Consider the following 204,436-nt stretch of genomic DNA (forward strand, 5'->3'; position numbering starts at 1 on the left):
CGCGGGCAACAGGCCGATCAGGCCTGTTCAGGGCGGGGATTCAAGGTTTGTGCAACGGTCGTCGCCGATCCTGGGCGGGTGCAGAATCATCGGGGGATGACGGCGGTTCGTCGTCGATATGGCACGGAGCTGGTGCGGGCGTTGCAGGACGCGGTGCTGGCCGAGGTGGCGGAGCGGGGTTACGCCGCCACGACGTACGACACGGTGGCGCTGAGGGCGGGGACGAGCAAACCCGTGCTGTACCGGCGCTGGAGCAGCAAAGCGGAGATGGTCGCGGACGCGCTGGTGACCGTGCATGCCGCGGACGTGCTCCCGCCGGACACCGGCAGTCTCGCCGGCGATCTGAAGGTGCTGCTGGCGGCCGTCCGCAGGGCGGTCACCCGGTCGGGCCGGCGGACGCTGATCGGCCTGCTCGCGGAGCCCGGCCCGGCGATCGGGGCGGCGGTCCGGCGGCTGCTCTTCGCCGACGGCGCCGCCACCGTGCTGCCGCTCGTCGAGCGGGCCCGGCGGCGGGGCGAGCTCGGAAGCGCGCCACTGCCGGCCGAGGTCGTCGTCCTGCCGCTCGACCTGGCCCGGCACGCGATCGTCGTGGACGGCGGCCTGACCGACGAGGCCCTCGCGGCGATCGTCGACCAGGTCGTCGTGCCACTGCTCAAGATGCACAGCGAACGCTGAGGCGGCACCGCCAGGTGCCCGGCCGCCGGTCTGCGCGGCCACGACGACGGCACCGTGTCCATGCCGCCGAGCTGATCAGTCGAGGAGCTCGATGTATCCGTCGGTGCCGTGCACCCGGATCCGCCGGCCGTCGCCGATGAGCCGGGTCGCGTCCGCCACGCCGACGACGGCCGGCAGGCCGTACTCGCGGGCGACCACGGCGCCGTGCGTCATCAGGCCGCCGACCTCCGTCACCAGGCCCGCGACCGCGACGAACAGCGGCGTCCAGCTGGGGTCGGTGTGGGTGGTGACGAGGATGTCGCCGGGTTCGAGGTCGGCGCGGGCCATGTCGAGGATGACGCGGGCCCGTCCTTCGACCGTCCCGGCGGAGACCGGCAGGCCGATCAGCGCGCCCTCCGGCATGTCATCGCGCCGGTACGACCCTGCGACGACCTCGCCGTCGGAGGTGAGTACCCGCGGCGTCGTCAGCGCCTCGTAGGACCGGAACGCTTCCTTGCGCCGCTCGATGAGCTCGTCGTCGACGCGGTTCGTGCGCACGACGTCGTGGAGCTCCTGGAACGTGAGGGAGTAGATGTCCTCCCGCTCCCGCAGGACCCCGGCCCGCACGAGGCGGTCGGCCTCGTCCAGCAGGGCCCGCTTGTAGACGAAGTAGCGGCTGATCATGCCGTACTTCGGGTACTCGCGGTACCCGATGAAGGTCCGGACCCGGTCGATCCTCTGCTTCGTCCGGGCGGCCATGGACTCGCCGTCCGGCAGGGCGCGCAGGCGCTCCAGCAGCTCCTGCTCCTTCGCCCACGCCTCCTGCCGCCCCTGCTCGAAGCGCCGCGCGGCGGCGCCCGGCTCGAAGTTCCTGACGTTGCCGAGGATCAGCGGCACGAGCGTCGAGGGACGTTCGGCCCACCGTGGTCGGGTGATGTCGATCTCGCCGACGCAGCGCATCCCGTACCTGCGCAGCCAGCCCTCGATGGCGTCGCGGGCGTCCTGCCCGCCGCGGACCTCGGGCAGCTCGTCCAGGAAGGCGTCGCCTCCGGCGTGCTCCAGCAGCGCCACGACCTCCGGATGCGGCCGGATCACGTCGGCGACGTCGAGCAGCGCCAGGCCCATCTCGGAGGTGATGTTGTCGGGCACGGACAGCGTGAGCGTGTCCGCCGCGTTCTTCTCCCCGAGCCAGGCCGCCAGCAGCTCGTTGAGCCACCAGGTGGCCTCCATCGCCGACATGAACACCTGGTGGCTGCGGGGGTCGAACAGGATCCGCCGCAGCTGCTGGATGTCGGCCAGGATGAAGTCGAGCAGCGCCTCGCCGGACAGCGTGGCGATCTCGCGGGCCGACGCGGCGACGGACGCCTCGCTGTGCGCGATCAGCTCGGCCACGATCGCCGGGTCGGTCTCGATCGTCGACGGCGTGCCGCCGATCAGCGGCCGAGGGGCGCCCTCGTCGGCGATCGGCCGGATGAACCCGTCCCGCTGGAGGATGGTCCGCAGCGCGTCCAGGGTCAGCGGGTCGCCCTTGCCGATGAGCGCCAGGAAGCCGTCGCGGCTCGCCGGCGACGCCAGCCGCTGGGTCACGTCGACGAACAGCCGGCCGCCGGCCTCGGCCATCGGCATGGGGGTCGTCATCTGCCAGAACGACAGCCCCAGCGGCCGCATCGGGTCGGTCATCATCTGCTGGTGGCCCACGGAGAGATAGACGCGGTGCTCCTCGTCGCCGGCCTCGGGGACGGGGAACAGCGTGGTGATCGGCCGGCTCTGCACGATCTGGAAGCCGCCGCCGGTCAGGCACCATTCGATGTCCTGTGGGCGGCCGAAGTGCGCCTCGATCCGCCGGCCGAGCTCGACGAGCGCCACGACCTGCGCGTCGGTCAGGGCCGCCTGCTGCCGCAGCTCCGGATCGACCGGCTGTTCCCGTGTACCGCCACCGGGCGAGGCGTGGACGGCGAGCTGCTTGGCACCGATGGTCCTGGCGACGACCTCGCCGTCGCGGACCTTGTAGACGTCCGGGTTCACCAGCCCGGAGACCAGGGCCTCGCCGAGTCCGAAGCTCGCGTCGACGGAGGCGACCTTCCGGTCGGACGTGACGGGGTCGGCGGTGAACAGGATCCCGGCCACGTCCGGGAACACCATCCGCTGCACGACCACCGCCATGTGGACCGTGCGGTGGTCGATGCCGTTGCGCTGCCGGTACGCCACGGCCCGCTCGGTGAACAGCGACGCCCAGCACCGGCTGACGTGCTCGAGGACGGCCGCCGCCCCGATGACGTTGAGGTAGGTGTCCTGCTGCCCGGCGAACGACGCCGTCGGCAGGTCCTCGGCCGTCGCGCTGGACCGCACGGCATAGGCGACGTGCTCGTCGAGTCCGCCGGTGATCGCCGCCGCGATGTCGCCGGGGACGGCGGTCGTCTCGATGCTGTGGCGGATGTCCGCGCTGAGCGTGCGGACCGCGTCCCGGTCGCCGGCGCGGGCCAGCTGGTCGAGCCGCTCACCGATGGCGGGCACGTCCGCCATGACCCGCTGGAAGGCGTCCGTGGTGACGCAGAAGCCGGCCGGCACGGTGACGCCGTCGATGTCCGACAGCGCCCCGAGGTGCGCGCCCTTGCCGCCCACGACCGCCGGCAGCGTCTCGTCGACCTCGTCCAGACCCAACACGTACCGCTCGCTCATCGTGCCCCCGGTGCCTTCGTCCGTTTCGGCCTTTTGGTCCGGTCGACGATTCTGCAGCACGGACCGGGTCTTGCGGCAAGACCCCCAGTCTGCTATATGTTAGAAGTGGCAGGGAGCTTCTTCCTGCCTTCTTTTATGCCCGGATGCCAGCACCGATCCAGCTCGCCGCTAGGGTGGGCCCATGGCGTCGGTCAGGCAGGTTCAGGTCACCTTCGACTGCGCGGACCCGGTGCGCGTCGCCCGGTTCTGGTGCGAGGTGCTGGGGTATGTCGCGGCGGCGCAGGACGAGCCGGGGGCGGCGTCCGCGGCGTGCGGCGATCCCTCAGGGGCCGGCCCGCGGCTGTATTTCCAGCGGGTCCCCGAGGGCAAGGTCGTCAAGAACCGCGTGCATCTCGACGTGCGGGTCGGCACCGGGCTCGTCGGCGAGGAGCGCCTGGCCGCGCTGGAGGCCGAATGCGCACGGCTGGTCGCGCTCGGGGCGGTCCGCGGGAAGCTCCTGGTCGCCGATGAGGAGAACGAGTCGTGCCAGCTGATGCAGGACGTCGAGGGCAACGAGTTCTGCCTCGACTGAGCGGACGCGGTCACAGTGCCTGGCGCAGGGCGGCGAACGCCACGATGTTGTCGCGGTAGTGGCCGGTCGAGGCGTCGAACTCGCCGCCACAGGTGATCAGGCGCAGGGCGGCGTGGTCGACCGGGCCGTACACGGCCTCGGTCGGGAAGGCGTCCTTCGGGTGCCGCTCGACCTTGCCGACGGCGAACACCGCGCGGCTGCCGTCGAGGCGGGTCACCGTCACCTCGTCGCCGGGGGTCAGGGTCGCCAGGTGGTAGAAGGCGCCCCTGGTGCCCTTCCAGTCGACGTGTCCGGCGAGGACGGCCGGTCCCAGCGCGCCCGGGGTGGGCGCGCCGGTGAACCAGCCGACGGTGCTCGCGTCGTCGGGCACCTCCATGGTGCCGTCGGACTTGGTGGACAGGTCGATCAGGCTGCTGGTCACGCCGAGCTTCGGGATGCTGACGCTGACCGGCGGGGACGACACCATCAGCGGCCCTGAGGTCAGCTCACCGGGCTTGCTCGCCGCGGGGGGCTGGGTCGCCGCCTGCGCCGGTGCCGCCTCCGTGTGCGGCGCCGCCTCAGGTGACGAGCACGCCGCCAGGGACAGGAACGCGGCGCACAGGGCCAGACGGTGCTTCAGGCCGCTCATGGTGTTCATCGCTCAGACCTGCGTGCTCTTGCGGCGGCGGTAGAAGGCGACCGCGAGCGTGCCGGCCACCGCGGCGCCACCGACCGAGTAGATCAGCGCCGGGTCCATGCCGTTCTGCCGCAACGACGAGCCGTCGCCGGTCTCGACGCCACCGGCCGGGACCGAGCCGGCGGCCGCACCGGCGACCATGCCGCAGGTCGCGACGTCGGTCGCTTCCTCCGGGATGTTCGGCACGCCGAGCGACTTCGCGAACGTCGACTCGCCGAGGGCCTCCAGGTCGTACTTGCCGTTGCCGTTCGCGTCGATGCCGTGCTGCACGATGTGCAGGTCCTTGATGTGCTCGATCGTGCCGGCCGGCAGCTGCGCGGCGGGGATCGTGCGCTCGTAGGACAGGTCGCCCTTGGCGTCGGCGGTCGGGAAGCGGTCGACGGCGAGGCCGCTGGCCTTGGTGGTGTCGCCGGAGGTGGTCAGTGAGACGAAGATGTCGCCGTACATCGGCAGCCCCTCCTCGACGCTGAGGTAGCCGTTGCCGTTCTTGTCGTCGGCCAGGGTCGGGCAGTGGAAGTCCATGCCGCCGGCCGAGCCGTGCAGGTGCTGCGCGTGCGGCGAGTTCGGCGTCATCCCGGTCGACTTCAGGACGATCTTCAGGTCGCCGTTGGCCATCGGGGTGAGCGTCGCGCTGCCCTTGGCGCCGGTCTTGCCCATCTCCTGCAGTTCGACGGAGACCGACTCGGCGGCGAACACGGGCGCCGGGGCCAGGAACGGCACGGTCAGCGCGACCGCCGCGACCGGAAGGGCCGCGATGGCGGCTCGTCTGAGGTTCATGAGGGGGTCTCCGATCGGTTGACGATGTGACAGGAGTGGTTCGGAGCCGTGATCCGTCCGGATTGGTGCGGCGATCAGCGAAGTTCGAAGCCGCCGGTCACGGTGCGGAAGCCGTCGAGCGCGGCGTCCCAGCCGGCGTCCGGCGCGGTCCACGACACGATGAACCCGCGGCCCTCGCCGATCGCGAAGTTCCGGCGCAGCGTGTGCCAGCGGGTGCCGTCCTCGTCGAACGTGTACTCCCAGTCGGCGCCGCCCCGCTGGAACAGCGCCACGCTGATGGTGACCCGGCGGTACCCGGCGGGCCTGTCCGGCCCGGCGAGCAGCACGCGTTCCTGCTCCGTCCAGTACGCCACCCGGTCCTCGTCCAGCGGCGGGGTCGGGTCGACGGTGAAGCCCTGCCGCCCGGCCGGGTCGAGGAAACACACGACGGGACCGTCGGTGGCGCGCGCCCAGCCGTCGGGCGCCAGGGTGCTGAAGCCGTCCTCGTCCCGCCGGACCCACCCCTGCGCGGCCGCGTCCGCGGTGGTCGCCCCGGAACACCGCAACGGCGACGGATAGCGGACCTGCACGGTCGACGGCACGACCGCGGGAGGGCCGCCGCCGGTGGTCGGCCGGGTGGCGGCCCAGGCGCCGGCCCCTCCCGCGGCGAGGAGCACGACGGCGAGCCCGGCCACGACGAGCTTGCGCCGCGCGGTCTCACTGATCGCGGTCGCCGCCGCGGTACCGACGCCGCCGGCCCGATCGGACGGGGGCGACGGCCGTCGCTGGACCGGGACGCGCCAGCGCGGGGCGCGTGCCCGCTGCCCGGTCAGCGCCGCCTCCAGCAGCGGACGGGCCCCGGCGACGGTCAGGCGGTCGCCCGGATCGCGGCGCAGCAGGCCCTCGATGACCGGCTCCAGCAGTCCGGCGCGCCGCATCGCGTCCGGCGGCTCCTGCATCAGCGCGGTCAGCTGATCGATCGGCGTGGCCCGCTCGTACGGCGGACGACCCTCCACCGCGAGATAGAGCGTCGCGCCGAGCGACCACAGGTCGGTGCTCGTGCTCGACTCGCCGGCCATCACCCGCTCGGGCGCGACGTATGCGGGCGAGGCGAGCAGCACGTCCTCGCGGGTCGCGTCGGCCCGGAAGCTCTCCTCCTCGAACACCGCCACCCCGAAGTCGCCCAGCAGCGTCTGCCCGTCCTGCGTGAGCAGCACGTTGCGCGGTGTGACGTCCCGGTGCAGCACCCCGGCGGCGTGCGCAGCGGCGAGCCCGTCGAGCAGCGCCAGCCCGACCTTCGCGGCGCGCTCGACGTCGAGCGGCCCGTCGTCCCGGACGACCGCGTGCAGCGACCGGCCTTCGACGTACTCCATGACGATCCACGGCCGCCCGTCGGCGAAGTGCACGTCGTACACGCGGACCACATTCGGATGCTTGAGCCGTCCCGCGGTGCGCGCCTCGCGGATCGTGCGCTCCCAGATGTCGGTGCGTCCGGGTGCCACGCCGGCGACCGGCATGACCTCCTTGACGGCGACCTCACGGTCGAGGATCTCGTCGTGCGCCTGCCAGACCCGGCCCATCCCGCCGCGCCCGACGACCCGGACGAGCCGGTACCGCCCGGCGACGACCCCCGCCACCACTCCGCCATCCACTGCCATACCCCGGAGTTCGGAGCCGATCCTCGACCGGATGGGTGTCGTGTTCCGGTGGCTGGGGCGTTGCGGCCGCCGGGCAGGTCACGCTCCCGTGTAGGCGAACGCCGCCCAGTAGCGCGGGTCCCGGAACGGTTGGTCGTCGAAGCCGCCCGGGTCCGTGCCGGGCAGGGCCGCGGTCAGCTCGGCGCGGGTCGCGTGGCGCAGCCAGCGCTGGGCCAGGTTCAGCGCGACGGCGGGCGGGTGCCGTTCCCCGCACCACAGGTGGTAGAAGGCCGTCATCAGGTACGCGGTCGCCAGGTCGTCGACCTTCCAGGCGCTGGCGACGACGCCGGCGAAACCGACCTGCAGCAGGGCGGACGGCAGGCCGACGACCTCGTTCGGCGCGGTGACCTCGGTCAGGTTGGTCTCGCACGCCGACAGCACCGCGAGGCGCCGGCGGCCGGTCGGCAGGATCCGGCGCAGCTCGCCGAGGGTGACGTCCCGGTCGGTGAAGCAGAGGCGGGTGTCGAGGATCGCGTGCGGCTCGGCGACGCCGTGGCAGGCGAGGTGCCAGACGGTGTACCCGTCGGCGCTGTCGCGGAACTCGGCCCAGGTGCAGTCGTGGGTGACCCTGGTCCCGGGCGACGACCAGCGGCGGGCGACGGCGTCGGTCTCGTGCGCGACGTACCGCAACGGCGTGCCGCCGGGGCTCGCGGGCGCGTCGACGGCGAGGAGGCGCAGCGGCCGCCGGTCGAGCTCCCGGGCGAGGTCCTGGCAGCGGCGCAGCCCGCGGGCGTTCGGCGCGTACCGGATCGCCGAGAACCGACCCGCGTGGCCGGGAGTGTCCGGATCCCCGGCGGCGTGCAGCGGGCCCCCGGCGGCGTGCAGCGGCAGGAGGCTGAGCAGGCCGACCGGGACGAGCGTCACCACCGAGCCGCGCGCCTTGTCGAGCAGCAGGTCCCGCATCCCGCCGTCCCACAGCGCCCGCAGCACCTCCGCCAGCGGGTCGGCGGCGGCCGTCACCGGGTCCGCGTCCCGTGTCGCCGCCGTGCCCCGCACGGCCTGGCCGGACCGCGTGGTGCCGACGAGCGCGGCGACGGTGGCCCGGTCGAGCTTCGGCAGCTCGACGAACTGCGGGTCGTGCCGGGCGGCGACGACGAGGGCGTAACCGCCGGCCTTCGCCGCCGCGACGTACAGCAGCGCGCCGTCGCCGGTCGCCGCGGTCACGGCCGGGTAGTCGACGGCGGCGAACTGTTCGCCGCCGAACGTCCCGGTGAGCGCGATCGCCCGGCCGGTCTCCAGCGCGACGACGGCCTCCCGGTACCTGCGGCTGCGCGCCAGCCAGTATCCGGCGTCCTCGATGTGCTCCTGCGCGGCGGCGAGGACCCGCTCCCGGGCGCGGCTGCCGGTGCGCGCCGCGGCGTCCAGCGGGATGAGCGCGACCAGGTGCTGGTACGCCTCGGCGGCCAGCTCCGGGTCGCCGGTGCCGACGGCCCAGCCGACCCATGCCGTGGCGAACCGGGCCCGCTCGACGACGCTCCCCGCGGATGCGACGGCGTCCCGCCAGGCCCGCCGCCGGCGCTCCGTGTTGCCGTGTCCGGTCAGCGTGTCGTACGCCGACAGCGCCTCCTGCAGCACGATCCGGTCCTCGACGCCGGGGTAGCGCCACGGCCGGCACCGTCGCCGGGCCAGCCGCACCGCCTCACCGACGTCGGAGCGGTCCGATCCGCGCCACAGCAGCAGCCGGGCCAGCTCCGTGTCCGCCGCCGTGGTGCCCCGCCACCGGCGCAGACCGAGGTGCCGTCCGGTGCGGCAGTCGGCGATCCCGGCGTCCAGCGCGGCCGGATCGTGCAGCGTCCGCACCCGGCCGTGGGTGGCGTAGACGACCGGTCGCAGGTCCATGCAGAGCTCGTCGGTCGCCTCGGCGGCCAGGGCCAGCTCGTCCATCGCCTGCCGCAGCGCGCCGCCCAGGACGAGCCGCCGGGCGCGCAACAGGTGCAGCAGGCTCGGTGTGCCGCCGTCCGCCGCGAGCCGCCGGATCAGCGCGTCGAGGGCGTCGTGATCGTCGTGGAGCTCGGCCGCGTCGAGGGCGCTGTCGGCGCCGGCGACGACGGAGATCGGGGGGAGGCGGTCACCGACCGGGCCCGGTGCGCGACGCGTGCCCTCGATGGCGGCGGTGGTGGCGGGCAGGGTCCGCACCAGCCGGATCCGGCGGAACCCTTCCTGATGCGCCGGCGTCAGCACGTCTTCCGCGCGCGCCGCGATGTCACGCATGAGATGGTCGATCTCGGCCTCGTGCGGATGCCCGATCGACGCCTCGCGCTCGAGCAGGCCGCTGCAGGCCGACACGAAGACGCGCGCGTCGGTCCGCCGGGTGTTGTCGTCCTCCAGGTCCCGGGTGTCGACCCGTGGGTGCCAGGCCCGCAGCTCCGGCACCGCGCCGTCGATGTCGTCGGCGAGCGCCGCGAGGAGCACCATCTGCCCGGTTGCCGTGGTGACCCACCAGTCCTCGCCGCGTTGCTGCTGCCGCTGCCTGGTCCGCCGGAACCCGTGCCACGCCGCCCGCGCCGCCGCACCGTCACCGCGGAACCAGGCGTCCTTGTAGGACCAGATGTGCACCTTCAGCTCCGCGGCGGTGCGCTGGTGCCAGTCCGCGTTGGTGAGGTCGTGCCGGATGAGGTGTTCCTCGGCCTCGTGCGCCCACGGCTCCTCGAACACGGGGTCGGCCGGGCGGTGACACTCGGTGCACAGGAACGGCCACCACCTGGGCGCCGGCTCGCCCCCGGCGTGGCAGTCCTCGTTGAAGCAGCGCCACCCGCCCACCCGGGCCTCGGGTGGCGCCAGGTACCCGTAGGACGTCCGCGGCGGACGCCGGCTCCTCGCCATGCACCGCTTCTGACGGACAACTGTCCGTCAGAGGCGGCCATGAGTGACTTACGGATCGAGTTCGAGACGAAGATGTCCGTCGCCCGCTGCGCGCAGACCTTCCGCGAGGCGGTCCAATCGAGCTACGGCCCGGGCCGGCGGATCCTGCGCGGCCTGAGCGTCCTGCGGGGCAACGACGAGGGCGGCGTCGAGTTCTTCGAGCCGTCCGGCGGCCTGCCCAGCGTCGGGCGGCAGCCGACGTGGAAGGGTGGCGCGTTCGTCCCCGGCCAGAGCAAGATGTACGGCGCGACCAGGATGGCCGTGCACGCCTACGTCGTCGACAACGGCGACTCCCGCACCGTCCAGCTGGTCGGGCCCTACGGAATGGGCGACAAGGGCTCCACGTCCCGGCTGCTGCGCTCGGTCGCCGAGGGCTTCGGCGTCACCGCCGACGCCTCCTAGGCGCGACCGATGGGATGGCTGCGCAGGACGCCCGGGATCCGGTTCCCCGCCGACATGCCGCGCCGGCTCGAGCTGCTCGGCCGGTTCGAGATGGACCACGTCGGGTCGGGCGTCGACCCGACCGAGATCTACCCCACCTGCATCGCGCCCTTCTACGAGCAGGCGAAGGCCGACCCGCAGGCCTTCGTCTCGGCGCTGCTCGCCACGGTCCGCGACGACACCGGCGGCTTCGTCACCTACGGCGCGAGCTGCCTCGTCGTCGAACTGCTCGGCACGGACCAGAAGTTCGGCGACGCCCTGGACCTGCTCGACCGCGCCGTCGCCGTCAAACGCGACCGTGGCCTGCCCAGCGCCGCCCTGAAGGGCTACGAGTGGACGCGCTGGCTCGCCGTCCACGGCCCCGGCACCTGGTGAAGGGCAACGGTGCCACGGCCCGGCTCCGACACCTTGGTGACGCGGCCTGGCTCCGGCGTCAGGCGGCTCATCCGGTCAGCAGGTCGCGGAGGCGGCTGCGCTGGATCTGGCCGGTGGCCGGGGTGCGGGGGATCGACGCCGTCGTCGCGATCCGGCGGGGGACCTTGAAGCCGGCGAGCCGGCCGTCCACGTGGGACCGCACCTGCGCCACCGTCGGCGCCGGGCAGTCGGCGGGGAGCACGAAGACGGCGCAGACCACCTCGCCCCACTGGGGGTCCGGGAGGCCGACGACGGCGACGTCCAGCACGCCCGGCAGATCGCGCAGGGCGTGTTCGACCTCGGCGGGGCCGACCGACTCGCCGCCGGTGCGGATCACCTCGCGGGTGCGGCCGGTCAGGTACAGGTAGCCGTCGGCGTCGAGGTGGCCGAGGTCGCCGGAGCGGTACTCGCCGGTCAGCGCGGCGGCGCCCAGGTAGCCGTTCATCACCGCGGGTCCCGTGACGCAGACCTCGCCGTCGGGGGCGAGCCACAGCGCGTTCGGGGTCGCGGCCCGGCCGACGCTGCCGGGTCTGGCGGTCAGCTCCCAGTCGTGCAGGGCCGCCATCCGGCCCGCCTCGGTGGAGCCGTACAGGATGGTCGTCGTCGTCCCGGGCAGGCGGGCCTTGATGCGTTCGACCAGGTCGAGCGCGACGCTGGACGTGCCGGTGTCGGCGTGCAGCAGGGAGCGCAGGTCGGCGGTGCGGTGCTCGCGGTCCAGCAGGCGCTCCCAGACGGCCGGGATGCAGTACAGCGCCGACGGGCGGCGGTGCTGGACGACGTCGATGACCGAGGCGGCGTCGGCGCGGCGGACCAGGTGCACGGCGGTGCGGTGCTGCCAGGCCTCCATCACATAATGCCAGCCACCGTAGTGGTACAGCGGGAACGTGCACACGACCCCGCCGGGCCCGCGCAGCCCGCTGGTGAACGTGCCGCCACCCGGGGCGGCCCGCAGCCAGCTCGCGCGGTGGCTGACGAGGGCGCCCTTCGGCGTGCCGGTCGAGCCGCTGGTGAGGTAGACGATGTGCGGCGCACTGTCGTCGACGGCCCGCCGCTCGAACACGCCGCTCCCGTTCCGCAGCGTCGCATGGTGTACCACCGGCGCCCCGAACTCCCGGTCCGACAGCACGAGCCGGGGGTCGAGGTATTCCCGGACCGCGTCGCGCTCATGCACCGGCAGCGCGGGGTTCAGCGGGGCGAACACGGCGCCGAGCCGCGCGCAGGCGACGAACACGTCGAGCACCCGCAGCGTCGGCGCCGCGCACCACAGCACGACGTCCCCGGCCCCGACCCCGAGGCCGGCGAGGGCGTTCGCCGTCCGGTCCGCGGCGACGTCGAGCTCGGCGAACGTGAGCGCGTCATCGCCGAGGGTGGCCGCCGCCTGCCGCGGCACGGTCAGCGCGGCAAGGGCGACGATGTCCCCGATCAGCAGGCTCACGCCGCCACCTCCGCTACGCTCCGGCGTCGGCCTGAGCTGACACTGAGCTCATGATGATCGGCCTTCCGCTGCGCTCCATGGCCGCTCATGCCGCCACCTCCGCTACGCTCCGGCGTCGGCCTGACCTGTGACTGCGCCCACGATGAGCAGCCACTCCGCTACGCTCCGGTCCGTTCATGCTGCCACCTCCGCTACGCTCCGGCGTCGGCCTGAGCGGGCCTTCCGCTGCGCTCCCGGGGTCGCTCATGCTCGGCCCCACGAACCGATCATGACCTGGGCGGGGCCGAGCGCGCCGTGCGACGCCTTGTCGCGGGTGATGTCCAGGGCCTTCGGCAGCGCGTCCACGCCCTCGAGGCGGTGGGTGATCAGGCAGTCGACGTCGACGTCGCCGCGGGCGATGAGCCGCAGCGCCTGCTCGAACGCGCCGCTGCCGGGGGAGTAGCCGCCCGCCCCGGACCGTGGATGGAGCAGTGCCACCGCCCGCTCCCGCAGCAGCCCCAGCGGCGCGGGAGCTTCCCGGGGCAGGACCGCGACCATGACGATCCGCCCGCTGCGCCGTACGCACCGCGCCGCCAGATCCAAGGTGGACGTCCCGGCGAGCCCGGCGCTCGGCATGCCGCCGGCGGTCTCGAAGACGACGTCGGCGCCGATCCCGCCGGTCGCCTCCAGGACGGCGGCGTGCACGTCGTCGGCGGCGTCGATGACGACGTCGGCGCCGGCGGCGAGCGCCAGAGAACGTTTCGCGGGACTGCGGCCGGTCACCATGATGAGCCCGGCGCCGCCGTGCCGGGCCACCTGCGCGTGCAGGACACCCATGACACCGGCGCCGAGGATGAGGACGCTGTCGCCGGGGCGCACCTCGGCGATCGCGTGCCCGTGCAGCGCTCCGGCGAGGGGCTGCACCGCGGCGGCCTGCGATGCGGTCACGCCGTCGGGCACGGGCACGACCGACCGCAGCGGGACGGCGACGCGCGAGGCGAACGCCCCCGGTCTGGTGAAGCCGAGCACACCTGGAGAGGGGCACGCGTCCGGCCGGTCCCGGCGGCACGCGGCGCACACCCCGCAGGCGGCGGTCTCGACCGCCGTGACGAGGGAGCCGTCAGGGAGGGTGCCGGCGAACTCGTGACCGCCGAAACGGGTCGGGCCGGCCGCGAGCCGGGCGGCGAGGACGTCGTGCATGGCGACCGGGTCACCGGCGATCAGCATGCACTCCGTGACGCTCGGCTGGACGCAGGCGACGTCGATGACGACCTCGTCCGCTCCGGGGTCTGGGTCCGGGACCTCCTCGACGGTGGCGTCGCCGAAGCCGTGCATGACCAAAGCCCGCATCTCATGATCTCCTCGCGGCCGCGCTTGACGGTTCGATCAGATTTTGTATTCAATATTCAAATCTCGTCAAGGGAGGACACGGATGGAGCGGGAGCTCATGGTCACCGGGGTCGGCGGGCAGGGCATCCAGCTGCTCGCCAAGACCCTCGCGCTCGCCGCCACCCGTGAGGGGCGCTACGCGATGCTCGCGGCCGACTACGGCGGCGAGATGCGCGGCGGGCCGTCCAAAGCCGGCGTCGTCATCGGCGACGCCCCGCTGAAGGCCCTGCCGATCCTGCCGTCGGCGTGGTCGGCGATCTTCGCCCACCACCGCTTCACCGAAGGCGTCGAGGACCGGATCCGGCCGGGCGGCATCGTCGTGGCCAACACCCCGCTCGTCGACCCTTCCACGTTCCGCCCCGACCTGCGGGTGTTCGCCGTCGACGCGATGGGCGCCGCCAGGTCGGTGGAGGCGCCGCAGGCGTCCGGGTTCGTCCTCCTCGGCGCGTACAACGCACTCACGCAGCTGGTGCGGCCGGCGTCGCTGGCGGCCGCGATGGAGGAGCTGCTGCCGCCGTACCGGCGCCAGCACGCACCGGCGAACGCCCGGGCGCTGGAAGCTGGCGCCGCGACTGTGGAGGTCAGCGCGTGAGCCTGGAACTGCTTGATGGCGGCGCCGCCATGGCCGAGGCCGCGATCGTCGCCGGCTGCCGGTTCTTCACCGGCTACCCCATGTCACCGTTCACCGGCCTGCTGGAGGAGATGTCGCGCCGGCTGCCCGCGGCCGGCGGCGTGTGCCTCAACGCGGAGAGCGAGATCGAGGGCGTCAACATGACCCTCGGCGCCGCCGCCGCGGGCGCCCGCGCCGCCACCGGCTCCTGCGGTCAGGGCATCGCGCTCATGCAGGAGGCGATCGCCGAGGCCGCGCTCAACGAGACACCGTTCGTCGTGTTCAACCTCGCCCGCAACCAGCAGGACTACTTCCAGGCCACCCGCGGCGGCGGCTGGGGCGACTACCGCACCATCACGCTCGCGCCGAAGGACATCCCCGAGGCGGTCGAGCACACGCAGCTGCTGTTCCACCTCGCCGACAAGCACCGCGCGCCCGTCATGCTCTACGGCGACCCGCTGCTCGCGCAGACCCGCGTCGGGGTCGACATCCAGGCCCTCGACTTCGGGCCGCTGCCCGACAAGGACTGGGTCCTCGACGGCACCGGCGGCGGCACCGGCCGCAGCCGGCAGATCTGGACCTGGGCGATGGGCAAGGCCAACGACCCGGGCCCCGGCCCCGACGGGCACTGGCGCGCGATCGCCGACAAGTTCGACCGCATCGCCGCGCAGGAGCAGCGCCACGAGGAGTTCATGGTGGACGACGCCGAGACCGTCGTCGTCGCGTTCGGCACCGCCGCGAAGTTCGTCGAGCACGTCGTGGACGGGCTGCGCGCCGAAGGGCACCGCATCGGCTGGTTCCGGCCCGTCACCCTGTGGCCGTTCCCCGGCGCCGCGCTGCGCCGCGCGACCACCGGCGCCCGCAACGTCCTCGTCTTCGAGCTCAACGCCGGGCAGATGCTCGACGACGTGCGCATCCACGCCGCCGACCGCGACGCCGTCCGGTTCGTCGGCGGGGTCAGCATCGCCGAGTCCGGGCTCTCCTACGGGCCGCTGCTCGACGCCCCCGTGATCCGCTCACGAATCCTAGGTGCCCTATGATCATCGACACGTCAGGCCCGCCTGTGCTGCCCGCCAAGCAGGTCGTCGACTTCAAGCCCAGCCTGCTGCTCGGGGAGCACTCGCTGTGCCCCGGCTGCGGCGAGCCCGTCGCCCTGCGCATCCTGCTGGAAGTGTTGCAGGAGCTGGACATCGTGCAGCGCACCATCGGCGTCGTCGGGCACGGCTGCTACGGCAGCTTCGTGCGCATCATGGACGTCGACGTCCTGCAGTGCCTGCACGGCCGCGCACCCGCCTGCGCCACCGGCATCAAACGGGTCAGGCCCGGCGTCGCCGTCTTCACCCTGCAGGGCGACGGCGACATGGCCAACGAGGGCCTGCAGGAGGTGCTGCACGCCGCTGCCCGCGGTGAGAACATCACCTGCGTGATGCTCAACAACGGGGTCTTCGGCGACACCGGCGGCCAGCAGACCGCCACCACCGTCCTCGGCCAGCGGACCAAGACCAGCATCGACGGGCGCGACCCCGAGACGCACGGCTACCCGATCCCCGTCGCCGACCTCGTCGCGTCGCTGCAGGGCGTCGGCTACGTGGCCCGCGGCGCCGTCTCCACCGCCGGTGGGGTGCTCCAGGCGAAACGCATGCTGCGCAGGGCGTTCGAGACCCAGCTCGCCGGCGGCGGGTTCAGCCTGGTGGAGATCCTCACTATGTGCCCCACCGGCTGGTTCGTGCCGACCGCCGAGGGCCCCGCCTACCAGCAGGGCACGATGGAGCAGACGTACGGCATCGGCGAACTGGTCACGCGATGAAGCTGGAGCGCGCGAACACCAGCGAGGCCGTCGCCGCGCACGTGCTCGACCTGCTGTTCGCCGGCGAACTGCGCAGCGGGCAGCGCCTCGACCTCGACGAGATCGCCGCCACCCTGGGCGTCAGCCGGGTCCCGGTCCGGGAGGGCCTCATCCAGCTGGAGCGCGACGGCCTCGTCGAACGCGCCCACTACAAGCGGGCGTTCGTCGCCGGGTTCGACGACGCGACCGTCCGCGAGGCGTTCGAGCTCTACGGCATGCTCAGCGCCCTGACCAACCGCAGGGTCGCCGCCGCCTGCGATCCGGCCGTGCTCAAGGAACTGGCCGTGCTCGACGAGCGGCTCGCCGACTGTGAGGACCCGAACGAGTTCGAGTCCCTGGCGCGGGAGTTCCGGCGGGTCGTCAACGTCGCCGGCGCCCGCAACCACCTGCGGGCGCTGCTGCGCACGTTCAGCGGCCTCGTCCCCGCCGCGGCCCGCTTCTCCATCGACGACGCGCTGCCCGCCGAGCGCGCCGCCCTGCACCTGGAGTTCGCCGCCATCCGCGACGGCGACCCCGACGCCGCCGGCGCCGCGGCCCTCACGCACCTGCGCCTCACCGCCGACAACGCCGTCGCCGCCCTGCGCCGCCGCGGCGTCTTCCCACCATCCGGTGTGGACGGTCCGCAGTGGACGGACGCGGCGGCCGTACTGAAGGGAACCCATCCATGAGCCGTGGCACCCTCGTCATCGACGCCGACAAGTGCAAGGGCTGCGAACTGTGCCTCGCCGCCTGCCCGCCCAACGTGCTGACCATGTCGGCGACCGTCAACGAGCAGGGCTACCGGTATCCGGAGCTGCACGACGGCTGCACCGGCTGCACCGCCTGCCAGATCGTCTGCCCCGACTACGTCATCGCCGTCTACCGCTACAAGTAGCCGCTCTACCGGACGCGGTGCCGGTAGTGGTGCACGACCAGCGTCGCCGCGCAGGCGAGGGTGACCAGGCCGAAACCTACGCCGATCAGCGGGTTGGCGTCGGCGGTGGACGCGGTCGCGTTGGCGCCGGCGCTGACGATCAGCACCAGCCAGAGCACAGGGCGGAGCATGCCGCCTCCTCACGTTGTGGTTGACGTTGCCCGCCACGCTAGGCACTGCGCCGGCCGCCGGCGATCCAGCAGGCTGTACTTTCAGTGCTGTGCGGCAGTATCTGCGGGACCGGGTGCGCGCGTCCGTCGAGGCCCTCGAGCACCTCGTCGGCGGGCTCGGCACCGCGGTCCTGGCCCTGGCCGCCTGCATGCTGCTGGTTGTGGTGGCGGTCGCCTCCGTTGTCGGTGCGGGCCTGCCCGTCGTCCCGTCGGCGCTGAAGGCGGTGCGGTCCGTCGCGGGCCGGGAGCGGGCCCGGCTGGCGCGGTGGGGGACCGACCTGCCGGCGCCGCCGCCGGTCCCCGACGGGCTGCGCGCCGCCCTGCGCGACCCGTGGGTGCGCCGCGAGGTGAGGTTCGTCGCCGTGCACGGCACCGCCGGGTTCGCGCTCGGCGCGATCGGGATCTCGCTGCCGCTCAGCGCCGTGCAGTACCTGCTGTTCCCGCTGTACTTCTGGGCGCTGCCGCCCGGCCTCGGCGGCCCGGGCCTCGTGTTCTGGCGCATCGACGGCGTCCTCGACGCGCTCGCCGTCGCGCTGATCGGCGTCGGCTGGCTCGCCGTGTCCGTGCCGCTGGTCCCGTGGCTCGCCCGGCTGCAGGCACTGCCCGGCAGGCGGTGGCTGGCGCCGCCCCACGACGTCGACGTGACGCTGCGGATCGCCGAACTGACCGCGACCCGCGCCGCCGCCCTCGACGCGCACGCCGTCGAGCTGCGCCGCATCGAACGGTCCCTGCACGACGGGGCGCAGAACCGCCTCGTCGCCGTCACCGTCCTGCTCGGCGCTGCCCGGCGGGCCCTCGCCCGCGACCCGGCGATGGCCGCGGAGGTCCTGGAACGCGCCCACGCCGCCGCCGAGCTCGCCCTCGCCGAGCTGCGCACCGTCGTGCGCGGGATCCTGCCGCCGGTCCTCGGCGACCGCGGGCTCGCAGGCGCCCTCGACGGCCTCGCCGCCGGTTGCGGGGTGCCGTGCACCGTCGAGGTCGACGTGCCCGGCCGGTGCGCCGCGTCGGTCGAGGCCACGGCGTACTTCGTGGTGGCGGAGGCGCTCACCAACGTCGCCCGGCACAGCGGCGCGACCAGGGCCGCCGTCGCCGTGCACCGCAGCGGCGACCGGCTGCACCTGCGGATAGGCGACGACGGCCGCGGCGGCGCCGACGGCACGGCCGGCGAAGGCCACGGCTCCGGGATCGCCGGCATCCGCCGGCGGGTCGAGGCCCACGACGGCCGCTTCACCCTGACCAGCCCACCCGGTGGGCCGACGACGCTACTCGTGGAGCTGCCGTGCGGATCGTGATCGCCGAGGACGACGCCCTGCTGCGGGAAGGCCTGGCGCTGCTGCTGCGCGCCGAGTCCCTGGACGTGGTCGCCACCGCCGACTCGCCGGCCGCGTTCCTGTCCGCCGTGGACACCCACCGGCCCGACGTCGCGATCGTCGACGTCCGGATGCCGCCCACCCACACCGACGAGGGCATCGTCGCCGCCGTCGAGGCCCGCCGCCGCCAGCCGGACCTCGCGGTGCTCGTGCTGTCGGCGTACGTCGAGCAGACCTTCGCCACCGACCTGCTCGCCGGCGGTGCGGTCCGGCTCGGGTACCTGCTGAAGGAACGCGTCGGCAGGGTCGAGGAGTTCCTCGGCGCGCTGCACCGCGTCGCCGGCGGCGGCACCGCCATCGACCCCGAGGTCGTCGGCCAGCTGCTCGCCCGCAGCCGCCCCGGCAGCACGCTGAGCCGGCTCAGCCCCCGCGAACGCGACGTGCTCGCCCTCATGGCGGAGGGCCTCGGCAACACGGCCATCTCGGAGCGCCTGTTCGTCACCGAAGGCGCCGTGCACAAACACATCCGCAGCATCTTCGCCAAGCTCGACCTCGCCCCCGACGACCGCGCCGACCGCCGCGTGACCGCTGTCCTGCGCTACCTCGAGGACCCCCGGAGCCGCGGGTAGTACAGCCTGCTGTACCACGCTCCGCCAGCACGCTGGATCGATCCGCCGGCCGGTGCCGCCATAGCGTCGTCCGCATGGACAGAACCGATACGGCGGTCCGCGTCGAACAGCTCTCCCGCGTCTACGCCAACGGGTCACAGAAGGTCACCGCGCTCGCCGGCGTCGATGTGACGTTCCACCGCGGCACGTTCACGGCGGTGATGGGGCCGTCCGGATCCGGCAAGAGCACGCTGCTGCAGACCGCGGCCGGCCTGGACCGGCCCACCGCCGGACGGGTCTGGATCGGCGGCACCGAGCTGTCCGGGATGTCGGAGACGAAGCTGACGAAGCTGCGCCGCGACCGGATCGGCTTCGTCTTCCAGGCGTTCAACCTCGTCGCCGCCCTCACGGTCGCCGAGAACATCGGCCTGCCGTCGAGGTTGGCAGGTGTACGACCGGAGCGCGCCTGGCTCGAACACGTCATCGACCGCGTCGGGCTGCGCGAACGACTGCACCACCGGCCGTCGGCGCTGTCGGGCGGCCAGCAGCAGCGCGTCGCCATCGCCCGGGCCCTGGCGACGCGGCCCGAGGTGATCTTCTGCGACGAGCCGACCGGCGCCCTGGACACCGAGACCGCCGCGGACGTGCTGACCCTGCTGCGCGCGGTCGTCGACGAGCACCGGCAGACCGTCGTCATGGTGACGCACGACCCGGTGGCCGCGTCCTACGCCGACCGGGTCCTGGTCCTCGCCGACGGCCGGATCGTGCGGGACATGCCGCAGCCCGGCGTGGACCGCATCGCCGAGCAACTGGCGTCGCTCGGCCGCCGCCGGGTGGTGACGTCATGACCGGTCTGAAGCGCAGCGGAAGAGCCGGGCATCAGGTGTTCAGTCTTGGGTCGGGGCGGCGCCGGAGCGCAGCGGAGGTGACGGCATGACCCGGCTCGCGCTGCGGATGCTGCGGCACCGGCCCGGTCCGGCGGTCGCGACGCTGCTCGCCCTCGCCGCGGGCGTCATGATCCTCATGGCGATGGGCACGCTCGTCGAGTCGGGGCTGCGCCACCGGCCGGAGCCGGTCCGGTATGCCGCCGCCGACGTCGTGGTCGCGCACCGCGACATCACCATCAGTGCCAAGGACCTGGACGGTTCGACGGTCCGGTCGACGGTGCGGCTGCCGGAGGGCGGAACCGTCCCGGCCGGTCTCGTCCAACGGATCCGCGGACTCGCCGGTGTCGCGACGGTCGCGGCGGACGACGCGGTCCAGGTCGCGCTGCCCGCCACGGCCACGGTCGGCACCGGGCACGGCTGGGGGAGCGCCGCCCTGACGCCGTACCGGATCGTCGACGGATCGGCCCCCACCGGCGACGACCAGATCGCGGCAGACCGGCGGCTCGGGCTCGCACCCGGCCAGCAGACGCAGGTGCTCGCCGGCGGGGTGGCCCGCACGTACCGGGTCAGCGGCGTCGTCGACGGTCCCGCACCCGCGGTCTTCTTCACCGACGCGCACGCCGCGTCGCTGTCGCCGCACCCCGGCCGGGTCGCCGTCATCGGGATCGTCGCGGCACCCGGCACCGACAGTGCGGCCCTCGCAGCGGCGGTGCGCGGGCTCGCGTCCGAGTCGGGCGCCGAGGTGTACACCGGCGCCGACCGCGGCCTGGCCGAGGAGTCCGACGCGCTCGGCGCGCGGGACCTGCTGATCGAGGCGGGCGCCGCGTTCGGCGGGTACGTCGTGCTGCTGATCGTGTTCGTGGTCGCGGCCACCGTCGGGCTGTCGGTGCGGCACCGGCGCCGGGATCTCGCGCTGCTGCGCGCCGTCGCCGCGACCCCCGGCCAGGTCCGCCGCATGATCATGGCGGAGGCGGCGATCGTCGGTCTCACCTCGGTCGCGCTCGGCGTGCCTGCGGGGTTCCTCGCCACCCGGTGGGTGCGCGACCAGCTCGTCGGCCGCGGCTTCGTGCCCGCGGGGTTCCCCATGTCGGACGGCGTGCTCGCCACCGTCGCGGCCGCCGTGGCCACCACGCTCGTCGCGGTGCTGTCGGCGCTCATCGCCGCCCGGCGGGTCACCGGCATCCGGCCCGTCGAGGCGCTCGGCGAGGTGGCGGTCGAGCCGGCGCGCGGCGGCAAGGTGCGCCTCGTCTGCGGTCTCGTCGCGCTCGCGGGCGCCGGATCGTCGGGCGTGGTCACGCTCGGCGCGGGCGGTCAGACGGCGCTCGCCGGCGCGATCGGCATGCTGTACCTGTTCGTCACCGCCGTCGGGCTCCTCGCGCCGTGGATCAACCGGGCCGCGGCGAGGATGCTCGCCCCGGTCCTGCGCACCGTGTGGGGTTCCAGCGGATACCTCGCGACCGCCAACCTCAAGGCGAACGCCCGCGGCGCGGCAGCCGTCCTCACCGCGCTGGTGCTGTCGGTCGGCCTCGGCGGATCCGTGTGGTTCCTGCAGGACAACCTCGAACGGCAGACCCTGGCGCAGCGCCGCGACGGCCTCCTCGCCCAGCACGCCCTGGTCTCCCCGGCGGGGCTGCCGCCCGGCGCGGCCGACGAGGCGCGGAAGCTCCCCGGTGTCTCGGCCGCCACGTCGGTACGACGAACGTCCGTCGTCGTCAGGTTCCTCGACGCAGCAGAGACCGTCGCGGCGCAGGCGGTCGACGGCACGTCCACAATGGACCTGCGGGTGCGTGACGGCGACCTCGCGGAGCTGCGGGGCGACACCGTCGCGGTGTCGTCGATCCGGGCGTCCACCCACGGCTGGGACGTCGGTGACCAGGTCGAGTTCTGGCTCGGCGACGGCACACCGGTGCGGCTGAGACTCGTCGCCGTCTACGAGCGTGGCCTCGGCTTCGGCGACATCACCCTGACCCGGGAGACGGTCACCGGGCACACCGCCCGCGACGCCGACGACGAGGTGCTGATCCGTTCCTCCGGCGCGGCGGACCTGTCGGTGCTCGCCGGCCGGTACACCGGCAGCGAAATCGTCGCGACGAGCGGCCTGAACCGCCGGCTCGCCGACGACCTCGCGGTCAGCGCCTGGCTCAACAGACTCCTCGTCGGGGTGATGGTCGGCTACGCCGCGCTCGCCGCCGCCAACACGATGGTCATCGCCGCCCTGGCCCGCGGCCGCGAACTGGCCGTGCTGCGGCTCGTCGGGGTCACCCGCCGCCAGGCCGGGCGGATGGTCCACGCCGAACAGGCCGGGCTGCTCGGCGTCGCGGTCGTGATGGGCGCGGCGATCGCCCTCGCCACCCTGACGATGGTCGTCAGGTCGGTGACCGGCGAACCGGTGCCCTACGTCCCGCCGCTCGGCTGGGCGGCCGTCATCGGCGGGACCGCGCTGCTCGCCCTGCTCACCACGGTCCTGCCGATCGGCCGGCTGCTGCGGGTGTCACCGATCGAGCACATCGGCGTGAAGGAGTAGCGCCGCGCCGGGGTGGGCAGGCGTGCCCACCCCGGTTCACCATCACAGGGCCGGGTTCGCGCCGACCGTGAAGCGTCCGTCTGGCCGATGGTCCGCCCGGCTCGTCCTGGGAAGGCTCGGACGCGACGCGCTGAGGAGCGCGGGTCATGACGACCTCGACGTCCTCGACAAGGCGATCAACGCTCAGGCCCGCTGGTGCGCGAGAACATCGCCCCGGGCCTGACCCCGCCGTCCTCCGGCGGCGCCGCGTTCACCGGCGACGTCCTGGACGGCGAGGTCCTCGTGGACAAGGAGTCAGGCTGGTCTGACCCACGCCTCGGCGACGCCGTCGCGGATGGTCACCACGCCGTGCTCGAAGAACACCACACGCTCCTCGTCCGCGATCGGAAACCCGAGCCGCTGCGCCAGCTGGGTGTCGCCCGTCAACAGGTCCACCACGCCACGCGGGACCGCGACGGCGCCGCGCGGAGCCGTCCAGTAGATCGCGCCACCTTCGAACGTGGCGTAGCACCGCCAGTCCTCGTCGGGCCCGGTCCGGCCGTCGATCTCGCCGGACGTCGGAAAGCCGAGCCAGCTCCCGGTGCCGTCCATCCGCTCGTACAGCGCACCGATCGCCGCACCGACGGCGTGCACGCCGTGCGGTTCGCTGACGTAAACGGTGCAGCCACCGATCCCTTCGACCGCGGTCCATTGCGAGACGATGTCGGCCGGATAGTCCGACCCGCCCTCGAACCGCTGGAACTCGCCCGCTGTCCCGAACGGCGAGATCGCGGCGACCTTCCTGCCGCCGACCGGAAACCCGAGCACACCCTGGGCGCCGCCGAGCCGGTCGTGATAGTCGGCGATGTCGCGGCGGACCTCCACGAGTCCAGCCTTCGTCAATGAGTAGACGGTGCCGCCCTCGAACCGCTGGCACGTGCCGTAGGTACCGGCGCCCGGACGGTCGGCGGCTGCCCGTGACGGGCCTGCCGGGGCTTCGTCGCTGACCGGAAACCCGAGCCAGCTGCCGGCGCCGCCCTGGTGCTCGTAGTGCTCACCGATTTCGTCCCAGGTGACGAACTCACCGTGCACGGACCTGTAGACCGTTGCGCCGCAGACATAGCCCAGACGCTTACAGACCGTGGGATTGTATGTATTTATCGCCTCATAGTGCTGAAATGCGCCCACTGTGCCGAACCCTGGCGAGGGCGGTGAGGGCGTTACCGGCGACAGCGGAAATCCGACCAGCTCATCGATGCCGTCCGTGCCCGCGAGGTACTCCACGAAGGCCTGCGGCACGATCTGCGGGCCGCCGGGGGGACTCCAAAGAATTTGGCCGTGCGCATACCGCCGGAAGAACCCGGTTGTGCCCTGTGCCGATGTGCCGGCGCGGGCCAGGCCGCCGACTTTGGCGCCGAGACCGGAACCTTGCTCGATTTCAACGCGTTCGATCTCGGCGGCAGCGGTCGGTAGTCCCGAGAGCCAGTCGAACTTGGCGGCGAGTGCATCGACGACAGGCTGCGAGCGGCTCCGGTTCATCCTGCCGAGCAGTGACACGGCGAGCGCCTCGTGCCTGCGCAGCAGCGCCCAGGTGACCTCGGCCGCGGCGGCGACCTGCATTGCCGCCAGTGCCTGCACCGCCTCGTTGTGCGGCAACTCGGCCACCAGCTCGGCGGCGTGCGAGGCGGACAGCGCCTCCAGCGCCGGGGCGTCAAGGCGCCGGCCGTGCCACACGAAGTTCCACTGGGTGTTGTTGTTGCCGATCTGGGTGCCCTGACCACCGGAGATGTTCGCCTCGACGCCCGTCACCGGGACATTGTGGCAGGCACGGATCGTTGTCATCGACGGACGTTCGGTTCAACTGGCGGCCAGATCGGCAGCCGGCCGACGGCGCTCGCGGCGGTGGGTGTTGCCGAGGCGACGGTGATGGTGGTCGAGGCCCGGCTGCCTGTCACGGACCGGTGGTAGCCGGCGACCACGGGGTCATCGTCGCGCCCCCCGTGCGACACGACCCAAAAAACAACCAAGCGATTGCTTGATTCTCGGTACACCTGCCGCTTAATCTTCTAAAAGATTTGGAGGTGAGCCGTGACACTCACGACAACACCGGCCTTGCGCGAGGGCGGGTCAGCGGTCTGGTCGCCGCGCATCACGCCGCCGATCGGGGTCGACCTCACGGAGCGGCAGGCCCTCGCCTGTGCGTTCCGCATCCTCGGGCACAGCGGCTTCAGCGAGAACATCGCCGGGCACATCACGATGGTCAAGGACGGCGGCCCGGACGGCGCCATGTGGGTCAACCCGTGGGGCCTGTGGTGGGAGGAGATCTCCGCCTCCGACCTGTGCGTCGTCGACCGCGACGGCACCGTCCTGGAAGGCCGCTGGGACGTCACCCCGGCCATCCACATCCACACCGAACTGCACCGCGTGCGGCCCGACGCCCGGGTCGTCGTGCACAACCACCCCTACTACGTCACCGTCCTCGCCGCGATCGGGGTGCTGCCCGCGATCGTGCACCAGACCGGTTGCATGTACGACGGCGACCTCGCCCTCGTGCACGAATACACCGGCGAGGTCGACGACGCCGCGCTCGGCGCCGACCTGGCCAAGCAGATCGGCGACAGCTCCGTGGTGATCCTCGCCAGCCACGGCATCATCGTCACCGCGCCGACGATCCAGGAGGCGACGTACCGGTCGGCGAGCATCGACCGCGCCTGCAAGCTCGCCTACGACGTCATGCTGCTCGGCCGCGACCCCCTGGAGATCGCTCCCGGCCTGCGGCACGGCATGAAGAAGTCACTCATCGAGCGCGGCACCGACGTGTTCTGGGCCGGCGCCGTCCGGTCGCTGGTGCGCCGCGAACCCGAAGTACTGGACTGAGAGGACCTCCTATGGCATCGATCGATGAACTGCTGCGCAACGGCTCGTTCACCACCGCAGACCGGTCGAAGGTGACCTTCCTGCCGGACCCGCCGCGGCAGCCCCGCAAGTACACCTTCATCTCCGTCGACGACCACATCGTCGAGCCGCCCGACGCGTTCGAGGGCCGGATGCCGGCGAAGTTCGCCGACCAGGCCCCGCACGTCGTGGAGAAGGACGGCAGCCACGTCTGGATCTACGACGGCAAGGAGTTCCCCAACGTCGGGTTCAACGCCGTCGTCGGCCGGCCCGTCGACGAGTACAGCATGGAACCCAGCCGCTTCGACGACATGCGCCGCGGCTCGTGGGACATCCACGAACGCATCAAGGACATGGACCTCAGCGGCGTGTACGCCTCGCTGTGCTTCCCGTCGTTCCTGCCCGGCTTCGCCGGCCAGCGCCTGCAACTGTCCACGAAGGACACCGAGCTGGCGCTCGCGGCGACGCGCGCCTGGAACGACTGGAACATCGAGGCGTGGTCCGGTGCCTACCCGGACCGGATGATCCCCTGCCAGCTGCCGTACTTCCTCGATCCGGAGGTCGGCGCCGAGGAGATCCGCCGCAACGCCGAGCGCGGCTTCAAGGCCGTCACGTTCACCGAGGCGCCGCACCTGCTCGGCATGCCGTCGCTGCACACCGGGCACTGGGACCCGATCATGCGCGCCTGCGAGGAGACCGGCACCGTCATCAACCTGCACATCGGCTCGTCGGGCACGTCGCCGTCGACCGCGCCGGACGCCCCGCCGGACGTCGTCGGGGTGCTGTTCTTCGGCTACTCGATGTTCTCCGCCGTCGACTGGCTGTACTCCCGCATCCCGGTCCGCTTCCCGAACATCAAGATCGTGCTGTCGGAAGGCGGCATCGGCTGGGTGCCCGGCCTCGTCGACCGGCTCAACCACATGCTCAGCTACCACGAGATGTACGGCACCTGGAAGGGCATCGACCTGACCCCGGCCGAGGTCCTGCTGCGCAACTTCTACTTCTGCGCCGTCGAGGACCCGTCGTCGTTCGCCCTGCGCGACGTCATCGGCGTCGACCACATCTTCCTCGAGCAGGACTACCCGCACTGCGACAGCACCTGGCCGCACACGCAACGCACCATCGAGGAGGAGATCGGCGGTCTGCCCGACGCCGACGTGCGCAAGATGACCTGGGAGAACGCCTCCCGCGTCTACCGGCACCCGGTGCCACCCGCGGTCCAGAACGACCCCGACGCGTACTAGGCTGCCGCTCCATGGTCTCCGCCGACCGTCTTGCCGAGCAGGTCGCCGATCATATCCGCGGTCAGATCCTGCGCGGTGAGCTCGCCGACGGTGAACCACTGCCCAAGTCCGAGGAGCTCATCCAGCGGTATCCGGTGAGCATGCCGACGTTCCGCGAGGCGATGCGGATCCTGGAAGCCGAAGGTCTCATCACGGTGCGCCGGGGACGGCTCGGCGGTGCGCTCGTGCACCGGCCGTCCCCGGCGAACCTCGGCTACAACCTGGGACTCGTCCTCGCCGCGCAACGCGCCGGCATCGACGACGTCGCCATCGCACTGCGCCACGTCGAGCCGGCCTGCGCCGCCCTGTGCGCCGGCCGGCCCGACCGCGCTGACGCGGTGGTCCCCGTCCTGCGGGCGCTGCACGAGGAGTACGTCGCCCGCATCGACGACCTGGTCGAGGTCGTCGGCGTGTCCCGGCGCTTCCACGAGGCCCTTGTCGGGCTGTGCGGCAACCCGCCGCTCATCGTCCTCGCCGGGGCACTGGAAGCACTGTGGTCCAGCCACGAGCAGGACTGGGCCACCCGGATCCGGGAGACGACGGGTGTACCCCTGCGCGAGCGGCGCGCCGCCGGCGAGGTGCACGGGCAGATCCTGGCGCTGATCGAGGCCGGCGACACCGACGGGGTGCACCGGCTCGTCACCGAACACCTGACCTCCGCGCAACGCAACCCCAGCCCCACCGCCGCCGTGATCGACGCCGCCCTCATCCGCCGCCAGCCGTGAATTGACGGCCCGCGGCCGCGGCGTGCTTTGCTATGGGGCGATGGTGAGTGTGGAGAGGGTTGTCGCGGAGCCGATCGACCAGGTCGCGGTCCGGCGCGCCAACCTGAGCCGCACGCTGCGCCACATCCGCGCCAACGGGCCCGGCTCCCGCGCCGCGATCGCCGCCGCCACCGGCCTGCACAAGACCACCGTGTCGAGCCTCGTCGAGGAGCTGCTCAGCCGCCGCCTGGTCCGCGAGACCGGCCTGGAGCGCTCCGGCACCGCGGGCCGCCCCGGCCGCCACGTCGCGCTGTCCCCGGAGCTCGGCGCCGTCGGCATCGAGATCAACGTCGACTACCTGGCGGTCCACGGCTGCGACCTGACCGGCCGCACCGTCGTCGAGCGGCGGGTCGGCTTCGACGCCCGTCGCCGTGACGTCGATGGTTGCCTCGCCGATCTGGCCGCGGCCGCCGACCGTACCCTCGCCGAACTCGCCGACCATGCGGTGATCCCGGTCGGGTTGACCGTCGCGGTGCCGGGCCTCGTGGACGTCGCCCGCGGCGTGGTGGTCGTCGCTCCCAACCTCGGCTGGACCGACGTGCCGGTCGTGTCCCGCCTCGCCGCGGGACTGGATCCCGCCCTGCGGGTCGGCGTCGACAACGACGCGAACCTCGCCGCGCTCGCCGAACACACGTGGGGTGTCGCCGCCGGCACCGCCGACCTCGTGTACCTCACGGGTTCGGTCGGCGTCGGCGGCGGTGCCATCACCGGCGGCCGGCTGCTCCGCGGCGCCGACGGCTTCTCCGGCGAGATCGGCCACCTCCCCGTCGAACCCGACGGCGACCCGTGCGGGTGCGGCCGGACCGGCTGCTGGGAGACGAAGGTCGGGCTCGCCGAGCTGGTCCGCCGGATCACGCCCGAGTTCGCGTACGGCCTCGGCGACGGCCCGGTCCCCGACCCCCGAGAGCGCATCGCCGAGGTGCGTCGCAGGCTGGACGCCCGCGACCCGGCGGCCCTGGCCGCGGTCGCGGGGATCGGCCGGTGGCTCGGCCACGGCGGCGCCATCCTGGTCAACCTGTTCAACCCGCGGGTCGTGGTGCTCGGCGGCTACTTCGCCGACCTCGCCGATCACCTCATCCCCGCCGCCCAGTCCCAGCTCACCCGCCTCGCCATGGCCTCGCCGGCGGCCCGCTGCCACTTCGTCGCCTCCGACCTGGGCTTCACGGCCGCGGCCCGCGGCGGCGCCGGCGCCGTCATCGAACGCCTCATCGACGACCCGTCCGCAATCCCTGCGAGAACCCCCGCGAGTTGAACCGAACGTCTGTCGATGCCGGACCTCGCCCGACGAGGAGCGGTGCTGCTCCGCGACGTTCGAGGGGCTGATCCCGGCATCGCGGCGCGCGGCGGGCAGGGCCGGCCGATCGACGGGGCCCAGGGACCGCACCAGGCCGAGCAGTATCGGATCGAGTGGGGCTGAGGGCGCGGCGGTGGTGGAAGACCACGGCGTCTCAGGCGGTGCCGCGATCCACCCAGAAGTCGTCCGGGAGGGCCTCGACGGCGGTCGCGGACCGTTCGAGGAGGTCCGCGATGGGTAGCAGCGCGACCGACGCCGCGTCCCCGGCGTCGGCCATCTGGCGGATCACGCCGGCCTGCCGCCGGGCCCGCTGCGGCGCCACGGTCCCGAAGGCGCGTCGGTCGCCGTCGTAGCCATACGCGTCGAGCAGCAGCTGGAGGCGGCGGGACCGCTCCCGCAGGTCGTGGTCGCTCAACGGCGCGCCGTCGCGCGGCGATGCGAGCGGCACCCAGGTCAGCGCGGAGAACGCCAGATCCCAGTCCCGTGAGGACGGACCGGCGATGTCCCAGTCGCAGAAGCCGATCAGCCGGTCGCCGTCCACCACCGCGTTGTAGGGGGCCGCGTCCTGGTGCCCGACGACCAGCCCGGGACCCATCGCGCCGCCGATGAACCAGTGCTCGTCCTGCGGTGGCGCGAAGTCGGCCGTCAGGTCATGGACCCGCCGCAGCCACCGGCCGACCTGTGCCAGCATCGAGTCGGCCGATGCCCAGCCGGGCCAGGGGACCCGGTCGCCGATCGTCTCCCCGGTCAGGTAGGTGAGCATCTCGCGACCCTGGTCGTCGAAGCCGAGCGCCCGGGGAGCGGCGTCGAAGCCGGCGTCCTCGAGATGCCGCAGCACCGCGTGCACCGTCGTCGTCCACGGCGAGGCCCGCTTGTGGACGACACCATCGATCAGCACGGCGCCGGTGGTGTTCCCGCCGGGCAGGACCTCTTCGCGCATCTGCGCTGTCTACCAGGCGTCGGCGGGGTGGCGACACCGAATTTCGCGGTGCGGCGCCGGCCGCGCTCGACGTGCGGGCCTGATCGAAGGGGTCAGAGGCCGTTGTTGGCGATGACGGTCTTGTACCACTCGGCGCTGGCCTTCAGGGTGCGGCGCTGGGTGGCGAAGTCGACGTGGATGATGCCCCAGCGTTGGGTGTAGCCCTCAGCCCATTCGAAGTTGTCCATGAGGGACCAGAGGTGGTAGCTCTCCAGCGGGACGCCCGCCTGGATGGCGCGGTGGGCGGCGGTGAGATGGTCGCGCAGGAAGGTGACGCGGTCCTGGTCGTGCAGCGGGTTCTGGGTGGGCATGCCGTTCTCGGTGATGCTGACCGGGATGTCGCCGTAGTCGCGCTTGACGCGGGTCAGCAGGTCGAACAGGCCGTCGGGGTAGATCTCCTGCCACGTCGCCTGGGAGGTGGGGTGCCGCATGACGCGGCTGCCGGTGGCGGTCACGTGGGTGGGGCCGTAGTAGTTCACGCCGAGCAGGTCGTTGCGTGACCCGATGATCGCGAGGTCGCCGTCCTTGATCGCGGCGCGGACCGGGGCGTCCGCCGCCTGCGTGGCCAGCCAGTCCTCCGGGTACCGGCCGAGCAGCAGCGGATCGAGCCAGCGCCGGTTCTCCTCGGCGTCCGCGGCGACAGCCTGCCGGCGGGCACCGTCGGAGTCGGCGGCCGGGTAGGTGGGGGAGAGGCTGAGCGCGGCGCCGATGCGGCTGCGGCCGCCGGTGGCGCGCAGGGCCTGCACCGCCAGGCCGTGGCCGAGCAGGAGATGGTGGCCGACGACGTTGGCCAGGCGCCGGTCCTGCTTGCCGGGGGCGTGGGTGCCGGCGGTGTACCCGACGTCGACGACGGTCTTCGGCTCGTTGATGGTCAGCCAGGTCGGGACCGTGTCGCCGAAGGCGCTGAACATCGTGTGCGCGTAGTCGGCGAACCAGGAGGCGCAGTCGCGGTTCTCCCACCCGCCGAGCTCCTGCAGCGCCTGCGGGGTGTCCCAGTGGAACAGGGTAACGACCGGCGCGATCCCGCGGCTGAGGAGGCCGTCGATGAGCCGGTGGTAGAAGTCGACGCCGCGCGGGTTGACGGTGCCGCGGCCGGTCGGCAGGACCCGCGACCACGAGATCGAGAACCGGTAGGAGGTGAGCCCGAGGTCCCGCATGATGTCGAGGTCCTCGGTGTAGCGGTGGTAGTGGTCGGCGGCCACGTCGCCGGTGTCGCCGTTGCGGATCCGGCCCGGCTGATGGCTGAAGACGTCCCACACCGACGGCCCGCGACCGTCCTCCTTCGCCGCGCCTTCCAGCTGGTACGCCGACGTCGCCGCACCCCAGCCGAACCCCGGCGGGAACGGCAGCGCCGCCGACGCGAGCGCATCAGAGGGGCGCACGGCGGCGGCCACCGCGCCTACCGCGCCAAGGGTGAGGACAGATCGCCTACGCATGCGGCGAACGTAGCTCGCGTCACGCTATACCCACAAATATCACTCACAATCACGACAAAGTAGTGTCGACCCCGATGTTGTCGGCCCAGCGGCCGCCGCTGAAAACCCCGTCGAACGCCACGGCGTTGCCCGCCAGGTCGTTGTCGTGCACCCGGCCGGACGAGCAGTCGCCGGACGCCGTGATCCGCAGCCCGTGCGTCTGCGACCAGATCCGGTTGTCGCGGATGGTCGGCGCGTCGGCGGCAGCGGCCAGCGTGAGGCCGGCCCTGGCCGCGGGCGCGTCCGGCAGCCGGTACTCGGCACCTCGCGGCGGAGTGCCGTCCCGCCAGGCGGTGGCGCTGCCCGGCCGGGCCGGCGCGAGCATCAGCGACGTGGCGGTGTTGCCGACGACCAGCGCCTGCTGCGACCCCGCCGCCACGATCTTCCCGGCGTGCCCGCCCGGGGGCCAGGCCGCCGCGGTGTCGTGCACGGCGTGCGGTGAGTAGGAGACCGTCGTCCCGCCGCCCGAGGCGCCCGGCGCGGACTGCCGCCCGTTGCCGTGCACCCGGTTCGCGGTCAGGAACGCGTCGGTGACGGGGGAGTCGACCCGGATCCCGTCCAGGGCGTTGTCCCAGATGTCGTTGCCGGACACGGTGATGCCCGCGGCGGGTTCGTCGTCGCCGCCGAGGAACCCCTCGCCGAGTGCCTCCGCGCGGCCGGACGGTCCGAGGTTGTGCTGCCAGTACCCGTACCGCCCGTTGCGGCTGATCCGGTTGCCGTCCACGGTGTACGGGCCGGGCGTGTTGCCGACGGCGACCCCGTCCCACGCGTTGCCGTCGATGACGCAGCCGGTCACGATGCCGCCCCGGCCCGCGACGGACGACGTGCCGAGCGCCGACACGTCGTAGCCCGCCTGGTGGTTGCCGAGCATCGTGCACGCCGACACGATGAGCCCGTCGGCGCCCCAGTCGGAGATGCCGAAGCGGTTGCCCTCGGCGTGGCAGCCGATGATGCGGATGCCCCGCGTCGGCGCCCACCGGCGCTTCTGCAGCTCGACGAAGATGCCGTTGGTCCCGTTGCCCACCGTCGTGCACGCGGTGACGGTGAGCCGCTCGGTGCTGCCCCAGCCGCCGATGCCGATGCCGATCCCCGCGCCGCCCATCTCCTCGCCGTTGTTCAACCGGCCGCAGTGCCTGGCGTGCACCGAGTCGAGCACGGTGTCCTGCAGGAAGTCGCAGCCGAACCCGGTCGCGCCGGTGTCGTGGATGTACAGGTCGTGGAAGCGCCCCCGCAGCACGTACTGCAGGAACAGCCCTTTGGCGTTGACGTCGTAGGCGGGCAGGGTCACCCCGGAGCCGTCGATCTCGAAGTGCGCGAAGGCGCAGTCGGCGAGATGGTTGTCGCGTCCCGCGTCGTGGTCCCGGGCGGTGAAGACCGCCAGCGGCGTCGGCGCGGCGGGCCGGGACGGGTTCGACAGCACGAAGCGGGTGGCGCCCGCCCCCGCGCCGATCAGCGACACGCCGCTGCGCCACCTGGTGCCCTCGTCGTGGATGGCGTACGTCCCGGCGGAGCAGAGGATGGAGCGGGGCTGACCGTCGGCGGCGTAGGCGTCGCCGAGGCTGTCGACGAGCGCCGCGAGCGCCGGCTGGTCGTTGGTCGTGCCGTCCCCGGCGAGTCCGTGTGCCCGCGCCTCGTAGACGAGTCGTTCGGCGATGCGCATCACGCCGCTCCCCTCGGTTCGGTGCCGCGTCCGTATCGCATACCCGCTGGCCCGCCCGCAAACATGCGACGGCCCGAGGCGTGAGCGGCACGGCAGCGGGCAGGAGTGGGCATGCGCGGCATGCAGGGCGGGCTGGTCCGGAGGATGGTGCTGGCCACCTGCATCCTGCTGCTGTTCGTCGGCGGCGCGTTCGGCACGCTGCTGGTCTCGATCGGCGCGGACCGGGAGACCGCCCGGCTGTCGCGCCGCTCCCACGAGCTGTTCGCCGCCGCGGACGAGGTCCACCGGCACACCGTCGACCTGCAGTCCGCACAGCGGGCCTACGCCCTGTCGGGCGACGCGCTGTTCCTGAGCCAGTGGGAGACGGCGCGCGCCGCGCTGCAGCTGGCGAACGCGAGGCTCGCATCGCTCGCCACCACCGACGTCCAGCGCCGGCAGACGCTGCGGATCACGCAGACGAGCACGTCGTTCGCCGAGGAGTACTCCCTGCCGGCGCTGGACGCGGCTCGCCGCAGGGACCCCGCCGCCGATGGCGCGCAGCAGCTCCTCGAGGGCGACCGCCGCATCGAGCAGCTTCGCGCGGACCTCGGCGAGCTGCGGGTCACCGAACGCGACGTCATCGTGGCCCGCGACGCGCACGCCGAGACGATGGCCAACCGGGAGATGGTCGCGATCCTCGCCGGGCTGGCCGGTTCGGCGCTCGTCATCGCCCTCGTCGGCGGCTACCAGACGCGGCTGCTGGTGCAGCCGATCCGCCGGGCCGCCGCGATGGCCGACCGGCTCGCCGGCGGTGACCTGACCACCCGCATGCCGGAGACCGGCAAGGCCGAGATCGGCCGGCTGGAGCGGTCGTTCAACGTCATGGGTGAGGCCCTGGAGCGCGGCCGTGAGGAGCTCAGCCAGTTCGTCGGGACGCAGACGGCGCTGCGCCGCGTCGCCACCCTCGTCGCCCGCGGCGGCACGCCGACCGAGGTCCTGGACGCGGTCGTGGAGGAGCTCGGGCAGCTCGTCGGCGCCGGCAGCGCGCGGATCATCCGCTTCGAGGCCGACGGCACCGGCACGATCGCCGCGGCCTGGGGCAGCCCGGTCCTGGAGCTGCCCGTCGGCGCGCGGGTGTCGCTGGAGGGCGACAACGTCACCGGCATCGTGCAGCGCACCGGCCGGCCCGCCCGGATGGACTCCTACGAGGGCGCGTCCGGCTTCCTGGCGGCGTACGTGCGGGCGCGCGGGATGCACGCCTCCGTGAGCGCCCCGATCAGCGTGGACGACCGCCTCTGGGGCGCGGTGACGGCGTCCACGATCCAGGGGCAGACGCTGCCGCCGGACGCGGAGGCGCGCCTCGCGGAGTCCACCGACCTCATCGGCACGGCCATCGCCAACGCCGAGACGCGCGACGAGCTGATCGCGTCCCGGGCGCGGGTGGTCCTCGCCACCGACCACACCCGCCGGCGCATCGAACGCAACCTGCACGACGGCGTCCAGCAGCGGCTGCTGTCCCTCGGGCTGGACCTCCGCCGGATCCAGCACACCGTGCCGGCGGAGCTGCCCGAGCTGCGCTCCGAGCTGTCCGAGGTGATCGCGGGCCTCAGCAGCACCGTCGACGACGTGCGGGAGATCTCCCGCGGTGTCCACCCGGCGATCCTCACCGAGGGCGGTCTGAAGGCCGCGGTGAGGGCGCTGGCCCGGCGGTCCGCGGTCGCGGTGGACGTCGAACTGACGCTGCCGGGGCGGCTGCCCGAGCCGGTCGAGGTCGCCGCCTACTACGCCGTCGCCGAGGCGCTCGCCAACGCGGCCAAGCACGCGCGGGCGTCACTGATCCAGATCGACGGGATGGTCCGCGTCGGCTGGCTGGAGCTGTCGGTGCGCGACAACGGCGCCGGCGGCGCCGACCCGGACCGCGGCTCCGGGCTCGTCGGCCTCACCGACCGCATCGAGGCGCTGGGCGGCACGATCCGCCTCGACAGTCCCGTCGGGCACGGCACCCGCGTGCGGGTCCGCCTCCCGCTCACCCGCGAATAGGATCGCGAGGCCCACGCCGTCTATGTATGGGTCGGCTCGGGCTGTGTGCGGGCCAGCCCGGCGACCTTCGCCCGCACGGTCCGCGCGTCCGGGTGGCCGAGCGTCGCGAGGAGCTCGGCGGCGCACAGCCAGGCGGTACGGGCGTCGGCGGTCCTGCCGAGCGCGGCGAACGTGTCACCGAGGTGCCCGGTCACGACCGCCTCCAGGTAGCGGTCGCTCTGCTCACGCAGCAGCACCACCGCCTTGCGGTAGCAGCGGATCGCCTCCTCGGGCATGCCGCTGCGGTGCCGCGAGTACGCGAGGGTGTCCCAGGTGATGCCCTCGCCGTGCCGGTCGCCGAGCCGCTGGTGCAACGCGATCGCCCGGTCGCAGCATTGCACCGCCGACGCGTGCTCGCCGAGGTGCGCGTGGTGCCAGCCGAGCGCGTTGAGCGTCTGCGCGCGGCCGTGGTCGTGGCCCGCCTCCTCGAACGCGGCCAGGGCGCGCCGGTCGTCGGCGATGGCCCGCTCCGGCCGGCCCTGCCACGCCGACACCCGGGCCATGCCACGGTAGGCGAACCCCTGGCCCGCGAGGTCGCCCCGCCGCAGGCACGCCTCCAGGGCCGCCCGCAGGTGGACGCGTGCCTCGTCGAAGCAGCGCAGCCACGTGTACGCGCGGGCGAGCCCCCGGTGCGAGTGCGCGATCCCCGTGTCGTCGCCGAGCCGCAGCGCCGAGCGCAGGGCGGCCTTGTGGACGTCGACCTCCGCGTGCCAGTTGCCGCGCTGGTCGAGGATGAAGACCATCGCCCACGCGAGCTGCCACGCGTGCCGGTGGAAGCCCGCGCCGTCGGCATACCTGACGGCGGACCGCAGCACCTGGTCCTCGGCGGCGAACCACGCACGGGCGCGACCGCTGTCCGCAAACGTCTCCGCCCGGACGCCCGGCAGCGGCTCCGGCAGCCGCAGCGGGTCGCGGAGCGGTTCGAGGCGCAACGCCGCCCCGCAGGCGCTGTGCACGTAGTGATCGAGCAGCCGCGCCGTGGCGCCGGCGGTGTCGCCGGCCCGTTCGATGCCGTACAGGCGGACCAGGTCGTGCATCCGGAACCGGCCCGGGACCTCCTCCGCGATGAGACTCGCGTCGAGCAGCTCCCGGATCGCGGCCCGCTGCGCGGCGGGATCGCAGCCGGTCATGCTCGCGGCCGCCGCCGCGCTGACGTCCGGTCCGGGGGCTCGGCTGAGATCGCCGAACAACCGCCCGGCTTCCGGCGACAGGTGCCGCACCGACCCGGCCATCGCCGCGCGGAGACTGACCGCGAGGTCGCCGGCGTCGAGCGCGTCGAGCCGGGTCCGGCGGGCGCGCAGCTCGGCGACGAGGCCGGCGATGCGGCAGTGCGGGTCGGTGGCCGCGCGCGCCGCGACGATGCCCAGCGCCAAGGGCAGCCCGCCACACAGCGGCAGCAGCGCCTCGACCGCCTGTGGCTCCGCCGCGACCCGGGCCGCACCGAGCCGGGCCCGGAGCAGCTCGGCCGCGTCGGCGCCGCTCATGCAGCCGAGGGTCACGGTCCGGGCGCCGTGGGCGGCGACGAGCCCGGTCAGCCGCCGCCGGCTCGTCACCAGCACCGCGACCGCCGCCGACCCCGGCAGCAGCGGCACGACCTGCGCGCTGTCGTGGGCGTTGTCCAGCAGCACCAGCATCTTCCGGCCGTCGACGAGCCGCCGGAACAGCGCCGCCTGCTCGTCGAGGCCCGCCGGGAGGGTCTCCGCGGCGATGCCGAGCGCGGCCAGAAACGCCCTGATGGCGGCGGCGGGGCACAGCGGCTCGCCGGCCGGGTCGAAGCCGCGGAGGTTCACGTAGAGCTGCCCGTCGGGGAACCTGCGCCGGTGCTCGTGCGCCCACCGCAGCGCCAGCCAGGTCTTGCCGATCCCGCCGGCGCCCCCGATGACGACGATCGCCGCGGTGCCGTCGTCCACGCCGGTGCCGGTGGTGAGCGCGGCGGTGAGCTCCGCGAGATGGCCGTCCCTGCCGGTGAACGCGCAGGGTGCCGCCGGCAGCTGCTGCGGCGCGGTGGTCGCCTGCCGCGGCTCCTCCGGTTGCCGCGGCGTCACCGGTCGTCGCGGCGCGGTCAGGGCCGGGTCGGCGAGCAGCATCCGGCGGTGCAGGCGGCGCAGTTCGTCGCCCGGCTCGATGCCCAGGTGCTCGGCCAGCTCCCGGCGCAGCCCGTCGAAGCGGCTCAGGGCTTCGCCGCGCCGGCCGCACCGGTACAACGCCAGCATCGCGGCGCCGGCGAGGCTCTCGTCGAACGGCTCGGCGTCGGCCCTGGCGATCATGCCGTCGACCACGGTCGCGTGCAGCCCGAGGCGCAGCGCGAGATCGTCCCTGGTGCGTTCCGCGGTCCGGCGGCGGCGGTGCAGGTCACGACGGACCGCGTTCAGCCACGGCGTGTCGAGCCCGCCGAACGCGTCCCCCGTCCACAGCCGCAGCGCCGCGTCGAGCAGTTCCAGCGCTTCGCCGTCGCCGGTGGTACCGGCGCGGCGGACGAAATCGTCGAACAGATGCAGGTCCACGCCGAGCGGGTCGATCTCCACGACGTATCCGGCCGGCCTGCGCAGCACCGTGCACCCGCCGACGGCCAGGGTCTGCCGCAGCCGCGACACGTAGCTGTAGAGCGCGTCCCGCGGCCGGCGGGGGAGCCGGTCACCCCACGCCCGGTCCAGCAGCACGTCGACCGGCACCGGCCGCCCCGGCTCCACCAGCAGCGCCGCCAGCACGCACCGCTGCCGCTCATGCCCGAGGTCCACGGCGACCTCGCCCACGCGCGCCGCCACCTCACCGAGCAGCCGAATGTGCATCATCGATTCATCACCTCCCCCTGTACCTGCTTCCACGGTCGAAGCGCGCACTTGGTAAGGCCGTTGGCTGTCGACAACCCGACGCCGTCCCAGTCCCGCACGCGGCGCAGGGGCACGCGTGCCGGGCAGGATCCCGGCGGTTCCGCGTGCCTACATGTCGGTGACGGCGGCGTCCGGCGCGGGTCGGTAGCGGGCGGCGACGGCCGTGGCCCGGCGGTGCAGGGACGCGCGCAGCCATTGCGGGGCAAGGGCTTCGGCGTTCGTGGCGAGCTGCCACAGGGCCCATTCGGCGTGCCTGGAGTCCTGGAAGGCGACCTCCATCCGCAGCCAGCCGTCCGCCGAGGGTGCTTCGGTGAGGACGGCCAGCGCGGTGGCGACCAGGTCCTCGCGGCGGGCGGGGTGCAGGCGGAGCCGCACGACGACCTGGTCGCCGCCGGTGCGGAAGCGGGTGCTGCGCTCCTGCCAGGCGCGGTCCAGGTCGACCCGGTCCGGGCGCCGGGCGGGCTCGGGGAGTTCCTCGGCGGCCAGGACGCGGGACAGGCGGTAGGTGCGGTCCGCGCCGGCCCGCGTCGCCAGCAGGTAGCCCTGCTCGCGGACGGTGACCAGGCCGATCGGGTCGACCGTGCGCCACGTCGGGGACCGGTCCACCGGGGCGTAGTGGATGCGCAGCCGGTGCCCGGCGAGGACCGCGCGCCGGATCGCGGCCATGGCGGTGTCCGGCACGTCCTCCGCGGCCAGGCGACGGGCGAGCAGGTCGGTCTCCGGGTCGATGAGCAGCCGCTGGGCGGCGCCGGCCGCGGTGGCCCGGTAGTGCTCCGGCAGCGCGTCGAGGACCTTGCGCATCGCCGACGCGAGCGCCGAGCCGAGCCCGAACGCCTGCGCGCCGCTGCGTGAGCCGGCGACCAGCAGGGCGAGCGCCTCGTCGTGGTTCAGGCCGGTGAGCTCCGTCTGGAAGCCGGGCAGGAGCGTGAACCCGCCGTGCCGGCCGCGTTCGGCGTAGACCGGCACACCTGCCGCCGACAACGCCTCGATGTCGCGCAGGACGGTGCGGGTGGAGACCTCCAGCTCGCGCGCGAGGACCGCCGCGGACAGCCGGCCGCGCCGGCGCAGCAGCAGCACCAGGGAGACCAGGCGGTCGGCGCGCATTCGCAGAACCGTACCGGAATACACGACACAGGATGTCGTCATTCATTGCGAGGCTCATCCCGTACGACGCGCAGGACGTCGGAGACGAGCGAGTGGAGATGTGGCAGTGGAACGTACGGCGGTCAACCCGTGGACGTGGTCGGTGGAGCTGGGTTTCAACCAGGGTGAGGTCGTCTCCGGGCAGACCCGGACCCTGTACTGCTCGGGGCAGACGTCGACGGGCGGCGACGGCAGACCCCGGCACGACGGTGACATGGCCGCGCAGCTGGCGTTGAGCCTCGACAACCTGGAGGCGGTGCTCGGCAAGGCCGGCATGTCCCTGGCGAACCTGGTCCGGCTCAACGTCTACACCACCGACGTCGACCAGCTGTTCCCGCAGTACGGCGTGCTGGCGGCGCGGCTGGGTGCGGCAGGGGTGGCGCCGGCCACGACGATGCTCGGCGTGACGCGGCTGGCGATCCCCGGGCAGCTGGTCGAGCTCGAGGGCACCGCCGTCGCCTGACAACGGCCTGACCACCCACGCTGCTCGTGCCGGGCCGACCGGCACGAGCAGCCGGCCGCGGCTGGTCATCGAGCCAGGCGGGGCGCCCCAGCCGCACTACCGCCCTTCCGGTCCCGTGACCGCCCGGACCGCTGTGCCGGCGCGGAGGGCGGTGAGGGACAGGTCGAGGGCCGCTTCGAGATGGTCGGTGCGGCCGGTGGCGAGCAGGAGCAGGACGCCGCCCTGGATGCCGGCGAGCACGGCCGCGGCGGTGCGGCCGGCGTCCACGACGGCCGGGACGTCGCCGGTGGTCTGCAGATGGCGGATGCCGTCGGCGATCGCCGTCTGCCAGTGGTGCATCAGGCCGGTGACGATGGCCTGCGCCGCCGGGGTACGCCGGCCGACGTGGCCGAGCAGGATGTTGAGCGGGCACTGGGTGCCCTGCTCGCGGTAGCGGGCGACCAGCCGGTCGCGCCACTGCTCCCACGCCGGCCAGGAGGTCAGGTCGCCGAGCATCGGCTGCTGGTCGGCGAGGACCCTGTCGGCCTCGTGCTGGGCGACGGCGAGCAGCAGCGCCTCCTTGCCGGACGGGAAGTAGTGGAAGAGCTGGCTCTTGCTGGTGCGGGTGCGGGCCAGCACGTCCTCGAGGCGGACCTCGTCGACGCCGCGTTCGCGGATCTCCGCGGCGGCACCGGCGACGATCCGCGCCCGGGTCTGCGCGCCCTTGCTCGTCAGCGTCATGCGGGACCGACGTCCGCGACCCGCGGCAGCGCGATCGCTGCCTTGTGGCCGACCATTGTCTGCTCCTTCCGGGTGGTACCCCCGTGATGCCCCGTGGGATCCGCTGGCGGCGCTCGCGCGCGGACCCCGGGACCGCCCCCAGGGTAGGTTCCCCGCGGGCGCCCCGGGTCACGCGCCGTTGAACACGGGTGGCGCGTAGCCGGCGGGCTTGTCGCCGATGCCGAGACCGGGGCTGACGATCCACGACTGGTACCGCGGCGTGAACATCGCGTACGGCGGGACCAGTGACAGCTCACCTGCCTCGTCCAGCAGTTGCCGCAACGACCCGGGGAGCTCGAAGTCGAGCGCGGCCAGGTTGTCGTCGAGCTGCCCGACACTGCTCGCGCCGATGACCGCCGACGCGACACCCGGCCGGTTGACCACCCAGTTGACGGCGACCTGCGCCATGCTGCGCCCCAGCTCCCCGGCGACGCGTCCGAGCGCGTCGATCACCTTCCAGTCGGCGTCCTTGGCGGCACTGTCGGCGAGCCGGCCCTCGCCGGTCAGGCCGCCCTCGCCGCGCCGGTACTTGCCGGTGAGCAGGCCGCCGCCGATCGGGCTCCACGCGGTGATGCCCATGCCGAGCGCCTGCGCCATCGGCAGGTACTCGGGTTCGATGCCGCGGGCGATCAGCGAGTACGGCAGCTGCACCGTGACCATCGGGGTGAGCGCGTGCGCCTCCGCGTAGCTCTGCGCCCGGGCCGCGTACCAGGCGGGCACGTCGGACAGCCCGGCGTAGCGGATCTTTCCGGCGCGGACCAGGTCGTCGAACGTCCGCACGACCTCTTCGACCGGGGTGATCCGGTCCCACGTGTGCAGCAGGTACAGGTCGAGGTGGTCGGTGCCGAGCCGCCGCAGCGACGCCTCCAGCGCGCGGATCATGTGTTTGCGCCCGTTGCCGCCGGCGTTGGGGTCGGTGGGGTCGACGGTGTTGGTGAACTTGCTGGTCAGCACGAGCCGGTCGCGGACGCCGGCGGCGGCGATCAGCCGGCCGAGGATGCGTTCGCTCTCACCGGCGGTGTAGAAGTCGGCGGTGTCGACGAAGTTGCCGCCCGATTCGACGTATCGGCGGAAGATCGGCTCGGCCTGCTCGGCGGTCCTGCCGTACGCGGCGTGGAAGCCGCCGACGCCGAAGTTCATGGTGCCGAGCGCCAGCCGGCTGACCCGGAGCCCCGACCGGCCGAGCAGGTAGTAGTGGTGCATGATGCGGTCCTCTCGGGTGCGGGCGGCCAGGACCGGCCGCCGCCACCGACTGTGCCGCGAGAAAAATGGACCTACCAGTCCAGAAGTGGCGGCCTCCAGGTCGACGGTGAAGACCGAGCCGCCGCCGGGGTTCGGCTGGTGGGTGACGTCACCGTGGTTGGCCTGGGCGAGGTTGCGCACGATGTACAGGCCGAGCCCGGTGCCCTTGACCTTGCTGGCGTCGCGGTCGGCGCGGGTCAGCCGCTCGAACAGGCGGCGCCGGAACTCCTCCGGGACGCCCGGCTAGCTGAGCGGGCAGCCGCACCGCAACGAGTGCGCGGCGGCCTGCCGGTGCATCGCGACGGAGAACGCGACCGGGGGCACGGTGCCCGCGGCCGCTCGCCTACATCCTCACGGTCAACGCAGTTGCGGCAGGAAGCGGTGCCGGGCGAGCGCCGCTGTCGTCTCCGCCGCGAGCGCGCCGACGAACGCGGTGATCGCGAGGATGACGACCCAGGCCCAGATCCGGTAGCCCGGCGGGTGCGCGTAGGCGACCCAGTGCAGCGCGAAGGTGGCGACGGCCGCGTAGGGGAAGGCGAAGGCCCAGAATCCGGAGCTGAAGTGCAGCCGGCGGTACACGCCGATGAGCCGGAGCTGGACGATGACCGTCAGCAGCGAGAAGCCGGCGAGCCCGAGGGCGACGGCGTCGACCTTGCCGTGGTTGACGGCCAGGTACGCCAGGCCGGCGAGGGCGGGCGGGGCCGCCTGGATCGCCAGGGTGGGTTGCAGCTGCGGGGGGAGCGGGGGGCGGAAACACAGCCTGGCCAGCACGATCGACTCGATGACGAGCCACGACACGAGTCCGAGGCCGAAGAGCACCCGGGCGGGGCCTGACCAGCCGGCGAGGGCCGCGCCGATGGTCGCGATGAGCCCCCCGGCGACGGCGGGCAGCACGTATCCGGGGTGCAGCTTGTCCAGGTCGAGGCCGCCGGCGATCCACTGGCCGGTCAGCCACCCGGCCAGCACGATCGTGACGATGGCGAACACCCCGAAGAGCCACTGACCCGCCGCGCGTTCGTGCCGCATCAGCCCGATGGCCAGCAGCATGCCGACGATCGGGATCAACGCGACGAACGGTCCCAGCGCCGGGTGGGACAGCTCGGCGGTCCAGCCGCCCGGTCGCCGCGGCACCTGCATGACGTACCCGGCGAGGAGCGTCAGCCACACCGCGGCCGCCAGCACGCACAGGATGTCGGAGACGAGCGCGGGCGCGAACCGCAGCACCGCGGCGTATCCCCAGCAGCCGGCCAGGCCGGTCAGGCCGTATGCGATGCCGAACAGATTCGGCGTGATCCCGACGCCTGGCTCACTCGTCCGTGCGTTCACCGCGGCACGCTACCCGGCGATCCAGCGGTTATGCCGCGGGTGCGGCCCGGCACGATCTTTCGTGTTCGGGCGGCGCCGCCGTGCCGACGCCATACGCTGGAGGACGGTGAGCGTGCGACGGCGCGCCCATGGTGTGCGGACCATGGGCGCCTTTGGCGGGCTCTTCGGTGGGCGTGGGCGCACGACGGGCGTGGCCGCCGCGGTCACGTCACCAGTTGTGGGCAAGGCCCACCGCGAGGGTGGCGACCACCGTCACGGAGAACACCGCCCATCCGACGAGGTCGCGCGACCCGACCCGCAGGTGCGCGACGAGGGCCCCGATGAAGTACAGCACCAGCCCGGCCGCCGCGATCGTCCCGACCACCGGCACCGCGAACCCCGCGAGCAGCCCCAGCGACCCCGCGGCCAGCAGCGCCCCCAGCACCGGCACGAACTTCCGCGGGATCCGCTTCAGGTCGGCCTGCGCCTTCGGGTATTCGTGGCCGATGAGGTACGTGACGGCGGCGCTCCCCGTGAGGAACGCGGCCACGATCGTGAGCGTGACATAAGCAGCAGACATGCGTCCAAGGACGCCCGCCGTCCCCGGAACGTGACACCCGCCGATGTGACCTGCCCCACTGGGCTGCCCTGGATCCGGCCGGGCCGGCTCACGCGCGCTGCAGGACCGCCTCGGCCTGCAGGACCACGGGCTCGAGCTCGGTCTCGGTCCTGGTCGGCAGCACCATCGTGTAGCCGACCTGCCGCACGGTGCCGATCATCGACTCGTACTCGCTGCCGAGTTTCGCCCGCAGCCGCCGCACGTGCACGTCCACGGTCCGGTGGCCGCCGAAGTAGTCGTACCCCCACACCTCGCGCAACAACTGGTCGCGGGTGTAGACCCGGCCGGGGTGCTGGGCCAGGAACCGCAGCAGCTCGAACTCCTTGTAGGTCAGGTTCAGCGCCCGGCCTTTGAGCTTCGCGGCGTACGTGTCGGGGTCGATGCTCAGCGCGCCCGCGGTGATCTGGCTGTTCGCGGCCCGGACGGCGGCCTTCGCCGCCTGCGTGGCCAGCCGCAGCCGTGCCTCCACCTCCGTCGGCCCGGCACCCGCCAGGATCACGTCGTCGATGCCCCAGTCCGCGGCGACCGCCACGAGCCCCGACTCCTCGACCACGGCGAGCACTGGCGTGCGCAACCCGCTCGCCCGCAACGTCCGGCAGAAGCCGCGCGCCTCGGCCAACTGCCGCCGCGCGTCCACGAGCACCACGTCGGGCTCCGCCCCGGACGCGCACTCCCGCACGTCGAACCCGGCCACCCGCCGCGTGTGCGCCAACAGGTCCAATGCCGGCAACACCCGCGCCGCGGGCACGAGCACCGGCTGCGTCACCGCGGTCACCACCAGGATCTCCACACCGCGCAGCGTCCACCCCGAATGTTTCCGCTTCCGTCCTCCGCCATTACACGCGGCGCACGGATGGGCCGGTGCCGGGTCGGTCGCCACCAGCGTGGACCGGCACGCTGGTGGCACCCTGCCGACGTCAGGTGAGCGTGCAGGTGACCGCCGGGGCGGGGTTGGTGGTGTTGTTCCAGCTCGCCAGGAAGCCGAACGACGTCGACCCGGACTGCGGCAGGCCGCCGTTGTACGAGACGTTGCGCGCGGTCACGGTCGACCCGGTCTGGGTGACGGAGGCGTTCCATGCCTGGCTGATCTGCTGCCCGCCGGTGAAGCCGAGCGTGACCGTCCAGCCGGAGGACGCGACCGCCGAGGTGTTGCGCACGGTGACCTCACCCTGGAACGCCCCGCCCCACTGCGAGGTGATCCGGTACTCAGCGGTGCACCGGGCCCCCGCGGACGGGGACACGGACCGGGACGGCGACGGGGACACGGACCGGGACGGCGACGGTGTCACGGACCGGGACGCGGAGGGAGAGGCCGAGGCGGTGGGGGTCACGCCGTCCAGCACCCGCGTGACCACGGGAAACCACCGGTCCGCCATCTTCTGGAAGCCGGCGTCGTTGGGATGCACGCCGTCGCCCGTGTCGGTTGCCGCATCGAAGCCCGTCCAAAGGTCTGCGACGACGACCGGGGACTGCGCCGTCGTCAGGCCCGCCGCCCAGCCCGGCAGCGCCGAGTTCAGCGCCACCACGTCCGCCGGGCAGGTCGCGCACGCGCCGGCGCTCATCGGGATGATCTGCGCGACGATCACCTTCACGGCCGGGTTCTGCGCCCGCATCTGCCCGACCAGTTTCGTGAACGCTGTCAGTTTCGTCGCCGTCGGGATGTACCCGCCCCACATGTCGTTCGTGCCCAGATGCATCAGTACGACATCCGGACGGGCCGCGGCGAGCCATGGCGGCAGCTGATTGTTGTCGGCGATCCCGGTCGCCGAGAACCCACCGTGCCCCTCGTGGTCGAAGTCGTAGGCGTACCCGGGATTGCAACCGCCGCCGTCGGACACCCCGCCGACGAAATCGATGTTCGTATACCCGCTGGTCTGCAGCCGCTGCCACAACTTGGCGCGCCAGCATCCCGGCCCGGCGGTGATGGAATCGCCCAACGGCATGATCCGCACCGGCGCCGCCGCCGAAGCGGCCGGCCCTGCCACGACGAAGGAAGCCGCGACGATGAGGGCGGCGAGGGTGGCGTACAACATGGAACGCGAAGACATGAGCGCGAACTCCTATGGGAGAGGGGCGTGCTGGGGGACTGCACCGGCCCGGCTCCCATGGCATCGTGCGGCGTCGATGCTACCGCACGGACCCGCTCGCGTTCGCTGCGGCTGCCCCGGTACGGTGTCGCCCCGTGGGCGCTCTCGGTTTGCACATCGGCTTCGCCGGCACCCCGTCCGACGCCGGCGCGCTGCTGCGCGAGGTCTGGGACATCCTGGCGGACCGCATGTCCCGGCTGGCGGACACGTCGGCCGGCGAGGAGATCCTCTCGCACTACCTGCACTTCCAGGAGTCCGACGGCTTCGCCGACGGCACGTGGTCCGCCGCCGCGGACGCCCTGCTGTACTCGTTCGGCGACGCGGCCGGCCTGTGCGTCGTGGAAATGCACGCCTGTCAGCACTGGGCGTCCATGACCGTCCTGGACCGCTGGCCGGCACTGACGGAGGCCGCCACCCGCCACGGCGTGGACCTGACCCCGCCGGTGGCCGGAGACGTCGAGGAGGCGCTGCGCTCCCGCCTGGCGGGCGGCGCCGGTGAGGTCTTCTTCCACCACTTCACCGACCCGGGCCAGGAACGCCTCGGCCACACGATCGCCACCGCGACCCCCGCCGACGACCACGAGCTGCGCTTCTACGCCCTCGACGAGTCCACCCGCCCCCTGTCGGCGACGGGCGGGGACCGCGAACGCATCACTGACCTCATCACCACCGGCGTGTGCGCCTGCGACATCTGCCAGAACCTGCGCTACTTCCGCGGCCTGCCGACCGCCCGCCACCAGTACGAGTAGGCCAGCTCCTCAGGACAGCTCGGCCACAGCGCGCCACACCGCGTCGGCCGAGTGCAGGGGCAGCAGGATCGTCGTGTCGGCGACCGGTTCGGCCAGATACCACGGCACAACCGTAGGCAACGCCAACGCCGCCAGCTCGATGTGCTCATCGCTGCCGTCCGGCTCGGCGAACTTGTGGATGAAGATGCCGACGGCTGGGTCGCCGCGCTTGATGATCAGCGGGTCCGAGCGGTGCCACCGTTCGAACTGCTCGCTTCGGTCGCCTTCCACGCCGTACGCCGTGCATGCGTTGCGTGCGCACCAAGCGGGGTGAACCTGGACGTCCATTCGACACTCCTGCCACGACGCCGCGCTCTCCGCCGGGCACGGCCGTCCCGCTACCTTCCGGTATGCGGAGCGTGGCAGTGGGTAGAGTTCGTACCCCTAGGTCGGCAGTCCCAGCCCGACCGCCAACTGCTGTGCGGCGGGGCGCACCTGGGTGGGACCCTCGAGCAGGTCGAGGGTCATCCTTCGGGCATATCCGTTGTATCGGACCGTTTCCGGTGCGGACGCGAACGCGTGCGTGAGGGCGTCGGCCGTGGCCCCGTGGTCGCGGCGAAGGTGATGAGCGCGGGCGACCTCGACCAGGTGCCGCGCACGGCGTGGGCGTGACGGGATCGACGCCGCGGCGGTCCGGTGGGCGGCGCGCAAGGCCTCTCCCGGCTGGCGCAGCTCCACCGCGACCGTTACCGCGTGAGCGCCCATGATGACCCGGCTGAACGACGTCCACGGCTGGTAGTGGCCCTGTGGAAGGCGGTCGGCGACCCGGCCCGCCTCGTCGAGGAACCGCAGCGCGGTGCCCGCCTCGCCGGTCCGTGCGGCGGTGAACGCAGCCTCGAACCGCAGCGCGCCGGACAGCGAGACGAGTTCGGCGTCGGCGAGGTGCCGCTCCACGAGGGCGAGGCCGTCAAGGTTGATGCGCATCGCAGCGTCCCAGTCGCCGGATTCGCGGTGTGCCTGGACGTGTGCCCAGGTGGCCCCGGCGATGGCGCGCGGATCGCCGGACTCCTGCGCGGCGAGCATCGCCCTGTCGATGGACCGCCACAGCAGGTCGGCGGCGGGCAACTGGTAGGCGAGATACATCTGCGTGAGGATGTACACCTCGGTCAGCAGCGCGAGCGCGCGGCGCCGTTGCGCACCGTCGTGGACCCGGGCGGCGTGCTGGGCGTCGCGCAGCAGGCCGGGCAGCAACCGGGCAAGAGCGGTCCGATGGTCGGGTGAGCCGTGCCGGACGCGCCATGCCGTGGCAAGCCGATCCGCCAGGTGCTCCAGTGGTGGTGCCGGTGCGTCGGGAACGGAGAAGGTGTTCATCGCCGAGCGCACCTCGGCGAGGCCCGTATGGCTGGGCCCGTCGAACGCCTCGCCGGGCGCTTCGGTGTTGTCGAGCAGGTCGGCGACCGTGACGTTGACGGCAGTGGCGAGCCGGTTGAGCATCGGCAGGCGCGGTGGCAGCAGCCGGCCGTTCTCGACCGCCTTGACCCACTCGGCGGACCGCCCGACCAGCCCGGCCACGACCGTCCGGGACTTGCCGGACCGCTGCCGATAGAACTTCAGCTTTTCGCCGACGGTGAGATCCGGCTGCGCGTGCTGCATGGCGACCCCCGTGGAGTGGGTGGACCAGCGACGGTGACGAACACCTCGATCGTAGCGTCATCGCGGGACGGGCAAGCTCCATGACGAGCTCGGCAGACCCGCCACCCGCCGTGTACGCCGCCCTGGGCCGGCGGTAGGGCGGCCAGTTGTGTCAAGTTCCGTTAAGGCCGGTCCGGACGGCTGAGGCTCGATGCAGGGGGATCGCCGCGGTGGCGGTCCGGCCGGCACGAGGAGGAACTCATGACGACCGTCGAGGCGAAACCGCTGACCGACGAGCAGCTGCGGGAGCTGACGATCCGCGCGGGGATGCTGCTGCGCTTCCGGCGCCCCGGATCCGAGGTTGACAGAATTGGCCGGGGACTGACCCTTTCCGGCATCGCCGTGCATCTACTGGTCAGAGAGGCCGTGGGTAGGCCATGGAAGGGGACCGCACGGGTGGAGGCCGACGATGAGCGCGAGTACGTCGAGTACGTCAGGTCGCGGCTGCCCAGGCTGTACCGGGCCGCGTACCTGGTCCTCGGCGACGGGCACCGGGCCGAGGACGCGGTGCAGAACGCGCTGACGACGCTGTACCGGCGCTGGTCGCGGCGCGGGCAGCTGGACAACCTCGACGCGTACGTGCACACGATGGTGGTGCGGGCGTGCCTGGCCGACCAGCGCCGCCCGTGGGCGAAGGTCTTCCTGCGGGCCGAGGCGCCCGACGCGGCCGTCGAGGGCGGGGACACGCTCGTCGACGACCGGCTCGCCATCCGGCAGGCGCTGCGCCGGCTGCCGGAGCGGCAGCGGCTGGTGATCGTGCTGCGGTTCCTGTGCGACCTGCCGATCGCCGAGGTCGCGGCGGCGATCGGGCGGTCGGAGAACACGGTGAAGAGCCATACCGCGGCGGCGTTGCGCACGCTGCGGGACATCGGCGAGCTGCGGCTGAGGAGTTCCCTGTGAGCGCCGAGGAGACCCTGCGCGCGTACGCGGCCGGGGAGGACGTCACGCCGACGCTGCTGAGCGCCGAGGGTGTGATCGTGACCGCGCGCCGGAAGGTCCGCAACCGGCGCCTGCGCATCGTCGCGGCCGCCGGGGTCGCCACCGCGCTGGTCCTCGTCGCGGTCGCGGTCGCGGCGCCGGACCGGCACACCCAGCCCGCTCCGCCGAGGCCGTCGCCGTCAGCGGTACGGCCGACCGACCCGCCCCTGACGTGCACGGCCGAGCCGCTGCCCGCGCCGGCCGGGGTCGACGCGGCACGCCGGGTGGTGACCACGATCGACCCGTCGGGGAAGTACATCGTCGGCCGGTACTCCTCCGGCACGAACACCTCCGGCCTGCTGCTCTGGACCGACGGCGGGCTGAGCCGGCCCGCCGCGGCGAGGTCGTTCTCCCCGATCGCGGTCAACACCCGCGGCGTCGTCGCCGGCACCGCCCCCGGCAGTACCGGCGCGAGGCAGGCGGCGGTGTACCGCGACGGCAAGGTCAGCATGCTGCCGACCCCGGCGGGCACGATGTTCAGCGCCGCCCGGGGCATCAACGCGCACGGCGACATCGTCGGCGTCGTCTCCGGCAACGACCTGCCGAAGCTCGGCGGCAGCACCGAGGACCTGCCGGTCCTGTGGCCCGCCACCGGTGGGTTCAAGCTGCTCGAGTCCGGCCGGGCGGACTGGTGGCAGCACGAGGCCAACGCCATCTCGGACGACGGTGTCATCATCGGTACCGTGCGGATCCACCGGGACGTGTACGTCCTCAGCCGGCCGTTCCGATGGAACGCCGACGGGACGGGCGCCATGCTCCCGATCCCGGCCCCGGAGGAGAACGAAACGACCGGGGCGACGGCGATGGCGGGCCCGTGGGCGATCGGTCCGGGCGGATACGATCACACGCTGTCGTCGTCCGGCCCCGGGCTCGATCCGCCGGCCGGATATCTGCGATGGAACCTGGTGTCGGGCGGGTTCGAGAAGCTGGACGGGTTCGCGCCGCTCACCGTCAGCGCGACCGGGGTCATGATCGGGGTCGGCCGCGACGCCACCGGCACGCCGTCGGTCTGGCGCGGCGGGACCGTGACGCCGCTGCCGGCCCTGGACCCGGCCCGGGCACCGCTGCTGCTCTCCGCCGGCATCACCGCTGACGGTGCCACCGCGGTCGGGACCCTGATGCCGCCGCAGCTGCAGACCGACCTCGACCTCAAGGGACCGTACGACATGGTGCGCTGGACATGCCCGACCACGCGGTAGCCCTCGCCGAGTTCGGCGCCGGGCTGCGGGCCCTCGGCTGGGTCAGCGACCTGCTCGTCGCGGGTTCGCTGGCCACCGGCGACTACCTGCCGGGCGTCAGCGACCTCGACCTGGTCGCCGTCACCGACGGACCCGTCGGCGACGCCCGGCAGGCGGAGCTGACCGCGCTGCACCGGCGCCTCGACGCGACCACGGCCGCGGGCCTCGACCTCGGCTGCGCCTACGTCTGCGCCGCCACGCTGGGTGACGCCGGTGCCCTCCACCCGACGTGGACGCACGGGCAGCTGGTGCGGCGCATCGTGTCGGGCGTGACCAGGGCCGAGCTGGTCCTGCACGGGTACGCCACCTTCGGCCGCCGACCGCGGGAGCTGCTGCCGGCCATGACCGGCGACGACGTCCGCGACGCGGCCCGCGCCGAACTGGTCGGCTACTGGACGTGGGCGGCCCGCCGGCCGTGGATCTTCCTCGACCCGATGATGGCCGATCTGGGGCTCACGTCGATGGCGCGTGGCCGGTACGCGCTGCGGACCGGCCACCTGCTCACCAAGAGCCTCGCCGTCGAGCAGGCCGCCGCCCCCGGATGGCTCGTCGGGCAGCTGCGGGCGCGGCGCCGCGGCGAGGCCGTCACCTCACCGCGGCTGCGCACGGCGTGGATCGCGTGGCGTGACACCCGCCGCACCACGCGGGCGGCGCACCGGCCCCCGCGTTGGCTCACGCGATTCTTGTCGTACCCCGGCGTTATCTTGGCGGCCTCAGGTTGATGCGAGGAGGTCCGGTGCGGGCAGAGGATTCGCCGTTTCGTCCATTCTGGTGGGGCCTCGGCCGGGACACGTGGCACACCTACGGCAGGTATTCGTTCGAGGAGCTGCCGCCGGTGCCGTTCCCGATGACCGGTGACCTGGCGTGGCTCGCCGCGCAGCCCGCACCCGGCGAATGGGGGATCGGGTCCTCGCCGGCGGCCGAGCTGCCGGCGCTGGAGGCCGCCTGCGCGGCCGGGGGCATCACCCTGCCGCCGGCGTTCGTGAGGTTCCTGGGCGATCCGGCGCTGCAGCAGCGGGTCCGGTCGTGCACCGCGTGTTATGTCGACGTCAGCGAGGCGCCGGTCCGGGCGCCTGGCGCCGACGGCTATCTGGTCAGGTTCCTCGCCGACCAGCAGGGCTGCCTGTTCTGGTATCTGTATGTCACCGCCGACGGCAGCGACCACGCCGTGCTGTGCTCGCCGGAGTTCTACGACCCGGACGAGGACGAGTCCGAGGATGCCGAGGGCGGGCCGGAGGCGCTCGTGTTCTGCGGCGAGTCGTTCGAGACGTTCCTGTGCCGGTTCTGGTTGGAGAACGAGTTGTGGTTCGCCGACCACGACAAGGGTCCGCTGCCTGCCGTGGACGCCGACTACATCGGCCGCTATCAGACGATCCTGGCAGGCGGGCACTCCGTGACCGGATAGCCACCGCCCGCGCCCCTCGTCTCCCGAGGCGGCGCCAAACGCAACCGGCTGTTCATCGCGGCCGAGACCAGCCTGTATTCGCTGGTCACGGGTGTCACGGGCACGCACCCGACCAGGCCGGGAGGCCGCCCCTGGCAGGACCCCGGCGGCCCGCCGGATGCGGTCCCCCTGCGGCTGCCCGCTCCGTACCGTAGGTTGGTGCGGCTTCGTGCGTTCCACGCGAAGGCGGATGGATGAGAGGCAGCACGGCATGACTTCGGAGGACCTTCGGGCGCTGTTCGGGCAGTCCATCGCCCTGTTCGCGTCGCTGCGCGGGCCGGAGCACCTGGTGGAGACGGCGAACCCGGCGTTCTCCGCCGTCGCGGACGCGCTCATGGCCGGTCCGGGCTTCGTCGAGCTGCTGGATGAGGTGTACCGCACAGGCGAGCCCCGCACCGACCGCGACGTGCGGATCGAGCTGGACCTGCGGGAGGCGTTCTTCGACTTCACGTGTGAGCCGCGCCGCGACGCCGCCGGCGACGTCACCGGGATCCAGGTCGTCGGCGTGGAGACCACCCAGGTCAGGCACGCCCAGCGGCTGATGGCCGAGCATCGCGTCCTGCTCGAGCAGATCGCCCGCCAGGCGCCGTTGACCGAGGTGCTCGACGGGATGGCCCGCTCCATCGAGAGCCTCGCACGGCAGGAGGTCCTCGTCTCCGTCCTGCTCGCCGACCCCGACGGCCTGCACCTGCGCCACGGCGCCGCCCCCAGCCTGCCCGGCTTCTACAACGCGGCGATCGACGGCATCGCCACCGGCGAGGGCGTCGGCTCCTGCGGCACCGCCGCCCACCGGCGCGAACCGGTCATCGTCACCGACATCACCACCGACCCGTTCTGGGCCGACTTCCGGGACCTCGCCGGCAGGGCCGGGCTGGCCGCCTGCTGGTCCACCCCGATCCTGGCCCGCGACGGCGGCCTGCTGGGCACGTTCGCCATGTATCACCGCACGCCGCGCGTCCCGCAGGACGCCGACCTGGCGCTCGCCCGTGTCTTCGCCGGCACCGCCGCCCTGGCCATCGAGCGCCACCAGATCGAGCAGGCGCAGCTGGCCGCCGAGGCGCGCGCCAAGGCGGCCCACGACGCCCTGGCCAAGGCCGTCGCGGCGGAGCGCGACCTGCGCGCCGCGGCCGAGGAGCGGGCCGCGGCCGCCGCGGAGCTCGCCGCGCAGATGCGCACCGCCGCCGAGGCACAGGCTCCCGCGCCCCACCCGACCCACTGCCAGCTCGGCGGCTCCGCCGGCTGCCCGGCCCCCGCCGAGCTGAAGATTGCCGACTCGTGGGGCGACGCCGCCTGGGGCTGCCCCGCCCACGTCGAGGAAGCCATCATGAACGTCCGGTCCGTCTTCATCGCCAGCGAGGACCTCGGCGGCCTGGCCGCCTACGTCAATCGCTGACCGGTGTCGCCCGGGTGCACGGGCAGCTCCAGCCAGACGCATTTGCCCGGCCCGGTGTGGCTGCGGTCGACGCCCCACCGGCTCGCGAGCGCCTCGATCAGCGTGAGCCCGCGACCGTGGTCCGCCGAGGACCTCGGCGGCCTGGCCGCCTACGTCAATCGCTGACCGGTGTCGCCCGGGTGCACGGGCAGCTCCAGCCAGACGCATTTGCCCGGCTCGGCGTGGCTGCGGTCGACACCCCACCGGCTCGCGAGCGCCTCGACCAGCGCGAGCCCGCGACCGTAGTCCGCGTCCGGCGGCACATCACGGACGATCGGCGCCTCCGCCCCGCCGTCGCGGACGCTGACCCGCAACGCCTGCCCGACATGCCGCAGCTCGACGGCGGTGACACCCCCACCGTGCACGAGCGCGTTGGTCACCAGCTCGCACAGCAACAGCTCGGTGTCGTCGTGCAGATACCGGCGGGTGCTCCGCCCGACCAGCGTCGGCAACGCCGCGCGCAACCAAGCCCGCGCCCGCCCGACCACACTGACGTCCCCGCCGTCGCTCGGCCGCCACACGAGCCGCGTCGCCACGCCGGCACCGTGCACCGGACCGGCGCGCCCCGAGCCACCGGCCCCCAGATCGTCCACCATGACCTCGCCCCTCCTCCGCGTGGTGCGATCCGGAGGTGGTACCCGCCACGATCCCACTCAAGCGGAATTCGCCCCAGGCACAACGCAGTGGCAGGTCTTCACCACCGCACGCGTCAGGCGGGCGAACAACGTCAGGCGGGCGGCGGTCAGGCGGTCAGTGCGGGGCAGTACTTCGTGGCCTCGGTCGTGGCCTTGTCGAGGGTTGCTTCGAAGTCGCTGTTGGCGAAGTTGTCCGCGGCCAGGATCTTCGAGAAGGCGGTGACGAAGTTCCGCAGTGCGGCCTTGGCCTGCGGGTCCGCGGCCTTGGCGAGCTCAGCGTCGACCGCGGTGTCGAGGCGGTCGATGACGACCTGGCCCTTCGCCTTGGCGGTCGCGAGGGCGGCCTTGTCCTCCTTGACGCTGGCCATGATCACCTCGCCGAGGATGGCGGTGAGCTCTTCCTTCTCCTTGTCGTATGCCGCGATGACGGCCTTGCACACGGCCTCGGTGTTGGCCTTCACGTCGGCGGGCTGGCTCGCGGCGGCGCTCGCGCCGGCGGCAGGGGCGGAGGCGACGGCGGACGGGGCGGACGAGCCGGCTGCGGACGTCGAGCCGGGGTCCGAGGAGCAGGCCGCGGTCAGCGCGACGACAGCGGACAGGGCCAGGATGATGCGTCGCAGCTGCATGTGGTCGGTGCTCCCAGTCTGATCTTCCTACCAAGCGACCAGAGCATACTGGCGACCACCGACATTTCCCCGCCCGTGGTGCGGTGTACCACAGGGGCGCGTACGCTCCCCGCTCGTGACTGTTGACATTGCAGCTGAGACCCCCGGCGACGTTGAGGCCGAGGAGACCGTCGGTGAGCTGAACGACGGGCCGTCGGTCATCTACACCGCTTACTTCACGGCCGCGGAGGAGCTGGTCGAGCACATCCGGGCCGCGGACGTGCTCAACCTGGGCTTCCGGGTCGAGTCCTACCTGGTGACCCCGGACGACGCGGCGGACGCCAGTCAGATCGAGTTCGAGTTCACCCTGCTCAGCGAGCTGCCCGTTCGCGGCGAGTAGAGATCTGCCACTGCCTGCGCGGCGGTCCGCAGGGCATCGCGGACCGCCGGCGGGTCGAGCACCTCCACCCGCGTGCCGAGCCCCAGCAGGCTCCCGACCGCGTGCGACGGCCCGGCGAACGCGAGCCGCACGTCAGCGGCGCGGCCGTCGTCGGACGGGTCCAGGTGACGGGCGAGCAGCCGGCGCACCATGGCGACCGCGTCCGGCGCCGCCGCCACGACGACGGACAGCGCGCGCGGCCGCACCTCCACCCTGTCCCGCAGCATCGCCCAGGCCGCGTCCAGGTCGAAGTCGGCCGGCAGGACCGCCGGCGACGGCAGCGCCGTGCAGGACCGCACGCGCGACACCCGCACCAGCGCGGGCTCCGACGTGATCAGATACCAGATCCCGGCCTTCGCCACCAGGCCGGCGGGCGCCACCGTGCGCTGCGAGCGGGAGCCGTCGCTGTCCTGGTAGTCGAGTGACAGGCAGACGCCACGCAGCAGGGCGTCGTGGATGCGGGGGAGCAGGGGCACGGGCTCGCCGGCGCGCATCCACGGGTCGACGTCGACGATGACGTGCCGGCGGCCCTGGGACAGCCCGCCGCGCAATGCCTGTCCGCCGGCGCCGGTGATCTTCTCGATGGCCGTGTCGAGGGCGTCGCCGAGGCCGAGCTCGCCCGCGAGGCGGGACTGCCCGACGGCCAGGCCCGCGCCTTCCGCCCGGCTCAGGTTGGCCAGGCCGGACCGGTACGTGTCGAGCAGCCGGATTCCTCCGCCGCGCCCTTGTGCGGTGTACACCGGGATCCCGGCGGAACTCAGCGCCTCGACGTCGCGCATGACGGTCCGCACCGACACCCCGAGCCGGGCGGCCAGGTCCGGAGCCGTTGCGAGCTCGCGGGCCTGCAGGAGCAGGACCAGTGACAACAGGCGATCGGCGCGCATCCGCCGAGACTATCCGCGAAACATGACAGCAGGTGTCTTGTTCAAGAGTCCATGCTGCGGGGCATGGAAGCGCACATCACCGGCCCGTACGACATGGCCAGGCAGAGCGAGTACTTCGGAGGCTGGATGCGGCCGGTCGGCGACGACCGCACGATCATCATGGCGTTCCCCGTCGAGGGGTGGACCCACTCCGCCGCCGTGCTGCTGCGGCAGACAGGACCGGACACCGTCACCGGGCAGGGGCCGCAGGACGCCTGGCGCCAGGCCCTGGCGGTGCTGTCCCTCGACGTCGACGGCAGCGGATACGCGCAGGTCGGCGAGCGGGACCCGGTCATCGGCGAGCTGCAGCGGCAGCACGCGCACGTGCGGCCGGTGCTGTTCCACTCGCCGTACGAGGCGGCCTGCGCCTTCATCATCGCGCACCGGATGCGCATCGAGCAGGGCCGCGCGATCCGGCAGCGGATGGCCCGCGAGCACGGTGAGGCGTTCGAGGTCGGCGGCGTCACCGTGCACGCGTTCCCCGCACCGCAGCGGCTTCTGCGCATCACCGACATCCCGGGCGTCGACGACGAAAAGGTGCGCCGCCTGCACGGCATCGCGGAGGCGGCCCTCGAAGGCCGGCTCGACCGTGCCCGGCTGCGGAGCCTGCCGGTCGGGGAGGCCCTCGCCGACGTGCGCCGGCTGCGCGGCGTCGGCGACTACTTCGCCACCGCGATCGTGATGCGCGGCGCAGGCCTCGTGGACACGCTGCCGGGCGACGAGCTCACCATTTCGGGCATGCGCCGTCTGTACAGCCTGCCGGCCACTCCCTCGGCCGCCGAGATCGCCCGCGTGACCGACGCCTGGCGGCCGTACCGGATGTGGTGCTCGGTCCTCGTGCACGCCTCGGAACGCCGCGCCCGGCAACGGTAGACGGCGTGCCGCTACGATGGCCGCGTGGTGATCTTCGGCTGGGGCTGGCGGGTGAAGCACCTGCGCACGCTGACCCTGCGCTGCCCGCACTGCGGCAACACGGTGGCGCACCCGCTGTACAAGCGGACCCTCAAACTCTCGTTGTTCTTCATCCCGCTGATCCCGCTGCAGGTCAAGCACACCGTCCAGTGCACCGCCTGCGCCAACCAGCGCGACGTCGACCCCGCCCGGGTCCACTGAGGGCCCGGGCTCAGTACCCGAGGTCCACCGGCAGCAGCCACCAGCAGGCGGGCAGCAGCACCAGCGGGGTCAGGACGGCGCACACCAGGACGGGCACCGCCCACCTCGGCCCGCGGAGCCTCCACAGGGCCGTGACCCCGAGCGCGGACAGGGCGACGGCGATCAGGCCCGCCCCGCCGAGCAGCAGCCCGTACAGGGCGAAGAAGAACCACAGGTAGTAGAGCCAGTGGCTGGCCAGCTGCACGCCCACGACGAGGGTCCAGCCGCCGAACGTCAGCAGGAGCGGGACCGCGACCTCCCACCACCGCCGCCGTCCGGTCCACCCGGGCACCTGCTCCGCCGGCCACATCCCGCCATCATCCAACGCGCCGCCCTCGCCCGCCGCCCCTTGCCCCGCCGCCCCGCCGCCGGTGGGTCAGTGCCGGGCGGGCACGCCGAGGGCGGCGCAGGCGTCCTGGTACATGCGGACGACCTCGGGACGCACCTCGGCCCGGGCGGTCAGCGGGCGGGCGAACGGCACCCGGACCTCGACGGGCGCGCCGCCGACCGTGGCGGTGAAGTCGATGCCGTCACCGTCCATGCCGGTCATGGCGGCGGCCGTCGCGGACGGCTGCCCGCCGAGCGAGCGGCAGATCAGCAGGCTGTCGGCGGCGTGGTCGTCGTTCATGTGCCGGCGGACCGCGTCGATGACGTCGGCGGTGAACGGTTGCCCCATCGTGGATGCTCCTTCAGGCGGCCCGGGACGACGTGCCGCCCAGGGCCAGGTCGTGCAGGACGTCGATGTTCAGCCGGTACGCCACCAGCACCTCGTCCAGGACGCGGCGGCGCTCGTCCGGGGACCACGCGGCGGCGTCGAGGGTGTCGCGGTACTGCGCCTTGAACGCGGCAGGGCTGCCGATGCCGTCGAACTCGTAGAACCTCGTCCCGGTGACGCCGGGCAGCCCGTAGGCCTTGCGGACCGCCGCCGCGATGAACCGCCCGCCGGACAGGTCGCCGAGGTAGCGCGTGTAGTGGTGCGCGACGAACCCGCCGGACCAGGTGCGGCACACGTCGCGGAGCCGGTGCACGTAGCGGATCGTCGCCGGGACTGGTGCGCTGCGCGTCTTCCAGTCCTCGCCGAGGAGTGCGTCCAGGTCGGCCTCGAGCGCCGGCAGCCGGGTGAGTCCATCGTGGACGAACGCGCCGGCGACCGGGTCGTCGCGCATCGCGTCGGCGGCCTGCTCCAGCGCGGCGTAGATGTGCCAGTGCTGGGCGACCATGGCGGCGTAGCAGGTCAGCGGCAGCGTCCCGGCGACGAGGTCGTCGAGGAACCTGGACCGCTCGGCGTCGCGGTGCACGCCGCCGGTGAGCGTGCGCACCGCGGTGGAGAACGGCCCCGCCTGCATCTCGTCCGTCGACACGGTCGCCTCCTCGGAGATCGAACTCCAGGTTAGGCTAACCTAATTCGATGGTGCTGAGAAGTGGCCGTGCGGCGGAGCCCGACGGCCCCGCCGCACGTGGAGACCACAGGATCAGACGGCGACCGGCTGCGCGGCGACCGCGGTCGCCGCACGCTGGCTGCGCTCGGTGAGGTACCCGAACAGCAGGCCGAGCGTGGCCCAGTTGACCGCCTGCGTGCCCAGCGAGGCGAGGCGGAACTTCCACAGCAGGATCGGGGCGAACCCGTCCGGCACCTCGTTGACCGCAGGCAGCAGCGCGATCGCGATACCGACGACGACCACGCCACCGACGACCGCCGCCGTCGCGGCGTTCCAGGTGCCGTAGCGGGCCTGCAGCGACCGGGTCACGACGGCGACGCCGATCACGGTCGCGACCCCGATGACGATCATCAGGAAGAACAGGCCGGTGCGCTGCTGCAGCGTGTCCGGGTTGCCGGTGGCCGGCGGGTTGGCCGGATACTTCAGGAACGGCACGAGCGCCACCCCGACGAACCCGGCGAGGGCGACGAGCCCGGCGGTCGCCCGGGCGCTGATCCGCCCGATCCGGCCGAGGGTGATCGCGACAACGATGGCGAACAGGCCGCCGAGCGCCACCCCGTACACGACGGAGGCCGTGGCAAGACCGGCGGTGCTCTGCACGCCGCGGCTGACGAGCTCGTGCTCGTGCTCACCGGCGGGCAGCGGCGCGGCGTGGGCCTCCTCGAACGCGATCGCGTCGTTGATCGGGCCCTCGCCGAACAGGTAGGCGAACAGGAACGCGGCGACCCCGGCGACGGCGCCGGCGATCATCCCGCGGACCAGGAGGGTGCGGGCGTTGAGCATGTCGGCTTCCCCGTCTCAGTGGCAGGGGAAGCCGAGCAGGTGCCGGCCGTCGTGGACGAACTCGTGCACGGTCTCACCGGCGATGACGGACGTGATGCCCTGCTCGGCGCCGACGAAGTAGAGCAGGACGACGGCGAGCACGACGCCGAACGTCGCCCACGGCAGGATCTGCCGCAGCGGGATCGGGGCCGGCGCGGCGACCGGGGTGGGAAGAGCCGAGATCGATGCCATCTGTGCAGCCTCCTGCGGGATTTCGCGTCCCATCGAGCGTTGTCGTGACAGTGGCCGGGTCTGACTCCCACGGGTGCGTGGTTACAGCGGCGCGACCGTGCCGGGCTTGCACCGGCTTCCGTTCACTGTCACGTTTCGTTTCGGACGGTACGGACGGCGTACCGGTGTGTCAATCGAAGCGACCCCCGCCGGACCCCTGCGGTGCTGATCAGCGGGGGTGCGGCGAAACGCGAAGGTGATCAACTTCTCGCGGGCAGGGCGGTCGACGCCTACCGCGGGGTGCCCCCGGTCAGGGCCGCGACGAGCTCGTCCGCGCGGCGGGTGAGGAACACGCCCGTGAGCAGTGCCAGCTGCGACAGGTCGGCGAAGTCGATCACGACCCGGCCGCGCTGCAGGAACCTCCCCTCGCGGCGGGCCCGCAGCACCGCCCCCCGGGGCACCTCCGCCCGCAGCCGGAAGCCGCGCAGGTCGTCGGTCATGTCGGCCAGGACGAGCCGCCGGTCCGTGACCACGCAGTGGACCATGGTGGCGTCGCGGATACCGCGGTCGAGGCGGGCCGCGCACGAGTCGTCCCCGCCGGTGACGGCCGACCCGCCGATCGCGCGTTCGACGTCGAGCCGGATGACCGAGTCGGCGCCGACGAGCACCGCGACGACCCGCTCCCACGCCTTCTCGGGTGAGGGCTCCGGCTCGGCCCGGTAGGCGGCCGCCGCCGCGTCCCTCACCCCGCGCGGCAGGGCGGCGAGCAGCTGCTCCATCTCCCGCGGCGAGCGCTGCAGCCGTTCGGCGCCGAACGCCTTCTGGCAGTGCACCGCCGCCAGCAGTACGTCGTCGCCGGCGAGGTGCTCCAGCTCGGCCCGGTGTGCCTTCAGCGCGTCCACGCCGCGCATGCTATCCACGTCCGTTCATCCGCGCGGCCCCGTCCACCGGGGTCGCGGATGGTTCAATGCCGACGTGACGGAGATGACGGCGGCGGGGCCCGCCCGGCCGAGGCGGATCAAGGTGCTGGTCCTGCTACTGCTGTTCCTGGCGGTCAGCGCACTGATGTGCGCGTTCACCGCCGACGAGGGGCCCTACTCCGGGCTGCCCGCGTGGACGTACGCGGTACTGGGCTTCGCCTACCTGGCCGGTGCGTGGGCGATGTGGCGGGCGCGGCCCTGGGTGTGGTGGACGCTGCTGGTCGTGTACGGCGGCAGCTTCGTCCACGCGCTGTTCGACGCGTGGGCGACCAGCACCGTCGAGGCGACCTTCTGGTTTCTGCTGTGGCGGGCGGCGTTCCTCGTCGTCCTGCTGGGCGGCCGGACCAGGGCATGGTTCGGAATCGATCTCTGGTTCGGCGCGCGGGAGGCGTGACGAGCGCTGCCGGGGACGCGCGGTCACGATAGTGTCAGCGGTGTGGGCGTCATGATGGACTACTTCGCCGCCACCGCGCAGGAGCTCGCCGCGCTGGACTTCGACGCCGGCCCCGCCGGCAACGACTGGCCGTATGTCGACTGCAAGGGCTGGATTCTCGAGGTCGAGGAGTTCGCCGCGGAGATCGACGGCCGGGACCCGAGTGAGTTCGGCAGGGACGAGCCGCTCGGCGGCATCCCCGACGCGGAGTTTCTGGGGCCGTGGACGGCCAGGATCAACGCGGAGCTCGTCGACACCCTCGCCAGGATCGGCGACGGGCAGATCCGCGACTACGCGGACGAGTATCTGCTGGAGGCCTGGGAGGCGGAGCGGCTCGTCGCCCTCGCGGGGCTGGCCCGGTCGGCCGTCACCGAGGGCCGGGCGCTCTACTCCTGGTCGTCGGTGTAGGCGGTCACCGCGGGGCGGGTGCCTGCTCCTGGTCGTTGCTGTAGGCGGTCACCAGCAGTGCCCACAGGCGGTCCCGGACCTGCGGCGGCAGCCGGTGCCCGAGCTCCCGCCGGCGGATCAGCACGAAGCCCTTCGGGTCGCGCGGCCGGCCGGTGCGCACGAAGTCGACCGCCTGCGCGGCGAGCAGCGGGTCGGGCCACGAGCCGGCGGGGGCGTCGCGGATCGCGGCGGTCGCCTCGGCCGTGCGCTCGTCGACGCGGTCGATCAGTGCGTACTCGTCGGCGTCGGTGGGCCAGCGCTGCGCGCCGAGGTCGATGTCGCGGAAGTCCACGTCGACGAGCTCGGCGTCGGAGAAGTCGTTGCCGCGCCACTCGTTGCTGTCCCGGCCCGGCGGTCCGGTCCACCCGTCGCCGGGGGCGCCGCAGAAGACGGTGTGCCACACCCGGCCGCGGAACACGCAATCGACGAATTCGGCGCATTCGGTGTCAAGCTCGCGGATGCGGGCATGGTCGAACAGGCAGCCTTCGAAGCGCGCATCACCGAGATATGTGTTGCCCAGCGGAAACCTGGTGCGTCGGAAGGTGCAGTCGACGAACCGCGTCTGGCCCTGGTGCCCGACGCTGAACTTCCCGAATGTCGTTTCCGTGAAGTTACATCGCAGGAAAGACCCGCCATAGGCGCCGAAAGTGTCGAACGAACGACCGGAAAAGTCGACGTCGGCCAATTGCACGTGACGGTGTTCCACGCGAAGCAGATCCACAAGTTGGACGTTACCAGCCGTCCGCGCATGCGGCCGGAGTCCGATCCCGGACGGACCGCCGGCGGCCGCGGCCGGCGCCGTCCGGGGTGCCCGCCGGGGAAGGTTTTCGCAGGCCACCGGCGGGTCGCGGGGGCGAGTGGCCCGCTCATCGCCGGGCGCGAGGCGGTGGCCGCCGCGCCCGGTGTACGGGGTGCGCGGCGGCTCACACCTGACGGCCACGAGGACCGGCCTGCCGCGGATCGCCGAGCCGGTCCCGCAGGGCCGTGAGCGGGCCGTCCCAGTCGCGGGCGAGGGCGGCGAGGAACTGCTGCGCCACCTTCATCGACGCGGAGTCCAGGCGGAAGCGGATCCGGCGCCGCTCGCCCGGCTCGGCGACGACGAGGCCCGCGTCCGCGAGCAGGGCCAGGTGCTTGGCGATCGCCTGCCGGGTGATCGGCAGCCGGGCGGCGAGCTGGGTGGCGGTCGCCGGGCCGCCGGCCGCGAGCGCGGCGAGGATCCCCCGCCGGCTCGGGTCGGCCAGGGCGACGAAGACCTCCTGCGCCACCGCCTCCGGGTCAGGCCTGCCCATCGAGGTATGCGACGAGCTCGCCGAGCTCGCTGGTCCAGCCCTTGGTGTTGCCCGTGTAGGCGGTCTGACCGGCCTCGCCGGGCAGCTGTGCGAAGCCGGTCTCGACCATCGTCAGCGTGGTGCCGGTGCCGGTCGGCTCCAGCGTGAACTCCACGAGGTTGCGGCGCGGATCGTCCTCGGGCAGGCCGTAGAGCGGCCAGGTGTAGGCGAAGACGCGCGGCGGCTCGACGCGCTCGATGGTCAGGCTGGCGGTGTCGCCGCTGTCCCAGATGAGCTTGGCCTTTCCGCCGACCCGGAGGTCGATCTCGGCGCGGTTGCCGAACCAGGTGCCGAGGCCCTCGGCGGTGGTCAGCGCCGCCCACACCTTCTCCGGCGAGTGGGCCAGCTGCAGCGTGCGTTCGATCCGGTCGGGAAACGTCATGTCGACCTCCATATAGCAACCAATCAGTTGCTACGAACGTATAGCAATCTGATGGTTGCGTCAACCTGCGGTGCGTACGATCCCGGGCATGTTGGGAGTGCACTTCGCCGTCACGGCGGAGCAGGAGAAGGCGCTGCTCAAGGCAGCCAGGAACGACGAGGTGGGCGACCTCGTCGAAGACCTTGGGGAGGACTGGGACGACGAGTCCATGAAGGTCGACTCCGACAAGGCGTGGGATGCCCTGCACCGCTGTCTGGGCGACGAGTACCCGCTGTCGCACGCGATCCTCGGCGGGGAGGACCTGCACGAGGAGTACTGGGTCGTGCACGTCACCGCCGAACAGGTGCGCGACGTGGCGGCGGCCCTGCGCGGTCTGGACCGGGCGTGGCTGCGCGAGCGGTTCGACGCGTTCGACAAGGACGACTACGCCGGCGCCGGCGACGACCGGGACTTCGAGTACACCTGGGGGAACTTCGCCGACATCCGGGCGTTCTACGACCGGGCCGCCACCGCCGGCCGGGCGGTCGTCTTCACCGCGATGTGAAAGCGTGATGTGAAAGGGGGCGGCACCGCGACGCGGCACCGCCCCCGGTCATGGTGGGTCAGCTGACGGGCTCGACCCAGATGTTGCGGTAGTACAGGTTCGCGCCGGCGTCACCGTGGTCCTGCAGACGGATCTTGCCGGTGCCCGGGCCCTCGGCGGCGCCGTTGCCGGTCGGACCGTCGATGGCCACGTTGTTGTGCACGGTCACGCCGTTCCACACGACGGTGACCCGGGCGTTCTCGGTCTTCGTCGTGCCGTTGTAGCGGGCCGCGCGGAACGTCACGTCATACGTCTGCCACGTCTCCGGTGCGGTCGCCGCGTTGCTCGTGGCCGCGATCTTGTTGTAGATCGACGCACAGGTGTCGATGCCGGGTGCCGAGGCGACCCCGTACGAGTCGAGCACCTGCAGCTCGTAGCGGTCCTGCAGGTAGATGCCGCTGTTGGACCTCTGCTGCCCGGTGACGTTGCCGGGCAGGTTCGGCAGCCAGAACTCGATGTGCAGCTTGAAGTCGCCGAAGCTCTCCTTGCTGCGGATGTCGCCACCGAACACCTCGACGCCGCCGTTGCCGAGCGGCCACGTGACCGCGCTGCCGCCGGAGCCCTCGAAGTTGTTCATGTTCGAGCCGTTGAACAGCACCACCCGGCCCGGGTCGGCGCCGCCTGACGCGTACGCCTCGAACTCGTAGACGCGGGCGGCGCCGTTGCCGTCGCTGGCCGGCGTGGTGATGTTGAGCCGCAGGTACCGCGCCTGCACGGCGGTGAAGTCGTGCGTCGTGGAGCTCAGGACGTTGCCGGTGACGGTTGCCACGGTCGTCCACGAGGTGCCGTTGGTGCTGTACTGCAGGTTGAAGTCGCGGGTGTTCCAGGCGTTGTTCTCCCCGCCGGCGCCGGCGTGCTTGAGCACGATCCGGCCCACGCTCTGGGTGGAGCCGAGGTCGACCTGCATCCACTTCGTCGCGCCCAGCGAGCACCACTTGTCGGTGTTGCCGCCGTTGACGGTGCCGTTGACCGCCTGCGCCGGTGCCTCCGCCGCGGCGCACGAGCTGTCGGCGGTGGCGGTCTTGTTCAGCGCCAGGTTCCCGGTGGCCGGCGGCGCCGTACCCCCGTACACCTCGAGCTCATAGATCCGGGCGGCGGCATTGCCGTCACTGGCCGGCGTGGTGACGTTGACCCGCACATAGCGGGCCTGTGTCGAGGCGAAGTTGTGCGTGGTCGTGCTGGCCGTGTTGCCGGTGACCGTCGCGACCGTCGTCCACGCGGTGCCGTTCGTGCTCACCTGGACGTTGAAGTCGCGGGTGTTCCAGGCCGTGTTCTCACCGCCGGTGCCGGCGTGCTGCAGCACGACCTTGTTGATGGCCTGGGTGGTGCCGGTGTCGACCTGTAGCCACTTCGTGGCGCCCTGCGAGCACCACTTGTCGAGGTTGCCGTTGGTGGTGGTGCCGTTGACGGCGCGGGCCGCCTTCTCCGACGTGGAGCAGTTGCTGTCGGACGTGGCGGGCTTGCCCAGCGCCAGGTTGACCGGCGGGACCTGGCCGGGGATGGCGTTGAGCGTGTACCAGACCTCGGTGCTCCACAGCGACTGGCCGTTGGCGGCGGCGAACGGCCGGGGGGAGCGGATGTGCACGACCCGGCCGGCCTTGAGGCCCGGGATGACCAGGGTGACCTTCTTGCTGTCGGCCGACAGGGTCGCCGAGGACACCGTCAGGGTCTCCTCGTCGACCTTCGGGCCGCCGTAGGCCGCGGTCGGCACGTAGCGCCACTGCTTCACCTTGTACTTGGCGGCCAGGGCCGTGGCGGTGGCCGCCGACAGCGGCTGGGTGTATTCGATCTCGAACCCGTTCGCCGTCGCCTTGGTGTTGAGCATGTCGAACGTGTTGCCGCCGTTGGGGGCGAGCTTCTGCAGGCCGTAGGTGAGCTTGCCGGACTGGCCCCAGTTGCCGCCGGCGCCGAGGCCACCGACGTAGATCGCGCCGTCCGGTCCGAGCGCGACCTCGGAGATGCCGGCCTCGAGGCCCTGCGTCATCCGGTACAGCGCGCCCTGGTACTCGCCGTTGACCTTCTCCACGTTGGCCCGCTGCAGGCCGCCGTAGGTGACGTCACCGATGAGGAACTGCCCGGCGTAGATGCCGCTCGGCATGTACAGCGGGGTGCTCGGCGAGTTGCCGATCTCGTTCTGCGGCAGCCACAGCACCGGCTGGGTGACCGGCTGGTCGTCGAACAGTGCCTGCGGGTTGAGGTAGTGGTTGAAGAAGCGGCCCTGCTTGATGTGCAGCAGCTTCGACGACGGCTGGTAGCCGCCCTGGTTGTCGGTGACGAAGATGCCGCCCTCCGGGCCCCAGCCGATGCCGTGCGGGGTGCGCAGGCCGCCGGCGACGTAGGTGAACGTCCCGTCCGCCGGGTTGATCTTGATGGTGGTGCCCCGGTTCACGACACCCTGCGGGTTCGTGGTGGCGCCGCCGTAGTCGATCGACACCGACAGGTTCAGGTAGAAGAAGCCCGCCTCGTACAGCAGGCCGAACGCGAACGAGTGGAAGTTGCCGTCGAACGGCATCGTCGCGACGGTCTGGTACTGGTCGGCGACCTCGTCACCGTTGGTGTCGACGAGGCGGGTCAGCCGCTGCTTCTCCGACACGTACACCACACCGTTGACGACCTTCAGGCCCATCGGCTCCTTGAGGTTGCTGCCGATGCGCTTGGTCGTGATGTTCGCGGGCGAGGTCGTGCCGCCGGTGTTGCTGAGGATGAACACCTCGCCGGCCTGCGACGTGCCGGACTGGTCGCTGCCGCCCCAGGTGCAGATGACCAGGCGGCCGTCGGGGAGCCAGTCCATGCCGGTGACCTTCGGCTGGAACGACGCGTTGGGGCGCAGGTTCGTCAGCGTGAAGTTGGGGTTCACCGCGGTGAGCGGCAGGCCGTCGCCGGGGGAGTCGCCGGCCGTCTCGCACTCCTTGCGGCCGGGCGCGGTGACCCGCACGACGCCGGCATCGGTGCTGAGCACCGAGTTGGGCACCGTCACGAACGACGACGAGCCGGGCGTCTGCCACTGCAGCGTCAGCTGCTGGCCGCCGCCGGCCTCGAAGAACTCGATGAGCAGCGAGTGGTACCCGGTGCCCAGCTGGACGGCGCCGTCCTTGGTGGTCGCGCCGTGCAGCCCGTCGTGGTTGATGACAACGTTGTCATCGATGCTGAGACGCGAGCCGTCGTCGCTGATCAGCCGGAACGTGTAGCTGCCGGCCGTGGCGATGTTGACGTTGCCGATGACCTGCGACGTGAAGTTGTCCTCGAGGCCGAACTGGGCCGAGGTCGTCCAGTCGATCGTCGGCATCAGCTTGTCGACGTTCGGCGTCTGCGCGGGCTTGAGCGTGCAGAGGCCGCTCAGGGGTGTCTGCAGGTCGAAGGTGCGCAGGGTGACGCCGGGCTCCTGTGGCGGAGGAGCCGCGGAAGCGCCGGCCGAGGGCAGGACCAGCGCTGAGAACAGCAGGGTGGAGGCGAGCGCACCCATGATCGGGATGCGCGTGCGCCGGGGCGGGACGGACACGGTTCCTCCAGGGAGAGCGGGACGCTCCGCCGGAGGCACGGCAGTCGCCCAGGAGGGCGTGCTCGGACAACAGGCGGAACATCGCAATCGATGTCCTGCGGGTTGCCTGGCACGCCGATGCCTGGCGCGGTCAATCTATGAGGCTTTCATTTCCGTGTCTAGATGTTTCGTTCGCGATCAGCGAACTTTCTCTCAACATCGACAGAAGATTTAAGACGAGGCGGTCCGCTTGAAGTTCTCCCGCATCCGCTTGTACTGCGCCTTGGCCTCCGGGCTCCACCCCTGGATCGCGCCCTCGACGGTGGCTGGGCCGAAGACCTGGAACATCGCGTCGCCGAAGCGGTCCTTCTTGGGTTCCGCCGGGTTGCTGCGGGAGCGCTTGAACTTCCACATGACAACTCCTTAGTGTACTAAACATTAGTGCGCTATCAGTGTGCCACAGGCCGGGCCGTCTCCGACAGGGTCGTAGGCTGGCCGAAGGACCCACCGGAGGTGTGATGACCCACTCGACCGAGCTGGACAACCCGCTCGCCCTGGAGCATCAGGTGTGCTTCGCGCTCGCCGTCGCCTCCCGGACGGTCATCGCCGTCTACCGCCCGCTGCTCGACCCGATGGGCCTCACGCACCCTCAGTACCTGGTGATGCTGGCGCTGTGGCAGCACTCGCCGCTGTCGCTCAACGAGCTCGCCCGGCTGCTGCAGCTCGACCCCGCCACGCTGTCGCCGCTGCTGAAGCGGCTGCAGGCGGCCGGATACATCACGCGGGAGCGCGCCGCCACCGACGAGCGGATCCTCGCGGTCGGCCTCACCGAGGAGGGCCGCGCGCTGCGGGCCGAGGCGGAGAAGATCCCACCGGCGATCGTCGCCCGCCTCGGCATGCCGATCGAGCGGCTCCAGCAGCTGCACGCCGCGCTGACCGAGGTCATCGCCGCCGCCACCACACCCCCGGCCGGCTGACAGCGCTCACGTGAAGAACGGCGACGGGCCGCGGGCGTCGAAGCGGTACTCCTTGTCGACGCGCACCATCGGCAGCTCGCGGCGCCGCGTGTTCAGCGCGTCCCTCGCCCGCAGCGCCGCCTTCTCGCGGTGGAGCAGTTCCTTGCGCGCGACCAGCCACGCCTCGCGCGACACGACATCCGGAAGGTTGTAGTCACCCATACCCACACGACGAACGGGGCGACGCGGAAATCTACACCTCGCCGTGGAACCGCACGGACCGCCACGTGTGCAGCGCCCACTCGTGGTCGGCCGGGTCGTCGTGGACGCAGGTGACGCTGAGCATGCTGCCGGGGCGGATCACCAGGCCGTACAGCTCGTGCTGCGCGCCGGCCACCATCCAGCGGGCGTGCCGCAGCTCGCCGCCGTCGCGCTCGGTGAGCCGCCCGTCGGCGGCCGGTGCCCCCTCGATCATGGTGGCCAGCACCTCGTCGACGGTCTGTGCCCGGTCGGTGCCGAAAATGTCGAGGATGACGGTGCGCCCCGGCCCGACGAACCGCAGCGACTCCTCGTGCAACCTGACGGTGAACCCGGCGCCGCGCTCGACCGACCAGTCGTCGCTCACCCGAGCCTGGATCGGCACCGGCAGCGCGGTCGCAAGGGACCCGAGCACGGTGTCGCGGTCCCACTCGTCGGCGATGACTCGCCCGAGTGTCGCATGTGGACTCGCCACCACGTAGGGGATCTCGTCGGCCTTGCGGACCGCGACCCGCACGGGCGCGTCGAGGATGGCCTGCCCCCACGGCTGGATCGCGTTGGCGAGGGTGCCGTCGAGCTCCAGCGACGGGTAGTCCGCCGTCCGCCAGACCTCCCGCGCGTGCCGCAGGTCGTCGGGGTGCACGCTGAGCCACGTCCCGAACGTCAGCAGCATCCCACCGGACAGGTGCACCGGCAGCAGGCACCGCACGAACGCCCCGAAGCCGTAGACCTCCAGCAGCGGCTCCCTGCCCCATTCCTCCCGGGGCGCGTCGAGCAACACGTCGGGCAGCAGCACCCGCACGTCCAGCTGCGCCGGATCGAGCCCGCTCCCGCACAGCCGGCACGAAGGATCATGGTCCGCCACCCGCCCAACGCTACAGGCCTCGGCGGGACGCGTCGCTGTCGCGGACCTCGGTTGTTGACGGGATCGGTCGCTGCTCCCAGACTGGCACGACGGAGGTGGTTGATGTCCTCGGACACCCCTGAGGTCGCCCAGTTGCTGGCCGATGACGGCTTCACCGGCCGGCTGGCCGAGCTGGCCGGCTCGCTCGGGCGCGACCGGGGTGAGGTGACGGCCGAGGCCGCCGGCTATCTGCGCGAGATGGGCGCGATGCACACCGCGCGGGCGATGGGCGCCTGGTCCAGGTTCACGACGTGGATGTTCCGCGCGCACGAGCTGGTCGTGGACGAGGAGGCCGCGCGGCGGCTGCAGCAGCTGGACCAGAAGTATTCACTGCTGTTCCTGTTCTCCCACCGGTCCTACCTGGACGGTGCGGCGGTCCCGGTGGCGCTGGACCGGCACGGGCTCAGCCCGGCGTTCACGCTCGGCGGGGCCAACCTCAACCTCTTCCCCGTCAACCATGTGGCGCGCCGCTCCGGCATCGTCTACATCCGCCGGGCGACGCAGGACCAGCCGGTGTACCGGTTCACGTTGCGCGCCTACATCGGCCGGCTGATCCGCAACAGGCAGAACCTCAGCTGGTCCATCGAGGGCGGCCGGACCCGCACGGGCAAGCTGCGGCCACCGACCTACGGCATCCTGCGCTACGTGACCGACGCGCTCGACGCCGCCCCCGACGCCGAGGCGCTGATCGTCCCGGTGTCCATCGTGTACGAGCAGCTGCACGAGGTCGGCGCGATGACCGCGGAGGCGCGCGGGGCGAGGAAGCGACCCGAGGACGTCCGCTGGCTGGTCAACTTCGCCCGGCTGCAGGCCAACCGGCTCGGCCGGGCCTACCTGGACTTCGGTGAGCCGGTCCCGCTCCGCGAGCGGATGGCCGAGCTGCGCGACGGCGACCAGCAGGGCCGGCACGTCGTCGAGCGGATCGCCCTGGACACGTCGCACCGCATCAACCAGGCGACCCCGGTCACCGTCACCGCGGTCGTCTGCCTCGCGATGCTGGCCGCCGACCGGGCGCTCACCCTGGACGGGGTGCTGCGGACCATCGCGCCGATGGCGGCCTACATCGAGTCCCGGCGCCGGCCGGTCGCCGGCGCGGCGGACCTCACCGACCGGGACACGGTCAGCCGCACCCTCCGGGAGCTGGTCGCGTCCGGGGTGCTCACGAGCTACGACGGCGGCACCGACACGGTGTGGGCGATCGGGCCGGGCCAGCACCTGGTGGCCGCGTTCTACCGCAACACGGCCATCCACCTGCTGGTCGACCGGGCGATCGGGGAGCTCGCCCTGGTCGCCGCAGCCGAAGGCGGCCCGGACGGCCTGACGACGGCGACCGAGGAGGCGATGCGCCTACGCGACCTGCTGAAGTTCGACTTCTTCTTCGCCCGCCGCCGGGACTTCGCCGAGCAGATGGCGCTGGAGCTGGCGATCATCGAGCCCGGCGACGGCAGCGGGCTGCGCGAGTTCACCCCGGCCGACGCGCGCCACTGGCTGCGGCACGGCAAGCCGCTGGTCGCCCCGCTGGTGCTGCGGCCGTTCCTCGACGCCTACCACCTGGTCGCCGACCGGCTCGCCGCCGTGGAGGACGACGAGATCGACGAGCCGCGCTTCCTCGACGAGTGCCTGCGTGTCGGCCGGCAGTGGGCGTTGCAGGGGCGGCTGGCCAGCGAGGAGTCGGTGTCGCTGGAGCTGTTCAAACCGGCGCTACAGCTGGCCCGGCACCGCGGGCTCCTCGACCCGGGCACGCCGGAGCTGCGCCGGCGCCGGGCGGACTTCCGCGACGAGCTGCGCGAGACGGTCCGCCGGGTGGCCGTGGTCGCGGAGCTGGTGCGGCAACCGCCCGCATAGCGGCTGTGCTCGCTCAGGACGTCGACGCCGGGGAAAACCGGCGCCGGGTCCACAACGGACACGGCCGGACGCGTCGCCCCGCTACGATCCATCGGTGGACGACGACCTCCTCGACGGCTTCATCACCGCCAACGACGAGCGCGGCCTCGGCGTGTACGGGGTTCACGTGCACCGTGAGGGCGGCGACCCCGTGCAGCGGCGGGTCAGGTCCGACGACCGCGTCAACCTGTACTCGGTGTCCAAGACGTTCACGTCGGTCGCGCTCGGCATCGCGGAGGCCGAAGGCCGGCTGAGCGTCGACGACCGGCTCCTGGACCACTTCCCGGAGCTGCGCGCTGTGGCGGCCGACGGGTTCGAGGCGGTCACCCTTCGGCAGCTGGCGTCGATGTCCAGCGGCACCAGCCACGAGTGGTTCGCCGACATGCGGGTCGACGCGCCGGACCTGCTGCGCGAGATCGTCGCCGCGCCGATGAGCGCCGAGCCGGGGACCCGGTTCGCCTACACCGACTCAGGTCCGTACGCGATCGGCCGCGTCATCGCGAGAGCCACCGGCGCCGACGTGCGCGCCTTCCTCACCCCGCGCCTGTTCGCGCCGCTGGACCTGCACAACCCCGCCTGGCACACCTGCCCGCTCGGGTTCCCGTTCGCGGCGAGCGACCTGTTCCTGCGGACCGCCGAACTCGCCCGCTTCGCGAGGCTGCTGCTGCAGGACGGCGAGTGGGACGGCAAGCGGATCGTGCCGGCGGACTACGTGCGGCGGATGGTGGCCGACCCCGCCGGCACCGGCGCCCTCGAGGGTGAGGGCGAGCGGTTCACGCACGGCTACGGGCTCGGCGTCTGGCTCGACCGCGACGGGATGTTCCGGATGGACGGCCGCTACGGGCAGTACGCCGTGATCTGCCCGCGGCGGCGGGCGGCCGTCACCGTCACCGCGCACTCCGAACGCGAGGTCGACCTGCTCGAAGCGATCCACGGCCTCATCCTGGACCGGCTGCCGTAGCCCTGGCCTTGACAGCCGCGACCAGATCGTCGAGGCCGCCACGGATCGCGGCGCCGGTGGCGTGGTCGAAGTAGTCGCGGGACTCGACGATCTCGCCGTCGCGGACCCGCATCACGAAGATGCCCGGCAGCGTGAAGGGCACCCCGTCGGCGGTCCCCTCGTAGGCGAACTCGGCGACGATGACCTCGGGGTCGGTCGTCTCGTGGACGGTGATGCCGGTGGCCCGGCGCTCGATGCGCGGCCCGGCACCGGCCGGCGGCGGCGTGAAGTGCTCGCGGAGCTCGTCGCGGCTGCGCAATGCCGGGGCGCGGTGCGGGTCGAACGGGTGCACGACGTGCGTCCACTCCGCATACAGCTCGGGCAACTCCGCCCACCGCCCCGCCGCGACCCCGTCGACGAGCTTCCGGAAGACGTCCTGCGGGCGCATGGCGAGCACCTTTCGCTACGATGCGGAGTCTGGACTCCGAATATATGGAGTCCAGACTCCGGATGTCAACGTGGAGGCATGATGACCGGACGCGTCCAGCGCGTCGACGCGCGGGCCAACCGCGAACGCATCCTCGACGTCGCCGAGGACGTCTTCGGCACCGGCGGCAAGGCCGCGTCGACAGAGGAGGTGGCCCGTCGCGCCGGCGTCGGCATCGCTACCGTCTTCCGGCACTTCCCGACCAAGGCCGCGCTCGTCGAGGCCGTCCTGGTGCGGCGCTTCGACCGCCTGCGCACCCGTGCCGAGACCCTCCTCGCCGCCCCCGGCGCGGGCCCCGCCTTCTACGGCTTCTTCACCGAACTGGTCGCCGATGCCGCCACGAAGATCGCCATCGGCGAGGCCCTGCACGACCTGGCCGGCGACGACGGCGCCGGTGAAGCAATGGCCGCCTCCCTCGCCCTGCGCCGCACCTTCGGCACCCTGCTGCAGCAGGCCCAACGCGCCGGCGCCGTCCGCGACGACGCCGAACTTCCCGAGGTGTACGCCCTGCTCGTCGCCACCTCCCGGGCGGCGTCGCAGCCGCACATCGACGAAGACGTACGGACGCGGATGCTCGCCATCGTCTTCGACGGCCTCGCCGGAAAACCCCAGGACGGCGCACGCCCACATGGTCTGCGGTCGAGCGATCGCCAGACCGGCCGCAGCGGTGTGCAGGGCGTGATGATCGCCGGCGCGCCCAGCGCGCCCGATCGGCGGCCATGAGAGTGCAGAGATCGTGGCCCGGCACGGAGTTGCGTCCGCAGAACTTTGCCGTGCGGCAGTTTACCGTGGTGGATGTAGAGCGTTCTGGCTCGGCTGATGTGGGACGACGACGATCTGGTGGTCGTCCTCGTAGATGATCTGCCCAGGATCGGCGTCGCGGACAACGGCACAGGCAATGCCATGAGCGCTGAGAATCGGCAGGTAGACGTACATACGGTCGACCAGGTGGCAGGCGGTCGGCTTGAACCAGGCGGCTGCGCACGGGTGTAGGTCCCGGTTGTAGACGGTCGGGTCGATCTGCGACGGATCGGTGTAAGCCGCCTCGAACCATGCATGTGTCATCGCGACGAGCCGTCGTTCGGCAGGTGTCAGCTGTCCTTCCCGGACGAGGCTGTTGACGAGGCCATAGATGCCGCGGAACACTCCGCGCTCGTTCTTCACCGGCGATTGGAACCGCACGTACCGCGGTGGATCGTCCACCATCTCAGCGTATCGACGAGCGGCGGGGGACAGGACGCGGACGGCGGGAGATCCGGATGCCAAGATCTGCCGTGGTCGTATCAACGTGGTGAGCCCTGCACGCCTGCCGTCTATCAGTACCGAAACGGTCCGTCCGAGCCTTCCGGCCAGACGATCACCGGCATGGAGTCGTCGTCCGTCAGGTCTCGCTTCGCGATGACCGCGGACCTGTCGATGCCGAAATCGCGGAGCACGCTGACCGCCACCAGCAGAGCGGCACCCCAGTGCTGCGCTCGCACCAGCGCGAAGACGTTCATCGTCCCGCTGCCGATGTCGCCTCCGTCGACGAGACCGTACCCCTTCGCGTCGAACGTCCGGTCGAGCTCGTCTTCCAAGCGATGCCGAACACCGAGGTCGTCGTCGCTGATACCCATAGGAACCTGTACAACCAGTTGCAACGTCATATCGTCATCCACCCGCGCAGCGTGCCACAGCTGGCTCCGGACACGCCCTTCAAGCACGACCCGCCGCCGAAAGAACCGTCACGCATCGCAGTGATCCGTATCGCGGCTATGAGCGTGCACCTGTCGATGTGCGGCGATGGTGTGCATGGTCGATGTCTGCGACGATCACGGGATGCGTCGGTCTCCGCACCGTTTGACCGTGGTCGAACATCGTGTCCGGGCGGGGTTCTTCACGGGTTCCGAGATCGATCTTTCGGGTCGGCCCGCCGCTGTGCGGGCTTCGTTGCTCGCCGATCTGCTGAGCCGCCCGGTCGACCGGACGGTGCACCCGCGGGCGGCGTTGCGGCTGCGCGGCGCCACTGTCACCGGTCGCCTCGATGTAGCGCATGCCGACGTGGCGGTCCCGGTACACATGCGCGACTGCCGGTTCGACGGCCCCGTCGACGTGTCCGGTGCGCGGCTGACCAGCCTGCATCTGATCGGCTGCCGGTTGCCTGGGCTGCAGGGTCGGCTGGTCGACGTGCGGGGAGACGTGCGCTGCGAGGAGAGCGTTATCGCCGGTCCCGTCGACCTCCGCGACGCGCGGGTCGGAGGGGACCTGGACCTCGATCGGGCGCAGGTGCGCAACCCGGGCGGAAACGCCATTGCGGCCGCACGTCTGGTCGTCGGCGGCAGCCTGCGAGGCGTTGGCCTGCACGCGGACGGCGAGCTGTGGTTGGGCGGCGCACAGGTGGGCGGGAATCTGTTGCTCGACGGTGCAGTACTGAACAACCCATCCGGGCGGGCGATCGGTGCCGACCGGCTGTGCGTGGGCGGCAACCTGCGCGCCGGCGCGGGGTTCACCGCCGAAGGCGATCTGCTGTTGATTCACCTCGAGGTCGGCGGTCAGCTCTGGTTCGTTGATGCCACCCTGCACAGCCCCGACCGGTGGGCACTGCATCTGGGCGGCAGCTCGGCCAGCAGCGCGTGGCTGTGTTTCAGGAAGGCCCCGGTCGGTCGGGTGCGCCTTTCCGGCCTGCGGGTCGACACACTGTTCGATGATCCGCAGGTCTGGCCGGCCGCGTTGGACCTGGTCGGCTGTACCTATCGATTGCTGGTGTCCCGCAGGTTCGACGCCAGCTCCGGGGAACCCGCCGGACTGCTGACCCTCAACGTCCGGCAGCGGTTGGAATGGCTGCGCCGCAGTCCCGACGGGTACACGCCCCAGCCGTATGAGCAACTGGCCGAGGCATACCGCCGCGACGGCCAGGACGCCGAGGCCCGCCGGGTCCTGCTGGAGAAGCAGCGCCGTCGACGAGCGACGCTGCCCTGGCCCGGACGGCTGGCCGGCTACGTACTCGACGGACTGGTGGGATACGGCTACCGGACCTGGCTCGCCGGACTCTGGCTGCTCGGCTGCTGGGCAGCGGGCACGGCCGCGTTCACCGCATGGCCTCCGCCGGCCAGCAACCCGGCGGAGGCGCCAGAACGCAACCCGGCCCTATACGCGCTGGATCTACTGCTGCCCATCATCGACCTCGGCCACGACACCGCGTGGAAGCCGACAGGAGCCACGCAATACATCGCCGCGGCCCTGGTCGTCATGGGCTGGACCCTAACCACAGCCGTAGTCGCCGGCCTCACCCGCCTCGTCAACCGCTAACACCCTCGCCCACTGGGAACGAAGCTTGAACAGCTGCTACCGCCTGCGGCCGGGTAGGTCAGACGCATTGCTGAGCCTGGCCCCTCAGCACCGTGCGAGCACCTCGTCGGCGCACACGGCTCAGGTCAAAGGGAACGTGGTGCTCGATCTTGTTGGGCATCCAGGTCCGGCCGCGGCCGTTGGAGACTGGCTGATCGGTTCACTTGATCGCAAGCGCCCAGATCTCGGCTATGAGCGTGCACCTGATCCAGGCGCTCACTCAGCTTGACGCAAGCGGCTTGTCGGGCCATGGATCCGGTGGCGGTCCTGCTGACAGTGACGGTCCGTACGGCGTGTGACCCGCTCGAAATCGCCTGAGGTGGTTGACCGTCGAGATCAGGATGCGCTCGAACAGCGCGGGCTCCTCGCCCAGGCGCCCGCTGTAGCGATCAGGGTGCTGCTCCACCTCGAGGCCGGTGAAGACGGCAGACGCACCAGAGGTATCGACACTGACCTGCGCCTCGTAGACCTGGTGGCCGGTCCATGACCGCCACAGTCTCAGCACATCCGCGTCGTTGAGATGCGCCAGCCATCGGATCTCCATGTCGAAGAAGCCGAGCCCGTCGCGCAGCAGCCCAACCGTGTCCGCGTCCAAGGTAAGGCGGGGTACGTGACCGGTCAGGTGCAGCGCCAGCGCGGGATGAACCTTGGCCGCGCTTCGCTCGGTGAACAACGGACGCAGATCTTCAGCCGGCACGCCTCGCATTGCCCAATCGTCGCGCATCCGCACATCGGCCGTGTCAGGCCACGAAGGCGTGGGCACAGGTCACCCTCTGTCGCGGGCAGCAACTGGCGCCGCGTAACAGACGTGCGGACACCTGAACATCCTGCGCGACGCGGTTCGCGCGCGAATGTGCTCGAGGGGTCGGGCGGTCGAGGGGCGCTGTACGGGATGCCGGTCCTCATCGCGTCGCGGGTACAACCACATCCACCATGCCAGCGACCAGCGCGTGCCCGTTGTGCTTCATGATGGCTGGCATGCCGGACCGCGCTGTGCCGATCCCGCCGCCGGTGACCCGGCGACTGCGGTCATTGGCGACGTTGGAGCTCGTCAACGTCCCGCTGCAAGCGGGTGTGTGGTTCGGCCTGATCGGCCTGCCGGCCACGGCGGCGAATCTGGCCGGGTTCGCCTTGTTCGCGCTGCTGCTCGTGGAGGGCGCCGGCTACTGGATGGCGAAGCTGCGCCAGCTCCGCGGTCCCGTTCGGGACCTGCCCGCCTGGCGGGTGTTCCGCGCGGCGCGGGTCGCCAACCCGCTCGTGCTGGCGGCCGGGCTCGCGGTCACCGGCCACGCCGTGATCGCCGATCCGGGCCGGGGGACGTGGCCGGGGCTCGGGTTCGCAGCCTTCGCCGTCCTGGAGCACGTCAACTACTTCCACGTGCAGCTCATGCACGACACTTCGGCCGACCTGCGCCGGCTACGGTCGGTCGGCCTGCGCCGCTCCCATCTGGCCCGCGACCTACGCCGGGCCGGGTCGAAGCATTCCGGGTGACCCGGGGTTGCTGACCTCATCTGTCTGCTTGAAGTCCTGAGGCATTTCAACGAACTCGCGTTCCATGGCGTCCCACAGAACCTCTCGCCCGTCCACGACGATCATGCCCATGTACTCGCGTAGCGGCACCGGGTACTCGCAACCACGGACCGCCGGATGGTCGGGCTGCGGCCGACCGATGGCCGAATCCGGGTAGCAGACCGGCTGGGTCAGGACCAATGGTCACGCGAGCAGCGCTTCGAACTGCGGAAGTCGGCCGAACATGTCGGGGAGGCCGCGCACGCCGTTGCGCACGGACTCGTGCGACAGCGCGAGGTCAGGGCCGGTGTTCGCCTCGGCACCGGCGAGGCAGCGGACGACGTTCCACCTGGTGAACCCCAGCCAGCCGCCGATCATGAACACGAACCAGCTCGGACCCGGCGGCGGCAGCGTTCCGCCCTCTGCGGCGTACCCGTCGAGGACCGAGCGGAAGATGGTGGGCTCGATGTCGTCGAAACCGGGCCCCTTCGCGAGGCTCAGCGCCGTCGAGCCGAGCTCACCGGACAGGTCGAGCATCCCCGAGAGCTCCCAGTCGAGCACCACCGGCCGACCGTCCCGAGCGAGCAGGTTCCACGGTTGGATGTCCCTGTGGGTCAGCACGACGGGGCCCGGCCGTTCGCAGGTGTCGACGAAGTGGGCGATCGCGAGGAACGTCTCGGCGTTGGAGGCGAGTTCGTCGGCCCACGGCTGTCCGGTCGCCGCCGCCCGCTCGGCGAGCTCGGGCCAGTCCCGTGGCGCCGGGTCCTCGATCGACACGTGCGTCCACTCGACGTCGAGCGCGTGGATGCGCGCGAGGAGCTCACCGATCTCGAACGCGTACGCCTCCGACACCGGTGCTTCGGACATCTTCTCTCCCTCGACCCACCGGTGGACGAGCGTGCGGTGGCCGGCCGAGATCGGCTCTGGCATCGGGATGCCGGCGGCGAAGGCCGCCCGCTCGAACCTGAACACGTCCTCGACGTGGTACGTCGAGCGGCGGTCGACGAGGTTCAGCTCCTTCACCGCGAACGACCCCTGGTCGGTGTCGAGCCGGTGCATCCGGTTGGCGAACCCGCCGTGGACGCGGATCATGGGCCCGGTCGGCGCGCCGAGATGGGAAAGTTCCACGCCATGCAACTCTAGGACTCGCAGTTCACCGACGCACCGGAATTGCCCTGGGATGCGACTCTCAGCGATCGACGCTGACCGGGTAGCAGCGGTCAAGGACATCCCTGCACGTCGAAGTCACCGACCCGCTGTCGCCACGCCTCGGGGACCTCCGGCGCGGCGAGCCGCTGCCACGAAAAACCGCCGGAGGAGTCCGGTGCATCAGCTGTACGACGGCAGCCCGAGACTGTTCAGGATCGCGTCATGGTGCTCCTCGGCGGAGACGTACTCCTTGCGCGCGAGCAGCGCCGCCCGCACGCGTTCCGGATCGACCTCCCCGATCGCGAACGGCATGAACCACGCGGGATCCGCACCGATCGGCCCGCTCGGCGACTCCCCGTCGGCGAGCACCCTCCCGTCGAGCACGGACCGGAACACTCCGTCCTCGTCCTCGAACATCTCGACCAGCATGCCGATGTCTGAGACGTAGCGGTGCACCCGCGCCCCACCGGCATACATCCGGCACTCGACTACGTGCGAGTCGACACGAACGTCGTGAACGCCGGCCGTCCGGTCCGCTCGGTGATGTCCATCGCCAGACCCCGCGGCCGGTCCTCGGTGTCCACCAGGATCCGCTCCCCGGCGATCTGCCGGACGGTCGCGTCCCGGCCGTCCGGCCGGATCGCCGCCTCGACGGCATCGAGCGGCGCCGCGACCAGAATCGTCTCGTACGTCGTGCCCATGGTCTCTCCAATCAGCGTTCCTGTGCGCCGAGCTCCGCCGCGTCACGCAGCACCACCCGATACGGATTCTCACCCGGGTGCAGATACTGGTCCAGGTCACGGGGCAGGCCGGGCCGCACCGCGGGCGCCACCGCCTCGAACGCCCGGGTCAGGGCAGCCTCGTCGAACTCCCGGTAGTCCTCGGTGGCCGGCAGCCAGACGCCGCCCGCGGCCAGCTTCCGGACCTGGCTGAACGCGCCGCTGCGCCCGAGCCGGCTCCGGGCCCGGGCCGAGCCGTTCGCTTCGGGGTCGGCGAGCCGTGTCCGCTGTCGATACTGTGTGCGACGTGGCGACCGACGCGTTCTCGACCGCGACCGAGCGAGATGCTCTGTGCGGCTTTCTCGACCAGGCGCGGGATGCGTTGATCCGTAAGGTCGACGGCTTGGCCGACAAGGATGCGCGCACGGCTGCGACCGTGAGTTCTCTGTCATTGCTGAGTCTGCTGAAGCACTCGGCCGTCTGGGAGCGTAGATGGTTTCAGATCATCTTCGCGGGGCGGAGCTTTCCGGACGAGTGGCCAGCGGTGGCGGACGAGGGCCGGGACGCCACCTTCGCGCTCAGCGGTGACGACACGGTGGAGAGTGTCGTGGCGTACTACCTGGTGCAGATCGCGGCCTCCCGGGAGATCGTCGCCGGCGTCGACCTCGACACGCGATGCGCACGGTCGGACCTGGTTGACGAGAACCTGCGTTGGGTGGCAATGCACCTGATCCAGGAGACGGCGCGACACGCCGGCCACGCCGACATCATCCGCGAGGCCATCGACGGCAGTCGCGGACTCTGAGCCGCGGCCGACGCCGGTCGGTCGGGGGACTCTGATGTCGTGCAGACGCCCGGGGAGTGCGCCGGACGTCCGGACCGGCAGGCCGTCCGGTCGCATGATTGCTTGAATGTTGGCGCCGAAGTTGCGGTGCTGCTCGCGGCGCTGGCCCGGTGCCCGGAATCCTGCGGAAGGTCATCGTCTGAATCCGTTACGTTTTTAAGCCAAACTTAAGCCGGAAAAACGTAATCGGATGGCGTCCGTGACCCGGCCTGCGGCGCCGGAAGAGTGCTTTTCTAAATGTTCCTTTGCGTCTTGAATTAAGGCCTTGAGCTGCCGTAACTTGCTGACCGCACGGATTCCACGACGTCAGCCCAGGACGGCGGAGACAGACGTATGCGCAACTCTTCCCAGAACCCGCGCGGTAGACGCCGGGCCCGAAACATCATCCTCGTCGCGACGGTCGTCTCGGCGGTCGGCGTGAGCGGGGCCTACCTGGCGACCGCGAACGCCGACGAGGCCGCGCCCGGCCGGATCGAGGCGGAGAACTGGTCGGCTCAGAACGGGGCGCGGACCGAGAACACGGCCGACAGCGGCGGCGGCAAGAACGTCGGGTGGCTCGCCACCGGCGACTGGATGCAGTACGACAACGTGACCATCGGCGCTCAAGTGAGCGCCCGGATCGCGGCGAACAACCGGGCCGGCGGCTCGATCGAGCTGCACCTCGGCTCGCCGGCGGGCGCGCTCGTCGCGACGTTCCCGGTCGCGTACACCGGCGGCTGGCAGAAATGGACGACCGTCAACGCCACCGCGGCGCGCGTCCCGTCCGGCCCGCAGACCCTGGTCGCCGTGATGAAGAGCGACCAGAAGAGCGACTTCGTGAACGTCAACTGGTTCACGCTCAACTCCGACACGCGCCCGCCGGCGACCGCCACGGTCGCGCCGCCCGCACCGAGCAGCGCCGCCCCGACCGGCGGCACCTCGCCCACCGCCTCCGCCCCGGCCGGTGGCTGGGTCGACGTCGACCAAGCCAAGTGGCAGGCGGAGCTGGCCGCGTTCAACCAGCTCAAGCAGCTGCCGGTGCCCGCGGGCACCACCCGGGTCGCCGAGTTCCACACCGACTGTTCGGTGTCCAACGAGGCCAAGGACGACCCGATCGTCCTGCCCGGCCTGCCCGGCGCATCCCACATGCACACGTTCTTCGGACCGACCGTCGACGCCGGTACCAAGGCCGCTGACCTCTTCAGTCGGAAGACCACCTGCAACGCCCCGGGCGACAACAGCGCCTACTGGGTGCCCCAGCTGCTCAAGGACGGGCAGCCGGTCAAGATGAAGAGTTTCCGGGTGTACTACGGATCGCGCCTTCCCGACCCGTCGGCGACGGTGCCGTTCCCGCCCGGCCTCGTCATGGTCCACGGCGACGCCAAGCGCCAGGTCGCCACGCAGAAGGGCGCCCCGGGCCAGTTCTGGTGCGCCGGCAGCGCCGAGGTCGGCCGCAGCGCCGACGGCAACTGGCCGGTCTGCGCCCCCGGCGGCAACCTCATCTTCCAACTGACCTTCCAGGACTGCTGGGACGGCAAGCACATCGACTCACCCGACCACAAGTCGCACATGGGCGGCGCGAAGAACGGCAAGTGCCAGGGCGACTACCCGGTCGCCATCCCGAACCTGTCCTTCATGGTCAACTACGAGTCCCTCGGCGGCAACGGCCTCGCGCTGTCGTCAGGGATGGCCTCGTCGATGCACGGCGACTTCATCAACGCCTGGAAGCCGGAGAACCTCGGCCCCCTGGTCAAGGTCTGCCTCGACGCGAAGGCGAAGTGCGGCATCACCCCGTCCTTCACCGGCGGCTGATCCCGTCCCTCCGAACGGCCCCGCCCCCGGTGGCGGGGCCGTTCCCCGTTCCATCGAGGTTCCATTGGGGTTTCCTTGTGCGTACCGCGGCGAAGTTCTTCGCGGCGTCCAGCCTGGCCGTCGCCACCGTGCTGTGGGCCCTCGGCCTGCCCACGTCCGCCCCCGGCCTGGCCGCCGCAGGCCGCCTCGCCGCGTTGTGGTCCACCGACCTGCTGCTGCTGCAGGTGCTCGGCATGGCCCGGATCCCGTGGCTCGAACGCGCCTTCGGCCAGGACTCCCTCGGCCGCTGGCATCGCTGGACGGGTACCGCCTCATTCGCGCTGCTGCTCACCCACGTAGCGCTGGCCCTGGTGGCGTACGCCGAGCGCGCCGGCACCGACCCGGCGCGGCAGATGTGGGCGTTCCTGACCGTGTACCGCGGCATGCTCCCCGCGACCCTGGGCCTGCTCGCCGTCGTGCTGGTGACGGCGACGTCGCTGCGCCCGATCCGCCGGCGGCTGCGCTATGCCACGTGGCACCTGCTGCACCTGTACGCGTATGCCGGCATCGCCCTCGCGATTCCGCACGAACGGTGGCTGGGCAGCGACTTCGGCACCCCGTTTGCGGCGGCGTTCTGGTGGACCATGTACGGCGCCGCCGCCGGCTCCACCGTCCTCTTCCGCCTCGGCATGCCGGTCTGGCGCACCCTGCGCCACCGCCTGCGCGTCGACCGGGTCGTCCAGGAGGCCCCCGGCCTGGTCTCGGTCTACCTGCGCGGCAGCCGCCTGGACCGCCTCCCGGCCCGCGCGGGCCAGTTCTTCGTCTGGCGCTTCCTGGACGGCGAGGGCGGCTGGCGCGGCAACCCGTACTCCCTCTCCGGCCCGCCCCGCGCCGATCGCCTCCGCATCACCGTGAAGACGGTCGGCGAGGCCACGGCCCGGGTCGCCGCCCTGCGCCCGGGCACGAAGGTGGTCATCGAGGGTCCGTATGGCCGGATGACCGCCGACACCTACCGCGGCGGCTCGGTCACCATGTTCGGCTGCGGTGTCGGCGTCACCCCGTTGCTGGCGCTGTTGTGGGACCTGCCGTACGGCCACGGCAAGGCGACCCTGGTGTACCGCACCCGCCACCCGCAGGACGTGGCGTTCCTGCCCGAACTGGAGTGGCTGGCCCGGGAACGCGGCGTCCGCCTGGTCCCGCTCGTCGGCCCGCGCGCGGCTCCCGGCTCTTGGCTGCCAGTGGTGTACGCCGACTACGACGACATCGCAGCGCTGCGCTCCCTGGCCCCGGACCTGGCGGACCACGACGTCTTCGTCTGCGGCCCCGACCCGTGGACCGACGCCGTCCTGCGCGCCGCCCGCCGCGTCGGCGTCCCCGCCCCGCGCCTGCACCGCGAGCGCTTCGCCTGGTGAACCGGAGGGCGGGTCATCGCCCGGTGTGGAGGAAGGCAACGATGTCGTCGAGGGTGGGACGGTAGTTGTCGCTGGTGTCGACGTCGATCTCGGGGACGTCGAGTTCGACGCGGTGGAAGCTGTCGTGTCCAGCTGCGTGTGCTTGCTGGCTGATGAGGTGCGTGTCGGCGTGTGCGCGTCTGGTGGGGTTGTCGCTCTGTCTGTAGTGGATGCGGGTCCTGGCGGTCTCGGCGGTGACCTGGCAGTGCACGATTCGGATGTCGGCGAGTCCGCGCATGGGTTGCAGGTGTGGGCGCCAGAGCCGGTCTTGGAATGCTGCTTCGGCGACTGTGGTGACGCCCGCGCGCAGGAGGAGTTCCAGTACCTGGAAGAACGTCGGTAACGTGCGCAGGTTGAGTTCGTCGCCGAGCGCGGCGGTGAAGTTGTCGGTGGCGTGGACCATGCCCTCTTTGATCTCGTCCCGGCAGATCGCTGGGCAGCCGATCTTGCGGGCGAGTAGATGGGCGAGGGTGGTCTTGCCGGTGCCGGGTGGGCCGCTGACGACGACGAGGATCGGTTTCCTGCTCACCAGGTGGTTATAGCGTGCATGTGACGTGATGGTTCATCGCGTCGTCGGCGTGCCGGACGTTCGTTGTTCACGGTCTGGTCGAAGTCCTGCGCGGCCGGATCCACCGGACTTGCGAACACCTTCCGCAACCGACGCACGACCTCCTCCCGGCCGGCGCAGGCGACGTACTTCTCGTTCGGGCTGAACATCGATCATTGCGGTACCACGCGCACAGGATCAGGAGTCTGCCATGTCGCTGAACCTTCGAGCCTCCGCCCGCGCGGTCATCCTCGACGAGGATGACCGCGTCCTGCTATGCCGATTCGTCTTCCCCCACCCGGCGGTCCCGAACGGAGCACAGGCCGTCTGGGCTGCTCCAGGTGGCGGCATAGAACCAGGTGAGGACAGGCTGTCCGCGCTGCGCCGTGAGCTGCGAGAGGAAACCGGCTTGGTCGCCGTCATCGATCCGCCGCACGTCTGGCATCAAGTAGTCGTTGCCGCAGATCATGCGCCCCGTTTCGACGGCATCGTCAACGACTACTTCCTCGTCCGCGCCACCCACTTCGAGCCTCGAGGCGAGTTCACCGACGACCAACTCGCCGCTGATGAGCACCTCGCCGGCTTTCGATGGTGGCAGCTCTCTGAGATCGTCGATTACACCGGACCTGACTTGTTTTCGCCCCGTGACCTTGCCAGACCGCTGGCCGACTTGCTTACCTTCGGGACGCCCTCCGCCCCGGTCGCACTCGGCTTATGAAGATCAGTGGCCGCTGAAATCTGCGGCCGCCGAACGCGTGCGGGGTGCCGAGCTGGGCGAGCGCCCAGGTGATCGCGGTGGCGGCGACAGCTGAGGTTCCCGGTGGCACGGGATAGTCGTCGCGTAGTCGCGCACCCGCCGTTGGAGCGGTCCGGCGGAGCGCCGGCCGACCTCGGCGATCAGCTGATGGACGGACCGTCGAGCGCGAACTTCTTCCGGTGTGGTCACGAGTTGTCGCGGCTCGGTCAGCTTCACCAGCCGGGCGACAGTGATGTACACCGCGGTGGCGGAAGGGTCAGCGGATCTTCGGGCAGTACTGCTGCGCGGCCTCGAGGCAGGCTCCCCGTGGTTGTGGATCTCGACAGGAGGAGGATGGCACACATGGCCCGATCGCGGGGGCGACGGCTGTCTATGCTCGTTGGCATGAGGCCGGACAGGACAGTGCGGCGACGCGTGTCGTCCACCTCCGGGGCCAACCGGCGGCGGGACCGTCAGACGGATCGGAGACCGGCGGTGGCGGTGGTCACGAGTTGTCGCAGCTCGGTCAGCTTCACCAGCCGGGCGACAGCGACGTACACCGCGGTCCCGACGACGCCCGCTGCTGTCAGCGTGATGAGGGCCGCGCTGTAGTCGGAATCGATCAGTGGGGTGAGGGCGTAGGCCGTGACCGCGCCGCAGCTACCGGCGATCCCGGCCGCGACTGCTACCCGGGCGTGGGTGCGGAGTAGCCGGTGGCCGTCGATGCGGCCCAGCCGGCGGCGCAGGACTGCTGCGGCGGCGATGAGGCCTGTGGTGTAGGCCGCCGCGTAAGCCAGCGGAATCCCGACGACGATGTCGGCGCGGGGCAGGAACCAGGCCGCGGCGAGGCAGCCGGCCACGCCCACGACGGTCACCCCGGTAGTGATCAGCGCGGGGGTCCTGGTGTCCTGCAGGGCGTAGAAACCGCGTTGCAGGATCATGTAGCCGGTGAACGGGACCAGGGCCACCCCGAAGGCTGCCACCACCGCGCCCAGCAGGGCGATCGCCGGCGGGGAGCTGCGGCCGTAGGCGAACAGCAGCGTGGCGATCTGCGGGCCGAGCACGAGCATGGCCGCCGCGATCGGTGCGAGGGCGACGAGGGCGAGCCGGACGGCGCGGGAAAGGTCTTCGGTGATCTGGGCGTGGTCAAGGCGGGCGGCGTTGCGGCTGAGCCGGGGCAGCATGGCGGTCATCACCGACAAGGCGATCACCGCGAACGGCATCTGGAACACCGCGAACGCGTTCTGGTATGCGCTGATCCCGCCCGGTCCGCTGATCGACGCCGCCCGCGTGGCGGCCGTGAGCAGCACCTGCGCGGCGGCGACCGACATGAGCACCCAGCCGCCGAGCCGGCCGATTCGGCGGATGCCGATACCTCGTGGGTCGAGCCGGGGCCGCAACGCGAAGCCTGAGCGGGCCAGTGCCCACACCACCAACGCCATCTGGGCGAAGACTCCCGCGGTGGTGCCGACCGCCAGCAGCAGCAGGTGCGTGGACGTCAGCGACGCGATGCTGGTGGCACCGCCGATCATCAGGTAGACCAGGCCGACGGCGATCACGATCAGGCTGTTGACCAGCGGCGCCCACATCGGTGCGGCGAACCGGCCCCGGATGTTGAGCACGGCGCCGGCGGTGGCGCTGACGCCGTAGAACAGGATCTGCGGCAGGAAGAACCGGCTGAACACGACCGCCAGGTCACGCTGCTCGCCGGTGAAGCCAGGCGTGTACATCTCGACCAGCCACGGAGCCGAGACCATCGCCACCACGGTGACCGCCGCCAAGCCGTAGACCATCAACGACAGCAGCCGCTGGGCGTAGACAACCCCCTCATCCGGCTCGGTCAGCGCGGCGCGGGCCAGCAGTGGCACCACCACGCTGGCCATCGCGCCCCCGACGACGAGCTCGTAGACGGCGTTGGGCAGCGTGTTCGCCACGTTGTAGCTGTCCAGCAGCCGGCTGCCCAGGCCCAGGGCGGAGGCCAGTACGACCAGCCGCACGAAGCCGGCGGCCCGCGACGCCAACGTCGCCACCGCCATGCCCCGGCCCGCACGCCCGACGGAAGATCCCTCTGCCATGCCGACCTTCATAGCGCATGAGCGCACCTGCTCGGGACCCGGCGCCATCTACGGCTGCCCTTGCAACCGCGTGGACCGCCGGCCGAGACCGTGTCGCGGCTGACACCTGCCGCGACACCTCGGCACTGCGCCCTGCCGGCCGCCGGGACGGGCGAGACGATCCAGCGTGGTCATCGCGTACGCGGCACCGACGGCTTCGCCGCCTCGCTCACGTTCCACCGCGCGGCACCGGCCGGGCTCGGCCTCGCCACCCTGGCGTCGCCGTCCCCTTTGGCGTCGAGGTACGCCTGCGTCAGCGCTTCGTCCGGTACGGCGGTGTTGATCACCTCATCGTCGCCGGCCACGGGATCCGGGAAGTCCCTCGTAGCGAGGGACGCCACCGATCTCGTGCAGCACCGCCGCCTTCATCACAGGTCCCGGCCGAAGAACGCCGCGACCCGGCGCTGCCAGGCCGGCATGAACCGGGGAGGGCGGGCGGGCGAGTGGTGCCACCTGCGGTTCGGCGAAGGCTGAGGGGCGGCGCCGCGGCCATGGACCGCCGCGCCCTGGTGTCCGGCCGGCCGCCCGGCATGCGCGGGGACTCCGGGAATGCGGTGTGTCGCCCGGTGCAGCAGGCCGCGGAACGAGTGCCCGTTGGTCATCGTCCTCTTCCTCTCTATCAGTGATAGGGAGACTCTAGCACTGATAGAATGCCGGTGGGAGGTACCGAATTGGCGTTGGACCGACAGCGGATCGTCGCCGAGGCCGTCGCCCTGCTGGACGCCGAGGGTCTCGACGGCGTCACGACGCGCAAACTCGCCGCGCGGCTCGGTGTGCAATCGCCGACCCTCTACTGGCACCTGCCCAACAAGGCGGCGCTGGTCACCGCGATCGCCGACGCGATCCTCGACCAGGAGTTCGGCGACATGTCACCGCCCGAGCCGGACCAACACTGGCAGGACTGGTTGAGCGGCCTCGCCGAGCGGCTGCGCCGAGCGCTGCTCGCCCATCCGGACGGCGCCCGGGTCATCTCCGCCTCCCAGCTCTCCCGCACGATGGCAGCGATCTCCGAACTGGCCATGAGCACCCTGGCGGCGCGCGGCATCCCGTTGCGGCAGGCCCGCGTGATCGTCCTGACCGTCGAGCGCTTCACGGTCGGCCACGTTCTCGAAGAACAGGCCCCCCGCCCGGACACGGAGGCGCTGAAAGACTTCGACATGGCCACATTCACCGAGCAGCACCCGACCGTCGTGGCCGCGATCGCCGACTACTTCCGCCCCGGCCGCACCGTGGACGACCTGTTCCGCGACTGCCTGGAGGTGGTCATTGCGGGCGCCGCGGTCAAAGCCGGCGCCACCTCCTGACCGGCCATCCGCTCCGCAGCCACGGATCCGCCGCGAGTGGCTCATCGAACTGCTGGCCTACGCACACCACGTCGGCAAAGTCGTCGAGCTGCTCCCAGGCGGCACCGGGCCGCGGACACCCCGGTGGTGCTCGGCCGCGACGTCGGCGGCGCGGGGGAGCGGGTCAGGGTCGTGCCGGCCTCGACCCATGCGGTCAGGTCGCCGATGACGGCGTCGTCGAGCAGGTAGCCGAGCCAGACGGGCCGGGCGCCGGCCCGCCCGGCGGCGGGCGTGGGGTGCACGACGACGATGTTGGACCGCTCGCACGCGTCGAGGCACCCGCTGACCCGCACCTCCGCCTGCCCGAGCGCCGCCCGTAGCCGGGCCACCTGCCCGGCGTGGTCCACGTCCGGGTGCTTGCGGGGCGAGCCGCAGCAGCAGTCCCGGCACACGGTCACCAGCGGTTGATCCATTTTCCCGAGCCTATGCCAGCGCCCCTGTTGTCCTATAGTCTTACTGTCATAGGACAATAGAGAGGCAGGTCGGCGTGATCGAGTTCGTGCTGGACGGCCGGTCGAAGGTCAACACCTACGTGCAGCTCGTCCAGCAGGTCAAACAGGCCCTGCGGGTCGGGCTGCTGGTGCCCGGCGACCGGCTGCCGAAGGTCCGCGACGTCGCGCAGTCCCTGGCCATCAACCCGAACACGGTCCTGAAGGCCTACCGGGAGCTGGAGCTCGAAGGGCTCGCCGAGGGGCGGCCGGGAGTCGGCACGTTCGTCACCGGCACCCTCGCCGGCGACTCCCTCGCCAACCAGGCCGACCTGCGCGCCGAGCTGCTCGACTGGCTGCGCCGGGCCCAGGCGGCGGGCCTGAGCGACGAGGACGTCAGCGCGCTCGTCGACACCACGATCCGCGCCGCGCGGCAGGCCGACGCCCTGCTGGAGGAGCTGGCATGAGAGGACACGAGATGGAGCACGTGCTGGAGGCCGACGGGCTCGGCAAGCGGTATGGGGCACGCTGGGCGCTGCGGGACTGCACTCTGCGGCTGCCGGCCGGCCGGGTTGCCGCGCTGGTCGGGCCCAACGGATCCGGCAAGTCCACGCTGCTGCACCTGGCCGTCGGCCTGCTGCGCCCCGACGCCGGCGCGGTGCGGGTCTTCGGCAACACGCCGTATGAGAACACCGCCGCCCTCGCCGACATCGGCTTCGTCGCCCAGGACACCCCGCTCTACCGCGACTTCACCGCCGACGAACTCGTCACCATGGGCGGCAAGGTCAACCGGCGGTGGGACGCCACGCTCGCCCGGACCAGGCTCGCCCAGGCCGGCATCCCGCCCCGGATCCCGGCCGGGAAGCTGTCCGGCGGCCAGCGCGCCCAGGTCGCCCTGGCCCTGGCCCTCGCCAAGCGGCCCCGGCTGCTGCTGCTCGACGAGCCGGTCGCCAGCCTCGACCCCGTCGCGCGGCGCGAGTTCCTACGGACGCTGATGGGCGGCGTCGCCGAGTCCGGCACGACCGTGCTGCTCTCCTCGCATATCCTCGCGGACCTCGAGCACTCCTGCGACCACCTCGTCGTGCTCAGCTCCGGCGCCGTGCAGCTGTCCGGCGCCGTCGACGACATCGTCGGCGAGCACCGGCGGCTGGTCGGCCCGCGGCACCACGGCGAGCCGATCGGCGGCGTCACCGCCGTCGTGCGGGCCCGGCACACCGACCGGCAGTCGACGCTGCTGGTGCGCGTCACCGGCCGGGTCACCGACCCGTCGTGGACGGTGCACGAGCTGACCCTGGAAGACCTGATCCTGGCCTACCTGTCCGACGGCGTCACGGAGGCCACCCACGAGGCATGGGGAGTCGCGGCATGATCTGGCTGACCTGGCGGCAGCACCGCATGCAGGGCCTCTACATGCTGCTCGGACTGGCCGCGCTCGCCGCGTTCATCGTGCCGACCGGCCTGGCGATGCGCCACGACCTCGACCGGCTCGTCGTGCAGCGCTGTGCCGCCGGCGGCGAGCTGTGCGACCGCGGCGTCAACGAGTTCTACGACACCTACGGCCCGCTGCTCTACGTCGCGGTCCTCCTGCTGGCGGTGCCGCTGCTGTTCGGGCTGTTCTGGGGCGCGCCGCTCGTCGCACGCGAGATCGAGCAGGGCACCCACCGCATGATCTGGACCCAGGGCATCAGCCGCCGGCACTGGGCCTGGGTCAAGGCCGGCCTCCTCGGCGGCGCGGTCGCCGTCGTCGCCGCCGGCTACGGCTGGGGCATCTCGTGGTGGTACGAGCCCCTACAGTTCCGCGAGAGCCGCTTCACCGAGGTCTTCTTCGACGTCCAGGGCGTCGTCCCGGTCGGCTACACGCTGTTCGCGGTCGCCCTCGGCCTGTACGCCGGCACCCTGCTGCCGAAGGTCATGTCCGCGATGGCGGTCACCCTGCCGGCCTACATCACCGCGCGGCTCGCCGTCGGCATGTACGCCCGGCCGCGCTTCATGGCGCCGCTCACCCGCAGCCTGAGGATCGACGACCACGTCGACCTGATGGCCGGCACCTGGCTGATGTCGACGGAGGTGCGCCAGGCGGACGGCACCCGCGTCACCGGCGGCATGATGGTCTGCCGGCCGGAGGGCGACGGCGGCCTGTGCGCCGCGGCCCGGGAGATGGGCCTGCGCCCCGGCGCCTACAACTACCAGGTGTATCAGCCCGAGGGCCGGTTCTGGACCTTCCAGTGGATCGAGACCGGCATCTTCATGGCCGCGGCCGCGCTGCTCCTCTGGCTCGCGGTCCGCCGCGTACGCCGCATCGCCTGACCGCCGCAGGTGTGCGCGGACGTCGCGCACACCGGAACCGGCTCAGCCCTGATCCACCGATGAGATTGATGCAGCGGACGCGTCTCGGACGCGACAATGCCCCCGCGAGCTGGAAAGATGCACAACGCTCCGTATGCGGACAACGCCCATGTCCGCATCGACGACGAGGACGTCCAGTCGTCGGACGGCTGTCCGCGACCTGACGCTGACGTGAGCTGTGATCAGGGGAGCCGATCGAGCAGTCCAGATTCATGACCACGCGCAACAGGGCCGCGAACCAGCTTCGGTCTTTGGCCACCAGTCGATCATGGCGACTGGCTGCGAAGAGTTTGACAACCCAGGTCAGTCAGCGACAGAACGCCTTCGAACATATAACCTAGCAGCCTAGGAAGCTCACGCGATGAGGTCTGCGCCTACGGAACCGTCTCGTCGAATAGGCCGGCAACACGCCGGTCCTGGTCCACAACTGCAACTACCCGAAGTTCAACTGGTTCGAACGGAACATCCTTGGGAGGCGACCGGCAGCGAACGGAACTGTCGATGACCTCAGGGATAAAGTGTTTCGGGATGTCATACCTTGACACCAGAAATCATCGGCTCTACGCCCTAAAAGAGCTCGCTGAGAGTGGAAAGTATCGTGGGATACGGCATGGTACAAATTCAGACTTCGTTAACTCCCTTTCCTTCGCTGAGATGACTGGGCGCAACAATGGGTGAGATGGATCACTCCGATGCCGCCGTGGCTGTGTGGCGGTGTTCCGTACAGGGATTCGTCACCATGCGGTCGGCGGCACGGCATGGTGTGGGAGAAATCGAGTCACGGGCCTTTGGGGTGGCTCCTGAGCTTTCCGGGGCGGGGCCTTTGATCGCCGAGGTGGCATCGGCTTGCCTGGCCATCAGGCTGGCGCTCCAGGCTGGTTGTAACAATGTTGAGGCCCTGGCCATCGCGTGGGCGGCGGTGGGAGAAGTCGGGCGGCGCTGGTTAGCGGAAACGGTGAGCGAGTACGCAGGGCGTCGGGCGTACTCAGGGCTGATCGCCGTGGTCGAAGCCACTCGGGCTCCGAACGCGATCGTGCCTGACAAGCCTGCGAGGCAAGGCTGCTCGAGACGGGCGAACTGGTGCCGTAGAATACTGATGGCGGGCTATTCTGACATCCGCGAACTGGCCCTCGATGTGACGCCGGATCGGAATGAGGCCATTGCGAGGCGGCGGATCGAAGTGATAGCCGACGCCTGTCATCGAATCCCCTATCCCGAGGAGATGCCAGCGGTTCTACGCCCCTGGCTGGTCCAGCGGTATCTCCGCGACGCGTGGGGATCGATGACACCGGAAGGACGGCAGTGGTGTCGAGAGCAATCGCATGGCCTCGACCAGGCTAGACTGAGAGCAATCAATCAAATCATATCGTCGTAGCGCCCGATGAAACGTTCGTTCGGTCGCCATTGAGGTGGCGGCGATTCATGGTTTCCGTCCGCCGTTGTCCTTGAGAGTGAAGGTGGTCGGGTATCTCGGCAGCGGCGGTACCCCTCGGACCTGGGTCATTGCGTTGTCACTGACGACGGGTTGCGTCGCGGTGAGTTGTGCGGGCTGATGTGGCGTGACCCGGAGGTGGCTCGGGGGAGTCTGAAGGTCTGCCGGCAGCGGGTGGTCGAGGATCCGGCGACCGGGATCCGCGAGAAGCCGCCGACGTCGCACAACGGCACCCGCACGTTGCTGCTCGACCCAGTGACCCTGGCGATGCTCACCTCTGCGAAGGAGAGCACGGTGGGGCCGATGGGGTCGGGCTACATGTTCGCCGGTCGCACCGGCCAGCCATCTACGCCAACCACGGGCTGCGCGCCGGCACACAGGCCGTGTCGCAGGTGTTCCAGGACATCCTGCGGCTGGACGGCACCACCGGCATCGAGGACCGCATCGCCCCGCTGAGCATCATCTTCGAGCTGCAGGGCACGCGGGAGCTGCTGGCCCGCGACGCCGCCTGCGTCCGGGCCGAACGGCCGGCGTCGGTGCAGGCGCAGGTGGCGTCGCCCGTCGACGAACTGGCGGGGAAGTGACCGGCCAGCGCGCGATCGGGGCCGCGCCGGTGACGGGGGGAGCTGATCGACGCCGGCTTCGGCCCGTTCATCGGCGTGCCCTGCTCGTTCCTCGCGCCGCTGGTCACGTGGTGCGAACGCAACGCACCCGAGCAGTACCGCACGGCCAACAACAAGGGCGAGGCGGTGGCGATCGCCGCCGGTGCATACCTCACCGGCCGCCGCCCGGTCGTGATGATGCGGAACTCGGGCCTCGGCAACGCGGTCGACCCGCTGACGTCGCTGTGCTACCCGATGCGCATCCCGCTGCTGCTCCTGGTGACCTGGCGGGGCGAGCCAGGCCGGCCCGACGAGTCCCTAGCACCAGCTGATGGGCGCGATCACCCGGCCGTTGCTCGACCTCATGGACGTGGAGCACGAGATGCTGCGGACCGAACCGGAGGCGTTCCGCTCATCGCCGCCCGGGACTGGCTCCACGTCATCGGGCTTCCTGCCTACGCGCCGGGCCTCAACCTGACCGAAGGGTCTGTCGCGCCTGAAACGCGGCATCGGCAACCTCGCCGTCCGGCGCGGAGCGGGCCGCCGTGGCCGCTTGCTCGTAGCACCACCGAGTCCGCGGAGCGCTCTTCCCATGCATCGATGAGTGACTCTATGATGCTGATCACTTCATTGTGATCTACGCCGGAGGTGGCAAGTGCGGAAAATGACGATCCGCCACAAGAGTGCCGTTCGCCTGTTGTCCGGAGCGCGGCGGCTCTGGTTGGAATGGTGCTGGTAAGACGCGGCCGGGCGGGCGTCTCCGGGCGCCCGCCCTACGACTGCCACCGCGACCTCGGCCCGTACGCAGGGGTCGACGCATTCCTCGCCGACCTCGCCCGCGATCATCCCCGGCAGGCCGCCCGCCATTCCATCGAGCTGCACTCCATCGTCCCGGCCCTGAATCCGGTCACGACGGCCGCGGCAGACGAGCAGCCGATCCGGTTCCACCCCGCTCGGCGTACGGCCGCCCTCTCGTTCGGGGCGGCGGAATTCGTGGCCGCGTGCGCCGTACGCCGTCCCCTGACCGTCCACTTCGTCCACACCGACGCGGCCGACGAGACGACCGCGGAACTCCTCGCGACGCTGACGCGGCGGCTCGCGTCGACTCCGATGACCCTGCACCTCCACGACGGGGGAGCGCCCGAGCCGGAGGTCGAATCCCGGCCGACCCACCTACGGGCCATGCTGGGCGACAGCCTGGCGCGCGGCTTCTACCACCACGCCGTGCGTACCGCGCGGCGCGGCCGGGCCGCCGTCACACCCGAGACCGACCTCGCCCTCTGGTGGTCGTTCACCACGGGACTGGCCACCGCCCTCGCCGCGGTCGGCCACGCCGGTGAGGCACTCCAGTTGTACGCCGAAGCCCGAGCCGTCACCGACGATCCGAAGATCACGATGTCGGCCGCATACTCCACGGCCATGCTGTACGCCCGCCATCTTCCCCCGGCGCAGCAGAACCCGGCCATGGCCAGTCGATGGCTGGAGAGGGCGCTTCACCTGGCTGCCGGCATCACCGACGAACGCCAGCGCGTCGTGTCGACCATCTTCTACGAGCAGGGCATCGCGCTGTTGGACAGCCGTGAGGGCCGGGCGAACCAAGCGCTGGAACTGGTGAACTCCGGTCTGGTGAAGCTGTCCACCGTCCTGGGCGCCGATGAGCGTCGGCAGGACCAAGCCCGCCTCCGACACAACCGGGCCCAGCTCCACTTGGCGCTCGGCAAGGCCGCCGAGGCGCTGGCCGACCTCGACGACGTCATCGCCTTCGACCCCGAAAACTGCGAGTACTACGTCGATCGGGCGGCCTTGCACCGTGCCGCCGGGCGCACGAGCGCAGCCTTAGGCGACTACTCGGCGGCGATCCGGCTGGGACCACACCTGCCAGAGGCGTACTACAACCGCGCGACGCTGTATGAAGAGACCGGACGGAGCGGGACGGCACGTGAGGACCTGCGGCGCGTCCTGGCCATCGATCCGGCCCACCTCGACGCCCGCGTAGCGCTGGCCAACCTCCATCTCGCCCGGGGCGACCTCGCTGCCGCCGAAGCATGCGTACGCTCAGCTCCGGCCGAGCGGCGCGACGCACCCGCACTGCTGTGCACGCTGGGTCTGATCCGCTCCGAACGCGGTGCCCTCGACGAGGCCGACGAGCTGCTGACGCGGGCCCTCGACGCCGATCCCGGACTGGCCGAGGCGTGGACGAACCGAGCCGCCGTACGCTTCGAACGTGGCGACGCCGCCGCTGCTGTGGCCGACCTCGACCGCGCGGTGGTGCTGTCTACCGCGGCCGAGCCTCGCTACAACCGCGCCACCGCGCTGATGCGGTTGGAGCGCTGGGGCGAGGCCGCTGACGACCTGACTGCCGCGCTCGCCCTGCCCGGCCTGGATGCCAAGCTCCGCCGGGACCTGCGCGCCGGGCTCAACCGCTGTCGGGCCAATGCGTCGTCTCGTCGGCGCTGACGTCATCCGTCACCATCCAGGACCTGCCACGGTTTGACCGTTCCGGTCTTCGACGTCCAGCACCTGGTCGCGGCGCTCGTCACGCTCGGCGGCCGTGCCCTCCTACCGTCATTGCGCTGGACGTGGGCCGGACGCGCGGGCGTGGCCGCCCGCCGGTGGATCGGGCGATCACCGTAGAAGTTACCGCCATGCCAGGGTTTCGGGTGGGCGGTACGCGGTATCTGGCCGAGACGGGCCTGCTGACGTGGCGTCACGGCCCGCCACCGACCTGGTGAGGTGTGCCGTGCAGGATGCGGGCGGCACGGCAGGCCGGGTGCCCGCAGGCTCCGGCTTCCTGCGGCGCGAAGTGGGGCTGTGGGGCCTGACCTTCGTGTCGCTGGGCTCGATCATCGGCTCTGGTTGGCTGCTCGGCGCGCTGTCCGCGGCGCAGGCCGCCGGGCCAGCGTCGCTGATCTCCTGGCTGCTGGCCGGTGCGATGCTCGCGCTGCTCGCCTTGGTCCACGCGGAGCTCGGCACCACCTACCCGGTCGCCGGCGGCACAGCACGGTTTCCCGGGTTCGCGTTCGGCGCCCTCGCCGGACTCACCGCGGGCTGGACCGCCTGGCTGCAGGCCGTGACGATCGCGCCGATCGAGGTGGAGGCGAGCCTGCAGTACCTCGACAACATCGGATGGGTGCGTAGCCACCTCGGCCTCCTGCACGCCGACGGCACGCTGTCACCGGCCGGGCTGGGCTTCGCCACCCTGCTCATGTTGCTGTTCACCGTGATCAACATGCTGGGGGTGCGTCGGCTCGCCAGGAGCAACACCACAGTCGTGCTCTGGAAGCTCGCGATCCCCGTGCTCACCGTCATCGTCGTGGCCGCGCTGACCTTCCATCCGTCCAACTTCACCGCAGGCGGCGGATTCAGCCCGTACGGTGCCCACGGCATCTTCGCCGCGCTGCCCGCCGGTGTCGTCTTCTCCCTGCAGGGCTTCGAACAGGCGATCCAGCTGGGCGGGGAGGCACGCGACCCGCAACGCGACCTGTCCCGCGCCGTCATCCTGGCCATGCTGATCGGAACGGTGCTGTACATCCTGCTGCAGATCGTCTTCATCGGCGGCCTGGATCCGCGCAACCTCGCCGACGGCTGGGCGCATCCGGTGGGCGCCGGGGACTTCGGCCCGTACGCGACCATCGCCGCCGCAGCGGGCGCCGGCTGGCTGGCCCTGCTGCTGTACGTCGACGCGTTCGTCTCACCCGCGGGGACGGGACTGGTCTACGTCGGCGCCTCGGCACGGCTCTCCTACGCGCTGGCCCGGCAGGGCACCCTGCCGCCGGCGCTGAGCTACGTCAGCCGCCGCGGCGTGCCCGTGTACTCGATCGCGCTGGCGTTCGTCGTAGGAGAGCTGGCCTTCCTGCCGTACCCCAGCTGGCAGTCGCTCGTCGGGCTCGTCACGTCGGCGACCGCGATCATGTACGCGTTCGCGCCGGTGTCGCTGACCGCGCTGCGCCGGCATGATCCCCAGCGCCACCGCCCCTACCGGGTGCCAGCCGCCGGGATCGCCGCACCCGCGGCCTTCGTCGCGGCGAACCTGGTGATCTACTGGGGCGGGTTCGAGGCGACCTGGAAGCTCCTGCTGGCGATCGGCGCGGGGCTGGCACTCTTCGTGATCACCGTGGCGTGCACCGCCGAACGGGAAAGGCCCGCCGTCGACTGGCGTGCGTCGTCGTGGATCTGGCCCTGGCTCATCGGGCTCACCCTCATCGGGTTCCTCGGCCGGTACGGGCGCGGCGCACGTCTGTGGTTGCCCGGCTGGATCGACCTGCTCGTGGTGGTCGTCTTCAGCCTGGTGGTCTTTGCCTACGCCGTCAGCGTGGCGATGGACAGTGAACGGGTGCGGTCTGCGGTTGACCGGGAACGGCACGAACTCGCCACCACGCTGGAGCGCGATGTGCCGTGACGACAGATCTGGTCAGCTCGGCCAGGCGCGCCTTGGCCGCGCGCAGCTCGGTGCCGACGTCGAATGGGCTGAACGAATTGTGGTCTTCCGGCGAGGCGCCGTTGATGGCGCCGTTCTGGGCAGTGCCTGCCCGGCCGGCTGGCCGACCATGAGTGCGTGGCCGCTCCCGATCCGGCTTTGACCTGTGGTTGGTCATGGGGGGTCGGTGGCGGGTTCGGGGTTGTCGGCGTGTCGGTAGGCCGTGAAGGCGGGAAGTCTCGCTGCGATGAGGCCGGCTCCGACGATGGCGGCGAGCCCGCCTGCGACGGCGCTGATCTGGGGTGTGGTGGCGGTGGCGAGCAGGCCGGCGCGGAAGTTGCCGATCTGTGGGAATGCGGCGCCGACAACATATTCGGTTGAGTTGGTGCGGCCGCGCATGGTGTCAGGGGTGGCGAGTTGGACGATGGTGGTGCGGAAGACCACGCAGAGCACGTCGGCGGCGCCGGCGACGGCGAGGAGTGCGAGTGTGGCGGGAAGTCCGTGGACGGCGCCGAATCCGGCGATGGCTGCGCCCCAGACGGCGCCGGTGATGAGCATGGCGCGGCCGGGGCGGGTGATGGTTTTGACGGGCCCGGACAGGATGGAGCCGAGGAGTCCGCCGACGGCGATGGCGGTGCTGAGCAGGCCGAGGGTGCGGGGTGAGCCGTTGAAGCGGTCGGCGTTGATGGCGGGGAACAAGGCGATGGGCATGGCGAGGACGGTGGCGCTGAGGTCGGCGAGCATGGCGCCGCGCAGCGCGGTGTTGCGGGCGATGAAGGTGAGGCCTTCGATGGCGGCGGCGAGGCTGCGCCGGCTGGCTTTGCCGTCGGGGTGCATGGATGGGAGCCGGAAGACGCCGTAGAGGGCGGCACCGTAGCTGATGGCGTCGATGAGGTAGCAGATTTTGAGTCCTGCGGCGGCGACATCGGCACCGGCCGGGTGACGGTCTCCTGAGCCGGCCGGCGGGTCGACGCCACGCTCCTCGACAGCGCCTGCGGACCGTCCGTCAGCTATCCACGTGTGGACGACTGAAGGTGGTACCGATGGGTTCGACCGGCTCATGGCTGTCGCGGAGACGGCACTCGACCGCTTCGCCGCCGATCCTCGCGAAGCGGACCTCGACCACGCGATCGACCTCCTGCTGGAGGCGACCCGGTGCGGCGAACACCATCCCGACCTCCCACTGTGTTGGTACTGGCTCAGCCACGCCTACCGCGAGCGGGCCCAGCGGGACGGGGCACCGGATGACTTCACCAGCTCGATCGAGTGGGCCCGGCGGCTGACCGACGGAACCGACCCGGCCGACCCGGAGCACGACGAGTTGGCGGTTCACCTGCTCGACATGGTGTGGGACCGGTCGTGGACGCTGTACTACGACCACGAGTGCACCGACGCCGCGGACATCGACGGCGTGGTCGCGCATATGGACGCCGTCGTCGTCAGCGGCTCTCACCCGATCGTCACCGAATACGTGCGCCTGATGCGCGGCGCCGCCCGCCTGGAGCGTTACGACCGTTCGACGTCGGACCCCGACCGGTCCGACCTCGACCGCGGTATCGGGGAGGTGGTCGCGGCGCGGGCCGCACTGCTCGCCCAACCGTACGACGCCTGGGTGAGCGACGACCGGTTGGCCCTCGTCGAGTCCCTGCTGAGCGGTGCGGCGCTGGTTCGGTTCGAGCTCGATGGCGCCTTGGACGACCTGGCCGACCTGGACTGCGCGGTGAGTGCCGCCCGGGCGGCGGTGGACCGGTCCGCCCGGTCGGCGCACGCGGCCCTGTGCCTGGCGGACGCAGTGCGCACCCGGTGGCGCACGGCCGAACGACCGGACGATCTCGACGCGGCCATCGACGCGCTGACCGCGGTGCAGGCGTTGCCGTTCGATGGCGGGGTCGGCCTGGACCTTGCCGAGCTGCTGCGGGAAAGGGCCGTGCGCAACGGCGACATCCGGGACGCGCGCCGGTCCGCGGCGCTTCTGGACGACGCCGATCCGGACAGCTGGGTCGTGTCCTACGAGGCCGGGCGGACCCACCGCCTGGTCTGGGACCTGGGTCAGGACGTGACCGCACTGGATGCTGCGGTGGCTCACCAGGACCGAGCCATCGCGCTCGACCCGGATCCGGGCGACGAGTTGTTGAGCGTGTACTTCGAGCGACTGACACTCGAGGACGCCCGTGGCGGCGCCGGCCTGCTGTCCACGCCCTCGACCGCGGATCGCGGCCAGTCGCCCTACCGGAGCCTCATCATGGCCGCCGCCGACGCGTTTGTCCGCAGCCCACATGCCGATCCTGACCTGCGAGCCCGGTTCGCGGCGGTGCTCGGCTGGTCCCAGCTCATGCTCGTCGGGCACGACCAGGGTACCTACGATCTGGCGCTGATCCTTGAGCTGCTCACGCTCGGCGCAACAGTCCGGGACGACCCGCAGCTGTCGGCGCTGGTCGAGCTCGGTCTGGGCATGTGCGACGTGGTCGAGGGGTTGTCCAGCGGCGGAGTCGGTGCCGGCGCCGTCGAGCGGATCGCCCGCTTGGCGAGCTCGGAGCACCTTTCCGAGGCGAGTCGCGGGGTCGTGAACCTCTGGCTGGCGGCCGCCATGAACCTCCGCGGCCGCGTCACCGGAGACCGGCTGGCCACCGGCATCGGCAGCGCTGAGTGGCGCAGGTTCGTCCAGGACGACGCACTGTTCAGTCTCTTCGCCCAGTTCGACGACCGCATCATCAGCGGCGACGCCGCCGGCGCGGCGGAGGTGGTGGCCGCTGCGGCGCCGGCACTGGATCAGGTCAACGACGCGTCCCTTGATAGGAGCACCGTCGACTTCATGCGGAGCTTTGCCGGGCTCGCCAAGCCGCTGACCAGCCCATCGGTCGTCCTGCCGAGCCTGGACGACATCCCGCCCGGGCATGTCGGGTTGCTCCGGCTCGTCAATGCCATGATGGCGGCGGCGGCCCTGAACGTGCAAGGCACCGCGCGCGACGACGCTCGCCTGCTGTCGGAGGTGGCGCGGTATACGGCGGAGCTTCTCGACCTCCTTCCCGAAGGAGAGCTTCGGCTGGGCATCGGCACCCGGCTCACCGCTGGGTCGAGCCGGCGGCATCTGGCGCGCCTGGGCATCCGTCGTGCGGAGCATGCGGCTGCGGCGGTGCGGTACCTCACGGAGGCGCTCAGCCTGGCCGGCGATCATCGATACACCTTGTGGGTCTTCCTCGCCGAGAACTGCGCGGCAGCGGTCCGGCTCACCGACGAGCCGGACCGGGCACGCTCACGCGAGCTGGGCTGGTCGATGCTGCGCGCCGACGCGTGGCAGGTCTTCCTGCAGTCGGGCACCGACCGGGCACTGGCCGCCGCGCGGAGCGCCGCCGAGCACGCCCTCACGGTCGCCGAGTGGTGCATCGAGGACAACGCCCACGACGACCTCGTCGGCATCCTCGACGCCGGCCGGGCCCTTGCCCTGCGGGCGGCAAGCAGCTCCCGCGAGGTGGCCGACCGGCTCGTGGAACGCGGCCACCCCGAACTGGCCGCCGACTGGCTCGCGACCCGTGGCGTCGGCCGCGACCGGCTGACCGGTGTCCCGCTGGCAGCGGGTGGCGAGCCCGCCTTCGTCGTCCCTGACGAGCTGCGGTACGCCGTGCTCGACGCGCTCGGCGGCGAAGGCGAGGTTGTCGGTCTCCGCCCGGTCACGGTTGCCGAGATCAGGGCGGCTCTGGCGGCGACCGGCACCGACGCGCTCGTCCAGCTCATCGCCGGTGTCGGCGAGACACCCGGTCGGGCGGTCATCATCCAGAGCGACGGTGACCCGATGATCCGCACCCTTCCCGCGTTGGTCGATGCGGAGGTATGGGCAGGGGGGAACCCGCATCCCGGGGTCCGCGACCTGGAAGCGGTCGGCGGCCAGCGGTCGGCCCCCGATCTCGACCGTCTCTGCGCCTGGGCGTGGACGGCCGCGATGGACGACGTGCTCGGCGTCACGCGGCGCACGGCAAGCCGCCCGGCGAGGCTCGTGCTGGTTCCGTTCGGTCCGCTCGCCGCGGTGCCGTGGCACGCGGCATGCACCACCGAGGACGGCCGCCGGCGTTACGCGCTCGATGCGGCAGTGATCAGCTACAGCCCATCGGCCCGGATGTTCTGCGAGGGCCGTGCCTGGACCTCCGCCACGGTTCGCTCCTCGCTCGTGGTCGGCGACCCCGGCGGCGACCTTGCATCGGCCAGCGTCGAGGCCAAGGCGTTGCACGACCGGTTCTACCCCGACGGACAGTACCTCGGCCGCGACGCCACCCCCGGCGACGTGCTGGCCTGGATCGACGCGACGCCTCCGGGACCGTCGGTGCTGCACTTCGCCTGCCACGCCACCGTGGATGCCGAGCGCCCGACCGAGGCGCGCCTGCTCCTGGGCCACGGCAGTCGGCTCTCGGCCGGCACCTTGCTGGAGCATTCCCGTTCGGCGGCACTGGACCTCGAACAGGTCTTCCTGGCTGCCTGCACCACCGGCGCCACCAGATCCGACCACGACGAGGTGCTCAGCCTTGCGACGTCGTTCCTGGCGGCGGGGGCCCGCACGGTCTTCGGCTCGCTGTGGGCGGTGCCGGACACCGAAACATCGTTCCTGATGTACATGATCCACCGCTACCTTCGGATCGACGGCGACCGCCCAGCCGACGCGCTGCGCCGTGCCCAGCTATGGATGCGCTCACCGGTCCGCGCCGACCTGCCGCCGGAACTGCGGGAGCTGTGTCCGCCTGACGCCGCGTTCAGTCCACTCGCCTGGGCGGGGTTCACCCACTACGGCCGCTGAGCCGCGTCGTCACCGCAGCGCCGTCCCAGCACGAGGACGAGCGGCCATACATCCGTAGGTAGGGCGAGCCGGAGAGCGCTCGTCGCTCGTCCGGACGCGGCCGATGCCGGCCAGAATTATCGGATCATTACCCTTTGATCCTGATGAGATGGGCGGGCGCCGTCGTGTTCATCGGGGGTGGTCGCGGCGCAGGAGCATCTCAAGCACCTTCAAACGCCGCGCCCGCGCTGCTCACTACAAGATCAATCGAGATGTTCACGCCAGAGTCCCATGGTCGCGGACGAAATCAGCCGCCCGAGAATCCGCCGGGACGACCACGCGGATCGGGACCCTTGGACGCTGTCGATGTGCCGGTCGGCTCCGCGGTCCCGGCGTGCCGCCGCGCCTGACGGAGGCAGCGCGTCACCGGACGTTCGGCATGGACGGCAACGCGTGCTGTTCCGGCGGTGCGTGGACGGGACCACGCGTACTGTCGCCGGCCAGCACCGCGGCCAGCACCGCGAGGATCGTGCCGCCGGCCAGCACCGCCAGCAACGGCGGCAGCGCTCCGGACGGTGGCCGCCAGACGCCCGTGAACGGGTCGAGGGGCGCGCCCGGGCCGGACTGGAAACGCGTCATCACGAACGCCAGCAGGTACACGTGCAGGACTGCGGCCACGCCGGTCAGGACGGTGCAGTAGGAGCTTAGCCGGTGCCGCGAGGCAAGGCGGCGCTCGAACTGCGGCGCGCAGGCGGCGCACAGCACCACGCCGGCGGCTGCCGGCATCGCGTACCGGCCTTGCGCGAACCAGCCGATGATCGGCAGATAGTGCAGTTCCAGGGCCAGGAGCAGGCCGAGGCAGGCAGTGCCGAGTGAGGCGGCGACGAGGGTGAGCCGGCGGCCGCCGTAAATCAGGCTCGGCACCACCACGGCGCCCAGCAGCAGGCACCACGCCGCGATGACCACCAGCGGCGGCTTGGTCTCGCCGTAGTCGAACTGGCCGACGACCTGCTTGAGATAGAACGGGATGCGCCGGGTGACCAGGACCTGCGCGAGCTCCGACGGGGCGAGGTGCTGGGCGTCGCGGACGACCGGAGCGACGCCGGCCACGCCGGAGTACGCCATCCAGCCGAGCGAACCGGCCAGGCCGAGCGACCACGAGCCGGCAACGATCCAGCGCGTCTCGCGGCGCCGCCACAGCTGGGCGATGCGGCCGGGGAGGGCCAGCGCCGCGCACGCCGCCACGACGAGCATCAGCAGCGCGGGCCCGAGTTGGCGGACGGTGAGCAGCACCAGCGAGCCGACCCCGACCAGCACCAGCAGGCGGCGCACGGCGCGGTCGCCGAGCCGTGCGTCGGGCGCGCGCAGCAGGGCGAGCAGCGCGCAGCAGACGGCGACGCCCGCGGCGATCTCGAGGCCGTTCGGGTTGACCGAGCCGGCCAGGTTCGCCGCCATCGGCGTCGCGGTGAGCACGACACCGAGCGCGAGCAGCCGGCTGCCGAGCCGCAGCGCGGCGCCGGCCGCGCCGGCCAGGAGCGCGGCCGCGGCCAGCGCCGAGATGAGCCGCGCGAGCAGGATGCCGGTCCGGTCGGGCGCGAGCACCAGCGGCGCACCGACGAGCAGGTAGTAGACCGGGCTGTACCTGGCCGCCCCGCTCGGGGTGAGGACGCGGGCCCGGTCGGTGGTCCAGCGCTGGCAGTCGGCCGAGCGCGCCGGGCGGGGCGCCCACGCGCAGTCGACGTTGCTGTTACTGGGCATCAGGCTCGCCGGTACCAGGAACGCGGGCTTGCGGTCGTCGCGCCGGTCGACGACCGTGCGGTGGGTGGTGAGCTGTCCGGTGGTCACGGCGTACGCACGGGCGATGTGGTCCTTCTCGTCGTACGTGCCGTTGACCGGCAGCGCGACCGCCCACCCCGCAGCGATCAGGAAGAACGCCGGCAGGTAGAGCCACCACCGCGGCGCGGGCCCCGCGACGCTACTGCGCCGCATGGAGGGCAGGAAGTACCGGCATGGGATCCCCGTGAGTGACGTTCGTTGACGGATACGTGTTGCGAGCGGCCCGTTCGTACCCGGGCACAGCCGAGATACACCGGCGGCGCGGACCCGGGCACCGGTTTCGTAGGGGGTGGAAATCGGGGTTGATGTCGCGAGACGCCGCGGCCGCCGGTCCACCTGATCCGTAGGTTTCTCCTGTCCGACGTACCTCGTGAACAGGAGCCGGCCCGGTGACCCCTCCGGATGAACCGCACCGACCCGGTGACTCGGTGAACGACCGGCCCGGCCGCGCGTGCGGCCGGGCAACGGTGACGACCGACCGGCCCGCCCGTGCGTGCGGCCGGGCAACCGTGACGACCGACCGGGATCAGCGCGCACGGCCCAAGGATCCGTCGTGGGCGCGGTGGAGCATCGTGCTCGGCACGATCCTGGCCGTGCTGCCCGGCGCGGTGCTCCTGGCGAAGGAGGCCCTGCTCTCGTACGCGATGCGCGGCGTCGTCGAGCAGAACCTGCTCGGCGACACCGGCAACCAGGCCCAGCAGCCCGGCCACGCGTCAGTCACCGGGGCGAAGAACATCCTGCTCATCGGTGTCGACGCCCGCCCCGGCCAGGACCCTCACGAACCCGTACGCTCCGACTCGATCATCATCCTGCACATCCCGGCGACGTATGACGCCGCGTACATGGTCTCGATCCCTCGGGACACCTGGGTCGAGATCCCGCCGTACGACAACGGGGCCAGGCAGTACCCGGGCGGCGACGACAAGGTCAACGCCGCGTACGCGTACGGTGGCAACGGCCTCACCGGGCCGGCCGCCCGCAGCCATGCCGTCGAGTTGCTCGCCATGACGATCAAGAAGCTGTGCGGGGTGACGTTCGACGGCGCGGCGATCGTCGACTTCACCGGCTTCCAACAGGTCGTCAACGTGCTCGGCGGGGTCGACATGTACGTGGATCAGGAGACCACGTCCGTGAGCATCGGTCACAACAGCAAGGGCGGGACCGAGGTCCCCTTCCGGCAGTACACCAGAGACGACGGCGGCCAGGGCCTGGACCCGGTTCCGGGCGTGACCCCGGTGGCCTACCACGTCGGCTACCAGCACCTCGCACCGTGGCAGGCCCTCGACTACGTCCGGCAACGCGAGACCCTGCCCAACGGCGACTACGACCGGCAACGCCACCAGCAGCAGTTCATCAAGGCCGTCTTCAAGGGGATGCTCAGCAAGGACGTGCTCACCAACCCGATGCGGTTCAACAAGGTCCTCGAGGTCGCCGGCAAGGCGATCACCATCGACAGCGGCGGCATCGACCTGGCCGACTGGGCGTACGCGATGCGCGGCGTGAGCGGCGACGACGTGGTCACCATCAAGTCGAACGAGGGCACGTTCAACCAGTCGCCCGGCAACGGCACCGCCGAAGCCCTCGACCGGACCACCGTCAACCTGCTCGCCGCCGTACGCACCGACCAGGTCAAGAGCTTCCTCGCCGCCCATCCCCAACTGGTCGCCGGTGGCTGACCGGCCGGCGTGGTGAAGGTCGGCGGGACAGCCGGATCGTCCCTGGGACGCGCGGGCCGGGGAGCGGCCGTGGCGACGCTGGCATCGCGGGCGGCCGGATTCGTCAGGATCCTGGTGCTGGCGGCCGTGCTCGGACTGGGTAGCCGGCTACTGGACAGCTACAACCTGGCGAACGCGCTGCCGAACGTGGTGTACGACCTGGTGGTCGGGGGTGCGATGGCGAGCGTCATCGTGCCGATGCTGACCCGGGCGGCGCTGACGGAGCCCGACGGTGGCGTGGTCTACGCCCAGCGACTGTTGTCGATGATCGGCTTCGGCCTGGGGGCGGTCACCCTGGTCGCCACGGTGCTGGCCCCTGTTCTGGTGGACCTGTTCACGCCCGGCTTCACCGCGGACCAACGGCATCTGACGGTCGTGTTCACCCGGTTCTTCCTGCCGCAGATCCTGTTCTACGGCATGAGCGCCGCGGCGGGCGCCGTGCTGAACATCCGGGGCCGGTTCGCCGCACCGATGTGGGCGCCGCTGGCCAACAGCCTGGTCGTCACCGCGGTCGGGTTGTTGTACTTCGTGGTCGGCGGCGCGACCAGCATGCAGGCGCTGACCACGCCCCATCTGCTGCTGCTGAGCCTGGGCACCAGCGCTGGAGTCTTCGCCCAGATGGCCATGGTGATGTGGGCGCTGGCCCGTAGCGGTTTTCCGTTCCGGCCGCGGCTCGATCCCCGGGGCATCGGGATGCGCCGGATCGGCCGGCTCGGCGGCTGGATGCTGTTCTCCGTCGCCGCGGCCCAGGTGCTGTTCACGGTCGCCACGAGATCGGCGTCGATCGGCGGGCCGGGTGGGATCAGCGCGTACCAGAACGCGTACGCGTTGTTCCAGATGCCGTTCGCGGTGATCACCCTGTCGGTGATGACCGTGATGCTGCCCCGGTTGAGCCGCAGTGCGGCTCGCCTGGATCACCGCCGGATCACCGACGACCTGTCGCTGGGCATCCGGTTGGCCGTCGTCGCCCTCGCCCCGGTCGCGGCGGTCATGGTGGCGCTCGGACCGCAGCTCGCCGCGCTCCTGTTCGCCCACGGGCGCAGCGACGCGTCGACCGTGGGCCTGCTCGGGACGGTCATGGCGGCGTTCGGGCTGGCCCTGGTGCCGTTCAGCGGGTACGCGATCCTGCTGCGCGGGTTCTACGCCATGCAGGACACCAGGACGCCGGCGCTGATCGCCAGTGGGGTCAGCGCCGTCGGCGTGGCCGGCTGCCTGGCCGCCGGTGCGTTCCTGCCCCGCGCGGACATCGTCGTGGGCATCCCGATCGCCTACGGGGCGGCGTACACCACCGGCCTCATCACCGCGGGTCTGGTCCTGCGCCACCGGCTGGGCCGCATCGACGGTCGCAGGCTGGCGAGCACGCACGCCCGGGTGCTGCTCGCGGCCGCGGCCGCCGCCGGCGTCGCCACCGCGGTCGCGCACCTCCTGGCTCCGCTGACCGGGCCGCTCGTCGTCGTCGCCGCGGCCGGCCTGCCCGGCGGGATCGCGTACGTCGTCGCCGCGCGGCTCCTGCGTCTCACCGAACTCGGCCGGCTGGTGGCCACCGCCACCGCGGGGATCCGGTCCGGAGACGGACCGGACCGGACCGGCACCGACCGGCCTGACCGGCCTGACCGGCCTGACCGGTTGAGCGCGGGTGCGCCTCACGCGCCGGGGAGCTGACCCGCGTGCTCGATCGGCTCGGCCGGCCCGCCGGACCCGTTGACCGGATCAGCGGTGGTGCGGTTGGAGGGCACGAGCGGCGGGTCGCTGTGGTACCGGCGCTCGCCGCGAATCGTGGTCAGCACCGCGCGGCCGAGCAGCCGCAGGTCGAACATCACGCTCTGGTGCTGGATGTAGGCGAGGTCCTTCTCCAGCCGTTCCTGCGGTGGCATGTGGAACTTCTCGATCTGGGCGAGACACGCGATCCCCGGCCGGACCGTGTGCCGTTCGGCGTAGCCGGGCACGGTCCTCAGGTGGGAGAGCACCAGTATCGTCCGCAGCGGGCGCGGGCCGACCAGGCTCATCGTGCCGCCCAGGACGTTGATCAGCTCCGGGAGCTCGTCCAGGTGCCAGCGGCGCAACCGCTGGCCGACCCGTAGCGTGCGCGGATCTCCCGCGGGTGACGCCACGGGGCCGGTGAGCCTCTCCGCGCCGTACCGCATGCTGCGGAACTTGAACTGCCGGAACGTGGCACCACCCAGGCCGACGGAGTTCTTGGTGAAGAAGACCGGGCCCGGCTCCTCGAACCAGATGAGCAGCCCGATGATCGGCCACAGCGGCAGCGTGAGGGCGAGCCCGACGGACGCGCCGACGATGTCGAGCAGCCGCTTCCCCCGGGGCACCCGGCGGCGAGGGACCGTGCTCGGGGCGTGGTAGGCGAGGACCATGCGCTGGACCCCCAACGAGGGCGGCGCGTTGTCCTCCACGATCCCGGCCGTGGCGGCGCTGAGCACGATCCCGCCCGCGAACGCCCCGGTCACGATCAGCAGAGCGGCTCGCGCCGGGACGTCGTAGCCCAGGCGCACCCAGAGCCACGGCGAGAGGATCAGCCCCACCGAGACGAGGAAGGCGATCCGGCAGATCCAGGCCCGCGTTGTCCGGGAGATCAGTGACGTGAGGACGACGGCCGGCAGCAACGCCAGGACGATCGACAGGAGCAACACCCAATAGTTCACGGTCTCTTACCCTCAGCAGTACTACTCGTGACGGCAGGCGCTAGAGGTACGCCTTCTCCTGCTCGGCCCACATGGTGAAGAGCAACAGGATCCAGATCTCCCGGGCATGCTCGGCCGTGCCGCTCAGGTGCCGGTCGACGATCGCGTTCACCTCGTCGAACTGCAGGTAGCCCTGCCGCTCCAGGACATCCCGGCTCAGGTACTCGCGGAGCAACGGTCGGAACACACCGCGCAGCCATCTGGGGAGCGGGGCGTTGAAGCCCTTCTTGCGCATCGCGATGATCTCCGGCGGCAGCAGATCGGCCATCGTCCGGCGCAGCAGGAGCTTCGGCCGCAGACCGGGGGACTTCAGCCGGCCCGGCAGGGAGAAGGCGAACTCGATCATCGAGGTGGCGAGCAACGGGACCCGCACCTCCAGCGAATGCGCCATGCTCAGCCGGTCGACCTTGGTCAGCACGTCGTCGGGGAGGTACACCTGGGCATCGGTGTACTGGAACCGGGTCAGCCGGTCGAATCCGGCGCCGGCCCGGTCGTGCGGCTCGTGCGTGTCGTAGGTGTCGGTCATCCCGGCGAACACGTCGGGCTGCAGGACCCGTGCCTTGTGCGCCTCACGGAAGACCACCCGCCACAGGTAATGACTGCGACCCGGGTGCTCGACCGCGTTCTCGATGAACCGTCGCGTCTTGAAGTCGAAGCTCGCCCGGGCACTCGAGCGGGGGAGGAACCGCAGCAGCGAGGGAGCGATCCGCACCGTCAGCGCCCGGGGCAGGTGCCGGTAGTAGCGGGCGAGCTTGTCCGCCTGGTACGTCAGGTAGCCGGCGAAGAGCTCGTCCCCGCCGTCACCGCTCAACGCCACCGTCACCTGCCGCCGGGCGAGTTGGCACAGATAGTAGGTGGGCACCATGGACGGGTCGGCGAACGGCTCGTCGAAGCAGGGCAGCATGCCGTCGGCCACATCCTGTGCGCGTGGCTCGACCAGCAGCGCGGTGTGCTTGGTGCCGAACCGCCGCGCGACCAGGGCGGCCGCGCTGCGTTCGTCGTAGGACCGGTCCGCGAAGCCCACCGAGAAGGTCTTCAGGACGGCGTCCGGCTCCGCCAGGCGGGCCGCGGCGACGACACTGCTGGAGTCCATGCCACCGCTGAGGAAGAAGCCGAGCGGGACGTCGGCGACCATCTGCTGACGGACGCTGTCGACAACCAGGTCGCGCAGCATCTGACGGGTCGAGGCCGCCGTCAGGTCGCGGCGCGGCGCCACGTCGGCGAGGGCCCAGTAGCGCTCGATGGTGTACGCGTCGTCCTGCCACACCAGCGCTGTGCCCGGCTCCAGCTTGCGAATGGTGCGGTACATGGTCCGGGGCGCCGGCACGTACATCAGCGACAGGTATGCGCTGAACGCCTGCAGGTCCGGCGAGCGGTCGGAGACGGCGCACAGCACCGCCTTCATCTCCGAGCCGAAGACCAGACCGCCGTCGCGCTCCGCGTAGTAGAGCGGCTTCACCCCGACGCGGTCGCGGCACACCACCAGACGGCGCCTGGCCTCGTCGTACAACGCGATGGCGAACATGCCCTCCAGGTGCCGCACGAAGCCCGAGCCGTACTCCTCGTACAGGTGCGGAATGACCTCGGCGTCGCTGCCGGAAGCGAACCGGTGACCGCGAGCGGCGAGCTCGCGGCGCAGGCGCTGATAGTTGTAGATCTCCCCGTTGAGCACCGCGTGCACGGTCCCGTCTTCGGACCGCACCGGCTGCTGCCCGTGCTCCACGTCGATGACGGCCAGGCGCCGCACGGCCAGGCCGACCGTGTCGCCGAGATAGAAGCCCTCGTCGTCGGGGCCGCGGTGCGTCAGGGCGCGGCACATGACACGCAACCGGTCCGGGTCGACCGTGCCCGCTTCGGCGGTCACGATGCCGGTGATCCCGCACATCGAATTCTCTCTTTCGATTGATCGGTGACAGCGGCGGCGGGCGCGATCAGACCGGCGGCGGGTCGGGCAGCCGGTACGCCGGTTCCGGCGCGGCCGGCGTCCACAGCCGCATCTTCTGCGCGGACAACCGGAGCAGGTAGTCGGGTCCGAGGAGCAGGTAGCGGCGCCAGAGCCGGCGTGGCTCGAACATCAACCGCCACAGCCAGGCCAGGCCGTGCCGCTGCATCGGGCGCGGCGCGGGAGCGAGCCTGCCGGCGTGATAGTCGAACGCGGCCCCGACGGCCAGCAGCGGCATGGCCAGCAGCGGCCGCATCGCATGGACGAAGGTCTCCTGCCGCGGGCAGCCGAGGCCGACCAGGACCAGGCGCGCCCCAGAGCGGCTGATCCGATCGGCGATCCGCGCGGGCTCGCCGGGCCGGGCGGAACGGAACTTCGACGCTTCGGCGCCGGCGATCCGCAACCGCGGCAGCATCCCGGTCAGCGACGCCGTCAACTGCTCGACAGTCCGCGGCGTCGAGCCGTACAGATAGACCGGCAACGCCTCGGCGGCGGCCCGCCGCAGCACCCGCAGCGTCAGTTCCGGCCCGCTGACCCATTCCCGCAGGCCCGCCGCGTGCAGCAGGTTGAGCGCCCACCGCACCGGCTGGCCGTCCGCCGCGACTACGTCGAAGGCATTCAGCCGGGCGCCGAACACACGGTCCGAAACCCCGGTCATCACGCCGTGCACGGCCAATGCGGTGAGAATGAACGGGCGCCTGTCGACGGCTGCCGCGACCACCTTCTCGACCGCCGCGTCGTAGTCGATGACGTCGACCATGACGCCCATCACGCTACGTTTGCCGGCATCGATCCCTTGCGGCGCACGCCGCGATGCCGGACCGCCCGCCTCGCGGGAGCGGTCCAGCTCGAACCCGGTAGCCAAACGCGTTCCTTTCGTGTCGCCCACCCGCACGCCGCGCCGACCGTGCGGGTCGCACGCCGGTACATCACCCACCGGACTCGCTGCGGGCGTAGCCGAGCGGTACCCCTTCGGCGGCCGATCACGCCGCCCGATGGCACGATGCGGGGTGGCTTCGCGAGGTGAGGTAGCGCGCGTCCCGGTGGCCCACGGCCGACGCCGCCGTGGGGGCGCTTCCGGCGCGATCCGGCAGCGGCCCGCGCGGCGAGCGGTGGACGCGATGACGCGGCGATCGGGGCGCGCGTCAGGCGGGGGACGGGCGCCGGATCAGCGGGGAGTTCGACGGCACGGCGCTGCCCGGCCAGGCCGTCGCCGGTGCGTCGCGAGGAGGTCTTCCACCGGACCTGACCGTGGCGCGTCGGGCGACCGGGTCACCGCGGCACGGGTGCCGGGATTCGTCAGGATGCTTCGGGCCGGTCGCCGGTCGGTCCGGCGTCCGCTGGGTGACCTGCCGCCGGCTGGCCCGCCGGTGAACGTCCGGCGTCCCGGGCGGTGCGGGCCGCTCGGGCGACGGTGACCGCTCCGCTGGTGAGCGCCCGGCGCCAGGGCAGGGTGCCGTCGATCTCGACCTGGAGTGAGAAGCTGAGGAAGGTCCGGATGAGCACGATGAGGCCGAGGACCGCGACGTTCTGCGTGGTGGGTGCGACGGCGACCGTGCGGATCAGGTCCGCGGCGACCAGGACCTCGAGACTGAGCAGCAGGACTCCGCCGAAGCTCTCCCGCAGTGCCTGGTACGCCCGGCGCCCACCGGCCTGCCGCCAGGTCCGGACGGCGAGGCCCACGGACCACAGCAGCCCCACCACCAGCACGCCCGCGCCGAGCGCGTCGAATCCCTGCGCCGCGTGTTCCATCAGGTCGGTGAACGCCATCGTGCCTCCCGCCGCCGGTTGATCGAGCCGGATGGCGCCCGGCGGGTGGCGCAGCGGCATCACCTGTCAGACCCGTAACGACCTGCGGTCAGGATCGGTCAGAGGTCCCGTACCCCGCACAGGCATTACCCACGAGCGTCTCGAATCCACGTCCTCACCCACCTGGGCTACCTCCTCCGGCGTGTCACGCGGCCAGGCCGAGCACGACCAGCCCGAGCCCGAGCGGCAGGTCCAGCGCCATGCACGCTTCCGCCAGCGAGGGGGACACGACCGACTTGCGGCGGTGGTGCACGGCGTCCCACACCGCGTGTGCGGCCAGGACGAGCCCGGCCACGACGAGGCCGGCGTCCGGGTCGAGTGCCAGCGCCGCGAGCGCGAGACCGCCGTACACGACGCCGGCGACGCTCTGCGCGACCACCGGGCGGCGCGGGGCACCGATGATCACGGCAACGACGACGAGGGCCGCCGCGGCGATGCCCAGCAGGACCCATCGGCCGACGCCGGCGATCTCTCCGGCGACGACGACGACGCTGCCCGCGGGCACGGCCACCCACGCCATCCACGGCCGGTGCAGCGCGGCCGCCGCGAGGTAGCAGAGCGCGGCGACCCACACGCACGTGACCGCGGTGTCCCGGTCGGCGACGGTGAGCAGCGCGGCGACCGCTGTGGCCAGCCCGGCCGCGGCCGGCCAGCGACGCGCCAGAGTTCGAACGGTTTCCATGGCGCCCACTGTGGCCGCACCGCGCTCAGGTGACGAGGCGGACCTGACACCACGTCAGAAATCCTGGCACTCCCGGCAAGGAAACCCGGTGTCAGGCGTCGGCGAGCGCCGCGGTCACCGACCGGTACTGCGACGGCGGCACCCCGTACTGCGCGACGAACGCCTGACGGAACGTCTCCAGCGACGCGAACCCGCACCACCGCGCGACCATGCCGACCGGATGGCCGGTCGTGGCCAGCAGCCGCGCGGAGGTGTCCAGCCGGGTGCGGCGCACGAACTGGCCAGGCGGCATGCCGAGATGCTCGACGAACAGCCGGTGCAACTGCCGGGTGCTCACCCCGCAGTGCCCGGCCAGCACCGCCGTGCCGAGCGTCGTCGCCAGGTGTGCGGTGACGTACGCGACGGCCTGGCGGACCAGCACGTGATCCGGGTCGGGTGCCGTGAACACGCTCATCTGCGCCTGGTTGCCCGGCCGCTGCAGATAGGTGACCAGGCCCTGCGCGACGGCGCGCGCCAGGTCGGGCCCGCAGTCCTCGGTCACCAGCGCCAGCGTCAGGTCCAGGGCACTGGTGACGCCGGCCGACGTGGCGACGCGCCCGTCACGGATGAAGATCGGCCGCGGATCGACGTGCACGGAAGGGTACCGCCGCGCGAGCGCGTCAGCGTAATGCCAGTGCGTCGTCGCCCGCCGGCCGTCGAGCAGCCCGGCCGCCGCGAGCACCGTGGCGCCCGTGCACACCGAGGCGACCCGCCGGGACAGCGCGGCCAGCCGCCGCACGTGCGCGACGATCGCCGGGTCCTCGGCGGCGGCCTCATGTCCCCGCCCCCCGGACACGACCAGCGTGTCGACTGGCCCGGTCGCCCGCTGCAGCGACCCGTTGCTGTGCAGCTCAAGACCGGAGTCGCACCGGATCGTCTGCCCGTTCGGAGAGATCAGCTCCGTGCGGTACAGCGTCCGCCCCGCGATGCGGACCGCCAGGTCGAGCGTGGAGGTGACACAGGCGATGTCGAGCAGCTCGGAGCCGTCGTACCCGACAACCACGACCCGCCGCGCAACGCCGCCGCTCGATGTGACCGCCATGCACGCATCCTGTCAGATCGACACAGAACGCTCCGGCGGTGCCCGTTCGGCGGCCGCGGTCATGGTGCGAGGAGATGGTCGACGACGGTTGCCGCGAAGGTGGGGGACAGCGCCGGCACGTGACCGCCGTCCGGGATCGACCACAGTGTCACCTGACCGCCCGCACGGCATCCGGCCCGGTACGCGGTCACGGTGGTTTCCGCGCCGGGCAGGGAGGAGTCGAGGTCCAGCGGCGCCGTCGGGGGAGCGACCTGGTCCGAGCAGCCGTTGTACCGGCGCCACCGCTCGACGCCGACCGCGGCCGACGGGTACGGCTGACCCCCGTTCATGCCGCCGTCGTAGCGGATGGTCCCGTCGGCGGTGCCGTGGATCTGCAGGATGCCGACCGGCCGTGACGGTGCGCACTCGGCGGCGTCGTCCGCCACGGCACCGGCCAGCGAGACGATCGCCGTGACGGTGTCCGCGTGCTCGCAGGCCATGCGGTACGCCATGAAACCGCCGTTGGAGTGACCGATGAGATAGACCCGGCCCGCATCGACGGGGTGCGCGGCCTTCACGACGTCGATCAGTTGCCGGAGGTACCCGGAGTCGTCGGTGCCGCTGCGGGCGAAGTCGCAGCAGGCGCTGGTCGCGTTCCAGAACCGCTGCCCCCGGCCGTTCCTGGTGCCGTCGGGCATCGCGAGGAGGAACCCGCGGCGGTCGGCCTCAGCGGTGAGCCCGAAGTACCGACCCGCCTCGGCCGCGTCGGAGCCGTAGCCGTGCAGCAGCACCACCAACGGCATCTTCGTCCCGTCGGCGTACGAGGTGGGCAGGCGCAACTGGAACGGCCGGTCACCGAGGGCGACGGTCACCGTCGCGCCCGGAGTGCTCACCGCCCGCTCGGCCTCCGGCGATGCGTCGCACGCCGACACGCAGCACGCCACCAGGGCGGCGATCAGCCAGCCTCTTCTCGTCATGACATCGATCCTGCCCGCTCAGGTGCGATCGATGGAACCCGCTGAACCGGAAACTGACCGGCATGACGCCAGACCGGCGCATGCGCTGTGGATCGGCAGCGTGGCTCATCGTTCATCACCTCCTGCTGGATCAGCGAATGCGCGGAGATGCAGCCGCGCCGCCACGTTGCCGGCGAACCAGGCAGCGAAGTCGCCGGTCGGGTCGAGACCCGCGCGGACCGCGTCGCACCAGTCAGGCCGCTCGAGCACTGCGAGGTACTGCCGAACGATGCGGTCCCGCTGCTCGACGGTGCATCCGCATCGGTTCGGAGGCTTGGCCGCCAGATGGTCGGCGATGACCGCGGCGTCGACGTACCGGTCCACTGTCGGCGTCTGCCGGGCGAGGTGAGCGGCATGCGCGGCCAGGACGATCGGTGCCGGTGGGTAGTGCTCGAGGGTCGTGCCCATGCCGCCGCAGTCGGCCATGGTCTTCAAGAGCCGGCCGGTGTGATCGATCAGGTCATCATCCACATCGGCGCCGGTGATCGCTTCGTGCAGGTGGGCCGCGGTGGCGACCTTGCCGGCGAAGTAGCCGTTGAGGAAGTCGCCGTCGCAGGCGCGACGCAGTAGCCACGTCCGGGAGGCGGAGGCGCCGAGGCGGCACAGCGCCTCGACGACGTAGACCCGGCCCCAGCCGGCGACGCGCTCGGCGAGCCACAGCAACGCCTCACCGCCTCCGCGGCGGCGTTGCAGCGCCTCTGCTGCCAGCGGCCCGAACCAGTTCGACAGCAGTCCGATGGTTTGGATCAGTGGAATGTCGTCTTCGGCCCAGTCGGTGGCCAGCAGCGCCAGCCCGACTGTTGCGGCGCATCGGTCCGTACTGTGCCGCACCAGCCACCGGCCGGTCTGCTGCACCCGCTGCCGGTCCGCGCGCAGCGTTGCGGCAGCGATGTGCACGTTGCCATGGATGGGGACGTGGGTGTCCCGGAACGCGTCGGCAAGTTCGCTTGCTTGCGCATCAGGCCGGCTGAAGTGTCTGTCGAGAATGGCGGCGACATCGGCTCCGTCGAGTCGACGATCGCTGTCCGGTTGGGTCCGCGAGCGGTAGCGCTCTTCGTCCGGATACGGCGAGCCGTCGTGCGGCAGAACACCGTCAGGATCCTGCTGATGGAGTCGCAGGGCATGTTCGAACAACGTGATCTGGGGTCCGAGCCTTCCAGGCTCGGTCGTCACGCTCACCGGCGGACGGCGGACTCGATTCTCTTGATCATGGCCGCGATGATGCCACCCCAGACCCCACTTCGGCAAGCAGCGCGCCGGGTCGAGCACGTTCGAGCCGGGGTGGTCGGCGCCCGGGCAAAGTGCGGCGGCGCGATGATCCTGGAGCACGTGAACGCCGGCCTGATCGACGAGTGCACGATCGCGATCGCACCCGTGCTGTCCGGCTCCGGAATCCGCCTGTGAAACGGACACAAGCCCCGTGGCGGTTCAGGCGGCCAGGGCGGCCACCGGGGTGAGGGTGTCGGGTGCCGGCAGGTTGCAGACCAACCAGTCGGCGGACATGTCGGCGACCACGGCATGGTGGCGGGGCGGGCTGCGAGACGCCCCAGCGGTCGCGCAGGACCGCGCTCAACTTTAAATAAAGCTTACAATTTGGTCGCGAACATTGACACTCGCGGATTGCTTGGGAGACTCGGGAGGTGCGAACCATGGCCAACATCCGGCGCGTCGGTCTCAGCGCCCTCGCCCTCCTCGGTGTGCTCGCGCTGGCACCCGCCACGACCGCCGACGCTGGAGCGACGACCCTCGGCGGGGCCGACCCCAGCGTCATCAAGGTCGGCAACCTGTACGTCGCGGCGAAGTCGGTCGACGGGGGAGTCGCCGTACGGACGGCGTCGACCCTCGCCGGGATCGCGGCCGCGCCGAAGAAGCAGGTGTGGAGCGACACCGGCAACCTCGGGGAGGTGTGGGCACCCGAGATCGTGCACCAGGACGGCAGGTACCACATCTACTTCTCCGCCGGGCGCAGCGCCGCCCACCGGATGTACCACATCAGCTCCGCCACCGCCGACTCCGGCTACACCGCCGCCACCAAGGTCGCCCTGCCCGCCGACAAGTGGGCGATCGACGGGGTGCCGTTCACGTACCAGGGCCAGCGCTGGTTCGTCTGGTCCGGCTGGGCCGGCGACACGAACGTCGAACAGAACCTGTACATCGCCCGGATGAGCAGCCCTACCACGACCACCGGCGGCCGCTTCGTCATCTCCCAGCCGCGGGAGGCGTGGGAACGCACCGTCGGCAACCCGTTCATCAACGAGGCACCCGAGCCGATTCTCGACCCGAACGGCCGGCTGCACATCGTGTACTCCGCGAACGGCAGCTGGAGCAGCAAGTACTGCCTGGCCGAGCTGCGGCTGCGGGCCGGCGGCGACCCGACGTACGTGTGGGACTGGTACAAGAGCAACGGCTGCCTCTTCGGGTCCTACGCGCCGAACATGATGACCGGCTGGGACCCCACGCTGTACGTCGACGGGCCCGGGCACCACTCGTTCGTCCTGGAACGGGGCGACATCGCGACCAGCCCACCGTCCGGGAACCGGTTCCCGACGATGTACCACGCGGTCGCCAAGGGCACCCCGTACTCGTGGGCGAACCGGTACTGGTACACCGGGACGGCCGTCTGGTGGGGCAACGTCACCTACCGCCGCGCCAACGTCCCCGGCCCCACCTCCGACGCCGGCTACGGTTTGAAGTTCTTCGAATAGGCGCGCACGCCCGCGGCGTCAGGCGGCCACGGCGGGCGCCGGGATCAGGGTGTCGGCGAGTGCGCGGGCGAACCGCATCCGCGGCGCGGCCGTCTCGGGGCACTCGCCGTACGCGGCCGCCAGGATCTCCACGCAGCCCTGCGCGCCGTGGCGGGTGACGGCGGTGGTGACCGCCGCCCACACCTGCGCCGGCGTGACGTCCTGCGACGGCTGCAGGTCGGAGGCGAAGACGGCTTCCGCGACGAACTCGGTGACGGTGCCGATCATGGTGTACCTCCTGCTGTCGTGCCCGGTGTGCTGCTGGACACAACTCAACGCCCGTACGGGTGCGGCACCACGTTCCAGACGGGTGCCGCCGGGTTGCAGACCAACCGGTCGGCGGACGATCGGACACCGGTCAGACGTTGGTCATGCGTTCCAGATGCTCGGGATAGCGGGCGCCGACGATACGGATGTCGGCGGCGGCGGCGTCGATGTCGTGCAGGTCGTCGGTGGTGAGCTCGATGTCGGCGGCGCCGATGTTCTCGTCGAGGCGTTCGAGCTTGCGGGTGCCGGGGATGGGCACGATCCAGGGCCTCTGGGCGAGCAGCCAGGCGAGCGCGATCTGCGCGACGGTGGCGTGCTTGCGGGTGGCGACGGTGCGCAGCAGGTCGACGAGGGCCTGGTTGGACCGGCGTGACTCGGCGTCGAAGCGAGGGATGCTGTCGCGGATGTCCCCGTTGCCGAAGGTGGTGTCCTGGCTGATGGTGCCGGTGAGGAAGCCTTTGCCGAGTGGGCTGTACGGGACGAGGCCGATGCCGAGTTCCTCGCAGAGGGGAAGGATCTGCGCCTCGGGTCGCTTCCACCACAGCGAGTACTCGTTCTGCAGGGCGGTGACCGGCTGGACGGCGTGGGCCCGGCGGACGGTGCCGGCGGCGGCTTCGGACATGCCGAAATGCTTGACCTTGCCGGCCTCGATGAGTTCCTTGACCGCTCCGGCGACGTCTTCGATGGGGACGTCGGGGTTGACGCGGTGCTGGTAGAACAGGTCGATGCGGTCGGTGCGCAGCCGGGTGAGGGAGGCGTCGGCGACCTGCTTGATGTGTTCGGGGCGGCTGGACAGGCCGGTCTGCTTGCCGTCGGTGTCGAACGCGAAACCGAACTTGGTGGCGATGACGACCTGGTCGCGGACGGGCTGGAGCGCTTCACCGACGAGTGCTTCGTTGTGGAACGGTCCGTACACCTCGGCGGTGTCGAAGAAGGTGACGCCGCGGTCGACGGCGGCGCGCAGCAGCGCGATGTTCGCGGCGCGGTCTGGGCCGGGGCCGTAGCTCTGGCTCATGCCCATCGCGCCGAAGCCGAGGGCGGAGACTTCCAGGCCGGTGCCGAGGACGCGGGTATGCATGGCGGACTCCCAAGGTATGCGGATCGGTCGGTCGCGTCGGGACGATCAGGCGTTGCCCGGCGCCGCGGTCAGGTTCGGTCAGCCTCGCGGGCCGGTGCGTGCCCGGTGGGTTCGTTGGACGCGGCCCAGCTGGCGAGCAGGCGGAGTGCGTCGGCGGCGGGGCTGCCGGCCGCGGCGCTGTAGGCGGTCAGGGTGAGCCCGGGGTCGGCCGGCATGGGCATCGCTTCGAAGCCGAGCTCGACGCGGCCGACGACCGGGTGCTGGAAGCGTTTGACGCCGGTGTGGTGCAGCCGGACGTTGTGCGCGGCCCACAGGGTGCGGAAGTCGTCGCTGCGGGTGGCGAGTTCGCCGACGAGGTCGGTCAGGGCCTTGTCGTAGGGATCGCGGCCGGCCTCGGTGCGCAGCAGCGCGACGGTGGTGTTCGCCGCCTCGTCCCAGTCGGGGTAGAGGTCGTCGGCACGGGGGTCGAGGAAGCAGAAGCGGGCGAGGTTCACCGGGCGGGCCGGGGTGTCGAACGCCGCGGCGTACAGCGCCTCGGCGAGGCGGTTGGCGGCGAGGATGTCCAGGCGGCCGTTGCGGACGAACGCCGGCGCGTCGGTCATCGCGTGCAGCAGGTGCAGGGTCCCGGGCCGGACCTGCTGCTTGGGTGGGCGCCGACTGCGCGGGCCCGCGTTCGCGGCGCGGGCCAGGTCGTGCAGGTGGGCGCGTTCGGCCTCGTCGAGCCGCAGCGCGCGGGCGACGGCCTCCAGGACGCTGTCGGAGACCCCGGACAGGTTGCCGCGCTCGAGCCGGACGTAGTAGTCGGGGCTGACCCCGGCCAGCAGCGCGACCTCGGCGCGGCGCAGGCCGGGGACGCGGCGGCTGCCACCGTACTGCGGTAGCCCGGCCTGCTCGGGGGTGAGCCTGGCCCGGCGGGTGGCCAGGAACTCACGCACCTCATCGCGGTTGTCCACGCTCCTCACGCTACGGGTGCCGGCTCGGCCGAAGGGGGTGCTGGCATTACCACCTTCGGTAAACCCTCCCACCGGCCCGGACCCGCCGGTTGCATGGGTGACATGACCGACGCGTCCCGCCCTGCTCCGCGACCCGGCCCGCGGCTCGCCGGCAGCGTGTCGCGGGTTTGCTCGGCTGCGCGGCCGGGCAGTCGGCCCCGATGGGGTTGCAGCCGCACAGCCCGGTCATCCGGCTGCTGGCGGGTGCGGCCAAACGATGGGGTCCTCACGCCGCGCTGGGCCGTCAGGCGGTCTCCGGCGTGCACCGGCGGCGGTCTCACCGGCTGGAACCACGCGGTGCTCGCCACCGCCGCATGCTCCCTCGCCGGGGCGCTGCTCGTCGTGTGCACCCGCGACCGCGCCGCCGCCGGCCTGGCCCACCGGCCGCTCGCCCCGGCCGTCGCGGCCCGCTGACGCCCGACCTCTGACAACCAACCTCCGACAAGAAGTGGAGTACCGCCATGACCACCTGGACATCCGACGAGCTGCGCCGTGTCGGCGCCGCCGACGAACTGCAGGTCGCGGCCACCCGCGACGACGGCACCCTGCGACCGGCGACCACGATCTGGGTCGTCCCCGACGGCGGCGACGTGTACGTCAGGGCCGCGAACGGCACCGGTTCCGTCTGGTACCGCGGCACCCGCGCCCGCCACGAAGGCCACATCCGGGCCGGCGGCGTCGACCGGGACGTCACCTTCACCGACGTCCCCGGCGACGACCCGGTCCACGAGCGGATCGACGCCGGCTACCGCAGCAAGTACCGCCGCTACGACGCCGGCTACGTGACCGCGATGCTCGCCCCGGCCGCCCGCGCCGCCACCCTCAAGCTCACCCCCCGCTGACCTGGGAGAGGACCCACCATGACCGAGAAGACCGCGCCGTCCGGCGCGCGACGCATGTTCGGCGACTTCGCCCCGGCGCTCGTCGACTACACCGACAACGTCCTGTTCGGGAAGGTCTGGGAACGCTCCGAGCTGTCCGCCCGCGACCGCAGCCTCATCACCGTGGCGAGCCTGCTCACCGGCGGAGCCGCCGAGCAGTTGCCGTTCCACCTCGCCCGGGCCCGCGACAACGGCCTCACCGAGACCGAGCTGATCGAGGCGATCACCCACCTGGCGTTCTACGCCGGCTGGCCCAAGGCCATGTCGGCGATGACCGTGGCCAAGAACCTTTTCCGAGGAGACCACTGATGCGCGGCACCATCCTGCACGCCCCCGGCGACGTCCGGATCGAGGACCGCCCCGACCCGGCGATCACCGCACCCACCGACGCGGTCATCCGCGTCGCCGCCTCCTGCGTCTGCGGGTCGGACCTGTGGCCGTACCGCGGCATCGAACCGGTCACCGAACCGACCCCGATGGGCCACGAGTACGTCGGCGTCGTCGAGGCCGTCGGCGGCGACGTGCGGCGGATCAGGCCCGGCCAGTTCGTCATCGGCTCGTTCTTCGCCTCCGACAACACCTGCGACATCTGCCGGGCCGGGTATCAGTCCAGCTGCGTGCACCGCGAGTACGTCGGCGCCGGCGGCGCGCAGGCCGAACTGCTGCGCGTGCCGCTCGCCGACGGCACCCTCGTCGCCACCCCCGAGGCACCGGACGAGGACCTGATCCCGGGCCTGCTCACGGCGTCCGACGTGCTCGGCACCGGCTGGTTCGGCGCCGTCGCCGCCGACGTCCGGCCGGGCAAGACCGTCGCCGTCGTGGGTGACGGCGCGGTCGGCCTGCTCGCCGTCCTGGCCGCGAAGCAGCTCGGCGCGGACCGGATCATCGCGATGAGCCGGCACGCCGACCGGCAGAAGCTCGCCCTCGAGTACGGCGCCACCGACATCGTCACCGAACGCGGCGACGACGGCGTCGCCCGGATCAAGGACCTGACCGGCGGCCTCGGCGCCCACAGCGTCGTGGAGGCGGTCGGCACCCAGGAGTCGATGCTGCAGGCCATCCGCTCCACCCGTCCCGGCGGGCACGTCGGCTACGTCGGCGTCGCCCACGGCGTGACCCTGCCCGGCGAGGAACTGTTCTACTCCCACGTGCACCTGCACGGCGGCCCGGCCCCGGTCCGCAGGTTCCTGCCCGAGCTCATCGACCTCGTCACCAGCCGGAGCATCGACCCCGGCAAGGTCTTCGACCTCACCCTGCCGCTCGACCAGGTCGCCGAAGGCTACACGGCGATGGACGAGCGCCGGGCCATCAAGACCCTGCTTCGGCCGTAAGGAGCCCCGATGGAACTGCAGCCCGTTGCCGCCACCGTCAAGACACCCGCCGAACGTTTCACCGGCGACGTCTACATGACACCGATCTGCTCCGGGACGGGACCGTCACGGATGTCCGTGGCGCTGGTCCGGTTCACCCCGGGCGCCCGGACCAACTGGCACTCCCACGCCGTCGGCCAGACCCTGCACGTCACCGAGGGCGCCGGCCTCGTCGGCACCCGCGACGGCACCGTGCTGCGCATCCGCGCCGGCGACACCGTCATCTGCCCACCCGGCGAGGAACACTGGCACGGCGCGGCCACGGATACGTTCATGAGCCACCTCGCCATGCTCGAGGCGAAGGCCGACGGCGGCGACCCCACCACGTGGCTGGAGCCGCTGCCCGACGAGCAGTACACCGCCGCCAACCGGCATTGACACCGGACCTGCGGGCGCGCCGCCGTGGACTCTGCAGAGTTCTGCAGAGTCGGGCGGGCACTGCGATACTCGGTCGATGATCTGGCGCAATGCACCACGGCGCGGAGATCTGCCTGCTGCGCGACCTGTACCGGGCGAGGTTCGCCTGACCGGCACCGCCCCTGTCGCAGTGGTGGGCCCTGCGCCCGGATCGGCGCAGGGCCCACCTCGGCAGGGACCGCTCAGACGCGGGTCCACTTCTGGTTGGAGCCACCGGAGCAGTCCCACAGCTGCAGCTTCGAGCCGTTGGCGGTCCCGCGTTCGGCCACGTCGACGCACCTGTTCGCGGCGACGTTCACGATGTCGCCGGAGGCGCTGACGGTGAAGCGCTGTGCGTTGGAGCCGTTGCAGGCGTACAGCTGGATCGCCGTGCCGTTGGCGGTGCCGGCCGCGGCGGCGTCCATGCACTTGCCGAGGGCGCGGATGGTGCCGTCGGAGCCGATCGTCCACTGCTGGGCGCTGCTGCCATTGCAGTCCCAGATCTGCAGCCGCGCGCCGTCGACCGGGTTGGCGCTGGGGATGTCGATGCAGCGGCCGCTGCCGTTGCCGCGCAGGGCGTTGGTGCCGCCGGTCGGCGGGGGCGTGCCGGAGGTGCTGACCCGGACGTAGTCGATCAGCATGCGGTTGAGTGCCGGGGTGCTGCCGTTGGGGCTGCCGGGGAAGTTCCCTCCGACGGCCAGGTTGAGGATGACGAAGAACGGGTGGTCGTAGACCCACCGGTTGCCGCGCAGGCTGGCCGGCGTGGCCCGGAAGTACTCCGAGCCGTCGATCGTCCAGATGATCAGGTTCGGTGACCAGTCGACGGCGAACACGTGGAACGCGTCGCCGACGGGGACGCCGAGGTTCCGGGTGCCGCCGACGGCGTTGCCGCCGGAGTAGCCCGGGCCGTGCAGGGTGCCGTAGATGGTGTTCGGGTCACGGCCGACGTTCTCCAGGATGTCGATCTCGCCGTCCGTGGGCCAGTTGCCGCCGCCGAGCATCCAGAACGCCGGCCACAGCCCGGCGCCCTTCGGAACCTGGATGCGGGCCTCGATCTGGCCGTACTGCTGGGTGAACTTTCCGGCCGTCTGGATCCGGCCGGAGGTCCACTGACAGGTGCCGTACCAGCAGCTGCGGCCGCCGCTCTCCCGGCGCGCCTCGATGACCAGGTTGCCCTGGCCGTCCTGGTACACGTTGCTGTTGCCGCTGTTGTAGTACTGCAGCTCCTGGTTGCCGAAGCCGGCGCCGCCGGTGTCGTAGTTCCACCGGGAGCCGTCCACGGCCTGCTTGTACGCGCCGTTGAACTCCTCGGCCCAGACCACCGCGGCCTCGGCGGCCTGCTGCCCCGCGGTGACGACCAGCCCCGCCGCGATGGCGGTGCTGGCCACGACCGCGGCGGCCAGGGTTTTGAGCTTGCGCAATTCGGGTCCCTTCTGGGCGAGACGCCCGCCATGGACCGCATCTGGGCGGATGGGTCGGAGGGTCCGTGGCGGGCGGGAACCACTCCTGCCGGCCGGGCGGGGCCGACAGGTCCATCGATCTGAAAGGTTGGTTAACAGATCCCAGGCAGGCTATGACGACCCAGCTCAACCGTCAATACGAGACTTGAATTAAGACCTGTCCAAGCAAAACCCGGCCGCACCGACGCCACGGCTCACTGGCGCGGTCACCCGTGTGACGGAATGCTGGGACCACCCATCGACCGAAGGATCAGATGAACGCTGGACTGACGGCGGAGCTGAGCTACGCCGATGCCGTGGCGCTGCGGCCGGAGCACATCCTGGCCGGCATCCGCCGGTACTGGCCCTCGGCGGAACTGGCCGACGGCACCGGGCACGGCGGCGCGTTCATGGTGGCGTTCCCCGAACTGACCGGCCGCACCGCCGACGACCTGGACGTCCGGCTGCTCGTCGCGATCCGGCAGGCCGCCCCGCAGCGGGGCAGCCGCGACCTCAGCCAGACCTGGGAATGGCCGGACGCGGAGCAGGCGCTGGCGGCCGTGTCGCACACCGTGACCGCCGCCGAGGTCTTCGGTACGTCGTTCGCCCCCGCCAACCGGGTCCGGGCGTTCAACTCCGTCGTCCGCGGGATCGCCGCGGCCACCACACCGGCCGGGATCTGGTGGCCGGGCAGCGCCGTGGCGACCCACCCCGGGTCGTTCGGCGGCCGGCCGCTGGCCGGGATCGTCAACGTGCGCATGTTCAACGTCGCCGGCAGCCTCGGCACCCTGCTGATGGACACCCTCGGCCTGGCCGCGCTCGGACTGCCCGACCTCGAATGCGTCTTCGCCGGCCTGCCGCCGGACCAGATGGCGGGATACCTGCAGGACGCCGCCGAATACCTGGTCGCCGGCAACGTCATCCGCGGCGGCGACACCATGCAGGGCCTGACCGGCAACCGCCGCTGGAAGGTCGCCGCCAGGCCGGCCAGGACCGACCCCGACCGGGCGGTCCTGTCGATCACGCCGCGGTAACCCGGTTCCGGGAGCAGACCGCGGCGGATACGCTCGCGGCATGACCTGGCGACATTGATCCTGTGCCCGAGGCCCGCCGGCAGTGGTCGTAACGCCCGACCACCGCCCGCATCCCTTTGGAAGGCCTCACGCTCATGTCACCAAGGCGTGTCACCGCGGCCCTGTACGGGTTCGCGTTCCTCGACGACTTCGTCCTGCTGTACCCCCTGTACGCGCTGCTGTTCAGCGACACGGGGCTGTCGGTGTGGCAGATCTCGTCGCTGTTCTTCATCTGGTCCGCCACCGGCGTGCTGTTCGAGGTGCCGTCCGGCGCCTGGGCCGACGCCGTCTCCCGCAAACTGCTGCTGTGTGTCGGCCCGCTGCTCACCACGGCCGGGTTCGCCCTGTGGGTGTGGACGCCGTCGTACTGGGCGTTCGCGCTCGGCTTCCTGCTGTGGGGCATCCGCGGGGCGCTGACCTCCGGCGCCCTCGAAGCACTCGTCTACGAGGAACTCGACCGCTTGGGCGCCGCCGACCGGTACGCACAGGTCATGGGCCGCTCCAAAGCCGTCGGCATGACCGCGGTCGTGCTCGCGATGGGCCTCGCCACGCCGGTCTTCGACTACGGCGGCTTCCCGGCGGTCGGCGTCGCGAGCATCGCCGCCTGCCTGGCCACCGCCGCCGTCGCCACGCTCTTCCCGGAACACGGGACCGCAGCGGCGCCCGGCGACGACGACGGGTGGGCCGCGCAACTGCGGGCCGGACTCGCGGAGGCGCGGCACGTCAGGCCCGTGCGGACGGCGGTCATCGTGTGCGCCGCCGTCACCGGTGTCTGGGGCGCCCTCGACGAATACACCCCACTGCTCATCCTCGACACGGGAGTCGCGGCGGCCACGGTACCGCTGCTGCTGCTGATCATCTGGAGTGCCGCAACGGCCGGCAGCCTCCTCGCCGGCCGCGCCGCCCACCTCCGCACCCCATGGTTCGTGGCGATCCTCATCGCCGCCGCCGTGCTGATGGCAACCGGCGCACTGCTCGGCACCGTGCACGGCATCCTGCTGGTCGCGGCCGCGTTCGGCGGCTTCCAGCTCGCCAGCGTCGTCGCCGACGCCAGACTCCAGGCCCGCATCACCGGTCCGGCCCGCGCGACGGTCACGTCCCTCGCGGGCATGGCAACGGACGTGTCGACCCTCGCCGTCTACGCCGTGTACGCTGCCCTGTCCACCATCACCGGCAACGGCGGCTCGTTCGCCGTCCTTGCCCTGCCCTACGCCCTGGTAGCGGCATGGATGCTTCGCTCGGACCGCCAGGCCGTCGTGCCCGAGCCGACCGCGGGGGTCGAGCCTTTCGGCCCTGCCGGATGTGACGTTGTCCCGTGCCCCCGAGAGGGTCCGGAGGGACAGTAGAGATGTCAGCTCAGGAGGCTCAGCCCATCGCCGCGGGCTGCGGGGCCGGCTCCGCCGCGTCGTCGCGCAGGGTGCGCGGCAGCAGCAGAGCCGGAATCACGGCGACGACGGTCAGGGCCACGGTCCACCAGAAGGTGTCGCCGAACGCGCCGGCGATCTGGTCGAGGTTCGGCCGGCCGGCGGCGGCGTCGGTCGTGTCGGTGACCTGGCGCTGGAGCACCACGGCAACGACGGCCACGCCGAAGGAACCGCCGAGCTGCTGGAAGATGCGCAGGGCGCTGCTCGCCCGGTTGAAGGCGTGCTGCGCCACCCCGGCGTAGGCCGCGGCCATGCAGGGCACGATGACCGCGCCCAGCCCGGCGCCGCGAACGACCAGGGAACCACCCAGCAGCCACTGGTTGATCTCGCCCTTGGCCAGGCAGAACGGGATCGTGCCCGCGATGGCGAGCAACAGCCCGACCACCGCGATCCAGCGGGGGCCGATCTTGTCGGTGAGCGGTCCGGCGAGCAGGAGCGCGACGGCCAGGCCGACGCCCTGTGGTGCCAGCAGCAGGCCGGTCTTGACCGCGCTGTCCCCGTGCACCTGCTGATACAGCAGCGACAGCAGGAAGATCGCGCCGAACAGGGCCATGCTGAAGACGAACAGCACACTCGAGGACGCGCTGAAGTTGCGCGACTTGAGCAGGCGCAGGTCGATGATCGGCTCCACAGTGGTGTGCAGCGCGTGCCAGGCGAAGGCGGCCAGCAGCACGACGCCGCCGACCAGCGGGATGAGGACCTCCGGGGCGGTGAAGCTGCCGTGCTGGCCGGCCTTGGACAGCCCGTACACCAGTGCCGCGCAGCCGGGTGAGAGCAGGAGAAGCCCGAGCTTGTCGAGTCCTTTGCGCTCGCTCGCGGCGCTGCTGCCCGAGGGCATGAGCCGCCAGGACAGGGCCAGCGCCGCGAGGCAGATCGGCACATTGACGTAGAAGATCCAGCGCCAGGAGAGGTGGTCGACCAGCACGCCGCCGAGGACCGGGCCGAGGACCGGGCCGAGCATCGCCGGCACGCCGATCGCGCTCATCATGCGGCCGAGCCGCTTCGGCCCGGCGGCGGCCGCGAGTATCGCCTGGGCCAGTGGGAGGATCATCCCGCCGCCGAAGCCCTGCAGAACACGGAAGGCGATGAGGCTCTCGGCCGACCAGGCGACGCCGCAGAGCACGGAGCCGCCAAGGAACGCGCAGAGCGAGAACGTCCATACGGCCCGCGCGCCGAGCCGGTCGGACGCCCAGCCGGTGAGCGGAATGACGATGGCCATCGCCAGCAGGTAACCCGTGCTCACCCACTGGATCGTGCTGACCGTGACGTCGAAGCGCTTGCTCAGCGTGTCGATCGCGACGTTGACCATCGTGGAGTCGAGCTGAACCATGATCGCGCCGAGCATGATGACGCCGGCCAGCTTGAGCAGGGCGGGGGAGATCCGCCTGTCGTCGTCGGAAGTTGTGGCCGCGCCGTCGGGCACGGATGCGTCGGGAGGTGCCGGAACAGTCATCTGGACTCCGATCGCTAGCCGGACCAACGTGAAACAGATACGGCATCTCGCTTGCCGATACAACGTATCACAAATCGATGGGCTGTATGATGAACGCATGTCGCCGACGCCATCCACCCCGGAGCTCGACCAGGAGCCCGCCGGCCGCCCCAACGCCCGCCGCGGCGCGTCCGCGCCGGTCAGTGGTTCGGTCTGGACGCGCCCGCCACGGCCCACGCGGCGGCGTCTGTCCCTGGAGACGATCGTGCGTGCCGCCATCGACCTGGCCGACGCGCACGGGCTCGACGCCATCACGATCCGCCGGGTCGCCGCCGAGCTGAACGCCCGGCCGATGAGCCTCTATTCGTTCATGGACCGCAAGGACGACCTCATCGAGCTCATGGTCGACGAGATCCTGGGCGAGATGGTCCTCGGAGAGCTCCCGAAGGACTGGTTGGCCGCGCTGCACGCCATCGCTGCGCAGACCCGCGCGGTCGGCCGCCGCCACCCGTGGCTGATCGCCGCGATCATGCAGCGACCGGCACTCGGGCCCAATGCGGTGCGCCACGCCGAGCAGTCCATGGCGGCCATAGCGGGACTCGGCCTTGAGCGCGAGCAGGCGCGCACCCTGCTGATCGCCGTCGACGCGTTCACGATGGGCTTCGGGGGCCTGGAGCTGGCCGGTCATAGCATGCGGCAACGCGACGGCCTCACCGAGTCCCAGTGGGCCGACTCCACCGGCGCCTACCTGGATGACCTGTCCCGCGCCGGCCGTGCGCCCCATCTGGCACAGTTCGCCGAGGAGCCCTCCGATCACGCCTTCGTCACCAGCCTGAACTGGTTACTGGCCGGCTTCGCCGCCAGCCACGGCAAGACGACCGGCGAGCCAGTGACGGGTTGACATAGGGCAGCTCACGGGGCGAGCAGGTCGGTGCGGAGTCGGTACACGTAGTCGTCCCGGTCGCGGCGGCCGGCCGGGCCGGGGCCTTCGCGCGGGACGAACATGTTGGCCTCCGAGCGGGTCCATTCCCGCGACGCGTAGCGTTCCAGGATGCGCCACTCGCCGTCGCGCTGCTCGAGTAGGTCGATGTAGCGGAAGCCGCTGGTGAAGTTCAGCTGCGCGGAGTCCGACGGGGTGCCCCAGTGCACGGCGGTGCCGTAGGTCTCCGACAGGGCCCGGGTTCCGGCGAACTCGACCAGGTGGTTGGCGACCAGGTGCATCGTGCCGTCGAAGCCGCGCAGCTTCGGCTCGACCCAGGCGACGTACTCCTCGACGGGGCCGTCGAAGCCGGTGTGGTGGTCGATCGCGCCGGGGTGGTAGCAGGAGCGGACCAGCTCCATGTCGAGGCGGTCGACGCCCCGGCAGTACCGGCACACCAGCTCCCGGATGGCGGCCCGGTCGGCGTCCTCGTTCGTCATCAGAACCTCCCGCAACTGTCTGCCGTGGACCCGCTCGGACTCGCACGGCCTGGTGTTTTCCCGAGCCGCACAGGTAAGCTACCAAGCACTTGCTTGGTTCGGGAACCTGTTGGCTGCCAACGGTTCCGTGGGTGGAAGTGGGGATGCGATGGCTCGGCTGGGCTTCAACCTGATGGGTGTGGACGAGCTGTACGGCGGCCGCTTCACCGGCATCCTGGAAGCGGCCGGACTGGCCGACCGGATGGGCGTGGACCTGCTGGTGCTGCCCGACCACGTGACGATCAGCGAACAGGCCCACCGCGACCGGGTGGCCGTCGGCTTCCCGTACCCCATCGACACCAACTGGTTCGAGCCGCTGACCGCCCTCGCCGCGGTCGCCGGGGTCACCGCCCGGGCCCGGCTCGGCACCAACGTCCTCATCGCGCCGATCCGCCCGGCCGTGCTGCTGGCCAAGCAGCTCGCCACGCTCGACGTCATCTGCGGCGGGCGGCTCGACGTGGGCCTCGGGGCGGGCTGGCAGGAGGAGGAGTACCGGGTCACCGAGCGGCCGTTCGAGCGCCGCTTCGGCTACCTGGAGGAGCAGGTCGCCGTCTGCCGGGCGCTGTGGGCCGGGGGACCGGCGGCCCACGCGGGGCAGCGGGTGGACTTCACCGACCTGTACAGCATGCCGGTGCCGGTGCAGGGCGCGGATCTGCGGCTGTCGTTCGGCTTCCACCCCACCCCGCGGGCGATCGAGCGGGTGGTGCGCCATGGCCTGGGGTGGTGGGCGGCGCCGATGCCGGTCGAGGAGGTGCGCGCCGCGGTCGCCGCCATCCGCGCCGAGTGCGTGCGGGTCGGCCGGGACCCGGCCACGATCCCGGTCACCGCGGCCACCACGCTGGTCACGCACGGCAGGACCGCCGAGGAGGCCGGCGCTGCGCCGGTTCTGCAGGAGGCGCGGGCGCTGTGGGAGGCCGGTGCCGACTGCGTCATCGTGCACCCCCTGGCGTTCGTGCGGACGCCGGAAGCGCTGCCGACGTTCCTGCAGCCCCTGCTCGACGCCCGGGACGCGGTTCACGCCTCGACGACCACCTTGAGCTGACCGGCCCGGGGCGCGGCGGCCCGGTCGTAGGCGTCCTGGACGCGGGTCATCGGCAACCGGTCGGTGACGTAGGCGTCCAGGATCGACGGGTGCTCCCGCAGGTACCGCTGGGCCAGCCGTAGCACCCGTCCGCGGTCCTTGGTGGTGCCGGCCCGCAGGGTCAGGTCCTTGCGGAAGAACGTGTGCATCGGCACCGGGTAGACCAGGTCGTCGGGCACCCCGAAGTAGTAGACCAGGCCGCCGTCCGCGGCCGCGTCGACGGCGCAGCCGAGGGTGCCGACCTGGTGCCCGATGGACTCGACCACCACCCGCGGCCGGTCGGCCGGGGCGAGCGAAGCCACCCACCGGTCGCACGAGGCCCGCACCGGCTCGTCCACCCCGAAGGTCCGCGCCTGCGCCGACCGGTCGACCCGGTCGACGCCGACCACGTGGGCCGCGCCCGCGGTCTTCAGTACGTGGCTGAACAGCATGCCGATCGGTCCCTGGCCGAGGACGGCGACCCGCTGCCCGGTCACGTCCCCCATCCGTTCGACCGCGTAGATGACGCACGCGAGGGGCTGCGCGACCACGGCGTGCGCCGGTGGGAGCGTGCCGTCGTCGGGCACCAGCGAGTCCCCTTCGGTGACGACGAGCTCGGCGAGCGCGTCCTGGCCCAGGGCCCAGCCGACCGCGGTGGTGCCGGGCGTGAAGCCGGGGTGGCGGGAGGCGACCACGTCGCCCACCACCTCGTGCATCGGGCAGCCCGGCCCGGGTGGTGCGCCGTCCGGGTGGTTGCCCAGCCCGCCCTGCAGCTGGACGGCGCCCTTGAACAGGGGCATGTCGCTGCCGCAGATCGCGCCGGCCCGGACCCGCAGCAGCACCTCGCCCGGGGCGAGCGCCGCCGGGGAAGGTGCCGGGACGCGGACGTCGGCGAACGTCGACGGGGCAACGAGCTGGGCCGCCCACATGTCACTCAATGCTGGCTCCTCAAGAAGGAGGCCGGGCGGCCCCGGAGGACCGCCCGGCAAGGTGCACTACGGCCGCATGGACGCGACGTAGTTGCGGATGACCTCGATGCCGTCGAACAGTTCGGTGAACGTCCATTCGCGTGGTGCGTCCGGTGCCGAGCGCAGCATCGACAGCAGGGTCTCCTCGTCGTCGACGTTGGCGACGATCAGCCGGCCCCCGCCGGCCATCGAGTACAGGCAGTCGAAGGTGCCGTCGGCCAGCTTGGCCGAGATCCAGTCCACGGCCACGTCGGCGATCCGCAGTCCCAGCTCCGGATCGACCGGGCCGTGGTGGCCGACGGCGAGGAACTTCCGCATCGGCTACGCGGCCAGCGCCGTCTGGCGCGGCGTGTCGTCGAACAGCTTGTCGTCGGTCAGGGGCTTGGCGAAGCTGACGATGCCACCGATCTCGGCCCAGGCGGACTCGATCGGTGCGATGTTGCCGATGGGGAACTTGAAGTCAGGGTCGAAGATCAGGCTGGACGGCCCGGTCAGCTGCGCCTCGGTGGCGCCCAGGGCCTTGATCAGCCCCTCCTTCACCTGCGGGTTGCTGCGGTAGTCGCCCTGCAGGTAGGTGCGGCTGGTGCGGACCAGCGCGCGCACGATGGCCGCGGCCACGTCCGGCTTCTCGGTGCGGATCTTGCCCATCCAGTAGCTGGTGATGGACGCGGTGAACGGGATGATGAGCTTGTGCCCGGTCTTCTCGGCGGTGGTCCAGACCGGGTCGCTGAGGTTGCCGGCGTCCACCGAGCCCGAGTCGAGCCCGGCCAGCAGGTCGGCGCCGCCGAGCGGCACGATAGTGACGTCCTTGACGGTGAGGTTGCAGGTCTTCAGGTAGGCGGCCAGCTCGACCACGGCGGGGGAGCCGAGGCCGGTGGCGGAGCCGGTGGAGACCTTCTTGCCCTTCAGGTCGGCGCAGCTGAACGAGCCGTCGGGCTTGAGCAGGCTCTTGCGCACGTAGTAGCCCTGGTGGTTGGCGGGGCTCCAGCCGACGCCGCCGCCGATGCCCTTGATGTCGGCGCCACCGGCGATCGCGTTGAACAGCCCGGCCGACGGCGCGGCGGGCGCCACGTCGATGTCGCCCTTCTGCATCACCACGACGAGGTTGTTCGTCTGCACCAGCTGGATATTGATCTTGATGTTTTCCTTCTTGAACTCCCCGAAGTGCTCGGCGAGCAGTAACGGTGCATATGCCTCGATGTTGCGGAAGGGCAGCGAGGCGTTGACGGTGACCTCGCTCGGCAACGGCTTCGGCGCGGGGGTGTTCGGCCCGGTCGGGCCGGGGGCCGGGGCGTTGGTGGCCCGGGTTCCGGTGGGGGTCGAGGCCGGGCTCGCGCCGTCGTCGCCGCAGGCGGACAGCAGCGGGACGGCGAGCACGGCGACGACGAACAGGGCGGCTGATCGGCGCATTTGCGACTTCCTTACTGGGGGAGGGAAACCGACTTACAGGAGGTTCCGGTCGCCGCCTTCGATCTCGACGCGAGCCCACGGCAGCACGAGCAACGACACCCACTTGACGGCATTGCTCAGCAGCAGACCCATGAGGGCGACCGCCACGATGCCGACGTACATCCGGGGCGCCTGAAAGAGCGTCCAGGAGTACCAGATGAGATAGCCGATACCCTTGTTCGCCTGGGTGAACTCGACGCCGACCATCATCAGCACGGCGACGCTGACCGACATCCGCAGACCGATGAACATCTGCGGCAGCGCGGCCGGGAACAGGACATGACGGAAGGTCAGCCACGGGCCGGCCTGGAAGCTCTGCGCCACCTCGCGGTGACCGGGGCTCACCGCCAGGAACGCGGCCATGGTGCTGACCCACATGAAGAAGAAGACGGTCATGCCGATGGCCACGTTCAGGGCCGTGTCGGTGAGCCCGAAGATGAGCAGCAGCAACGGGAAGATGGCCAGCTTCGGCACCGTGTACAGCGCCGAGAGCAGCGGCTCGAGGGTGGCCCGGACCCAGCGGGAGGCGCCGAGGGCGATGCCGGCGGCCACGCCGGTCACCACGCCCATGGCGCAGCCGATGAGCACCCGGGTCAGGCTGGCCCAGAGGTGGTCGAACAGCTCGCCGCTCTCGACGAGCTGCAGAGCCGCCTTCCAGACCTCGGTGGGCGGCGGGAAGAACAGCGGGTTGACCGCGCCGCTGGTCGCGGCCACCTGCCACACCACGAACAGCACCACCGGCGCGCCGAAGCCCAGCACGATCTCGGCCAGCCGGCGGCGGCGCCGGCGGACCGCGGCCCGCTCCGGGGTGGCGGAGGCCTCGCGGCGCACCAGCCGGCCGTTCCCCGGTGCCGGCGCCGGCGACGACTTCTGCATGATCTGGGCCACGGCTACTCCTCTCCCGCCGCGAGCGAGGCCTGGACCTCGTCGCGCAGCACGTCCCACACGTTCTGGTGCAGCTCCGCGAACTCGGGCGTGCGGCGCACGTCGCTGGCGCGGGGCCGCCCGAACGGCACGGTGATGTCACTGACCACCCGGCCGGGCCGGGCCGACACGACGACCACGCGGTCGCCGAGGACGAGCGCCTCCTCGAGGCTGTGGGTGACGAAGATGACGGTGCGCCGGTCCTCCTCCCAGACCTTGAGGAGCACCTCTTGCAGCACCACCCGCATCTGCGCGTCCACGGCCGCGAACGGCTCGTCCATGAGCAGGATCTGCGGCTGCACGGCGAGGGCCCGGGCGATCGAGACCCGCTGCCGCATGCCGCCGGACAGCGTCGCCGGGTAGGCCTTCTCGAAGCCGCTCAGCCCGATCCGGCGGATCCATTCCATCGCCCGCTCGTTGGCCTCCCGCCGGGGGACCTTCGCCATCTCCAGGCCGAACCGCACGTTGGCCAGCACGGTCTTCCAGGGCAGCACCCCGTAGTCCTGGAAGACCATGGACGTGGCCGCCCGGCCCTCGTCCAGCCAGAGGTCCAGGGTGCCCGCGGTCGGCGGCAGCAGGCCGTTGACGATGCGCAGGAACGTCGACTTGCCGCAGCCGGACGGGCCGACCAGGCAGACGAACTCGCCGTCGGCCACCCGCAGGTCGAACGGGCCGAGGGCGTGCACGCGGCTCTTGCCGGAGATGAACTGCCGCTCCACGCCCGACGCGAGCAGCTTGGCGCCCGCGGGTGCCGTCGGCGGGGCCGCGGTCGCTTGCCGTGTCTGTATGTCCACTGTGCTCCAGGTGTCCTCAGGGGCGGGCTGTCTGACGGTCAGCCGAACCATTGGCCTGCGTTGACGTCGAGCGTCTGCCCGGTCACGCCGGCGGCGGCGGGCGAGCAGAGGAAGGCGGCCACGTCGGCCACCTCCCGGGCCGTCACGAACCGGCCCAGACAGGTCGCGTCCTGCGCGGCCCGCCGGGCCTGGGCGGCGCTGGTGCCCTGCCGGGTGCCGGCGTCGGCGAAGAACGCCTCGAGGTTGTCCGACTCGATGTAGCCGGGCACCACGGCGTTGACCCGGACCGAGTGCGGGCCCAGTTCGCGGGCCAGGACCTGGACCAGGGTGAGCATCGCCGACTTCACCGCGGCGTAGATGCCGGAGTCCGGGTAGGGCTGGCGTGCCGAGATGGAGCTGACCAGCACGACCGCCGCCGACCGTCCCCGCATCAGCGGCAGCAGCTCGTACAGCAGGTTGGTGGCCGACAGGATGTTGCCGTCGACCGCCGCGTGCCAGTCGGCGGCGGTGCGCTCGCCGAGCGAGCCGAGCGGCGGCCGGGAGAACGCGTTGTGCACGAGGACGTCGACGGCGCCGTACCGCTCGCCGATGCGCTCGGCCGCCTCGGCGCAGCGGGCCCGGTCGGTGAGGTCGGCCGGCAGGCGCAGCGCGGCCCGGCCGGCCGCCTCGACCTCGCCGGCGACCTGCTCCAGGTAGCCGGCGTTACGGGCGAGCAGAGCCAGGTCGGCGCCGGCCTCGGCGAAGGTCAGGGCGAGCTCGCGGCCCAGCCCCGGGCCCACGCCCGCGACGGCGGCAGTGCGTCCGGTCAGGCGTCCGGTCAGGTCCATGCCGCCACCACCTCGTCCACTGTGGACAGCGTGGCCAGGTGGCGCAGGCTGTAGCGGATCACGTCGGCGGCGTAGCCGGCCGGGACGCCGGCCACCGCGTCGACCGGCACCACCACGCGGTACCCCAGCCCCACCGCCTCCATCGAGGCGCCGAGGATGCCCATGTTCACCGACACGCCGACCAGGACGATCGTGCGCACGCCGAGGCCGCGCAGGGTCGCGTCGAGCTCGGTGCCGGTGAACGGGGTCACGCCGTGCAGCCGCTCGACGGTGACGTCGCCGTCCTCCGGCCCGATCTCCGCCAGCACCCGCGCGGACACCGAGCCGGTGCGCAGGTGCTCGGGCATGGCCGCGGCGCGCTCCAGGATCGGCGCGTTCGTCAGGCCCGGCCGACCGCCGGCCCGGCGGGCGACGGTGGCGTGCACGACCGCGACCCCGGCGGGGCGGGCCGCGGTCAGCAGGCGGCGCACGTTGCCGACGCCACCGGCGGCCCGCAGCTGCTCGCCCAGCTCCGGCACCAGGCTCTCGGGGCCGACGATGCCGCGCTGCAGTTCCATCGTCACGACCGCGGTGCCGTCGGGGCGGACCACCGCGGGGTCGAGTGGCCGGCTCATGGGGCACCTCCGGGCTGGATGGTGACTACCTGGCGCTGCTCGGCCGAGGCCTGGATCGCCTCGACGACCCGCAGCACGGCCAGGCCGTCGGCGAAGGTGGCCGGCCGTTGCTCGCCGGTGCTGCCGTCTTCGAGGTGGCGGTACAGCCAACCGGCGAGACCGGTATAGGCGGCGATCTCGGCCGCGGTCCACGGGCGGCTGCTGTCAGCTGCGTCTGGTTGCGACGGTGCGGCGCTCAGGTCGCAGCCCCCGTCGGCGGTCTCGAGGCGGGCCCGGCCGTCCACGATGGACACCGTGCCGGCGGTGCCGGCCACCCGGGTCACCTCGACCGGCGCGCCCCAGACCGCCGCGCACTCCTGGAGGATCCCGACCGCGCCGGACGCGGTGCGCAGCAGCACGCCGTAGCCGTCGTCGGCGCCGCCGCCGGGGCGGGGCACCGCCTGGCCCAGCGTGGCCGACACCTCGGCGATCGGGCCGAGCCACAGGTGCAGCTGGTCCAGCAGGTGGGTGCCGTTCGCGCGCAGCCACCCGCCGCCGCGGGCCGGGTCGAACCACCAGCCGGGCGCGCCCGCGCCGGCGTCGGCGAGGATCGGGTAGGACCGCACGACCGTGACCGTGTGCGGCCGGCCGATGCGGCCACCGGCGATCGCGGCGCGGACCGCCTCGACCGCGGGGTCCCAGCGGAACTCGGTGCCGACCAGCGCGACGACGCCCGCCGCGTCGGCCGCCTTCGTCATCGCCTCTGCCTGCTCGACCGACAGCGCGAGGGGCTTCTCGCAGATGACGTGCCGCCCGGCCGCCACGGCCAGCCCGGCGAGCTCGGCGTGCGTGTCCGGGGGTGTGGCGATGGTGACGACCTCGGCGTCGGTGGCCCGCAGCGCGGCCTGGAGAGAGTCGAACCCGGCCGGCACGCCGACCCGCGCGGCCCGCCGGGTGGTCCGCTCGGCGTCCTGGCCGACCAGCGCGGCCACCTCGAATCCGGCCGCCCGCAGCGCCGGCACATGCACCCGCAGCCCGAACCCGGTACCCACAACGATCGCCCGGCGGGTCATGCCGCCACCTCCGCTGCGCTCCGGCGTCGGCCTGACCCAACCTGCACTGCCGATGACCGGCCCGAGACGCTTCGCTGGCCGGTCATGCCGCCACCTCCGCTGCGCTCCGGCGTCGGCCTGACCCAACCTGCACTGCCGATGACCGGCCCGAGACGCTTCGCTGGCCGGTCATGCTTCACCCCCGCGGTCCAGGCCAAGCACCCGCAGCGCGTTGGTGCGCAGGAACTTCTCCCACACGCCGTCGTGCAGCGGCAGGTCGTCCAGCTCGGTGAAGATGCGCTCCAGGGACAGGCCCATCGGGAAGTAGCCGGCGTAGAGCACCTTGTCCGCGCCGCGGGTATTGGCGAAGTCCAGGATCTGCCGCGGGTAGTACTTCGGCGCGAACGCGCTGGTCGAGTAGTACAGGTTGGGCCACTTCAGCAGCAGCTTCACGGCCAGGTCGACCCACGGTTCGCAGCCGTGCCGGGTGACGAAACGCAGCTCGGGGAAGTACCAGCAGACCTCGTCGATGAGGGCGACCTCCTGGGCCGCGAACGGGATCCGGGGCCCGGGCACGCCGGCGCAGACGAAGATCGGGATGTCCAGGTCGACGCAGGCGGCGTACAGCGGGTAGAACCGCTTGTCGTTGATCGGCACCGGCGGGTTGAGACCGCTGGGCATCGCGCTCGCCGCGACCACGCCGAGCTCCTCGACCGCCCGGCGCAGCGCCCGCACGCCCTCCATCCCGGCGTTGGGGTCGACGGGGAACGCCCCGAGGAACCGCTGCGGGTGGTCCTTGAGCGCGGCGACGGCGAGCTCGTCGTCGAAGCTGACGGTGATCATGCCGCGCTCGACGCCGAAGCGGTCCATCTCGGCCAGCACGGCCGCCGCGCCGTCGGCGCTGAACCGCTGGTCCGGCAGGCTCTTGTACATGTACTCGGCGGGGAACCGGTAAGTCTCGCGGCTCTCCTGGTCGCGCAGCTGGGTGCCGAGGAACCGGCGCCAGCTGTCGTCGCCGGGTCCTTTCGGGATCCCCATCATCAGGTCGATCACGCCGATGTCGGTGGGCCTGGGCATCGCGTCACCACCCCCGGAAGACCGGGTCGCGCTTCTCCGCGAAGCTGCGCAGCCCTTCGGCGCTGTCCTCGGTCCACACGTTCATCGCCACCGCCATCTCCTCCTGGTGGAACGCCGAGACCCGGTCCGAGTCCAGCGACTGGTTCAGCAGGCGCTTCGCCAGGCCGATCGCGACGGTCGGCCCGGCCGCGAACCGGGCCGCGAGCACGTCGGCGGCGGCCGGCAGGTCGTCGGGCTCGACCACCTGGTGCACGATGCCGAGACGTTCGGCGTCGGTGACGCTCAGGTCGCCGCCGAGCAGCAGCAGCCGCTTCGCCAGGTGCAGCCCGAGGATGCGGGGCAGCAGGTACGCCGCCGCGGCGTCCGGCACGATCCCGCGGGTGATGAACAGCTCAGCGAACCGGGCGCTGGTCGAGGCGACGACGACGTCGGCGGCGAGAGCGAGCTGGGCGCCCATGCCGGCGGCCACCCCGTTGACCGCGGCGATGACCGGCTTGGGGCAGTCGAGGACCGCGGCGATGAGGGCCTGCGCGCTGCGGACCGCGGGCCCGGTGGCGCCGACCACCCGGTCCGGCCGGCCGTCGGCGGGCGGAGCGGGCTTCGGCAGGCCGAGGTCGCCACCGGCGCAGAAGGCCCGGCCGACCGCGGAGAGCACGACCGCCCGCACCTCGACCGCCGCGCCGGCCTCGGCCAGCAGCGAGATCAGCCGTTCGCGCTGCGGCGGGCCGAGCGCGTTGCGCCGCTCGGGGCGGTCGAACACGATCCGGGCCACGCCGCCCTCGACGGTGCAGCGCACCTGCTGCGTCACGTCCTGCTCGGCGGTCATGCCTTGTCCCGCCGTGCTGTGGCGCGGGGCAGACCCAGGTGCCGTTCGGCGATGATGCCGCGCTGGATCTCGCTGGTGCCGGCGTAGATGGTGGTCACGACCGAGTGCCGGAATTCGTGCTCGATCCAGCCGTCGGCCGGCGCGCCGGTGCCGTGCCCGGCGAGCAGCCCGTCGGCGCCGACGACGTCCACCAGGGACGCCGCGGCCCGCATGAGCGCCTCGGAGCTGAACAGCTTCGCCAGGGACCCCTCGGTGTGCGGCAGGACGTCGCGTGAGGTCAGCCAGGTCATCCGGTACCCCATGAGGCGGCTCACCTCGAGGTCGGTGTACGCCCGGGCCAGGCAGGCGCGCACCTCGGGCCGCTCGATCGGCGCCGGCCCGTCCGGGCCGGCCGTGCGGGCCCAGTCGAGTGCACGGCCCAGCAGGTGCAGCAGGTGCCCGGCCGCGGCCGGCTGCCGCTCGAAGGCGAGCGCCACCATCATGACGTCCCAGCCGCCGTCGACCTCGCCGACCCGGGCGCTGTCCGGGACGCGGACCCGGTCGTAGAACGTGGCGTTGGTGCGTTCCCCGCCGAGCGTGTGCACCGGGCGGACCTGGACCCCGTCGGCGGAAAGCGGCACCAGGAACATGGTCAGGCCCCGGTGCTTGGGCACGTCAGGGTCGGTGCGGGCGAGCAGGAAGACGTAGCTCGCCTCGTGCGCCATCGTGGTGAACATCTTCTGCCCGTCGATGACCCAGTCGTCGCCGTCGCGGGTGGCCCGGGTGCGGGCCGCGGCCACGTCGGAGCCCGAGTCCGGCTCCGAGTAGCCCAGGCACAGCAGGATCTCGCCGCCGAGGATGGCCGGGATGACCTCGTGCCGCTGCTGCGGCGTGCCGACGATCTGCAGCGTCTTGGCCACCAGCTCGGCGATCAGCCAGCCCTCGATCGGGATGCCGGCCCGGGCGAACTCCTCGTTGAGCGTGGCCATCTCGAACGGGTCCCGGCCCTGCCCGCCCTGCTCGACCGGCCAGGCCGCCTTCAGCCAGCCGCGCCCGGCCATCGCCCGGTGCACGTCCCAGCTGTGCAGCGTGCCGGTGTCGTGCACGGCCGCCGACGTCTGCGGTGGCAGCCCGGCCAGGAACTGCCGGACCTCGTCGCGGAAGCGCAGCTGCGCCGCGGAGAGCTCGAAGTCCATCTACCGCCGCCCTGTGTCGTTGTCGGAGTCGGTGTCGGCCAGCGCGAGCGCGACGACGGCGTCGACGGCCGCGGGCTCGCCGCCGCTGAGCAGGCTCAGTGCCTTGGCCCGGCGGAAGTACAGCTGGATGTCGTATTCGAGGGTGTAGCCGTAGCCGCCGTGCGCGTGCAGGCTGCGGTCGGTGGCCTGGCGGGCGGCCCGGCCGGCGAACGCGGCGGCCATCGCGGCCAGGCCGTGCCGGCGGGGGTTGCCGGTGTCGGCGGCCCAGGCCGCCTCCTGGACCAGCAGCTGCGCGCCGTCGACGAGGGCGGCGGCGTCGGCCAGCTGGTGGGCGAGGGCCTGGAAGGCGCCGATCGGCTGGCCGAACTGGTGGCGGGTCTTCGCGTACTGCACGCCTAGGTGCAGCCCGGCGGCGGCGACGCCGGCGAGGGTGGCCGCGGTGAGGATCTGCCAGTCGGCCCGGGCCTCGGCGAAGGCCGTCGTCGCCGCCGGTCCCTCGGCGAGGACGGTCGCGCCGGTGAGGTCGGCGTGGCCGATCGCCAGCGCGGCGAGGGTCTGCTTCGGCCGTTCGACGTCGTGGCCGGGCCCGGCGATGACGATCCGGCCCCCGACGCCGTCGTGCCGGCGCCCGTCCTGCGCCCCGTTCCGGCTTCCGTTCCGGCTTCCGTCGGGGCTTCCGTCCCATGCGATCACGCGGTCGGCGACGGCGGCCCACGGGACGGTCCGGGCGACGCCGGCCATGGCCGGGCGGGGGGAGAAGGTGACCAGGTCGTCGCCGGCGGCGACGCCGAGGCGGTCCAGCAGCCGGGTCGCGACCAGGGTCTCCACCAGCGGCGCCGAGGCGAGGCAGGCGCCGGCGTCCTGGGCGGCGACGACCAGCTCGGCCAGCCGGGCCGGGGTGCCGTCGCGGGAGCCGGCCAGGTGCGGGAAGCCGAACCCGCCGAGCACCGCCCACAGCGCCGGGTCGAAGCCCAGCGGCTCGGCCGCCCGGACCCGGGCCGGCGTCGAGTGGTCGGCGAACAGGGCGGTCAGGCCCGCGCGGAGGTCGAGCTGCTCGCTGGAGAGGGCGAAGTCCATCATCGCAGCCGCCACTTCGGCCGGCCGCCGACGCGGAACGCCTCCTGGCCGGCGGCGAGGGCGGCCGGGTCGGTGCCGGCGGCGACGAGCGCGTGCGCGACGCCGAGCGCCTGGCCGGGCGCCATCTCCGAGCCGATCCAGATGGCCCGCAGGGTGGCCTGGACCGCGAGCGGCGGCAGGGCGGCGATGGTGCCGGCGACCGCCGCCGCCGCCGCGCGCAGCTGGTCGCCGGGCACCACCTCGGACACCAGGCCGATCTCCAGCGCGCGCCGGGCGGACATCCGCTCGGCCGAGCCGAGCAGGGTCAGCCGCAGCACCTCGCCCAGCGGCATGCGGCGCAGCAGGTGCAGCGGCTCGAACACGGCGGGCATGCCGAACGTGGTGTGCGGGTCGAAGAACGTGGCGGTGTCCGCGGCGATGATGATGTCGGCCTCGCCGAGCAGGTAGAACGCGCCGCCGCAGGCGATGCCGTTGACCGCGGCGATGACCGGCTTCCACAGGCCGCAGGACTTGGGGCCGAGGAAGTCGCCGACGTCGGCGCGCAGGAACGGGCTGCTCGCCTTCAGCAGCCGGGCGGACTCGTCGTCGGCGGCCGGGTCATCGGTGGGGTCATCGGCGGGGTCGAGGCCGGAGCGGTCGTAGCCGGTGCAGAACGCCTTCTCGCCGGCTCCGGTGACGACCACGGCCCGCACCTCGTCGTCGAGGCGCAGCCGTGCCCACAGGGCGCCCAGCTCGCGCAGCATCGTCTCGTTGAACGAGTTCAACACCTCGGGGCGGTTGAGCTCGACCCACGCGACGCCGCCGTCGATGGCGACCCGCACTGTCGTGGGTTCCGCATCTTCGCTGGTCATCAAGTGTGTGTTGTGCATCACAGCGCGAAGGTTATAAGGTTATATCCTTAGCGTCAAGGGTGGCCGGGGAGGGCGACGTGACCGCAGGTCGGCAGGATCGGTTGTGCACCGACGAAGAGCTCCGGGAGCTGTCCACGTCGCCCCGGGACCGCGTGCTCGCCGCATCGAGGTCCACTGTGGACGACCTCCGGGGGCACCTCGCGATCCTCGAACGGGAGCACCGGGGCCAGCGCGAGCGCTACCTCGACTGGGTCGCCACCATCCTCGACACCGCCGCCGAATGGCACGGCCGGGACGGCCTGCGCCTGCTGACCACCCGTACGCTGGCCTTCTTCGCCGCCTACCCGGGCGTCGACCCGGTCCGCGACGAGGTGCCGGCGCCGATGGCCGACGACGTCGCGGCGGCCGTCGCCCGCGGCGACACCGGCGGCGCGCTCGCGCTCTTCGACGACCGGGAGGCCGCCTGGCGTTGCGTCATCGACGTGCTGCGCGACTGGCTGTCCGCGCTGCTGTCGCAGGTGCACGCCAGTTACGGCCCGGACGAGCTGGAGGCGTTCCACCGCCGCCGCGGCGAGGACGCCCTGCGTGGCCTCATGCGCGACATCGACCGGCCCGCCGCCGAACGCCTGGTGAACCTCGTGCACCTGCTGCAGGGCCACTTCACCGACCTCACGGTCAGCGAGGACGACGAGAAGTTCACGATCGTGCAGGACCCCTGCGGCACCTGCGCCCGCCAGGTCACCGACGGCCGTTTCACCGCCGGGCTCGGGCTCGCCGTCGTCACCGACCCGCACCCGGTCACCTGGGGCGGCCGGCCGACCACCATCTACCGCACCCACGTGCCGATCTGGCACGTCGACATGGCCCGCGAGCGCCTCGGCGCGCCGTGGCCGGTGAACCTCTGCCCGGCCGGTCTCGACCCCGGCACCTGCACGATCCTGCTCTACAAGGATCCGCGCGACCCGTCCGCCGTGACCCGGCTGCCCACGGCCGCCGACGCGTCCGCCATCCCCGCAACGAAGGGCTCAGGAACTCCATGACCGACGTGGTGACAACGCCGCCGGCCGGGCGGCAGCCCACCGGGTACCAGCTGACGGACCGCTACGACGCCGACGACGGCACCGTCGTGCTCACCGGCACCCAGGCGATCACCCGGATCCTGCTGGACCGGCACCGGCTCGACCGGGCCGCCGGGCTGCGCACCGGCGGGCTCGCGTCCGGGTACCCCGGATCGCCCCTCGGCGGACTGGACCTCACCCTGCACCGGGCCGCCGCGACCCTGGCCGCCGAGGACGTCCGGCACGTGCCCGGCGTCAACGAGGAGCTCGCCGCCGCCGTCGTGTTCGGCACCCAGCAGCCGTCCCCCGGCGGGTTCCGCGACGGGCTGCAGGGCGTGTTCGGCCTCTGGTACGGCAAGGCCCCGGGCGTGGACCGGTGCGGCGACGCGTTCAAACACGCCAACCAGTTCGGCGTGAACCCGCTCGGCGGGGTCCTCGCGGTGGCCGGCGACGACCCGGCGGCCAAGTCCTCGTCGCTGCCGAACCAGAGCGAGACCGCCTTCTACGACGCCCTGATGCCCGTGCTGGTGCCCGGCTCCGTCCAGGAACTGCTCGACTTCGGCGTGACCGGCCTGGAACTGTCGCGGTACTGCGGCTGCTGGGTCGGGCTGAAGGTGGTCACCAGTGTCGCCGACTCGGTCGGCTCGGTGCGCCTGGACCCCGGCCGGCTGTCGCTGCGGCACCCGGCACTGGAGATCGACGGCGAACCCTGGCAGCACCGGCAGCGCATCCAGCTGGTCCCCACCATCCTCGTCGACCGGGAGCGGGACCTGCTCGAACGCCGGCACGTCGCGGCCGTCGCGTTCGCCGCCGCCAACAACCTCAACGTCATCGACGGCGCGCAGGACGGCGCCCGGACCGGCATCGTCGCGGCCGGCAAGACCTACTACGACGTCCGGCAGGCCCTCAGCGACCTCGGCCTGGACGACGACGGCCTGCGCGAGCAGGGTGTGCGGCTGCTGAAACTCGGCATGATCTACCCGCTGGACCGCGCCGTGGTGGAGCGGTTCGCCGACGGCCTGCAGCACATCGTGGTGGTGGAGGAGAAACGCGACTTCATCGAGTCCGCCGTGCGCAACGCGCTGTACCCCACCCCGCACCGGCCGACCGTGGTGGGCAAACGCGACCGCGCCGGCCGGCTGCTCGTGCCGGCCCACGGCGAGCTCGGCCCCGACCAGCTCAAGCCGATCCTGCGGCGCGAGCTCGGCCTGCCCGAGCCCGCCCCGGCCCGCCCCGCGGCGAAGGGCCCGGTCCTGCTGCCGCTGCTGGGCCGAGCACCGGCCTACTGCAGCGGCTGCCCGCACAACCGGTCCACCGTCCTGCCCGACGGCGCGGTCGTCGGCGGCGGCGTCGGCTGCCACGGCATGTCCTACTTCGACCCCCGCATCGCCGGCAACGAGAAACTGCCGGTGGTCCCGATGGGCTCCGAGGGGGTGCCGTGGATCGGCATGGCCCCGTTCTCGCAGACCGGGCACATCTTCCAGAACCTCGGCGACGGCACCTACTCGCACTCCGGCCTGCTCGCGGTCCGCGCCTGCGTCGCCGCCGGCGTGAACATCACCTTCAAGATCCTGTTCAACGGCTACGTCGCGATGACCGGCGGCCAGCAGATCGCCGGCGGCATGTCGGTGCCCGCGCTGACCCGGGAACTCGCCGCCGAGGGGGTCAGCCGGATCATCGTGTGCGCCGAGGACACCGGCCGGTACCGCGGCGTGCGCGACCTCGCCGACGGCGTCACCGTGCTGCCACGCGAGGAGATCCTCGCCGCGCAGGAACGCCTCAGTACGGTCGAGGGCGTCACCGTGCTCATCTACGACCAGGTCTGCGCGGCCGAGGCCCGGCGGCTGCGCCGCTCCGGCAAGCTGCCCACCCCCGACCGCCGGGTGGTCATCAACGAGCTGGTCTGCGAAGGCTGCGGTGACTGCGGGGTGAAGAGCAACTGCCTGTCCGTCCAGCCGGTCGACACCGAACTCGGCCGCAAGACACAGATCCACCAGACCTCGTGCAACTCCGACTTCAGCTGCCTGGACGGCGACTGCCCGTCGTTCGTCACGGTCCGCACCGTCCCGGCCACCCGCCCACGGCTGCTGCCCCAGCCGCGGCCCCGCACCGCGGGCGAGGTGCCGGCCGAACCGGCGGCGAAAGCGGCGCTCGGCGACCGCGCCTACGGCGTCTACCTGGTCGGCATCGGCGGCACCGGCGTGGTCACGGTGAACCAGATCCTGGCCACCGCGGCGCTGCTCGACGGACGGTACACCGCCGGCCTCGACCAGACCGGGATGAGCCAGAAAGCCGGAGCCGTAGTGTCGCACCTGCAGATCAGCGCCACCCCGGTCGACGACCGCACCGCCGCGGTCAGCGCCGGCCAGGCCGACCTCTACCTGGTGTTCGACCTGCTCAGCGGGGCGGCACTGCAGCACCTGGCGCGCACCGACCCGCAGCGCACGGTGTCGGTCGTCGCGTCCTCGGTCACCCCGACCGCAGCCGTCGTCACCAACATCGCGACCACCCTGCCGCCGACCGGCGAGCTGCTGAACCGCATCCGGGACGCGGCCGGCCGCACCACCGCCGTCGACGCGGCCCAGCTCAGCCGCACCCTGTTCGGCGACGAGACCACCGCCAACATCCTGCTGCTCGGCGTGGCGTACCAGACCGGCGCGGTGCCCCTCGCCGCCGCGTCGATCGAGGAGGCGATCCGCCTCAACGGCGTCGCCGTCGAGCAGAACATCGAGGCGTTCCGGGCTGGCCGACGGCACGTGCTCGCCCCGGTCACCCTCGACGAACCCGCCGCAGCCACCCGGCTGGGCGCCGCCGGCCTCGACCCGACCCCCGGCGCGCTGTCGGCCGCCCGGCGGCTCCTCGACGCGGCCGAGCTCCCGGCCGCGGTGCGCGAGGTCGCCGAACCACGCGCCGCCGAACTGGCCGACTACCAGAACGCCCGGCTGGCCGGCCGCTACGTCGACGCGGTCCGGCAGGTCGTGGCCGCCGAGGCCGGCCGGTCCGGCACGGACACGGTGTCCGTGGAGTTCGCCCGGTACCTGTACAAACTGCTGGCCTACAAGGACGAGTACGAGGTCGCCCGGCTGCACCTGAAGGTCGACATCGGGGCGCAGGCCGCACCCGACGGCACCCGGGCACAGGTGCGCTACCACATCCACCCGCCGTTCCTGCGGGCACTCGGACTGCGGCACAAGCTCGCGCTGGGCGCCTGGATCCGGCCCGCGTTCGCGGTGCTGCGGGCGATGCGGTCGGTACGCGGCACCGCGCTCGACCCGTTCGGCCTGGCCGAGGTCCGCCGGGTGGAACGCACCCTGCCGCAGGAGTACACCACCGCGGTGCTCGCCGCGCTCGACGCCGACGACCTCGACCGCTGCCTGGCGGTGGCGCGGGCACCGGATCTGGTCCGCGGATATGAGACCATCAAGCTCGCCAATGTGACCCGGTTCCGGGCGGTCCTGGCGCGACCCTCCCAGGTGGACGGATGAAAGAGGCGAAGATCATGACGGACCCCGCCCCCGGCCGGGCCGTACAGCAGCGCGAAGGCGGCACGAAAGGCCCGCTGCTCCCGCGGCGCCGGGTCGGTGAGCGTCTCGCCGACGAGCTGCGCGACCGGATCCTGCGCGGCGACCTCACCACGGAGAACGGGCTGCTGAAGCAGGACGACCTGTTCGAGGAGTTCCGCGTCAGCATGCCGTCGGTCCGTGAGGCCATGCGCACCCTGGAGACCGAGGGCCTCATCACCATCCGCCGCGGCAACCGCGGCGGCGCCGAGGTGCACCCGCCCCAGCTCGAACGGGCCGGCTACGTCTTCGGCCTGGTCCTGCAGTCCCGCGACGTCAGCGTGCAGGACCTCGGCCTGGCCGTGCGCCGCCTCGACCCGGTCTGCGCCGAGATGTGCGCGACCAGACCGGACCGCCTGGAGACGGTCGTGCCCGCCCTCCACGAGATCCAGCACCGCACCGAGGAGAGCATCGGTGACTTCGCCAGGTTCGTGGCCTGCATGAAGGAGTTCCACGAGGCCCTGGTACGTAACTGCGGCAACCAGACCTTCGAGCTGCTGGCCGGCATGCTGGAAGGACTCTGGTACGCCCACGAGGAGGAATGGGCCGCCCGCACGGTGATCGAGGGCGGCATCCCCGGCGACGCCGCCACCCGCCGCAGCCTCAACAGCCACGCCGAGCTGATCCAGGCCATCGAACAGGGCGACGGCCCAGGCGCCGCCATCCTGGCCCGCCGCCACCAGGAGGACACCCAACCCCAGGCCAACCTCGGCGGCGAACCCTCAGTGGTGGTCAACGCCCAGTTGATCCGCCCGCCGGACTACTGACCCCGTCGTTCTCCCGATCAGCGCCCGCCCGCGTCGTCGCCCCGGTCGCGGACCTCGCCATCCTGCCGCCGCTGTCGCTCGGCCGACCAGCCGTGCGTGCGGTCAGCCTGCTGACCGCCGTCCTGGCCGCCGGTCTGGCTGCCGCGTGCCACCCGTCCAGTTACACCGAAACTTGACAGTCCCGGAGCCTGCCCGGTGGCGTACTCCCAGAACGCATTAGGCCAGTTTCCCGTGGTCAGGGCCGGTCGTCGGCAGTGTCCGCTGCCTGGTGTACCCCTTGACGTTCCTGTCATGTCACCCGGCGTTCGCATGCCACACCTACGTTTTCGGCGCACGCGATACGGCGCACGCGATACACAGAAGGAGCACCGTCATGGCCGAGCTGTTTGCCGCGATCGCGATCGAGGTGGTCAGCGCCCTGCTGATTTCGCTCATCGTCGCCACGTTCCGTCACCTCATGAACCGTCCCGCCTGAGCAAGCCGCAACCCCGGGTCGGTGGATTGATTCCGCACCGTCCGGGTAGGTGCCTTTTTCCGGAAACGACTCCGGTGGAGGTGCCTACCCATGACGGTCACAGCAACGGGCTCACAAGCCCGTCCGAAGAAGCGCGCCACCGGCTCGCGTGCCACCGGCTCGCGCGCTGCCGGGCCATCAACGACGCAGTCTCGGCGCCGCAGCCCGGCGAAGAAGGCCACCCCGACGACGGCAGTCGAGCGACCGACGAAGGCGAAGAGACTCCCGACCGCCAGCACCACCGCACAGCCCAAGGGCGAGTCGGAGCTGGTGACCTGGCAGGAAGTTCCGATGCCGCACGTCAAGGTGCCGGTTGTCCACGTGGCCGGACCGGCCGCACGGTCGGTCCTCACGAACGTCCAGTGGACGGCACGGACTGTCGCGTCCGCCGTACCGCAGCCGAAGCAACTGCTGTACTACGGCGGCGTCGGCGTGCTGGCAACGATCGGCGTACTGGAATGGCCCGTCGCCCTCGCGGCCGCGGCCGGTGTCTGGGTGGCGACCCACAGCCTCGGTCGCGCCGAACCGCAAGACCCGCTGGAGCGTAAGACGCGGGCCACGACCCGTCCCGCTGCTGCCGCACGGTGACGGCCACGGGCCGGCCGTTCGGCGGCAGGAGGAAGGCGTGGGCCCGGGACGGCCTCGCCCACGTCGAGGTACGTGGCGCCCGAAAACATCTGATCAGCGCAGAGCACGGAAAGCTGCTGGAGAAAGCGCTCGAAACGCTGGGCGGCGTTGACTGGGCTGCATGGAACGCCGCCCTCGGCCGACTGCTGATCAGCTACGACGAGGACGCACTCGGGCTCGACGACCTCGTCGAATCGGTTGCGGCCGCCGAATCCGACCTCATCCCCGCCGATCGGGCGGCCGGACCGCCACACCTCGACGCGGAGACCCGTCATCTGGTGACGCTCGCCGTCGACCTGCTCGGCGCAGCCGGCGCGTTCGTGGCGCAGGGCCTGCGGATACCCGCGGCGCCGCGTGAGCTGGTCGCCATCATCGCGATGGTCGACCACCTGCCGGGGCTGCGCGCCTGGCTGCACCGGCATGTCGGCCGCAACTGGGCCGATCTGGCTGTCTCCGCGGCGAGCGCGGGGATCGACGCCGCCGGCCAGGCGAGGCTGTCCGCGCTCGCGGACGCCGTCATGCGGGTCGTGCTGCTGCGGGAGGCATCCGCGCAGCGGGACACGTGGCAGCGCAGGGCGGCCGAGCTGCCACGGGAGGTCGGCGCGAGCCGTGCCGACAGCCTCGACGGCGCACGGCCGGTGGAGCTGCCTGACGGACCGATCGAGCGCTACGCCAAGCGGATCAGCACACTGACGCTGCTCGCCTCCGGCGCGGTCGCGCTGCTCCCCGGCGGCGTCCGGCGCGCGGCCAGGGTGCTCGCGGCCGGTTCGCCGGTCCCCGCGCAGGCAGGTCGGGAGGCGTACGCAGGTGAGTTGGGCAGGCTCCTCGCCCGCCGGGACGTGCTCGTCCGCGATCCAGGCGTGCTGCGCCAGCTGGACCGGGTCGACACGGTGGTGATCGATGCCCGGGCGCTGACCGGGGGCCGGCACGTCATCACGCACGTGGTGCCCATCAACGGCACGGCGGAGGACGCTTGGGAGGCCGCGAGCCGCCTCGTCGACGGGCACCGCGGCACGTTGCCGACGGACGAAGACGCCGACGGCTGGGCACTCGTCGCCCCGCAGCGTCTCGGCACCGCGATCCCGGAGGCTGTCCTGGACGACATACGCACCTCGGACGGCACAAGGGGGAAGGTGTACGCGCTGACCCGCAACCGACAGCCCGAGGCGGTCGTCCTGGCCGAGCCGGCGCTGGATCCGTTGACCACCGCCGTGATCGCGGCCGCTCGCCAGGTCGGGCAGGTGCTGCTCGCCGGAGCGTCGGCCGAGATCCGTCGCCGGGTGCCGGCGGACGGCACCGTGCCGGGAGGCTCACGGCTGGCCGAGTCGATCCGCGCGTTACAGCGGGACGGCCGCGTCGTCGTGCTCATCGGCGAGCGCAACGACACCGCACTCGCTTCGGCGGACTGTGGCTTCGGCGTGCTGCAGGCGGATCGTCGACCTCCGTGGGGCGCCCACCTGATGGGCGGGCCCGGACTGGAGACGGCCTGGCTGCTGCTCGAGGCGGCGACGGTGGCCAAGGCGGTGAGCAGGCGCAGCACCCTGGTGGCGTCGCAGGGTTCGGCAGCCGGCGCGCTGCTGGGAAACGCCGACCTGGCCCCGCAGGGCGCGCGCCGCGGAACGCTTGCCACCAGTGTCGCGCTGACCGCCAATGTCCTCGGCGCGGTGTGGTCGGCGCGCGGCCTGGGCCGCCGTGCGGTGCCGGTGCCCGCGGTCGACGTCGCCTGGCACGCGCTCCCCGTCCAGGAGATCACGCGAATCCTGGCCACGTCTCCGGACGGCATCAGCGAGGAGGCCGCCGAACAGCGCCGGCGCGCCGAGGCCCCGGCAGGTGAGACGACGCCGGCGGCGCGGGGCCTGTTCGAGACCGTCGTGGCCGAGCTGGACACGCCCTTGACGCTACCGCTCGCCGCCGGTGCGGGTGTCTCCGCCATGATCGGTGCGAAGAGCGACGCGGTGCTGGTCGTCGCCGTCATCCTGGCCAACGCGCTGCTGTCGGGCGTCCAGGACGTGGCCGCCCGGCGGGCCCTGAGCCGGCTGGTGAGTGCGGCGACGCCGCGGGTCCGGTTGCGCCGGGCCGGCGTCGACCGGGTCGGCAGCATCGACGAACTCGTGCCGGGCGACGTCATTCGCCTGGAGCCGGGGGATGCGGTGCCGGCAGACTGCCGTCTGATCGGCACCTCCGGCCTCGAGATGGACGAGTCCTCACTGACCGGCGAGTCCGTGCCGGTCGCCAAGAGCGTTGCCGCCACCCGTGCCACCGCCGTCGCCGAGCACAGCTGCATGGCGTACGCAGGGACGACGGTCGCCGCCGGGTCGGCCACGTGCATCGTCGTGGCGACGGGTGAGAAGACTGAGGCCGGTCGCAGCGCGCGGATCGCGCTGCAGGAACCGCCGAAGAGCGGCGTGCAGCAGCGGCTGCGGGAGCTGACCAAGGCGTCGCTGCCGGCGGCGGGTGCCGCCGCGGTGGCGCTGCTCGCCACCGGTCTGCTACGGGGGCGGCTGGCCGAGTCGATCAGCAGCTCGGTCGCGCTCGCCCTCGCCGCGATCCCCGAGGGACTGCCGTTCATCGCCACCGCAGCCGAACTGAGCGCCAGCCGCCGGCTGTCCGAACGCAACATCCTCGTCCGCGATCCCCGATCGATGGAAGCGCTCGGCCGGGTCGACGTGATCTGTTTCGACAAGACCGGCACGCTGACCGAGGGGCGCATCGCGTTGCGCACCCTCTCCGACGGCCGTGTGCAGGTGCCGACCGAGCGGCTCACCCCCCGGCACCGGCTGGTCCTCGCCGCCGCGCTGCGCGCGAGCCCGGCGCCCAGCGGGCAGGAAACGTTGCCGCACCCCACCGACCAGGCGGTCGTGGTTGGTGCCGCGGCCGCGGGCGTCCGCACCGACGAGAGGGCCAAGGATTGGCGGCCCGTCCGCGAGCTGCCCTTCGAGCCGGTACGCGGGTTTCATGCTGTCCTCGGCACGGCCCGCAACGGCCAGGTGATCAGCGTCAAAGGCGCGCCGGAGATCACGCTGCCGCGCTGCGTGACCTGGCGCCGCGACAGAACCGCCCGGCCGATCACGCCGGCCGACCGGCAGGAGATCGAGGCGGAGGCCGACCGGATGGCCCGGCAGGGGCTGCGGGTGCTCGCGATCGCGGAGCGGGCAGCGTCGGCACGGCGCCGCCTCGACGACGAACGCGTCGACAACCTGGAATTCCTCGGCCTCCTCGGGCTGGCCGACCCGACCCGCGCCACCGCCGCCGAGGCGATCGACCGGCTGCGGCGCGCCGGCATCAAGGTGATCATGCTGACCGGCGATCATCCCAGCACGGCGGCGGCGATCGCCGCCGAGCTCGACCTGCTCGACGGCGGAACAGTGGTGACCGGGCCGGACCTCGACGGCGCTGACGACGCGACCGTCGACGCGCTGGTGGCCAAGGCCTCGGTCTTCGCGCGCGTCAGCCCAGGGCACAAGGTCGCGGTGGTCCGCGCGTTGCGGCGCGCCGGGTTGGCCGTCGCGGTCACCGGCGACGGCGCCAACGACGCGCCCGCCATCCGGCTCGCGGACGCCGGTATCGCGCTGGGCGGGCAGGCCACGGACGCCGCCCGTCAGTCTGCGGACATGATCGTGATGGACGGTCGCATCGAGACGATCGCCGACGGGGTGGTCGAGGGCCGCGCCATGTGGGCGTCGGTGCGTGAGGCGCTCGCCCTGCTCCTCGGCGGGAACCTGGGCGAGATCCTGTTCACCGTCGGCGGTTCCCTGGTCTCCACGACACCACCGCTGAACGCGCGGCAGATCCTGTTCGTCAACCTCATGACCGACCTGCTGCCCGCGATCACGGTCGCCGCGCGGCCGCCGAAGCACGTCACCGCGGACCAGCTCATCCGCGAAGGACCGGAGGCATCACTCGGCGCGGCGCTGGCCGCCGACGTCGCCCGCCGCGCCGTCGCGACCTCGGCGGCCACGGCGGCGGCCTGGTTGACGGCCAAAGCCACCGGGACGACCGTGCGAGCCAGCACCGTGGCACTCGCCTCCCTCGTCGGCGCGCAGCTGGGCCAGACCGCGCTGCTCTCCGGCGGGGACCCGGTCGTCCTCGGCGCCGCAGGCGCCTCCGCGGCGGCGCTCGTCGGCGTCGTGCAGACCCCCGGCCTGAGCCAGTTCTTCGGCTGCCGCCCGCTGGGGCCCGTCGCCTGGGCCATCGTCCTGGCGGCGACAGCCGCCGGCACGACGATGGGGGCGCTGCGACTGCCACGCCGGTCACCGGAACGCACGCCTCCGAAACCAGGCCCGCACGGTCCCGACGGTGTTGAAACGGTGGCATGACTCGATTCCGACTTCGTAGTGACATATCTGTAGGAGGCCATCAGCCAGGTCCGCCGTCGCTGTCTTGCCGCTGAGCGACATACAATTTCTGCTGGGGGAGCGGTGGCCTGGGAGGGCGGCTGAGGATGGCGCTTACAGGCGTTTTGGTGTTCATGGCCCTATTGTTCGTCTGCGCCGTGACGACGCTGTGTATCGCGTCGCGGCTGGCTCACCCGGACGATCGACCGATTTGGCATCTGCACAGACATCTGCATTGGTGGCAGCGGCTCAGGCGGCAGTAACGGGCTCCAGTCCTCTCCTCCCGCACGGTCCAGTGCAGCGCGGCAGGCGGCGTCAAGCACGTCACGTTCGTCCAGCCGGTCCAGCGCCGGCTCACGCAACGCACCGAGCCGTTCCGCGCTGTACAGGTGCCCAAGGCCACCTTCGCCGAGCCCGTAGTCAACGTCCCGTCGCCGGCGATACGGGCCTGCAACCGCCTGATGGTGATGTCGATGCCGCCTCGGATTCCTTTGGCTCGCCGCTCGGGCGGGCGCATACTTTGAAGTGTTCTTCATGAGACACCTCGTTCGGTGAGGCGTCTCCACGGACACAGGCCACTGATCCCGCCGGTCGAGAGACCCTCCGGATCAGGACACCTCTCCCCGGGCTAAGGGGAAAGGCCAGGTGGCTGCGCAGGCAGGACCTTTCGGAGGTCTCGCGCTACGCCGTGGAGTGCCAAAGCTCTGACGAGTGGGGGTGTCGTCGGCACACGGTGCCAGACCTCCCGTTGCGATCGTTCGGCACTCGCGCGTGCCCTGGCCGGAGGGAGGCGACCCCAGATGGAACCCAGGAGTTCCGGCCGATCCAGGCCCAGCGTCCGTCTGTGCCCGTGCTCCGTTTCCGGCACGCGGTAGCCCCTCCCTTCCGTACGTTGCGGTGACCCGGTGCGTCACCGTGCTTCCGGCTGGGCGATGCATGCTGCGCGCTTCCCCGTGATGACACGCCCCTCGGCGGGGTGGGGAGGGTTCCGCCATGATCACCACGACGCGTTCCGTGGCGCGCGACAACACCCGTGCCGGCGACATCCGCGGTGCCCTCGGCACCATCCGCCGGGACGACGTGACCTCGCGTCGGGGTCTGCGCCGCGAGCTCACGACCCTGCTGGCGATCGTCGGGCCGGGCGTCATCGTCATGGTCGGCGACAACGACGCCGGTGCGTTCGCCACCTACGGTCAGGCCGGGCAGGACTACGGCACCGCGCTGCTGTGGACGCTGCTGCTGCTCGTCCCGGTCCTGTACGTCAACCAGGAGATGGTGGTGCGCCTGGGTGCCGTGACCGGCGTCGGGCACGCACGCCTGATCCTGGAGCGGTTCGGGAGGTTCTGGGGCGCGTTCTCGGTGATCGACCTGTTCATCCTCAACGCCCTGACCATCGTCACCGAGTTCATCGGCATCACCCTCGCGGCCGGGTACCTCGGCCTGCCGAAGGTCCCCGCGGTGCTGCTCGCCGCCGCGGTCATCGTCGCCGCGGCGTTCACCGGCAGCTTCCGACGATTCGAACGCATCGCGGTCACCTTCTGCGCCGGGTCGCTGCTGCTGATCCCGGTCTACGTCATGGCCCATCCCGCGACCTCGCAGATGGCCCGCGGGTTCCTCACCCCGACGATGCCCGGCGGCGCCGGACAGCTGTCCACCGTCATGCTGCTGATCATCGGCATCGTCGGCACGACCGTCGCACCCTGGCAGCTGTTCTTCCAGCAGTCCTACATCGTCGACAAGCGCATCACGCCGCGGTTCGTGAGGTACGAGAAGGCCGACCTCTGGCTCGGCGTCCTCATCGTCGTGATCGGCGGCGGGGCGATCATGGGAGCTGCCGCCGCGGCGTTCGCCGGCACCTCCGGCCCGGGTGGTTATACCGACTCCGCTGGGCTGGCGGCCGGGATCGCCGCCCACGCGGGCAACGCGGCTGGGGTACTGTTCGCGATCGCGCTGCTGGACGCCTCGATCATCGGCGCGTTCGCGGTGTCGCTGGCGACCTCCTACGCCCTCGGCGACGCACTGGGCATCAAGCACTCCCTGCACCGCGGGGTCAGGCAGGCCAAAGGCTTCTACGCCGTCTATGCGCTGCTGATCTGCGCCGCCGCGACCCTGGTCCTGCTGCCCGGCGCACCGCTGGGCCTGCTCACCCAGGGCGTCCAGGTCCTAGCCGGAGTCCTGCTGCCGTCCGCGTCGATGTTCCTGCTGCTGCTGTGCAACGACAAGGACGTGCTCGGCCCGTGGGTCAACGGCCGCGGGCGCAACGCCTTCACCGCATTGGTCGTCGCGGTCCTGGTGACCCTCTCGGTGATCCTGACCACCTCGGTCCTCTTCCCGGACCTCACCACGAACGCGATCCTGGCCATCATGGCCGGCTGCGGCCTGACCGCCGTGGCCGCGCTCGGCTTCGCCCTGGCCAACACCCGCCGGACCGCTACGACGCCGATCGACCGGCAGGACCGGGAGACCTGGCGGATGCCGCTGCCGGCCGAACTCGGCCGCGCCCCCATGTCCATGAGCCGTAGGCTCGGCATCGCAGCGATGCGCCTCTACCTCGCGGCCGCGATGATCCTGGTCATCATCAAGCTCGTGCAGGTCGCACTCGGCCACTGACCACCACAGCCCGCCTCGGCTGAAAATGGTGGGTGCGGGTCAGACCTCGTAGCGTTCGGGGTTGTGGCTGTCGGTCACGTTGGCGGACAGGTAGTCCGGGGTCAGTCTGATGCGTGCGGTGCGCAGGTCGGTGGCGGCGGAGAGGAACCGGTGCGCAGCCCGGCGGGCAGCGGCCGCGGCCGGCTGGTCGACGCAGACCGCTGCGCGGCCGAGCTCGTCGGCGACGTCATACAGAGACCGTGCGGTCTGGATGAGCTGCGCGAGCACGTCGGCCGGGTCGATCTGCACGTCCGTGGCGAGGCAGTTGGCGAGGTGGTCGGCGGCGGCCGCGACATCCTCGGCCAGCCGTGTCGGATCGGCGTTCACCACAGGACCACCCCGCGGTGATGACGTCGCCGGCCACGGTGCCGTCGCCGGGATCGGCGCCCGTGCGGCGTCGCCGCGTTGCGGACATCGTCTGCCGCGGTCCGGGACCCGGCACGGCGGGCGGTGAGCACCCCGGCGGGGGACATCACGGAGAGACTGGCCGATGACGTTGGATCCGGAATGCGCCGCTCAGGTGGGTCGCCACGATCGGCCGGGATGATCTCATCACCTCCCAGACGGTACAACACCAGGCGCGGCACCGGTCCTGTCGAAATTCGCAACTGGCGGGCCTCCCTCGGTGCCCGGGCCGCGAAAGGGAACGGCGGGCCGTGGCGGGCGAGCCGGTCGAACACCTGCCGCCGCCGCGGATGTCAGGGCGCGGCGGGGGTGAGTTGTCCTGGTCCTCGGCCGGGCCCGACCTGTACTACTGGGTCGCGGTGCGCGACGTGACCGCCGGTGGCGCGGCCACCCGGCTGGCGGTGCCGACGACGGCACTGTCGGCCGTCGCGGGGTCCCTCACCAACGGTCACGTCTACGAGTTCACCGTCACCGCGGAGAACTCGGCCGGTGAGGGCCCGGTGTCCGCGGGTGCCAGGGCCACGTCGACGTACGCGAAACCACCGGCGCCGACCGGGCTGACCGCGACCGCCGGGGACGGGCAGGTGACGTTGCGCTGGACGGCGAGCCCGACGGCGAACGTCTACTACTGGATCGAGTACCGCACCGCCGGCGGCACCTGGCAGCGGATGCAGTACCCGGTGTCGACGTGCTGCACGTTCACCGTGACGCTGCTGAACAACGGCACCACGTACGAGTTCCGGGTCCGGGCCAACAACGTCTCCGGGGACAGTCCCGCCACCGCCACGGCGAGCGCCAAACCGCTGCCGCCGCGGCCCGCCGCGCCGACCGGCCTGACCGCCGCTCCCGGCGACGGCCGGGTCACCCTGCGCTGGACGGCGAGCAGCACCCCGAACGTCTACTACTGGGTGGAGTACCGGCCGTCGGGCGGCAACTGGCAGCGGTTGCCGTACCCGCTGTCGACGTGCTGCACGTACACGGTGACGTACCTGACGAACGGCACCAACTACGAGTTCCGGGTGTTCGCCAACAACATGGCCGGCGACTCGCCCGCGTCGACGGCCGCGGGTGCCAAGCCGATGCCGCCGCTGCCGACCGCGCCCGGTTCGCTGAGCGTGACCGCGTCCGGTGACACCGCGGCCCGGCTCACCTGGTCGTCCTCCACACCGTCCACTGTGTACTACTGGATCTACTACCGGTATACGGGCACGTCGACGTGGAAGAAGGCGGCGTACCCGGTCACCAGCTGCTGTGCGTTCACGATGAGCATGCTGACGCCGGGCAAGTCGTACGACTTCATGCTGCGCGCGGAGAACCTCGCCGGCATGTCGGGCAACTCGAACACGGCCAAGGTGACGCTCACCATCATCACCCCGGGCACGCCGTCGAACGTGCGGGCGTACTCGACCTCGACGGACCTGTCGGTGTCGACGGTGACGGTGGCGTGGAACAGCGCGTCGAACGCGACCGGCTACTCGATCGAGGCTCGCCCCTGCCGCGGCGGCAGCTGGACCATCATCGCCTTCATGATCACCAGTACGGTGTCGACCCTGCGGTACGGGACCGGCTGTTACGAGTACCGGGTGGTCGCGGACCGTTTCGGCAAGTACGGCGGCCGCAGCGGCTCGGAGAAGGCGTTCGGTCCGGTCGACGACTACCCGTGGCGGGACTTCCTGCCGCTGGTGTTCGACCCGTACCTCTTCGTGCGCAAGCAGTGCACGTCGTTCGTGGCGTCCCGGGTCGACAAGTACTACGCCCAGCGCACGCAGCACTTCAATGGCCCCAACTACCTCGACGCCAAGAACTGGGACACCGCCGCGGCCCGCTACGGCGGCTCGGTCAGCCACACCCCGGCCGTGGGCGCGATCGCCCAGTGGGACGGGCCCAGCTCCACCGGCCATGTCGCCTGGGTCTCCGGCATCGACGGCGGCATGGTCTTCCTGGAGGAGTACAACGGCTCCAACCCGGAGGCGTACGGCCGGCGCTGGGTCTCAGCGTCGTCGGTGCACAACTACCTGATCGTCAACTGACCGCGACGGCACCGGGTCCGCACCTGCGGGCCCGGTGCCGTGCCGCACAGAGTAACGAACGTCCTGCCGACATCTCGTAGGGTATTCGGCTCTCAGCAGTCGTCCGCGTCGACAGTGCCGCAGGGTGGCCTCGGTTGGGGAGAACCGGATCCAGGTCCCGACCACCGGCGGTGCCCCCTGCACCGTGCGGGTCGGCGCTGCGGGCGGGACGTCCACCTCGCTGACCAACGGCCTCGGCGGGCCCAGCGGCGGCGTCGCCACGGGTGAGGACGGTGGGGTCACCGCTTCGGCACCGCGCGGCGGTGGCGGTGGCGGTGGCGTCAAAGTTGGCTCAGCATGATCGAACGCCATTTCGTCACGGTGACGTTGCGTAGTTGGTGTCCGTCAGGTAGCCGGCGCGCACTCATGCCGATGTCAGTGCATCTGATCTTCGCGTGAACACGGAAATCCGTTGCCGGCGATCACTTTGCTCAGCTATGCCGGTAATCGGGCACTGTGGGTGACGATCGGCGACATTGGAAACGAGACAGCATGGACATCCTTGAGCAGGTTCTCGCTCGTTCGACCCGCGATCCCGCGGTTCGAGGCGTGATCCTGATGGGTTCACACGCTCGCGGCCTGGCCACGCCCCGGTCCGATTACGACGTGACCGTTGCGGTCGCCGACCAGGCCGTCGCCTGGCGGCACAGCATCAGATCGGCCGAGCTGGGTGGCGAGCGCCCGGCGCAGCACATCGCGGTCGTCCATCGTCGAGGCGGCATCGGCCAGGTTGCGGGCGGGAACGGCTTGAACCGGGATTTCCTGCCGCCAGCGACGTCTCCGGCTACTGCGAAACTCGTTGACGAGGATCTTGCGCACATACGCATCCGGCGCCGCGCCGCGCCGAGCCGGTGCCAGACCAGCGCGGCCCGGACGAGCGCGGTCTGGACCCGGCCTGGCGGCGTCGTCGCGCCACCGCTGCGCGTGGTGCAGTTTCTCGGACCGGCTGTTGGTTGCACCTTGGCGACCGCCGTGCGTCTGACAGATCATTTCCGGCGGGTGGGGCGGCGTTTGGGCGCATCCGGAATCGTGGTGGGGTGGTGAGCCTCCGTTGGTGGACCGTCGTCGCGGCGGTCGCCGTCTCGGCGTGCATCGGCGTTTCGGCGGCAGCCGTCTGGCTCGACGTCGGTATTGCGGATCCACCGAAGAGCGACCTCCGGCCAGGTGAGGTCCGCACCTTGGTCACCGGCCTGCAAGTCCCGTGGGGCCTCGCCTTCCTTCCGGACGGCTCGGCATTGGTCACGGAACGGAACACCGCGCGGGTGCTGGCGGTGAGCAAACGCGGTGCGGTCAAGGAAGTCCAGCGGTTCGCCGACGTGCGCGCAACCGGCGAAGGGGGTCTGCTCGGCATCGCGGTGTCACCGTCGTACCGGACCGACCAATGGGTGTACGCGTACTATTCGACCGCGGTCGACAACCGCATCGTCCGGTTCCACCTCGGCGGCACCCCCGTTCCGGTGCTCACCGGCATCCCCCACACCGACCAGCACAGCGGGGGCCGACTCGCGTTCGGCCCGGACGGGATGCTCTACGCCAGTACCGGCGACGCCGCCAACGGCGAAAACGCCCAGAACCGCAACACCCTCGCTGGCAAGGTCCTGCGCATCACCCCCGACGGCAAGCCGGCTCCCGGCAACCCGTTCGGCAACAGCGCCGTCTTCAGCCTGGGTCATCGCAACGTGGAGGGTCTCGCCTTCGACCAGCGCGGCACGCTGTACGCATCTGAACTGGGCTTGGAACGCTTCGATGAGCTCAACCGCATCGAGGCCGGGAAGAACTACGGCTGGCCGGTGGTGGAGGGCAAAGGCAGCGACATCCGATTCGTGAACCCAATCGACGTCTGGGCACCCAAAGACGCATCGCCGAGCGGCATCGCGATCACCGGTGGCAACATCTACCTGGCATGCCTGCGCGGGAAGCGACTGTGGAAGGTCGGGCTGAACGGACCGCAGCCGCAGGCACTGCTCGTCGGCACGTATGGGCGGCTACGCACCGTCGTCTCCGCGCCCGACGGGACGCTGTGGGTGATGACGTCCAATCGGGACGGCAGCGGCGCACCGATCAGCACTGATGATCGCATCCTGCAACTGCTGCCGTAGTGCGGGCGAACGAGGGCCTCCTGTCCTCCAGCAGTTTGTCGAACGTGATCGGCAGGCAGCGGACGCTCGCGGCGGTGGCGTGCAACACCAGGTTGGCGATCGCTGGGCGATGCCGATCAGACGGACCTCGTCGACGCCCTTGACCCCCGATCGGGTTGAACCGGTCCGGCTCACGACGTCCACGCTCGGCCTGTAGTCGAGCCATCGCGGCAATCTTCGCGAAGCACGACGTCAGTGGGTGGCGGTGAGCTCCCGGGCACGGGTCCTGGCCCAGGCGTCGGCAGAGCGAATCTCCTCGATGCTGCCGACGGCGCTGCCACCGAGTTCCGCGACGACCTGCGCCACGGTGTCGACGATCGCGAGGAACGGCAGCCGGCCGGCGAGGAAGCGCTCGACGCAGATCTCGTTCGCCGCGTTGTACACGGCGGGCGCGCTGCCGCCGGCCCGCCCTACCTGCCGGGCCAGCGCCACGGCTGGGAATGCCTCGTCGTCCAGGGGCATGAGCCGCCAGTCGTGCGGCCGGGACCAATCGAAGGCACGGGCGGCGCCTGGCAGCCGGTCGGGCCAGGCCAGGCCGAGCGCGATCGGCAGGCGCATGTCGGGCGGGCTTATCTGGGCGATGACCGCGCCGTCGTGGTACTCGACCATCGAATGGATCTCGGAAGGTGGACTCGGCGATCGGGTGCTCAGCGGGATCGCGCTGCGGGACGGTAGCAGCGATTACATGCTGTGGGCCGGCCATATCGGTTTACGGCATCCGCCGTCCGCGCGTCGGCGCGGGCTGGCCACCTGGGCGGTGGGCCGGATGCCGGACGAGGCGCGGGTGCTCGGCCTGGGTCATAGTGGATGTGGTCTCCCGGGGAAACGGGCGGCGGCTGCGGCGACGGTTGCCAGGTCTTCGCTCGAGAAGCCGGCGCGGCTCAGCACCGCCAGGGATTTGTTCGTCGCCAGCGTGCACAACGCCAGCTCTGCCGCCTCCTGCTCATCGGCCCCCGCCGCCAGCAACGCCTGCTCCAGCATCGCCCGCAAATCGTCGATCATGGCGCGGACCATCGCCTGGCCGTCCGCGTCGAGGGCCGGGAACTGCGTTGCCGACACGGTGAGCAGGCAGCCGTCCGGGACCGTCGGGTCGGCGATGCGGTTCAGGGTGACCTGCAGGTAGGCGGCCACAACGGCGCTCGGGCTCGGGTGGGGACCGGACAGTGCCTGGTCGTACAGCGGGTGGTAGGTCTGCGCGTACCGTTGGAGGCTTTTCCGGAAGAGGGCGCTCTTGTCGCCGAAGGTGCCGTAGAGCGAGCCCCGGCCCAGGCCTGTGCCCTCGGTCAGGCGGTCGATCGAGGCCTCCGAATAGCCCCAGCGCCAGAAGACGTGCATCGCGCGTCTTAGTGCCTCGTCCACGTCGAATTGCTTGCGGCCCGCCATGGTTCGTCAGCCTACCCGTCTTGGACTGATCGTTCCAAGTATCTTGTAATGATCGTTCCAGCATGTGTATGGTCCCCGGCATGACAACGTTGAGTTCGCTGCGGTTGCCCGACGGGTTCACCGACGTCTTCACCAGCCGGCTGGTGGAGCTAAACGGCCTGCGCCTGCACGCCGTCACTGGCGGGGACGGCCCGCCGCTGCTGCTGGTCGGCGGGTGGCCGCAGACCTGGTACGCCTGGCGGGAAGTGATGCCCGCGCTCGCCCGCAGGCACACCGTCGTCGCCGTCGACTCGCGCGGGGCCGGGCTCTCCGACAAGCCCGACGACGGTTACGACGCCGGCACGCTGGCCGCCGATCTGGTCGCCTTGATGGCCGCGCTCGGGCACGACCGGTTCGACGTGGTCGGCCATGACATCGGCACGTGGACCGGATACGCGCTGGCTGCCGATTACCCCGATCGGGTGGGCCGGCTCGCCGTCCTCGAAGCAGTGATCCCCGGTCTCTCGCCGTCCCCGCCGGCCTTCAGCCCGGCGGCGGTCAATCAGAAACTCTGGCAGTTCGGTTTCAACCGGCTCACCGACCTCAACGAGGAACTGGTCCGAGGGCGGGAGCGGCTCTTCTTCGGCTGGCAGTTCGCCACCAAGGCCGCCACCCCAACCGCGATCCCCGCGTACGCCGTCGACGTCTACGTCGACGCGATCGCCGCGGATCCTCGCGCGCTGTGGGCGAGCTTCGAGTACTACCGGGCGCTGGACGAGACGATCGCGCAGAACGAGCAGCGCAGCAAGACCCGGCTGACGCTGCCGGTGCTCGCCGTCGGCGGCGCGCTGTGGAGCGGCGAGAATGCCGCCCAGACAATGCGGCTGGCGGCCGACGACGTCACCGGGGTCGTTCTCGACGACTGCGGCCATTACCCCGCCGAGGAGCAGCCGGCGCGGTTCACCGAGATCCTGGAGGACTTCCTCCTTGGCCCGGTTCCCACAACCCGTGCTCGGTGAACCGCCGGCCGGCGGTCGTACACCGTAGGCGCCGCCCCCTGACACTGCGCGGATGGTGCAAGCGTTGCGGCATGCTGAAGGACAGGCACGTCGCCACCCGGCTGCCGGCCCGTAGCCGCGGCCCGGCCCTCTTCGGTGGTGTGCGGCTCGTGGACGGGCGGGCGAGGGGAGGGTGGCCGGGCCGTCCAACGATCGCCCTCATGGTCGCCGTCGACTACCGTTTCGGCCTGCCGCGAGCGGGTAGCTGTCAGCATTTGCGGCGCGTCGCCGCAGCTGCCGATCACGGTGGACGACGAGGGACTCCTTCATGGAGACGTCGGATTGCAAGGTGGTCGTCAGGCCGGCATTCTGGGAGCGGCCATGAAACGACGCAAGGTCGACCTCCGGGCCGTCCCGGCCAACTCGGCCAAGGCGCTCGACGAGCGGTTCCAGGCGGCCAGTCCGCTGCGCCGTCTGCTGAGCAAGGTCTTCCCCGACCACTGGTCCTTTCTGTTGGGCGAGATCGCCCTCTACTCGTTCATCGTCCTGCTGCTCAGTGGCACCTTCCTGGCACTGTTCTTCGACCCGTCGATGCGCGAGACCGTCTACGACGGCAGGTACGCGCCGCTGCGCGGCGTCGAGATGTCCCAGGCGTACAACACCGCGCTGAACATCTCGTTCGACGTCCGCGGTGGCCTGTTCGTGCGGCAGCTGCATCACTGGGCGGCCCTACTGTTCACGGCCGCGATCGTGGTGCACATGTTCCGGGTGTTCTTCACCGGCGCGTTCCGTAAGCCGCGCGAGGCCAACTGGATCGTCGGCCTGCTGCTGTTCTGGATGGGCTTCGTGGAGGGCTTCACCGGTTACTCGCTGCCCGACGATGCGCTGTCGGGCACCGGCCTGCGCATCGCCAGCGCCATCATGCTGTCGATCCCGGTCGTCGGTACCTGGGTGACGACCTCCCTGTTCGGGGGTGAGTTCCCGGGGGAGGTGATCCTCGGCCGGCTCTACATCGCGCACGTGCTGCTGATCCCCGGCGCGCTGCTCGCGCTCATCGCGGTCCACATGGGCCTGCTGGTGAAGCAGAAGCACACGCAGTGGCCCGGCCCGGGCCGGACCAACACCAACGTGGTCGGCATGCGGATGTTTCCGGGCTTCGCGGCCAAGGCCGGCGGCTTTTTCATGATCGTGTTCGCCGTGCTCGCCCTGCTGGCGGGTCTGTTCCAGATCAACCCGATCTGGCTGTTCGGCCCGTACGACGCGGCTGTCGTCTCAGCGGCGAGCCAGCCCGACTGGTACGTGATGTTCCTCGACGGCGCGACTCGCCTCTTCCCGGCCTGGGAGATCAGGTTCCACCTGTTCGGCAACGGCTACACGCTCGCGCCGATCTTCTGGCCGACGGTGGTGCTGCCTGGCATCCTGGCGCTGCTGCCGATGATGTACCCGTTCATCGAGGCCAGGCTCTCGAATGACAGAGCGGTCCACAACCTGCTGCAGCGCCCGCGGGACAACCCGTCGCGCACCGGGCTGGGCGCCATGGCGATCGCGTTCTACATGGTGCTGCTGGTCTCCGGCGGCAACGACGTGGTGGCCGACAAGCTCAACATCAGCCTCAACGCGATGACCTGGGCCGGCCGCATCGGCATCCTGATCCTGCCGCCGCTGGCGTACTACGTGGCGTACCGGATCGCGCTGGGACTGCAGCAGCACGACCGCGAGGTCCTGGTCCACGGCGTGGAGACCGGCATCATCCGCCGCCTGTCCGACGGCCGCTACGTCGAGATCCACCAGCCGCTCCCGACCGGCAACGGCCACCGCGGCGAGGAGGAGCACGGCCTGGAGTACGGCGGCTGGGTCGTTCCGAAGAAGATGAACCGGCTCGGCGCGCTGGCTCCGACAGTGAGGGGCTTCTTCTTCCCGATCGAGAAGGCCCCGCCGCCGAAGCCGGCCCCGCACGAGCGCGACGAGCGCGGGAGGATCACCACGGGCCGCTAGCTGATGAAAGTTTCGTGCCCCGGGACGCAGGTGGCGCGCGTCCCGGGGCCTCCACGTGGCCGTTCGCTTGGGGCTTAAGGCTCCGAAAAGCTTTCGCTAACAGAGACTTTGATTGCCCCGAAAAGGTTTTCGGGGCAGAGTGCAAACTCATGACCACTTTCAATGTCCGATCGCGCCGGCTGTGGCTGGCACCGCTGGTCGCGCTGGTCGTGATCGCTGGCGTACTCGTAGGCCTGCAAACGCGGCCCGCCGCCGCGGCCGCGAAGACGCTGTACATCCCCGCCCGCTGGACCCAGACCGGCGAGGTGCCGTGGGCCCAGAACCGCACCCGCGAGTCGACGAACTTCATCCTGCTGTGGGGAGAGAAGTCCGGCACCAACCCGACGTCGGCGCCGTCGCCGTACAACTTCGACCCGAACAGCATCATCACCCAGCTGGAGAACCTGTACTCCTTCTACGTGAACACCATGCGGTTCACACCGGAGCAGGGGCTGCTCGCCCAGTACAAGATCGTCGTGATCGTCACGAACACGTGGAACCGCACCGAGCTCAACGCCTGGGCGACTGGCGGCTCCGTCGACGGCAAGGTCGGCGTCATCAACATCGACCCCAAGGCGGCGCTCCCCGGCTCCTGGGGCCTCGCGCACGAGCTCGGGCACGTCTTCCAGAACTACACGTTCCTGGGCCGCTCCGGCTTCGGCTTCACCGACGCCAGCGCGGGCACCTTCTGGGAGACCAGCGCCGAGTTCATGGCCATGCAGGCGCTGCCCACCACCGCCGCAGGCGACCTGAGCCGCTGGCTGCGCTCGGAGAACCTCTACTACAGCTCCAGCCGCCACCACTACGGCAACTGGATGCTCATGCAGTACATCAAGGACCGCGACGGCCTCGCGATGTTCAACCGCATCTGGAACGAGGCGAAGAGCAACGAACACCCCCTCGAGGTGTACCGGCGGATCACCGGCATCACCCAGACGGAGCTGAACCGGCGGGTGGGCGAGTACGCGACCCGCACGGTGACATATGACTTCGGCAACCGCTCGACGCTGATGCCGTTCATCAACAACGTGTACGGCGCGGGCTTCCTCAACAACGCCTACAACGGCGGCAACGTAGAGGCGGTCGACGCCTCGCTCGGCCACTTCCGCATCAACGCCCGCGTCGCCCCGTCCGACTACGGCTTCAACAAGATCAAGCTGGTGGCGGCCACGGACGGCGGGCTCGTCAAGGTCCGGCTGAAAGGGCACGCCGAGACCGGCGCGACCGGCTGGACCTTCGGCCTCGTCGCCGTGCGCAACGGCACGCCGCGGTACTCGCCGCTGACAACCGGCACCGACGGCCAGATCGACTTCCAGATGCAGGCCGGCGAGCGCGAGGTGTGGCTCGTCGTCACCGGCACCCCGTCCGCCGTGCCGCACTACGCGTTCCTCGACGGCTACAACAAGGCGCGGCGTTTCCCGTACGAGTTCCGCGTTGCCGGCGCCACCCCGTCCGGCTTCGAGCCCGGCTACGTGAAGCCGGCCGCCACCAACGGCGGGCACTGGCACAGCAACGGCGGCGGCTGGGTCGCCGGCAACGCCAACGTCGCCGCCACCGCCTACGTCGGACCGAAGGCGGCGGTGTTCGCCGGTACCGTCACCGGCAACGCCCGCATCGAAGGCCTTGGCTGGGTCAACGGCGGCACCGTCGGCGGCAACGCCGTGGTCAAGGACAACGCGCTCATCCAGGGCGGGGCCAACCTCTCCGGCAACATCGTGGTCGGCGGCGACGCCGAGTTCGCGATCGCCTGCTCCTCCGGCACCTATCTGGCGTTCAACCCCGACCGCCGCTGCGACGGCGCGGGCGGCGAGACGGACGTGAACCCGTCGTTCGGCACCTTCCCGAGCGCGGACCTGGCCATCGGCGGCACGACCCCGCCCCCGCCGACCGGCGGCGTCAACGTGGCCGGCTCGGCGACCGCGTCGGCGTCCTACACCTCGGCGTGGGAGTCCGTCGCGGCCATCAACGACGGCATCGACCCGCCGTCGTCCAACGACACCGTCAACCGCCGCTGGGGCACCTGGCCCAACAGCGGCCAGCAATGGGCGGAACTCACCTGGCCGTCCGCCGTCCAGCTCAACAAGGCCCAGGTGTACCTGTTCGACGACGGCCAGGGCATCGACCTGCCGTCGAGCTGGAAGCTGCAGTACTGGACCGGCAGCGCCTACACCGACGTACCAGGCGCGTCCGCCTACACCGTCACCGCGAACGCGTACAACACCGTCACGTTCACCGCGGTGAACACCACCCGGCTCCGCGTGGTGCTGCAGTCCAACGGCACCAACTCCGTCGGTCTGCTGGAGGTCAAGGCCTTCACCGCCTGACAGAGATGCTGTGTGTGTGCACCTCCCGCCGGGGTCGACCCACCGCCTGACTGACTTCGGGTCCGCAACGGGATCCGTCGGCCTGTCGACAGCCTCGGTCGGGAGGTGCTCACGCACGCAGTGAACCCTGACTTCATAGGACCTCTGCGCCGAGATCGCCGGACTCGACGACCTGCCGAAACCGCTGGTCAGCGAGATCAACCCGGCAGTGCCGGCCGCCACCGGTACCGAGGCCGACGTCGACGCCAGCTGCTGGTCACCGCCGGAGAAAACCACCTGCGGCTCTCTCCGAAGCCGTCTTGACCGGCGTGCTGGCCGCGCTGCCGCCCGCCGCCCGTGCCGCCCGCCTCAACGTTCTGCAGGCCATAGCCCACGACTGACCCGCACGCCGCTCGGAATGGTCGCCGCTACGGTTTTGACTGCTCGACCGGCGGGTGGGTGGCGGGCGCCGCGGCGTGCTGGTGAGCCTCGCCGCCGATCACACCAGCCGACAGCTCGAGCGCAACCTGCACGACGGCGTCCAGCGATGACGCATCTCGCCGGCTTTGCACATCCGCCGGCCGAGGCCCCTTTGACCGCTGCGGCCTTCGACAGACGCGGAGCCGAAACCGGGAAAACCGGGAAAATGAGACTACAGTTACCTGGTGCGCGTCGGTTCGCGGTCGCGACTGGTACGACTGAATCCCCCGTCCCGCGGGGCCGGAATCACGGTCGCCATCTTGATGATCATTGTGGAGAGCCTTCTGCTCTACCCACTGCGATCGATCGTGCAGCCGTTGTCCCCGGGCCTGATCTACATCATCGGCGTGCTGCTCATCTCAATGGTGTGGGGGATGTGGCTGGGCATCGCCACATCGGTGGCGAGCACCCTGGCGTTCGCCATCTTCCACATTCCGCCCTTCGGCAAGGTCGCCGTCTCGGAAGTGCGGGACCTGTTCGAGGTGGCGATCTTCCTCGTCGTCGCGGTGGCCACGAGCGTCATGGCGAACGTGTTCCGGCTGCGCATCGTGCAGGCGGAGGAGTCCGACCTCACCGCCGACATGGCCAGGCTGCTGCTGCACGCGGACGATCCTGCTGAGGTACTGCCCGCGGTCGCGCAGCGCATCGCAAGCGCGCTCGAACTGCCGGACGCCGCGATCGATCGCACCGCCGTTTCCGGCGATGACCGGCAGTGGGCGTTTCCGCTGCATACCGGCACCGTTTCGCTCGGCACCCTACGGGTACCGCGCGGGGCGCCCGAGCCGACGCTGCAACGGCTGCGGGAGCGCGTCGTGCCGTCGCTCGCATCGCTGCTGGAGGCCGGCTACGAACGTGCGGCAATGGTGGAATCGCTGGGCCGGCTCGCCACCGAACAAGCAGCCTTGAGGCGGGTGGCGACGCTCGTGGCGCAAGGTAGCCCTCCGCCCGAGGTCTTCGACGCGATCACCACGGAGCTGCACGAGCTTCTCGGTGAGGGCCACCTGCAGGGTCGGTACTCCACATGGCTGCTGCACTACGAACCCGACGGCATGGTCACCGTCCTGTCAACCAGCCTCTCCGGTCTCACGCCAGAGCAGCTGCACTGGTCGGCGGAGGGCGACAACGTCCTGGCGCTGGTGTGGAGCACGGGCCGGCCCGCCCGGATGAACAGCTTCGAAGGCGCCATCGGCCCCGCCGCCGCGCTCGCACGCCAGGTGGGCATCCGCTCCGCGGTCGGGGTCCCGATCGCCGTCGAAGGGCACCTGTGGGGCGTGGCGGCTCTGGCGTCCGATCAGCCCGGTCCGCTGCCACCCGATACCGAGGTGCGTATCGCGAACTTCGTGGACCTCGCCGCCACCGCGATCGCCAACGCCGACAGCCGGGCCGAACTCGCCGCGTCCCGCGCCCGGCTCGTCGCCGCAGCGGACCAGGCCCGACACCGGATCGAGCGCGAACTGCACGACAGCGCGCTGCAGCAACTCATCGGCATCGGGCTGCGTCTGGGTCTCGTGCGAGCCGGCCTGTCGCCCGAACTGGACCGGACCAAGGCAGAGCTGTCGGACGCCGTGCACGGCCTGAACAGCGTTGTGGACAACATGCGAGAGATTTCGCGGGGTATCCATCCGACGCTGCTCGCCTCGGGCGGGCTACAACCCGCGATCAAGTCGCTCGCCCGCAAATCACCGGTGCCAGTCGAACTCGACACCCACGCCGATCAGCGCATGCACCCGGTAATTGAGGTGGCCGCCTACCACGTCGTGTCCGAAGCGCTGACCAACGCGGCCGAACACGCCCACGCCTCCGTCGTGCAGGTGGGGGCGACAACGCGGGACGGCACCCTGTGCCTGTCCATCCACGACGACGGTGTGGGAGGCGCCGACCCCGATCGTGGTTCCGGCCTGACCGCCCTGCGGGACCGAGTCGAAGCGCTCGGCGGACACCTGAGCATCACCAGCCCCACCAACGGCGGCACGTTACTGCAGGCCGACATTCCGATCGACCTTCCCGCGCCGCACCCCGTCGCCGCCCGGCCTTCGGAGGGGCGCCGGCCATAGCGCAGCGCCGACACAGCGGTGGGCCCAGACGCCACCCGGCCCGTCCAGGACCGGGCAACACCCATCGTCCTCCGATGAGTGGCGGACCCAGTTGTCGTTGCGCGGTGCTGAGCGCTCGATCTCCATGGGTCCGCCACTCTTCAGTCCGCCGTAACCCCGCAGCGTATGGGCCGCGGTTATGGGCTCGTGCAGCTAATTGACGGTGACGACGCTGGACCTCCGGCGAGGAACCCGAACGTGGTCGTGCCGTTCGCGCCCAGCGCACCGTTCCAGCTCACGTTCTTGACGGTCACCGACGAACTGCTGACGCTCAGCGTGCCGTTCCAGAGCTGGCTGATGGACTGGCCGCCGGCCAGGGTCCAGCGGGCGGTCCAGCCGTTGATCGCCGAGGCTCCGGCGCGGACGGTCACCTCGCCCTGGAACCCGCCCTGCCAGGTGCCGACGGTCCTGTATGTCGCGGTGCAGGCGCCAGGTGCGGGCGGGGTGGTGGTGGACGGCCGGGTGGAGGTGGGCGGTGCGCTGGTGGTGGTTCCCTTGTACTGCGCGGCGACCTGGGCCAGGTCTGTTCCCGATCCTCGCATGTATGACTGCTTCACCCAGGCGGTGAAGGCGGTTTGGGTGGCGGACGACGAGGTGCCCGACCACCGCTCCTCCTTGTCCTGGTCGAAGTAGGCGAGCAGCTTCAGGTCCGGGTAGCGCCCGGACTGCAGGGCGGTGGACATGTCGTTGATCCACTGGGCTTTGTTGCCGCCGTCCTCGCTGGAGCCGACTTCGGCGATCATCACCGGGCGTCGCGGGGCGATGGTGCGGGCTTTGGTGTAGGAGCCGGCGAACATCGACTCGAAGTTCGTCCAGTGGTTGCCCGTCGGGTCCCAGGACGGGCCGTAGCCCCAGTTGTAGCCGTCGATGCCGACCCAGTCGACGTAGGCGTCGCCCGGGTAGGACTGCGCTGGGTCGTTGTAGGAGGCTTCGGGGACGGAGCCGTTGCCGAAGCACCAGATCCATTGGACGTTGGTGGCGCCGGCGGCGACGACGAGGTCGTGGACGCGCCGGTAGGCGCTGACGTAGAGCGCGGGGTTGCTGTTGTTGTTGACGATGCCCCAGGGGTACCAGTTGCCGTTGAACTCGTGTCCCCACCGCACCATGATTGGCGCGCCGACCGCTGCGAACTCCGCGCCGCGGGCCTTGATGTAGCTGTCCCACCTCCCGCTGATGATGTCCTGGAGGTGGATCTGGTTGGGGTCGCTCACGCCGAGCGCTGTGTTCCAGGGCTCCCAGGTGTAATGCAGCACGACGCCCTGGTTCCAGAGGGCCCTGGCCTCAGCGGAGTTGAAGGCATTCCCGGTGCCCCAGCTGTCGAACCACACCGCGCTGGCCGGGGTGACGCCGTATCGGCTGGCGGTGCCCGCCGGGATCTCGGTGGGGCTCGTCTGGCGGAAGATGGCCAGGTACTTCGTTGATGCGTCCGCCGCGGCCGCGCCATGAGCGGGGACGGTCAGCGCCGCACCCAGCAGCAGGACTGCGGCGGTGAAGACCGCCGCAGTTCGGAGGCGTCCGAACTTGATCCAGCGTTGCATGTGTCCTCCAGTGCTTCGACTGCGCGCCATCGTGCGGCTGCGGCAGTCCATCTGGTACCAGAATCAATAGGGCACCCAAGTTTCTGCAGGTAGGCGAACTTTCAGGAACGCAACATTCTGTAAGTTTCTCGAAACATCCAGATACGGCGTCGGGCGTTGGGGGTCTGCATAGACTGCGCCGGTGACATCTACAGGCCCTGACGCAGGCGTAGACCGTCGTCCACGGCGGGAGATGACCGTGGCCCGCATCGCCGAGCTGGCAGGGGTGTCATCACCCACTGTCTCCAAGGTGATCAACGGCCACGCCGGCGTCGCCGCCGACACCCGCCGCCGCATCGAGGAGCTGATCCGCGAGCACGGGTACCAACGCAGCGACCACGTTGCGCCGACCGCGATCCTGGAGGTCGTGTTCCAGTCGCTGGACAGCCTGTGGGCGTTGGAGATCATCCGCGGTGTCGAACAGATCGCCCGGGAACATGACCTGGCCGTCGCGCTCACCGAGATGCAGGGTCGCCTGACCCCCGGTCGAGGGTGGTCCGACCAGGTCCTCGCCCGGCGTCCCGTCGGCGTCATCGCTGTATCCGCCGAGCTGACCAAACGCCAACTGGCCCAGCTGTCCGCCGCGGCCATCCCCCTGGTCGTCCTGGACCCGAGCGGCGAACCCATGCACCAGACACCCTCGGTCGGAGCGATGAACTGGAACGGCGGACTGGCCGCTACCCGCCACCTCATCGACCTCGGTCACCGCCGCATCGCCATGATCAACGGTCCGGATCAGTACCTGTGCTGCCGTGCCCGCCTCGATGGCTACCGCGCCGCCATGGACGCCGCAGGGATACCCGTCGACCCTGCGCTCCTGCGCACGGAACCGCTGTACGTCGACGGTGGTCGATCAGCCGCCCACTACCTGCTGCAGTTGCCCGACCCGCCGACCGCCGTCGTCACCGCCAACGATCTGCAGGCCATCGGCGTCTATGAAGCCGCACACCAGACCGGAGTCCGCGTTCCCAAGGATCTCAGCGTTGTCGGTTTCGACGACCTCGCGTTCGTGCAATGGTCGACACCGCCGCTGACAACGGTCCGCCAGCCGCTCGCCGACATGGGCGCCGCCGCAGCGAAGCTCGTGATGACCCTTGCCGCGGGCCGGCGACCCGAGCACTCCCGAATCGAACTGCCGACCACCCTCATCACGCGCCAAAGCACCGCACCCCCACGCCGGCGATGACGCCGATCCCCAGATCAGCGGTTTGCTGGTCAGGTCGACGTCGCCAGCCGCATCGGCGCGCAGCTCAGCACCGTCGAGCAGGTCGTCCACCGCCTGGCCGTAACGCTGCGTCCACCCGCTGCGGACCAATCGATCCGGTTCGACGGGGCTGCGGACGGCGGCGACGCGTGCTTTCCCCGGCCTGATCGAGGCGCTGGTTGTCGAGCGGACGCCGTCGGCGGGTGACTCGGGCTGAACTACAGTGGGGCCCCGTCCCGCCCGGTGATGTTTTGGAGGCCTCCGGTGCCCGCAGCCAACCGCGACTCGACCTCGACGCAGTACGAGCGGCTGCGCGCCGAGATCGTCAGCGGGAAACTCGCACCGGGCACCGTGCTGCTCGAGACGTTGCTGTCCGAGCGGCTCGGCGTGTCGCGGACGCCGGTGCGCGAGGCGCTGGCCCTGCTGGAGCGGGACGGGCTGCTGGAGCGGGAGCGCCGCGGTTACCGGGTGCGGATGCGCAGCCCGGAGGAGCTGCTGGAGATCTACGAGGCGCGGATCGCGCTGGAGTCGACGTGCGCGGCGGGGGCCGCCGCCCGGCGCTCGGCGTACGATTTGGCGCGGCTCGCGCACCTGGGTCGTGAGGCGCGCGCCGCCACCGACCCGACGCGGCTGCGTGAGCTGCACGCGGCCTGGCACAAGGCACTGCGCGCGGCGGCCGGTAACGCCACGATCATCGATCTGCTGGAGCGGCTGGACTCGATGCTGGCGGTCTACGACGCCGAGGAGCCGACCCTGGCCGACCAGGAGATCGCCGGCGACGAGCACGAGCGGATCGTCGCCGCGATCGAGGCCGGTGACGCCGAGGAGGCCAGCCGGGCGACCGTGGCGCACCTGGGCCGGGCCCGCGAGGCGCGGCTGGCGAAGCTCGCCTCCTCCTCCTGAGCTGGGCTGAGTTCAGCAAGACAGGTCACAGCGGGGGACTCTTGCCGCTACGTCGACGCGTGTATACGCTCGCACTGATTTCCTAGCAAGCACGTCTGAAAAGGGGAGTAACCATGTCTCGCAGGCTGGTCGTGGCGGCAGCGTCGGTGGCGCTCGTCGCCGCCTGCAGCGCCACCGGTACTCCCGGCGACGGTGCCGCCTCCGGAACACCCGTGCGCGGCGGCACGGTCGTGTTCGCCACCGACGTCGAACCGACCTGCCTCGACCCTGCCGCGCCGAGCCAGATCGCCACCCAGATCCTGCAGCGCAACGTCTATGACTCGCTGATCTTCCAAGACGTCAAGGGTGCCTTCCATCCGTGGCTCGCGAAATCCTGGGACGTCTCCGCCGACGGCACCACCTATACGTTCCACCTGCGTGACGACGTGACCTTCCACGACGGCGCGAAGCTCGACGCGACGGCCGCGAAGGCCACCTTCGAGCACTTCGTCGACCCGGCCACCAAGGCGCCGCTGGCCGGTTCGCTGCCGTTCGGCTCCGCGACCGCCACCGACCCCGGCACGCTGGTGATCAAACTCAAGTCGCCGTTCGCGCCGTTCCTGCAACTCGTGTCGTTTTCGGTGCTGGGCATCCAGTCGCCGGCCGCGCTGGCCAAGGGGCAGGCGGCACTGTGCGCGGGCGGCCCGAACGCCGTCGGCACCGGACCGTTCACCTCCGCCGCCTACACCAAGGGGCAAAGCCTCACGCTGGCCCGGTACGACGCCTACAACTGGCCGCCGGAGGGCTCGCCGCACCAGGGAGCGGCCTATCTGGACAAGGTCGAGGTCCGGTTCCTGCCGGAGAGCGCGATCCGGGTCGGCGCGGTCAGCAGCGGACAGGCCCAGCTCGCAGCCAACGTGCCCCCGGTCACCGCGGCCGCGTTCGAGGCCGGCGGCGGGGTGCGGATCCTCAGCGCCGCCGCGGCCGGCACCCCGTTCACCGCCTACCTCAACACCAAACGGGGACCGTTCGACGACATCAAGGTGCGCCAGGCGTTCCAGCGCGGCATCGACATCGATAACATCGTCAAGTCGGTCTACGCCGGCCGCTTCCCGCGGGCCTGGAGCCCGCTCACGCCGAGCACGCCGTACTCCTACGACAGCTCCCTCGAGGGCAGCTGGCCGCAGGACGTGACCCTCGCCAACCGCCTGCTCGACGAGGCCGGCTGGGCGCAGAAGGACGCCCAGGGGTACCGCACCAAGGACGGCAGACGCCTGACGGTGGTGTGGACGCAGAACAGCACCGTCATGCGGGAGCAGCGTGATGTCGTGGCGCAGGCGATCGCCGACAACGCCAAGAAGCTGGGCTTCGAGGTGACGCTGCAGGGCCTGGACGCCGGCACGTTCGCCTCCCGCGCCCGGGCCGGCGACTACGACATCACCGACCAGAGCAACCAGCGCGCGGACCCCGACATGCTGTTCAACGTATGGTCGTCGAAGTTCCTGGCGACCAAGGGCGGCGCCAACTACGCCAACGTCGACGCCCCGCAGGTCGACGGCTGGCTCACCCAGGGCCTGACCGCGCTGCGGCAGGAGGACCGCCCCGCTGCCTACAAGCCGCTGCAACGCTGGGTCATCGACAACGCCGCCGCCGTGCCGATCTACGTCCCGCAGTACCTGCTCGGCGCGTCGAACACCGTGCAGGGCACGCAGTTCACGGTGTCGGGCTACCCCGACTCGTTCTACACCGTGTGGCGCACCAGGTGAGCGCCGGCTGGGAGGCGTGGCTGGCCGCGCGACTGGAGGAGGCGGCCGGGCCGGCCGGCCACGTCGCCCTCACCGGCACCCACACCGTCTTCGAGCCGCTGGTCCTCGACGGCGTGCCCGGCACCTGGGGCGTGGACGGCGGGCGGCTCACCGTCACCGTGGCGCCGGACGCGCCGCTCACCCGGGACGGCGTCGCCCTCGCCGGCACGTCCTATGTGGACGGCGACCTCGAGGCGCCGGGCGTGACGATCCGGACGTTCGTCCGGGACGGCACGCCGGTGGTGCGCACCTACGAGCACGCGGCGCCGGCCCGGGCCGAGTTCGGCGGGATCGACCGTTACCCCTACGACGAGCGGTGGCGGGTGCCGGCGGTGTTCGAGCCGTTCGCCGCGCCGGCGGCGACCGCGGTGCCGTACCAGCGCGACGACGTGGTCCGCGAACATGTCGTCCCCGGCGAGCTGACATTCGTCCTCGCCGGCACGCCGCATCGGGTGCGCGCGTTCGAGGGCCACGACGGGTTGTGGTTCGTGTTCGCCGACGCGACGACCGGGGTGAGCACGTACCGCCCCGGGCGTTTTGTCGAGGCACTGCGCGCCGGCGACGGCTGGGTCGTGGACTTCAACCGGGCGTACCTGCCGCCGTGCGCGTTCTCCGGCTGGTACAACTGCCCGCTGCCGCCCCGGGAGAACGTGCTGTCGAGCGCGGTGGAGGCGGGCGAGAGGTCGGTGCTGGGCCGTGCCCATCCGGCGTGACGCCAGCCGCCTCGCCCGCCGTGCGGTGATCGCGGTGGTGCAGCTGTGGGGCGCGGCGACGCTGTGCTTCGTCATGCTGCACCTGATCCCGGGCGACCCGGTCGACATCATCATGGGCAACCAGGCACTGGTGTCGCCGGAGTTCAAGGAGCAGGTCCGCGTCGAGTACGGGCTGACCGACCCGGTCGCCGTGCAGTACGCCCGGCTGCTGGGTGACCTGGCCCGCGGCGATCTCGGCACCTCCTACCAGTTGCAGCGGCCGGTCTGGGACGCGCTCACCGAACAGCTGCTGCCGACCGTACAGCTCGCCGTCGCGGCGTTGCTGCTGGCGGTACTGCTGGCGGTGGGCGCGGCGGTCCTCGTGCCGGAGCGGCACCGCCTCGCCCGGCTGCTGTTCTCCGGCTTCGAGATGGTCGCCGTCTCGCTGCCCCAGTACTGGCTGGGCGTCCTGCTCATCACCTTCCTGTCGCTGCGCTGGCACGTCTTCCCGGTGATCGAGGCCGGCACCTGGCGCAGCCTCGTACTGCCGGCCGTCGCGGTGGCCCTGCCGGTCGCCGGGACGCTCGGGCAGGTGCTGCGTGAGGAGATGGACACCGCGCTCGGCCAGCCGTTCGTCACCTCGGCACGGGCGCGTGGCGCCGGTGAACTGGCCGTGCGGACCGGGCACGCGCTGCGGCACTGCCTGGTGCCGGCCACCACGCTCACCGGCTGGTTCGTCGGGGGCCTCCTCGGCGGGTCGGTCCTCATCGAGCAGGTCTTCGGCCGGCCCGGGCTCGGGCAGGTGACGCTGACCGCGGTGACGAACAAGGACGTCCCGATGGTCACCGGCGTGGTGATGCTGTCCGCCGCGGTGTACGTGGTGCTGAACCTGCTCGTCGAGCTGTCGTACCTCGTCGTCGACCCGAGGCTGCGTCGCGATGGCCGCTAGGTTCACCCGCCGGCTGCCGGTCGCGGCCGTCGCGGCGGCGCTCGTGATCCTCGTCGTCACGGCCGCGGCGGTGTGGCCGCAGCTGTTCACCGGCCACGACCCGAACACGACCGATCCGCTGGCCTCGTTCCACCCGCCGGGCGGGGACCATCCGTTCGGCACCGACCAGCTCGGCCGGGACCTGTTCACCCGCGCCGTCTACGGCGCGCGGCACTCGTTGCGGATCGCGGCCGGCGCCACGCTGGTCGCGCTGCTCGTCGCGGTCCCGGTCGGGGTGCTCGCCGCGCTCGGCGGCCGGCTGGCCGACACGGTCCTCAGCCGGGTGCTCGACGTGCTGCTGGCGTTCCCGGCGCTGCTGCTGGCCCTGGTCGTGGTGACGATCGTCGGACGGGGCGAGCTGAGCCTGCTCGTCGCCATCGGGCTGGCCGACATGCCCGGCTACGCGCGGCTGCTGCGCTCGCGGCTGCTCGTGGTGCGCCGCGCCGGCTACGTCGAGGCGGCCACCGGCCTCGGCGTCGGGCCGTGGACCTCGCTCCGGCGGCACATCCTGCCCAACGCGATCGGCCCGCTGCTCGTGACGGCCACGCTCGGGCTCGGGGTGGCGATCATCTTCGCGTCCGGACTGAGCTTCCTCGGGCTGGGCACGCAAGCACCGACGCCGGAGTGGGGCGCGATGCTCGCCGAGGGTCGCTCCACGCTGGCCGTCGCCTGGTGGGCCGGGGTCTTCCCGGGCCTGCTGATCACCGTCACCGCCGTCGCGGTGACCGTCCTCGGCCGGGAACTGCGCACCCGCTTCGGCGTCGGCGCGGTCCGCGGCGGCCGATGACCACCGGAGAGGGATGACATTGCAGACGGACCGGTACGGGCAGACGGTGTCCACCGACGACCCGCAGGCCGCGGCGGCCTACTTCGAGGCCGTCGATGAGTTCCTGGCCCTGGACGACTCCGCCGTCGACGGCTTCGACCGCGCCGTCACCCTGGACCCGGGCCTCGCCGTCGCACACCTCGGCCTGGGCCTGAGCCTCGCATCGGCGGGCCGCGACGCAGAGGCCCGGGAGGCGTTCACCGCCGCGGTCCGGCTGCGCCGCGAACGGCCGGACCGGCTCACCGCGCGTGAGGCCCGGCAGATCGATCTCGTCACGGCGCCGCCGGCGCACCTGGCGGCGTTCGCTGAGCACCTCGACCGCCACCCCGGCGACCTGCTCGTGCTCGGCTTCGCCGCGGGGCTGCTCAGCACGCGGCGGATCGCCGCCGGCACCGGCCGGGACGGGGTGCTCGGCCTCGCCGCCCGCTCCAGCGCCGCGTTCCCGGACGACTGGGCACTTGCCGGGATCTGCTCGCTGGAGTTCGAGGAGGCATGGCAGTTCGCCGCGGCCGAGACGGCCGCCGAGCTGTCCCTGCGCGATCGGCCGGACAACCGGGCCGCCTGCCACGGATACGTCCACGTCCTGCACGAAACCGGACGCATCGCGACGGCGGAATCGTTCCTGGCCGGCTGGTTCGACACCCGCCACCCCCGCTCGCCGCTGCAGACCCACCTGCGCTGGCACCACACGCTCGTCGCACTGGAGAACGACGACGCGGACCTCGGCCTGCATCGCTACCACGCCGCCCTCGACCCGCGGGTCTCCAACCGGCGGACGACCCTGGTGGACAGCGCCGCCGTGCTGTGGCGGCTGCGGATCGACGGCCGCCAGGATCTTCCCTGGTCGCCGGTGGCCGAACTGGCCCGCACGCAGGTCGGCGCCGCGCGCACCGGGCTGTTCGACGTCCACGCGGCGCTCGCCCTCGCGCTCGCCGACCGCGCCGCGCTGGACACCCTCCGCGCCGCGTGGCGGGCCGAGACCGCCCGCCCCAACCGCGACGTCGTCCTCGCCGTCCTCGACGGTGTCGCCGCCCACGGCGAGGGCCGCTACGACGAGGCCGCGCAGCACATCGGCGGCGTGCTGTCGGCGGTGAGCCTGGTCGGCGGCAGCCGCCTGCAGCAGGACATCGTCGTCGACACGCTGTGCGACGCGCTGGCCCGCAGCGGCGACCCGGCCCGGGCCGCGGACATCCTGGAGGACCGCAAACGGCGTCGCCGGTCGAGGCGCGATGAGCGCTGGATCGCCGCGCTGCGGGCACAATCCACGGCGGCGGACCGGTGAACACACCCGCGGTCCTGACGGCCGAGGACCTACGCGTGACCTTCCGCGCCCGCGGTGGCACCGTCGAGGCGGTCCGCGGCATCGGCTTCACCCTGCACGCGGGGCAGTGCCTGGCGATCGTCGGGGAGTCCGGGTCCGGCAAGAGCGCCACCGCCCGGGCGCTGCTCGGCCTGGCCGGCTCGAACGCCACCGTGACGGCCGGCGCGCTGCGGCTGTCCGGGCGGGACCTGACCGCGCTGTCGGAACGACAGTGGCGCCAGGTCCGCGGCCGCGACATCGGCCTGGTCCTGCAGGATGCCCTCGGCTCGCTCAACCCGCTGCACCGGGTGCGCCAGGACGTCGGCGAGCCCCTGCGCCGGCATCGGCTGATCCCGCGCGGCCTGCGCGAGGCGCGGGTGGTCGGCGCGCTCGCCGACGCCGGTGTTCCCGAACCGTCGCTGCGCGCCGAGCAGTACCCGCACCAGCTCTCCGGCGGCCTGCGGCAACGAGCGCTGATCGCCTCCGCGGTGATCGCGGCGCCGCCGGTCCTCGTCGTCGACGAGCCCACGACCGCGCTCGACGTGACGGTCCAGGCACAGGTGCTGACACTGCTGGAAGAGCTCAGGGCGGGCGGCACCGCGCTGCTGATGATCAGTCACGACCTGGCCGTGGTGGGCCGGATGGCCGACCACATCCTGGTGATGCGCGACGGGGTGATCGTCGAGACCGGCACCCCGCAGGCCGTGCTCGGCGCCGCCCGGCACGCCTACACCCGGCAGCTGCTGGCCGCGGTGCCCTCGGCGCGCCCGCGCCGGGCCACCGCCGGCCGCGTGGGGGAGACGCTCCTGGACGTGCGCGGGGTGACCAAGCGCTACCCCCGGCCGGACGGGACCCTGCGCGACGCCGTCCACGACGTGTCGTTCACGGTGGCGGGCGGCCGCACCCTCGGCATCGTCGGCGAGTCCGGCTCCGGCAAGAGCACCGTGGCACGCATCGCGCTCGGCCTGCTACGACCCGAGTCCGGCGAGGTCCGCTTCGCCGGTGCGGCGTGGAGCGCCCTGCCGGAACGGCAGCGCCGCCCGCGACGCGGCCGGATCCAGCTCATCCACCAGGACCCGCTCAACTCATTCGACCCGCGGTTCACCACCGGGCAGGTCGTCAGCGAGGCGCTGCACGGTGTCCCCGACCCGGCCGAGCGCCGCCGCCGCGTCGCCGAGCTGCTGGACACCGTCGGCCTGCCGGCGTCACTCGCCGAGCGCCGCCCGGCGGAGATGTCCGGCGGCCAGCGGCAGCGCGTGGCCATCGCCCGGGCCCTGGCACCTGGGCCGGACCTGCTGGTCTGCGACGAGCCGGTGTCGGCACTGGACGTGTCGATCCAGGCGCAGATCCTCGACCTGCTCGCCGAGCTCCAGGCGGCTCGCGGTCTGGCGATGCTGTTCATCTCCCACGATCTCGGCGTCATCCGGTACCTCAGCGACGACGTGCTCGTCATGAAGGACGGCGACGTCGTTGAACGCGGACCGGTCGAGGACGTTTTCGAACGCCCGCAGCACCCCTACACCCGGCAATTGCTCGCTGCGGTGCCGCGACTCCCGACGTACTGAGGCAGCGGACGGCGACCTGCCGGCGGCGACTGTCGATCAACGAAGAGCGCTCAACGGCGGGAGGCCGAGGTTGTGCGCAGGATGGGCCCCAGGTGGTCGTCCTTGAACATCAGTTGATCCGCGAACATCCGTCGAACGGCCGGGCCCGGTTGACCGGAACATTCCCGATCGTCCGGCGGCCCCGCCGTCGGTTGCGGTGCCGCTTGGCCCAGGCTGTGAGTTCCAGCAGTGACCTGTGCAGCTCTCCTGCAGGTGTGGTCCTCGATCGGCGACCCTGGTCAGGTCAGCCTGGTTTAAGTCGGCGCCGGCTCGGTAGAGAGGGCTCAGCGGCGGCCTAGGGGGAGTGCGGATGTTGAAGGGCTTCAAGAACTTCCTGATGCAGGGCGACCTGATCATCGTTGCTGTGGGTCTGGTGGTCGCGTTGGCCTTCAGTACCTTGATCAAGGCCTTCACCGACAGCGTCATCACGCCGCTGGTCAACGCGCTGGCGGGCGGCGGCGCGACGGGGCAGGGTATCGGCTGGACGGTGAACGGCCAGCGGATCGACCTGGGGGCCTTCATCGGCGCCCTCATCTACTTCATCATCTTCATGGCCGTCATCTATTTCCTGATCGTGGTGCCGTACCGGGCGTACATGCAGAAGCGCGGCAGAACGGTGTTCGGGGACCCGCCCCCGACGAAGACCTGCCCGAGCTGCCGGATGGAGGACGTGCCGGCGGGCGCGGTCCGCTGCCCGCACTGCACCACGGAACTCGCCACAGCCTGAGCCACTCCTGACGGGCCTCCGTCGGTCGCGGCGTGGGCCGACGCGGGAAGGTGGCGTCGCGGTGCGAGTAGGAGCGGGACGGGGCACGTGCGGGCCGGGTAGGTGTGACGTGATCGTGTGCCGGGTGATGGAACGCGCCGCAGCCGCACCGGCTCCACCGGGGCAGGATCGCCCGGGTGGAGCAGGACGAGGGTGGGCTCACCCACCGGCAGATCATGATGGTGTTCTCGAGCCTGATGTCGGGCACGTTCGTGGCCGCGCTGGACCAGAACGTCGTCACCACGGCACTGCCGACGATCGTGTCCGACCTCGGCGGGCTGACGTACCTGTCGTGGGTCGTGACCGCGTACCTGCTGGCGTCGACCGTCTCCACCCCGCTGTTCGGCAAGCTCGGCGACCTGTACGGGCGGAAACCGCTGTTCCAGATCGCGATCGGCGTCTTCCTCGTGGGGTCGGTGCTGTCCGGGCTGGCGCAGACGATGACGCAGCTCGTCGCCTTCCGGGCGGTGCAGGGGGTCGGCGCCGGGGGCGTGCTCGTCTGCGCCCAGGCCATCATCGGTGACCTGCTGGCACCGGCGACCCGCGGGCGCTACCAGGGATACATCGGTGCGGTCTGGGCGTTCGCCTCGGTGGTGGGCCCGCTCGTCGGCGGGGTGCTGACCGAGCACCTGTCATGGCGGTGGCCGTTCTTCCTGAACCTGCCGATCGGCGTCGCGGCGCTCGTCATCACCTGGCGGGTGCTGCGGCTCCCGGCCCGGCGGACGGCGGCACGGGTCGACTGGCTCGGTGCGGTGCTGCTGTCGGTCGCGGCGGCCGGGCTCGTGCTCCTGACCACGTGGGCCGGCAGGGGGCGTAATTTCGCCGACCTGGGTGTGATGCTGCCCGGCGTCGTGGCGCTCGTCGGGGTCGTCGGCTGCTTCCTGCTCGTCCAGACCCGGGTCGCCGAGCCAGTGCTGCCGCTGCGGATGTTCCGCGCGTCGGTGTTCCGGCTCGCCTGCGGCACCGCGTTCCTGGTCGGGTTCGGCACGCTCGGCGCCGTCACGTTCCTGCCGCTGTACCTCCAGATCGTCGATGGCGCGTCCCCGACCGTGTCCGGGCTGAAGATGATCCCGGTGATGGTCTGCCTCGTGCTGGCGTCGGTGAGCTCCGGCAGGCTGCTGGCCCGGCACGGGCGGTACCGGGCGTTCCCGGTGGCGGGCACGGCGCTGATGACCGCGGGCCTGCTGGTGATGTCCACGATGACGGTGACGTCACCGTACTGGTTCCAGGCGCTCGGCATGGCGTGCCTCGGGCTCGGCCTGGGTGCGGTGATGCAGATCCTCCTGCTGGCCGGGCAGAACGCCGTCCGGGCCGGGGACCTCGGGGTGGCGACGTCGACGTTCGCGTTCGTCAGGTCCGTCGGCGCCTCGATCGGGGTGTCGTTCTTCGGCGCGGTGTTCGCCGGGCACCTGGACGCGGCGCTGCGCGACCGGCAGCCGCAGGACGCGGCGTTCGCGGCGGCGTTGCACGAGGTGTTCCTGGTGGCCACGGTGGTGATGGCGGCCGGCTTCCTGCTGACGCTGTTCATCCGGGAAGTGCCGTTGCGGGCCAGGATCGCGCCCGATCCGCTGCTCGAATGAGGCTGGGGGTGACCTCACATCGGGTCGGCGTCCTCGGTCGCCAGGCCGTACACGCTGACCCGCCCGCGATGGTCGGCCGGTGTCGCCCGCCCGGCCCGCGCGACCGGGGCAGCCCACGAGAGGTCGTCGTCGTGCCAGGGTAGCCCGCCGAGGGCGTGGACCATCCGGTCTCGTTCGCTCCGCAGATACCGGAGTTCCGGCGTGACGAACTGCGCCGCGAACACGAGGTCGCCCTCGTTCTCCCGGTGCTCGTCATCGACCACCACCACAGGACGGCCCGTCGCGATGGCGGCCACGGCGTCGGGGATGGCGGCGAAGATTGCCATCGCGTCACCATATGCACGCTTTCCGCGGGCGGGCATCGGCCGAACGTCCGTTCAGTGCACGGCCGCGCGGCGCGACCTGGTGTGACCGTGCCGCTCATCGGGACCGGCCGCTTTACAAGATCGGGGCGTCTTTGGAGAGTGAGCCAAGCGCGGTTCTCATCCGTACCGCCGCAGAGCTTCAGGAGGTCGGCCATGAGCCCGGAGGACATGCTGGACAAGGCTCGCGCGCTCGCACCGGCGCTACGTGAACGAGCATTCGCCGCCGAGAACGCCCGCCGGATCCCGGACGAGACCATCGCCGAGCTGAAGGCCGCCGGTCTGTTCCGCATGCTGCAACCCGCGATGTACGGCGGGTTCGAGTATGACCCGCAGACCTTCATGGAGGCCGCGATGATCATCGGCGCGGCCTGCCCGTCGACCGGCTGGGTGTTCGCCGTCGTCGGGGTGCACAACTGGCAGGTCGGCCTGATGCCGCAACAGGCGCAGGAGGACGTCTGGGGTGCCGGCCAGGACACGCTCATCAGCTCCTCGTACACCCCGCGGGGCTCGGTGCGCATCGTCGAGGGCGGGTACCGGATCAGCGGGCGCTGGTCGTTCTCGTCCGGATCCGACCACTGCTCGTGGGTGATCCTGGGCGGCGCGGCGACCGAGGCGGACGGCACCGTGCGCCGGCTGTGCTTCCTGCTGCCGCGCACGGACTACACCGTCGACGACGTGTGGAACGTGGTGGGGCTGCGCGGCACCGGCAGCAATGACGTCGTCGTCGAGGACGCGTTCGTCCCGGAGCACCGCACGCACCCGTTCACGTCGGGCAGTGTCACCAGCGACTCGCCCATCTTCGCCCTGCCGTTCGGTTCGGTGTTCAGCTACGGCATCACGGCGCCCCTGCTCGGCGCCGCACAGGGTGCCCTCGATGAGCACATCTCCTGGACCGCCGAACGGACCCGCATCTCGAAGGGTTCACGGGTCGCGGAGGAGCCGTTCTCCCAGGCCCGCGTCGCCGAGGCGGCCGGTGAGCTGGACGGTGCCCGGCTGCAGATGATGCGCAACTTCGACGAGATGCTGACGCTGGCCCGTGACGGCAAGGAACTGCCGATCGAGCTGCGCGCCCGCTGCCGCCGCGACCAGGTCCGTGCCACGCACCTCGCTGCCTCGGCCGTCGACCGGGTCTTCACCAACTCCGGCGGCCGGGTGCTGCACGAACGCAACCCGATCCAGCGGGCCTGGCGCGACATCCACGCCGGCAGCCTGCACAACAGCAACGTCGCCGAGCCGATCCTGATGGCCTATGGCGCGCACCAGTTCGGCCTCTCCATCGCCGACCAGGGCATTTAGCTTGCTACGTTCACCCATTGGAGGATCGATGTCCGACGCTTCCGACTACGACGCCACCAGCCGGACGACGACGGTGCTGGGACACCCCCTGCACTACCACGAGGCCGGCTCCGGTGAACCGCTGATCCTGCTGCACGGCGCCGGGCCCGGGGTGTCGGCGTGGAGCAACTTCTCCGGCAACATCGCGAACTACGCCAAGGACTTCCGCACGATCCTGGTCGACATGCCGGGCTTCGGCAAGTCCGGGCACCCGGCGGAGTACGACCGCAGCTACCTGCAGTACGCCTCGGACGCGGTTGCCGCGCTGATGGACGAGCTCGGCATCGAGAAGGCCCACCTGCTCGGCAACTCTCTCGGTGGATCGGTGGTGGCCCAGTTCGTGTTGTCGTACCCGCAGCGCGCCGGCCGCCTGGTGCTGATGGGCCCGGGGTCGGCGCTGTCCATCGGGCTCTTCGCGCCGCGGCCCAGCGAGGGCATCCGCCGGTTGATGGAGTTCTTCGGCGCCACGGACAAGACGCCGGAGAAGATGGAGGCGTTCCTGCGGTCCATGGTCTACGACCAGTCGCTCGTCACCCCCGAGCTGGTCGCCGACCGCTTCGCTGCGGCGATGAACCCGGCCGCCGGCCCCGGTCTCAAGGCGATGCAGGTCGCCAACCAGAAGTTCCACACCGAGGGCGAGCTGTGGCGCGAGGCGCACCGGATCAAGCACGAGGTGCTCATCACCTGGGGCCGGGAGGACCGCGTCCAGCCTCTCGACGGCGCGTTCGTCGGCTTCCGCCTGCTGGAGAACGCGCGGCTGCACGTGTTCCCGAAGTGCGGGCACTGGGCCATGATCGAGCAGCGCGCCGAGTTCGAGCGGCTGACCAAAGACTTCTTCGCCAACGGCTGACTTCCTGATTCCAGAAGGGAATCCGGCATATGGACATTCATAGTCTCGGATACGTGCGCCTCGAGTCCACCGTCGTCGACGAGTGGCGGACGTTCGCGCACGACGTTCTCGGCGCGCTCGTCACCGACGCGCCCGGCGGCGGGCTGCACATCCGGCTCGACGACCGCCCGGTCCGGCTGGCGATCGTGCCCGGCCGGCGGGACCGGCTGGCCGGCTCCGGCTTCGAGGTGCGCGACGGTGCCACCCTCGACGCTGCCGTGGCCGAGCTCCAGGCGGCCGGTGTCGCCGTCAAGGAAGGGTCGGCCGACGAGGCCGCCGAGCGCAAGGTGGAGCGGTTCGTCGCGTTCGACGACCCGTGCGGCAACCCGGTCGAGGTGTTCTTCAGCCCGGTGGTCGACGGCGACGACGCGCAGTTGCCGTTCGGTGGTGGCTTCCTGACCGGCGCGCTCGGTATGGGCCACGTCGTGCTGCCGGCCTCCGACATCGAGGCCGCGTTCGACTTCTACACGCGGGTGATGGGCTTCCGGCACCGGGACTCGATGGCCGTGAAGTTTCCGAACGGCATGACGGTGCGGCTGCGGTTCCTCGGCTGCAACCCCCGCCACCACACCATCGCGCTCACGCAGACCCAGTCCGAGCAGGGCATGCGGCACATGATGCTGGAGGCGGACTCGCTCAAGACGTTCGGCCGCACGTTCGCCCGCGCCCGCGAGGCCGGCGTGCTCAAGTCCGAGCTGGGCCAGCATTCGAACGACGAGGTGCTGTCGTTCTACCTGTTCTGCCCCGGCGGCTTCGAACTCGAGTACGGGGTGCAGGGGCGCCACGTGGACGATGCCACCTGGCTGACGCGTGATCTCACGGCGCTGAGCTACTGGGGCTACTGGCCCGTCGCGAAACCGGCGGCGTGACCATGACCCAGCACAGCATGGAGCTTCCCGTACACCTGAACGGCGCCATCACCGCGCTGGAGGCCGGCCGCCCGGTCATCGCCTCGTTCTCCCCGGCCGACCCGGCCAGTGCCCAGTCCTTCGCCTCCGGCCCGTACGACGTGGTCGTCTTCGAGATGGAGCACAACCCCTACTCGGCGGCGACCCTGCGCGACAGCCTCCAGTACCTGCTCGACCGGCGGGTGGTGGCCGAGCGCGGGGACGTGTCCCCGGCCGTCACCCCGTTCGTCCGCGTTCCGGCCAACGGGTCGGAGATGAACCAGTTCCTGGCCAAACAGGCCCTCGACGCTGGTGTGTACGGCATCGTCTTCCCGCACGTGAGCACGGTCGAGGAAGCGCGCAACGCGGTCGCCTCCTGCCGGTACCCCCGCCCGGAGTCCGCGGCGCTGTACGACCCACCCGGAGTCCGCGGTGACGGGCCGTTCGGCGCCGCCCGGTACTGGGGCATCGACGTGATGGAGTACTACCGCCGGGCCGACACCTGGCCACTGGCACCGCAGGGTGACGTCTTCGTCGTCGTGATGTGCGAGGAGGTCAAGGCGATCCGGAACCTGCCGAGGATGCTGTCCGAAGTGCAGGGGATCGGCGCCGTGCTCATCGGTGAGGGCGACCTGAGCCAGGACCTCGGTCACCCGCGGGCCTATCAGCACCCGGCGGTGGAGTCGGCGATCGCCGACGTGCTCGCCATCTGCGCCGACGCGGGGGTGCCGGCGGGTATTCCGCACGTGACACCGCAGAACGTGCAACGGCGGCTGGAGCAGGGTTTCCGGTGGCTGATGCCGAACCCGGTGCGCACCAACCAGGCGGCCGACATCGCCCGGAAGTGGATCGGGGAGCAGGCGACCGCGAAGGTGGGTGTGGCGTGATCGTCGACGTACATGGGCACTTCACGCAGATCCCGGTCCAGTTGGACGCCTACCGCGGCAGGCAGATCGGGACCCTCGGCCGGGCGCCGCGCGGCAAGGGCGATCCGGGCATCTCCGACGACTGCCTGCGCGAGCACCTCCAGCCGCACGTGAACGAGAACCTCGAACGCGGCATTGACAGGGTCATCTTCGGGCCGCGGGCCGGTCTGATGGGGCACGAGTTCGGCACCGAGTGGATCAGCCGCCACTGGACCGAGGTGAACAACGACCTCATCGCCCGCGCCTGCGCGATGTACCCGGACATGTTCGTCCCGGCGTTCCAGCTTCCGCAGAGCCCCGGCGTCGACCCGGCCGCGTGCATCCCGGAGATCGAGCGCTGCGTGGCGATGGGCTTCGTGAGCCTCCAGCTCAACCCGGACCCGTCCGGCGGGATCGCGCCGCTGAGCCCGTCGCTCGGCGACCGTTCCTGGTACCCGCTGTACGAGAAGATGTGCGAGTACGACCTGGTCGGGCTGATCCACGCGGCGAACACCCGCAACCCGCACCTGCACATGAACGGCTCGCACTACGTCAACACCGACGTCGCCGCGGTCGTCGAGCTCACCACGTCCTCGGTCTTCACCGACTTCCCGGACCTGAAGCTCGTCATCCCGCACGGTGGCGGTGGCATCCCGTTCCACTGGAACCGGATGCGGGCCATCCACGTGGGCGCCCGGCTCGCGCCGTTCGAGGAGGTGGTCCGGCACATCTGGTTCGACCTGTCCACGTACGACGCGGAGTCCATCGAGCTGACGATAGCCAAGATGGGCGTGGACAACGTGCTCTACGCCAGCGAGATGTGGGGCTCGGCGCAGTTCGTCGACCCGGAGACCGGTCGCAAGTTCGACGACACCGTGCCGATGGTGACTGGCATCCCGTGGCTGACCGACGACGACAAGTTCAAGATCTTCGAGGGCAACGCCCGGAAGCTCTACACCCGGGCGAAGCTGTGAACGGTCAGACGCTGGCCGACCCGGCGATCTTCCGACGGGTCCTCGGCCACTTCTGCACCGGGGTCGTCATCGTCACCGCCCACGACGACGGTCCGATCGGGATGACCTGCCAGACGTTCTCGTCGCTGTCGCTGGACCCGCCGCTGGTCATGTTCTGCCCGGCGCGCTCGTCGACGACGTGGCCGCGGATCCGGGCCACCGGCGGGTTCGCGGTGAACATCCTCGCCGAGGGCCAGCGTGCGCTCAGCCGCGGTTTCGCGGTCAGCGGCGCCGACAAGTTCGCCGGGGTGGCCTGGGCGCCGGGCCGCACCGGTGCGCCGGTCATCGACGGCAGCATGGCACACCTGGAGTGCGAGATCGTCGCTGTCCACCCGGGCGGCGACCACGACATCGTGATCGGCCGTCCGCTGGCGGCGGGGGAGAACCCCGGCCTGTCGCCGCTGCTCTTCTTCCGCAGCCGCTACGGCGGCTTCGAACCGGTCGCCGGGATCGACCGCGCGCCCGAACACGAGGCCGCTGCCGCCATCGACCGCGCGTTCGGGTTCGGCTCCGACGCCGGCACCGGGTAGCTGATCGCGGTGCGCTATCGGCGACTCGGCCGCGACGGGCCGACCGTATCGGCGATCGGGCTGGGCTGCATGGGCCTGGCCGACGGCTACTTCGGCACGGTCGGCGCGCAACGTGCCACCCGGGCGGTTCACCATGCGCTGGATCTGGGCATCACGTTCTTCGACACCGCCGACTCGTACGGCGGGGGCGCCGGTGAGGAACGCCTTGGCGCGGCCCTCGCCGGTCGCCGTGACGGGGTGGTGCTGGCCACCAAGGTGGGACTGGTCCCCGATCACACCGGCACCGGCACCGGCCGGGTCGTCGACGGCCGGCCCGCGCACGTCCTCGGGTCGGCCGAGGCGTCGCTGCGCCGGCTGCGGACCGACGTGATCGACCTGTACCAGCTTCACCGGGCCGACCCGCTGGTGCCGATCGAGGAGACGGTCGGCGCGATGGCCGGGCTCGTCGCCGCCGGGAAGGTGCGCCACATCGGCCTCTGCGAGGTCGGCGCCGGGCAGTTGCGCCTGGCCGCCGCCGTCGCGCCGGTCCTGTCCGTGCAGAGCGAGTACTCGCTGTTCGAACGCGGCGTGGAGACCGGCGTGCTGCCCGAGTGCGAACGGCTCGGCGCGGCGCTGATCGCGTTCGCGCCGCTCGGCAAGGGACTGCTGACCGGGCGGCTCCAGGCGGTCGCCGGGTTCGCCGACGGTGACCTGCGCGCCCGGCTGCCCCGCTTCGGCGGTGAGCACCTGCGACACAACCAGCGCCTCGTCGCCACGCTGAACGAGGTCGCCGGCGACGCCGGGGTCACGCCCGGCCAGCTCGCGCTGAGTCACCTGCTGCATCGGTCACGGCTGGTGGTACCGATTCCGGGCAGCACCGACGAACGGCACCTGGCGGAGAACGCGGCCGCGACCGACGTCGCGTTCACACCCGAGACCCTGCAACGCATCGAGGCCGTCCTCGCCGCGGCGCCGGTGAGCGGGGAACGGTACCCGCCGGGCTGGCGACTGCCGAAGGCGTGACGCCGTGTTCAGCAGCGATGCTGTGTCAGACGCGGCGCGGGCCGGCGCCGGCGCCGGCGCCGGCGAGTTTGCGGGAGATGCCGAGCGCGGCGGCGGTGACGGCCGGTGCCAGGCGGTCGAGGCGGTTGGTTCTGGCCCGGCCGCTGATCGATACGGCGGCCACGACCTCACGGTTCGAGCCGTAGATGGGGGCGGCGACGCAGCTGACGCCGATGGTCGCCTCCTCCCGGTCGTACGCGACACCGTAGGCCCGCACGGTCTGCACCTCGCGGCGCAGCCGGACGGGGGAGGTGATGGTGGCCTGGGTGCGGCCCACGAGCCCTTTGTCGATGACCGCTTCCAGCACCTCGCCCGGCGCGTACGCGAGCAGCACCTTGCCCAGACCGGTGCAGTACATCGGCATCCGGCCGCCGACCTGGGACAGGTCGGTGATGGCGTCGTGCCCGCGGATCTTCTCCACGTAGAGGACGTCGAGGTCCTTGTGCACAGCCAGATGCACGCCCCCGTGGGTGCTTTCGTAGAGGTCCTCCATGTACGGCAGCGCGGCCTCGCGCAGTTCGTACCGGATCGAGCTGTGGCCGGCGAGCTCGAACAGCCGGCTGCCCAGCGAGTACTGGCCGTTCTCGTAGACCAGCCAGCCGAGTTCCATCATCTGCTTGGCGGTTCGGTGGGCCGTCGACTTGGGCAGGCCGGTGCGGATGACGATGGCGGACAGCGTGAGATTCCTGTGCCTGGGGCCGAACGCGCCGAGGAGCGAGTCGGCGCGTTGCAGTACCGAATCGCTCGACCGGTCTTGTTGGCTGCGCACATCTGGACTCTAGAGCATCTGGTGCCCAAGATTGCAAGCCCGTTACGCTCCCGTGACGGCAATATTACGGCGACCCGGCTGAGCAGCTCAGAACTCGTTCCACTGTGCGGGATCTGCCGCTGGGCAGCCAGGGCGCACTCGTGGAAGCTCGGATGCCTTGGACGTCTTGGATGCCCTGTTGCACGGAGGTTGACATGCGAACTCGCAATCGGCTGTTCCTGTCGCTCGGACTGGTCGTGGCGTTCGCCGCGGCGTGCAGCTCCGGCGGTACGACCCCTTCGGACACCGCCTCGGCAAGCTTCGACCGGAATGCGAAGTTACGGTTCGGATTCTCGGTTTCGCCGACAACGTGGGATCCGCACAAGCTTGCCCAGGACTACAACAACTTCGTCGTCTTTCCCGTCTATGACCGGATTCTCGACACCGACGCCGCCGGCGTCGTCACCCCCGGCCTGGCGCAGAAATGGGAGTTCAGCGCCGACGGCCTGACGCTCACGCTGACGATGCGCGACGGCGTGAAGTTCCACGACGGCACCGCGGTCGACGCGGCCGCCGTGAAGGCCAACCTGGACAAGGAGATCACCGGCAAGGGCATGCTCGCCGCCGCCCTGCTCCAGGTGGTCGGCAAGGTCGAGGTGACCGACCCGAAGACCGTCACGCTCACCCTGAAGCAGCAGGCGGCGTACCTGCCGTCGGTGCTCGCGAACCGGGCCGGCGCACTGGTCTGCCCGAGTGTGCTGACCGACGCGTCGCTGGAGACGCAGCCATGCGGCGCCGGGCCGTTCAAGGTGACGCTGTCACGGCAGAACGACCGGATCGTCTACGAGCGGTTCGAGGACTACTGGAACGTCAAAGACGTCCAGATCAAGACGCTCGAGATGATGATCCAACCGGCCGAGGCCACCCGCCTCAGCTCGTTCCAGTCCGGGCAGCTCGACGCCACGTACATGAACGCGGCCACCATCGACTCGGCCAAGCGCGCCGGCGTCACCGTGGACCCGCAGTCGACGTTCACCTGGTACGGCATCTTCGTCAACTGGAGCAAGGGCGACCTCGGCAACCCGGTCGTGCGCCAGGCCATCAACCTCGCCATCGACCGCAAAGCCATCATCGACCGGCTGTCGTTCGGGTACGCCTCGGACTACCAGCAGCCGTTCCCGCCGAACTACTTCGCTAACAACACCACGCTCCCGTCACCGTACTGGAGCTTCAACGCCGCCAAGGCCAAGGAACTGCTGGCCGGTGCCGGGCTGACCGACAAGGTCTCGTTCACCTGCGAATTGGCCAACAGCAACGCGTTCCCGGACATCGCCGCAGCCGTGCAGCAGCAACTGGCCGCCGCCGGCATCAAGATGACGTTCACGACCGCGACCAACCAGGCCGTCACCCAGAACTACTTCGTCGACGGCAAGACCGACTGCACGTTCGGCGCGTACTCCGGCGTGACCGACCCGTCCCTCGCACTCCAGCAGCTCCTGGCCCCCGACGGCGTGCTCAACGCCTCGCACCGGTGGCTCAAGCCCGAGTTCCAGACCATGTACGAGGCGACGCTGAAGCCGGGCGACGGGCGCAACGCGGCCATCCACGCCCTGGTGAAGGCGCTCATGGAGGAATCCGCCGTGATCCCGCTGTTCTACCCGCAGCGCTCCTACATCGCCAAGCCGAACGTGAAGGGGCTGGAGAAGTTCCCGGTGGACACCACCACCCGCTTCACCAACCTCGGCCTGGCCCTGTGAGCTGACCGATGCTGCAAACCCTCCTGAGCCGGCTGGCCCGGCTGGTCCCGACCCTGATCCTGGTGTCCGTGGTGACGTTCTCGCTGACGTACCTCGTCCCGGGCGACCCCGCGATCACCCTCGCCGGGGACGCACCGACACCCGAGCGGATCGCCGAGATCCGCGCGGATCTGGGCCTGGACCGGCCGGCGGTCGAACAGTACTTCGCATGGGTGCGCCAGGTCGCCGTCGGCGACTTCGGCCACTCCATCTACGGTGGCGCGGACAGCGTGACCGGCCTGATCCTGCAGAAGCTGCCGGTCGACCTGTCCCTGGCTCTCGGGGGTTTGCTGGTCGCACTGCTCGTCGGGGTACCCCTGGGTATCGCGGCGGCGGTGCGGCGCGGGTCCTGGCTGGACCGGGCCGTCACCGCGTTCACATCGGTGTCGGTGGCGTTGCCCAGCTACTGGATCGCGCTGCTGCTGGTGCTGCTGTTCGCGGTGAAGCTGCGCTGGCTGCCGGCGTCCGGATACACCCCACCGAACGAGGACCCGGCCGCGTGGGTGCGCGGCCTGATCCTGCCGTCGGTCGCCATCGGCCTGGCGATGACCGCCGAGATCGCCCGGCAGCTGCGGACCGCGCTCGTCGACGTGCTCGACGAGCAGTACGTGCGGACCGCCCGGGCGAAGGGCCTGCGCGCGTGGATGGTGATCGGCAAGCACGCCATGAAGAACGCCGCCATCACCCCGCTGACCATCCTCGGCCTGCAGATCGCCTCCATCCTCGGCGGCGCCGTCATCATCGAGCAGATCTTCGGCCTGCCCGGCATCGGCCAGCTCGCCATCGAGGCCGTGCTGCAACGCGACATCCCGGTGCTCCAGGGCGTCGTGCTGACCGCCGTGCTCATCGTCGTGGTCTGCAACCTGCTGGTCGACCTGTCCTACATCTGGCTCAACCCGAGATCGCGGAGGTGACGCGGGTGCAGACCCTCAGACGTCCGTCGGTGACGGTGTCGCTCGGCGTGCTCGCACTGCTCGCACTCGCCGCGATACTCGCACCCGTGCTGCCATTGGCCGACCCGCTCAAGGGCGACCTGATGAACAGCCTCCAGTCGCCGTCGGCCTCGCATCTGCTCGGCACCGACACCCTCGGCCGCGACGTGCTCAGCCGCATGATCTACGCGACCAGGATCAGCCTGACCGTCGCGGCGGGTGCGGTCATCGTGGCCCTCGCCCTGGGCGCGTTGCTGGGCACGCTCGCCGGGTACTTCGGCGGCAAGTTCGACAGCATCGTCTCGTTCATCACCGACGCGTACCTCGCGTTCCCGCCGATCCTGCTCGCCATCGCGATTCTCGGCGCCCTGGGCCGGGGAACGGTGAACACCGTCGGCGCGATCGCGTTCATCTTCGTCCCGCGGTTCATCCGGGTCGCCCGTGGCGCGGTGGTGGCCCGCAAGGGCGAGGTGTACATCGACGCGGCCAAGGTGATCGGCGCACCGACCTGGTGGATCATCCGCCGGCACGTGCTGCCGAACATCGCCGCACCCATCATCGTGCAGGCGGCCCTGGCGGCCGGTTTCGCGATGCTGGCCGAGGCGAGCCTGAGCTTCCTCGGCCTCGGCGTCCAGGCACCGGCGGCGAGCTGGGGCTCGATGCTCGGCGACGCGTCCCAGCAGATCTACAGGCAGCCACTGCTGATGATCTGGCCGGGCATCGCCATCGCCATCTGTGTCTTCTGTTTCAACCTGCTGGGAGAGGCCATGCGCGATCGGATGCGGGCATGACGACCGAACTGCTCTCCATCGACCGGCTCAGCGTGGAGGCCCGGGTCGGCAGCACCTGGCTGCCGGTGGTCACCGAAGCCTCCCTGACCGTGCGCACGGGCGAGATCCTCGGCCTCGTCGGCGAGTCCGGCTCCGGCAAGACGGTCACCTGCCTGTCGATCCTCGGCCTCCTGCCGCGCCACGACGTGCGGGTCTGCGGCGGTGCCATCCGCTACCGCGAGCGGGACCTGACCCGGATCCGCCCGCGGGAGCTCGAGGACGTCCGCGGCCGCAGCATCGCCATGATCCCACAGGAACCGTCGGCGAGCCTGAACCCGGCGTTCACCGTCGGCGACCAGCTCGGCGAGGTGCTGCGCCGGCACGAGAGGCTGTCCCGCGCGCAGGCCCGGCAGCGGGCGGTGAAGCTGCTCGATGACGTCGGCATCCCCGCCGCGGCCGGCCGCCTGAACGACTACCCACACCACTTCTCCGGCGGGATGTGCCAGCGCGTCCTCATCGCGATGGCGCTGGCGTGCAACCCGGAGCTCATCATCGCCGACGAGCCGACCACCGCGCTCGACGTCACCGTCCAGGCGCAGATCCTGGACCTGATCCGGGACCTGGCCGCCGACCGGGGCGCCTCCGTCCTGCTCGTCACGCACGACATGGGCGTGGTCGCCGACGCCTGCGACCGGGTCGTGGTCATGTACGCCGGACAGATCGTGGAACAGGCCGACATCGTGCCGATGTTCCGCCGGCCCCGGCACCCGTACACCGAACGCCTGCTGGCCGCCACACCCCGGATGCGCCGCCCTGACGAGACGGAGGCGCCCGTCTTCGCGTACATCCCCGGCTCGATGCCCCGGCCGGGCAGCTACGGCACCGGTTGCCGATTCGCGCCGCGGTGCGCGCACCACCGGCCGGAGTGCGACGACCACGAGATTGCGCTGCTGGCCCTGCCGGAGGGCAACGAGGCCCGCTGCGAACGGGTCAATGACCTCGACCTCGCCGGTGAAAGGGGATGACCGTGCCCGACGAACCGGTGCTCGACGTCCGTAACCTGTCCGTCTCGTTCACCCGCAGGTCGCTGATCCCCGGGCGCCGGCGAACCTCCCTCGTCGTCGACGACGTCGACCTCACCGTCCACAAGGGACGGACGCTGGGGCTGGTCGGTGAGTCCGGCTCGGGCAAGTCGACGACCGCCAAGGCCATCGTCCGGCTGGTGGACGCGCAGGCCGGCGAGGTCCGGCTCAACGGCGTGGACCTGCTGTCGTTGCGCGGCGAGGCACTCAAACGGGCCCGGCGTTCGGTGCAGATGGTGTTCCAGGACCCGTACTCCTCGCTCGACCCGACCATGACGATCACCGAGTGCATCGCCGAACCCCTGACCGTGCACCGGATAGGTGACCGGGCGAGCCGGGTCACGGCCGTGCTGGACCTGCTGGACCAGGTCGGCCTGCCCCGCTCGATGGCGGACCTGATGCCCTCCCAGCTCAGCGGCGGGCAACGGCAGCGGGTCGCGATAGCCCGGGCGATCTGCCTGCATCCGGACCTGGTGCTCTGTGACGAACCGGTCAGCGCGCTGGACGTGTCGACACAGAACCGGATTCTCCAGATGCTGACCGACCTGCGGGCCAGCCACGGCATCTCCTTCGTGTTGATCAGCCACAACCTGGCCGCCGTGCAGCAGCTCGCCGACGACGTCGCCGTGATGTACTGCGGCACCATCGTCGAGCGGGGTCCGGCGCAGGTGGTCACGGCCGATCCGAAGCACCCGTACACTCGCGCGCTCGTCTCGGCCGTGCCGTACCCCGATCCGGAGGTGCAGCGGACCCGGACCAGGGTGGTGCTCACCGGCGACCCGGCCAACCCGGCGGACCGCCCACCCGGCTGCGTCTTCCAGGGCCGGTGCCCGGAGGTGATGCCGGTCTGCCGCAGTGTCGTGCCGAGGCTGGCCGACGACGGCACCGGCCGCAGCATCGCCTGTCACCTCTACGAACCGGCGCCCGCACCGCAGAGTGCGCCACAGGCCCAGCCGCACAACGGTGCCGGCCCGGTGCGCAAGCTGCGGCCGGACACCGCCGGCAAGGGCCGCTGAAGGTGTGCCGGCCGTGATCAGAAAGCATCCCGCTGGGCGGCACAGGCGACCGGGCAGCCCGTCCGGCGCCGGAAGAATCCGCCGTGGAGCGTTGCAACCGCAACCGGACGCCCAGGAGGCCAAGTGCAAGCGTTGAGCGCCGCGATCGTCGGGTCGGGCAACATCGCCACAGACCTGTTGTACAAACTGCTGCGGTCGGACGTGCTGACCCCGCGCTGGATGGTGGGCGTGGACCCGGCCAGCGACGGGCTGCGCCGGGCGACCGACCTGGGCCTGGCGACGTCCGCCGGTGGCGTGGACTGGCTGCTGGAGCAGGACGAGCGCCCGGACATCGTGTTCGAGGCGACCTCGGCGTACGCACACCGGACGAACGCCCCCCGCTACGCCGAAGCCGGCATCCGGGCCGTCGACCTGACACCGGCGGCGGTCGGGCCGTACGTCGTGCCGACCGTCAACCTCACCGAGCACATCGGACTGTCCAATGTGAACATGGTGACCTGCGGCGGCCAGGCGACGATCCCGATGGTGGCCGCGGTGTCCCGGGTGGTGCACGTGCGCTACGCGGAGATCGTCGCCTCGGTCGCGTCGCTCGCCGCCGGGCCGGGCACCCGCGCCAACATCGACGAGTTCACCCGGACCACGGCCTCGGCGGTGGCCAAGCTCGGCGGCGCGGCCGACGGCAAGGCCATCATCGTGCTCAACCCGGCCGAGCCGTCGGTCATCATGCGCGACACCGTCTTCGTGTCGATCCCCGAAAACGCCGACCAGGACGCGATCGTCCGCTCGGTGCGCGACATGGAGGCCGCGGTGCAGGCGTACGTGCCCGGCTACCGGCTCACCGCCGACCCCCAGTTCGACGACGGCCGGGTCGCCGTGTTCCTGGAGGTCGAGGGCGCCGGCGACTACTTCCCCCCGTACGCGGGGAATCTCGACATCATGACGGCGGCGGCGGCGAAGGTGGGCGAGGAGATCGCCCGGTCGGTGCTTGCTTCGAAACCCGCTTCCTGAAGGGAAACGAGCCCGTGGCGTACTCCGCCGATCTCGACATCCGCGTCACCGACAGCTGTATGCGTGACGGGTCGCACGCGATCGCTCATCAGTTCGACGAGAAATCCGTCCGGGACATGGTCGTGGCCCTCGACGCCGCGCGGGTGCCGGTGCTGGAGGTGGCGCACGGCGACGGTCTGGGCGGCTCCTCGTTCAACTACGGCTTCAGCCGGATCGACGAACGGGTCCTCATCAAGATCGCCGTGGAGCACGCGAAGTTCTCCAGGATCGCGACCCTCATCCTGCCCGGCGTCGGCACGGTCGACGACATCCGGGCCGTCCACGACCTGGGCGTGTCCGTCGTCCGGGTCGCGACACACTGCACCGAGGCGAACATCTCGCCGCAGCACTTCGGCATCGCCCGCGACCTCGGCCTGGAGACGGTCGGGTTCCTCATGATGGCGCACTCGATCCCGCCGGCCGAGCTGGCGAAGCAGGCACGCATCATGGCCGACGCCGGATGCCAGTGCGTGTACGTGGTCGACTCGGCCGGCGCGCTCGTCCTCGAGGACGTCAGCGACCGGGTCGACGCGCTGCGCGAGGAACTCGGCGACGACGCGCAGGTCGGCTTCCACGGCCACCAGAACCTGTCGCTCGCCGTCGCCAACTCGCTGCTGGCGATCCGGGCCGGGGCGCAGCAGATCGACGGCTGCACCAGGGCGTTCGGCGCGGGGGCCGGCAACACGCCGACCGAGGTCCTCGCGGCCGTCTGCGAACGGATCGGCATCCGGACCGGCATCGACGTCTTCGCCATCATCGACGCGGCCGAGGACGTGGTCCGCCCGGTGATGGAGAGCGAACCGGTGGTCGACCGGATGTCGCTGCTGATGGGCTATGCCGGGGTCTACTCCAGCTTCCTGCGGCACGCGAACCGGGCGGCGGCGCGTTACGGCGTACCCGGCCCAGAGATCCTGCTGCGCGCGGGGCAACGGCGGCTGGTCGGCGGTCAGGAGGACCTGCTGCTGGACATCGCGCTGGAGATCGCCGCCGAGCGCGCCGCCGTCGCGCAGCCGCCGACCGTACCGTCGGCGACCGCTCAGCCCACGATCGTGCAGCCGGTGCAGAACAGCGCGGTGGCACCGTGACCGACGAGGCCACACTGGAGGAGGCCGCCGCGAAGCTGCGTGAGGCGTCGCGGACCCGGGTGCCGATCGACCCGCTGACGGTGCGGTGGCCGCACCTCGACGTCGGCGACGCCTGGCGGATCCAGCAGATCAACCGGGACCTGGCGGTGGCGGCCGGGCGGCGGGTCGACGGGTACAAGTGCGGACTGACGTCGGAGGCGATGCAGCGGCAGATGGGCGTGGACGAGCCGGACTTCGGTGTGCTGCTGGACGACATGCTGCTCGCCGACCGGATGGCCGCGCAGGCGTTCGTCCAGCCCCGGGTGGAGGCCGAGATCGCCCTCGTCCTCGGCGCCGACGTGGGCGCCGGTGCGACCGCCGCGTCCGTGCTCGCCGCGACCGCATCGGTCCGGCCGGCCATCGAGATCATCGACAGCCGAATCGCCGACTGGCGCCTGTCCCTTGTGGACACGGTGGCGGACAATGCCTCGTCCGGGGCCTACGTCCTCGGGCCGCCGCTGGCACCCGGCGGCCTGGACCTCGCCGAGATCGAGGTGGAGGTGTCGGTGAACGGCGAGGTGCGCGACATCGGCCTCGGCTCGGCGGCCCTGGGCCATCCGGCGGCCGCGGCGGCCTGGCTCGCCAACCGGCTCGCCGGGTTCGGCCTGGTGCTGACGGCCGGGAGCGTGGTGCTGACCGGCTCGTTGCACGCCTCGTTCCCGGTGACGCCCGGCGACCGGGTCGTGGCGGACTTCGGCGTCCTGGGCAGATCCACGGTCGCCGTCGACTGAATACCTTCCGTGTCGCGCGGCCGAGGTACTCGTCGGCGTGCAACCACCAGGGCGTCGTCGCCGGCACGTGACCGGCGGGGCGGGCAGCATCGCGCACGGATGAGGCAATAGCAGGTTTGCTCGGACGATTGCCGGGCATCTCGTCCAGGCTACTCAGCGTCATCACGCGCGGCGTCCTGGAGTAGCTGCTCATCTCAGAACTGCCGCTCGCGCTCTACCGAACGCGGCAGTCGCTGGTGCGCGAGACCGTCGACGTGGTGCTGCGCGGGGCGCTGGTCCGCGAAGGCGGGACACCCGGCGGGGTGACCGGTCATCTGCGCCGGGCATGTCCAAAACACCCCGGGAGGCCGGCATGGCGAACGTTCAGCAGGACGGCAGGGTCGCCCTCATCACGGGTGCGAGCAGGGGGATCGGCGCGGCCGTTGCCCGGTTGCTGGCATCGCAGGGGATGCGGGTCGTGGTCAACTACCACAGCAGCCGCGACAAGGCGGACGATGTGGTCGCGTCGATCGGGTCCACCGGCGGCCGGGCGATGGCCGTGCAGGCCGACGTGCGCGACGGGGACGCCGTGCTCGGCATGCTCGAGCAGGTCCGGGCCGCCATGGGCGAGGTGGAGGTCCTGGTCCACAACGCCTTGATCCCGTACGCCATCAAGTCGTTCGAGGAGATCTCGGTCGAGGAACTGGGCAGCAAAGTGGAACAGGAGATGCGAGCGGCCTTCCTGGTGACGAAGGCCGTTGTCCCCGACATGATCTCGCGCGGCTACGGACGGATCGTCTACCTCGGCGCCGTGTTGAGCCGGCGGCCGGATGAAGGAATGATCGCGCTCGGAACCGCGAAGGCGGCGTTGAGCTCGTTCGCCCGCTTTGTCGCGCAGGAGCTGGGGCCTCGCGGGATTACCGTCAACGTGGTGGCGCCGGGGCCGGTGGGTGGTCTCCTCCATGCCACCCTCGATCAGGAGCAGCAGCAGCGCATGGCGGCCCAGACGGCGCTGGGCCGCATCGCCTCCCCTGATGACGTGGCCCGGACCGTCGCCTTCTACGCCGGCGACGACAGTGGATTCATCACTGGCACGACCGCGCCGGTCAACGGCGGACTGACCATGGACTGACGCATCCCGCAAGGTGGGCTCCTGTGGTGGGCGCTGTGATGAGATCACGTTTCGCGGCGAATTCGACTGCACTACGGGAGTGCCATGGCGCGCATCGTCGACCAGAGACCCCATCGCCGCCCGTATCCGGAGGCGACCGGAACGGTCAGGATCGTGGATCTCGCCAGTGCGCCCATCGGCGTCGTCAGCGCGCTGGAGTTCGCGCCTGGGTCGTCGTAGCACGGCACGGCGGTCAGGGCGCTGCCGGTGGGGAGAGGTGCTGGCGGGCCGTCCAGACCGCGTGTTCCGGGCGCCGGGCGCCGATGACGACGTCCAGTCCGGTCGCGCAGGCCGTCACGATGGGGGCGGTCCACCGGTCCGGCTGCCGCCCGGTGGGCGCGACCGGGCCGGCGATCCTGATCGCGACGTGGAAGCCCCCAGGTATCCGATGAGACCCGCAGCCGGCCCGAGGACCGAGGCCAGGAAGGTGTACCGCCCGACGCGCAGCAGCCGGCGGCCCCGGGCGAGGCTCGCGTCGTCGGTCGTCGGTCGTCGGTCGTCGTGGTCATGGCGGGCGGTCAGCCGGCCGCCGCGTCGAGCTGGTCGAGGCGGCCGGTTTCCAGGTGTGCGACGTCGCCGCCGGAGTCGAGGGCGGCGTCGAGCAGCATGGCGAGGGAGGTGCCGAGCACCGGGACGTCGGCTGGGTCGTCGGCCAGGCGGAACCAGGTCTCGGACCATCCCGCGTGGTGGACCTCGAAGGCCGCCACGCGGGACAGCAGCCAGTACGTGGTCATGGTGGGGAAGTCGGTGGCCGAGACGATGGTCCGGCCGTCGGCGAGCTCGATGAGCGTCTCGGCGTACAGGTCCGCGGGGACGTCGACGACCCTGCGGCGCTCGCGCTCCGGCACCAGCCGCCAGTGGCCGCCGAACAGGGCCGCGGAGCCGACGCGGTGGTACAGCGCGATCACATCGGCCGGCACATCAGCGGGCAGTCCCTGCGGCGGGGTGGTGTCGTGGTCACGCACGATCCGGTCGATCACGTCGTCGATCTCGATGACCGCCGGCGCCAGGTACCACCCCGCGACCGGCCGGAGCGCGCCGTCAGAGTCCTGGGCGACGCCGACGAGGCCGCCGTGCAGGGCCACTGCCCGGTTGCCGCCGGAGACCTGATCGTTGACGTTGACGACCACACGCGACAGGGTGGCGGGGACGGAGGCGCTGCTGATGCCGGGGCCGAAGTAGAAGTCGCCGGGTTCCGCGGTCATGCCGCGCGGCTCGCCGATGGGGAGTTCCAGCAGGGCGTTCGGCACGTCGACCGTGGCGCCCTGGAGGTACGGGTAGAACCGGGCCACCCAGCCGGTGATCACGTCACCGCCGTACGCGTCGACCGGGTTGTAGATCCGCCGCCAGAAGTCCGCGTCCGGGTCACCGGCGGCGGCCCGGACGAACTCGTCGGCGATCGGCGCGAGCGACCGGCACCACGTCTCCAGTCCGAAGCCGGCGATCGCGTCGACCCTCGCGCGGATCCGTCGCCAGTCCTCGACGGTACCCGCCACCGTGACGGACGGGATGCCGCACACGGTCACCAGCCACAGCGAGAAGTACGGCGAATACGCGTCGAGCAGCACCACCCGCCCAGCCGTCCGCTCGACGTCCGTGCTCGTGGAGAAGTCGCACTCGAACAGGTCCGCGTCGTCGATCTCGGCGGCGAGCAGCTTCGCGAACGCCTCGGTCGTGTGCGCCCATGCCGCGGCGTCGTGCGGCATCGCCCCGTCCACGGTCACGGTGAGCCGCTTCTTGCCGGTGTGGCGGACCAGCCGCGTGCGCAGCTCCTCGGCGTGGAGGCGGACGTGCTGCGCGACGCCCTGCGCGATGGTCAGCCACACCGCGTCGGGCGACAGCACCAGCGGCCGATGGTCGGCGAACGCCCGGGCGACGGCACTGAGCAGCGGATGCACTCCGTCCGCGTCGAGCACCGGCAGCCCCGGGTCGCCACCGAACGCCAGCGCCTCAGGAAACAACTCGCCGAGCGGCCGCGTCGGCAGCGGAGAGCCGGCGGGCGCCACATCATCGACCGGGAAGGTGACCATGCCCGAACAGTAGTCACCACCCGCGTACCGCACTGCCCCACTGCTCTGCTGCCTTGATCTCGTATCCGCTCGCGACCATCGGGATCGTTGACATCGCTGTTCACCAATCGGGCAACTGGTCGGCCGGGATCTCCTGGCTGATCGGATCTGCCGGTCCGGCGCATTTCGCCGTACCTGACCATTCGACGGAATGCAAAGTGTGACAACTCGGCGATGGCATTGCGCATTGGTGGTGTTTCGACGAAATGCCCTTTCGTTGACGGTGTTCGGAGGGCGTGGGAGCCTTGCCGCGAAATTGCGGAATCCACATGCTCTGGCAGGGGGCGAACGGGTTGTTCACCGCTTTGCGTACGCGTTTACGGTTCGGTAGGACACCCACGGGCGAGGCCGGTCTGCTCGACCCGGACAACGCCAATCGCTGGTATGAGGAAGACGCTCTCGTATCCAGGCTGAACGTTGTCCGTAACGTGATCGGCTTCGTCACCGCGCTGGTGGTCAGCTTCCTGGCGACGGGGTTCAGCGGCGACGCGTTCAGCCCGTTCGCGCGGCTCGTCGACCTGCTCTTCGCAGTGGTGGCGACGGCGGTCGCGGTCCTCGCGGGCATCGCGTTCCTCGTGATCCTCACCAGGTCCGGCAGCCGGGGCGCCGTGATGCGGCGGATGCTGATCCCGCTGCGGACGGTGCTGCTGTACCCCGTCGTCTTCGCGGCGCCGTGGGTCATCGGCATCTACGGCTACCGGCTCATCATGTGGACGTTCCACGCCATCCGCGACTCCGGGCACTCCGTGCTGGCGTTCCTCGTCGCCTTCGTGCTGGCGCTGTTCGGCGTCGGTGCGCTCGTCGGCTCGGCGATGTACGCGCTGATGGGCGCGTACGTCTGCGCCACGACCCTGTTCCTCGCGGCCGACGGGCACCCGCTGCTCGCGCCGATCGCGGCCACCGCGGTCGCGTGGGTGCTGCCGCAGCTGTTCAGGATCGAGCAGAGCGCCGACCTGCCGACCGACCCGGCGGGCATCGCCCTGTTCTACGGTGGCGCGGTCACCGTCACCCTCCTGTCCGTCCTGGAGATCGTCCGGGCCGCGCGGATCCCGGGACTGGACCTGCGCGGCGCGCCGCCGGCCGCTCCGCTGCCGCGGGTGCGGGGCAGCAGGTCGTTCCGGCTCCCCGTCCTGACCGTCGTGGCGTCGTTCGCGGGAACCTTGGCGGCGGCGACGGCCTTCGCCGCGGTGGTGATCGCCAGTACGCCTGAGCCCACCGGCGCGCCGGTGATCAACACGTACCACTTCCCCGACGGCGTCGACGTGATGAAGGTCGGGCGGCTGAGCCCCGACGGCAAGCTGATCGCGGCCGTGCCCGCGGGCGGCACGACGTACCTGTTCGACACGCACACCGCGAAGATCGTCGAGAAGCTGCCGCTGGCCGTCGGCTATCCCGTCGAGGCCGCCTTCAGTCCCGACAGCCGGCTGCTCGCCGTGACCGGGCTGGGCGCGAACGCCAGCACGACGGTGCTGTGGGACGTCCAGGCGCACAAGGCCGTCGCGACGCCTGCCCTGCCGACCGGCGTGCCCGGCCACCAGATCGGGTCGCTGGCGTTCAGCAACGACGGCACCAGACTGGCCGCGACCTTGGCCGATTCGCTCACCCTCCAGGTGTGGGACACCGCCACCGGCGCGGCCGTTTCGACGTTCGCCGTTCCGGGCAAGCAGCAGCCTGGCGCCGCTTCCCCGGTAGGTGCGGGCGACGTCGCGTACCTGCCGGGCGATGCGACACTGGCGGTCGGGACCGGCGAGGGGTTGTTCTTCCTCAGCACGACGAGCGGCGCGGTCAGCCCACTGCCCGGCACGGCCGTCGATCGGATCGCCGGCGCGTTCAGCCGCTTCGCCATCAGCGGCGACGGCTCAAAGGTGGCTGCTGCCACCGGTACCATCGCCGCCGACGACGCCAAGGTCAGCATCTGGGAGCTGCGGACCGGCACCGCGAAGCTGGCCGTCGACGTGCCGGGCACCGCGAAGGACGCCCAGGTGTCCTCGCTGTCCCTCAACGACGACGGGTCGCTGCTGGCGGCCGGGGACTCCAGCGGCCACATCTATCTGTGGAGCACCACCGACGGCCGCCTCGCCCACACGCTCGACACCCTGGCCAGCTGGTCCATCGGCGGCCGGCCGAAGGACAATGTCCACGTCCAGACGGTGCGCGGGTCGTCGGTCCTGCTCGACTACGACGAGGTCGACAACGTCGTGCTGTGGAACCTCGCCGACCTTCCCGGCACCGGAGCCTGGAACAAGTCCGCCAAGTAGTCCTGCGGCATAGCCTGGACGTCATGGCTGTCCAGCTCAACCACACCATCGTGCACGTGCGTGACCAGGAGCGTTCCGCCCGGCTCCTGGCCGAGGTGCTGGGCGTCGCGGATCCGGTCCGGTTCGGTCCGTTCCTGGTCGTCGAGCTCGCCAACAACTGCTCGCTCGACTTCGCACAGGAGCACGGCACCATCCACGCGCAGCACTACGCGTTCCTCGTGTCGGAGGCGGAGTTCGACGAGATCTTCGCCCGCATCCAGGCGCACGGACTGCCGTACTGGGCGGATCCGTACCACCGCCAGCCGGCACAGATCAACACCAACGACGGCGGGCGCGGGCTGTACTGGGAGGACGCCGACGGCCACAACCTCGAGATCCTCACCGTGCCGTACGGCGGGTGAGCTGAGAAAACCCAACGCGAAGAGATTCGTGTTGGCCGTGGTGCTCGGGCGGCACCACCCGGTCCTCGTCCTCGCACCGGTGCAGCCGGTCGAACAGCACGAGCGCCCCGTCCGAGCTCAGTTGAAGCGTGATGCCATCCACCGCAGGTGACACACGATCGACCTGACCAACTGAGCACAGAGCGCCGGCCGGGGAGGCCCAGCCCGGCCGGCGCACTGCAGGCATCCGGCGGCGACG

Annotated in this window: 194 protein-coding genes, 2 pseudogenes and 2 riboswitches; of the genes and pseudogenes, 108 read left to right on the top strand and 88 right to left on the bottom strand. The window is 71.5% G+C overall.

What is annotated here, in order from left to right; genetic code table 11:
• Window positions 1-96 precede the first annotated feature (96 nt).
• Window positions 97-675, top strand: coding sequence for a TetR/AcrR family transcriptional regulator (locus ABZS58_RS12635; RefSeq protein WP_354780648.1), 579 nt, complete (start codon window positions 97-99; stop codon window positions 673-675).
• Between the two features lie 75 nt (window positions 676-750).
• On the opposite strand, the gene rph is transcribed toward ABZS58_RS12635, so the two are convergent.
• Window positions 751-3,333 carry a rifamycin-inactivating phosphotransferase gene (gene rph, locus ABZS58_RS12640; RefSeq protein WP_354780650.1) on the bottom strand — a complete coding sequence of 861 codons (2,583 nt, stop codon included), beginning with the start codon at window positions 3,331-3,333 and terminating at the stop codon, window positions 751-753.
• Between the two features lie 181 nt (window positions 3,334-3,514).
• Here rph and ABZS58_RS12645 point away from each other — a divergent pair, with 181 nt between their 5' ends.
• Window positions 3,515-3,904, top strand: coding sequence for a VOC family protein (locus tag ABZS58_RS12645; RefSeq protein ID WP_354780652.1), 390 nt, complete (start codon window positions 3,515-3,517; stop codon window positions 3,902-3,904).
• Window positions 3,905-3,914: 10 nt separating this feature from the next.
• On the opposite strand, the gene ABZS58_RS12650 is transcribed toward ABZS58_RS12645, so the two are convergent.
• The 4 genes from ABZS58_RS12650 to ABZS58_RS12665 form a co-directional block, all read right to left on the bottom strand.
• Complete coding sequence (locus tag ABZS58_RS12650; RefSeq protein WP_354780654.1) at window positions 3,915-4,541, bottom strand: class F sortase; 627 nt, start codon at window positions 4,539-4,541, stop codon at window positions 3,915-3,917.
• Window positions 4,542-4,544: 3 nt separating this feature from the next.
• Window positions 4,545-5,357, bottom strand: coding sequence for a hypothetical protein (locus ABZS58_RS12655; RefSeq protein ID WP_354780656.1), 813 nt, complete (start codon window positions 5,355-5,357; stop codon window positions 4,545-4,547).
• Window positions 5,358-5,431: 74 nt separating this feature from the next.
• A complete protein-coding gene (locus ABZS58_RS12660) occupies window positions 5,432-6,988 on the bottom strand; it encodes a serine/threonine-protein kinase (RefSeq protein WP_354780658.1) in 1,557 nt (518 codons plus the stop codon).
• A gap of 84 nt (window positions 6,989-7,072) precedes the next feature.
• Window positions 7,073-9,856: a CHAT domain-containing protein gene (locus tag ABZS58_RS12665; protein WP_354780660.1), complete on the bottom strand. Its 2,784-nt coding sequence runs from the start codon at window positions 9,854-9,856 to the stop codon at window positions 7,073-7,075.
• 39 nt (window positions 9,857-9,895) lie between these two features.
• Between ABZS58_RS12665 and ABZS58_RS12670 the strand changes: the two genes are divergently transcribed.
• Both ABZS58_RS12670 and ABZS58_RS12675 read left to right on the top strand, forming a co-directional pair.
• Window positions 9,896-10,297 carry a hypothetical protein gene (locus ABZS58_RS12670; protein WP_354780662.1) on the top strand — a complete coding sequence of 134 codons (402 nt, stop codon included), beginning with the start codon at window positions 9,896-9,898 and terminating at the stop codon, window positions 10,295-10,297.
• Between the two features lie 9 nt (window positions 10,298-10,306).
• On the top strand, window positions 10,307-10,711 hold the full coding sequence (locus ABZS58_RS12675) for a hypothetical protein (protein WP_354780664.1): 405 nt from the start codon (window positions 10,307-10,309) through the stop codon (window positions 10,709-10,711).
• A gap of 67 nt (window positions 10,712-10,778) precedes the next feature.
• On the opposite strand, the gene ABZS58_RS12680 is transcribed toward ABZS58_RS12675, so the two are convergent.
• On the bottom strand, window positions 10,779-12,185 hold the full coding sequence (locus ABZS58_RS12680; RefSeq protein ID WP_354780666.1) for a class I adenylate-forming enzyme family protein: 1,407 nt from the start codon (window positions 12,183-12,185) through the stop codon (window positions 10,779-10,781).
• 243 nt (window positions 12,186-12,428) lie between these two features.
• On the bottom strand, window positions 12,429-13,514 hold the full coding sequence (locus ABZS58_RS12685) for a zinc-binding dehydrogenase (protein WP_354780668.1): 1,086 nt from the start codon (window positions 13,512-13,514) through the stop codon (window positions 12,429-12,431).
• Between the two features lie 82 nt (window positions 13,515-13,596).
• On the opposite strand from ABZS58_RS12685, the gene ABZS58_RS12690 reads away from it, so the two are divergent.
• The 5 genes from ABZS58_RS12690 to ABZS58_RS12710 are packed head-to-tail and all read left to right on the top strand — an operon-like array spanning window position 13,597 to window position 16,883.
• A complete protein-coding gene (locus ABZS58_RS12690; RefSeq protein WP_354780670.1) occupies window positions 13,597-14,145 on the top strand; it encodes a 2-oxoacid:acceptor oxidoreductase family protein in 549 nt (182 codons plus the stop codon).
• Window positions 14,142-15,203, top strand: coding sequence for a hypothetical protein (locus ABZS58_RS12695; RefSeq protein ID WP_354780672.1), 1,062 nt, complete (start codon window positions 14,142-14,144; stop codon window positions 15,201-15,203). Before ABZS58_RS12690 ends, ABZS58_RS12695 begins: the two co-directional genes overlap by 4 nt.
• Entirely contained in the window at window positions 15,200-15,970 is a 771-nt protein-coding gene (locus tag ABZS58_RS12700; RefSeq protein WP_354780674.1) for a thiamine pyrophosphate-dependent enzyme, read from the top strand. Before ABZS58_RS12695 ends, ABZS58_RS12700 begins: the two co-directional genes overlap by 4 nt.
• On the top strand, window positions 15,967-16,677 hold the full coding sequence (locus ABZS58_RS12705; RefSeq protein WP_354780676.1) for a GntR family transcriptional regulator: 711 nt from the start codon (window positions 15,967-15,969) through the stop codon (window positions 16,675-16,677). Before ABZS58_RS12700 ends, ABZS58_RS12705 begins: the two co-directional genes overlap by 4 nt.
• Entirely contained in the window at window positions 16,674-16,883 is a 210-nt protein-coding gene (locus tag ABZS58_RS12710; RefSeq protein WP_354780678.1) for a 4Fe-4S dicluster domain-containing protein, read from the top strand. Before ABZS58_RS12705 ends, ABZS58_RS12710 begins: the two co-directional genes overlap by 4 nt.
• Window positions 16,884-16,888: 5 nt before the next feature.
• On the opposite strand, the gene ABZS58_RS12715 is transcribed toward ABZS58_RS12710, so the two are convergent.
• Window positions 16,889-17,053: a hypothetical protein gene (locus ABZS58_RS12715; protein WP_354780680.1), complete on the bottom strand. Its 165-nt coding sequence runs from the start codon at window positions 17,051-17,053 to the stop codon at window positions 16,889-16,891.
• 89 nt (window positions 17,054-17,142) lie between these two features.
• Here ABZS58_RS12715 and ABZS58_RS12720 point away from each other — a divergent pair, with 89 nt between their 5' ends.
• The 4 genes from ABZS58_RS12720 to ABZS58_RS12735 all read left to right on the top strand — a co-directional run bounded on the left by ABZS58_RS12720 (window position 17,143) and on the right by ABZS58_RS12735 (window position 22,421).
• Window positions 17,143-18,384, top strand: a complete 1,242-nt coding sequence (locus ABZS58_RS12720; protein ID WP_354780682.1) for a sensor domain-containing protein — start codon at window positions 17,143-17,145, stop codon at window positions 18,382-18,384.
• Complete coding sequence (locus ABZS58_RS12725; protein ID WP_354780683.1) at window positions 18,372-19,031, top strand: response regulator transcription factor; 660 nt, start codon at window positions 18,372-18,374, stop codon at window positions 19,029-19,031. The genes ABZS58_RS12720 and ABZS58_RS12725 overlap by 13 nt, the downstream gene beginning before the upstream one ends.
• A 74-nt stretch (window positions 19,032-19,105) precedes the next feature.
• Entirely contained in the window at window positions 19,106-19,858 is a 753-nt protein-coding gene (locus tag ABZS58_RS12730) for an ABC transporter ATP-binding protein (protein ID WP_354780685.1), read from the top strand.
• Between the two features lie 85 nt (window positions 19,859-19,943).
• Window positions 19,944-22,421 carry an FtsX-like permease family protein gene (locus ABZS58_RS12735; protein ID WP_354780687.1) on the top strand — a complete coding sequence of 826 codons (2,478 nt, stop codon included), beginning with the start codon at window positions 19,944-19,946 and terminating at the stop codon, window positions 22,419-22,421.
• Between the two features lie 294 nt (window positions 22,422-22,715).
• Here ABZS58_RS12735 and ABZS58_RS12740 read toward each other — a convergent pair whose 3' ends face one another.
• On the bottom strand, window positions 22,716-24,134 hold the full coding sequence (locus ABZS58_RS12740) for a hypothetical protein (protein WP_354780689.1): 1,419 nt from the start codon (window positions 24,132-24,134) through the stop codon (window positions 22,716-22,718).
• On the opposite strand from ABZS58_RS12740, the gene ABZS58_RS12745 reads away from it, so the two are divergent.
• From ABZS58_RS12745 to ABZS58_RS12765, 5 genes are all read left to right on the top strand, one after another.
• Window positions 24,126-24,368, top strand: coding sequence for a hypothetical protein (locus ABZS58_RS12745; RefSeq protein WP_354780691.1), 243 nt, complete (start codon window positions 24,126-24,128; stop codon window positions 24,366-24,368). The genes ABZS58_RS12740 and ABZS58_RS12745 overlap by 9 nt on opposite strands.
• A 120-nt stretch (window positions 24,369-24,488) precedes the next feature.
• On the top strand, window positions 24,489-25,277 hold the full coding sequence (locus ABZS58_RS12750; protein WP_354780693.1) for a class II aldolase/adducin family protein: 789 nt from the start codon (window positions 24,489-24,491) through the stop codon (window positions 25,275-25,277).
• A gap of 11 nt (window positions 25,278-25,288) precedes the next feature.
• Window positions 25,289-26,539 (top strand): amidohydrolase family protein, encoded by a 1,251-nt coding sequence (locus ABZS58_RS12755; protein ID WP_354780695.1) that lies wholly within the window; start codon window positions 25,289-25,291, stop codon window positions 26,537-26,539.
• 11 nt (window positions 26,540-26,550) lie between these two features.
• Window positions 26,551-27,303 carry an FCD domain-containing protein gene (locus ABZS58_RS12760; protein WP_354780697.1) on the top strand — a complete coding sequence of 251 codons (753 nt, stop codon included), beginning with the start codon at window positions 26,551-26,553 and terminating at the stop codon, window positions 27,301-27,303.
• A 40-nt stretch (window positions 27,304-27,343) separates the two neighbouring features.
• On the top strand, window positions 27,344-28,594 hold the full coding sequence (locus ABZS58_RS12765) for an ROK family transcriptional regulator (protein WP_354780699.1): 1,251 nt from the start codon (window positions 27,344-27,346) through the stop codon (window positions 28,592-28,594).
• A gap of 196 nt (window positions 28,595-28,790) precedes the next feature.
• Here the strand turns inward: ABZS58_RS12765 and ABZS58_RS12770 are convergent, their stop codons facing one another.
• The 3 genes from ABZS58_RS12770 to ABZS58_RS12780 all read right to left on the bottom strand — a co-directional run bounded on the left by ABZS58_RS12770 (window position 28,791) and on the right by ABZS58_RS12780 (window position 32,750).
• Window positions 28,791-29,576, bottom strand: a complete 786-nt coding sequence (locus ABZS58_RS12770; protein WP_354780701.1) for an aminoglycoside phosphotransferase family protein — start codon at window positions 29,574-29,576, stop codon at window positions 28,791-28,793.
• A 92-nt stretch (window positions 29,577-29,668) separates the two neighbouring features.
• The gene (locus tag ABZS58_RS12775) at window positions 29,669-31,051 is read right to left on the bottom strand and encodes a GH1 family beta-glucosidase (RefSeq protein WP_354780703.1); all 1,383 of its coding nucleotides are present in this window, start codon (window positions 31,049-31,051) and stop codon (window positions 29,669-29,671) included.
• Between the two features lie 49 nt (window positions 31,052-31,100).
• The gene (locus ABZS58_RS12780) at window positions 31,101-32,750 is read right to left on the bottom strand and encodes a right-handed parallel beta-helix repeat-containing protein (protein WP_354781015.1); all 1,650 of its coding nucleotides are present in this window, start codon (window positions 32,748-32,750) and stop codon (window positions 31,101-31,103) included.
• 111 nt (window positions 32,751-32,861) lie between these two features.
• Between ABZS58_RS12780 and ABZS58_RS12785 the strand changes: the two genes are divergently transcribed.
• Complete coding sequence (locus tag ABZS58_RS12785; RefSeq protein WP_354780705.1) at window positions 32,862-34,769, top strand: HAMP domain-containing protein; 1,908 nt, start codon at window positions 32,862-32,864, stop codon at window positions 34,767-34,769.
• Between the two features lie 20 nt (window positions 34,770-34,789).
• Here the strand turns inward: ABZS58_RS12785 and ABZS58_RS12790 are convergent, their stop codons facing one another.
• Window positions 34,790-37,600 carry a BTAD domain-containing putative transcriptional regulator gene (locus ABZS58_RS12790; RefSeq protein ID WP_354780707.1) on the bottom strand — a complete coding sequence of 937 codons (2,811 nt, stop codon included), beginning with the start codon at window positions 37,598-37,600 and terminating at the stop codon, window positions 34,790-34,792.
• A gap of 147 nt (window positions 37,601-37,747) precedes the next feature.
• Window positions 37,748-38,743, bottom strand: a complete 996-nt coding sequence (locus ABZS58_RS12795) for a WYL domain-containing protein (RefSeq protein WP_354780709.1) — start codon at window positions 38,741-38,743, stop codon at window positions 37,748-37,750.
• A 106-nt stretch (window positions 38,744-38,849) separates the two neighbouring features.
• Here ABZS58_RS12795 and ABZS58_RS12800 point away from each other — a divergent pair, with 106 nt between their 5' ends.
• On the top strand, window positions 38,850-39,245 hold the full coding sequence (locus ABZS58_RS12800; protein ID WP_354780711.1) for a RidA family protein: 396 nt from the start codon (window positions 38,850-38,852) through the stop codon (window positions 39,243-39,245).
• A 96-nt stretch (window positions 39,246-39,341) separates the two neighbouring features.
• Here ABZS58_RS12800 and ABZS58_RS12805 read toward each other — a convergent pair whose 3' ends face one another.
• The 7 genes and pseudogenes from ABZS58_RS12805 to ABZS58_RS12835 form a co-directional block, all read right to left on the bottom strand.
• Window positions 39,342-39,965 carry a TetR/AcrR family transcriptional regulator gene (locus ABZS58_RS12805; RefSeq protein WP_354780713.1) on the bottom strand — a complete coding sequence of 208 codons (624 nt, stop codon included), beginning with the start codon at window positions 39,963-39,965 and terminating at the stop codon, window positions 39,342-39,344.
• Window positions 39,966-40,133: 168 nt separating this feature from the next.
• Window positions 40,134-41,207 (bottom strand): aldo/keto reductase, encoded by a 1,074-nt coding sequence (locus tag ABZS58_RS12810; RefSeq protein ID WP_354781017.1) that lies wholly within the window; start codon window positions 41,205-41,207, stop codon window positions 40,134-40,136.
• A 102-nt stretch (window positions 41,208-41,309) separates the two neighbouring features.
• Window positions 41,310-41,477, bottom strand: a pseudogene (locus ABZS58_RS12815) (ATP-binding protein); the annotation flags it as partial.
• A 126-nt stretch (window positions 41,478-41,603) separates the two neighbouring features.
• A complete protein-coding gene (locus ABZS58_RS12820) occupies window positions 41,604-42,572 on the bottom strand; it encodes a hypothetical protein (protein WP_354780715.1) in 969 nt (322 codons plus the stop codon).
• A gap of 208 nt (window positions 42,573-42,780) precedes the next feature.
• On the bottom strand, window positions 42,781-43,131 hold the full coding sequence (locus ABZS58_RS12825) for a DoxX family protein (protein WP_354780717.1): 351 nt from the start codon (window positions 43,129-43,131) through the stop codon (window positions 42,781-42,783).
• Between the two features lie 88 nt (window positions 43,132-43,219).
• A complete protein-coding gene (locus tag ABZS58_RS12830) occupies window positions 43,220-43,960 on the bottom strand; it encodes a response regulator transcription factor (protein ID WP_354780719.1) in 741 nt (246 codons plus the stop codon).
• A 127-nt stretch (window positions 43,961-44,087) separates the two neighbouring features.
• A complete protein-coding gene (locus tag ABZS58_RS12835; protein WP_354780721.1) occupies window positions 44,088-45,218 on the bottom strand; it encodes a cellulose binding domain-containing protein in 1,131 nt (376 codons plus the stop codon).
• Window positions 45,219-45,352: 134 nt separating this feature from the next.
• On the opposite strand from ABZS58_RS12835, the gene ABZS58_RS12840 reads away from it, so the two are divergent.
• Window positions 45,353-46,006: a hypothetical protein gene (locus ABZS58_RS12840; protein ID WP_354780723.1), complete on the top strand. Its 654-nt coding sequence runs from the start codon at window positions 45,353-45,355 to the stop codon at window positions 46,004-46,006.
• Between the two features lie 9 nt (window positions 46,007-46,015).
• On the opposite strand, the gene ABZS58_RS12845 is transcribed toward ABZS58_RS12840, so the two are convergent.
• Together ABZS58_RS12845 and ABZS58_RS12850 are read right to left on the bottom strand one after the other, a co-directional pair.
• The gene (locus ABZS58_RS12845; protein WP_354780725.1) at window positions 46,016-46,333 is read right to left on the bottom strand and encodes a hypothetical protein; all 318 of its coding nucleotides are present in this window, start codon (window positions 46,331-46,333) and stop codon (window positions 46,016-46,018) included.
• Between the two features lie 96 nt (window positions 46,334-46,429).
• Complete coding sequence (locus ABZS58_RS12850; protein ID WP_354780727.1) at window positions 46,430-47,638, bottom strand: helix-turn-helix transcriptional regulator; 1,209 nt, start codon at window positions 47,636-47,638, stop codon at window positions 46,430-46,432.
• A 240-nt stretch (window positions 47,639-47,878) separates the two neighbouring features.
• Between ABZS58_RS12850 and ABZS58_RS12855 the strand changes: the two genes are divergently transcribed.
• From ABZS58_RS12855 to ABZS58_RS12875, 5 genes are all read left to right on the top strand, one after another.
• A complete protein-coding gene (locus ABZS58_RS12855) occupies window positions 47,879-48,577 on the top strand; it encodes a SigE family RNA polymerase sigma factor (RefSeq protein ID WP_354780729.1) in 699 nt (232 codons plus the stop codon).
• On the top strand, window positions 48,574-49,854 hold the full coding sequence (locus ABZS58_RS12860; protein ID WP_354780731.1) for a hypothetical protein: 1,281 nt from the start codon (window positions 48,574-48,576) through the stop codon (window positions 49,852-49,854). Before ABZS58_RS12855 ends, ABZS58_RS12860 begins: the two co-directional genes overlap by 4 nt.
• Window positions 49,836-50,615, top strand: a complete 780-nt coding sequence (locus ABZS58_RS12865; RefSeq protein ID WP_354780733.1) for a nucleotidyltransferase domain-containing protein — start codon at window positions 49,836-49,838, stop codon at window positions 50,613-50,615. Before ABZS58_RS12860 ends, ABZS58_RS12865 begins: the two co-directional genes overlap by 19 nt.
• A 14-nt stretch (window positions 50,616-50,629) precedes the next feature.
• Window positions 50,630-51,298, top strand: coding sequence for a hypothetical protein (locus ABZS58_RS12870; protein WP_354780735.1), 669 nt, complete (start codon window positions 50,630-50,632; stop codon window positions 51,296-51,298).
• Between the two features lie 250 nt (window positions 51,299-51,548).
• Window positions 51,549-52,730 carry a GAF domain-containing protein gene (locus tag ABZS58_RS12875; protein WP_354780737.1) on the top strand — a complete coding sequence of 394 codons (1,182 nt, stop codon included), beginning with the start codon at window positions 51,549-51,551 and terminating at the stop codon, window positions 52,728-52,730.
• A gap of 149 nt (window positions 52,731-52,879) precedes the next feature.
• On the opposite strand, the gene ABZS58_RS12880 is transcribed toward ABZS58_RS12875, so the two are convergent.
• Together ABZS58_RS12880 and ABZS58_RS12885 are read right to left on the bottom strand one after the other, a co-directional pair.
• Window positions 52,880-53,365: an ATP-binding protein gene (locus tag ABZS58_RS12880; RefSeq protein WP_354780739.1), complete on the bottom strand. Its 486-nt coding sequence runs from the start codon at window positions 53,363-53,365 to the stop codon at window positions 52,880-52,882.
• Window positions 53,366-53,511: 146 nt separating this feature from the next.
• The gene (locus ABZS58_RS12885; protein WP_354780741.1) at window positions 53,512-54,030 is read right to left on the bottom strand and encodes a hypothetical protein; all 519 of its coding nucleotides are present in this window, start codon (window positions 54,028-54,030) and stop codon (window positions 53,512-53,514) included.
• Between the two features lie 115 nt (window positions 54,031-54,145).
• On the opposite strand from ABZS58_RS12885, the gene ABZS58_RS12890 reads away from it, so the two are divergent.
• Complete coding sequence (locus tag ABZS58_RS12890) at window positions 54,146-54,409, top strand: hypothetical protein (RefSeq protein ID WP_354780743.1); 264 nt, start codon at window positions 54,146-54,148, stop codon at window positions 54,407-54,409.
• On the opposite strand, the gene ABZS58_RS12895 is transcribed toward ABZS58_RS12890, so the two are convergent.
• Window positions 54,355-55,332, bottom strand: a complete 978-nt coding sequence (locus ABZS58_RS12895; protein ID WP_354780745.1) for a WYL domain-containing protein — start codon at window positions 55,330-55,332, stop codon at window positions 54,355-54,357. The two genes, ABZS58_RS12890 and ABZS58_RS12895, sit on opposite strands and share 55 nt — an antisense overlap.
• A gap of 63 nt (window positions 55,333-55,395) precedes the next feature.
• Between ABZS58_RS12895 and ABZS58_RS12900 the strand changes: the two genes are divergently transcribed.
• Window positions 55,396-56,244 (top strand): hypothetical protein, encoded by an 849-nt coding sequence (locus tag ABZS58_RS12900; protein WP_354780747.1) that lies wholly within the window; start codon window positions 55,396-55,398, stop codon window positions 56,242-56,244.
• Window positions 56,245-56,268: 24 nt separating this feature from the next.
• Entirely contained in the window at window positions 56,269-56,484 is a 216-nt protein-coding gene (locus tag ABZS58_RS12905; protein WP_354780749.1) for a zinc-ribbon domain-containing protein, read from the top strand.
• 10 nt (window positions 56,485-56,494) lie between these two features.
• Here the strand turns inward: ABZS58_RS12905 and ABZS58_RS12910 are convergent, their stop codons facing one another.
• From ABZS58_RS12910 to ABZS58_RS12935, 6 genes are all read right to left on the bottom strand, one after another.
• Complete coding sequence (locus ABZS58_RS12910) at window positions 56,495-56,833, bottom strand: hypothetical protein (protein WP_354780751.1); 339 nt, start codon at window positions 56,831-56,833, stop codon at window positions 56,495-56,497.
• Between the two features lie 66 nt (window positions 56,834-56,899).
• Entirely contained in the window at window positions 56,900-57,199 is a 300-nt protein-coding gene (locus tag ABZS58_RS12915; protein WP_354780753.1) for a DUF2470 domain-containing protein, read from the bottom strand.
• 13 nt (window positions 57,200-57,212) lie between these two features.
• Complete coding sequence (locus ABZS58_RS12920; protein ID WP_354780755.1) at window positions 57,213-57,884, bottom strand: biliverdin-producing heme oxygenase; 672 nt, start codon at window positions 57,882-57,884, stop codon at window positions 57,213-57,215.
• A 111-nt stretch (window positions 57,885-57,995) separates the two neighbouring features.
• Window positions 57,996-58,745 (bottom strand): CbtA family protein, encoded by a 750-nt coding sequence (locus ABZS58_RS12925; protein WP_354780757.1) that lies wholly within the window; start codon window positions 58,743-58,745, stop codon window positions 57,996-57,998.
• Window positions 58,746-58,760: 15 nt separating this feature from the next.
• Window positions 58,761-58,976 (bottom strand): CbtB domain-containing protein, encoded by a 216-nt coding sequence (locus tag ABZS58_RS12930; RefSeq protein ID WP_354780759.1) that lies wholly within the window; start codon window positions 58,974-58,976, stop codon window positions 58,761-58,763.
• Between the two features lie 37 nt (window positions 58,977-59,013).
• Window positions 59,014-59,146, bottom strand: a riboswitch (cobalamin riboswitch).
• Between the two features lie 99 nt (window positions 59,147-59,245).
• Window positions 59,246-59,857: a hypothetical protein gene (locus tag ABZS58_RS12935; RefSeq protein ID WP_354780761.1), complete on the bottom strand. Its 612-nt coding sequence runs from the start codon at window positions 59,855-59,857 to the stop codon at window positions 59,246-59,248.
• 73 nt (window positions 59,858-59,930) lie between these two features.
• On the opposite strand from ABZS58_RS12935, the gene ABZS58_RS12940 reads away from it, so the two are divergent.
• Both ABZS58_RS12940 and ABZS58_RS12945 read left to right on the top strand, forming a co-directional pair.
• Window positions 59,931-60,329, top strand: a complete 399-nt coding sequence (locus ABZS58_RS12940; protein WP_354780763.1) for a hypothetical protein — start codon at window positions 59,931-59,933, stop codon at window positions 60,327-60,329.
• A 42-nt stretch (window positions 60,330-60,371) separates the two neighbouring features.
• Entirely contained in the window at window positions 60,372-60,776 is a 405-nt protein-coding gene (locus ABZS58_RS12945; RefSeq protein ID WP_354780765.1) for a hypothetical protein, read from the top strand.
• A 4-nt stretch (window positions 60,777-60,780) separates the two neighbouring features.
• Here the strand turns inward: ABZS58_RS12945 and ABZS58_RS12950 are convergent, their stop codons facing one another.
• From ABZS58_RS12950 to ABZS58_RS12960, 3 genes are all read right to left on the bottom strand, one after another.
• On the bottom strand, window positions 60,781-61,233 hold the full coding sequence (locus ABZS58_RS12950) for a hypothetical protein (protein ID WP_354780767.1): 453 nt from the start codon (window positions 61,231-61,233) through the stop codon (window positions 60,781-60,783).
• A 505-nt stretch (window positions 61,234-61,738) separates the two neighbouring features.
• Window positions 61,739-62,104: a metalloregulator ArsR/SmtB family transcription factor gene (locus ABZS58_RS12955; RefSeq protein WP_354780769.1), complete on the bottom strand. Its 366-nt coding sequence runs from the start codon at window positions 62,102-62,104 to the stop codon at window positions 61,739-61,741.
• Entirely contained in the window at window positions 62,091-62,525 is a 435-nt protein-coding gene (locus ABZS58_RS12960) for an SRPBCC family protein (protein WP_354780771.1), read from the bottom strand. The genes ABZS58_RS12955 and ABZS58_RS12960 overlap by 14 nt, the downstream gene beginning before the upstream one ends.
• An 88-nt stretch (window positions 62,526-62,613) precedes the next feature.
• Between ABZS58_RS12960 and ABZS58_RS12965 the strand changes: the two genes are divergently transcribed.
• Window positions 62,614-63,069: a YfbM family protein gene (locus ABZS58_RS12965; protein ID WP_354780773.1), complete on the top strand. Its 456-nt coding sequence runs from the start codon at window positions 62,614-62,616 to the stop codon at window positions 63,067-63,069.
• Window positions 63,070-63,127: 58 nt separating this feature from the next.
• Here the strand turns inward: ABZS58_RS12965 and ABZS58_RS12970 are convergent, their stop codons facing one another.
• Together ABZS58_RS12970 and ABZS58_RS12975 are read right to left on the bottom strand one after the other, a co-directional pair.
• Window positions 63,128-66,607, bottom strand: a complete 3,480-nt coding sequence (locus ABZS58_RS12970; protein ID WP_354780775.1) for a discoidin domain-containing protein — start codon at window positions 66,605-66,607, stop codon at window positions 63,128-63,130.
• Between the two features lie 210 nt (window positions 66,608-66,817).
• Window positions 66,818-67,000 (bottom strand): hypothetical protein, encoded by a 183-nt coding sequence (locus tag ABZS58_RS12975; protein ID WP_354780777.1) that lies wholly within the window; start codon window positions 66,998-67,000, stop codon window positions 66,818-66,820.
• A 104-nt stretch (window positions 67,001-67,104) separates the two neighbouring features.
• On the opposite strand from ABZS58_RS12975, the gene ABZS58_RS12980 reads away from it, so the two are divergent.
• Complete coding sequence (locus ABZS58_RS12980; protein WP_354780779.1) at window positions 67,105-67,563, top strand: MarR family transcriptional regulator; 459 nt, start codon at window positions 67,105-67,107, stop codon at window positions 67,561-67,563.
• 6 nt (window positions 67,564-67,569) lie between these two features.
• Here ABZS58_RS12980 and ABZS58_RS12985 read toward each other — a convergent pair whose 3' ends face one another.
• Window positions 67,570-67,764, bottom strand: coding sequence for a DUF899 family protein (locus ABZS58_RS12985; RefSeq protein WP_354780781.1), 195 nt, complete (start codon window positions 67,762-67,764; stop codon window positions 67,570-67,572).
• Window positions 67,765-67,795: 31 nt separating this feature from the next.
• On the bottom strand, window positions 67,796-68,665 hold the full coding sequence (locus ABZS58_RS12990; RefSeq protein ID WP_354780783.1) for a DUF2199 domain-containing protein: 870 nt from the start codon (window positions 68,663-68,665) through the stop codon (window positions 67,796-67,798).
• A 102-nt stretch (window positions 68,666-68,767) separates the two neighbouring features.
• Here ABZS58_RS12990 and ABZS58_RS12995 point away from each other — a divergent pair, with 102 nt between their 5' ends.
• Together ABZS58_RS12995 and ABZS58_RS13000 are read left to right on the top strand one after the other, a co-directional pair.
• Window positions 68,768-70,549 carry a lysophospholipid acyltransferase gene (locus ABZS58_RS12995; protein ID WP_354780785.1) on the top strand — a complete coding sequence of 594 codons (1,782 nt, stop codon included), beginning with the start codon at window positions 68,768-68,770 and terminating at the stop codon, window positions 70,547-70,549.
• A 94-nt stretch (window positions 70,550-70,643) separates the two neighbouring features.
• Window positions 70,644-71,549 carry a serine hydrolase domain-containing protein gene (locus ABZS58_RS13000; RefSeq protein ID WP_354780786.1) on the top strand — a complete coding sequence of 302 codons (906 nt, stop codon included), beginning with the start codon at window positions 70,644-70,646 and terminating at the stop codon, window positions 71,547-71,549.
• Here ABZS58_RS13000 and ABZS58_RS13005 read toward each other — a convergent pair.
• A complete protein-coding gene (locus ABZS58_RS13005; RefSeq protein WP_354780788.1) occupies window positions 71,527-71,976 on the bottom strand; it encodes a nuclear transport factor 2 family protein in 450 nt (149 codons plus the stop codon). The genes ABZS58_RS13000 and ABZS58_RS13005 overlap by 23 nt on opposite strands.
• Before the next feature lie 78 nt (window positions 71,977-72,054).
• Here ABZS58_RS13005 and ABZS58_RS13010 point away from each other — a divergent pair, with 78 nt between their 5' ends.
• Window positions 72,055-72,738, top strand: coding sequence for a helix-turn-helix domain-containing protein (locus tag ABZS58_RS13010; RefSeq protein WP_354780790.1), 684 nt, complete (start codon window positions 72,055-72,057; stop codon window positions 72,736-72,738).
• Window positions 72,739-72,798: 60 nt separating this feature from the next.
• On the opposite strand, the gene ABZS58_RS13015 is transcribed toward ABZS58_RS13010, so the two are convergent.
• Both ABZS58_RS13015 and ABZS58_RS13020 read right to left on the bottom strand, forming a co-directional pair.
• On the bottom strand, window positions 72,799-73,179 hold the full coding sequence (locus tag ABZS58_RS13015; protein ID WP_354780792.1) for a hypothetical protein: 381 nt from the start codon (window positions 73,177-73,179) through the stop codon (window positions 72,799-72,801).
• A 152-nt stretch (window positions 73,180-73,331) separates the two neighbouring features.
• Window positions 73,332-73,673 carry a hypothetical protein gene (locus ABZS58_RS13020; RefSeq protein ID WP_354780794.1) on the bottom strand — a complete coding sequence of 114 codons (342 nt, stop codon included), beginning with the start codon at window positions 73,671-73,673 and terminating at the stop codon, window positions 73,332-73,334.
• Between the two features lie 124 nt (window positions 73,674-73,797).
• Between ABZS58_RS13020 and ABZS58_RS13025 the strand changes: the two genes are divergently transcribed.
• On the top strand, window positions 73,798-75,303 hold the full coding sequence (locus ABZS58_RS13025) for a hypothetical protein (RefSeq protein ID WP_354780796.1): 1,506 nt from the start codon (window positions 73,798-73,800) through the stop codon (window positions 75,301-75,303).
• Window positions 75,304-75,562: 259 nt separating this feature from the next.
• Here the strand turns inward: ABZS58_RS13025 and ABZS58_RS13030 are convergent, their stop codons facing one another.
• A complete protein-coding gene (locus ABZS58_RS13030) occupies window positions 75,563-76,066 on the bottom strand; it encodes a hypothetical protein (protein WP_354780798.1) in 504 nt (167 codons plus the stop codon).
• A gap of 254 nt (window positions 76,067-76,320) precedes the next feature.
• On the opposite strand from ABZS58_RS13030, the gene ABZS58_RS13035 reads away from it, so the two are divergent.
• On the top strand, window positions 76,321-76,833 hold the full coding sequence (locus ABZS58_RS13035; RefSeq protein WP_354780800.1) for a hypothetical protein: 513 nt from the start codon (window positions 76,321-76,323) through the stop codon (window positions 76,831-76,833).
• 222 nt (window positions 76,834-77,055) lie between these two features.
• Here the strand turns inward: ABZS58_RS13035 and ABZS58_RS13040 are convergent, their stop codons facing one another.
• The 3 genes from ABZS58_RS13040 to ABZS58_RS13050 form a co-directional block, all read right to left on the bottom strand.
• Entirely contained in the window at window positions 77,056-77,979 is a 924-nt protein-coding gene (locus ABZS58_RS13040; protein WP_354780802.1) for a phosphotransferase, read from the bottom strand.
• Between the two features lie 201 nt (window positions 77,980-78,180).
• A complete protein-coding gene (locus ABZS58_RS13045; protein ID WP_354780804.1) occupies window positions 78,181-78,477 on the bottom strand; it encodes a hypothetical protein in 297 nt (98 codons plus the stop codon).
• A gap of 11 nt (window positions 78,478-78,488) precedes the next feature.
• Entirely contained in the window at window positions 78,489-78,701 is a 213-nt protein-coding gene (locus ABZS58_RS13050) for a hypothetical protein (protein ID WP_354780806.1), read from the bottom strand.
• Between the two features lie 325 nt (window positions 78,702-79,026).
• On the opposite strand from ABZS58_RS13050, the gene ABZS58_RS13055 reads away from it, so the two are divergent.
• From ABZS58_RS13055 to ABZS58_RS13065, 3 genes are all read left to right on the top strand, one after another.
• A complete protein-coding gene (locus tag ABZS58_RS13055) occupies window positions 79,027-79,524 on the top strand; it encodes a DinB family protein (RefSeq protein WP_354780808.1) in 498 nt (165 codons plus the stop codon).
• Between the two features lie 372 nt (window positions 79,525-79,896).
• Window positions 79,897-81,354: a DUF1996 domain-containing protein gene (locus tag ABZS58_RS13060; protein WP_354780810.1), complete on the top strand. Its 1,458-nt coding sequence runs from the start codon at window positions 79,897-79,899 to the stop codon at window positions 81,352-81,354.
• 77 nt (window positions 81,355-81,431) lie between these two features.
• Window positions 81,432-82,745: a ferredoxin reductase family protein gene (locus tag ABZS58_RS13065; protein ID WP_354780812.1), complete on the top strand. Its 1,314-nt coding sequence runs from the start codon at window positions 81,432-81,434 to the stop codon at window positions 82,743-82,745.
• 13 nt (window positions 82,746-82,758) lie between these two features.
• On the opposite strand, the gene ABZS58_RS13070 is transcribed toward ABZS58_RS13065, so the two are convergent.
• On the bottom strand, window positions 82,759-83,313 hold the full coding sequence (locus tag ABZS58_RS13070) for an AAA family ATPase (protein WP_354780814.1): 555 nt from the start codon (window positions 83,311-83,313) through the stop codon (window positions 82,759-82,761).
• A 229-nt stretch (window positions 83,314-83,542) separates the two neighbouring features.
• On the opposite strand from ABZS58_RS13070, the gene ABZS58_RS13075 reads away from it, so the two are divergent.
• Entirely contained in the window at window positions 83,543-84,049 is a 507-nt protein-coding gene (locus ABZS58_RS13075; RefSeq protein WP_354780816.1) for an NUDIX domain-containing protein, read from the top strand.
• Window positions 84,050-84,540: 491 nt separating this feature from the next.
• Here the strand turns inward: ABZS58_RS13075 and murJ (ABZS58_RS13080) are convergent, their stop codons facing one another.
• The 3 genes from murJ (ABZS58_RS13080) to ABZS58_RS13090 all read right to left on the bottom strand — a co-directional run bounded on the left by murJ (ABZS58_RS13080) (window position 84,541) and on the right by ABZS58_RS13090 (window position 86,783).
• Window positions 84,541-86,103 (bottom strand): murein biosynthesis integral membrane protein MurJ, encoded by a 1,563-nt coding sequence (gene murJ, locus ABZS58_RS13080; protein WP_354781019.1) that lies wholly within the window; start codon window positions 86,101-86,103, stop codon window positions 84,541-84,543.
• 209 nt (window positions 86,104-86,312) lie between these two features.
• Window positions 86,313-86,486, bottom strand: a complete 174-nt coding sequence (locus ABZS58_RS13085) for a hypothetical protein (RefSeq protein ID WP_354780818.1) — start codon at window positions 86,484-86,486, stop codon at window positions 86,313-86,315.
• Window positions 86,487-86,549: 63 nt separating this feature from the next.
• Complete coding sequence (locus ABZS58_RS13090) at window positions 86,550-86,783, bottom strand: hypothetical protein (RefSeq protein ID WP_354780820.1); 234 nt, start codon at window positions 86,781-86,783, stop codon at window positions 86,550-86,552.
• Between the two features lie 75 nt (window positions 86,784-86,858).
• On the opposite strand from ABZS58_RS13090, the gene ABZS58_RS13095 reads away from it, so the two are divergent.
• Window positions 86,859-87,485 (top strand): TetR/AcrR family transcriptional regulator C-terminal domain-containing protein, encoded by a 627-nt coding sequence (locus ABZS58_RS13095; protein ID WP_354780822.1) that lies wholly within the window; start codon window positions 86,859-86,861, stop codon window positions 87,483-87,485.
• A 41-nt stretch (window positions 87,486-87,526) separates the two neighbouring features.
• On the opposite strand, the gene ABZS58_RS13100 is transcribed toward ABZS58_RS13095, so the two are convergent.
• Window positions 87,527-87,922: a hypothetical protein gene (locus ABZS58_RS13100; protein WP_354781021.1), complete on the bottom strand. Its 396-nt coding sequence runs from the start codon at window positions 87,920-87,922 to the stop codon at window positions 87,527-87,529.
• Window positions 87,923-88,011: 89 nt separating this feature from the next.
• On the opposite strand from ABZS58_RS13100, the gene ABZS58_RS13105 reads away from it, so the two are divergent.
• From ABZS58_RS13105 to ABZS58_RS13140, 8 genes are all read left to right on the top strand, one after another.
• Window positions 88,012-88,419, top strand: a complete 408-nt coding sequence (locus tag ABZS58_RS13105) for a GntR family transcriptional regulator (RefSeq protein WP_259865777.1) — start codon at window positions 88,012-88,014, stop codon at window positions 88,417-88,419.
• A gap of 11 nt (window positions 88,420-88,430) precedes the next feature.
• On the top strand, window positions 88,431-89,321 hold the full coding sequence (locus ABZS58_RS13110; protein ID WP_354781023.1) for an ABC transporter ATP-binding protein: 891 nt from the start codon (window positions 88,431-88,433) through the stop codon (window positions 89,319-89,321).
• Window positions 89,318-90,259 carry a transporter gene (locus tag ABZS58_RS13115; protein WP_354780824.1) on the top strand — a complete coding sequence of 314 codons (942 nt, stop codon included), beginning with the start codon at window positions 89,318-89,320 and terminating at the stop codon, window positions 90,257-90,259. Before ABZS58_RS13110 ends, ABZS58_RS13115 begins: the two co-directional genes overlap by 4 nt.
• 718 nt (window positions 90,260-90,977) lie before the next feature.
• Window positions 90,978-91,673 carry a hypothetical protein gene (locus ABZS58_RS13120; RefSeq protein WP_354780826.1) on the top strand — a complete coding sequence of 232 codons (696 nt, stop codon included), beginning with the start codon at window positions 90,978-90,980 and terminating at the stop codon, window positions 91,671-91,673.
• Between the two features lie 449 nt (window positions 91,674-92,122).
• A complete protein-coding gene (locus tag ABZS58_RS13125) occupies window positions 92,123-92,314 on the top strand; it encodes a hypothetical protein (RefSeq protein ID WP_354780828.1) in 192 nt (63 codons plus the stop codon).
• Between the two features lie 75 nt (window positions 92,315-92,389).
• Window positions 92,390-92,968: a hypothetical protein gene (locus tag ABZS58_RS13130; RefSeq protein WP_354780830.1), complete on the top strand. Its 579-nt coding sequence runs from the start codon at window positions 92,390-92,392 to the stop codon at window positions 92,966-92,968.
• A gap of 90 nt (window positions 92,969-93,058) precedes the next feature.
• Entirely contained in the window at window positions 93,059-94,789 is a 1,731-nt protein-coding gene (locus ABZS58_RS13135) for a tetratricopeptide repeat protein (RefSeq protein ID WP_354780832.1), read from the top strand.
• Between the two features lie 283 nt (window positions 94,790-95,072).
• Window positions 95,073-96,731, top strand: a complete 1,659-nt coding sequence (locus ABZS58_RS13140; RefSeq protein WP_354780834.1) for an APC family permease — start codon at window positions 95,073-95,075, stop codon at window positions 96,729-96,731.
• Between the two features lie 192 nt (window positions 96,732-96,923).
• On the opposite strand, the gene ABZS58_RS13145 is transcribed toward ABZS58_RS13140, so the two are convergent.
• Window positions 96,924-97,811, bottom strand: coding sequence for an MFS transporter (locus ABZS58_RS13145; protein WP_354780836.1), 888 nt, complete (start codon window positions 97,809-97,811; stop codon window positions 96,924-96,926).
• On the opposite strand from ABZS58_RS13145, the gene ABZS58_RS13150 reads away from it, so the two are divergent.
• Window positions 97,810-101,532, top strand: a complete 3,723-nt coding sequence (locus tag ABZS58_RS13150; protein WP_354780838.1) for a CHAT domain-containing protein — start codon at window positions 97,810-97,812, stop codon at window positions 101,530-101,532. The genes ABZS58_RS13145 and ABZS58_RS13150 overlap by 2 nt on opposite strands.
• A 402-nt stretch (window positions 101,533-101,934) precedes the next feature.
• On the opposite strand, the gene ABZS58_RS13155 is transcribed toward ABZS58_RS13150, so the two are convergent.
• Complete coding sequence (locus tag ABZS58_RS13155; protein ID WP_354780839.1) at window positions 101,935-103,500, bottom strand: DUF2142 domain-containing protein; 1,566 nt, start codon at window positions 103,498-103,500, stop codon at window positions 101,935-101,937.
• Window positions 103,501-103,775: 275 nt separating this feature from the next.
• Here ABZS58_RS13155 and ABZS58_RS13160 point away from each other — a divergent pair, with 275 nt between their 5' ends.
• Together ABZS58_RS13160 and murJ (ABZS58_RS13165) are read left to right on the top strand one after the other, a co-directional pair.
• Entirely contained in the window at window positions 103,776-105,023 is a 1,248-nt protein-coding gene (locus ABZS58_RS13160; RefSeq protein ID WP_354780841.1) for an LCP family protein, read from the top strand.
• 69 nt (window positions 105,024-105,092) lie between these two features.
• On the top strand, window positions 105,093-106,724 hold the full coding sequence (gene murJ, locus ABZS58_RS13165) for a murein biosynthesis integral membrane protein MurJ (RefSeq protein ID WP_354780843.1): 1,632 nt from the start codon (window positions 105,093-105,095) through the stop codon (window positions 106,722-106,724).
• Here the strand turns inward: murJ (ABZS58_RS13165) and ABZS58_RS13170 are convergent.
• From ABZS58_RS13170 to ABZS58_RS13205, 8 genes are all read right to left on the bottom strand, one after another.
• A complete protein-coding gene (locus ABZS58_RS13170; protein WP_354780845.1) occupies window positions 106,706-107,719 on the bottom strand; it encodes a sugar transferase in 1,014 nt (337 codons plus the stop codon). The two genes, murJ (ABZS58_RS13165) and ABZS58_RS13170, sit on opposite strands and share 19 nt — an antisense overlap.
• 40 nt (window positions 107,720-107,759) lie before the next feature.
• Complete coding sequence (asnB, locus tag ABZS58_RS13175) at window positions 107,760-109,643, bottom strand: asparagine synthase (glutamine-hydrolyzing) (RefSeq protein WP_354780847.1); 1,884 nt, start codon at window positions 109,641-109,643, stop codon at window positions 107,760-107,762.
• A gap of 46 nt (window positions 109,644-109,689) precedes the next feature.
• Window positions 109,690-110,469: a WecB/TagA/CpsF family glycosyltransferase gene (locus ABZS58_RS13180; RefSeq protein WP_354780849.1), complete on the bottom strand. Its 780-nt coding sequence runs from the start codon at window positions 110,467-110,469 to the stop codon at window positions 109,690-109,692.
• Window positions 110,470-110,999: 530 nt separating this feature from the next.
• Window positions 111,000-111,470: a DUF1622 domain-containing protein gene (locus ABZS58_RS13185; protein WP_354780850.1), complete on the bottom strand. Its 471-nt coding sequence runs from the start codon at window positions 111,468-111,470 to the stop codon at window positions 111,000-111,002.
• Between the two features lie 184 nt (window positions 111,471-111,654).
• Entirely contained in the window at window positions 111,655-112,191 is a 537-nt protein-coding gene (locus tag ABZS58_RS13190) for a hypothetical protein (RefSeq protein WP_354780852.1), read from the bottom strand.
• Window positions 112,192-112,282: 91 nt separating this feature from the next.
• Complete coding sequence (locus ABZS58_RS13195; protein ID WP_354780854.1) at window positions 112,283-113,272, bottom strand: GlxA family transcriptional regulator; 990 nt, start codon at window positions 113,270-113,272, stop codon at window positions 112,283-112,285.
• A gap of 59 nt (window positions 113,273-113,331) precedes the next feature.
• Window positions 113,332-114,228 (bottom strand): alpha/beta fold hydrolase, encoded by an 897-nt coding sequence (locus ABZS58_RS13200; RefSeq protein ID WP_354780856.1) that lies wholly within the window; start codon window positions 114,226-114,228, stop codon window positions 113,332-113,334.
• A gap of 105 nt (window positions 114,229-114,333) precedes the next feature.
• On the bottom strand, window positions 114,334-115,446 hold the full coding sequence (locus ABZS58_RS13205; protein WP_354780858.1) for a hypothetical protein: 1,113 nt from the start codon (window positions 115,444-115,446) through the stop codon (window positions 114,334-114,336).
• A 30-nt stretch (window positions 115,447-115,476) separates the two neighbouring features.
• Between ABZS58_RS13205 and ABZS58_RS13210 the strand changes: the two genes are divergently transcribed.
• Together ABZS58_RS13210 and ABZS58_RS13215 are read left to right on the top strand one after the other, a co-directional pair.
• Window positions 115,477-115,671 carry a hypothetical protein gene (locus ABZS58_RS13210; RefSeq protein ID WP_354780860.1) on the top strand — a complete coding sequence of 65 codons (195 nt, stop codon included), beginning with the start codon at window positions 115,477-115,479 and terminating at the stop codon, window positions 115,669-115,671.
• A 245-nt stretch (window positions 115,672-115,916) separates the two neighbouring features.
• A complete protein-coding gene (locus ABZS58_RS13215) occupies window positions 115,917-116,972 on the top strand; it encodes a glycoside hydrolase family 43 protein (RefSeq protein WP_354780862.1) in 1,056 nt (351 codons plus the stop codon).
• An 18-nt stretch (window positions 116,973-116,990) separates the two neighbouring features.
• Here ABZS58_RS13215 and ABZS58_RS13220 read toward each other — a convergent pair whose 3' ends face one another.
• The 3 genes from ABZS58_RS13220 to ABZS58_RS13230 form a co-directional block, all read right to left on the bottom strand.
• Window positions 116,991-117,239 carry a hypothetical protein gene (locus tag ABZS58_RS13220; protein WP_354780864.1) on the bottom strand — a complete coding sequence of 83 codons (249 nt, stop codon included), beginning with the start codon at window positions 117,237-117,239 and terminating at the stop codon, window positions 116,991-116,993.
• A gap of 130 nt (window positions 117,240-117,369) precedes the next feature.
• Complete coding sequence (locus tag ABZS58_RS13225; RefSeq protein ID WP_354780866.1) at window positions 117,370-118,356, bottom strand: aldo/keto reductase; 987 nt, start codon at window positions 118,354-118,356, stop codon at window positions 117,370-117,372.
• A 68-nt stretch (window positions 118,357-118,424) separates the two neighbouring features.
• Complete coding sequence (locus tag ABZS58_RS13230; protein ID WP_354780868.1) at window positions 118,425-119,309, bottom strand: helix-turn-helix transcriptional regulator; 885 nt, start codon at window positions 119,307-119,309, stop codon at window positions 118,425-118,427.
• Window positions 119,310-119,552: 243 nt separating this feature from the next.
• Between ABZS58_RS13230 and ABZS58_RS13235 the strand changes: the two genes are divergently transcribed.
• Genes ABZS58_RS13235 through ABZS58_RS13255 form a run of 5 tightly spaced genes read left to right on the top strand, consistent with a single transcriptional unit; the run spans window position 119,553 to window position 121,977 of the window.
• A complete protein-coding gene (locus ABZS58_RS13235; RefSeq protein ID WP_354780870.1) occupies window positions 119,553-119,762 on the top strand; it encodes a hypothetical protein in 210 nt (69 codons plus the stop codon).
• Window positions 119,763-119,809: 47 nt separating this feature from the next.
• Window positions 119,810-120,190 (top strand): DUF2255 family protein, encoded by a 381-nt coding sequence (locus ABZS58_RS13240; RefSeq protein ID WP_354780872.1) that lies wholly within the window; start codon window positions 119,810-119,812, stop codon window positions 120,188-120,190.
• A gap of 18 nt (window positions 120,191-120,208) precedes the next feature.
• Complete coding sequence (locus ABZS58_RS13245) at window positions 120,209-120,538, top strand: carboxymuconolactone decarboxylase family protein (RefSeq protein ID WP_354780874.1); 330 nt, start codon at window positions 120,209-120,211, stop codon at window positions 120,536-120,538.
• Window positions 120,538-121,560, top strand: coding sequence for a zinc-dependent alcohol dehydrogenase family protein (locus ABZS58_RS13250; protein ID WP_354780876.1), 1,023 nt, complete (start codon window positions 120,538-120,540; stop codon window positions 121,558-121,560). The genes ABZS58_RS13245 and ABZS58_RS13250 overlap by 1 nt, the downstream gene beginning before the upstream one ends.
• A 9-nt stretch (window positions 121,561-121,569) precedes the next feature.
• Complete coding sequence (locus ABZS58_RS13255) at window positions 121,570-121,977, top strand: cupin domain-containing protein (RefSeq protein WP_354780878.1); 408 nt, start codon at window positions 121,570-121,572, stop codon at window positions 121,975-121,977.
• Window positions 121,978-122,198: 221 nt separating this feature from the next.
• Here the strand turns inward: ABZS58_RS13255 and ABZS58_RS13260 are convergent, their stop codons facing one another.
• Window positions 122,199-123,416 carry a ricin-type beta-trefoil lectin domain protein gene (locus ABZS58_RS13260; protein ID WP_354780880.1) on the bottom strand — a complete coding sequence of 406 codons (1,218 nt, stop codon included), beginning with the start codon at window positions 123,414-123,416 and terminating at the stop codon, window positions 122,199-122,201.
• 293 nt (window positions 123,417-123,709) lie between these two features.
• On the opposite strand from ABZS58_RS13260, the gene ABZS58_RS13265 reads away from it, so the two are divergent.
• Window positions 123,710-124,468, top strand: coding sequence for a DUF4261 domain-containing protein (locus ABZS58_RS13265; RefSeq protein ID WP_354780882.1), 759 nt, complete (start codon window positions 123,710-123,712; stop codon window positions 124,466-124,468).
• 134 nt (window positions 124,469-124,602) lie between these two features.
• A complete protein-coding gene (locus ABZS58_RS13270) occupies window positions 124,603-125,853 on the top strand; it encodes an MFS transporter (protein ID WP_354780884.1) in 1,251 nt (416 codons plus the stop codon).
• Between the two features lie 19 nt (window positions 125,854-125,872).
• Here ABZS58_RS13270 and ABZS58_RS13275 read toward each other — a convergent pair whose 3' ends face one another.
• Window positions 125,873-127,384 carry an MDR family MFS transporter gene (locus tag ABZS58_RS13275; RefSeq protein ID WP_354780886.1) on the bottom strand — a complete coding sequence of 504 codons (1,512 nt, stop codon included), beginning with the start codon at window positions 127,382-127,384 and terminating at the stop codon, window positions 125,873-125,875.
• Window positions 127,385-127,412: 28 nt separating this feature from the next.
• Here ABZS58_RS13275 and ABZS58_RS13280 point away from each other — a divergent pair, with 28 nt between their 5' ends.
• Window positions 127,413-128,264 (top strand): TetR/AcrR family transcriptional regulator C-terminal domain-containing protein, encoded by an 852-nt coding sequence (locus ABZS58_RS13280; RefSeq protein WP_354780888.1) that lies wholly within the window; start codon window positions 127,413-127,415, stop codon window positions 128,262-128,264.
• A gap of 11 nt (window positions 128,265-128,275) precedes the next feature.
• Here the strand turns inward: ABZS58_RS13280 and ABZS58_RS13285 are convergent, their stop codons facing one another.
• A complete protein-coding gene (locus ABZS58_RS13285) occupies window positions 128,276-128,782 on the bottom strand; it encodes a nuclear transport factor 2 family protein (protein ID WP_354780890.1) in 507 nt (168 codons plus the stop codon).
• A gap of 148 nt (window positions 128,783-128,930) precedes the next feature.
• Here ABZS58_RS13285 and ABZS58_RS13290 point away from each other — a divergent pair, with 148 nt between their 5' ends.
• A complete protein-coding gene (locus tag ABZS58_RS13290) occupies window positions 128,931-129,863 on the top strand; it encodes a TIGR03619 family F420-dependent LLM class oxidoreductase (protein ID WP_354780892.1) in 933 nt (310 codons plus the stop codon).
• Here the strand turns inward: ABZS58_RS13290 and ABZS58_RS13295 are convergent.
• The 13 genes from ABZS58_RS13295 to ABZS58_RS13355 all read right to left on the bottom strand — a co-directional run bounded on the left by ABZS58_RS13295 (window position 129,836) and on the right by ABZS58_RS13355 (window position 141,494).
• Complete coding sequence (locus ABZS58_RS13295) at window positions 129,836-130,810, bottom strand: zinc-binding dehydrogenase (protein WP_354781025.1); 975 nt, start codon at window positions 130,808-130,810, stop codon at window positions 129,836-129,838. The genes ABZS58_RS13290 and ABZS58_RS13295 overlap by 28 nt on opposite strands.
• Before the next feature lie 66 nt (window positions 130,811-130,876).
• On the bottom strand, window positions 130,877-131,167 hold the full coding sequence (locus tag ABZS58_RS13300) for a hypothetical protein (RefSeq protein ID WP_354780894.1): 291 nt from the start codon (window positions 131,165-131,167) through the stop codon (window positions 130,877-130,879).
• A gap of 3 nt (window positions 131,168-131,170) precedes the next feature.
• A complete protein-coding gene (locus tag ABZS58_RS13305; RefSeq protein WP_354780896.1) occupies window positions 131,171-132,259 on the bottom strand; it encodes an ABC transporter substrate-binding protein in 1,089 nt (362 codons plus the stop codon).
• A 33-nt stretch (window positions 132,260-132,292) separates the two neighbouring features.
• Window positions 132,293-133,186: an ABC transporter permease gene (locus ABZS58_RS13310; RefSeq protein ID WP_354780898.1), complete on the bottom strand. Its 894-nt coding sequence runs from the start codon at window positions 133,184-133,186 to the stop codon at window positions 132,293-132,295.
• A gap of 2 nt (window positions 133,187-133,188) precedes the next feature.
• Window positions 133,189-134,016, bottom strand: coding sequence for an ABC transporter ATP-binding protein (locus tag ABZS58_RS13315; RefSeq protein WP_354780900.1), 828 nt, complete (start codon window positions 134,014-134,016; stop codon window positions 133,189-133,191).
• 38 nt (window positions 134,017-134,054) lie between these two features.
• The gene (locus tag ABZS58_RS13320) at window positions 134,055-134,843 is read right to left on the bottom strand and encodes an SDR family oxidoreductase (protein WP_354780902.1); all 789 of its coding nucleotides are present in this window, start codon (window positions 134,841-134,843) and stop codon (window positions 134,055-134,057) included.
• Window positions 134,834-135,457, bottom strand: coding sequence for an isochorismatase family cysteine hydrolase (locus ABZS58_RS13325; RefSeq protein ID WP_354780904.1), 624 nt, complete (start codon window positions 135,455-135,457; stop codon window positions 134,834-134,836). Before ABZS58_RS13325 ends, ABZS58_RS13320 begins: the two co-directional genes overlap by 10 nt.
• A complete protein-coding gene (locus tag ABZS58_RS13330; RefSeq protein ID WP_354780906.1) occupies window positions 135,454-136,509 on the bottom strand; it encodes a Gfo/Idh/MocA family oxidoreductase in 1,056 nt (351 codons plus the stop codon). The genes ABZS58_RS13325 and ABZS58_RS13330 overlap by 4 nt, the downstream gene beginning before the upstream one ends.
• A gap of 168 nt (window positions 136,510-136,677) precedes the next feature.
• A complete protein-coding gene (locus tag ABZS58_RS13335) occupies window positions 136,678-137,565 on the bottom strand; it encodes an amidohydrolase family protein (protein ID WP_354780908.1) in 888 nt (295 codons plus the stop codon).
• A 4-nt stretch (window positions 137,566-137,569) separates the two neighbouring features.
• Entirely contained in the window at window positions 137,570-138,391 is an 822-nt protein-coding gene (locus tag ABZS58_RS13340; protein WP_354780910.1) for an enoyl-CoA hydratase-related protein, read from the bottom strand.
• A complete protein-coding gene (locus ABZS58_RS13345) occupies window positions 138,388-139,566 on the bottom strand; it encodes an acyl-CoA dehydrogenase family protein (RefSeq protein ID WP_354780912.1) in 1,179 nt (392 codons plus the stop codon). Before ABZS58_RS13345 ends, ABZS58_RS13340 begins: the two co-directional genes overlap by 4 nt.
• Window positions 139,567-140,646, bottom strand: coding sequence for an acyl-CoA dehydrogenase (locus ABZS58_RS13350; RefSeq protein WP_354780914.1), 1,080 nt, complete (start codon window positions 140,644-140,646; stop codon window positions 139,567-139,569).
• Window positions 140,643-141,494: an enoyl-CoA hydratase/isomerase family protein gene (locus ABZS58_RS13355; RefSeq protein WP_354780916.1), complete on the bottom strand. Its 852-nt coding sequence runs from the start codon at window positions 141,492-141,494 to the stop codon at window positions 140,643-140,645. Before ABZS58_RS13355 ends, ABZS58_RS13350 begins: the two co-directional genes overlap by 4 nt.
• Before the next feature lie 77 nt (window positions 141,495-141,571).
• Here ABZS58_RS13355 and ABZS58_RS13360 point away from each other — a divergent pair, with 77 nt between their 5' ends.
• The 6 genes from ABZS58_RS13360 to ABZS58_RS13385 all read left to right on the top strand — a co-directional run bounded on the left by ABZS58_RS13360 (window position 141,572) and on the right by ABZS58_RS13385 (window position 154,964).
• Window positions 141,572-142,534, top strand: coding sequence for a hypothetical protein (locus tag ABZS58_RS13360; RefSeq protein WP_354780918.1), 963 nt, complete (start codon window positions 141,572-141,574; stop codon window positions 142,532-142,534).
• Window positions 142,531-146,037: an indolepyruvate ferredoxin oxidoreductase family protein gene (locus tag ABZS58_RS13365; protein WP_354780920.1), complete on the top strand. Its 3,507-nt coding sequence runs from the start codon at window positions 142,531-142,533 to the stop codon at window positions 146,035-146,037. Before ABZS58_RS13360 ends, ABZS58_RS13365 begins: the two co-directional genes overlap by 4 nt.
• The gene (locus ABZS58_RS13370) at window positions 146,034-146,879 is read left to right on the top strand and encodes an FCD domain-containing protein (protein WP_354780922.1); all 846 of its coding nucleotides are present in this window, start codon (window positions 146,034-146,036) and stop codon (window positions 146,877-146,879) included. Before ABZS58_RS13365 ends, ABZS58_RS13370 begins: the two co-directional genes overlap by 4 nt.
• 805 nt (window positions 146,880-147,684) lie before the next feature.
• Complete coding sequence (locus tag ABZS58_RS13375; RefSeq protein ID WP_354780924.1) at window positions 147,685-147,981, top strand: hypothetical protein; 297 nt, start codon at window positions 147,685-147,687, stop codon at window positions 147,979-147,981.
• Window positions 147,978-152,336, top strand: coding sequence for an HAD-IC family P-type ATPase (locus ABZS58_RS13380; protein ID WP_354780926.1), 4,359 nt, complete (start codon window positions 147,978-147,980; stop codon window positions 152,334-152,336). The genes ABZS58_RS13375 and ABZS58_RS13380 overlap by 4 nt, the downstream gene beginning before the upstream one ends.
• Before the next feature lie 554 nt (window positions 152,337-152,890).
• A riboswitch (M-box (ykoK) riboswitch) is annotated at window positions 152,891-153,078 on the top strand.
• A gap of 269 nt (window positions 153,079-153,347) precedes the next feature.
• Window positions 153,348-154,964, top strand: a complete 1,617-nt coding sequence (locus ABZS58_RS13385; protein WP_354780928.1) for an NRAMP family divalent metal transporter — start codon at window positions 153,348-153,350, stop codon at window positions 154,962-154,964.
• Between the two features lie 39 nt (window positions 154,965-155,003).
• Here ABZS58_RS13385 and ABZS58_RS13390 read toward each other — a convergent pair whose 3' ends face one another.
• Window positions 155,004-155,333: a hypothetical protein gene (locus ABZS58_RS13390; RefSeq protein ID WP_354780930.1), complete on the bottom strand. Its 330-nt coding sequence runs from the start codon at window positions 155,331-155,333 to the stop codon at window positions 155,004-155,006.
• A 326-nt stretch (window positions 155,334-155,659) separates the two neighbouring features.
• On the opposite strand from ABZS58_RS13390, the gene ABZS58_RS13395 reads away from it, so the two are divergent.
• From ABZS58_RS13395 to ABZS58_RS13410, 4 genes are all read left to right on the top strand, one after another.
• Complete coding sequence (locus ABZS58_RS13395; RefSeq protein WP_354780932.1) at window positions 155,660-157,438, top strand: fibronectin type III domain-containing protein; 1,779 nt, start codon at window positions 155,660-155,662, stop codon at window positions 157,436-157,438.
• A gap of 124 nt (window positions 157,439-157,562) precedes the next feature.
• Window positions 157,563-157,778, top strand: coding sequence for a hypothetical protein (locus ABZS58_RS13400; protein ID WP_354780934.1), 216 nt, complete (start codon window positions 157,563-157,565; stop codon window positions 157,776-157,778).
• A 191-nt stretch (window positions 157,779-157,969) separates the two neighbouring features.
• Entirely contained in the window at window positions 157,970-158,521 is a 552-nt protein-coding gene (locus tag ABZS58_RS13405) for a nucleotidyltransferase domain-containing protein (RefSeq protein ID WP_354780936.1), read from the top strand.
• Entirely contained in the window at window positions 158,518-159,576 is a 1,059-nt protein-coding gene (locus ABZS58_RS13410) for a PQQ-dependent sugar dehydrogenase (RefSeq protein ID WP_354780938.1), read from the top strand. The genes ABZS58_RS13405 and ABZS58_RS13410 overlap by 4 nt, the downstream gene beginning before the upstream one ends.
• Window positions 159,577-159,807: 231 nt before the next feature.
• Here the strand turns inward: ABZS58_RS13410 and ABZS58_RS13415 are convergent, their stop codons facing one another.
• Together ABZS58_RS13415 and ABZS58_RS13420 are read right to left on the bottom strand one after the other, a co-directional pair.
• Window positions 159,808-160,224, bottom strand: coding sequence for a hypothetical protein (locus ABZS58_RS13415; protein ID WP_354780940.1), 417 nt, complete (start codon window positions 160,222-160,224; stop codon window positions 159,808-159,810).
• A 189-nt stretch (window positions 160,225-160,413) separates the two neighbouring features.
• Window positions 160,414-160,998, bottom strand: coding sequence for a TetR/AcrR family transcriptional regulator (locus ABZS58_RS13420; protein ID WP_354780942.1), 585 nt, complete (start codon window positions 160,996-160,998; stop codon window positions 160,414-160,416).
• Between the two features lie 80 nt (window positions 160,999-161,078).
• On the opposite strand from ABZS58_RS13420, the gene ABZS58_RS13425 reads away from it, so the two are divergent.
• The 4 genes from ABZS58_RS13425 to ABZS58_RS13440 all read left to right on the top strand — a co-directional run bounded on the left by ABZS58_RS13425 (window position 161,079) and on the right by ABZS58_RS13440 (window position 168,846).
• Entirely contained in the window at window positions 161,079-161,996 is a 918-nt protein-coding gene (locus ABZS58_RS13425; protein ID WP_354780944.1) for an alpha/beta hydrolase, read from the top strand.
• Window positions 161,997-162,356: 360 nt separating this feature from the next.
• Window positions 162,357-163,970: a ubiquinol-cytochrome c reductase cytochrome b subunit gene (locus tag ABZS58_RS13430; protein ID WP_354780946.1), complete on the top strand. Its 1,614-nt coding sequence runs from the start codon at window positions 162,357-162,359 to the stop codon at window positions 163,968-163,970.
• A gap of 149 nt (window positions 163,971-164,119) precedes the next feature.
• Window positions 164,120-166,333 (top strand): DUF6055 domain-containing protein, encoded by a 2,214-nt coding sequence (locus ABZS58_RS13435; protein ID WP_354780948.1) that lies wholly within the window; start codon window positions 164,120-164,122, stop codon window positions 166,331-166,333.
• 719 nt (window positions 166,334-167,052) lie between these two features.
• A complete protein-coding gene (locus ABZS58_RS13440; protein ID WP_354780950.1) occupies window positions 167,053-168,846 on the top strand; it encodes a DUF4118 domain-containing protein in 1,794 nt (597 codons plus the stop codon).
• A gap of 176 nt (window positions 168,847-169,022) precedes the next feature.
• On the opposite strand, the gene ABZS58_RS13445 is transcribed toward ABZS58_RS13440, so the two are convergent.
• Window positions 169,023-170,423: a cellulose binding domain-containing protein gene (locus tag ABZS58_RS13445; protein WP_354780952.1), complete on the bottom strand. Its 1,401-nt coding sequence runs from the start codon at window positions 170,421-170,423 to the stop codon at window positions 169,023-169,025.
• Window positions 170,424-170,655: 232 nt separating this feature from the next.
• On the opposite strand from ABZS58_RS13445, the gene ABZS58_RS13450 reads away from it, so the two are divergent.
• The 10 genes from ABZS58_RS13450 (at window position 170,656) to ABZS58_RS13495 (ending at window position 182,109) form a co-directional block, all read left to right on the top strand.
• Window positions 170,656-171,648: a LacI family DNA-binding transcriptional regulator gene (locus ABZS58_RS13450; protein ID WP_354780954.1), complete on the top strand. Its 993-nt coding sequence runs from the start codon at window positions 170,656-170,658 to the stop codon at window positions 171,646-171,648.
• 282 nt (window positions 171,649-171,930) lie between these two features.
• Complete coding sequence (locus ABZS58_RS13455; RefSeq protein WP_354780956.1) at window positions 171,931-172,569, top strand: GntR family transcriptional regulator; 639 nt, start codon at window positions 171,931-171,933, stop codon at window positions 172,567-172,569.
• A gap of 113 nt (window positions 172,570-172,682) precedes the next feature.
• Entirely contained in the window at window positions 172,683-174,314 is a 1,632-nt protein-coding gene (locus ABZS58_RS13460; protein ID WP_354780958.1) for an ABC transporter substrate-binding protein, read from the top strand.
• Window positions 174,299-175,066 (top strand): DUF1684 domain-containing protein, encoded by a 768-nt coding sequence (locus ABZS58_RS13465; RefSeq protein ID WP_354780960.1) that lies wholly within the window; start codon window positions 174,299-174,301, stop codon window positions 175,064-175,066. The genes ABZS58_RS13460 and ABZS58_RS13465 overlap by 16 nt, the downstream gene beginning before the upstream one ends.
• Window positions 175,050-175,994, top strand: a complete 945-nt coding sequence (locus ABZS58_RS13470) for an ABC transporter permease (RefSeq protein ID WP_354780962.1) — start codon at window positions 175,050-175,052, stop codon at window positions 175,992-175,994. The genes ABZS58_RS13465 and ABZS58_RS13470 overlap by 17 nt, the downstream gene beginning before the upstream one ends.
• Window positions 175,984-176,820: an ABC transporter permease gene (locus tag ABZS58_RS13475; protein WP_354780964.1), complete on the top strand. Its 837-nt coding sequence runs from the start codon at window positions 175,984-175,986 to the stop codon at window positions 176,818-176,820. The genes ABZS58_RS13470 and ABZS58_RS13475 overlap by 11 nt, the downstream gene beginning before the upstream one ends.
• 13 nt (window positions 176,821-176,833) lie before the next feature.
• Complete coding sequence (locus tag ABZS58_RS13480) at window positions 176,834-178,141, top strand: hypothetical protein (protein ID WP_354780966.1); 1,308 nt, start codon at window positions 176,834-176,836, stop codon at window positions 178,139-178,141.
• The gene (locus ABZS58_RS13485) at window positions 178,138-179,724 is read left to right on the top strand and encodes an ABC transporter ATP-binding protein (protein WP_354780968.1); all 1,587 of its coding nucleotides are present in this window, start codon (window positions 178,138-178,140) and stop codon (window positions 179,722-179,724) included. Before ABZS58_RS13480 ends, ABZS58_RS13485 begins: the two co-directional genes overlap by 4 nt.
• 349 nt (window positions 179,725-180,073) lie before the next feature.
• Complete coding sequence (locus tag ABZS58_RS13490) at window positions 180,074-180,490, top strand: MscL family protein (RefSeq protein WP_354780970.1); 417 nt, start codon at window positions 180,074-180,076, stop codon at window positions 180,488-180,490.
• A 176-nt stretch (window positions 180,491-180,666) separates the two neighbouring features.
• Window positions 180,667-182,109 carry an MDR family MFS transporter gene (locus ABZS58_RS13495; protein WP_354780972.1) on the top strand — a complete coding sequence of 481 codons (1,443 nt, stop codon included), beginning with the start codon at window positions 180,667-180,669 and terminating at the stop codon, window positions 182,107-182,109.
• A gap of 191 nt (window positions 182,110-182,300) precedes the next feature.
• Here the strand turns inward: ABZS58_RS13495 and ABZS58_RS13500 are convergent.
• Window positions 182,301-182,435: pseudogene (locus tag ABZS58_RS13500) on the bottom strand (3,4-dihydroxy-2-butanone-4-phosphate synthase); the annotation flags it as partial.
• 192 nt (window positions 182,436-182,627) lie between these two features.
• Here ABZS58_RS13500 and hsaA point away from each other — a divergent pair.
• Genes hsaA through ABZS58_RS13535 form a run of 7 tightly spaced genes read left to right on the top strand, consistent with a single transcriptional unit; the run spans window position 182,628 to window position 189,035 of the window.
• On the top strand, window positions 182,628-183,770 hold the full coding sequence (gene hsaA, locus ABZS58_RS13505) for a 3-hydroxy-9,10-secoandrosta-1,3,5(10)-triene-9,17-dione monooxygenase oxygenase subunit (RefSeq protein WP_354780974.1): 1,143 nt from the start codon (window positions 182,628-182,630) through the stop codon (window positions 183,768-183,770).
• A gap of 28 nt (window positions 183,771-183,798) precedes the next feature.
• Window positions 183,799-184,659 carry an alpha/beta fold hydrolase gene (locus ABZS58_RS13510; RefSeq protein WP_354780976.1) on the top strand — a complete coding sequence of 287 codons (861 nt, stop codon included), beginning with the start codon at window positions 183,799-183,801 and terminating at the stop codon, window positions 184,657-184,659.
• A 53-nt stretch (window positions 184,660-184,712) separates the two neighbouring features.
• Entirely contained in the window at window positions 184,713-185,567 is an 855-nt protein-coding gene (locus ABZS58_RS13515) for a VOC family protein (protein ID WP_354780978.1), read from the top strand.
• 2 nt (window positions 185,568-185,569) lie between these two features.
• Complete coding sequence (locus ABZS58_RS13520) at window positions 185,570-186,472, top strand: aldolase/citrate lyase family protein (RefSeq protein WP_354781027.1); 903 nt, start codon at window positions 185,570-185,572, stop codon at window positions 186,470-186,472.
• The gene (locus tag ABZS58_RS13525) at window positions 186,469-187,464 is read left to right on the top strand and encodes an amidohydrolase family protein (RefSeq protein ID WP_354780979.1); all 996 of its coding nucleotides are present in this window, start codon (window positions 186,469-186,471) and stop codon (window positions 187,462-187,464) included. The genes ABZS58_RS13520 and ABZS58_RS13525 overlap by 4 nt, the downstream gene beginning before the upstream one ends.
• Complete coding sequence (locus ABZS58_RS13530) at window positions 187,461-188,033, top strand: flavin reductase family protein (RefSeq protein ID WP_354780981.1); 573 nt, start codon at window positions 187,461-187,463, stop codon at window positions 188,031-188,033. Before ABZS58_RS13525 ends, ABZS58_RS13530 begins: the two co-directional genes overlap by 4 nt.
• A 9-nt stretch (window positions 188,034-188,042) precedes the next feature.
• Window positions 188,043-189,035, top strand: coding sequence for an aldo/keto reductase (locus ABZS58_RS13535; protein WP_354780983.1), 993 nt, complete (start codon window positions 188,043-188,045; stop codon window positions 189,033-189,035).
• A gap of 25 nt (window positions 189,036-189,060) precedes the next feature.
• Here ABZS58_RS13535 and ABZS58_RS13540 read toward each other — a convergent pair whose 3' ends face one another.
• Window positions 189,061-189,843, bottom strand: coding sequence for an IclR family transcriptional regulator (locus ABZS58_RS13540; RefSeq protein WP_354780985.1), 783 nt, complete (start codon window positions 189,841-189,843; stop codon window positions 189,061-189,063).
• A 194-nt stretch (window positions 189,844-190,037) separates the two neighbouring features.
• Between ABZS58_RS13540 and ABZS58_RS13545 the strand changes: the two genes are divergently transcribed.
• From ABZS58_RS13545 to ABZS58_RS13590, 10 genes are all read left to right on the top strand, one after another.
• Window positions 190,038-191,579: an ABC transporter substrate-binding protein gene (locus ABZS58_RS13545; protein WP_354780987.1), complete on the top strand. Its 1,542-nt coding sequence runs from the start codon at window positions 190,038-190,040 to the stop codon at window positions 191,577-191,579.
• A gap of 8 nt (window positions 191,580-191,587) precedes the next feature.
• Window positions 191,588-192,532 (top strand): ABC transporter permease, encoded by a 945-nt coding sequence (locus ABZS58_RS13550; RefSeq protein ID WP_354780989.1) that lies wholly within the window; start codon window positions 191,588-191,590, stop codon window positions 192,530-192,532.
• 5 nt (window positions 192,533-192,537) lie between these two features.
• Window positions 192,538-193,341 (top strand): ABC transporter permease, encoded by an 804-nt coding sequence (locus ABZS58_RS13555; RefSeq protein WP_354780991.1) that lies wholly within the window; start codon window positions 192,538-192,540, stop codon window positions 193,339-193,341.
• The gene (locus ABZS58_RS13560; protein ID WP_354780993.1) at window positions 193,338-194,345 is read left to right on the top strand and encodes an ABC transporter ATP-binding protein; all 1,008 of its coding nucleotides are present in this window, start codon (window positions 193,338-193,340) and stop codon (window positions 194,343-194,345) included. The genes ABZS58_RS13555 and ABZS58_RS13560 overlap by 4 nt, the downstream gene beginning before the upstream one ends.
• Before the next feature lie 2 nt (window positions 194,346-194,347).
• A complete protein-coding gene (locus ABZS58_RS13565) occupies window positions 194,348-195,418 on the top strand; it encodes an ABC transporter ATP-binding protein (RefSeq protein ID WP_354780995.1) in 1,071 nt (356 codons plus the stop codon).
• Window positions 195,419-195,541: 123 nt separating this feature from the next.
• Window positions 195,542-196,426 carry an acetaldehyde dehydrogenase (acetylating) gene (locus tag ABZS58_RS13570; protein WP_354780997.1) on the top strand — a complete coding sequence of 295 codons (885 nt, stop codon included), beginning with the start codon at window positions 195,542-195,544 and terminating at the stop codon, window positions 196,424-196,426.
• Window positions 196,427-196,440: 14 nt separating this feature from the next.
• Window positions 196,441-197,550: a 4-hydroxy-2-oxovalerate aldolase gene (gene dmpG, locus ABZS58_RS13575; protein WP_354780999.1), complete on the top strand. Its 1,110-nt coding sequence runs from the start codon at window positions 196,441-196,443 to the stop codon at window positions 197,548-197,550.
• Window positions 197,547-198,320, top strand: a complete 774-nt coding sequence (locus ABZS58_RS13580; RefSeq protein ID WP_354781001.1) for a fumarylacetoacetate hydrolase family protein — start codon at window positions 197,547-197,549, stop codon at window positions 198,318-198,320. The genes dmpG and ABZS58_RS13580 overlap by 4 nt, the downstream gene beginning before the upstream one ends.
• Before the next feature lie 352 nt (window positions 198,321-198,672).
• Window positions 198,673-199,431: an SDR family oxidoreductase gene (locus ABZS58_RS13585; RefSeq protein WP_354781003.1), complete on the top strand. Its 759-nt coding sequence runs from the start codon at window positions 198,673-198,675 to the stop codon at window positions 199,429-199,431.
• A gap of 84 nt (window positions 199,432-199,515) precedes the next feature.
• Window positions 199,516-199,650 carry a hypothetical protein gene (locus tag ABZS58_RS13590; protein WP_354781005.1) on the top strand — a complete coding sequence of 45 codons (135 nt, stop codon included), beginning with the start codon at window positions 199,516-199,518 and terminating at the stop codon, window positions 199,648-199,650.
• Window positions 199,651-199,988: 338 nt separating this feature from the next.
• Here the strand turns inward: ABZS58_RS13590 and ABZS58_RS13595 are convergent, their stop codons facing one another.
• Window positions 199,989-201,500, bottom strand: a complete 1,512-nt coding sequence (locus ABZS58_RS13595; RefSeq protein ID WP_354781007.1) for a DUF4419 domain-containing protein — start codon at window positions 201,498-201,500, stop codon at window positions 199,989-199,991.
• Window positions 201,501-201,967: 467 nt separating this feature from the next.
• Between ABZS58_RS13595 and ABZS58_RS13600 the strand changes: the two genes are divergently transcribed.
• Both ABZS58_RS13600 and ABZS58_RS13605 read left to right on the top strand, forming a co-directional pair.
• Window positions 201,968-203,797: a hypothetical protein gene (locus ABZS58_RS13600; protein ID WP_354781009.1), complete on the top strand. Its 1,830-nt coding sequence runs from the start codon at window positions 201,968-201,970 to the stop codon at window positions 203,795-203,797.
• A gap of 23 nt (window positions 203,798-203,820) precedes the next feature.
• A complete protein-coding gene (locus tag ABZS58_RS13605; RefSeq protein ID WP_354781011.1) occupies window positions 203,821-204,198 on the top strand; it encodes a VOC family protein in 378 nt (125 codons plus the stop codon).
• Here ABZS58_RS13605 and ABZS58_RS13610 read toward each other — a convergent pair.
• A partial coding sequence (locus tag ABZS58_RS13610) for a hypothetical protein (RefSeq protein ID WP_354781013.1) occupies window positions 204,176-204,436 on the bottom strand: 261 nt, incomplete at its 5' end. The genes ABZS58_RS13605 and ABZS58_RS13610 overlap by 23 nt on opposite strands.

It is taken from the genome of Dactylosporangium sp. NPDC005555, assembly GCF_040605635.1.
GTDB lineage: Bacteria > Actinomycetota > Actinomycetes > Mycobacteriales > Micromonosporaceae > Dactylosporangium.

Excerpts from the sequence above, each read along its gene's own strand:
- ABZS58_RS12635 (WP_354780648.1), top strand. The coding sequence starts at position 97 with ATGACGGCGGTTCGTCGTCGATATGGCACGGAGCTGGTGCGGGCGTTG.
- rph (WP_354780650.1), bottom strand. The coding sequence starts at position 3,333 with ATGAGCGAGCGGTACGTGTTGGGTCTGGACGAGGTCGACGAGACGCTG.
- ABZS58_RS12645 (WP_354780652.1), top strand. The coding sequence starts at position 3,515 with ATGGCGTCGGTCAGGCAGGTTCAGGTCACCTTCGACTGCGCGGACCCG.
- ABZS58_RS12650 (WP_354780654.1), bottom strand. The coding sequence starts at position 4,541 with ATGAACACCATGAGCGGCCTGAAGCACCGTCTGGCCCTGTGCGCCGCG.
- ABZS58_RS12655 (WP_354780656.1), bottom strand. The coding sequence starts at position 5,357 with ATGAACCTCAGACGAGCCGCCATCGCGGCCCTTCCGGTCGCGGCGGTC.
- ABZS58_RS12665 (WP_354780660.1), bottom strand. The coding sequence starts at position 9,856 with ATGGCGAGGAGCCGGCGTCCGCCGCGGACGTCCTACGGGTACCTGGCG.
- ABZS58_RS12670 (WP_354780662.1), top strand. The coding sequence starts at position 9,896 with ATGAGTGACTTACGGATCGAGTTCGAGACGAAGATGTCCGTCGCCCGC.
- ABZS58_RS12675 (WP_354780664.1), top strand. The coding sequence starts at position 10,307 with ATGGGATGGCTGCGCAGGACGCCCGGGATCCGGTTCCCCGCCGACATG.
- ABZS58_RS12685 (WP_354780668.1), bottom strand. The coding sequence starts at position 13,514 with ATGCGGGCTTTGGTCATGCACGGCTTCGGCGACGCCACCGTCGAGGAG.
- ABZS58_RS12690 (WP_354780670.1), top strand. The coding sequence starts at position 13,597 with ATGGAGCGGGAGCTCATGGTCACCGGGGTCGGCGGGCAGGGCATCCAG.
- ABZS58_RS12700 (WP_354780674.1), top strand. The coding sequence starts at position 15,200 with ATGATCATCGACACGTCAGGCCCGCCTGTGCTGCCCGCCAAGCAGGTC.
- ABZS58_RS12705 (WP_354780676.1), top strand. The coding sequence starts at position 15,967 with ATGAAGCTGGAGCGCGCGAACACCAGCGAGGCCGTCGCCGCGCACGTG.
- ABZS58_RS12710 (WP_354780678.1), top strand. The coding sequence starts at position 16,674 with ATGAGCCGTGGCACCCTCGTCATCGACGCCGACAAGTGCAAGGGCTGC.
- ABZS58_RS12715 (WP_354780680.1), bottom strand. The coding sequence starts at position 17,053 with ATGCTCCGCCCTGTGCTCTGGCTGGTGCTGATCGTCAGCGCCGGCGCC.
- ABZS58_RS12730 (WP_354780685.1), top strand. The coding sequence starts at position 19,106 with ATGGACAGAACCGATACGGCGGTCCGCGTCGAACAGCTCTCCCGCGTC.
- ABZS58_RS12735 (WP_354780687.1), top strand. The coding sequence starts at position 19,944 with ATGACCCGGCTCGCGCTGCGGATGCTGCGGCACCGGCCCGGTCCGGCG.
- ABZS58_RS12755 (WP_354780695.1), top strand. The coding sequence starts at position 25,289 with ATGGCATCGATCGATGAACTGCTGCGCAACGGCTCGTTCACCACCGCA.
- ABZS58_RS12760 (WP_354780697.1), top strand. The coding sequence starts at position 26,551 with ATGGTCTCCGCCGACCGTCTTGCCGAGCAGGTCGCCGATCATATCCGC.
- ABZS58_RS12765 (WP_354780699.1), top strand. The coding sequence starts at position 27,344 with ATGGTGAGTGTGGAGAGGGTTGTCGCGGAGCCGATCGACCAGGTCGCG.
- ABZS58_RS12770 (WP_354780701.1), bottom strand. The coding sequence starts at position 29,576 with ATGCGCGAAGAGGTCCTGCCCGGCGGGAACACCACCGGCGCCGTGCTG.
- ABZS58_RS12775 (WP_354780703.1), bottom strand. The coding sequence starts at position 31,051 with ATGCGTAGGCGATCTGTCCTCACCCTTGGCGCGGTAGGCGCGGTGGCC.
- ABZS58_RS12780 (WP_354781015.1), bottom strand. The coding sequence starts at position 32,750 with ATGCGCATCGCCGAACGACTCGTCTACGAGGCGCGGGCACACGGACTC.
- ABZS58_RS12785 (WP_354780705.1), top strand. The coding sequence starts at position 32,862 with ATGCGCGGCATGCAGGGCGGGCTGGTCCGGAGGATGGTGCTGGCCACC.
- ABZS58_RS12790 (WP_354780707.1), bottom strand. The coding sequence starts at position 37,600 with ATGATGCACATTCGGCTGCTCGGTGAGGTGGCGGCGCGCGTGGGCGAG.
- ABZS58_RS12795 (WP_354780709.1), bottom strand. The coding sequence starts at position 38,743 with ATGCGCGCCGACCGCCTGGTCTCCCTGGTGCTGCTGCTGCGCCGGCGC.
- ABZS58_RS12805 (WP_354780713.1), bottom strand. The coding sequence starts at position 39,965 with ATGACGCTGACGAGCAAGGGCGCGCAGACCCGGGCGCGGATCGTCGCC.
- ABZS58_RS12810 (WP_354781017.1), bottom strand. The coding sequence starts at position 41,207 with ATGCACCACTACTACCTGCTCGGCCGGTCGGGGCTCCGGGTCAGCCGG.
- ABZS58_RS12825 (WP_354780717.1), bottom strand. The coding sequence starts at position 43,131 with ATGTCTGCTGCTTATGTCACGCTCACGATCGTGGCCGCGTTCCTCACG.
- ABZS58_RS12835 (WP_354780721.1), bottom strand. The coding sequence starts at position 45,218 with ATGTCTTCGCGTTCCATGTTGTACGCCACCCTCGCCGCCCTCATCGTC.
- ABZS58_RS12845 (WP_354780725.1), bottom strand. The coding sequence starts at position 46,333 with ATGGACGTCCAGGTTCACCCCGCTTGGTGCGCACGCAACGCATGCACG.
- ABZS58_RS12850 (WP_354780727.1), bottom strand. The coding sequence starts at position 47,638 with ATGCAGCACGCGCAGCCGGATCTCACCGTCGGCGAAAAGCTGAAGTTC.
- ABZS58_RS12855 (WP_354780729.1), top strand. The coding sequence starts at position 47,879 with ATGACGACCGTCGAGGCGAAACCGCTGACCGACGAGCAGCTGCGGGAG.
- ABZS58_RS12865 (WP_354780733.1), top strand. The coding sequence starts at position 49,836 with ATGCCCGACCACGCGGTAGCCCTCGCCGAGTTCGGCGCCGGGCTGCGG.
- ABZS58_RS12875 (WP_354780737.1), top strand. The coding sequence starts at position 51,549 with ATGACTTCGGAGGACCTTCGGGCGCTGTTCGGGCAGTCCATCGCCCTG.
- ABZS58_RS12880 (WP_354780739.1), bottom strand. The coding sequence starts at position 53,365 with ATGGTGGACGATCTGGGGGCCGGTGGCTCGGGGCGCGCCGGTCCGGTG.
- ABZS58_RS12885 (WP_354780741.1), bottom strand. The coding sequence starts at position 54,030 with ATGCAGCTGCGACGCATCATCCTGGCCCTGTCCGCTGTCGTCGCGCTG.
- ABZS58_RS12895 (WP_354780745.1), bottom strand. The coding sequence starts at position 55,332 with ATGCGCGCCGATCGCCTGTTGTCACTGGTCCTGCTCCTGCAGGCCCGC.
- ABZS58_RS12900 (WP_354780747.1), top strand. The coding sequence starts at position 55,396 with ATGGAAGCGCACATCACCGGCCCGTACGACATGGCCAGGCAGAGCGAG.
- ABZS58_RS12910 (WP_354780751.1), bottom strand. The coding sequence starts at position 56,833 with ATGTGGCCGGCGGAGCAGGTGCCCGGGTGGACCGGACGGCGGCGGTGG.
- ABZS58_RS12915 (WP_354780753.1), bottom strand. The coding sequence starts at position 57,199 with ATGGGGCAACCGTTCACCGCCGACGTCATCGACGCGGTCCGCCGGCAC.
- ABZS58_RS12925 (WP_354780757.1), bottom strand. The coding sequence starts at position 58,745 with ATGCTCAACGCCCGCACCCTCCTGGTCCGCGGGATGATCGCCGGCGCC.
- ABZS58_RS12930 (WP_354780759.1), bottom strand. The coding sequence starts at position 58,976 with ATGGCATCGATCTCGGCTCTTCCCACCCCGGTCGCCGCGCCGGCCCCG.
- ABZS58_RS12955 (WP_354780769.1), bottom strand. The coding sequence starts at position 62,104 with ATGGGCAGGCCTGACCCGGAGGCGGTGGCGCAGGAGGTCTTCGTCGCC.
- ABZS58_RS12960 (WP_354780771.1), bottom strand. The coding sequence starts at position 62,525 with ATGACGTTTCCCGACCGGATCGAACGCACGCTGCAGCTGGCCCACTCG.
- ABZS58_RS12965 (WP_354780773.1), top strand. The coding sequence starts at position 62,614 with ATGTTGGGAGTGCACTTCGCCGTCACGGCGGAGCAGGAGAAGGCGCTG.
- ABZS58_RS12975 (WP_354780777.1), bottom strand. The coding sequence starts at position 67,000 with ATGTGGAAGTTCAAGCGCTCCCGCAGCAACCCGGCGGAACCCAAGAAG.
- ABZS58_RS12980 (WP_354780779.1), top strand. The coding sequence starts at position 67,105 with ATGACCCACTCGACCGAGCTGGACAACCCGCTCGCCCTGGAGCATCAG.
- ABZS58_RS12985 (WP_354780781.1), bottom strand. The coding sequence starts at position 67,764 with ATGGGTGACTACAACCTTCCGGATGTCGTGTCGCGCGAGGCGTGGCTG.
- ABZS58_RS12995 (WP_354780785.1), top strand. The coding sequence starts at position 68,768 with ATGTCCTCGGACACCCCTGAGGTCGCCCAGTTGCTGGCCGATGACGGC.
- ABZS58_RS13005 (WP_354780788.1), bottom strand. The coding sequence starts at position 71,976 with ATGCGCCCGCAGGACGTCTTCCGGAAGCTCGTCGACGGGGTCGCGGCG.
- ABZS58_RS13010 (WP_354780790.1), top strand. The coding sequence starts at position 72,055 with ATGATGACCGGACGCGTCCAGCGCGTCGACGCGCGGGCCAACCGCGAA.
- ABZS58_RS13025 (WP_354780796.1), top strand. The coding sequence starts at position 73,798 with ATGGTGTGCATGGTCGATGTCTGCGACGATCACGGGATGCGTCGGTCT.
- ABZS58_RS13030 (WP_354780798.1), bottom strand. The coding sequence starts at position 76,066 with ATGCGCGACGATTGGGCAATGCGAGGCGTGCCGGCTGAAGATCTGCGT.
- ABZS58_RS13035 (WP_354780800.1), top strand. The coding sequence starts at position 76,321 with ATGCCGGACCGCGCTGTGCCGATCCCGCCGCCGGTGACCCGGCGACTG.
- ABZS58_RS13045 (WP_354780804.1), bottom strand. The coding sequence starts at position 78,477 with ATGTATGCCGGTGGGGCGCGGGTGCACCGCTACGTCTCAGACATCGGC.
- ABZS58_RS13050 (WP_354780806.1), bottom strand. The coding sequence starts at position 78,701 with ATGGGCACGACGTACGAGACGATTCTGGTCGCGGCGCCGCTCGATGCC.
- ABZS58_RS13060 (WP_354780810.1), top strand. The coding sequence starts at position 79,897 with ATGCGCAACTCTTCCCAGAACCCGCGCGGTAGACGCCGGGCCCGAAAC.
- ABZS58_RS13075 (WP_354780816.1), top strand. The coding sequence starts at position 83,543 with ATGTCGCTGAACCTTCGAGCCTCCGCCCGCGCGGTCATCCTCGACGAG.
- murJ (WP_354781019.1), bottom strand. The coding sequence starts at position 86,103 with ATGGCGGTGGCGACGTTGGCGTCGCGGGCCGCCGGCTTCGTGCGGCTG.
- ABZS58_RS13090 (WP_354780820.1), bottom strand. The coding sequence starts at position 86,783 with ATGACCAACGGGCACTCGTTCCGCGGCCTGCTGCACCGGGCGACACAC.
- ABZS58_RS13110 (WP_354781023.1), top strand. The coding sequence starts at position 88,431 with ATGGAGCACGTGCTGGAGGCCGACGGGCTCGGCAAGCGGTATGGGGCA.
- ABZS58_RS13115 (WP_354780824.1), top strand. The coding sequence starts at position 89,318 with ATGATCTGGCTGACCTGGCGGCAGCACCGCATGCAGGGCCTCTACATG.
- ABZS58_RS13120 (WP_354780826.1), top strand. The coding sequence starts at position 90,978 with ATGGATCACTCCGATGCCGCCGTGGCTGTGTGGCGGTGTTCCGTACAG.
- ABZS58_RS13135 (WP_354780832.1), top strand. The coding sequence starts at position 93,059 with ATGGTGCTGGTAAGACGCGGCCGGGCGGGCGTCTCCGGGCGCCCGCCC.
- ABZS58_RS13150 (WP_354780838.1), top strand. The coding sequence starts at position 97,810 with ATGGCTGTCGCGGAGACGGCACTCGACCGCTTCGCCGCCGATCCTCGC.
- ABZS58_RS13145 (WP_354780836.1), bottom strand. The coding sequence starts at position 97,811 with ATGAGCCGGTCGAACCCATCGGTACCACCTTCAGTCGTCCACACGTGG.
- ABZS58_RS13155 (WP_354780839.1), bottom strand. The coding sequence starts at position 103,500 with ATGCGGCGCAGTAGCGTCGCGGGGCCCGCGCCGCGGTGGTGGCTCTAC.
- asnB (WP_354780847.1), bottom strand. The coding sequence starts at position 109,643 with ATGTGCGGGATCACCGGCATCGTGACCGCCGAAGCGGGCACGGTCGAC.
- ABZS58_RS13180 (WP_354780849.1), bottom strand. The coding sequence starts at position 110,469 with ATGGGCGTCATGGTCGACGTCATCGACTACGACGCGGCGGTCGAGAAG.
- ABZS58_RS13185 (WP_354780850.1), bottom strand. The coding sequence starts at position 111,470 with ATGGCGTTCACCGACCTGATGGAACACGCGGCGCAGGGATTCGACGCG.
- ABZS58_RS13190 (WP_354780852.1), bottom strand. The coding sequence starts at position 112,191 with ATGGAAACCGTTCGAACTCTGGCGCGTCGCTGGCCGGCCGCGGCCGGG.
- ABZS58_RS13195 (WP_354780854.1), bottom strand. The coding sequence starts at position 113,272 with ATGGCGGTCACATCGAGCGGCGGCGTTGCGCGGCGGGTCGTGGTTGTC.
- ABZS58_RS13200 (WP_354780856.1), bottom strand. The coding sequence starts at position 114,228 with ATGACGAGAAGAGGCTGGCTGATCGCCGCCCTGGTGGCGTGCTGCGTG.
- ABZS58_RS13210 (WP_354780860.1), top strand. The coding sequence starts at position 115,477 with ATGGCCGCGATGATGCCACCCCAGACCCCACTTCGGCAAGCAGCGCGC.
- ABZS58_RS13215 (WP_354780862.1), top strand. The coding sequence starts at position 115,917 with ATGGCCAACATCCGGCGCGTCGGTCTCAGCGCCCTCGCCCTCCTCGGT.
- ABZS58_RS13220 (WP_354780864.1), bottom strand. The coding sequence starts at position 117,239 with ATGATCGGCACCGTCACCGAGTTCGTCGCGGAAGCCGTCTTCGCCTCC.
- ABZS58_RS13225 (WP_354780866.1), bottom strand. The coding sequence starts at position 118,356 with ATGCATACCCGCGTCCTCGGCACCGGCCTGGAAGTCTCCGCCCTCGGC.
- ABZS58_RS13240 (WP_354780872.1), top strand. The coding sequence starts at position 119,810 with ATGACCACCTGGACATCCGACGAGCTGCGCCGTGTCGGCGCCGCCGAC.
- ABZS58_RS13245 (WP_354780874.1), top strand. The coding sequence starts at position 120,209 with ATGACCGAGAAGACCGCGCCGTCCGGCGCGCGACGCATGTTCGGCGAC.
- ABZS58_RS13250 (WP_354780876.1), top strand. The coding sequence starts at position 120,538 with ATGCGCGGCACCATCCTGCACGCCCCCGGCGACGTCCGGATCGAGGAC.
- ABZS58_RS13255 (WP_354780878.1), top strand. The coding sequence starts at position 121,570 with ATGGAACTGCAGCCCGTTGCCGCCACCGTCAAGACACCCGCCGAACGT.
- ABZS58_RS13265 (WP_354780882.1), top strand. The coding sequence starts at position 123,710 with ATGAACGCTGGACTGACGGCGGAGCTGAGCTACGCCGATGCCGTGGCG.
- ABZS58_RS13270 (WP_354780884.1), top strand. The coding sequence starts at position 124,603 with ATGTCACCAAGGCGTGTCACCGCGGCCCTGTACGGGTTCGCGTTCCTC.
- ABZS58_RS13275 (WP_354780886.1), bottom strand. The coding sequence starts at position 127,384 with ATGACTGTTCCGGCACCTCCCGACGCATCCGTGCCCGACGGCGCGGCC.
- ABZS58_RS13285 (WP_354780890.1), bottom strand. The coding sequence starts at position 128,782 with ATGACGAACGAGGACGCCGACCGGGCCGCCATCCGGGAGCTGGTGTGC.
- ABZS58_RS13290 (WP_354780892.1), top strand. The coding sequence starts at position 128,931 with ATGGCTCGGCTGGGCTTCAACCTGATGGGTGTGGACGAGCTGTACGGC.
- ABZS58_RS13295 (WP_354781025.1), bottom strand. The coding sequence starts at position 130,810 with ATGTGGGCGGCCCAGCTCGTTGCCCCGTCGACGTTCGCCGACGTCCGC.
- ABZS58_RS13300 (WP_354780894.1), bottom strand. The coding sequence starts at position 131,167 with ATGCGGAAGTTCCTCGCCGTCGGCCACCACGGCCCGGTCGATCCGGAG.
- ABZS58_RS13305 (WP_354780896.1), bottom strand. The coding sequence starts at position 132,259 with ATGCGCCGATCAGCCGCCCTGTTCGTCGTCGCCGTGCTCGCCGTCCCG.
- ABZS58_RS13320 (WP_354780902.1), bottom strand. The coding sequence starts at position 134,843 with ATGGACCTGACCGGACGCCTGACCGGACGCACTGCCGCCGTCGCGGGC.
- ABZS58_RS13325 (WP_354780904.1), bottom strand. The coding sequence starts at position 135,457 with ATGAGCCGGCCACTCGACCCCGCGGTGGTCCGCCCCGACGGCACCGCG.
- ABZS58_RS13330 (WP_354780906.1), bottom strand. The coding sequence starts at position 136,509 with ATGACCCGCCGGGCGATCGTTGTGGGTACCGGGTTCGGGCTGCGGGTG.
- ABZS58_RS13335 (WP_354780908.1), bottom strand. The coding sequence starts at position 137,565 with ATGCCCAGGCCCACCGACATCGGCGTGATCGACCTGATGATGGGGATC.
- ABZS58_RS13340 (WP_354780910.1), bottom strand. The coding sequence starts at position 138,391 with ATGACCGCCGAGCAGGACGTGACGCAGCAGGTGCGCTGCACCGTCGAG.
- ABZS58_RS13345 (WP_354780912.1), bottom strand. The coding sequence starts at position 139,566 with ATGGACTTCGAGCTCTCCGCGGCGCAGCTGCGCTTCCGCGACGAGGTC.
- ABZS58_RS13350 (WP_354780914.1), bottom strand. The coding sequence starts at position 140,646 with ATGATGGACTTCGCCCTCTCCAGCGAGCAGCTCGACCTCCGCGCGGGC.
- ABZS58_RS13355 (WP_354780916.1), bottom strand. The coding sequence starts at position 141,494 with ATGACCAGCGAAGATGCGGAACCCACGACAGTGCGGGTCGCCATCGAC.
- ABZS58_RS13365 (WP_354780920.1), top strand. The coding sequence starts at position 142,531 with ATGACCGACGTGGTGACAACGCCGCCGGCCGGGCGGCAGCCCACCGGG.
- ABZS58_RS13370 (WP_354780922.1), top strand. The coding sequence starts at position 146,034 with ATGAAAGAGGCGAAGATCATGACGGACCCCGCCCCCGGCCGGGCCGTA.
- ABZS58_RS13375 (WP_354780924.1), top strand. The coding sequence starts at position 147,685 with ATGCCGCACGTCAAGGTGCCGGTTGTCCACGTGGCCGGACCGGCCGCA.
- ABZS58_RS13385 (WP_354780928.1), top strand. The coding sequence starts at position 153,348 with ATGATCACCACGACGCGTTCCGTGGCGCGCGACAACACCCGTGCCGGC.
- ABZS58_RS13405 (WP_354780936.1), top strand. The coding sequence starts at position 157,970 with ATGGACATCCTTGAGCAGGTTCTCGCTCGTTCGACCCGCGATCCCGCG.
- ABZS58_RS13415 (WP_354780940.1), bottom strand. The coding sequence starts at position 160,224 with ATGGTCGAGTACCACGACGGCGCGGTCATCGCCCAGATAAGCCCGCCC.
- ABZS58_RS13420 (WP_354780942.1), bottom strand. The coding sequence starts at position 160,998 with ATGGCGGGCCGCAAGCAATTCGACGTGGACGAGGCACTAAGACGCGCG.
- ABZS58_RS13425 (WP_354780944.1), top strand. The coding sequence starts at position 161,079 with ATGACAACGTTGAGTTCGCTGCGGTTGCCCGACGGGTTCACCGACGTC.
- ABZS58_RS13430 (WP_354780946.1), top strand. The coding sequence starts at position 162,357 with ATGAAACGACGCAAGGTCGACCTCCGGGCCGTCCCGGCCAACTCGGCC.
- ABZS58_RS13435 (WP_354780948.1), top strand. The coding sequence starts at position 164,120 with ATGACCACTTTCAATGTCCGATCGCGCCGGCTGTGGCTGGCACCGCTG.
- ABZS58_RS13445 (WP_354780952.1), bottom strand. The coding sequence starts at position 170,423 with ATGCAACGCTGGATCAAGTTCGGACGCCTCCGAACTGCGGCGGTCTTC.
- ABZS58_RS13450 (WP_354780954.1), top strand. The coding sequence starts at position 170,656 with ATGACCGTGGCCCGCATCGCCGAGCTGGCAGGGGTGTCATCACCCACT.
- ABZS58_RS13460 (WP_354780958.1), top strand. The coding sequence starts at position 172,683 with ATGTCTCGCAGGCTGGTCGTGGCGGCAGCGTCGGTGGCGCTCGTCGCC.
- ABZS58_RS13475 (WP_354780964.1), top strand. The coding sequence starts at position 175,984 with ATGGCCGCTAGGTTCACCCGCCGGCTGCCGGTCGCGGCCGTCGCGGCG.
- ABZS58_RS13480 (WP_354780966.1), top strand. The coding sequence starts at position 176,834 with ATGACATTGCAGACGGACCGGTACGGGCAGACGGTGTCCACCGACGAC.
- ABZS58_RS13490 (WP_354780970.1), top strand. The coding sequence starts at position 180,074 with ATGTTGAAGGGCTTCAAGAACTTCCTGATGCAGGGCGACCTGATCATC.
- hsaA (WP_354780974.1), top strand. The coding sequence starts at position 182,628 with ATGAGCCCGGAGGACATGCTGGACAAGGCTCGCGCGCTCGCACCGGCG.
- ABZS58_RS13510 (WP_354780976.1), top strand. The coding sequence starts at position 183,799 with ATGTCCGACGCTTCCGACTACGACGCCACCAGCCGGACGACGACGGTG.
- ABZS58_RS13520 (WP_354781027.1), top strand. The coding sequence starts at position 185,570 with ATGACCCAGCACAGCATGGAGCTTCCCGTACACCTGAACGGCGCCATC.
- ABZS58_RS13545 (WP_354780987.1), top strand. The coding sequence starts at position 190,038 with ATGCGAACTCGCAATCGGCTGTTCCTGTCGCTCGGACTGGTCGTGGCG.
- ABZS58_RS13550 (WP_354780989.1), top strand. The coding sequence starts at position 191,588 with ATGCTGCAAACCCTCCTGAGCCGGCTGGCCCGGCTGGTCCCGACCCTG.
- ABZS58_RS13560 (WP_354780993.1), top strand. The coding sequence starts at position 193,338 with ATGACGACCGAACTGCTCTCCATCGACCGGCTCAGCGTGGAGGCCCGG.
- ABZS58_RS13585 (WP_354781003.1), top strand. The coding sequence starts at position 198,673 with ATGGCGAACGTTCAGCAGGACGGCAGGGTCGCCCTCATCACGGGTGCG.
- ABZS58_RS13590 (WP_354781005.1), top strand. The coding sequence starts at position 199,516 with ATGGCGCGCATCGTCGACCAGAGACCCCATCGCCGCCCGTATCCGGAG.
- ABZS58_RS13595 (WP_354781007.1), bottom strand. The coding sequence starts at position 201,500 with ATGGTCACCTTCCCGGTCGATGATGTGGCGCCCGCCGGCTCTCCGCTG.
- ABZS58_RS13605 (WP_354781011.1), top strand. The coding sequence starts at position 203,821 with ATGGCTGTCCAGCTCAACCACACCATCGTGCACGTGCGTGACCAGGAG.